General features: G+C 51.6%; 184 protein-coding genes, 7 tRNA genes, 1 other RNA gene and 1 pseudogene (1 of these 193 running past the window's edge). 81 read left to right on the top strand and 112 right to left on the bottom strand.

All coding sequences use genetic code 11. The features are described 5' to 3' along the window. From FKW31_RS04215 to hrcA, 4 genes are all read right to left on the bottom strand, one after another. A partial coding sequence (locus FKW31_RS04215) for an energy transducer TonB (protein WP_150177893.1) occupies positions 1-657 on the bottom strand: 657 nt, incomplete at its 3' end. Positions 658-998: 341 nt separating this feature from the next. After that, a protein-coding gene (prfB, locus tag FKW31_RS04210) for a peptide chain release factor 2 (RefSeq protein WP_096884278.1) occupies positions 999-2,130 on the bottom strand; the annotation gives its coding sequence in 2 pieces (ribosomal slippage) (positions 999-2,060 and positions 2,062-2,130; 1,131 coding nt in all). A gap of 58 nt (positions 2,131-2,188) precedes the next feature. After that, a complete protein-coding gene (locus FKW31_RS04205; protein ID WP_063353272.1) occupies positions 2,189-4,942 on the bottom strand; it encodes a penicillin-binding protein 1A in 2,754 nt (917 codons plus the stop codon). Between the two features lie 96 nt (positions 4,943-5,038). After that, the gene (gene hrcA / locus FKW31_RS04200; RefSeq protein ID WP_193562039.1) at positions 5,039-6,139 is read right to left on the bottom strand and encodes a heat-inducible transcriptional repressor HrcA; all 1,101 of its coding nucleotides are present in this window, start codon (positions 6,137-6,139) and stop codon (positions 5,039-5,041) included. A gap of 100 nt (positions 6,140-6,239) precedes the next feature. On the opposite strand from hrcA, the gene rph reads away from it, so the two are divergent. Together rph and rdgB are read left to right on the top strand one after the other, a co-directional pair. After that, complete coding sequence (gene rph / locus FKW31_RS04195; protein ID WP_035350695.1) at positions 6,240-6,974, top strand: ribonuclease PH; 735 nt, start codon at positions 6,240-6,242, stop codon at positions 6,972-6,974. Next, positions 6,971-7,570, top strand: coding sequence for an RdgB/HAM1 family non-canonical purine NTP pyrophosphatase (gene rdgB, locus FKW31_RS04190; RefSeq protein WP_150177890.1), 600 nt, complete (start codon positions 6,971-6,973; stop codon positions 7,568-7,570). Before rph ends, rdgB begins: the two co-directional genes overlap by 4 nt. Positions 7,571-7,586: 16 nt before the next feature. Here rdgB and FKW31_RS04185 read toward each other — a convergent pair whose 3' ends face one another. The 4 genes from FKW31_RS04185 to aroA form a co-directional block, all read right to left on the bottom strand. Continuing rightward, a complete protein-coding gene (locus FKW31_RS04185; RefSeq protein WP_193562038.1) occupies positions 7,587-8,939 on the bottom strand; it encodes an L-dopachrome tautomerase-related protein in 1,353 nt (450 codons plus the stop codon). Between the two features lie 113 nt (positions 8,940-9,052). Continuing rightward, positions 9,053-10,771 (bottom strand): 30S ribosomal protein S1, encoded by a 1,719-nt coding sequence (gene rpsA / locus FKW31_RS04175; RefSeq protein WP_006116649.1) that lies wholly within the window; start codon positions 10,769-10,771, stop codon positions 9,053-9,055. 284 nt (positions 10,772-11,055) lie between these two features. After that, a complete protein-coding gene (cmk, locus tag FKW31_RS04170) occupies positions 11,056-11,709 on the bottom strand; it encodes a (d)CMP kinase (RefSeq protein WP_089178343.1) in 654 nt (217 codons plus the stop codon). Further along, positions 11,706-13,106 (bottom strand): 3-phosphoshikimate 1-carboxyvinyltransferase, encoded by a 1,401-nt coding sequence (gene aroA / locus FKW31_RS04165; protein ID WP_150177888.1) that lies wholly within the window; start codon positions 13,104-13,106, stop codon positions 11,706-11,708. The genes cmk and aroA overlap by 4 nt, the downstream gene beginning before the upstream one ends. 192 nt (positions 13,107-13,298) lie before the next feature. Here aroA and FKW31_RS04160 point away from each other — a divergent pair, with 192 nt between their 5' ends. Then, complete coding sequence (locus tag FKW31_RS04160) at positions 13,299-13,634, top strand: TIGR02300 family protein (protein WP_006116646.1); 336 nt, start codon at positions 13,299-13,301, stop codon at positions 13,632-13,634. A 71-nt stretch (positions 13,635-13,705) separates the two neighbouring features. Here FKW31_RS04160 and folB read toward each other — a convergent pair whose 3' ends face one another. The 6 genes from folB to ffs form a co-directional block, all read right to left on the bottom strand. Next, positions 13,706-14,107 (bottom strand): dihydroneopterin aldolase, encoded by a 402-nt coding sequence (folB, locus tag FKW31_RS04155; protein ID WP_006116645.1) that lies wholly within the window; start codon positions 14,105-14,107, stop codon positions 13,706-13,708. A gap of 3 nt (positions 14,108-14,110) precedes the next feature. Then, complete coding sequence (locus FKW31_RS04150) at positions 14,111-14,911, bottom strand: SDR family oxidoreductase (protein ID WP_035350721.1); 801 nt, start codon at positions 14,909-14,911, stop codon at positions 14,111-14,113. Between the two features lie 20 nt (positions 14,912-14,931). Further along, positions 14,932-15,528 (bottom strand): recombination mediator RecR, encoded by a 597-nt coding sequence (recR, locus tag FKW31_RS04145; protein ID WP_035350698.1) that lies wholly within the window; start codon positions 15,526-15,528, stop codon positions 14,932-14,934. Positions 15,529-15,559: 31 nt separating this feature from the next. After that, positions 15,560-15,883, bottom strand: coding sequence for a YbaB/EbfC family nucleoid-associated protein (locus tag FKW31_RS04140; protein ID WP_035350700.1), 324 nt, complete (start codon positions 15,881-15,883; stop codon positions 15,560-15,562). Between the two features lie 99 nt (positions 15,884-15,982). Beyond that, positions 15,983-17,977 (bottom strand): DNA polymerase III subunit gamma/tau, encoded by a 1,995-nt coding sequence (locus tag FKW31_RS04135; protein WP_150177886.1) that lies wholly within the window; start codon positions 17,975-17,977, stop codon positions 15,983-15,985. A 71-nt stretch (positions 17,978-18,048) separates the two neighbouring features. Next, positions 18,049-18,146, bottom strand: an RNA gene (gene ffs, locus FKW31_RS04130) — signal recognition particle sRNA small type. A 29-nt stretch (positions 18,147-18,175) separates the two neighbouring features. On the opposite strand from ffs, the gene FKW31_RS04125 reads away from it, so the two are divergent. The 3 genes from FKW31_RS04125 to nagA are packed head-to-tail and all read left to right on the top strand — an operon-like array spanning position 18,176 to position 21,142. Further along, on the top strand, positions 18,176-18,718 hold the full coding sequence (locus tag FKW31_RS04125) for a hypothetical protein (RefSeq protein ID WP_050793146.1): 543 nt from the start codon (positions 18,176-18,178) through the stop codon (positions 18,716-18,718). Positions 18,719-18,751: 33 nt separating this feature from the next. Further along, positions 18,752-20,026, top strand: a complete 1,275-nt coding sequence (gene gluP / locus FKW31_RS04120; RefSeq protein WP_150177884.1) for a glucose/galactose MFS transporter — start codon at positions 18,752-18,754, stop codon at positions 20,024-20,026. Between the two features lie 12 nt (positions 20,027-20,038). Then, positions 20,039-21,142: an N-acetylglucosamine-6-phosphate deacetylase gene (gene nagA, locus FKW31_RS04115; protein ID WP_150177882.1), complete on the top strand. Its 1,104-nt coding sequence runs from the start codon at positions 20,039-20,041 to the stop codon at positions 21,140-21,142. A 48-nt stretch (positions 21,143-21,190) separates the two neighbouring features. Here the strand turns inward: nagA and mdoH are convergent, their stop codons facing one another. The 3 genes from mdoH to FKW31_RS04100 form a co-directional block, all read right to left on the bottom strand. Next, the gene (mdoH, locus tag FKW31_RS04110) at positions 21,191-23,323 is read right to left on the bottom strand and encodes a glucans biosynthesis glucosyltransferase MdoH (RefSeq protein ID WP_193562037.1); all 2,133 of its coding nucleotides are present in this window, start codon (positions 23,321-23,323) and stop codon (positions 21,191-21,193) included. A gap of 2 nt (positions 23,324-23,325) precedes the next feature. After that, the gene (locus FKW31_RS04105; RefSeq protein ID WP_063353261.1) at positions 23,326-24,870 is read right to left on the bottom strand and encodes a glucan biosynthesis protein; all 1,545 of its coding nucleotides are present in this window, start codon (positions 24,868-24,870) and stop codon (positions 23,326-23,328) included. Between the two features lie 66 nt (positions 24,871-24,936). Further along, positions 24,937-25,302 (bottom strand): winged helix-turn-helix domain-containing protein, encoded by a 366-nt coding sequence (locus FKW31_RS04100; RefSeq protein WP_006116636.1) that lies wholly within the window; start codon positions 25,300-25,302, stop codon positions 24,937-24,939. A 69-nt stretch (positions 25,303-25,371) separates the two neighbouring features. Between FKW31_RS04100 and FKW31_RS04095 the strand changes: the two genes are divergently transcribed. Further along, positions 25,372-25,884 carry a GNAT family N-acetyltransferase gene (locus FKW31_RS04095; protein ID WP_150177877.1) on the top strand — a complete coding sequence of 171 codons (513 nt, stop codon included), beginning with the start codon at positions 25,372-25,374 and terminating at the stop codon, positions 25,882-25,884. Between the two features lie 6 nt (positions 25,885-25,890). On the opposite strand, the gene recA is transcribed toward FKW31_RS04095, so the two are convergent. Together recA and FKW31_RS04085 are read right to left on the bottom strand one after the other, a co-directional pair. Beyond that, positions 25,891-26,916: a recombinase RecA gene (gene recA / locus FKW31_RS04090; protein WP_269320058.1), complete on the bottom strand. Its 1,026-nt coding sequence runs from the start codon at positions 26,914-26,916 to the stop codon at positions 25,891-25,893. A gap of 261 nt (positions 26,917-27,177) precedes the next feature. Then, positions 27,178-28,632: a gamma-glutamyltransferase gene (locus FKW31_RS04085; protein ID WP_150177875.1), complete on the bottom strand. Its 1,455-nt coding sequence runs from the start codon at positions 28,630-28,632 to the stop codon at positions 27,178-27,180. A gap of 47 nt (positions 28,633-28,679) precedes the next feature. Here FKW31_RS04085 and FKW31_RS04080 point away from each other — a divergent pair, with 47 nt between their 5' ends. Beyond that, positions 28,680-29,558: a DsbA family protein gene (locus tag FKW31_RS04080; RefSeq protein ID WP_063353258.1), complete on the top strand. Its 879-nt coding sequence runs from the start codon at positions 28,680-28,682 to the stop codon at positions 29,556-29,558. A 51-nt stretch (positions 29,559-29,609) separates the two neighbouring features. Here the strand turns inward: FKW31_RS04080 and hemA are convergent, their stop codons facing one another. Next, positions 29,610-30,917 (bottom strand): 5-aminolevulinate synthase, encoded by a 1,308-nt coding sequence (gene hemA, locus FKW31_RS04075; RefSeq protein ID WP_006116631.1) that lies wholly within the window; start codon positions 30,915-30,917, stop codon positions 29,610-29,612. Between the two features lie 59 nt (positions 30,918-30,976). Further along, entirely contained in the window at positions 30,977-31,453 is a 477-nt protein-coding gene (locus tag FKW31_RS04070) for a hypothetical protein (protein WP_035352952.1), read from the bottom strand. Between the two features lie 157 nt (positions 31,454-31,610). On the opposite strand from FKW31_RS04070, the gene FKW31_RS04065 reads away from it, so the two are divergent. The 3 genes from FKW31_RS04065 to FKW31_RS04055 are packed head-to-tail and all read left to right on the top strand — an operon-like array spanning position 31,611 to position 35,840. Further along, complete coding sequence (locus FKW31_RS04065; protein ID WP_150177873.1) at positions 31,611-33,542, top strand: transketolase-like TK C-terminal-containing protein; 1,932 nt, start codon at positions 31,611-31,613, stop codon at positions 33,540-33,542. Between the two features lie 52 nt (positions 33,543-33,594). Then, positions 33,595-34,617 carry a type I glyceraldehyde-3-phosphate dehydrogenase gene (gene gap / locus FKW31_RS04060; RefSeq protein WP_150177871.1) on the top strand — a complete coding sequence of 341 codons (1,023 nt, stop codon included), beginning with the start codon at positions 33,595-33,597 and terminating at the stop codon, positions 34,615-34,617. Next, positions 34,617-35,840, top strand: coding sequence for a phosphoglycerate kinase (locus FKW31_RS04055; RefSeq protein ID WP_150177869.1), 1,224 nt, complete (start codon positions 34,617-34,619; stop codon positions 35,838-35,840). Before gap ends, FKW31_RS04055 begins: the two co-directional genes overlap by 1 nt. Positions 35,841-35,922: 82 nt before the next feature. Here the strand turns inward: FKW31_RS04055 and FKW31_RS04050 are convergent, their stop codons facing one another. From FKW31_RS04050 to FKW31_RS04020, 7 genes are all read right to left on the bottom strand, one after another. Continuing rightward, entirely contained in the window at positions 35,923-36,804 is an 882-nt protein-coding gene (locus FKW31_RS04050) for a DMT family transporter (RefSeq protein WP_150177867.1), read from the bottom strand. A 59-nt stretch (positions 36,805-36,863) separates the two neighbouring features. Then, on the bottom strand, positions 36,864-37,526 hold the full coding sequence (locus FKW31_RS04045; RefSeq protein WP_063354807.1) for a tyrosine-protein phosphatase: 663 nt from the start codon (positions 37,524-37,526) through the stop codon (positions 36,864-36,866). A gap of 176 nt (positions 37,527-37,702) precedes the next feature. Beyond that, positions 37,703-38,485 carry a succinate dehydrogenase iron-sulfur subunit gene (locus FKW31_RS04040; protein WP_006116624.1) on the bottom strand — a complete coding sequence of 261 codons (783 nt, stop codon included), beginning with the start codon at positions 38,483-38,485 and terminating at the stop codon, positions 37,703-37,705. Between the two features lie 36 nt (positions 38,486-38,521). Beyond that, a complete protein-coding gene (gene sdhA / locus FKW31_RS04035) occupies positions 38,522-40,333 on the bottom strand; it encodes a succinate dehydrogenase flavoprotein subunit (RefSeq protein ID WP_063353254.1) in 1,812 nt (603 codons plus the stop codon). Positions 40,334-40,450: 117 nt separating this feature from the next. After that, the gene (sdhD, locus tag FKW31_RS04030; RefSeq protein ID WP_006116622.1) at positions 40,451-40,864 is read right to left on the bottom strand and encodes a succinate dehydrogenase, hydrophobic membrane anchor protein; all 414 of its coding nucleotides are present in this window, start codon (positions 40,862-40,864) and stop codon (positions 40,451-40,453) included. A 1-nt stretch (position 40,865) separates the two neighbouring features. Further along, complete coding sequence (gene sdhC, locus FKW31_RS04025; protein ID WP_006116621.1) at positions 40,866-41,339, bottom strand: succinate dehydrogenase, cytochrome b556 subunit; 474 nt, start codon at positions 41,337-41,339, stop codon at positions 40,866-40,868. A gap of 136 nt (positions 41,340-41,475) precedes the next feature. Beyond that, on the bottom strand, positions 41,476-42,498 hold the full coding sequence (locus tag FKW31_RS04020) for an aspartate-semialdehyde dehydrogenase (RefSeq protein ID WP_150177865.1): 1,023 nt from the start codon (positions 42,496-42,498) through the stop codon (positions 41,476-41,478). Positions 42,499-42,899: 401 nt separating this feature from the next. Here FKW31_RS04020 and FKW31_RS04015 point away from each other — a divergent pair, with 401 nt between their 5' ends. The 5 genes from FKW31_RS04015 to FKW31_RS03995 all read left to right on the top strand — a co-directional run bounded on the left by FKW31_RS04015 (position 42,900) and on the right by FKW31_RS03995 (position 48,326). Then, complete coding sequence (locus tag FKW31_RS04015; RefSeq protein ID WP_150177863.1) at positions 42,900-44,051, top strand: NAD(P) transhydrogenase subunit alpha; 1,152 nt, start codon at positions 42,900-42,902, stop codon at positions 44,049-44,051. Further along, entirely contained in the window at positions 44,048-44,374 is a 327-nt protein-coding gene (locus FKW31_RS04010; RefSeq protein ID WP_006116618.1) for an NAD(P) transhydrogenase subunit alpha, read from the top strand. Before FKW31_RS04015 ends, FKW31_RS04010 begins: the two co-directional genes overlap by 4 nt. Further along, positions 44,375-45,790: an NAD(P)(+) transhydrogenase (Re/Si-specific) subunit beta gene (locus FKW31_RS04005; protein ID WP_089178330.1), complete on the top strand. Its 1,416-nt coding sequence runs from the start codon at positions 44,375-44,377 to the stop codon at positions 45,788-45,790. A 76-nt stretch (positions 45,791-45,866) separates the two neighbouring features. After that, entirely contained in the window at positions 45,867-46,895 is a 1,029-nt protein-coding gene (adhP, locus tag FKW31_RS04000; RefSeq protein ID WP_150177861.1) for an alcohol dehydrogenase AdhP, read from the top strand. A gap of 39 nt (positions 46,896-46,934) precedes the next feature. Beyond that, a complete protein-coding gene (locus FKW31_RS03995) occupies positions 46,935-48,326 on the top strand; it encodes an NAD-dependent succinate-semialdehyde dehydrogenase (RefSeq protein ID WP_006116615.1) in 1,392 nt (463 codons plus the stop codon). Between the two features lie 83 nt (positions 48,327-48,409). On the opposite strand, the gene FKW31_RS03990 is transcribed toward FKW31_RS03995, so the two are convergent. The 4 genes from FKW31_RS03990 to xseA all read right to left on the bottom strand — a co-directional run bounded on the left by FKW31_RS03990 (position 48,410) and on the right by xseA (position 51,652). Continuing rightward, positions 48,410-49,585: a phosphoserine transaminase gene (locus FKW31_RS03990; RefSeq protein ID WP_150177859.1), complete on the bottom strand. Its 1,176-nt coding sequence runs from the start codon at positions 49,583-49,585 to the stop codon at positions 48,410-48,412. 31 nt (positions 49,586-49,616) lie between these two features. Beyond that, positions 49,617-49,703: transfer RNA gene (locus FKW31_RS03985), tRNA-Leu, on the bottom strand. Positions 49,704-49,757: 54 nt separating this feature from the next. Further along, positions 49,758-50,099, bottom strand: a complete 342-nt coding sequence (locus FKW31_RS03980; protein ID WP_006116613.1) for a hypothetical protein — start codon at positions 50,097-50,099, stop codon at positions 49,758-49,760. 98 nt (positions 50,100-50,197) lie between these two features. Then, positions 50,198-51,652 (bottom strand): exodeoxyribonuclease VII large subunit, encoded by a 1,455-nt coding sequence (gene xseA / locus FKW31_RS03975; protein WP_150177857.1) that lies wholly within the window; start codon positions 51,650-51,652, stop codon positions 50,198-50,200. 51 nt (positions 51,653-51,703) lie between these two features. On the opposite strand from xseA, the gene purD reads away from it, so the two are divergent. Further along, positions 51,704-52,987 carry a phosphoribosylamine--glycine ligase gene (gene purD, locus FKW31_RS03970; RefSeq protein ID WP_006116611.1) on the top strand — a complete coding sequence of 428 codons (1,284 nt, stop codon included), beginning with the start codon at positions 51,704-51,706 and terminating at the stop codon, positions 52,985-52,987. Positions 52,988-53,037: 50 nt separating this feature from the next. On the opposite strand, the gene rimI is transcribed toward purD, so the two are convergent. The 8 genes from rimI to uvrA all read right to left on the bottom strand — a co-directional run bounded on the left by rimI (position 53,038) and on the right by uvrA (position 62,097). Further along, complete coding sequence (rimI, locus tag FKW31_RS03965) at positions 53,038-53,490, bottom strand: ribosomal protein S18-alanine N-acetyltransferase (protein ID WP_193562040.1); 453 nt, start codon at positions 53,488-53,490, stop codon at positions 53,038-53,040. Positions 53,491-53,492: 2 nt separating this feature from the next. Next, positions 53,493-54,185, bottom strand: a complete 693-nt coding sequence (tsaB, locus tag FKW31_RS03960; RefSeq protein ID WP_006116609.1) for a tRNA (adenosine(37)-N6)-threonylcarbamoyltransferase complex dimerization subunit type 1 TsaB — start codon at positions 54,183-54,185, stop codon at positions 53,493-53,495. Further along, complete coding sequence (locus FKW31_RS03955; protein WP_150177855.1) at positions 54,182-54,811, bottom strand: malonic semialdehyde reductase; 630 nt, start codon at positions 54,809-54,811, stop codon at positions 54,182-54,184. The genes tsaB and FKW31_RS03955 overlap by 4 nt, the downstream gene beginning before the upstream one ends. A gap of 67 nt (positions 54,812-54,878) precedes the next feature. Then, positions 54,879-55,439 (bottom strand): NifU family protein, encoded by a 561-nt coding sequence (locus FKW31_RS03950; protein WP_150177853.1) that lies wholly within the window; start codon positions 55,437-55,439, stop codon positions 54,879-54,881. A 234-nt stretch (positions 55,440-55,673) separates the two neighbouring features. Then, the gene (locus tag FKW31_RS03945) at positions 55,674-56,906 is read right to left on the bottom strand and encodes a DUF2075 domain-containing protein (protein WP_150177852.1); all 1,233 of its coding nucleotides are present in this window, start codon (positions 56,904-56,906) and stop codon (positions 55,674-55,676) included. Positions 56,907-56,987: 81 nt separating this feature from the next. Then, the gene (locus FKW31_RS03940; RefSeq protein WP_006116605.1) at positions 56,988-58,286 is read right to left on the bottom strand and encodes a YncE family protein; all 1,299 of its coding nucleotides are present in this window, start codon (positions 58,284-58,286) and stop codon (positions 56,988-56,990) included. Positions 58,287-58,393: 107 nt separating this feature from the next. Continuing rightward, positions 58,394-59,233 (bottom strand): creatininase family protein, encoded by an 840-nt coding sequence (locus FKW31_RS03935; protein WP_150177851.1) that lies wholly within the window; start codon positions 59,231-59,233, stop codon positions 58,394-58,396. Next, positions 59,233-62,097, bottom strand: a complete 2,865-nt coding sequence (uvrA, locus tag FKW31_RS03930; protein ID WP_150177849.1) for an excinuclease ABC subunit UvrA — start codon at positions 62,095-62,097, stop codon at positions 59,233-59,235. The genes FKW31_RS03935 and uvrA overlap by 1 nt, the downstream gene beginning before the upstream one ends. A gap of 238 nt (positions 62,098-62,335) precedes the next feature. On the opposite strand from uvrA, the gene FKW31_RS03925 reads away from it, so the two are divergent. From FKW31_RS03925 to FKW31_RS03910, 4 genes are read left to right on the top strand one after another with little or no spacing between them, the layout of a single operon-like run. Next, positions 62,336-63,295 carry a tetratricopeptide repeat protein gene (locus FKW31_RS03925; RefSeq protein ID WP_063353241.1) on the top strand — a complete coding sequence of 320 codons (960 nt, stop codon included), beginning with the start codon at positions 62,336-62,338 and terminating at the stop codon, positions 63,293-63,295. A 14-nt stretch (positions 63,296-63,309) separates the two neighbouring features. After that, positions 63,310-64,014 (top strand): LON peptidase substrate-binding domain-containing protein, encoded by a 705-nt coding sequence (locus tag FKW31_RS03920; protein ID WP_006116601.1) that lies wholly within the window; start codon positions 63,310-63,312, stop codon positions 64,012-64,014. 26 nt (positions 64,015-64,040) lie between these two features. Then, the gene (locus FKW31_RS03915) at positions 64,041-64,226 is read left to right on the top strand and encodes a Trm112 family protein (RefSeq protein WP_003623252.1); all 186 of its coding nucleotides are present in this window, start codon (positions 64,041-64,043) and stop codon (positions 64,224-64,226) included. 30 nt (positions 64,227-64,256) lie between these two features. Next, positions 64,257-64,643 (top strand): hypothetical protein, encoded by a 387-nt coding sequence (locus tag FKW31_RS03910; protein WP_150177847.1) that lies wholly within the window; start codon positions 64,257-64,259, stop codon positions 64,641-64,643. Between the two features lie 29 nt (positions 64,644-64,672). On the opposite strand, the gene FKW31_RS03905 is transcribed toward FKW31_RS03910, so the two are convergent. Both FKW31_RS03905 and FKW31_RS03900 read right to left on the bottom strand, forming a co-directional pair. Next, on the bottom strand, positions 64,673-65,914 hold the full coding sequence (locus tag FKW31_RS03905) for a multidrug effflux MFS transporter (protein ID WP_150177845.1): 1,242 nt from the start codon (positions 65,912-65,914) through the stop codon (positions 64,673-64,675). 135 nt (positions 65,915-66,049) lie between these two features. After that, complete coding sequence (locus FKW31_RS03900; protein WP_150177843.1) at positions 66,050-66,565, bottom strand: Spy/CpxP family protein refolding chaperone; 516 nt, start codon at positions 66,563-66,565, stop codon at positions 66,050-66,052. Between the two features lie 240 nt (positions 66,566-66,805). Between FKW31_RS03900 and FKW31_RS03895 the strand changes: the two genes are divergently transcribed. Continuing rightward, on the top strand, positions 66,806-67,285 hold the full coding sequence (locus FKW31_RS03895) for a YaiI/YqxD family protein (protein WP_063353238.1): 480 nt from the start codon (positions 66,806-66,808) through the stop codon (positions 67,283-67,285). Positions 67,286-67,396: 111 nt separating this feature from the next. On the opposite strand, the gene pgm is transcribed toward FKW31_RS03895, so the two are convergent. From pgm to FKW31_RS03880, 3 genes are all read right to left on the bottom strand, one after another. After that, the gene (gene pgm / locus FKW31_RS03890; protein WP_150177841.1) at positions 67,397-69,064 is read right to left on the bottom strand and encodes a phosphoglucomutase (alpha-D-glucose-1,6-bisphosphate-dependent); all 1,668 of its coding nucleotides are present in this window, start codon (positions 69,062-69,064) and stop codon (positions 67,397-67,399) included. Between the two features lie 371 nt (positions 69,065-69,435). After that, positions 69,436-69,511 (bottom strand) — tRNA-Ala (locus FKW31_RS03885). Positions 69,512-69,570: 59 nt separating this feature from the next. Further along, positions 69,571-70,203 (bottom strand): Maf family protein, encoded by a 633-nt coding sequence (locus FKW31_RS03880; RefSeq protein WP_035353107.1) that lies wholly within the window; start codon positions 70,201-70,203, stop codon positions 69,571-69,573. A 369-nt stretch (positions 70,204-70,572) separates the two neighbouring features. Between FKW31_RS03880 and hemE the strand changes: the two genes are divergently transcribed. Genes hemE through hemJ form a run of 3 tightly spaced genes read left to right on the top strand, consistent with a single transcriptional unit; the run spans position 70,573 to position 72,805 of the window. Beyond that, on the top strand, positions 70,573-71,652 hold the full coding sequence (hemE, locus tag FKW31_RS03875; RefSeq protein ID WP_150177839.1) for a uroporphyrinogen decarboxylase: 1,080 nt from the start codon (positions 70,573-70,575) through the stop codon (positions 71,650-71,652). Continuing rightward, a complete protein-coding gene (locus FKW31_RS03870) occupies positions 71,649-72,350 on the top strand; it encodes an HAD family phosphatase (RefSeq protein ID WP_150177837.1) in 702 nt (233 codons plus the stop codon). Before hemE ends, FKW31_RS03870 begins: the two co-directional genes overlap by 4 nt. A gap of 2 nt (positions 72,351-72,352) precedes the next feature. Next, positions 72,353-72,805, top strand: a complete 453-nt coding sequence (hemJ, locus tag FKW31_RS03865) for a protoporphyrinogen oxidase HemJ (RefSeq protein WP_035353112.1) — start codon at positions 72,353-72,355, stop codon at positions 72,803-72,805. A 33-nt stretch (positions 72,806-72,838) separates the two neighbouring features. Here the strand turns inward: hemJ and FKW31_RS03860 are convergent, their stop codons facing one another. Beyond that, positions 72,839-73,414, bottom strand: coding sequence for an NUDIX hydrolase (locus tag FKW31_RS03860; protein ID WP_150177835.1), 576 nt, complete (start codon positions 73,412-73,414; stop codon positions 72,839-72,841). 96 nt (positions 73,415-73,510) lie between these two features. Between FKW31_RS03860 and FKW31_RS03855 the strand changes: the two genes are divergently transcribed. From FKW31_RS03855 to FKW31_RS03840, 4 genes are all read left to right on the top strand, one after another. Then, positions 73,511-74,743 carry an MFS transporter gene (locus FKW31_RS03855; protein WP_150177833.1) on the top strand — a complete coding sequence of 411 codons (1,233 nt, stop codon included), beginning with the start codon at positions 73,511-73,513 and terminating at the stop codon, positions 74,741-74,743. A gap of 48 nt (positions 74,744-74,791) precedes the next feature. Continuing rightward, entirely contained in the window at positions 74,792-75,376 is a 585-nt protein-coding gene (locus FKW31_RS03850) for a TIGR00730 family Rossman fold protein (protein ID WP_006116589.1), read from the top strand. Between the two features lie 79 nt (positions 75,377-75,455). Further along, a tRNA-Pro gene (locus tag FKW31_RS03845) sits at positions 75,456-75,532 on the top strand. Positions 75,533-76,060: 528 nt separating this feature from the next. Further along, complete coding sequence (locus tag FKW31_RS03840) at positions 76,061-76,627, top strand: hypothetical protein (protein ID WP_150177831.1); 567 nt, start codon at positions 76,061-76,063, stop codon at positions 76,625-76,627. Positions 76,628-76,838: 211 nt separating this feature from the next. On the opposite strand, the gene FKW31_RS03835 is transcribed toward FKW31_RS03840, so the two are convergent. The 35 genes from FKW31_RS03835 to FKW31_RS03665 all read right to left on the bottom strand — a co-directional run bounded on the left by FKW31_RS03835 (position 76,839) and on the right by FKW31_RS03665 (position 106,341). Continuing rightward, a complete protein-coding gene (locus FKW31_RS03835; RefSeq protein WP_150177829.1) occupies positions 76,839-77,039 on the bottom strand; it encodes a hypothetical protein in 201 nt (66 codons plus the stop codon). A 1-nt stretch (position 77,040) separates the two neighbouring features. Further along, positions 77,041-77,421 carry a hypothetical protein gene (locus FKW31_RS03830; protein WP_089179683.1) on the bottom strand — a complete coding sequence of 127 codons (381 nt, stop codon included), beginning with the start codon at positions 77,419-77,421 and terminating at the stop codon, positions 77,041-77,043. A gap of 38 nt (positions 77,422-77,459) precedes the next feature. Beyond that, positions 77,460-77,771: a hypothetical protein gene (locus FKW31_RS03825; protein ID WP_150177827.1), complete on the bottom strand. Its 312-nt coding sequence runs from the start codon at positions 77,769-77,771 to the stop codon at positions 77,460-77,462. Further along, positions 77,764-77,943: a hypothetical protein gene (locus FKW31_RS03820; protein WP_150177825.1), complete on the bottom strand. Its 180-nt coding sequence runs from the start codon at positions 77,941-77,943 to the stop codon at positions 77,764-77,766. The genes FKW31_RS03825 and FKW31_RS03820 overlap by 8 nt, the downstream gene beginning before the upstream one ends. After that, positions 77,940-78,497, bottom strand: a complete 558-nt coding sequence (locus tag FKW31_RS03815) for a lysozyme (protein ID WP_150177823.1) — start codon at positions 78,495-78,497, stop codon at positions 77,940-77,942. The genes FKW31_RS03820 and FKW31_RS03815 overlap by 4 nt, the downstream gene beginning before the upstream one ends. A gap of 133 nt (positions 78,498-78,630) precedes the next feature. Next, the gene (locus FKW31_RS03810; RefSeq protein WP_150177821.1) at positions 78,631-79,002 is read right to left on the bottom strand and encodes a hypothetical protein; all 372 of its coding nucleotides are present in this window, start codon (positions 79,000-79,002) and stop codon (positions 78,631-78,633) included. Between the two features lie 24 nt (positions 79,003-79,026). Then, on the bottom strand, positions 79,027-80,265 hold the full coding sequence (locus FKW31_RS03805; protein ID WP_150177819.1) for a hypothetical protein: 1,239 nt from the start codon (positions 80,263-80,265) through the stop codon (positions 79,027-79,029). Continuing rightward, positions 80,265-81,044 carry a hypothetical protein gene (locus tag FKW31_RS03800; RefSeq protein WP_150177817.1) on the bottom strand — a complete coding sequence of 260 codons (780 nt, stop codon included), beginning with the start codon at positions 81,042-81,044 and terminating at the stop codon, positions 80,265-80,267. Before FKW31_RS03800 ends, FKW31_RS03805 begins: the two co-directional genes overlap by 1 nt. A gap of 3 nt (positions 81,045-81,047) precedes the next feature. Then, positions 81,048-82,673: a hypothetical protein gene (locus FKW31_RS03795; RefSeq protein WP_150177815.1), complete on the bottom strand. Its 1,626-nt coding sequence runs from the start codon at positions 82,671-82,673 to the stop codon at positions 81,048-81,050. Continuing rightward, complete coding sequence (locus FKW31_RS03790) at positions 82,674-88,592, bottom strand: phage tail length tape measure family protein (protein ID WP_150177814.1); 5,919 nt, start codon at positions 88,590-88,592, stop codon at positions 82,674-82,676. After that, on the bottom strand, positions 88,585-89,316 hold the full coding sequence (locus FKW31_RS03785) for a hypothetical protein (protein WP_150177812.1): 732 nt from the start codon (positions 89,314-89,316) through the stop codon (positions 88,585-88,587). The genes FKW31_RS03790 and FKW31_RS03785 overlap by 8 nt, the downstream gene beginning before the upstream one ends. 4 nt (positions 89,317-89,320) lie before the next feature. After that, positions 89,321-89,683 (bottom strand): hypothetical protein, encoded by a 363-nt coding sequence (locus tag FKW31_RS03780; protein WP_238332736.1) that lies wholly within the window; start codon positions 89,681-89,683, stop codon positions 89,321-89,323. A gap of 35 nt (positions 89,684-89,718) precedes the next feature. After that, the gene (locus FKW31_RS03775) at positions 89,719-90,153 is read right to left on the bottom strand and encodes a hypothetical protein (protein ID WP_150177808.1); all 435 of its coding nucleotides are present in this window, start codon (positions 90,151-90,153) and stop codon (positions 89,719-89,721) included. A gap of 93 nt (positions 90,154-90,246) precedes the next feature. After that, positions 90,247-91,494: a phage tail tube protein gene (locus tag FKW31_RS03770; RefSeq protein ID WP_238332735.1), complete on the bottom strand. Its 1,248-nt coding sequence runs from the start codon at positions 91,492-91,494 to the stop codon at positions 90,247-90,249. A 66-nt stretch (positions 91,495-91,560) separates the two neighbouring features. Beyond that, positions 91,561-92,007, bottom strand: a complete 447-nt coding sequence (locus FKW31_RS03765) for a hypothetical protein (protein WP_150177806.1) — start codon at positions 92,005-92,007, stop codon at positions 91,561-91,563. Beyond that, a complete protein-coding gene (locus FKW31_RS03760; protein WP_150177804.1) occupies positions 92,004-92,444 on the bottom strand; it encodes a hypothetical protein in 441 nt (146 codons plus the stop codon). The genes FKW31_RS03765 and FKW31_RS03760 overlap by 4 nt, the downstream gene beginning before the upstream one ends. Beyond that, positions 92,444-92,767, bottom strand: coding sequence for a hypothetical protein (locus FKW31_RS03755; protein ID WP_150177802.1), 324 nt, complete (start codon positions 92,765-92,767; stop codon positions 92,444-92,446). The genes FKW31_RS03760 and FKW31_RS03755 overlap by 1 nt, the downstream gene beginning before the upstream one ends. Next, the gene (locus FKW31_RS03750) at positions 92,767-93,441 is read right to left on the bottom strand and encodes a phage head-tail connector protein (RefSeq protein WP_150177800.1); all 675 of its coding nucleotides are present in this window, start codon (positions 93,439-93,441) and stop codon (positions 92,767-92,769) included. Before FKW31_RS03750 ends, FKW31_RS03755 begins: the two co-directional genes overlap by 1 nt. A 39-nt stretch (positions 93,442-93,480) precedes the next feature. After that, positions 93,481-93,729 carry a hypothetical protein gene (locus FKW31_RS03745; protein ID WP_150177798.1) on the bottom strand — a complete coding sequence of 83 codons (249 nt, stop codon included), beginning with the start codon at positions 93,727-93,729 and terminating at the stop codon, positions 93,481-93,483. Between the two features lies 1 nt (position 93,730). After that, positions 93,731-95,080, bottom strand: coding sequence for a phage major capsid protein (locus FKW31_RS03740; protein ID WP_150177796.1), 1,350 nt, complete (start codon positions 95,078-95,080; stop codon positions 93,731-93,733). Continuing rightward, positions 95,081-96,040, bottom strand: coding sequence for a S49 family peptidase (locus FKW31_RS03735; RefSeq protein ID WP_150177794.1), 960 nt, complete (start codon positions 96,038-96,040; stop codon positions 95,081-95,083). A gap of 1 nt (position 96,041) precedes the next feature. Then, a complete protein-coding gene (locus tag FKW31_RS03730) occupies positions 96,042-97,319 on the bottom strand; it encodes a phage portal protein (RefSeq protein WP_150177793.1) in 1,278 nt (425 codons plus the stop codon). 2 nt (positions 97,320-97,321) lie between these two features. Then, positions 97,322-99,046: a terminase large subunit gene (locus FKW31_RS03725; RefSeq protein WP_150177791.1), complete on the bottom strand. Its 1,725-nt coding sequence runs from the start codon at positions 99,044-99,046 to the stop codon at positions 97,322-97,324. Between the two features lie 2 nt (positions 99,047-99,048). Continuing rightward, entirely contained in the window at positions 99,049-99,510 is a 462-nt protein-coding gene (locus FKW31_RS03720) for a phage terminase small subunit P27 family (RefSeq protein WP_150177788.1), read from the bottom strand. A 199-nt stretch (positions 99,511-99,709) separates the two neighbouring features. Continuing rightward, on the bottom strand, positions 99,710-100,030 hold the full coding sequence (locus tag FKW31_RS03715) for an HNH endonuclease signature motif containing protein (RefSeq protein WP_150177786.1): 321 nt from the start codon (positions 100,028-100,030) through the stop codon (positions 99,710-99,712). A gap of 114 nt (positions 100,031-100,144) precedes the next feature. After that, a complete protein-coding gene (locus tag FKW31_RS03710; protein WP_150177784.1) occupies positions 100,145-100,603 on the bottom strand; it encodes a DUF6362 family protein in 459 nt (152 codons plus the stop codon). 232 nt (positions 100,604-100,835) lie between these two features. After that, positions 100,836-102,731, bottom strand: a complete 1,896-nt coding sequence (locus tag FKW31_RS03705; RefSeq protein ID WP_238332734.1) for an ATP-binding protein — start codon at positions 102,729-102,731, stop codon at positions 100,836-100,838. Then, positions 102,712-103,740: a toprim domain-containing protein gene (locus FKW31_RS03700; RefSeq protein ID WP_150177780.1), complete on the bottom strand. Its 1,029-nt coding sequence runs from the start codon at positions 103,738-103,740 to the stop codon at positions 102,712-102,714. Before FKW31_RS03700 ends, FKW31_RS03705 begins: the two co-directional genes overlap by 20 nt. Further along, positions 103,737-104,156 carry a hypothetical protein gene (locus FKW31_RS03695; protein ID WP_150177778.1) on the bottom strand — a complete coding sequence of 140 codons (420 nt, stop codon included), beginning with the start codon at positions 104,154-104,156 and terminating at the stop codon, positions 103,737-103,739. Before FKW31_RS03695 ends, FKW31_RS03700 begins: the two co-directional genes overlap by 4 nt. Beyond that, positions 104,149-104,334, bottom strand: coding sequence for a hypothetical protein (locus FKW31_RS03690; RefSeq protein ID WP_150177776.1), 186 nt, complete (start codon positions 104,332-104,334; stop codon positions 104,149-104,151). The genes FKW31_RS03695 and FKW31_RS03690 overlap by 8 nt, the downstream gene beginning before the upstream one ends. Next, positions 104,324-104,518, bottom strand: coding sequence for a hypothetical protein (locus FKW31_RS03685; protein ID WP_150177774.1), 195 nt, complete (start codon positions 104,516-104,518; stop codon positions 104,324-104,326). The genes FKW31_RS03690 and FKW31_RS03685 overlap by 11 nt, the downstream gene beginning before the upstream one ends. After that, positions 104,508-104,978 (bottom strand): hypothetical protein, encoded by a 471-nt coding sequence (locus FKW31_RS03680; protein WP_150177772.1) that lies wholly within the window; start codon positions 104,976-104,978, stop codon positions 104,508-104,510. Before FKW31_RS03680 ends, FKW31_RS03685 begins: the two co-directional genes overlap by 11 nt. Then, on the bottom strand, positions 104,972-105,499 hold the full coding sequence (locus FKW31_RS03675) for a hypothetical protein (RefSeq protein ID WP_150177770.1): 528 nt from the start codon (positions 105,497-105,499) through the stop codon (positions 104,972-104,974). Before FKW31_RS03675 ends, FKW31_RS03680 begins: the two co-directional genes overlap by 7 nt. Positions 105,500-105,799: 300 nt before the next feature. Next, positions 105,800-106,120 (bottom strand): hypothetical protein, encoded by a 321-nt coding sequence (locus FKW31_RS03670; protein ID WP_150177768.1) that lies wholly within the window; start codon positions 106,118-106,120, stop codon positions 105,800-105,802. Next, positions 106,117-106,341 carry a YdaS family helix-turn-helix protein gene (locus FKW31_RS03665; RefSeq protein WP_150177766.1) on the bottom strand — a complete coding sequence of 75 codons (225 nt, stop codon included), beginning with the start codon at positions 106,339-106,341 and terminating at the stop codon, positions 106,117-106,119. Before FKW31_RS03665 ends, FKW31_RS03670 begins: the two co-directional genes overlap by 4 nt. Before the next feature lie 93 nt (positions 106,342-106,434). Between FKW31_RS03665 and FKW31_RS03660 the strand changes: the two genes are divergently transcribed. After that, positions 106,435-106,764, top strand: coding sequence for a helix-turn-helix domain-containing protein (locus tag FKW31_RS03660; protein WP_150177764.1), 330 nt, complete (start codon positions 106,435-106,437; stop codon positions 106,762-106,764). Here the strand turns inward: FKW31_RS03660 and FKW31_RS03655 are convergent. After that, on the bottom strand, positions 106,721-107,512 hold the full coding sequence (locus FKW31_RS03655; protein WP_166443372.1) for a 3'-5' exonuclease: 792 nt from the start codon (positions 107,510-107,512) through the stop codon (positions 106,721-106,723). The two genes, FKW31_RS03660 and FKW31_RS03655, sit on opposite strands and share 44 nt — an antisense overlap. Before the next feature lie 196 nt (positions 107,513-107,708). Between FKW31_RS03655 and FKW31_RS03650 the strand changes: the two genes are divergently transcribed. Then, entirely contained in the window at positions 107,709-108,065 is a 357-nt protein-coding gene (locus tag FKW31_RS03650; protein ID WP_050793106.1) for a hypothetical protein, read from the top strand. A 19-nt stretch (positions 108,066-108,084) separates the two neighbouring features. Here the strand turns inward: FKW31_RS03650 and FKW31_RS03645 are convergent, their stop codons facing one another. After that, positions 108,085-108,318 carry a hypothetical protein gene (locus FKW31_RS03645; RefSeq protein ID WP_035352231.1) on the bottom strand — a complete coding sequence of 78 codons (234 nt, stop codon included), beginning with the start codon at positions 108,316-108,318 and terminating at the stop codon, positions 108,085-108,087. Positions 108,319-108,405: 87 nt separating this feature from the next. Between FKW31_RS03645 and FKW31_RS03640 the strand changes: the two genes are divergently transcribed. The 6 genes and pseudogenes from FKW31_RS03640 (at position 108,406) to FKW31_RS03615 (ending at position 111,109) form a co-directional block, all read left to right on the top strand. Then, a complete protein-coding gene (locus FKW31_RS03640) occupies positions 108,406-108,783 on the top strand; it encodes a hypothetical protein (protein WP_150177760.1) in 378 nt (125 codons plus the stop codon). Beyond that, on the top strand, positions 108,780-109,325 hold the full coding sequence (locus tag FKW31_RS03635; RefSeq protein WP_150177758.1) for a hypothetical protein: 546 nt from the start codon (positions 108,780-108,782) through the stop codon (positions 109,323-109,325). Before FKW31_RS03640 ends, FKW31_RS03635 begins: the two co-directional genes overlap by 4 nt. A gap of 29 nt (positions 109,326-109,354) precedes the next feature. Further along, positions 109,355-109,618 carry a hypothetical protein gene (locus tag FKW31_RS03630; protein WP_150177756.1) on the top strand — a complete coding sequence of 88 codons (264 nt, stop codon included), beginning with the start codon at positions 109,355-109,357 and terminating at the stop codon, positions 109,616-109,618. Next, on the top strand, positions 109,594-109,941 hold the full coding sequence (locus FKW31_RS03625; protein ID WP_150177754.1) for a hypothetical protein: 348 nt from the start codon (positions 109,594-109,596) through the stop codon (positions 109,939-109,941). Before FKW31_RS03630 ends, FKW31_RS03625 begins: the two co-directional genes overlap by 25 nt. Further along, positions 109,938-110,093: pseudogene (locus FKW31_RS16650) on the top strand (helix-turn-helix domain-containing protein); the annotation flags it as partial. The gene FKW31_RS03625 and the pseudogene FKW31_RS16650, both read left to right, overlap by 4 nt. Before the next feature lie 17 nt (positions 110,094-110,110). After that, on the top strand, positions 110,111-111,109 hold the full coding sequence (locus FKW31_RS03615) for a site-specific integrase (RefSeq protein WP_150177751.1): 999 nt from the start codon (positions 110,111-110,113) through the stop codon (positions 111,107-111,109). A gap of 17 nt (positions 111,110-111,126) precedes the next feature. Here FKW31_RS03615 and FKW31_RS03610 read toward each other — a convergent pair whose 3' ends face one another. Continuing rightward, entirely contained in the window at positions 111,127-112,215 is a 1,089-nt protein-coding gene (locus FKW31_RS03610; protein WP_150177749.1) for a HigA family addiction module antitoxin, read from the bottom strand. 811 nt (positions 112,216-113,026) lie between these two features. Further along, positions 113,027-113,470, bottom strand: coding sequence for a hypothetical protein (locus FKW31_RS03605; protein WP_150177747.1), 444 nt, complete (start codon positions 113,468-113,470; stop codon positions 113,027-113,029). Positions 113,471-113,723: 253 nt separating this feature from the next. Between FKW31_RS03605 and FKW31_RS15985 the strand changes: the two genes are divergently transcribed. Then, positions 113,724-114,437, top strand: coding sequence for a hypothetical protein (locus FKW31_RS15985; protein WP_166443370.1), 714 nt, complete (start codon positions 113,724-113,726; stop codon positions 114,435-114,437). A 46-nt stretch (positions 114,438-114,483) separates the two neighbouring features. Here FKW31_RS15985 and FKW31_RS03595 read toward each other — a convergent pair whose 3' ends face one another. Next, positions 114,484-114,948 carry a methylated-DNA--[protein]-cysteine S-methyltransferase gene (locus FKW31_RS03595; RefSeq protein WP_150177745.1) on the bottom strand — a complete coding sequence of 155 codons (465 nt, stop codon included), beginning with the start codon at positions 114,946-114,948 and terminating at the stop codon, positions 114,484-114,486. Between the two features lie 161 nt (positions 114,949-115,109). On the opposite strand from FKW31_RS03595, the gene mnmE reads away from it, so the two are divergent. From mnmE to FKW31_RS03550, 9 genes are all read left to right on the top strand, one after another. Further along, a complete protein-coding gene (gene mnmE / locus FKW31_RS03590; RefSeq protein WP_063354800.1) occupies positions 115,110-116,441 on the top strand; it encodes a tRNA uridine-5-carboxymethylaminomethyl(34) synthesis GTPase MnmE in 1,332 nt (443 codons plus the stop codon). Between the two features lie 21 nt (positions 116,442-116,462). After that, positions 116,463-118,343, top strand: a complete 1,881-nt coding sequence (gene mnmG, locus FKW31_RS03585) for a tRNA uridine-5-carboxymethylaminomethyl(34) synthesis enzyme MnmG (RefSeq protein ID WP_150177742.1) — start codon at positions 116,463-116,465, stop codon at positions 118,341-118,343. Beyond that, positions 118,327-118,923, top strand: coding sequence for a 16S rRNA (guanine(527)-N(7))-methyltransferase RsmG (gene rsmG, locus FKW31_RS03580; RefSeq protein WP_150177740.1), 597 nt, complete (start codon positions 118,327-118,329; stop codon positions 118,921-118,923). The genes mnmG and rsmG overlap by 17 nt, the downstream gene beginning before the upstream one ends. Beyond that, a complete protein-coding gene (locus tag FKW31_RS03575) occupies positions 118,916-119,713 on the top strand; it encodes a ParA family protein (protein WP_006115701.1) in 798 nt (265 codons plus the stop codon). The genes rsmG and FKW31_RS03575 overlap by 8 nt, the downstream gene beginning before the upstream one ends. Further along, positions 119,710-120,633, top strand: a complete 924-nt coding sequence (locus FKW31_RS03570; protein WP_089179830.1) for a ParB/RepB/Spo0J family partition protein — start codon at positions 119,710-119,712, stop codon at positions 120,631-120,633. The genes FKW31_RS03575 and FKW31_RS03570 overlap by 4 nt, the downstream gene beginning before the upstream one ends. A gap of 69 nt (positions 120,634-120,702) precedes the next feature. After that, positions 120,703-120,778: transfer RNA gene (locus FKW31_RS03565), tRNA-Lys, on the top strand. A 377-nt stretch (positions 120,779-121,155) separates the two neighbouring features. Then, a complete protein-coding gene (locus FKW31_RS03560) occupies positions 121,156-121,851 on the top strand; it encodes a glutathione S-transferase (protein ID WP_150177738.1) in 696 nt (231 codons plus the stop codon). 207 nt (positions 121,852-122,058) lie between these two features. Next, complete coding sequence (locus FKW31_RS03555) at positions 122,059-122,613, top strand: phosphate-starvation-inducible PsiE family protein (protein ID WP_150177736.1); 555 nt, start codon at positions 122,059-122,061, stop codon at positions 122,611-122,613. Positions 122,614-122,660: 47 nt separating this feature from the next. Then, positions 122,661-123,077 (top strand): DUF4186 domain-containing protein, encoded by a 417-nt coding sequence (locus FKW31_RS03550; RefSeq protein WP_150177734.1) that lies wholly within the window; start codon positions 122,661-122,663, stop codon positions 123,075-123,077. Between the two features lie 19 nt (positions 123,078-123,096). Here the strand turns inward: FKW31_RS03550 and ubiM are convergent, their stop codons facing one another. The 9 genes from ubiM to FKW31_RS03505 all read right to left on the bottom strand — a co-directional run bounded on the left by ubiM (position 123,097) and on the right by FKW31_RS03505 (position 131,343). Next, positions 123,097-124,281: a 5-demethoxyubiquinol-8 5-hydroxylase UbiM gene (gene ubiM / locus FKW31_RS03545; RefSeq protein ID WP_150177732.1), complete on the bottom strand. Its 1,185-nt coding sequence runs from the start codon at positions 124,279-124,281 to the stop codon at positions 123,097-123,099. Beyond that, positions 124,278-124,874, bottom strand: coding sequence for a nitroreductase (locus FKW31_RS03540; RefSeq protein WP_150177730.1), 597 nt, complete (start codon positions 124,872-124,874; stop codon positions 124,278-124,280). Before FKW31_RS03540 ends, ubiM begins: the two co-directional genes overlap by 4 nt. 33 nt (positions 124,875-124,907) lie before the next feature. Beyond that, entirely contained in the window at positions 124,908-125,282 is a 375-nt protein-coding gene (locus tag FKW31_RS03535) for a histidine triad nucleotide-binding protein (protein ID WP_006115683.1), read from the bottom strand. A gap of 6 nt (positions 125,283-125,288) precedes the next feature. Then, on the bottom strand, positions 125,289-125,723 hold the full coding sequence (locus FKW31_RS03530) for a phosphoribosyl-ATP diphosphatase (protein WP_150177728.1): 435 nt from the start codon (positions 125,721-125,723) through the stop codon (positions 125,289-125,291). An 8-nt stretch (positions 125,724-125,731) separates the two neighbouring features. Then, positions 125,732-126,508, bottom strand: coding sequence for an imidazole glycerol phosphate synthase subunit HisF (hisF, locus tag FKW31_RS03525; RefSeq protein ID WP_006115680.1), 777 nt, complete (start codon positions 126,506-126,508; stop codon positions 125,732-125,734). Continuing rightward, the gene (gene hisA / locus FKW31_RS03520; RefSeq protein ID WP_150177726.1) at positions 126,508-127,833 is read right to left on the bottom strand and encodes a 1-(5-phosphoribosyl)-5-[(5-phosphoribosylamino)methylideneamino]imidazole-4-carboxamide isomerase; all 1,326 of its coding nucleotides are present in this window, start codon (positions 127,831-127,833) and stop codon (positions 126,508-126,510) included. The genes hisF and hisA overlap by 1 nt, the downstream gene beginning before the upstream one ends. Next, positions 127,833-128,489: an imidazole glycerol phosphate synthase subunit HisH gene (hisH, locus tag FKW31_RS03515; protein ID WP_063354791.1), complete on the bottom strand. Its 657-nt coding sequence runs from the start codon at positions 128,487-128,489 to the stop codon at positions 127,833-127,835. The genes hisA and hisH overlap by 1 nt, the downstream gene beginning before the upstream one ends. 154 nt (positions 128,490-128,643) lie before the next feature. Next, positions 128,644-129,240, bottom strand: a complete 597-nt coding sequence (gene hisB / locus FKW31_RS03510; RefSeq protein WP_006115677.1) for an imidazoleglycerol-phosphate dehydratase HisB — start codon at positions 129,238-129,240, stop codon at positions 128,644-128,646. A 75-nt stretch (positions 129,241-129,315) separates the two neighbouring features. Next, entirely contained in the window at positions 129,316-131,343 is a 2,028-nt protein-coding gene (locus FKW31_RS03505; protein WP_150177900.1) for an NAD(+) synthase, read from the bottom strand. A 197-nt stretch (positions 131,344-131,540) separates the two neighbouring features. Here FKW31_RS03505 and FKW31_RS03500 point away from each other — a divergent pair. Beyond that, positions 131,541-131,615 (top strand) — tRNA-Gly (locus tag FKW31_RS03500). A 140-nt stretch (positions 131,616-131,755) separates the two neighbouring features. Here the strand turns inward: FKW31_RS03500 and FKW31_RS03495 are convergent. Next, positions 131,756-134,953: a glycosyltransferase gene (locus FKW31_RS03495; RefSeq protein ID WP_150177724.1), complete on the bottom strand. Its 3,198-nt coding sequence runs from the start codon at positions 134,951-134,953 to the stop codon at positions 131,756-131,758. A 318-nt stretch (positions 134,954-135,271) separates the two neighbouring features. Between FKW31_RS03495 and FKW31_RS03490 the strand changes: the two genes are divergently transcribed. Beyond that, a complete protein-coding gene (locus FKW31_RS03490) occupies positions 135,272-136,693 on the top strand; it encodes a hypothetical protein (protein WP_150177722.1) in 1,422 nt (473 codons plus the stop codon). A gap of 130 nt (positions 136,694-136,823) precedes the next feature. Next, entirely contained in the window at positions 136,824-139,643 is a 2,820-nt protein-coding gene (locus FKW31_RS03485) for a glycosyltransferase (protein ID WP_150177720.1), read from the top strand. Here FKW31_RS03485 and FKW31_RS03480 read toward each other — a convergent pair. Then, complete coding sequence (locus FKW31_RS03480; protein WP_150177718.1) at positions 139,640-140,599, bottom strand: rhamnan synthesis F family protein; 960 nt, start codon at positions 140,597-140,599, stop codon at positions 139,640-139,642. The genes FKW31_RS03485 and FKW31_RS03480 overlap by 4 nt on opposite strands. 111 nt (positions 140,600-140,710) lie before the next feature. Here FKW31_RS03480 and FKW31_RS03475 point away from each other — a divergent pair, with 111 nt between their 5' ends. Further along, complete coding sequence (locus FKW31_RS03475; RefSeq protein ID WP_003623313.1) at positions 140,711-140,980, top strand: HU family DNA-binding protein; 270 nt, start codon at positions 140,711-140,713, stop codon at positions 140,978-140,980. A gap of 72 nt (positions 140,981-141,052) precedes the next feature. Here the strand turns inward: FKW31_RS03475 and FKW31_RS03470 are convergent, their stop codons facing one another. From FKW31_RS03470 to FKW31_RS03445, 6 genes are all read right to left on the bottom strand, one after another. Then, on the bottom strand, positions 141,053-142,333 hold the full coding sequence (locus tag FKW31_RS03470) for an MFS transporter (protein WP_006115671.1): 1,281 nt from the start codon (positions 142,331-142,333) through the stop codon (positions 141,053-141,055). 264 nt (positions 142,334-142,597) lie between these two features. Further along, positions 142,598-142,672 (bottom strand) — tRNA-Gln (locus FKW31_RS03465). 87 nt (positions 142,673-142,759) lie between these two features. Further along, positions 142,760-143,401 (bottom strand): TetR family transcriptional regulator, encoded by a 642-nt coding sequence (locus tag FKW31_RS03460; protein ID WP_150177716.1) that lies wholly within the window; start codon positions 143,399-143,401, stop codon positions 142,760-142,762. Between the two features lie 57 nt (positions 143,402-143,458). Beyond that, a complete protein-coding gene (gene proC, locus FKW31_RS03455) occupies positions 143,459-144,280 on the bottom strand; it encodes a pyrroline-5-carboxylate reductase (RefSeq protein ID WP_035353012.1) in 822 nt (273 codons plus the stop codon). Continuing rightward, the gene (locus FKW31_RS03450; RefSeq protein WP_035353015.1) at positions 144,280-144,780 is read right to left on the bottom strand and encodes a YbjN domain-containing protein; all 501 of its coding nucleotides are present in this window, start codon (positions 144,778-144,780) and stop codon (positions 144,280-144,282) included. Before FKW31_RS03450 ends, proC begins: the two co-directional genes overlap by 1 nt. Positions 144,781-144,837: 57 nt before the next feature. Further along, positions 144,838-145,140: an accessory factor UbiK family protein gene (locus FKW31_RS03445; protein WP_035353127.1), complete on the bottom strand. Its 303-nt coding sequence runs from the start codon at positions 145,138-145,140 to the stop codon at positions 144,838-144,840. A 279-nt stretch (positions 145,141-145,419) separates the two neighbouring features. On the opposite strand from FKW31_RS03445, the gene FKW31_RS15980 reads away from it, so the two are divergent. Together FKW31_RS15980 and FKW31_RS03440 are read left to right on the top strand one after the other, a co-directional pair. Continuing rightward, positions 145,420-145,590 carry a hypothetical protein gene (locus FKW31_RS15980; protein WP_162853384.1) on the top strand — a complete coding sequence of 57 codons (171 nt, stop codon included), beginning with the start codon at positions 145,420-145,422 and terminating at the stop codon, positions 145,588-145,590. Then, positions 145,587-146,504: a DnaJ C-terminal domain-containing protein gene (locus tag FKW31_RS03440; RefSeq protein ID WP_150177714.1), complete on the top strand. Its 918-nt coding sequence runs from the start codon at positions 145,587-145,589 to the stop codon at positions 146,502-146,504. The genes FKW31_RS15980 and FKW31_RS03440 overlap by 4 nt, the downstream gene beginning before the upstream one ends. A gap of 66 nt (positions 146,505-146,570) precedes the next feature. Here FKW31_RS03440 and FKW31_RS03435 read toward each other — a convergent pair whose 3' ends face one another. Beyond that, complete coding sequence (locus FKW31_RS03435) at positions 146,571-146,984, bottom strand: hypothetical protein (protein ID WP_035353019.1); 414 nt, start codon at positions 146,982-146,984, stop codon at positions 146,571-146,573. A gap of 167 nt (positions 146,985-147,151) precedes the next feature. On the opposite strand from FKW31_RS03435, the gene FKW31_RS15975 reads away from it, so the two are divergent. After that, positions 147,152-147,316, top strand: a complete 165-nt coding sequence (locus FKW31_RS15975) for a hypothetical protein (RefSeq protein WP_006115656.1) — start codon at positions 147,152-147,154, stop codon at positions 147,314-147,316. Positions 147,317-147,346: 30 nt separating this feature from the next. Here the strand turns inward: FKW31_RS15975 and FKW31_RS03430 are convergent, their stop codons facing one another. The 5 genes from FKW31_RS03430 to FKW31_RS03410 all read right to left on the bottom strand — a co-directional run bounded on the left by FKW31_RS03430 (position 147,347) and on the right by FKW31_RS03410 (position 153,698). After that, complete coding sequence (locus FKW31_RS03430; protein WP_150177712.1) at positions 147,347-148,099, bottom strand: 2OG-Fe dioxygenase family protein; 753 nt, start codon at positions 148,097-148,099, stop codon at positions 147,347-147,349. Continuing rightward, a complete protein-coding gene (locus tag FKW31_RS03425) occupies positions 148,092-150,614 on the bottom strand; it encodes a mechanosensitive ion channel family protein (RefSeq protein WP_238332732.1) in 2,523 nt (840 codons plus the stop codon). The genes FKW31_RS03430 and FKW31_RS03425 overlap by 8 nt, the downstream gene beginning before the upstream one ends. Positions 150,615-150,764: 150 nt before the next feature. Then, positions 150,765-151,394, bottom strand: coding sequence for an RDD family protein (locus FKW31_RS03420; RefSeq protein ID WP_150177710.1), 630 nt, complete (start codon positions 151,392-151,394; stop codon positions 150,765-150,767). 57 nt (positions 151,395-151,451) lie between these two features. Then, positions 151,452-152,699 carry a bifunctional glutamate N-acetyltransferase/amino-acid acetyltransferase ArgJ gene (argJ, locus tag FKW31_RS03415; RefSeq protein ID WP_150177708.1) on the bottom strand — a complete coding sequence of 416 codons (1,248 nt, stop codon included), beginning with the start codon at positions 152,697-152,699 and terminating at the stop codon, positions 151,452-151,454. A 78-nt stretch (positions 152,700-152,777) separates the two neighbouring features. After that, positions 152,778-153,698 carry a peptidylprolyl isomerase gene (locus FKW31_RS03410; RefSeq protein ID WP_150177706.1) on the bottom strand — a complete coding sequence of 307 codons (921 nt, stop codon included), beginning with the start codon at positions 153,696-153,698 and terminating at the stop codon, positions 152,778-152,780. 226 nt (positions 153,699-153,924) lie between these two features. Between FKW31_RS03410 and secA the strand changes: the two genes are divergently transcribed. The 16 genes from secA (at position 153,925) to glmM (ending at position 171,425) form a co-directional block, all read left to right on the top strand. Next, positions 153,925-156,651, top strand: a complete 2,727-nt coding sequence (secA, locus tag FKW31_RS03405; RefSeq protein ID WP_035353030.1) for a preprotein translocase subunit SecA — start codon at positions 153,925-153,927, stop codon at positions 156,649-156,651. A gap of 39 nt (positions 156,652-156,690) precedes the next feature. Then, positions 156,691-157,440, top strand: coding sequence for a YebC/PmpR family DNA-binding transcriptional regulator (locus tag FKW31_RS03400; RefSeq protein WP_006115649.1), 750 nt, complete (start codon positions 156,691-156,693; stop codon positions 157,438-157,440). A gap of 6 nt (positions 157,441-157,446) precedes the next feature. Continuing rightward, on the top strand, positions 157,447-157,953 hold the full coding sequence (gene ruvC, locus FKW31_RS03395) for a crossover junction endodeoxyribonuclease RuvC (RefSeq protein WP_006115648.1): 507 nt from the start codon (positions 157,447-157,449) through the stop codon (positions 157,951-157,953). Continuing rightward, positions 157,950-158,561: a Holliday junction branch migration protein RuvA gene (gene ruvA, locus FKW31_RS03390; protein ID WP_063354778.1), complete on the top strand. Its 612-nt coding sequence runs from the start codon at positions 157,950-157,952 to the stop codon at positions 158,559-158,561. The genes ruvC and ruvA overlap by 4 nt, the downstream gene beginning before the upstream one ends. Then, entirely contained in the window at positions 158,558-159,634 is a 1,077-nt protein-coding gene (ruvB, locus tag FKW31_RS03385; protein WP_006115646.1) for a Holliday junction branch migration DNA helicase RuvB, read from the top strand. The genes ruvA and ruvB overlap by 4 nt, the downstream gene beginning before the upstream one ends. Then, the gene (gene ybgC / locus FKW31_RS03380; RefSeq protein ID WP_006115645.1) at positions 159,631-160,044 is read left to right on the top strand and encodes a tol-pal system-associated acyl-CoA thioesterase; all 414 of its coding nucleotides are present in this window, start codon (positions 159,631-159,633) and stop codon (positions 160,042-160,044) included. Before ruvB ends, ybgC begins: the two co-directional genes overlap by 4 nt. 98 nt (positions 160,045-160,142) lie before the next feature. After that, complete coding sequence (gene tolQ, locus FKW31_RS03375) at positions 160,143-160,883, top strand: protein TolQ (RefSeq protein ID WP_006115644.1); 741 nt, start codon at positions 160,143-160,145, stop codon at positions 160,881-160,883. Positions 160,884-160,886: 3 nt separating this feature from the next. Then, on the top strand, positions 160,887-161,318 hold the full coding sequence (gene tolR, locus FKW31_RS03370) for a protein TolR (RefSeq protein ID WP_006115643.1): 432 nt from the start codon (positions 160,887-160,889) through the stop codon (positions 161,316-161,318). 30 nt (positions 161,319-161,348) lie between these two features. Further along, positions 161,349-162,356 (top strand): energy transducer TonB, encoded by a 1,008-nt coding sequence (locus tag FKW31_RS03365; protein ID WP_082823220.1) that lies wholly within the window; start codon positions 161,349-161,351, stop codon positions 162,354-162,356. Between the two features lie 23 nt (positions 162,357-162,379). Next, the gene (tolB, locus tag FKW31_RS03360) at positions 162,380-163,744 is read left to right on the top strand and encodes a Tol-Pal system beta propeller repeat protein TolB (RefSeq protein ID WP_006115641.1); all 1,365 of its coding nucleotides are present in this window, start codon (positions 162,380-162,382) and stop codon (positions 163,742-163,744) included. A 323-nt stretch (positions 163,745-164,067) separates the two neighbouring features. Next, complete coding sequence (pal, locus tag FKW31_RS03355; RefSeq protein ID WP_006115640.1) at positions 164,068-164,550, top strand: peptidoglycan-associated lipoprotein Pal; 483 nt, start codon at positions 164,068-164,070, stop codon at positions 164,548-164,550. A 118-nt stretch (positions 164,551-164,668) separates the two neighbouring features. Further along, positions 164,669-165,433, top strand: coding sequence for a tol-pal system YbgF family protein (locus FKW31_RS03350; RefSeq protein ID WP_150177898.1), 765 nt, complete (start codon positions 164,669-164,671; stop codon positions 165,431-165,433). An 8-nt stretch (positions 165,434-165,441) separates the two neighbouring features. Then, positions 165,442-166,749: a tRNA lysidine(34) synthetase TilS gene (tilS, locus tag FKW31_RS03345; protein ID WP_150177704.1), complete on the top strand. Its 1,308-nt coding sequence runs from the start codon at positions 165,442-165,444 to the stop codon at positions 166,747-166,749. A gap of 137 nt (positions 166,750-166,886) precedes the next feature. Continuing rightward, entirely contained in the window at positions 166,887-168,824 is a 1,938-nt protein-coding gene (ftsH, locus tag FKW31_RS03340) for an ATP-dependent zinc metalloprotease FtsH (RefSeq protein WP_089179806.1), read from the top strand. 74 nt (positions 168,825-168,898) lie between these two features. Then, complete coding sequence (folP, locus tag FKW31_RS03335) at positions 168,899-169,933, top strand: dihydropteroate synthase (RefSeq protein ID WP_006115635.1); 1,035 nt, start codon at positions 168,899-168,901, stop codon at positions 169,931-169,933. A gap of 133 nt (positions 169,934-170,066) precedes the next feature. Continuing rightward, positions 170,067-171,425: a phosphoglucosamine mutase gene (gene glmM / locus FKW31_RS03330; protein ID WP_006115634.1), complete on the top strand. Its 1,359-nt coding sequence runs from the start codon at positions 170,067-170,069 to the stop codon at positions 171,423-171,425. 169 nt (positions 171,426-171,594) lie between these two features. Here glmM and FKW31_RS03325 read toward each other — a convergent pair whose 3' ends face one another. After that, positions 171,595-172,380 (bottom strand): response regulator transcription factor, encoded by a 786-nt coding sequence (locus tag FKW31_RS03325; protein ID WP_063354772.1) that lies wholly within the window; start codon positions 172,378-172,380, stop codon positions 171,595-171,597. Between the two features lie 375 nt (positions 172,381-172,755). Here FKW31_RS03325 and tsaE point away from each other — a divergent pair, with 375 nt between their 5' ends. The 6 genes from tsaE (at position 172,756) to FKW31_RS03295 (ending at position 182,774) form a co-directional block, all read left to right on the top strand. Then, on the top strand, positions 172,756-173,226 hold the full coding sequence (gene tsaE / locus FKW31_RS03320) for a tRNA (adenosine(37)-N6)-threonylcarbamoyltransferase complex ATPase subunit type 1 TsaE (protein ID WP_150177702.1): 471 nt from the start codon (positions 172,756-172,758) through the stop codon (positions 173,224-173,226). Beyond that, positions 173,223-176,312 carry a double-strand break repair protein AddB gene (addB, locus tag FKW31_RS03315; protein ID WP_150177700.1) on the top strand — a complete coding sequence of 1,030 codons (3,090 nt, stop codon included), beginning with the start codon at positions 173,223-173,225 and terminating at the stop codon, positions 176,310-176,312. Before tsaE ends, addB begins: the two co-directional genes overlap by 4 nt. Next, positions 176,309-179,881, top strand: coding sequence for a double-strand break repair helicase AddA (gene addA, locus FKW31_RS03310; RefSeq protein WP_150177698.1), 3,573 nt, complete (start codon positions 176,309-176,311; stop codon positions 179,879-179,881). The genes addB and addA overlap by 4 nt, the downstream gene beginning before the upstream one ends. A gap of 127 nt (positions 179,882-180,008) precedes the next feature. After that, positions 180,009-180,335 carry a thioredoxin TrxA gene (gene trxA, locus FKW31_RS03305; RefSeq protein WP_035353042.1) on the top strand — a complete coding sequence of 109 codons (327 nt, stop codon included), beginning with the start codon at positions 180,009-180,011 and terminating at the stop codon, positions 180,333-180,335. 188 nt (positions 180,336-180,523) lie between these two features. Then, positions 180,524-181,429 (top strand): acetyl-CoA carboxylase, carboxyltransferase subunit beta, encoded by a 906-nt coding sequence (gene accD / locus FKW31_RS03300; RefSeq protein ID WP_150177696.1) that lies wholly within the window; start codon positions 180,524-180,526, stop codon positions 181,427-181,429. A 7-nt stretch (positions 181,430-181,436) separates the two neighbouring features. Then, the gene (locus FKW31_RS03295; RefSeq protein ID WP_150177693.1) at positions 181,437-182,774 is read left to right on the top strand and encodes a folylpolyglutamate synthase/dihydrofolate synthase family protein; all 1,338 of its coding nucleotides are present in this window, start codon (positions 181,437-181,439) and stop codon (positions 182,772-182,774) included. Positions 182,775-182,822: 48 nt separating this feature from the next. Here the strand turns inward: FKW31_RS03295 and FKW31_RS03290 are convergent. After that, positions 182,823-182,897: transfer RNA gene (locus FKW31_RS03290), tRNA-Thr, on the bottom strand. A 72-nt stretch (positions 182,898-182,969) separates the two neighbouring features. On the opposite strand from FKW31_RS03290, the gene cysS reads away from it, so the two are divergent. Continuing rightward, positions 182,970-184,403, top strand: a complete 1,434-nt coding sequence (gene cysS, locus FKW31_RS03285) for a cysteine--tRNA ligase (RefSeq protein ID WP_150177897.1) — start codon at positions 182,970-182,972, stop codon at positions 184,401-184,403. Further along, positions 184,400-185,170: an RNA methyltransferase gene (locus FKW31_RS03280; protein WP_006115623.1), complete on the top strand. Its 771-nt coding sequence runs from the start codon at positions 184,400-184,402 to the stop codon at positions 185,168-185,170. The genes cysS and FKW31_RS03280 overlap by 4 nt, the downstream gene beginning before the upstream one ends. A 64-nt stretch (positions 185,171-185,234) precedes the next feature. Here the strand turns inward: FKW31_RS03280 and FKW31_RS03275 are convergent, their stop codons facing one another. Further along, entirely contained in the window at positions 185,235-185,900 is a 666-nt protein-coding gene (locus FKW31_RS03275) for an alpha/beta hydrolase (protein WP_003623374.1), read from the bottom strand. A 447-nt stretch (positions 185,901-186,347) separates the two neighbouring features. Between FKW31_RS03275 and FKW31_RS03270 the strand changes: the two genes are divergently transcribed. The 3 genes from FKW31_RS03270 to FKW31_RS03260 all read left to right on the top strand — a co-directional run. Further along, complete coding sequence (locus tag FKW31_RS03270) at positions 186,348-187,532, top strand: cysteine desulfurase family protein (protein ID WP_150177691.1); 1,185 nt, start codon at positions 186,348-186,350, stop codon at positions 187,530-187,532. Between the two features lie 8 nt (positions 187,533-187,540). Further along, a complete protein-coding gene (locus FKW31_RS03265; protein ID WP_150177689.1) occupies positions 187,541-188,704 on the top strand; it encodes a cysteine desulfurase family protein in 1,164 nt (387 codons plus the stop codon). 78 nt (positions 188,705-188,782) lie between these two features. After that, positions 188,783-188,915: the beginning of a ferredoxin family 2Fe-2S iron-sulfur cluster binding protein gene (locus FKW31_RS03260; RefSeq protein WP_006115619.1), read on the top strand. The gene runs 182 nt beyond the window's last position; only the first 133 of its 315 coding nucleotides appear in the window; its start codon is at positions 188,783-188,785; its stop codon lies beyond the right edge, outside the window.

The following is a 188,915-nucleotide window of genomic DNA, read 5'->3' as shown; positions in this document are numbered from 1 at the left end:
CACGTAATCCAACGCAGACTGAGCAAAGGCCTGCCCCCCAGAAACCGACTGCACATGGCAGTTGCTGGTCATGCCCGAAGGTTCCACATCGCAAATCAACGTAACGCGACCTTCAATATTGTCTTCCTCCATTTCTGGCGGATAGACCGGCTGCACATTGTTTAAAGGTGCCGAACCAGCAGATGTATCTGGTGCATCTGTTGTGCCATTCCCTGCTGCTGCCGCACTGCTTGGAGCAGTTGCTGCTGGCGGCGCCGCTGCCGTTTTGGTTTGCGGCGGCGTTGGGTGCTTGGGCGGAACCTTGGCCACATGCTTGATGGGCGGCTTGGGTGGTGGCGGCACCTTGATTTTGGGCGGCGGAATATATGGCGGCGGAGGCACTGCCATAACCGGCGGTGGTGGAGGCGGTGGAGGTGGGGGCGGCGGCGGTGGAGGTGGCGGCAGCATGACTGTTTTGATAGGCGGATGTGTAACGGGAACGCTTGCCGTGGTGCCCATACCGTACATCAGCCCCAGCACGCCCATAAGATGCAGCGCGACAACCACCAGCAAGGCAACAACACTGACAACAGCCCCTACCCGGAACGTATATTTCACCGAGCCCGGCTGTTGCTCGTAGTCATTCATATTTGCACGTCCTCCTTTGTCACCCTGCATCTCAACAGATGCTATTGTCTTACCCTTGATGCACAGGGCGTTACCGGAGCCTGTTTACGCTGGCATGACAATAACAGATTGCTGTTCTGCCATACAGGTAACCTTTTCCAACTTTCGATTGGGCAATTAGATAGGCTTTCTGTCAAGAATGTTCTGCTAATTTCACATTTTCTTTCATAAAGACAATCTGTTCTGGCTTAGGAACAAACTCTCTCTAAAGCCGAGTTTTCTCGGCTCTACCGGTGTTTTCTCTGTTCAGTTCTGCCTTTCAGCACAACAAAAAAGCAGGCTCCAGTTTGGGCCTGCTTTTTGTATTTTTATTCCGATATAGAAATAAATACTTACTGAGCAGAGGCGCTGGCCTCTGACCGCGTTGCCCCTACGCGCATGGCAAGTGCTGCCGCCATAAAGGCATCCAGATCTCCATCCAGCACGGCATCCGGGTTGCCGGTTTCTACCCCTGTGCGCAAATCTTTTACCATCTGGTAAGGTGCAAGCACGTAAGAGCGGATCTGATGCCCCCAGCCGATATCCGTTTTGGCGGCTTCTGCCGCTGCGGCCTCGGCTTCGCGCTTCTGCAACTCTGCTTCATACAAACGCGCACGCAGCATTTGCATGGCCGTTGCACGGTTGCGGTGCTGGGAACGATCCGTCTGACACGCCACAACAATACCTGTGGGCATATGCGTGATACGGATAGCGGAATCCGTTTTGTTAACGTGCTGCCCACCGGCACCAGAGGCCCTAAAGGTATCTACCTTCAGATCTGCGTCATTGATCTCGATTTCAATGGAATCATCAATAACGGGATATACCCAAACAGATGCAAAGGATGTCTGGCGCCGGGCGGCAGCATCAAACGGTGAAATACGCACCAAACGATGCACACCGGCTTCTGTTTTCAACCAACCATACGCATTGGGGCCAGAAACCTGAATGGTGGCGGATTTCAGACCTGCTTGCTCACCTTCGGAGCTTTCCATCAGCGTGACTTTGTAGCCATGCGCCTCTGCCCAGCGAGTGTACATGCGCAGCAACATTTCTGTCCAATCCTGCGCTTCCGTACCACCAGCACCTGCGTTGACTTCCAGATAGCAGTCATTGCTATCTGCTTCGCCAGAAAGCAGGCTTTCTGTTTCACGCCGTTTGGCTTCTTCCGCCAGATCACGCAGCGTGGCCATGCCTTCGGCCACCAAATCCGCATCACCTTCGGCTTCTGCCAGTTCAATCAGTTCACTGGTATCGCGCACATTGGTTTCAAGCGCTTCCACACCTTCAATCTGATTGGCCAGAAGAGTACGCTCACGCATCATTTTTTGCGCGGCGTCTGAATCGTTCCACAAATCGGGGTCTTCTGCCCGGTTGTTCAGTTCAGCAAGTCTTTCCTGAGCGACATCCCAGTTAAAGATGCCTCCTCAGCAGTGCCACTGACTGCTTGATCTGGTCGTTAAGGGCTTCAGTCTCGGCAGACATCAGGCCGATTCTCCATATTTTTCTATCATGTCAAAAAAGACAGTGCGGTGCTGGTCTCTCAATAAAGGCCACCCATACCAATGTCACCCCCAGCTGGCGCAGAAGGTGCCGCAGAACCAGACGATCCACCAGCCCCAGAAGGCGCGCTCCCCCCAGCCTGCCCACCGCCAGAACCTTCAGCCGCCATATCGCTTTCAGAATCAGGCATGTTTTCAGCACCTGTATCTGCTGCTGTAAGTTCCTGCGGGTTTACGTTGCTTGAAAGGTTTGCGCTAAGCCCCGGCACCTGCCCTTCCTTAAAGGCATCTATCGCCACGCCCCTGCCCGTATCATACTGCACAAGCGTAATGCCCGCAGGTGGCACAAAATCCTGCCGTGGGTACCCATCTAAGGCGGTTTTCATCACCTTGTTCCACAAGGGGCCAGCAATAGCACCACCGGTTTCATTCTTGCCGAGAGACTGCGGCGTATCAAACCCAATCCACACTACGGTTACAATATCTGGGGTGTACCCAGCAAACCATGCATCGTTGAAGTTCTGGCTGGTGCCGGTTTTACCTGCAATTGGCACATCAATGCCTGTTCCAGCCCGCATACCCGTGCCGCGCCGGATAACATCCTGCAACATGGTGGTAATCTGGAACGCACTTTGGGCGGATGCCACCTGCTGTCGGCTATCATGCAAGGCAGGCAGATCATTCTGCCCTGGCATCACAATAGGCTGTTGTGCAGGCGCTGGTGCTGGCGCAACTTTTCCTGCGTCTCCAGATTTTTGATCCGACGGCGCATCTGGAAACACAGCATCAGCAGCAGGTTGATCTGCTGTTTGTCCGCTATTGGGTTGCGCTAAGGCGGCTGTAGTCAATGCCAGCCCCTCCGGACGCCAGATCACGTGCCCTTCTCGATCCTGCACATCATCCACCAAAGTTGGCGTCACCTTGCGCCCACCTGCTGCAAGCGAAGCATAGGCTCCAGCTTCTTTCAGCACCGTGGTTTCCACTGCCCCCAGCGCTGCGGGCAGCACATGCGGCATGGAATCCACCAGCCCCAGATTGGTTGCCATATCCGCTACGGTTTTCATGCCCAGATGGGCTGCCAAACGAATAGTGACCAGGTTGCGCGATTCACGCAGCGCATCATGCAGAGTGGTGGGCCCCCAGAAATCTTTTTCATAGTTATTAGGGTGCCACGCCCCGTAGGAAACCGGGGAATCATCAAACTTCTGGGAAGGGGAAATCCCCTGTTCCATGGCATCCAGATAAACAAATGGCTTGAAGGAAGACCCCGGCTGACGCAGCGCCTGCGTTGCGCGATCAAACTGCGAGGCCTGAAATGACCATCCCCCCACCAGAGCCAGAACCCGGCCCGTGCGCGCATTCATGGTAACAATGGCACCTTCCACCACAGGTACCTGCATGAGGGCAACATGCCCCCCCTCGGCCTGCGGTTGCACCATCACCACATCACCCACACGCAATGGTTTGAAGCGCCGCGCCCATGCCATATCCTTGGCCTGCACAACGCCTGTACGGGGCTCTCCTCCGCTTTGGGAAGCATTGTTCCGCCGCACCACGCTGCCTTCTAGCCAGCCCACCTGCCCCTTTGCATCCAGAACAACAGCCAAACGCCATTGGTCGAGCATACCAGCAGGCACGGGCACTCCCCTTAAAGCCTGCACCCAGTCTGCCGTAGAGGCAGATAACCCGATATCGGAAAGATGGTGCACAGGCCCTCGCCAGCCACGATGCGCACGATCATACGCCATCAAGCCTTGGCGCAAAATATCCTGCGCATTGCGCTGGAGCGGCAGATCCAGACTGGTATGAACATCCAGCCCCCCCTGCATTGTTACGTCCTGACCGTAACGCTCCATCAGTTCGCGGCGCACTTCTTCCGCAAACCATTCAGCCCCTGGCGCCGGGCCGGGCCGGGTGAAGCTGCGGGTAGTAAGTGGTTGGGCTTCTGCTACGCGGGCCGCATCATGCGTAATGGCACCAATATCAGCCATACGTTCCAGCACCCAGTTTCTGCGCCCTCTGGCTGCATCTGGGAAACGTACTGGATTATAATTGGTGGGAGACTTTGGCAGCGCCGCCAAAAACGCGGCTTCTGCATCATCCAATTGATCAAGCGGCTTGTTGAAATAGGTTTGGGATGCCGCGGCAATACCATATGCCCCGCTGCCCAGATAAATTTCGTTGAGATAGATTTCAAGAATCTTATCTTTGGGCAGCACCTGCTCCACCCGCATGGCCAAAAAAGCTTCCTTGGCTTTACGCTGGAAAGACACCGCATTGCTGCCCAGCAGCATGATACGTGCCACCTGCTGCGTAATGGTGGACGCCCCAATGGGCCGCTTGCCCTTACCGCGCGTTAAATCTGTAAGCCCGGCACGGGCAATAGCAACGGGGTCCACCCCTTTATGCGTCCAGAACTTCTGGTCTTCCGCCGCAACAAAAGCGTTTTTTACCTTATCTGGCACAGCGCTGATGGGTACAAAAATACGCCGCTCATTAGCCAGTTCAGCAATAAGCTCATCATCCCCAGCGTAAAGGCGGCTCATGACTGGCGGCTGATAGGAGCGTAAGCCCTCTACCGTTGGTAGATCAGCTACAATCCCTTCGTACTGAGACCAAAGCAGAACCACAGCGCCCGTTGTGCCAACCAACGCCAGTGCAGCCGTTGCTCCAATTACCTTCCGCCACTGTCGAAAACGTGGGCGGCGCAGATCGGGCCTGCGATTTTGCGGAGGCCTGCCTTGAGAATGGCTGGAAGATAAACCCGGATCACCAGAAGACGGAGCGCTTGTCATACAGGCCCTTTACCATTCTCACACATAATCGTCTGCCCTGTTTGCGCATTGTAATAAAAATCATGGCCGAATTCCGACCACACGCACAAACAGTTACTAACCTAACATTTCACCTAGCAGGCGGGCTGTATAATCTACCACCGGCACAATACGCCCGTAATTGATGCGGGTAGGACCAATAACACCAATAGCACCTACAACCCGGTTCGCGTCATTCCGGGCTGGAGCCATAACAACGGACATGCCCGTGGCCCCAAACAACCCACTTTCCGCACCAATAAAAATACGCACGCCCTCTGATCTTTCCACCAACTCCAACAGACGCAGCATGGTTTCCTGCGCTTCCAGCCGGTCAAACAGTGTTTGAATGGCCAATAGCCTGTCCTGCCCATCGACATCAGCCAATAAACGGGATTGCCCGCGCACAATCAGGGTGCCGCCCAGCCCATCTCCGCCACCATCCCAAATAGCAAGACCACTTTCTACCACCTCTGCTGTTAGACCGTTGAGAATGCTCCGGTCTTCCGTCATTTCAGAACTTACGCGCGTGCGTAAATCCGGCAAGGACGCACCCATGGCCCGTGCATTCAGGTAATTTGCGGCCTCCACCAAAGCGGAAGGCGGCATACCCGGAGGCGTTTCAATCACACGGTTTTCAACATGCCCATCCGCCCCCACCAGAATAACCAGTGCGCGGTTGCTGCCTAACGCCACAAACTCAATATGCTTGATACCTCCATCCCCTTTAGGCGCCACCACAAGCCCTGCGGCATCGGACATACCTGCCAGAAGCGAAGAAGCCTCCGTAAGCGTATCTTGCAATGAACGCCCCTTGGCCTCCAGAGATTGGCCAATTACCCGCTGGTCTTCTTCCGAAAGCGCGCCAAACTGCAACAAGCCATCTACAAACAGCCGTAATCCTTTTTCTGTAGGTAGCCGCCCGGCAGACGTATGGGGGGAAAACAGCAATCCAGCTTCTGTAAGGGAAGCCATGATGTTGCGTATTGTGGCCGGAGAAAGCGGCAGCCCAAGCCTGTGAGACACAGTGCGCGAACCAACGGGCTCCCCACTCGCAACATATTCTTCCACCACTTCACGCAGAATAGCCGCAGACCGTGCATTCAGCCCCGGAGGCAGAGCAGCTTTTACTGGCAGCAAACCACGCTTCATGACACAAGGGCTCCTTCGTATATCCATAAATCCTGGATAGCCTTTATATACCTTATTCGTGCAGTTTTACTGCCGACAAAAGCGCATCATACGCGCCACACATCTTAATTTTACCAAGGAGCTTTCTATGCGCCCTTCAGGCCGCCAGCCAGACCAGATGCGCCCCATTACCATTGAAACCGGCTTTGCCCATCACGCTGAAGGTTCTGCCCTTATCCGCGTTGGCGGCACGGAAGTACTGTGCACTGCCAGTATAGAAAACCGCGTACCGCCTTTTTTACGTGGCAAAGGCACCGGCTGGGTTACGGCCGAATACGGCATGCTGCCCCGCGCCACCCACACACGCGGCAACCGTGAAGCCGCCAAGGGCAAACAGTCTGGTCGCACGCAGGAAATTCAGCGTCTTATTGGCCGCTCCCTGCGCGCGGTAACAGATCTGAACGCTCTGGGTGAAATGAGCATTACGCTGGATTGTGACGTGCTGAACGCTGATGGTGGCACGCGCTGCGCTTCCATTACAGGTGCATGGGTGGCACTGCGTCTGGCCCTTGGCAAACTGGTTGCGACCAACGTGCTGCCTCGGCTGCCACTGCGGGGACAGGTTGCGGCTGTTTCCTGTGGGTTAACAACGGAAGGCGCTGTGCTGGATCTGGATTATGTGGAAGATAGCTCTGCTTCTGCCGACACCAACTTTGTGCTGACAGCAGACCGCCGCATTGTGGAAATTCAGGGCACGGCAGAAAGCGCACCGTTTACAGAAGACGCGTTTGACAACCTGTTCGCACTGGCCCGCAAAGGTGTGACCGAGCTGTTTGAAGCCCAGATAGCTGCCGTGGAAGCTGCGGAAAAAAAGCACGCATGAATTCTATAAAACTAGAACGTGGCAGCACCCTTGTGCTTGCTACGCACAATGCTGGCAAGCTGGCAGAATTTGCCACGCTGCTGGCTGATTTTGGCATCAAGGTTGTTTCTGCTGGTGCGCTAAACCTGCCAGAACCAGAGGAAACGGCCACTACCTTTACTGGCAACGCTGCCATTAAGGCCTTAGCCGCAGCCAAAGCTGCCAACCTGCCAGCACTGGCCGATGATTCTGGGCTATGCGTAGCAGCTCTAGATAGCGCGCCGGGCATTTATTCTGCCCGCTGGGCTGGCCCCAACAAAGATTTTACCGGGGCTATGGCGCGTATTGAAGAAGGTATTGGCCAAGGCAAACGCAACGCATGGTTTATTTGTGTGCTGTGTCTGGCTCTGCCTGATGGCCGTACGGAAAGCTTTGAAGGCCGTATAGATGGCCAGATTGTCTGGCCACCACGCGGCACGCATGGCCATGGGTATGATCCCATTTTTGCCCCCGAAGGCGAAACCCGTACCTTTGCAGAAATGGCTGATACAGAAAAAAATGCAATCAGCCACCGTGCCCGCGCGTTTGATGCCTTTAAAAAAGCGTGCCTGAGCTAAAAAGCCGCATTTCGGATTAACCACCTGCCGGTTCTGCGGAACTGACAGGTGGCCCCTGGATGGGGAAACGAATCAGCAAATACGGTGGTTGGCGTTCATCTTTGCCATCATGAAACCCGGCAAGCCGATTCCATTGCCCCAACGTGCAGTAAACATGGGTTTGCGTGCAAAAAATACCATCTGGGGAAAGCACGCGCGGATCATGCACCATGAGTTCCATAGAACCATCGGTATTGCGGCGGAAAATAGCATCATGCTCGAAATTGGTGGTGTAAATGCGCCCTTGTGCATCTGTTGCCAGACCATCCGCAACGCCTTTCTCCCCTTCATCCTTTACCGCAGCAGCCAAAGTACTTTCTGAGGCAGACATATCAGACAACAAAGCCGTTGGCAGACTATACAAGCGGCGGCTGGTAAGAGGTGAATAAAATACACGACTGGAATCTGGGCTTAGAGTAATGCCGTCTACCCCGCCGGTAACAAATTTGGGTTTTTGCGCGGGATCATATTTGAGCGGCAGCCCTTCCACCACGGCCATAAAACCTGCTTCTGCCTGTATGGATGGATGCTTCCCCAACACGCGCTTTTGCTGTCCTGTGGCAATATCCACCACCACCAAAGCCGGGCTATGGCCGAAGGAACTATCGGTCACGTAAACACTTCCTTCCGCCCCATGCGTAAGATCCACCCGCAAATCATTCATATGGCTATCAGGCAACAAAGCCGGTGATTTGAGAACGATAGAACGCACCAATTTATTGGTAGCAGGGTCAAAACAGACAATTTTTGCAGCCCCCGGCTGCAAAGGTAAGCCAGCCAATTTGCCGTCATCAATCGCCCAGATAAAACCGCGCGTATCCTGTGTCATACCGTGGATGGAAAGAAGGCGTTCTGCCGGAGGTGCATCTGATGGCATGCTCAGCGCAGCGCTTGGCCACGGAACAAGATGGCCGTTTACCAACTCTGCCAGCGTAGCCCCTTTGTGGTTGATGGCATGCCGCGGAAAGCCCACAAAAATACGGCCATTATCCGTAACAACAATGCCTGATGGCCCCGGCCCATAAAACTCTGCCACAATCTCGAACGACCCAGCGGATTCATAACCCTGATCACCATGCACCCCGGTTTGCACAATAGCTCTCGACACTGCACGCGCTGCGCGGGAAAATGCCAGACCTAACCCTATGCCACCGGCTACAAGCAGATGCCGACGTGCAAGTTTTGAGCTGATTATAGGGCTGAGTGATTTTTGATTCAGCGTTATGTTCCTGCGCACCATTCCGTTGTGTCTCCAGTTCTTTGATGAATCTGAAGCACAGTGTGGCACAGATTGGCGGATATCCGCGTGATTTCTGTCCGTAACTCTCATCACAACACGGCACAGCACAAAAAAATGGCGCCGGAAACCGACGCCATTTTCTTAAAACGTCATGTTCAAAAAACATAAAGGAGCAGCCAGACCGCCCCTTTATGGCTGAACAATTAGTCTTCGCCGTCTGTATTACGACGACGGATAGCTGCACCCAGGATATCACCCAAGGAAGCACCGCTATCAGCAGAACCGTATTCGTTAATGGCCTGCTTGTCTTCTTCCACTTCACGGCCCTTAATGGTCAGAGCCAGCTTGCGGGCTGCACGATCAACAGAGATGATCTTTGCATCCACGCGTTCGCCAACAGCAAAGCGTTCCGGACGCTGTTCTGCCTTATCACGGGCCAGTTCAGCGCGGCGGATAAAGCCGGTCAGAACATCGTCAACCTTCACTTCGATACCGTTCGTCTGAACAGCGGTCACGATGCAGGTTACGATGGAGCCCTTCTGAACGCTGGCAAGCGCATCGGCTGCCGGATCTTCCTGAAGCTGCTTGATGCCCAGAGAGATACGTTCTTTTTCCACATCCACGTCCAGAACCTTGGCTTTGACAACCTGGCCCTTTTCGTAATGCTTCATGGCTTCTTCGCCCGCTTCGTCCCAAGACAGGTCGGACATGTGAACCATGCCGTCGATGTCTGCAGACAAACCGATGAACAAGCCGAACTCGGTGATGTTGCGGATTTCGCCTTCTACGGTGGAGCCAACTTTGTGCTCTTCCGCGAACTGCTCCCACGGGTTGCGCTGAACCTGCTTGAGACCCAGAGAAATGCGGCGCTTGGCGCTGTCCACATCCAGAACCATCACATCCACTTCCTGAGAGGTTGCGACGATCTTGCCCGGATGGACGTTCTTTTTCGTCCAGGACATTTCGGACACGTGCACCAGACCTTCAACACCCGGTTCCAGCTCAACAAATGCGCCGTAATCGGTGATGTTGGTCACGCGGCCCGTGAAGCGAGCACCCGGCGGGTACTTCAGGGCAACATTTTCCCACGGATCAGCTTCAAGCTGCTTCATGCCAAGGGAGATACGCTGCGTTTCCGGGTTGAAGCGGATAACCTGCACGCGCACTGGCTGGCCGATCTGCAGAGCTTCAGACGGATGGTTGATGCGCTTCCATGCAATGTCGGTCACATGCAGCAGGCCGTCAACGCCGCCCAGATCAACGAACGCACCGTAATCGGTGATGTTCTTGACCACGCCATCCAGAATCATGCCTTCCGTCAGGCCCTGGATCAGTTCGCTGCGCTGTTCAGCACGCGTTTCTTCCAGAACGGCACGGCGAGACACAACGATGTTGCCACGAGCGCGATCCATTTTCAGAATCTGGAACGGCTGGGGCACACCCATCAGCGGGCTAACATCACGCACAGGGCGGATATCCACCTGGCTGCCGGGCAGGAACGCCATGGCGCCACCCAGATCAACCGTGAAGCCACCCTTCACACGGCCATAAATGGTGCCGTTGACGCGATGATTGGCTTCGAAAGCCTTTTCCAGGCTGGTCCAAGCTTCTTCACGACGTGCTTTTTCACGGGAAAGCACGATGCTGCCATCGCGATCTTCATACCGTTCAACATATAGTTCAACGATATCGCCAGGCTTAACTTCCGGCTTTACACCCTGAGGTGCAAATTCACGCAGGGCAACGCGGCCTTCACTTTTCAGGCCGACATCAACAATGGCGTAATCATCGGTCAGACGAACAACGCGGCCGCGAACAACGGAGCCATCAAAGCCCGAATCCCGGCCAAGGGTTTCGTCCAGAAGGGTTGCAAAATCTTCACCGCGGAAATGATCCGCAGTCTGGGTTGTGGCTGAAGCCATGTGTAACTGTTAACCTTGGGCCTGCCTGCAATGGGCAAACAAGCTATTCCTGCGCCCCGCATCCTGCGGCACGGCTTACTTGGCGCGCCTATAGGGGCCATCCCCTGTAGCCTTTTTGCCAAGCCTCAAATCAAAATAAAAACAAACCTGCATGGTACGCAGTGTTTGATCATGCACAGACACTGTCCACAGGCCGCTTGTCAATACAAACCACCCGTGCACAGCCTGAAAACTGCCAGAAAAACGGTATTGCGCAACCGCTTGAACACACTTTCGCAGAATTTTTATTCTGAGATTCCAGCGAGTCGTTCCCGTACAATCTGCAATGCTTTTGCCAAAACGGCATCTGCTTCCAGCGTATCTGTCTCAATCACATATGCGTCATCCGCCACAAGCATGGGAGCAGATGCACGCCCGGCATCTGCATCGTCCCGAGTGCGTAAGGCATCTTCCAGTTCTGCTATACGGGTTGGGGCATCTGGAGCATTCCGGTCACCACCAAGCTGCAAAAAACGGCGCAAAGCCCGCGTGCTGGGAGATGCCGTAATAAACAGTTTTACATCTGCATCCGGAAAAATAGCGGTGCCAATATCCCGCCCATCCAGCACAGCCCCTTTTGCCTGCGCAAACCGGCGCTGCGTTTCCACCAAAGCGGCGCGCACTTCTGGCTGCCCTGCCACCTTGCTGGCCGCTTGCGCTACCAACGGGGTACGTAGATCCGTTCTTTCCAAATCTTCTGGCAACAAACGTGCAGCAAATTCCTGCGCGGGAGAGGCTGGGTCCTGCCCCGCATCCAACGCCAAGCGCCCGACAGCACGGTAGAGCAAGCCTGTATCCAGATACGGCAGGTGCAAAGCTTCCGCCAACCTGCGTGCCAAAGTGCCCTTACCTGCTGCGGCAGGGCCATCTACTGCAATAACTGGGCCGCCTCGCGTCATGCTACAAACCCCGCGCCAATGCTGTTCATCAGATCCAAGTACTGCGGAAAGCTGGTTTCGATAAAAGAGGTGTCATCAATTTCCACAGGTTTTTCGGCAACAAGCCCCATAACAGAAGCGCTCATGGCCAAACGATGATCCATGTGGGTTTCCACCTTGCCGCCACCGGGAATATGCCCAGCCGTGCCGTACACGACCATGTCATTCCCTTCCACTGCGGTGCGGACTCCGTTGTTTTCCAACAGTGCTACGGTTGCGGCCAGACGGTCACTTTCCTTCACCCGCAGTTCTTCCACCCCGCAAAAGCGTGAAACACCAGAGGCATAGGCCGCCGCAACAGCCAACACCGGGTATTCATCAATCATGGAAGGCGCACGTTCTGGCGGCACCTCCACGCCCTTGAGAGCAGAAGCCCGCACATGCAAATCCCCCACGGGTTCTCCGCCTTCTATGCGTGCATTCAGGATTTCAAGTTGCGCACCCATTTCCTGCAATGTGGTAAACAACCCGGTTCGCAACGGATTGAGCCCTACGCCAAAAATGGTGATATCAGACCCAGCCACCAACAGTGCGGCAACAAGCGGGAAAGCAGCGGAGGAAGGATCTCCCGGCACAGCAACATCACGCGCCACAAGGTTGGGCCGCCCCTGCAAACGAATAATCCGGCCACCTTCTGGCGTTTTTTCTACGGAAACTTCTGCCCCAAAATGGCGCAGCATATTTTCCGTATGATCACGCGTGGCAACTGGTTCTTCTACGCGCGTTTCCCCCACTGCATTCAGCCCAGCCAACAATACAGCGGACTTAACCTGAGCAGAAGCAACGGGAAGACGGTAATCCAGAGGCTTAGGATCTGCCAAGCCGCGAATAGCCATGGGTAAACGGCCACCCTCACGCGCAAGGAATGTGGCCCCAGTGCCTGCCAGTGGGTCCATAACGCGCTTCATGGGTCTGCGGCGCAGGCTGGCATCACCCGTCATCACAGATGTCATGCCGTGGCTGGCCAAAATGCCGGACAGTAAACGAGCTGCTGTGCCCGAATTGCCCATATCCAACACGTTATTCGGCTCTTGAAGCTGGCCGACACCCGGCCCGCTTACACGCCACTGGCCAGGGCCTTCTTGCACGGCATCTGCGCCCAATGCACGCATGGCTGCGGCCGTGCACAACACATCCTCACCTTCCAACAGGCCGGAAATATGCGTGGTCCCTTTGGCAAGGGAGGCAAACATGAGGGCACGATGGCTAATAGACTTATCGCCCGGCACCCGGATGGAACCAGAAAGAGAAGCCGGAGCACGAGAAACCCGTAATGGGCGAGTAGAAGATGTGGTCTGCTGTGTCATACCTTGTTCATTCCGGCGTGTGGGGCGGCAAGTCAATCCGCCAGAAACCATAAAAACTGCTTTCTGCTGCCAAAAAATGCATTTGTTCTGCAAGTCGGGTTTGACAGGACACAAAACACAATGGCATTTGGCGTCGCCTTATAGTCTGGTTCGATTCCACCCCGTGTTGCGGGAGGGAACCGTCCTTCTTTCCGGGGCATCTGTGCCCCCCAATCTGACTGCTCAGGATCGACAGGTAGCAAGATGTCTCAGCCCGATCTCGGCACCAAACGCGTCTGCGTCTCCTGCGGTGCCCATTTTTATGATCTAAACCGCACTCCTGCCGTATGCCCCAAATGTGGCACGGAACAGCCCCCACTGGTGCCCCGTTTGCGCCGGAATTCTGATACTCTGTCCAGCACCCCGGTAACGGCAGCTCCCGCCAAAAAAACCAGTGAAGACGATATTGATCTGGATACAGATGCGGATACAGATGCCGATGACGTACTAGAAGATACCGCCGATCTGGATGATGACGATGATGATGACATCAGCTCCGATATTGATGTCAGCACGGATTCGGACGAACACGATTCCTGATCTGCTGCCATAAACACAGCAAAAAAAGCCCGCCTTTTGGCGGGCTTTTTTATGAATATCTCATCAATTTTTTACGGAGTTGTTGAACGTCTTTCTATTTCCACCCCCACGGCTTCGATTTCTTCAAAAACATCCAGCTTTTCAATCCGTACCCGCACAACCTTTACGCGATTATCTGCCAGCACACCGGCGGCAATACGTTCAGCCAGCGTTTCCACCAGCCTTACGTGCCCCTCCGCCACAATCTGGCGTACCAGCACCACCACTTGCTCATAGGAAACTGTGCGGCTCAGATCATCCGCGCCAATTTCCAGATCTGTCCGATCATCCACACCGAACGAAACGGATACGCGAATACGTTGCGATACCCCCTGTTCGTGCGGAAAGACGCCAATATTGGCATCTAGAATCATGTTGCGGATAAACAGGCGGCGCAAAGGCGGCTGATCCGCCCATGGAGCAAAAACAGCCATTTTCTATTCTTCCAATACAGCACCGGCAGGCAAAGCCGGGGACCATTGTAAATGCTGCCCGCCATCCAATGCCAGCATCTGCCCTGTTACAGAGGGCAAAGCCAGCAGCGCCAGCGCAGCGCGCGCAACTTCTTGCGGTGATGTGCCATGCCCCAAAGGCACAGATGCACATTGCCGGGCAAACTGTTCTTCTGTCTGCCGCGTACTGGGTAATGCTGGCCCGGGGCCTATAGCATTCACACGTATGCCTTTGGGGGCCAGCGCTAACGCCATTGTTTGGGTTAACGTCCACAAAGCGCTTTTAGAAACCGTATAACTGACAAAATGTGGCGTAAGAGACCACACGCGCTCATCCAGCATGTTCAACACCATGCCCTGCGCCGTTTCTGGCAGCGCCTTGGCAAAATGCTGCATCAACACAAACGGGGCGCGTAGGTTGGGTTTAAGGTGTGCCATCCAGCTTTCACGGGTGACATTATGCCACTCATCCCGCTCAAACGTAGAGGCGTTGTTGACCAGAACACCCAGCGGCCCACCCAAGGCCGCAGACGCCTGTTGCACCAGAGGTTCTACCCCTTCTTCCCGCGCCAGATCAGCTTGCAACAGGCAGCTTTTTTGCCCGCATGCATTAATAGCAGCGGCTGTTTCCTGCGCATCTTCCTGCCCGGAGCGATAGTGAATCGCCACATCAAATCCGGCCTGCGCCAACCCTAGGGCTATGGCACGGCCAAGCCGAGCACCTCCGCCCGTAACCAATGCACGACGGGGAATAGCCGCCGAAATGGGAAAACCATTCAGTGGCATCGTGTCTGCCTCCTTTATCGTCATGCAGGGCGCCGTGCGCCCAGTGCTGCTGCCAAAGTGCCATCATCCAGCACATCCAATGCCCCACCCATCGGCACGCCTTGCGCAACACGGCTGACAGTCACGCCACCATAAGATGCAAGCTGATCCATGAGCCAATGCATGGTGGTAGCACCTTCCACCGTGGCACCTAGCGCCAGAATAATTTCGCGCACCGTGCCTTTGTTCAGCTTTTCAAACAGCGGAGCGACATCCAGATCTTCTGGCCCGATTCCCGCCAGTGGGGACAATGTGCCACCTAGAACCTGATAGACTCCACGATGCACGCCCGCACGCTCCAGCGCCCACAGATCACCCACCGTTTCCACGACACAGATCAGGCCTTGATCTCGCAAAGGATCAGAACAGATATGGCACGGGTTTATCGTATCCAGATTACCGCAGGATGAGCAGGTTTTTATAGCATTGCCTGCCCGCTCCATTGCGCGCGCTAAAGGTGCCAGCCGGGTTTGAGGCTCCTTTAGCAAATATAGCGCAACCCTGCGCGCAGAGCGCGGGCCAAACCCCGGCAACCGGCCCAAAAGCCGGATAAGCTGCTCTATTTCCTGCCCACCCATACCGGACAATTCTGCTACCCGTTCCGCTATATCAGAACGGCAGCTTCATGCCTGGAGGCAGGTTCAGGCCACCGGTCACTTTCTGCATTTCTTCTGCTGCTTTTTCATCCAGCTTTTTGCGGGCATCTGCACAGGCCGCCACAATCAGATCCTGCAGCATTTCCATTTCTTCTGGATCTGCCAGCTTGGGATCAATTTTAATGGAGCGCATGTCTCCTTTACCGCTCAGCACAACCTGAACCATGCCTGCGCCGGCTGAACCATCAATGTTCATGGCTTCCAGCGTGCTCTGCATTGCTTCCATTTTGGACTGCATCTGCGTGGCCTGCTTCATCAATGAGGCAAGATTTTTCATCAACTATCCCTTTATTCTCAAACTGCCCTGTTACTGGCAGCCTGTTGCTATATGTCACACCACACAGCCTGATGGGCGTGCATTACCTGCTCACCGGAGTCAGTCTGGAGACATGCCCGGATCATAGGGGCGTTCATCATCATCCAGAAACTCTGCATCCAACGGTGCAAAAAGCAGTTCTGGGGCCGGTTCTTCTGGCGGTAGGCCGTAATCATCCAAACCATGATCACGCACTTCGCCCAGTTCTGCATCCGGGAAAAACTTGAGAATGGCCTTCACCAATGGGTGAGCTTCAGCTTCCTTACGCCGAAACTGAATGATTTCAGCCCCCTGCGCATCCAAAGTGGGTTCGCCCTCTTCCTCCGAAAGCCCCACCCGCCATGACATACCCGTGGCACGATCCAAAACTTTACGCAGTTCTTGCGCGGCCCCAGAGGGCACGTGCTGTTCAAACCGCAACACAATATGCCCCGGCGCAAAGGACACCAGATGCGCCGCATGCCGAAGCTGACCGTGCAGGATGGCTTCTTTCTGATCCTTCACCAAAGCCACGGCTTCTCGCCATGTGCGTGGGTTGGGAAAAACCTGTGGTTCAGCAGAGGGAGCAGAAACCGGAGCAACGACTGGCACGGCGGCAGAAACACTTTGTCCACCACTCACCATACGCAATGGCGGCGGCTGATGCCCTGCTGAAGCTGATGGCGTAGGCAACGCAGAACTTGCCCCAGCCGTGGGGGCTTGAGAACTTCCACCTGTATTTGGAGAAGCTACTCCCTGCCCTGCTGAATGCCCCGCGCCAGAAAGACGTTTTATTAAATCTTCAGGAGATGGCATATCCGCCACATAACACAGGCGAATCAGCACCATATCTGCGGCAGCGCGCCTATCAGATGCGGTTTCCACTTCCTGCATCCCTTTTACCAGCATCTGCCACGCACGCATCAGCACAGGCACAGTAAAGGTATCAGCCATATGCGTGCCCCGCACACGCTCGGCCTCTGGCATATCTGCCGAATCGCGCAAGCTGGGAACGGCCCGCAAACGAGAAACCGTGTGCACCAGTTCCAGCATATCCCCCAACACAAGCCCGGGGTCTGCGCCGCGTGCATATGCTGCATCCAGCAACGCCAAAGCCTGCTCTGGCTTGCCTGTTAACACCGCTTCCAGCAGATCGAACACAACTTCCCGATCTGCCAAACCCAGCATGTCACTGATAACTGTGGCGCCAATTACACCATCTGCATCCGTTTGGCCGGTACCCTGCGCAATTGCCTGATCCAACAAGGAAAGCCCATCACGCACCGAGCCATCAGCAGCCCGTGCTACCAATGCCAGCGCATCTGGTGATAGGCGCACATGCTCTTTATCTGCGATGCGGGAGAACAACCCCACCAGTTCAGATTGTGGAACGCGCCGTAAATCAAACCGCTGGCAACGCGAAAGCACCGTTACCGGCACCTTCCGCAGTTCTGTCGTGGCAAAAATAAACGTAACTTGTGCAGGCGGCTCTTCCAGCGTTTTGAGCAGCGCATTGAAGGCATTGCGAGAAAGCATATGCACTTCGTCAATAATAAAGACCTTCATGCGCCCTTGCATGGGGCGGAAGCGCGTGGCTTCTATAATCTCACGCACATCATCTACACCTGTGCGGGAGGCAGCATCCATTTCCAGCACATCTGGGTGCCGATCGTTCAAAATAGCCACACAGTTTGCGCAAACACCGCATGGATCTGCCGTTGGGCCACCTTTGCCATCTGGCCCGATGCAATTAAGAGCGCGTGCAATAATACGGGCTGTAGTGGTTTTACCCACCCCGCGCACACCTGTAAGCATAAACGCGTGGGCCACCCGCCCCAGTGCAAACGCATTACGCAGCGTGCGCACCATGGCTTCCTGGCCAATCAGATCATCAAATGTGGTGGGGCGATATTTACGGGCCAGCACCCGGTACGGCGATGCTGCCTGATCCTGCGTTGCGGGAAGCTGCTCAACCACTTGTTGGGCAGGCTCATCACCAAACAGACCAGGGCCTTCCATTTCAGGATTGGGGAGTCCCTCATCCTGAGGAAGCTGCGCGTCTGTTTTGTCGCTCATGTCTTGCCCGAAGAAAAAGTTCACGCCTTGTTTTATATGCGAAACACGTGCCGCATTGGCGGAAAATAACGGGTGGAAAGCCGAACAATGACCCGGACGAAACTTACCATGGCTGCTTCCTTCCGGATCTGACCGGGTTGGCAAGGTGTCCGTCCACTGCCGACTTTCCGCTTTTTACATAACACTAAATGCAGGCAGATGCCAACCCTGTGTAATAGCTACCAAAGCCCGTTGCTTTACCTTCTGGCCATGAACAGGCTAAAAACAGAACACCCCAGAAGCACAGACCTGTGTATTAAGAGAGTTTTGCGCGTGTTTTTATTCCGCCCTTCCACTCCGCTTTTTCGGCCTCTTACTTTGGCATCCCTCTTTTTTATGGGCTCTCTTGCTGCCTCAGCAGTTGCGCGCGCAGATGATGACCCGCCAGCCCGTACAAACGTGCCAAATGTACAGTTACAAAAAGAGCTAGCTGTATTGCACTTTAAACCAGAAGCAGCTAGCCCGGCCTGTATTGATGCACTGAAAGAACTGCACAAAACGCAGGATATGCTTAAAGCTGAAGAAGCGCGATCTCATGATCAGGATCTGGCTATTGCGGAAGATGTGCTGGAATCTGATTTTGAAAATTCTATAGAAATGTGTGCACCAGATGTGCAGCGCCTGTGCGAAGCACCCAATCCTTCTGCCGAGCTGGCGCATACCTGTGAGAAAATTGACAGTCTGCCTGATTCTGCAAACTGATTTTTCTTTAAACCCAGAAAGGCCTGCCCCTGCATGCACAATCGCACCTTCTGGCGCGCTGTTTCCTGCCCGGCCGGGCCTTATGGCTGGCTACCACTTATTCTGATTGCAATATTGTTTTTTATAATCGGCTTTGTAACATGGCTGAATGGGCCTCTTATATCTTTTGTAAAAATTGCATTTTCCCTTGATGATATAAGCGCATTTTTTATCCCTTTCGTTTTTTATATTTCATATTTTTTATTCGCCATTCCGGCCGGTAAAATTGTAACAAAACAAGGCCTGCGACAAAGCCTGATATATGCTTTAAGCATTATGACAACAGGCATGATTGTTACAGGCCAATTTATGAAAGCATCATCTTACCTTGGTGCATTATGCGGATTTTTAATTCTGGGTAGCGGGTTGGCGCTTCTGCAGGTTGCTATAAACCCTTATATAAGCTTTTTAGGCCCAACTGATCGCGCTGCACAACGTATTGCAATTATGGGTATTTGCAACAAAGTTGGCGGCATTTTAGCTCCTATTGCTTTGGCAACGTTTGCCATGCCGCATATTGGAGATTTGCCACTTACTTACAATGCACAAAACAATTCGATCTTACAGCAACAATTCATTTCTACAATTTACTGGCCTTATATAGGAATGGCTACGCTTTTAGCTCTGACAACTTTGTATATAAAATGTTCAACTCTACCTGATATAAAAATATCTCATCTAAAAAACATAGAAACAAGCGTTCCTACAACTTCAAACCCAACCTTATGCTTTGGTGTTTTGGCCATGTTTCTTTACGTTGGTGTAGAGGTGTTGGCTGGAGATGCTATTGGAACCTATGCATCTGGATTTCATATTCCATTCAGAATATCCAGTCTTTTTACATCAGCTACTCTTGTTTGTATGCTTTGTGGGTATCTGGTTGGGTTAATATGTGTACCACGCCACATCTCTCAAGAGCGTGCACTTCTGCTTTCCTGCCTTACAGGTTTTGCCTTAAGCCTTCTGGCATATATGACTCATGGATACATATCTGTTGCATGCGTAGCGCTTCTTGGATTCTCAAATTCCATGATATTTCCATCTCTTTTTCCAACCGTTTTAAACTCCACCCACAACAAAACCTCTTTTGTCTCTGCGTTGTTGGTTATGGCATATTGTGGAGGTGGTATTTTACCACAATGCTTTGTATGGCTAAAATCCATTATAGGGTTTCAGGCAGCATTTTCAGCATTATCCTGCATATGCTATTTTGTAATTTCATTATTTATTTTACGTTTTTCAAAAACACCCCACAACACAAACACCTAATGGTTGGCTGATATGACCGAACTTTCCGGAAATCTTGTGCTTCCAAATACAATTGTAAGCGGAAGTATACATTTTGAAACCAGAATTCAGGATATTACACCTACTCAACATGAAACAGACCGCTATATTCTCCCTGGCTTTATCGACGGACACATCCACGGGGGCGACGGCGCAGATACAATGGATGGTGTAAAAGCCATTCACACCCTTAGCCGGTTTCATGCTCGGCATGGCACGACAACATTATTGCCAACAACCATCACCAGCCCTTGGCCGGATGTTATCAACACATTGCATGCTATTGCTGAAGTGACTGGGCAACAAATTCCAGATGGCCCCATGATACATGGCGCGCATCTGGAAGGACCTTTTGTGAGCCCCCATAAACTCGGGGCTCAGCCTCCTTTTAATATCGCCCCAACATCAGACAAGGTTTTAGAAGTTCTTGCTACAAACTGCGTGCGTGTTGTGACACTGGCACCGGAGCTTCCTCATGCACAAACTGCCATGGAAAGTTTTGCCAAAGCTGGCGTGCGTGTCAGCCTTGGTCATACAGTTGCCAGTTATGAACAAGCTCATCAGGCTATTTGTCATATTTGCAAATCTGGTGGTGTGGTTGGCGGCACCCATCTCTTTAACGCTATGCCCCCCATTGAAAGCAGACGCCCCGGCCCAGTTACCGCCTTAATGTGCAGTGACGCCTATGCCGAAATGATTTTTGATACACACCATATCCATCCAGCAACATTTCAACTAGCTCAACGCATTATGCCAGATCGGCTTGTTTTTGTAACCGATGCCATGCGTGCTGCTGGTTTGCCAGATGGGCCAAGCCAACTTGGTGGGCAAGACGTAATTGTAGAAAATGGAACAGCACGCTTGCCAAATGGTAGCCTTGCAGGAAGCGTGCTGACATTAGATGTTGCCCTACGCAATGCCGTAAATACCGGAACATCATTGCACGAAGCAGTAGCACTTTTAACGCGCAACCCAGCAAACTATCTAGGGCTGCATGACCGCGGCATATTAGAGGCCGGAAAACGTGCTGATTTTGTTGTAATGGATTCCAACCTGTATGTGCAGGAAGTATGGGTAAGCGGCCAGCGTATTTATTAAAAAAGACGGGAAGACTTTTTATGTTTCTTCCCGCCTTATACGCAAGATTTACTCTGAAAGTTGCAGAACGCTTTCCACGCCTTTGCGTGTGCCCAGCACTGCAGCTTTTTCTTTTACCGTAAGCTTATGTTCAACCTCAGAAACTGTGTGAGATTCTGAAAGTTTTACCAAACCCACAAGCTGATCCGCATTAATGGGATCTCCCGCTTTACGCTCTGGCGGCAGCATAGCCATATGCGCCTGCGCCAGCCCCACATCTGCCCGCAAAGCCCGCAAAGCATCTTCTGGAAGATCTGGAGTTTCATCACTTTCGCGGTCTTGCTCTACCTTTTTAAGAACATCCGGCATATTGGTTTCTTCCGGCACTAAAAGAAGGCCAGCTTTGCGAAAATCCAAGCCAACATTACGGCTGCTGGTAAACGCCACCAGAGGAATGGAAAAAACCAGCCCCAGCAAAACCGGTGTCATCCAGAAAAAAAGAGAGGGAGACACAACCCATGCTCCGGCCCCTAATAGCACACCAAAAATGGTAAAACGCCCATACTGACGGACAATATCCATAAATGGCACACCGCCATCATCTCGCCGCTGTGCATTCCAGCCGGAATCGTGGCCTGTGAGAATGGAGAATACACCGAGTGTTTGAATCAGCATGGCTATTGGTGCAATCAAACCGCCAATCAGCGTTTCCACTAATATGGAACCTGCCGCACGTATGGCACCACCACACCCTTTGCAGTTTTCCCTATCCAGCAACAACGCGATATACGCAAGAAGTTTTGGTGCTAGCAGCACAATCATGGTGCCGATAAACACATACTTCGCCTGCACAGGATCAACATGCGGCCAGTGTGGATAAAGAAGCTTTGTTTCCCCAAAATATTCTGGCCGCTCAAAATGAGCCTGAAGAGAAATTAAAATACCTGTCAACAAAAACACAAGCCACAAAGGCGATGTTACATAAGCCCCGATACCAACAACCATGTGCATCCGGCTGACCCAATGCAGCCCCTTTGTTGGCAGAACCTTGACGTGCTGCAAATTACCTTGGCACCAACGCCTATCGCGAATGGCAACATCTGTAAGGGAAGGAGGACTTTCCTCGTAAGAGCCATCAAGAGCTGGCACCATATGAATGGCCCAGCCCCCGCGGCGCATTAAGGCAGCTTCTACAAAGTCATGGCTCAGAATATGCCCACCAAAAGGTGGCTTGCCCGGCACATGCGGCATGCCTGCCTGTTCGGCAAAAGCGCGAGTGCGAATAATGGCATTATGGCCCCAGTAATTCCCCTCCGAGCCATGCCACCATGCAATACCGTACGCAATAACAGGCCCGTACACACGGCCCGCAAACTGTTGCAAACGTGCAAAAAGCGTTGTGCCACCAGTAATAACCGGAAGTGTCTGTATAAGGCCCACACCAGGGTTACGCTCCATGGCTGCGGCCATACGCACCAACGTGGCGCCAGACATAACGGAGTCTGCATCCAACGTAACCATGTGGTCATATGCTCCGCCAAAGCGGCGCACCCATTCCCCCAGATTACCAGCCTTACGCTCTACATTATTATGGCGACGGCGGTAAAAGATATGATCATATCCGCCAGTTTCTTCACGCAGCGCCAGGAAGGCTGCCTCTTCCTCTACCCATACATCCGGGTTTGTGGTGTCTGAGAGAATAAAGAAATCGAAGGCATCCAATTCCCCCGTTTCCTGCAAACTATCGTAAATAGCTTTCAACCCCGCCATAACACGGCGAGGAGGTTCATTATACGTAGGTAGCAGAACAGCATTCTGCCGTGTAAGCTGCGGCAGCGGGCCAGATTTGCTGATACCTAGCCCAAGGCCACCATGCGCAACCAGAGAACAGAACCCGGCAACAGAAGATGTAAATGCCAGTGCAATCCACATAAATAGAGCAATAAACAACAGCAGCATGATCACACCCAAGGTGGAAACACCTGCTTCATCCATCACTTTATGCGTGCGCCATGCCCCGTAGGCTGTCAGCAACAATGCTGATCCAATAACAACCAACCGACGCAGCACGATATTCCGCGGAGAAGTAAGAGGCGTGCGGCCACGCCCTGCCATATTGGGTGCAGCATGAAAATCCTGCACCGGCATATCCAACGGAGATTCTGAAGGGAGAGCACGAAACATTTGTGTAGAATCCGGCATGCTTACGGCGTCCATCGGTATAGCCACTGTTCAGACACTGGGCCCGTATCGGTTTCTAGGGCACAGCTTAAATCCGCCACCTTGGCATCACCTGGCACAAACTCAAATGTTGTGCGCCAACCATTAATTTCCGGATTTGGCTCTACAACAACATTACGAATTGTGCCCGCAGATGCTTGCGGAGAAACGTGGAAGTGCGTGTCTTTTGGCAGATGCTCAAAAGGTGCGCCCACAAAATCTATGGCGAAGAAACGAGCGGTCTTATCATCCACCACAGCGCCTACACGTGTGGCACCAATACGCGCCAACGGAGTGGGAAAAGGTGCATCCCATCCCCAGTACATACGATAGGTGAAGCTGTATTCCTTGCCAGCCAGCAAAGGTTCCTTGGGCCGCCAGAAGGCAACAATATTATCGTTTACTTCATTGGGTGTAGGAATTTCCACCAGATCTACCCAGCCGGAACCCCAGTCTCCAATAGGCTCAATCCACAGGGAGGGACGCTTTTCATAATGCAAGGCCAGATCTTCATAATCATGAAAAGAACGTCTGCGCTGCATCAGCCCGAAACCGCGCGGAGAGGTATCAGAAAATGTTGAAAACTGGAGATCAAGCGGGTTACGCAATGGGCGATAAAGCTGTTGGTCTGCTCCTGTCCACATTTGCAGAGCTTCGCTATCATGCGCAGCGGGGCGCCAGTCATCAATGTGGTTGCGATCGTTGCCATCAAAATAAAACATGCCCGTAAGGGGCGCGATGCCAGATTGTTCTATCTTGGTGCGTGGGAATAATGTGGACTGCACATCAAACACCGTGCTGTCACCGGGGCGGATGGTAAAACGAAACGCCCCTGTAAGAGATGGGCTATCTAACAACGCATGTATAACAACAGACTGCACGCCCGGCTGAGGTTTTTCCAACCAGAAGGCGCGAAAAAGAGCAAATTCCTCGCCTTTAGGATCACCCGTGCCATCAGCAAAGCCACGTGCAGAAAGCCCATAAATCTGGTCTTTACCTACTGCACGAAAATACGATGCCCCAAGAAAAACACAGAACTCTTCCATTACACCCGGGGTGTTAATGGGGGCACGTAGCCGCAAACCTGCAAAACCCAGATTATCTTCTACCCGCAAAGAAGGATCTGCATATGTAAACAAATCTGGAGAATAAGGAACGGCTGCTGCCTGCCCATTCTGCACTTCGTAAATTTCGATCCGCGGCTTGTATAAAAAACCACGCGGATAAAATTCCACATCAAAACCCAAATTATCGCCAGCCCACAAAGCGCGATCTGGACGGTAGGCAATGCTCCGGAATTGATCAAAATTCAGGTTTGAAAGTGCCTTTGGTAACGTTTGATCTGGCCCCTTGTAAGGTCCATTTGCCAGCCTGCGAGCAATCTGCGCAACTGTGTTATCATCAAATGCACCAGTAGCATTTGCTAGCCCTTCGGCATGTGCCCGCCCAATGGCACCTCCTACCAGCGAAGCCAGGGTAGCGCCTGCCCCTGCCTTGATTACATCACGTCGCTGCACATTTGCTGACACGTCTGTCTCCCGCTCTTTTGCTAAATTTTATGGGATGGTTGTTTCATTGTTCTGAATAGACCCATCTCATTCTGGTGAGGTTTTTTGTGGGCACGCAGACAATAAATTTTCCAGTTCCGCTATATCAGAACGAGCAGCCTGTGCTGCCTTATCTGCAATCTGCCGATACAGCGTGACAACAGTTTTACCTGTAAGTGTAAGAAAAGCCCCACCGCCACCGCCGGGCCGCGTGATAACCAGAGGTTCCTTAAAAAGCTGGTTCAGATTATCTACCAACAGCCATGTACGACGGTAAGACATACCCATGGCGCGCCCCGCCGCTGAAATGGAGCCTGTTTCTTCCAACTTTTCCAGAAGATGTATCTTACCATGCCCCAACGCAGGCTTACCATCTGCATCTAGCCGCAATGTCAGTCTTACTCGTGCCGTCATGCCTACCCACTTTTCCAGTTATCAGCCTTTAAGCTGAATAACTGTATAAGGAAAAAACGGAAATTCTATATGACTCCCAGCGCAGATACCACTTGGCGTTCCATGACACCAGATGATCTTGCCGGTGTTATGACATTAACTGCCCGCGTCCATCCCGATTACATGGAAGATCTGGTCGTTTTTGAAGAACGCCTGAAACTTGCACCTGATGGCTGCTTTTCTCTTGTGCGGGGTAAAGAAGTGCTTGGCTATCTGATAAGCCACCCATGGCAAGGCCTTGTTTCCCCGCCATTAAACACCTTGCTGCATACCCTACCTCGTAAGGTAGACAGTTGGTATATTCATGATCTTGCCTTATCCCCAACAGTAAGGGGGCAAGGGTTTGCGCAACAGGCTTTGCTATTGGCCGAACAGGCTGCGCGCAGGCAAAAACTGCATACTCTTTTACTTACATCTACCTGCCACGCCATTGGCTTTTGGCAGAAAGCAGGCTTTACGGATGCACCTACCAACAAAGCAGAACAGGCGGTGCTGGCATCTTATGATGCGCAAGCCCGCCTGCTCTATCGCGCTATAAGCTAGAAAACTTTAGTCACCTTCATGGTGTTCTGGTGCCACCATCATAGCCTCGGCAACAACGCCTGCGTGTTCACGCACGCGGCGTTCAATATCCGCGGCCATTTCTGGGTGATCACGCAAGAACTGCTTGGCATTTTCACGCCCCTGCCCAATGCGCTGGCTATCGTATGAAAACCATGAGCCAGATTTTTCAACAACTCCGGCTTTTACGCCAAGATCAATCAGCTCACCAACCTTACTGATGCCTTCGCCGTACATAATATCAAATTCTACCTGACGGAAAGGTGGTGCCATCTTGTTTTTAACAACCTTTACGCGCGTCTGATTACCTGTCACCTCATCCTTGTCCTTGATGGACCCGATGCGGCGAATATCCATACGCACGGAAGAATAGAACTTCAGAGCATTACCACCCGTGGTTGTTTCCGGATTACCAAACATCACACCAATTTTCAGGCGGATCTGGTTCAGGAAAATCATCAGAGTATTGGAGCGTGCCACCGTACCCGTAAGCTTACGCAAAGCCTGGCTCATCAAACGCGCATGAAGGCCAACATGGCTATCGCCCATGTCTCCTTCCAGTTCTGCGCGCGGCACCAGTGCTGCAACACTATCTACCACCAGAACGTCAATAGCGCCGGATCGCACGAGTGTATCTGCAATTTCCAACGCCTGTTCACCCGCATCTGGCTGGCTGATAAGCAGGTTATCTACATCCACGCCCAGCTTTTTGGCATAACCGGGGTCCAACGCATGCTCGGCATCAATAAAAGCACAAGTGCCACCACGCTTTTGTGCTTCTGCAATGGCATGCAGCGCAAGCGTGGTTTTACCAGAGCTTTCTGGCCCGTAAATTTCCACCACACGGCCACGGGGCAACCCACCAATGCCCAGCGCAATATCCAGCCCAAGGGAACCAGTAGGAATAACATCTGCCTCTACCTTGGGCCGCTGCCCCAAGCGCATGACAGAACCTTTGCCAAAAGCACGTTCAATCTGTCCCAGCGCGCCTTCCAGAGCCTTTGCCTTATCCATTTTTACCATTCCCTTCCTGTGGGCCGGACTGCCAGATGTACGTAAGGCCCTTGAATGTGCATAACGCACCATGCACGAAAGATTATGCGTTCAATTCCTGCCATAAAGCCCCTACGGCAGCAACGAATGTACTGGGTAACCGCTTTATGGAAACTTTTTGCTAATGTTGCGATCTCTACCTGTTCCATTAAGAACAAATTGGCAACTTTTCAAGATGGCAGCATAAAATTCATCTGCCATCTTTTAAGATTCTGAAAATTATCAGCTCTTTTTCCCATGATCGGAAGAAAGAGCCAGCCCAAACCCTCTGGGGTCAGTCCAACCAAAGCATTTACTGCCATCCCCCGGCAAACCGGCTGGGCAGGACACAAAATTGGCGCGCCCCACACCATTGGTCACCTGTGGGCGACTTCCCGCTATTGCTGCCTGCAAGGCTACGGCTGCCGTATCTGCCGCCACATTCTGCCCAGATGCCGTGGCCGCAGCCTGAAACTGGTTACCCCGGTGCGCAATAGCAACAGGCAGAAGCGGCAAAGGTTTCCGCACGGGGGAAGCCCCCAGCATAATGCCTGTAGACCCAGCAATACGCCCGGTACCAAACAGATTGTTCATGGTGAATGCACAACTTACAGATTCACCCTGTCTATCCGTCACCACAAAAGATGTGGAAGCAGGCAAGGCAGGTAGAACCGAGCCAGCAGGAATGTGGCCAGAATTCAGAAGAGCCTGTGCATCTGCAATACTGGTAGCAGCTCCTTTTGCACCCTGCCGCGCACGCCAACCAGATACAGCCGTTTCCGCCCTTACGCGGCCGCCATTTTGCCCCACATTGGAAAGATACGCCGCAGCCATACCAAACCCACCATCTGCAGGTGGCGGCAAGAAGCTGATATCAATGCCATCAACACGCGCTGTAAGCGGCTGTGCTGCCACAGGAATAGCTGCGCGCAAATCCAACGTTGTCAGCCCCGCACCGGCAACACGCGCAGCCTCTGCGAATGTCTGGCCCAGTGCGCCGGCGTAAAGATCGCCCACACCAGCAATACGCATCCGCTCCAGTGCACCCGCCAGACGTGTCTGCACCATCACGTCATCTGCTACCAATACGTTGCCGTTGGCATTGCCAAAAATGGCACGGGTTTTTTCATCTGCCAGCAAAGGTGCCTGTACAGCAGCAAGGTCAGACGCCAACAACCCGCCCACCGGCACACCACGAGAGGCCAGATTACGCGCAGGCAACAACAGATCAGCAAAATCCACACTGCCGTAACGCAGCTGCATTAAATACAGGCCGCGCGCCAGAATGGGAGCAGAGGCGGGACGATCCGCCCCGGTGTCATTCAGCCCGGCTCTGGGTAGAAATACAAAGGCCTGCCCAGCGCTTTCACCCGGCTTCCATGCCAGACATGCACCACCACCACCCAAAGAGGCTCGGGAAGGCAGCGTAACAGAAAGGGCCAACCCAAGAGCAGCCGCAGCATCTGCTGCGTTGCCCCCTTTAGCCAGAACATCACGCCCAACCAGAACGGCCTGCGGTTCATCCGCCACAACCTCTCCCACAAATCCTGTTTCCACAGGTTGCGCAACATGACTGCCAGAACTACAGGCTGGCAGAACAGAGGTAAGAGCAAGAGCCAAAGCCCCCGCACGCTTGCGAGAACCAGAAAGCACGGTTTTAAACCGCGTAAAACGGGGGATAATAGAACGGGCGGCCACGCCTTGCTTTCTCCACTACTGGGCCCGTCCGGCGGGCAGTCGTCTGGATGGTATTCCTCTGGATTAACCTGCTTTACGGCGGGCAGCAACAGCCCAACCTTGCCGTAATGACCGCACGTGCCATACCATTCCAGTTTATGGACAAGGACACCATGCAGAATCTGAAATCTTTCTTCCGCCTTACAGTAAGCGCTGGCGCATTGGCCACCGCTCTGTTTTGTGCGGACTCCGCGCCTGTACGTGCAGCAGACAGCAGCTTTACACCAGCCCAGCGTGCCGAAATTGTAAACATCATGCGCAACGCCCTGAAAACCGACCCCACTATTCTGTCGGATGCGATTGCCTCCCTGCAAAACCAAGCCGCAGCGCAGAAAAATGCCTCTGCACTAGACTTGGTACGCCATAACAAGCCGCTTTTTGGCGGAAGTTCTACTGATGTGGTGCTAGGGAACCCACAGGGCTCCCTGAATGTGGTGGAGTTTTACGATCCACGCTGCCCTTACTGCCGCAAGGTTCTGGATGATCTGGATGCGCTTGTTGCCGCAGAACCAGACTTAAGGCTGGTGGAAAAGGTTATCCCTGTTCTGGGGGCTAATAGCACACTGGATGCGCAGGCCATTATGGCCGCCGGCCTACAGGGCAAGTACATTCCATTCCAAAAAATCCTGATGGCGGATTCTTCTGCCCCCGGCATGGATCGAATCCGGAATGCAGCACATCAGGCAGGACTGGATACAGACAAGCTGGTGAAGGATATGAAAAGCTCAGCCGTTACCACAGCGCTGGCAAAAAATGTTGCTCTGGCCCGCTCCATCAATCTGGAAGGAACGCCCACCTTCATTATTGGGGATCAGGCAATTATTCCCGGTGCAGTTTCTCTGTCTGAACTTAAAACTGCCGTGGATAAGCTGAAAAGCAGTCACTAAACCTATTATGGCGGGTGCGGGCTTCAACCTCACCCGCCATAATGGTTTTTCTTACGCGGCGGAACAAGCTGCCTGGCGTGCGGGCATAATGCCTTCTTCACGCAGGAGCACACTCAGCGCGTTAATCAGATCATCCATCATCTCATCCGTATGGAACGGCCCCGGGGTTAGGCGTAGGCGCTCCGTGCCCTGCGGCACAGTTGGATAATTGATGGGTGTTGCGTAATGCCCATATTCCGTCAGCAAGCGGCGGCAGATGCGTTTGCAACGCTCTGCATCCCCAATAGGAATGGGCACAATGTGGCTGGGTGTCATGGTGAATGGCACACCCGCAGCCCGCAGCCGATGGCGGAATGTGTTCACACGTTCAAAAATAGACTCGCGCCGCCAGTTTTCCGCGCGCACCTTGCGCACGCTGGCAAGCGCCCCCGCCACAACCGGTGGCGGCAAAGCTGTAGTGAAAATAAAGCCAGAAGCTGTAGAGCGCAGGAAATCTACAATTTCAGCAGAAGCCGTAATGTAACCGCCATGCACACCAAAGCCCTTGGCCAGTGTGCCTTCGATAATGTCAACCTGATCGGCCACACCATCGCGCTGGGAAACGCCGCCACCTTCCTGACCGTACAAGCCGACAGCATGCACTTCGTCCAGATAAGTCAGTGCATTATATTTACGGGCAAGCGCGCAGGTTCCGGCAATATCGGAAATATCACCGTCCATGGAATAAACGCTCTCAAACGCAATCAGCTTGGGGGCATCTTTTGGCGCAGCGGCCAGTTTTTCTTCCAGATCTTTCAGGTCATTATGTTCATAAATGACTGTCTGAGATCCGCGCGCACCTTTAATACCCGCAATCATGGACGCATGGTTCAGTCGGTCTGAAAAACAGATCCAACCTGGCATGGATGTCAGAATGGTTTGCAGGCTGGCCTGGTTGGAAACATAGCCAGAAATAAACAGCAGCCCAGCTTCTTTACCATGCAGGGAAGCAAGTTCTGCTTCTAGCTGTGTATGCAGCGGGCTTGTGCCGGCAATATTACGCGTACCACCTGCGCCAGCTCCATGCTCCCGAATAGCGGCGATAGCAGCGTCCTGCACCTCCGGCACAACGCCCATGCCCAGATAGTCATTAGTTGACCATACAATAACTTCACGCCCTTGCGGCAGATCGCGCACAGCCTCTTCATACAGAGGAAAACGCTCTGCCTGACGCGCTAATGGCGTAAAGGTTCTGTAACGCCCCTGATGTTTGATCTGATCTAGCGCCTCATGGCAGTGATCATAAAAAGGATGGCGGGCGTTTTTTATCGCTCCCACGCTAACTTTCTCCTCGCTTCTCGTCAGAAACGGTCGGGGCATGGCGCGTACCCATCGGCCGTCTGGCCTGTGTGTTCACACGTTTGTGTATATAGTGCTGCTTACCGCACATACACCCGCACAACCGGTTTCGTCACGGAAGAATCCGGCATAGCGGACATTTCCACCTGCGCCTCTGATGCTCCAGCATTAATCATTTCCTGCAACACAGCACGGCCATCACCCTGCACCAAGTTCATCAGGGAAGATTGTTCCGCATCTGCATTGGCCTGTGGCGGCACAAGACATCTGACAACAAACAGAACATCAGGTTTGCGGCTAAGGGCAAGGCGCGTAATCTGATCAACCGGAGCTTCCCATTGCGATGCAGGGGTGCCAGCAGCCAGTTCAATCAATGGCGGCACAGGTGGCGGCCCCGGTGGCGGTGGCGGAATGTATGGCTTGGGTGCCACGCCTGCGTTTGGGTTGAAGGTTTTTTGATCAACCAGCTTGCAGCCTGTCATGCCAACCAGCACGCACCCCGCAACAACGACACGGAGAAAAGACCCTTTTTCTGTAACTCGGGAAACGGGCAGCATAACAGGACAGTTCTCCACCAGAACGTATAATGGCAATTCAACATGGCTTTACGGGGCCATTTTTATTTCTTTCGCGCTGTCCTGCACCGGGTGCAAGCCCTTTGGGCCTTTTCATACCCTTTTCAGCAGCAAAAATTCGTTCCACACTCTCTTTCCAATGGCACAGGCCACACTCATAGAGCATCCATTTACTTCCCCTGTAGCAGCCCTACCTGCACAGGATACCGTTGTGCTGCGCCTATGTGCGGCAGCCCGTGTACTGCTTGGTAAAACCAGAAATTCTGCGCATCTGGCGTTGCTGCAAACACTTTGCCTGCCTGTTACGGCACTGTGGTGCCGCATGCTACGTTTTGATCCAACACACCCCGATTGGCCCGACCGAGACAGGTTTGTTGTGCCTTCCGCTACCTTGCATCCTTTATTGCAGGCCATGTTGCACCTTAGCGGCACTTATGCGTTTTCCGAGTCCCCTTTGGAATATGGCGTCCACCCGGGCGTAGAAACCGCCCCCGGCCCTGCTGGGCAAGGCATTGCAGCGGCAGCTGGTATGGCACTTGCAGAACACCTGCTGGCAAAGCGCTATGGACGCTCATTGGTAAACCACCGCACATGGGTGCTTGCGCGTGATGGAGATTTGGCAACAGGTGTTGCCATGGAAGCCGCGCAGCTTGCCGGACGTTTTGGGCTGACCCAACTTGCCGTTCTGGTTAGCCCCACACCGGGAGCAGATAGAACCGAGTTTTCAAACTCTTTGGCACGTTTCAGCGCATCTGGGTGGAGCATCCGCAAAGTGGACGCATCACAATTAAGCGCCATCAACGGCGCTTTAGCAGCCACCATGCGCGCTAAAAAACCAACACTTATTGCTTGCATGCCGCCTGAAAGCCCACAAACCTTTCACCCCCAACCCAGCCTATCTCCAGAAGAAGAACTGACCGGCCCTTGGAGTCCAACTGCCAGACGCGGCACCACAACATACCGTTCTTGGCTAAAACGGCTGGCCAGACACCGCCAACGCACCGCCTTTGAGCGTGAAACGACCAATACATTCCCCAGCCTATTGATGGAGGACTGGAACCGGCTTTGCCGCCGTGCCATGCAACTCACACATCAGGCTTCCACCCAGCAGGCGGCCATTACCAGCCTGCATACGCTTTCCGCTCTTTTACCAGAACTGACAGTCTTAACGGCTACCTCTGCGTTGCCGCGCACATCTGCCGCAGCGCACATCCAACCAGACTGGCCATGTAATATTCAGGAACATGGCATGGCCGGAATGTTAAATGGCATGTCCTTGCATGGTGGTATTTTGCCCTGTGGCATTGCCAGCATGATTACGGTGGACCGTATGCGGGCGGCACTCCGCATGGCCGCACTGATGCGCCAGAAAATTATCTACCTTTTAACAGATGATGGGCTGGCTCTCAGCCATGATGGGGCAAGCTGGCAACCAGTAGAACAACTGGCAAGCCTACGCGCCATGCCTCATTTAGCCGTTTTTCGGCCAGCAAACGCACAGGAAGCATTTGCTTGCTGGAAGGCAGCCATCCGTTGGCAATCTGGCCCTGCTGTTATCATGCTCTGCCCTAACCCGCCCGAACATTCCTATGCAGTGCCCATGCAGGGGTCTGCTGCCCGTGGGGGATATATTTTGCATGGCAGTAGCTCGCGGCACGTTACCCTTATAGCCTCCGGCCCAGAGGTAAGTATTGCACTGGAAACAGAACAGCTTTTGCGGCAACACGGCGTACAGGCTGCTGTGGTTTCCATTCCCTGTTGGGAAGTCTTTTCCAATCAACCCGAAGCTTACAAAACAACCATTCTGGGCACGGATGCGCTGCGTGTGGGGATTGAAGCTGCATCGGGGTTCGGATGGGAACGCTGGCTGGGTAGCCAAGGATTTTTCGTTGGTATGGATGATTTTGGCGTATCCGCACCTGCCAACGCGGTGTATGAACGTTTTGGCATTACTGCCGGAGCGATTTGTGCGCGGGTTTTAAAACACTTGCGCGCATCCGGCGCCATAGAAGAAAGGTTCCTTCAGGCGTCATCACCTACCTCCCGTCGGCAAGAGCGGGAGCCGTTGTAACAATAAGAAGATCGCACAAGATCACAGAACGACAGAACGGAGAAAGAAAACCATGGCAGTCAAAATCGCTATCAATGGCTTCGGACGCATCGGCCGCCTTGTGCTGCGCGGCATTATTGAGAGCGGACGCACCGATGTTGTGCCTGTAGCTATCAATGATCTGGGCAGCGTAGAAGCCAATGCCCATCTGCTAAGCTATGACAGCGTACATGGTCGCCTGCCTGCTGATATTCGGGTGGATGGCAACAAAATTATTGTCACCGCCAACGGCCGCACATGGGACCCCATTACCGTTTCTGCGGAACGTGATCCCTCCAAAGTGCCTTTCCAGGGCGTTGATGTGGCCATGGAATGCACAGGCCTGTTCACCTCCAAGGAAAAAGCCCAGCCTCTGCTTACGGCTGGCGCCCGCAAGGTTATTGTTTCCGCACCCGCGACGGATGTAGATGCCACCATTGTTTACGGCGTGAACCAGGATGTTCTGACACCGGACATGACCGTGATCTCCAACGCATCCTGCACCACCAACTGTCTGACCCCAGTGGCCAAGGTGCTGGAAGATGCCTTTGGGATTGAACGTGGCTATATGGTCACCATCCATTCCTATACAGGTGACCAGCGCACAGTGGATACCCTGCACAAGGATCTGCGCCGCGCCCGCGCTGCTGGCCTGAATATGATCCCGACTTCCACTGGTGCAGCCCGCGCTGTTGGGTTGGTTCTGCCGCAGCTTAAAGGCAAGCTGGATGGCACCGCCATTCGTGTTCCCACCGCCAATGTTTCCATCGTTTCTCTGGACTTTGTGCCCAAAAACGCGCCAACTTCGGTTGAAGATGTCAACAATGCCATCAAGGCCGTTGTAGACTCCGGCAAGATGAAAAACGCTCTGGCTTATTCTGATGCACCGCTTGTCAGCTCTGATTTCAACCATGCGCTGGCATCTTCAACATTCGATGCAACTCAGACAGCGTTGGTAGATGGCGGCAAGCTTGTTCGTGTCTGCGCTTGGTACGATAACGAATGGGGCTTCTCCAACCGCATGTCTGATACAGCCGCCCTGTTCGGGAGCCTGTAATGACGGAACTTCCCTTCAGCACGCTGGATACGCTTGACCCCAAGGGCAAACGTATTCTGCTGCGTGTAGACCTGAACGTCCCCATGAAAGACGGGAAGGTAACGGACGAAACACGTATTGAACGTGTTGTGCCCACCATTCGTGAACTGGCTGAAAAAGGCGGGCGGGTTATCCTGCTCAGCCATTTTGACCGGCCAAAAGGCAAGGTGGTGCCGGATATGTCGCTCCAGCCCATAGCTACGGCTCTGGCTACAGCTTTGGGGCGGCCCGTCAGCTTTGCGCATGATTGCATCGGCCCGGATGCAGAGGCTGCTGCGCGCTCCATGCAGGATGGAGACATCCTGCTGCTGGAAAACACGCGCTTCCAGCCGGGTGAAGAAAAGAACGATGCAGGCTTGTCCGCTGCCCTCGCCAGTCTGGGCGATGTGTATGTGAATGATGCCTTTTCCGCCGCCCATCGGGCACACGCTTCTACTGCTGGTGTTGCAGCCCATCTGCCATCTTATGGTGGCCGGTTGATGCAGGCGGAACTGGAAGCCCTGTATGCTGCGCTGGAAAATCCGGAGCGGCCCGTAGGAGCTATTGTGGGCGGCGCAAAAATTTCCACCAAACTTCAGCTACTTGAAAACATGCTGGCTAAGGTGGACATGCTGGCTATTGGCGGCGCCATGGCCAACACGTTTCTGGCCGCCAAGGGCCTACAGGTTGGCAAATCCCTGATCGAGAAAGACATGCTGGATACAGCACGTACGATTATGGAACAGGCCCAAGCCAAAAAATGCGATCTCATTCTTCCCGTAGATGTCGTGATTTCGGAAGATTTTATTGCAGGGGCCCCCACACAGGTTGTGCCCGCAACGGCTATTCCTGATGGCTGGATGGCGCTGGACGTTGGCCCAGAAACAGTAAAGCTGCTGCAAAGCAAGCTTGCAGGCCTAAAAACGCTGGTCTGGAATGGGCCTTTGGGCGTGTTTGAGCTGCCACCGTTTGATGAAGGCACCAATGCTGTAGCTCAGGCTGCTGCTCAGCTCACGCAGGAAGGCAAACTGAAAACCGTAGCCGGTGGTGGGGATACTGTTTCCGCCCTCCGCCATGCGGGTGTACTGCATAAGATGTCTTATGTTTCCACCGCAGGTGGGGCTTTTCTGGAATGGCTGGAAGGCAAGATCCTACCCGGCCTAACGGCTATCAGCACCACACTGGAAAAAACCCTGCCAATCTAAGGCAAAGTTTTAGAACATAACTTTGTTTTAAAACTTATTCTTGCAAAACCACTTCAGATTTTAATGTCTGAAGTGGTTTTTTTTATGCTTTCACTTGTGGGCGCGGGTGGCCATACATCTGCATTAGCCCAACGCCTGCCATCACAATGCACCCACCAATAAGAGTGCGCACATTTGGCACTTCTCTCACCAATACAAATGCCAGCAGAAGCGTTGTGGGAGAGAGTAAATACAACAGCCCAGAAGAACGGGTGACCCCCACCTGCCCCACCACATGCGCCCAAGCGCCATACCCCAAAATAGATGGAAATATGCCCAACACCCCAACCAATGCCCAAGCCTGCCAACCATTATGCGTGCTTATGGCGCTAGGGAGCCACGGCAAAAGCAGGCCAGCACCAATCAGCAAAATATAGGCTGTGGTCACTAACGCTCCATAGCGCGTTACTAAAGGCCGTTGGAGCAGATAGTAGGTTGCAGAGCATAAAGCTGCTGCCAGCATAACCGTAGTGCCAGAACCAAAACCAAGGCCACCGGGCTGCCCACTGCCAATAATCACCACACCAGTAAAACTGGTAAGAGAACCTAACCAGCCCCATAGTGTCAGACGTTCATTTAAAAACAGAACGGCGGCAATAGCGGCTAAAAAAGGAGCTGTATTCAATAATAGACTGGCCGCACCGGCAGAAACTGTCTGCTCCCCTGTATTAAAAAGGATATTGTAAAGCGCAATGCCAATGCCGCCACATGCCAAAAAGCGTGGCAGATCCTTTAGCCGTGGCAACTGTGGGCGCTTTACACACAACCAGCATACAACAAGGCACGCAGCCACCATATAACGTGCGGCAGCTAACGAAACAGGTGCAAAAAAAGGCAGTGCTAGCCGCACAACAGGATACGCACAGGCCCATGAAAGCAGTGCGGCAACAACGGCCAGAATAGGCACAGGTTTATGAGGAACCATGTGATATCATAGCCTTATCATCAAAAAGGATTGTGGAAGCCGTAATTTTTTTGCAGCGCTTATTCGCGCCGCAAAACCTGATCTGTCAGAAAAGAAGATAGCTTATTTGCTACAAACTCTTCTTTTAAAGCGTGCTCATCATATTCATTCCGCACCCACTCAAGAAAAGGCATGCGGCCTTCTCCTTCTGCCTGATAGTGCAGAAAAAAAGCATCCAAAATACCTGTACGAGAGCTACGGAAGTGTCCGTATTTCCAAGAAAGTTCCTTAAGCGCCTGCTGGGCAGATCCGCCCTCAAACAACACAACCAAGCCAGATGCCAAGCCGGCGCGGTCTGCGCCCGATTTACAATGCATCAGTATTGGAAAATCTAGCTTTTGGTACATATCTGCAAACCGCAGAATTCTGTCCTTATGGGGGGCGCCACGGCTTTCAAAAGCCATATCTACATGGTGCAAACCAAGGCCGCGTGCAGCATTGCGGGAAAGAGCATCAGACCCGCATTTTCTATGCCCACGTAAATTCACCAGCGTACGCAAGCCCAACCGCCCCATGGCCCTTTTCAAACGCGCAGGAGTGGGGTGGTTACACCGATATACTTTGCCAGGAATAACTGCGTGGAAGTTGGTCCACATCAAGCGGAAAATAGCGTGATCTACAAACAGGCTGTCAGTCCAGGCCCGCGCGCGGCCAGATGATGAAGAAAGATGGCCGTCAAACACAAAAAACCTCACTACCAAACAGATCGTCTTCTAGCAGGTTTCATGTTCCACCTTCCTTTGCTGCCGTCAATGCAGAAGGCGTGGAAGAAGGTATATCGCTGCTTACGTTACAAAAAACCCGGCAAGGCAAAGCCATACCGGGTTTTTTACGTCTATGTTTCTGGAAAAACGAAAAATCAGACTTTCCGTTCCAGTTGCAGTTCCTTAATGCGCCCAATAGCCTTGGCTGGGTTCAGACCCTTCGGGCATGTCTGGGTGCAGTTCATGATGGTGCGGCACGCATACAGTTTGAAGGTATCTTCCAACCCGTCCAAACGGTCGCCCGTATGTTCATCGCGGCTATCGGCAATCCAGCGATAAGCAGCCAGAAGAACGGCTGGGCCTAAATACTTGTCACCATTCCACCAATAGGATGGGCAAGAGGTTGTGCAGCAGAAGCACAGAATGCATTCCCACATCCCATCCAGCTTGGCGCGTTCCTCAATGCTCTGCTTCCGTTCGGAATCTGGCGGAGGGGCGCTATCTGCCTGCATCCAAGGCTGGATGGAACGCAACTGCGCATAAGCACCATCCAGATTGGAAACCAGATCTTTTACAATTGGCATATGCGGCAGCGGATAGATGCGCACATCGCCCTTGATATCCTTGATGGGCTTAAGGCACGCAAGCGTGTTTTCCCCATCAATATTCATGGCGCAGGACCCACAAATCCCTTCACGGCAGGAACGCCGGAATGTCAGTGTAGGATCTACTTCGTTCTTGATATGGATGATGGCATCCAGCACCATTGGCCCGATGGTATCCAGATCAAGTTCGTAGCTATCAATAACCGGGTTTTTATCATCATCCGGAGTCCAACGGTAAATCCGGAATGTTCTAACGTTTTTTGCACCGGCTGGTGCGGGAAAGGTTTTACCTTTCCCGATCGTGCTGTTGCGCGGCAGTCTGAGTTCAACCATGTTCGCCTCCCTTTATCGCCCGTTCGTTCCGATAACTCAGTAAACGCGCTTTTTGGGTGGGAAGACCTGCACATCATCGGTCAGGGTCTTCATATGCACCGGACGGTAGGTTAGCTTCACGCCACCTTTATCATCCAGCCACGATACGGAATGCTTGAGCCATTCCTTGTCATCACGGTTAGGATAATCATCCCGCGCGTGCGCCCCACGGCTTTCATGCCGCGCAAGGCCACTTTCCAGCGTGACAGTAGCGTTCGCCAGCAGGTTTTCAAACTCCAGCGCTTCCATCAGATCGCTGTTCCAGATCAGAGAGGAATCTGCCACAGAGATATCGCTCACGCCGTTCCAGATATCGCGAATCTTGTCCACGCCTTCCTGTAGGCTTTCTTGCGTACGGAACACAGCAGCATGTGTTTGCATATCACGCTGTAAACGCTCACGCAGGGCAGAAACCTTGGTGCCACCCTTGGCATAACGCAGACGATCCAGCCGATCCAGCGCAGCTTCACCCGCACCGGCAGGCAGCGGACGGGTAAAGTCTGTTGGTTTTACCACTTCCGCAGCACGACGAGAGGCAGCACGGCCAAATACGATAAGATCCAGCAGAGAGTTTGTGCCCAGACGGTTTGCACCATGCACGGAAACACAGGCTGCTTCACCCACGGCCATCAGCCCCGGCACAACGGCATCCGGGTTATCGGGGGTCGGGCGCACCACTTCACCATGAATATTGGTGGGGATACCACCCATATTATAATGCACGGTTGGCAGAACCGGCACAGGTTCCTTGGTAACATCCACACCCGCAAAAATACGTGCCGTTTCAATAATACCCGGCAAACGCTGGTGCAGAAGATCAGAGCCAAGATGCTCAAGGTGCATCATGATGTGATCTTTTTTCGGGCCACAGCCACGGCCTTCCTTGATCTCAATCGTCATGGCGCGGGAAACCACATCACGCGATGCCAGATCTTTGGCCGTTGGCGCATAACGCTCCATAAAGCGTTCGCCTTCGGAATTGGTTAGATAACCACCTTCACCACGGCAGCCTTCCGTCAGCAGGCAGCCTGCCGGGTAGATACCAGTGGGGTGGAACTGCACAAATTCCATATCCTGCGTTGGAATGCCCGCACGCATGGCCATACCGTTACCATCACCCGTACAGGTATGGGCAGAGGTGCAGGACTGGTACGCACGACCATAGCCGCCAGTGGCCAGCACAACCATCTTGGCGTTAAAGCGATGGATTGTGCCATCATCCTGGCACCAAGCCATTACACCACGGCATTCACCTTCCTCATCCATGATAAGGTCGATGGCAAAATATTCGACAAAGAATTCAACATTGTGCTTCAGGCACTGCTGATACAGCGTATGCAAAATGGCGTGGCCGGTACGGTCGGCAGCAGCGCAAGCACGTGGCACAGGGGCCTTGCCGTAATCGCTCATATGCCCGCCGAAGGGGCGCTGATAAATCTTGCCATCTTCCGTGCGGGAGAATGGCACACCAAAGTGCTCCAGCTCGCGCACAGCAGGCACGGCCTCACGGCACATAAACTCAATTGCGTCCTGATCGCCCAGCCAGTCAGACCCCTTTACGGTGTCATACATATGCCAGCGCCAGTTATCTTCGGCCATATTCCCCAGAGAAGCCCCGATGCCCCCCTGAGCAGCCACAGTATGGCTACGTGTTGGAAAAACCTTGGTAACACATGCAGTGCTTAGCCCTGCTGCGCCCATTCCCAACGTTGCACGCAGGCCCGAACCACCTGCTCCCACGACCACAACATCATAAGCGTGATCAACAATTCGGTAAGCTCCCCGTGACGGAGAGGTATTGGCGTTCATCGTGACGGCGCTCCCATTGCGTTCGGCCTGTCAGTCTTTTCAGGTTCGTGCCACAGCGCTTCAGGCTTTGGGGCGCTGGCGGCACAGGCTCTTGATTCTATAAGGCGGTGGCCCAGCTTATTTGGCGTTACTGCCGCGCACAAACAGCTTGATAACGGCAATTACGCCCAGCAACCCCAACAGGGAGGTGCCAATTTTAACAAGCAGGCGGGCCGGCAAATGTGCCTTGCCATGCACGTAATCATCCACAATCACCTGAAGCCCAAGCTGGGCATGGTAAAAGGTGGTGATGATCAGGGCGATCAGCATGGTGGCATTTACGGGCTTACCGCCCCATTTCACCACTTCTGCATGATCTGCACCGCCCAGGCGGAACATTTGCACCACAAACCACGTTGAAAGCGGAAGCAGGGAAGCCGCCGTTACACGCTCGGCCCACCAGTGGCCTACACCGGAATGCCCGGCCCCAAGCCCGCGTGCCCGCCCAAGCTGGGAGCGCATGACTTCAATATGAGGAGCAGAAGCATTCATGTCAGGATACCTTTCCTGCTTTGGCGCGGCTGCGTTTGCGACAAATGGAAACAGCCAAAAGGCCAGCCGCCAAAACAGTGCTGACACCAGCGGTAACACCCACGGCTACCGGGCCATCCTTGTTAACTTCCTTTTTGTCATACCGGTAACCGCTATCCCAGATCAGATGGCGGATACCGCCAACAGTGTGGTAAATAACAGATGCCAGCCAGCCAACTAACACAAGCTGCCCAAGCGGGTTGCCCGTAACCTTACGCGCTGTGGCAAAGGCTTTTGGCCCTTTGGCCGCAGCCCCAAGCCAGAACACACCCAGTGTTGCACCTGCTGTTGCGATAACGCCCGTAATACGGTTCATAATGGAAAGAACCATGGAAAGGCGATAACGGTAGACCTGTAAATGCGGCGACATGGGCCGCTGAATAAGTCTGCCGTCACTTCGGCTCCCTACATAGAGGGCCTTACGGATATCCTGCATTGTCTGCCTCGTACCCCGTCTCTATCCCGTAGCGCCGGCTGGATCCGGCGTTTGCATCGTTTTTGTCCTACGCCCCACCCCTCTGGCCGGTCAATTGAACAGACCAACACGAGGCCGAGAGGGGCGGGATTCTCACTCAACCGTGTCTGGGCAGGAGATCGAGAGCAATCATGGTTTCGGCAATCTGCACCGCGTTCAAAGCCGCACCTTTCCGCAGATTATCGGACACGCACCAGAACGCGAGGCCATTGGAGACCGTCGGATCGACACGAAGGCGTGAAACGTAGGTTGCGTCTTCCCCCACCGAGTCAATCGGAGTCACGTAGCCACCATCTTCGCGCTTATCCAGCACCACAACACCTTCTGCTTCACGCAGGGCTTCATAGGCGCGCTTGATATCAACGGGCTCTTCAAACTCAGCCACAACAGCTTCAGAATGGCCAATAAACACAGGCACACGCACGCAGGTGGCAATAACTTCTACATCCGGGTCGAGAATTTTCTTGGTCTCGACTCGCATCTTCCATTCTTCCTTGGTCGCACCATCATCCATGAAACGGTCGATCTGCGGAATGCAGTTGAAGGCGATCTGCTTCTGAAACTGTTCAATCTTGGGCGGATCATTCACAAAGGTGCCACGCGTCTGGGCGAACAGCTCATCCATGCCATCCTTACCTGCGCCAGAAACCGCCTGATAGGTGGACACCACAACCCGCTTGAGAGTGAACAGATCATGCAGGGGCTTCAGTGCCACCACCATCTGAATGGTAGAGCAGTTGGGGTTGGCAATAATGTTGCGCTTGATCTGCTTAAGGGCGTTGGGGTTTACTTCTGGCACCACCAACGGCACATCCGGATCCATACGGAAATGAGAGGTGTTGTCGATCACCACACATCCGGCTTTGGCGGCAATGGGTGCATATTTTGCAGACACAGACCCACCGGGAGAAAACAGGCCAACATCCCAACCGGTAAAATCAAATGTTTCAAGGTTCTGCACTTTCAGAACCCGATCTCCAAACGAAACTTCCCGCCCGGTAGAGCGGGGTGAGGCCAGCGCTACAATTTCATCTACCGGAAATTCCCGCTCAGCCAGTGTTTTGAGGATTTCACGCCCCACGGCTCCAGTCGCGCCTACAACAGCAACCCGATATCCCATAATCCACCTGCTTTTGATCTTGTATATATGTCGGCCATATATATGGCCTGATGGCGGCAGACCCTAGACCATTACGCAACCAAATGGAATTGCCCGCCATGGGCATCTGCCCCAGTGATTATACGCCCCGCAGCTTTTTTCTGCCCCAAAAACCTTGATACCCGCCCGACACAGAAACCCGATGCCGTGGTTAACCGTTTAAGCGCACGACATACGGAACACGGGATGTGCCAGCATTAAACAAAAATACAACAAATTATTTGAACACTATGACCACGTTTTTGATACACATCATTGCAGCACCCCTACGCGCCGTAGTGTCATAATTTTCGTGCCTCAGGCAGGATGCAAAACCTGTTCTGACCTTTGCCCAACTTTTACAACAGAGTTTGGAACAGACCGTGACACTTAAAATTGCAATTCTGAAGGAAACGGCAACCGATGAAAGACGGGTTGCCATGATTCCCTCAGTCGCCCAGCGCATTGCCAAACTTGGAGCCTCACTGGTTCTGGAGCAAGGTGGAGGAGCCGCAGCAACCTATACGGATGCAGCATACACACAGGCTGGCGTTGCCACAGAAGCAGATCCGCAAAAACTTCTAGAAGACGCAGATATTGTGCTGGCTGTGCAGCCGCCCTGCGTGGAGACGATAAAAAAAATGAAAGCCGGCAGTTTGCTGGTGTCTTTCATTTACGCCAAAACCCAGCCTGATCTGGTAAAGGCTTTGCGCGATAGCAAGATCACCACATTTGCCATGGAGCTTATTCCACGCATCAGCCGGGCACAGGCTATGGATGCTCTTTCCAGCCAAGCCGCGTTAGCCGGATATTACGCTCCGTTACTGGGCTGTGTGCATATGCAAAAAATCCTACCCATGATGACAACAGCCGTTGGCTCGCTCCGCGCGGCACGCGTGTTGGTTATGGGGTTGGGTGTGGCCGGGTTGCAGGCATTGGCAACAGCACATCGACTTGGCGCAGTTTGCGAAGGCTACGACGTGCGCCCCGAAACAAAAGAAGAAGCAGAATCTGTTGGTGCGCGCTTTGTCGATACCGGCGTGGATGCCCGCGGAGCTGGTGGGTATGCACGTGAACTGACACCCGAAGAAAAAACAAAAGTGCGTGCCGCACTCAGCCAACACATCGCACAGGCAGATTTAATTATCACCACAGCGGCTGTTCCCGGAAAACACGCCCCACGCCTGATTGACGCAGACCAGTTGGCCGCCATGAAGGAAGGATCTGTTGTAGTGGATATGGGCGCCCCTAATGGCGGCAATTGTGAAGGCACAAAAGCAGGAGAAATTACAAAAATTGGGCCCGTTACATTGGTTGGGCCAACAAACCTGCCATCCTGCCTGGCAGCACAGGCGAGTGAGCTTTATGCCAAGAATATCTACAACCTTTTAGAACAGGTTGTGCATGATGGTGTGCTGAAGCCTGATTTTACGGATGATGTCATTAAAGGCACTACTCTTACGCATAATGGTGCAATAACTAATGATACCATCAAACAGTTTATCGAAAGCCCGCCAGTGGAGAAAGCATCATGATTACCGCAACATCCATGACCTTTATTATCGCTTTATACATTTTCATGCTGGCCGCCTTTACCGGTTATGTGGTGATCAGCCGTGTGCCATCCATCCTGCATACGCCCCTAATGTCCGGCTCCAACTTCATCCACGGCATTGTGGTTGTGGGTGCGTTGGATGCACTGTTTAACGCCACCAGCATTCCCGGACAGATTATTGGTTTTATTGGGGTTTTTCTAGGCGCAGGCAATGTGATGGGCGGCTATGTGGTAACAGACCGTATGCTTGCCATGTTCCGGCCCAGCCAAAAAACAGCTCCACCCAAAAAGGAACAGCAATAAATGTTTATTGAATACATTGTGGGCCTAAGTGGCCTTATTGCTGCTGGCCTGTTTATTTACGGGCTGAAAGCCATGTCCTCCCCCGTTACGGCTGTATCTGGCATTGTTACAGCCGGTTACGGTATGATCTTTGTTATTGCAGCAACTTTTCTAAATTTATTTAACGTAACAGAAGCCGCAAAACCGCATCTTCTGGTAAATGTGGTATTGGCTGTTCTGGCTCTGGTTTTGGGTTGCGCATGGGCTGGCTGGCGTGGCCGTACCGTGCAAATGACAGCCATGCCGCAGATGGTTGCCATTTTTAATGGTATGGGCGGTGGTTCTGCTGCCTGTTTGGCAGGCGTAGAACTTTTAAGCGATGACCCAACATCTCCCTTGCACCTCAGCATTACCGTTTTGGGCGCGCTTATCGGGTGCATTTCGCTTACCGGTTCCATTATAGCATGGGCCAAGTTGGACGGGCGGATGAAAAAGCCTGTGCGCTTTACTGGACAGCGTGTTTTCAATGCTGGGGTGTTTCTTATTGCTTTGGTATTAGGTGCGCTCACAGTCATGCAGTATAGCACCCCAATGGGGGAGCTGCCGCGGGATCTATTCTTCCTGATGGCTCTGCTGTTTGGCGTGTGCATGACACTGCCTATTGGTGGTGCCGATATGCCGGTTGTGATTTCGCTCTACAACGCCTTCACAGGGCTGGCCGTTGGGCTTGAAGGGTATGTGATGAACAACCCGGCCCTCATGATTGCTGGCATGGTTGTAGGGTCTGCTGGCACGCTGCTTACCGTGTTGATGGCAAAAGCCATGAACCGTTCACTCACCAACGTATTGTTCAGCAACTTTGGTGATAGCTCAAGCAGCGCCAAAGGACCGCAGGGTGAAATGCAATCTGTTGATCCTGCAGATGCCGCCACCACCATGCGTTATGCCTCCAGCGTCATCATTATTCCCGGTTACGGACTGGCTGTTGCACAGGCACAGCAGAAACTTTACGAATTTGTCAAAATTCTTGTTGCCGATGGTGTGGATGTTAAGTTTGCCATCCACCCTGTAGCAGGCCGTATGCCAGGGCATATGAACGTTCTTTTGGCTGAAGCCGGCGTGCCATATGACATGATTTATGACATGGATGACATAAATGATAGTTTTGCCACAACGGATGTTGCGCTGGTTATTGGTGCCAACGATGTGGTGAACCCGGAAGCCCTAACAGATAAATCCTCCCCCATTTATGGCATGCCTATTTTGAATGCTTACAAAGCACATCAGGTATTTGTCATTAAACGTGGCACGGGCGTTGGATATTCCGGCGTACAGAACCCGCTTTTCTTCCAGAAGAACTGCACAATGGTATTTGGAGATGCACAGGCTGTGCTTTCCAAAATGGTTGAAGCTGTCAAAAGTCTTGGCGGCTCCTAAACATGACACGGGCGAGGCTTCCCCCTCGCCCTTTTTTATTTCTCATGTCTGTTTGTAAAATATAAGGAAGCATATCATGTCCGAAAAAATGAAAGCCGCTGTGGTTCATGAATTTGGCAAACCACTAACCATTGAAGAGCTGGACATCCCGACCATTAAACCCACACAGATTTTGGTTAAGATGATAGCCTGCGGCGTGTGCCATACAGATTTGCATGCTGCCAGCGGAGACTGGCCAAAAAAACCACATCTGCCGTTTATTCCCGGTCATGAAGGCGTGGGAACTGTGGTGCAAGTTGGCAGCGAAGTAGACTGGGTGAAGGAAGGCGATGTTGTAGGCGTGCCTTGGCTCTATTCTGCCTGCGGCCATTGCGAGCACTGTTTGGCAGGGTGGGAAACCCTTTGCCCGAAGCAGGAAGAAACGGGCTATTCCGTAAACGGTTGCTTTGCCGAATACGTGGTGGCTGATCCGAATTATATTGCCCATCTGCCCAAAGGCGTGGATCCCGTAAAAGTTGCCCCCGTACTGTGCGCTGGCCTGACCGTTTATAAAGGCCTGAAGATGACAGATACGCGAGCAGGGAACTGGGTAGCCATTTCTGGCGTTGGGGGATTAGGCCAAATGGCCGTGCAATACGCCGTAGCAATGGGGCTAAATGTTGTGGCGGTAGACATTGATGATGAAAAACTGGCAACCGCCAAAAAGCTTGGTGCCATGTACACTGTTAACGCCAGAAACACAGACCCAGCAACATTTATGCAGGAAAAGGTTGGTGGCGTGCATGGGGGATTGATTACCGCTGTTTCCACCAAAGCGTTTTCTCAGGCTATGGGGTATGTGCGAGCAGGGGGCACATTGGTGCTAAATGGCCTGCCACCGGGTGATTTCCCAATTTCTATCTTTGACATGGTCATGAATGCCATTACCATTCGCGGTTCCATAGTAGGCACACGGCTGGACATGATTGAAGCTCTTTCCTTCTTTGCTGAAGGGAAGGTAACATCTGTCACCACAACAGATCGGATTGACAACATCAACGCAATTTTTGATGCGCTCAAGAACGGTCGGGTGGAAGGCCGCGTGGTTCTGGACTTCCGCAACTGAGCAACTCCTAACCTCAGAAACAAAAGAAGGGTTATTCTGATGGCTTATGCAACAATCAATCCCTTCACCGAAGAGCAGGTGAAGACGTTCCCCACCACCACGGATGCGGAAATTGAAACAGCAATTGCCAAGGGTGATGCAGCTTTCCAGAAATGGAAAAACTTCTCCCATGCTGATCGTGCACGCATTCTGCAAAAAGCAGCCGATCTGCTGCGCGAAAATCTGGATGAGTATTCCAAGCTGCTGACCCTTGAAATGGGCAAGCGTTTTGCCGAAGCTCAGGCAGAAACGGAATTGTCCGCCGCTATTTTCGAATACTATGCCAAGAATGCTGAAAAGCTGCTGGAGCCACAGGATCTGCCCGTAGCAGACCCGCAGGAAGGCCGTGCCAAACTTGTGTACGAACCGCAGGGGATTATCGTTGCGATTGAACCGTGGAACTTCCCGTTCTATCAGGTTGCCCGCATTATCTCCCCTCAGCTTTCTGCTGGTAACACGGTTATCCTAAAGCACGCTTCCAATGTGCCGCAGTGTGCTGCCGCCATGGAAAAACTGATGCTGGATGCCGGGTTGCCAGAAGGTGGTTTTATCAACCTGTATCCATCCCATTCCCAGCTTGCCACGGTTATTCAGGACCCGCGCGTGCGTGGTGTTGCCCTAACAGGCTCTGAAGGCGCGGGCGCCAAAATTGCTGCTACAGCCGGTGGCGCACTTAAAAAGTGTATCATGGAACTTGGTGGCTCCGATGCGCTGATCGTGCTGAACGATGCAGACATTGAAAAAGCTGCCAAATGGGCTGTTTTTGGCCGCCACTGGAATGGCGGGCAGGTGTGCGTTAACGCCAAGCGCATGATTGTGGAAGACGGCGTTTACGACAAGTTTGTAGAACTGTACCGCAAAGGTGTAAGCGCCCTGCGTATGGGGGATCCGATGGACCCCAACACCACCATGCCGCCGCTTTCTTCCCGCGGTGCTGTAGAAGATCTGAAAAAGCAGGTTTCTGAAGCCGTAGCACACGGTGCAAAGGCAGAAGAAGTTCCGCTGGAAATGCCCAACAAAGGCTGCTTCTTCCGCCCTGTTATTCTAACAGATCTGGATGAAAGCAACCCGGCGCGCCGTTGGGAATTCTTTGGCCCAGTTACCATGCTGTTCCGCGCGAAAGACGCAGATCATGCTGTAGAAATCGCCAACGATTCTCCATACGGTCTGGGTGGTTCCATCTTCTCTCAGAACGAAGAAAAAGCTGCTGAACTCGCACGCAAAATGGACACCGGTATGGTGTACATCAATCACCCAACCATGGTGAAAGCTGATCTGCCGTTTGGTGGCGTGAAACGTTCTGGCTTTGGTCGTGAACTGATTGACCTTGGCCTGAAAGAATTCGTCAATACCAAGCTGATCGACATCGTGGACATCGACGCACCTTTCTAATAGGCGCGGCTTCATCCAACAAAAAAGGCGGAGGGAAAATTCCCTCCGCCTTTTTTAATGCTGTATAACGCTAAAAAATTTAATTACTGCGGCGCAACCTGAGTAAAAGCCCAATCCAACCAAGGCAATAATGCACGCACATCTGCCGCTTCTACCGTAGCACCACCCCAGATACGCAGGCCCACAGGGGCATCACGGTAACTGGCCAGATCAAACCCAATGCCTTCTTCTGCCAGAACGGCCAGCATTTTCTTGACTGTTTTAGTCTGTTCATCACGCTCAAGGGCCAAAAACCATGGGGCCACAATACGCAAGCAGATTGCTGTGGAAGAACGTTCCTCAGGCTTCTGGGCCAGAAACTCTACCCAATCCGTTTTTTCCACCCACATGGTCACTTCAGCCAGATTGGCTTGGCTGCGTGCTTTCAGCCCTTCCAGGCCACCAGCACCTTCTGCCCATTTCAGGCTATCCAGCGCATCTTCCACACACAGCATGGAAGGCGTGTTGATGGTATCCCCCCGAAAGATGCCTTCAATCAGACCATTCTTATTGGTCATACGGAAAACTTTTGGCAGTGGGCGCGGAGCCTGAAAACTTTCCAACCGCTGCACAGCTTTGGGGGAAAGGGCAATCATGCCATGTGCGGCTTCGCCCCCCAAAGCTTTCTGCCAAGACCATGTAACCACATCCAGCCGGTCCCACGGCAGATCCATTGCAAACGCAGCAGATGTCGCATCACAGATCACCAGCCCACCATGTTGCGCCGGAATGGCATCTGCTGAAGGAATGCGCACACCAGAGGTGGTGCCATTCCATGCCAGCACCACATCGTGGTTCCAATCAACCTGCGCCATATCTGGCAGGCTGCCGTATTCGGCTTTCAAAACTCGTGTATTTTCGAGCTTAAGCTGGGTAACAATATCCTGCGCCCATAGTGCAGAAAAACTTTCAAACGCCAACACATCTACTGGGCGTTCCCCCAACATGGACCACAAGGCCATTTCCACAGCGCCAGTATCAGAAGCTGGCACGATTCCTACGCGCCACCCTTCAGGCACTCCCAAAATGGCGCTAGAGCGATCAATAACTTCTTTCAGCCGTGCACGCCCTTCCGCAGAGCGATGCGAACGCCCAACCAACGCATTTGCCAGCGCCGATACATTCCAACCCGGCCGCTTTGCGCAAGGGCCAGAAGAAAAGCATGGATTAAGGGGACGGCTGGCCGGACGAGGAAGAACGGATAAGGAAGCGGCTGTCATAACCTTGGCCAGAATAGGGGGAGAAGAAATCTGGTGCGAGAGAGGGGACTCGAACCCCTAAGCCCTTTCGGGCGGTCGATTTTGAGTCGACTACGTCTACCAATTCCGTCACTCTCGCAGCGTGGCCCTTTTCCTACCAGCAAATTGCCGCTGGGAAAAGAGCATGCATGCATTATCGGCACACTCTTTTTGTACCATCAGAGGCAATATAGGTGCCTGTCTGGGTATCAAAGCATGCATTTTGCACGCAAGAATTGCCAGAAGAAAGGGGCTGCGGATAATTTTGCACACCCATCGCCATATTTTCACGCGCAGCTGTTCCACACAATGGTGTGTTCAGCGGTGCGGAGGGATCATTCGTCAAATGGCTATCATTGGTAGCTGATGGCTCGGTTGTCAGACCCGGAGCGAAGCTTTGTGGTGGAATACGATGCCCCTGCTGAGGCGCACACCCTGCCAGCAGCCCTCCTGCCAGACACAGGCTGGCAACACCAACAGAAAAACGGATGGACATGCGCTTTATTCTTTCCTGACGGCGCGGGCCCCTCCGCCCGCGTGGTTTATATTTGGCAGATCATAAACCCGATTGGCAGTACATCTCAACTCGGTGTGTTACAGCTCCAGTACACCTTGCTTGGGGCGGTGTGTGCCATCACCAATAACAGCCGGACGCGCGCCATCACCAAATGTTAGTTCTACACGCTCACCATCATTGAGTTGTTCAGCACTGGTCACTGGCCGCCCCTCTGCGGTAACAAGCGCGTACCCACGAGCCAATACCGCACGGGGAGAAATAGCTTCTAACTGCCCGGCAATACCAGCAAGAGCTGTGCGTCTTTCCCGCACCAATGCTTGCAATGGGGCAGGGGATATCCGTAAGCGACCCAACCGGGCATCCTGCCTTTGGAATGTATGCGCCATGCTGGCCTGCAACATGTTTGCCAGTACGGCCAAGCGTGTGCGCCGCCCTGCCAATAAGGTTTCAACCGCAGGCATATGACGTTCAACCGCAACCAGATCCGCCTTACGCCGCTGCACCAAAGCGGGCAAGGCAACATCCAGCCGCCGCCCTCTGTCATCCAACTGCATACGCGCTGTCTGCAACAGGCTTGGCAGATCCGGCATGGCGGAAGATGCACGATCCAGCCTTAAGCGGGCCGTTTGCAGCAAACGGGAAAGCGCGCCCACTGCCCTTGCATTTCGGTGCTCAATATCCGCCAAAAGTTCCGTGCGCACTGGCACAGCCATTTCTGCGGCAGCTGTGGGTGTTGGCGCACGCCTGTCTGATGCAAAATCAATCAGGGTAGTATCTGTTTCATGTCCTACAGCAGAAATCAGCGGAATTGAGCATGCAGCCGTCGCACGCACCACAGCTTCATCATTAAAAGCCATCAGATCTTCTAATGATCCGCCACCGCGCGCCACAATCAACACATCTGGCCGTGGCACGGCGCCCAGCCCGTCAAGCTGCGAAAATCCATCAATAGCCGCAGCAATGCGGGCTGCTGCCCCTTCTCCCTGTACGGGCACGGGCCAGACAATCACAGGTCGGGGGAAGCGCCTTTGCAGGGTTGTACAGATATCATGCAGCACAGCACCTTGAGGTGATGTTACCACCCCGATCACACGCGGCAAAAGCGGAATGGCTTTTTTGCGGGCTGTATCAAACAGCCCTTCTTCCGCCAGCTTTAAGCGCAAGCGTTCAATACGGGCCAGCAAAGCGCCTTCGCCCGCATATTCCATCCGCTCTACAACAAGCTGGTAACTGGAGCGCTCACCATAAGCAGAAATCTTGCCGGTGGCGATAATCTCCACCCCGTTTTCTGGCACCAGACCAAGACGGGAAACCGAACCACGCCATACCACACCGGAAATCTTGCCCCGTTCATCCTTGAGCGAAAAATACACATGCCCAGAAGGGTAGCGTTTAAGTTCCGTAATCTCACCACGCACACGTACGCGGCTGAACGTGCCCTCCAGCGTACGCCGGATAGCCCCCGAAATTTCTGAAACGGTAAATTCCGGCACATTGTTACTGGCCGATGGAATGTCAAACTGTTCGGTCATGCGGCTAACCTATGCTACAGACGCTCGCCCTGAAAAGAGCAGAACATCAAGATGCAGGAGAAAACAATGCGGGTACTTCTGGTTGGATCTGGCGGCAGGGAGCATGCGCTGGCCGCAACACTTGCCCGTTCTCCGGAACTTTCAGCCCTGTTTATCGCACCCGGCAACCCCGGCACAGCAGAACTTGGTATAAACGTGCCCATTGGTGCGCAGGATGTTCCTGCACTTGTGCAGTTTGCTCTGGAACAAAAAGTCGATCTGGTTATTCCCGGCCCGGAAGCTCCGTTGGTAGCTGGTTTGGCAGATGCCTGTGCCCGCGCCAAGCTGGCCTGCGCTGGCCCCACACAGGCCGCCGCCCGGCTTGAGGGCAGCAAAAGCTTTACCAAGGAAATCTGCTACGCCGCCAATATTCCCACAGCACAGGCTGAGCGGTTTACGGACGTAAACGCTGCTTTAACATACGTGCGTGAAAAAGGCGCACCCATTGTTATCAAGGCCGATGGTCTGGCCGCCGGAAAAGGCGTTGTGGTGGCCACCACACTGGCCGAAGCCGAAAGCGCTGTGCAGGACATGATGGCCGGTGGCTCACTTGGGGATGCAGGCCGCTGCGTGGTGATTGAAGATTGCCTGATTGGTGAGGAAGTCTCGCTTTTTGCGTTCTGTGCGGGAGAAACAGCCACGCTGATTGGCGCTGCCCAAGACCACAAACGCATTGGAGATGGAGATACAGGCCCCAATACCGGTGGAATGGGAGCGGTTTCTCCTCCAAAAAGCTTTGGTCGAGCAGAACAGGAAGCTGCGCTCGATGTGATGGTACGCCCTATGCTGAAAGAAATGGTGCGTCGTGGCACACCTTTCCGGGGCGTTATTTTTGCGGGACTGATGCTGACAGAAAGTGGCCCTCAATTAATCGAATACAACGTTAGATTTGGTGATCCGGAAGCCGAAGCTCTGCTGCCTCGGCTAACGTCTGATCTTCTTCCTGCCCTAAAGGCTCTTGCTGAAGATAAGCTGGATACAGCCCCTGTCACATTTTCCGATCAAGCATCTGTTTGCGTTGTAATGGCAGCCCGTGGCTACCCCGGCACGCCAGAAAAGGGTGCCGTGATTTCCGGTATCGAAGACGCCAACAAACTACCTGATGTGCAGGTGTTCCAAGCGGGCACCAAGCTGAATGCTGCGGGAGAACTTGTTGTAGCCGGAGGGCGCGTGCTGGTTGTTTGCGCGTTGGGCAATACCGTGAAACAGGCGCAAGAACGCGCTTACGAAGGTGTTAAAACCATTTCGTGGGATGGAGCAATATGGCGCACAGATATCGGTAACCGCGCCCTTTAAGCCGCTTTTAAAATAACAGCCCTTGGTTATGCAGGGTTACTTCTGTTTGACTAAGGGCTTACTGCTTGGCAGGATCGACCCAAAACCAAGGCATCCGATCCATCTTCATAATATTTTTTACGTAAACCCAGTTTTTCAAAGCCCTGTTTTTCATACAGGGCTCTGGCGGATTGATTGTTTACAGACACTTCCAGAAACAGGTTTTGCATCCCATTATGCTGCCCAACCTGTATGCACCATGCCAGCAAACGTTGCGCCAAACCGCGCTTTCTATTTTCTGGCAGAATGCAGATGGTTAAAACCTCTGCTTCATCCACCACGCTTCGCAACATTATAAAGCCCGCTGGTTGATCTTTCACCATAACCAGACCTGCCTGCACACCCGGAGATGACAGCAAAGCCGTTATGGCTGCTTCATCCCACTGTGCACCTGCACCAAAGCACTGGGTATGTATGTTGGCCAACAAAGGTGCGTAAACAACGCTGGCTTCCTGCACATGCACGGTCAAACTGGTTTGGCTCTTAATCCATCCGCCGGGAGCTTGGCTTCTGGCGGATCTACGTACAGTGGAACAGGATCTAGCAAAGGCAGCTTACCCATTTGGCGCTTTAACGCTGCACTTGCAATTTGCTCTGGTGTTGGTGTGTGTAATGGAGAGTAAACAGCATGTGAAAAAGAAAGAGCCTCACAGGCATCCCCCGCCACCAACCAGCTTCCTTCTGGCGGATGCCAATTGGCTATCATGACGGCACGGACTTGCTGAGCATCCTCTACAAACACTCGGCCACGACGCGCTGGCGTTATCACCATCCACCCTTTTAACTCTGGATACCTCTGCAATTCTGCATCCAGTGCAGGTGTCAGTGCTTCTGCTCGTGTTACGCCCACCACTGGGCAGCCTGCGCCCAGTGCAAACCCAGCGGCTACAGCACAAGATGCCCGCAGCCCTGTAAAAGATCCCGGCCCCACAACCACGGCCACAAGGTCTGGCTGTACGCCGGTTTCAGCGCCCCATCCTGCTTGTTGTAAAACCTTATCGGCAAGAAGATTAATGCCTTCTGCTGCCTGCTTGCCAGCAACAACCTCGGCATGCAGCACCAAAAGCTTATCCCGCTCAACCTGAACACATGCAGCCATTCCACAAGCCGACTCTCCTGCCGGGCTACCATCCAGAACCAGAATACGCTGTACCATCATGAAACCACGCAGCAGGCTTCTTCAAACGCCAAACGAGGCGCACGTGGTGGCTGGTTTTCAAAATCTCCATATCCCAGACACAGCAGAAAGTTTGCGCGCCACCCTTGTTCGGCCAGAAAAGCATCTTCCACCAACGCTTGGTCAAACCCAGAAATAGGCAAAGCATCCACCCCAAGGGCACGCGCTGCCATAATCATATAAGCCCCCTGGAGCGTGCCGTTACGAAAAGCAGTTTCTTCTGCCAACCCAACGTCTGATGCAAACCATGAACGCAGGTTTTCCTGCGGACACAAACGCGGCAACTGTTCAAAAAACAATGGGTCATGCGCGACAATGGCAATAACAGGCGCCCCCATAACCCGATTAATGTTGCCAGCAGACAAAGCCGGGCGCAGTTTCTCACGCCCATCTGAACCGGTAATAAAAACAAACCGGGCAGGGCTACAATTGCCGGATGTTGGGCCAAATTTTGTGAGATCATAAAGCTGGCGCAGCACATCTTCTTCAACTGTGCGGGTTGTCCAGCGGAGGGGCGTACGCGCCTTTCTGAAAAGGAGATCCAGCCCGTTTTCATCCAGCATATGAATCTTGCCCTGTCTTGCATCTATCATTGAAAGGGCAGGCATAAAAAACACCTGCCTGCTTTCTATGCCACGCTTTGAAGCGCGACAAAAGCAGACAGGTGCAGTGTGCTTAATCTACCTGTTCAACAGAAACCACTTCTGGCACGTAATGGCGTAGCATGTTTTCTACACCATGCTTGAGTGTTGCGCGGGAAGATGGACACCCTGAACAAGCTCCCTGCATGGTCAGCCGCACAATGCCATTGCGATAACCACGGAAAACAATATCCCCACCATCACCTGCCACGGCTGGGCGTACGCGCATGTCTAGCAGTTCCTTAATTTGGGTTACAATTTCTTCGTCTTCCGGCGCGGTTGCATCTTCTGTAACCGCCACGCCTTCTGCCACCACAGGATGCCCTGCCACAAAATGATCCATCAGAGTGGACAGAATTTGCGGGCGCAGTTCTTCCCAATCTTCGGAATCTGCTTTTGTTACAGACACAAAGTCGTTCCCCAAAAACACACGGGAAACACCCGGAAGGGCAAACAAAGCCTCAGCCAAAGGAGAACGACCGGCTACGGCATCAGCATCAATAAAATCAATAGTGCCAGCATCGCCCATAACAGCCTGCCCCGGCAGAAATTTGAGCGTAGCAGGATTAGGTGTGCCTTCGGTTTCTATGAACATGACCAGTTGAGCCTGAGTAATGAGGAAAGAGAACTTGTTACCTTTCAGTTGGCATTAGAATGCGTACGAAACAAGTCCTGTATTCAAAGAAAAACAGCTCTTTTGAGGTTAATTTTCTTTGAATAATCAACTTTCCTTAATTTTACATGACAGAATGTTTCCCTTGCCGTTTGGCAAATCTGCCATGCAGTTATGAAGTGATAAGCCCTCGGCCTTCCAGCATTAAGGAAGGGCTTAGCTGCGCAATGATTGCTCTTGCAGCAATTTTTCTCTCAAAGCTGGATCATGCGCGTAAATATAGAGTCCCTTTACGGATCTTGTCATAAGCACATTGATAGCGTTGAGCATGATTTGCTCTTTAACCTGTTCTGGTTGAGCCAAGCCACCTTTGCCCGCAAATGCTGCACCATCTTCATACCGCGCCGGGTCTAGGCGCAAGCAATCTGCTTGTGCATCATACGTAACGGAAGGGCCCAGAATAAGGCCCACATAGTTCAGATCAAACCCCTGCACTGTATAAACAGATCCAACCTCATTGATGGTATCTGGCCGTTCTGCCCAAGGCAATTTTTCGTCTGGTTTTGAGAGATCCCACCGTAAATGAAAACGCCCTTCATCAATAAAGTGCTCTTTTCCATCCAATCTGTATGGGTAATCATAAGTTGCCACAATGCGTGACAATCCATACTGGTTGTTTTTCTGCTTGATCAACTCGTACATTTCTTGAGCATCCTCAAAGCATCTGAAATCAAAGCTCTGCTTTTTTGGGAAAGATGTCACTTTTTTTGAACAGAAATTTTTTATCCACTCCAGAACATCCGTGTTTGCATGCATTCGAAATTGATCTGTCAGATAGAATGCCCTTGCCGGGAAACCTTCTAGTATTTTTGAAAGCGTTTTTTTATTCCAATAACTTTTAAACTTTAAAACCTGTTTTTCATCAAACACAAGGATAACAATACGAGCAAGTTTTATAATCTCTTCCAAATGATTGTTTTGGTTAAATCTATTGTATTTATCAGAATGTGTTAAAAGAAGATGTGCTTCATCAATCAGAACAACATCTGCCCTTTTTCCTAATTTATTCATTTTATTTATAAATGTTGTTGGGCGTTCAAAATCCTTTTTCCTGATATATGGGAAATCTTCTGAAATATTCGTATATAGCTTCATCATTTCAGGATGATTCACAATAAGATAATTTTCTTTCCCCGAAAAACAGCCTCCCAGATGATCATTCCTGGACATACGCTGCAAATCATTAAAAATAGAATTTATAACAAGACTTTTTCCCGTTCCTGCATCACCTTCGATAACAAAAATAGCGTGTTCATCTTTTTGATGATCTTTGCAAAACTCAAGAATATCTTTCTTCAGCAACTCCTGCGCAGGAGATAATTTTTGAAATGAAGAAAGTTTCTTTTTTGCATTATTATTTTCAATATTTTCATTCTGAAAATCAGACATACCGCTTTCCTATATCCCATAAAAAAAGCCTTTCTTGAAACAAGAAAGGCTTTTTTCAAAAACATTATTTAGGTTCTACTTTTAACGCAAAATACCTGTATGACCGATGCAATACCGGCCAGGCTGCGGCCATACAGTAAGACCGTGGGGTTCCGCACCAACCGGGATTTTGATCATGGAACCATCATCGGTGTTGATTCTGTAAACAACATCATCAAACCGCCCGGAAAGCCATAGGCTTTTACCATCTGCGCTTACATTCCCCATATCGGGGCTACCCCCACCAGGAATAGGCCAATCAGCCACAATCTTGTTGGTTGCAAAATCAATTACAGAAACACCACCAGCCTTGCTATGCGGCTTACCATGAATTTTATGAGAACCACGGTTAGCTACATACATTTTTGTACCGTCGCGGCTAGGATACAAACCGTGCGTACCCACACCCGTATGGATAAAGCCTGTTTCCTTAAACGTATCCCCATCAACAAGGAAAACGCCGTCTGCCATCATATCCGCAACGTAAAAGGTTTTTCCATTTGGAGAGATCAGAATATCCTGTGGCATACCACCACTTGAAAGCGCCAGATAACCCAAAACTTTCTTATTTACAGTGTCAACTTTTACAAGATGCCCCCCAAATTCACATGTGAAAATGGCATAACGTCCATCAATCGAGAAATCAGCATGATTCACGCCCTTACATTGCGGAACTTCAACAGATTCCTGCAAAGCCATTGTATGCGGGTCTCTAAAATCCAGCCGCTTACGCGCCTCTGCTACAACAATGGCTGATTTGCCATCTGGCGTAAAATACATGTTGTAAGGATCGTCCACCTGCACAGCTGGCCCAGGCTTGGCTGTGCGCGGATCTATTGGCGTCAGGCTACCATTTGTTGTGCCTTCTGCATTATTGGTTACCCATAATGTGCGTAGATCCCACGATGGCACAACGTGTTGTGGGCTTTTACCAACAGGAAAACGATCCACTACTTTTGAAGTTGCAGGATCAATAACAGAAACATCATTTGAGCGCAGATTTGGCACATAAATACGCGCTGGATCTTGTGCTACTTCCGGTGCAATATTATCGGCCCGCGTTTCACTATAAAGGTTATTTGGATCAATAACGGGGGGCATACCCGGTATTGTTTCAATCTTTGTAGCTAAAGTTGTTGCGTTTTCCGGAACAGGGGTAGAAACGGGTGCGGTTACAGGTGCAGGAGCTTCAGCCACCGGAGGCTGAACCGGCGGAGCCACCGGCGTTGTATCCTGCGCAAATGCTGCCGTTCCAGCGCTCATTACCGCAGCTAAAGTCGTTGCTGCTATCAAATAGGCTTTGGAAGCCATTACACTATACCTCATTATCTCTGGCACCATGATTTATCTATTATATCAGGTTGGATTTATCATGGTGCCTTAATAAGGTCTATTCTAATCTTTTTTAAGTAGAAAACCTACCTTCTACTCTATAAAACAACTTCCACTTATTTATTTCGCGCATCGTTAATAGCAGAAATTGCCGCAGTTATCTGCATATTGATACCTATCTGCCCCAAACTGGCCGATGCTTTACGCGGATCTCCCCCATAAATACCCTGCACGCTGGATGGCGTGCCAGATTTTTGTAATGCATCCAGTCTTACCATTGTTGGATCAATCGCCAGCATGAGTGATGTATCACTTATATCTGCATGCATACCAACATCTTTTGCATATCCATGCTGGCTAAGCCACTGAGCATACTGATGCGGTATAACGCTATAATATTGCTTTACATAAAGAGCCTGAGCTTGGGTGCCAAACCACTCCTTATTAAGTTGCGTAGCCACTTTATCCAAAGATTTCTGATAACCGCCATGATCGCCAATAAAAACAATCAGACGGAACCCTTGTACCTGAAAACTTTTTGCCGCAGACGCCATCAATTTCTCAAAAACATCTGCGGGTATTGTGATGGTTCCCGGAAACTTCATGTGCGAAGTGCGGGGAGAAATCCCACCTTCTGGAACATATGAAACAACTGGTGCTACAAGGGTTTTTCCGGATTTTTCAGCTATCTTTTGCGCTATGTCCATAACACGCGTGTTATGTTTGCCAACAGCTATATAGGGCCCACTCTGTTCTGTTCCACCAACGGGAATAATAATAGTTGTAACCCCGCACGCAATATCAGACTGAATTTCTGTCCATGTCTGTTTTTCAAACAGCACAGAAGAGGGCAGGGCAGAGCATGCTGTTTCTGCCACTGCATTGCGCGTTTCTGCTCCATTTGCAAACAGAGCAGAAAACCCGATAATAGCTAAAGAAAAAAAAGATTTTTTCATTATTTTTTCACTAACAGTGGAGCAAGAAACCGACCTGTGTAACTTTCGGGGCATGCTGCAATATCTTCTGGTGTACCTTCGGCAACAATTTGTCCACCACCATCACCACCTTCTGGGCCAACATCTATAATCCAGTCTGCCGTTTTTATAACCTCCAGGTTATGTTCGATCACAACAACTGTGTTTCCCTGATCAACAAGAGCATGTAAAACCTCGAGAAGTTTTCTTACATCTTCCGTATGTAACCCTGTTGTTGGTTCATCCAAAATATACAGAGTGCGCCCCGTTGCCCTACGAGCCAGTTCCTTGGAAAGCTTAACACGCTGCGCTTCTCCCCCTGAAAGGGTCGTGGCCTGCTGCCCTAATGCGACATATCCCAACCCAACTTTTTGCAAAATGGCCAACCTATCCCTAATACGAGACTGGGCCGAAAAATAAGGGAGAGCTTCATCCACACTCATGGCAAGCACATCGGCAATGGATTTACCGCGGAACTTAATATCAAGTGTTTCACGGTTATAGCGTTGCCCTTTACAGGCATCACACGTTACAAACACATCTGGCAGAAAGTGCATTTCAATTTTAATAACACCATCACCTTGGCATGCTTCACAACGCCCACCTTTTACATTGAAGGAAAAGCGGCCGGGTTTGTAACCCCTTGCTTTACTTTCAGGAAGTTCCGCAAACCAATCTCTTATGGGTGTAAAAAGATCTGTATAGGTTGCCGGGTTGGAACGCGGTGTGCGCCCAATAGGGGATTGGTCAATATCAATAATCTTGTCTAGCAGCTCCATCCCCTTAATGCGCTTATAAGGTTCTGGAGATGTGCCTGCCCCCATCAACTGGCGAGAAAGTGCTTTATAGAGTGTATCAATAACCAGTGTAGATTTTCCGCTACCCGATACACCAGTTACACAGGTGAACGTACCAAGCGGAAAACGGGCTGTTACATTTTTCAGATTATGGCCCGTAGCACCTTCAACTGTCAGAATTTTCTTTTTATTTATTTTCCGACGTTCAGCAGGAACATCAATTTTCTTGCGCCCAGAAAGATAGGCACCTGTCAAACTATCGGGAGATTTGGCAACCTGTGCTGGTGTACCTTGGGCAACAATTGTACCACCGTTCACGCCCGCACCCGGCCCCATATCCACAAGCCAGTCTGCACTTCTAATGGCATCTTCATCATGTTCAACAACAATCAGAGTATTTCCAAGGTTTTTCAAACGCTGCAATGTGCCAAGCAGACGTTCATTATCACGTTGATGAAGGCCAATAGAAGGTTCATCCAGAACATACAAAACACCTGTCAGCCCGGAACCAATCTGGCTAGCAAGACGAATACGCTGGCTTTCCCCCCCAGAAAGGGTTGCTGAACTTCTTGAAAGGGTAAGATATTCCAATCCCACATCATCAAGAAACTTCAAACGTTCTAAAATCTCACGCAGGATACGGCGTGCAATTTCGGCCCTTTGCGGCGTAAGGGTTGGCAGAACTGTATCAAACCAATCCAGAGCTTGCCCTATAGGTAACTCACAGGCTTGTGCAATATTCTTATGAGCTACACGCACAGAAAGCGCCTCTGGCCGCAATCGCGCACCTTCACACACATGACATGCTTTTTCAGATTGATATCTGGAAAGTTCTTCCCTTACCCACATGCTTTCTGTAGTGCGCAAGCGTTTTTCTAAGCTTTTAATAACACCTTCAAATGGTTTGGAAACAACATAGCTTTTCCTGCCATCTTTATAGGTGAAATCTACATTTTCAGAAGTGCCATAAAGAATACCGTCTCGCACATTTTCTGGAAGATCCTTCCATGGTGTATCCATATTTACAGAAAAATGCTGTGCCAAACTTTCAAGCGTCTGTTCCAATAATGGAGATTTCGCATCTTTCCATGGCGCTATAGCACCTTTTGTAAGACTAAGGCTTTCATCCGGCACAATAAGATGTGGGTTGAAGTAGGTTTCCACACCAATGCCATCACAAGCCGGACACGCCCCTTGTGGCGCATTGAAAGAAAATAGCCGAGGCTCAATTTCTTCCAGTGTAAACCCACTTACTGGGCAGGAAAAATGTGATGAGAAAACAAGCTTTTCTGTTTTCTTGTTTTCATTTTTTGAAACTTCTTCAGCATACACAATGCCATCAGAAAGCCCCAAGGCTGTTTCAAGGCTGTCTGCAAGGCGCGTTTCAAGCCCTTCTTTTACCACAACACGGTCAACCACAACTTCTACAGTGTGGCGTAACTTTCTGTTCAGGCTAGGAACATCATCAACTTCGTACAGCGTTCCATCTACTTTTACGCGTGTAAAACCTTTACGCTGAAGCTCTGCCAGTTCCTTCCGGTATTCCCCTTTTCTATCACGAATAACGGGAGAGAGAAGCATCAGGCGTGTTCCCTCCGGCAACGCCATAATACGGTCAACCATCTGGGTGACTGTTTGCGCTTCAATTGGCAACCCGGTAGCTGGAGAATATGGCACGCCTGCCCGCGCCCAAAGCAAGCGCATGTAATCGTAAATTTCCGTAACAGTACCAACGGTAGAACGCGGGTTTTTTGATGTTGTTTTCTGCTCAATAGAAATTGCCGGAGAAAGACCCTCTATGGAATCTACGTCCGGCTTGCCCATCAACTCCAGAAACTGGCGCGCATAGGCCGAAAGGCTTTCCACATAGCGGCGCTGCCCTTCAGCGTAGATTGTATCAAACGCCAAAGAAGATTTGCCAGACCCAGAAAGCCCAGTCATGACTGTCAGCTTATCACGCGGGATATCAATATCCACGTTTTTTAGATTATGAACTCGCGCACCACGCACCCGGATGCTCTGCTGACCGGAAAATTCTGATTTTTTCATGTAAGAAATCTGCCGCCGTTCCTGTTTTGTCCTAGTATGCCGCCTAAGGCCACCTTCATGCAATGCGTGATAAGGCGGCGACAGCCATTGTCTTTAATCTGATATGGGCAAGCCATGCCCTAATTGCCATTGCGCATCATGCTCTGATTGACCATCTAGAACATATAAACAGATCAAAGTCGGCCAGAAGGATATTTTCCATACTGACCGCAGCATTGGATTAAGGATACAGGAACATATGGAACACCTTCTCGGTCAGCCGCAGTCTGATACACAAAACGGCACCATAGCACCTCAGAGCACGGCACCTGTGATTACGGATGGGTCTCAGGCCACATTCATGCAGGATGTGATTGAAGCAAGCCGTTCTGTTCCTGTGTTGGTTGATTTCTGGGCAGATTGGTGTGGCCCCTGCAAGCAGCTTGCTCCTGTGCTGGAAAAAGTGGTGACAGCAGCACGTGGCAAAGTGCGCTTGGTTAAAATTGATATTGAAGCAAACCGTGCTCTAGCTGGGCAGCTTGCGCAGGTTGGCTTGCCGCTACAGTCTATTCCATTGGTTGCGGCCTTCTGGAAAGGGCAGATTCTGGATCTGTTCCAAGGCGCTTTGCCGGAAAGCGAAATCAAGAAGTTTGTCGAAAACATTCTAAAAAGCAGCGGTGGCGGCATTCTGCCTGCAACAGAACAACTGCGTGAAGCAGATGTGGCGCTGGAAACTGAAATGCCAGCCCGTGCGGCAGAACTGTATTCCTCTGTTATTGGGGAAGAGCCAGAAAACCCACGTGCATGGGGTGGGCTTATCCGCGCGATGTTGGCGCTGGATGATGAAGATGCCGCTGTTGCCGCTCTGGCAGATGTACCTGCTAAAATAACCGATAGCCCGGAAGTGGCTGGCGCACGTGCTGCGCTGGACCTGAAAAAGGAAGGACGTAAGGCGGCAGAGGAAATGGAAAGCATTCACGCACGCCTTGCCGCCAACCCGGAAGATTTTGAAGCACGCTGCGAACTGGCAACAGCCCTGAATGCTGCCGGAAAACGCGAAGAAGCCGCGAATGAACTGCTACATATCATCAAGGCAGACCGTAACTGGAAGGAAGGGGCTGCCAAGCAGCAACTTCTGCGTTTTTTTGAAGCATGGGGCAATGAAGAACCCGCAACTGCGGTTTCGCGCCGTCGTCTGTCCTCCATGCTGTTTTCATGAGGATGTAAAACTTTTTGGCTGCAGTATTTTTTCAAGATGAAGATGACATCCCCCGGCGGGTTCCCAAACTAGGGGATGTCACTTTAGCCGATATCCCTCCGGAAATTGGTCTGTTTCCGTTAAGCGGCGTTGTTCTTCTGCCACGCGGAAGACTGCCGCTTAACGTGTTTGAACCACGCTATATTGCATTGGTGGAAGATGCACTGGCAACGCAGCGCCTGATAGGCATGATCCAGCCGCGTTGGCGGGAAGAAGAAGATGAAGCGAACAGCGCCCCGCCACTGTACCCCATAGGGTGCCTTGGCCGGATTGTTTCCTTTACTGAACGCGCCGATGGAACTTATGCCGTTACACTTGCAGGCCTTACGCGCTTTAGGCTCCTGCGTGAAACAGGAGAAACACGTGGGTATCGGCAAGCAAGGATAGATGTTTCCACTTTTGCTGGGGATCTGAACGAAATTCCGTCTGCTCCGTTTGACCGGGAAAAGCTTCTGGGCTCTATGCGGCGTTACTTCCAGAAAAAAGGGCTACAGGCACGTTGGTCTCTGCTGGAACAGATGGATGATGATATCTTGCTTGTAACATTGCCCATGATCTGTCCTTTCCCTCCGGCAGAAAAACAGGCATTGCTTGATGCCGAAGATTTAACTGACCGTGTGCGGGTGCTGCAAACACTGCTAGACCTGTCTGGTCCGGAACAGGAAGGCCCGCCTTCCTGAACCTTTTACTGAGGAACAGAGAACTGATGTCTGACACACCTCCGCTTGATTCCCGGCTTCTTTCGGTGCTTGTGTGCCCTGTTACCAAAGGGCCTCTGACTTACAATGCTGAAACAAATGAACTGATCAGCAAAAAAGCTGGTCTTGCCTTTCCTATCCGTGATGGCATCCCCATCATGCTGCCAGATGAAGCACGCCGCCTAGAAAGCTGATCTCACAGCTTTCTCTCTTTCTCCTTTACAATGAACCCGTCCATGCTTCTGGCGAAAAAAACAGGCACCCTGATCGGAAACCTTCTATTGGTCTCTCCACTGCTGGTGGCATGTCACGGGCCTATTGAGGGAGAAAATATTGACGTTCCCCCTGAGCGGCCAGGACGCTTTTTGCCCGAAGCTGCTCCGGCAGAAGCCAAGGCGGCAGAACAGGAAGAAAACCTGCGAGAAGCTCAAGCCGCCCGTGAGGGCAAGCCAGCAGAGGCTCAGCCCCCCAAACCTGAAGAACGTTACGAAACACTGCCCGATGCAGATTCTGGCGCTGCTGGATCCATGGAAACAGAAGACGGGCATACTGTTACCCCACAAACCCAAGCTATTTACGGCAAACCGTCTGATAGGTCTTCTAGCCATTAACGTCAGAGATTTTCCCTGCGCGCTTTAATTTAATATTCATGCTCTGCTTTGTCTGTATGCCTGCGGCGCAGGATATTGGCACAGACCATGCCGATAACACCTATCATCATGCCAATAGCTGTTGGAATAGCGCCGCCTCCGGGCAAAATACCCACCAGAACACTGCTTAATGAGCCAAGGCTAAACTGCATTGTGCCAAGCAAGGCAGAAGCACTACCTGCCTGATGTGCATGGCGTGAAAATGCCATTACGGTACCGTTTGGCCCAATAAACCCCAATGCGCCGGTAATGCATGTAATCAGCCCGCATGTCAGCCACGGATGCGCAAGACCTGCCAAACCGGAACAAGCCACTACCACAAAAATGCCGCCCATCACCAAAGCCCAGACAATGGCGGCCTCTAGCAAAGCAGGCATGGCAAACCTATGCACAAGTCTGCCGTTAATCTGGGTTCCCAAAATAAAAGCGGCAGCATTTGCACCAAAAAACACGCCAAAAGCTGTGGGAGAAAAATGAAGAACCTGTTCAAACAGAACGGGCGCGCTTCCCAGATAGGCGAACATCACAAAAGTAGAAAATGTTGTGATAAGCGCATTGGAAAGAAAAACAGGTTCACGCAGGATCGTGCGGTAACGGGTAAAAATTTCGAAGGGCGCCAAGCGCATCCGATGCGCGGAGGACAGCGTATCTGGCAGCATGTATATAATGCCAACCATACCCAGAATGGCGTATAGGGTGCCACTCCAGAATATCCACCGCCAGTTCCCAAATTCCAGCACCAAGCTCCCCATGCTGGGGGCCAACACAGGCATCACACCAAACACCAGTGTAAGCTGCGCCATAATATGCGCACCTTTTTTGCCGGTTGCCACATCTCTTACAATGGCACGCGGAATAACTGCGCTGGCAGAACCACCAAATGCACCAATAAAACGCATGATACAGAACAGATGATAATCCCGCACCACAGCACACATGGCAGATGCAACAGCAAAGACTGCAAGCCCTATAACCAAAGGAACCTTGCGCCCAAACCTATCTGACAGCGGGCCTTGAGAGAATTGACCAAACGCCAGCCCTAGAAACCATGCCCCCAGCGTAAACTGAGCAGAACCAGCGCCACCGCCCAAATCCCGTTCAACATCAGGAAAAGCCGGAAGATACATGTCTGTAGCAAGCGGGCCAATTGCCGTAACAAGCCCCAAAAGCAGGATAAGCTGCAGCGGCAGCCCATTTTTAAAAAGGGCAGGATGGGTAGAAGATGTTGTCATGATATCAGGCACCGAGAAAAAACGTTCTGTTTTTTCTCTTGATCTGCACCATTTGTCTATGAATGCAGACACAACGCATCAATGCTAAGGCATAAAAAAAAGCTGCCAGATATTCTGGCAGCTTTTTGTAGAAGCTTATTTGCTTTCGGTTGGAGCCGGAGGTGCACCGTTTCCGCACATTGGCGGCATCTGGGGTTCAGGGCGTTCGGCAATCTGCTTCAGCTGTTTCTTGGTCAGAATATCATGAACCTGCGTTTCAACCTGCAGGCGCTGCGTTGCGCGCTCGGTCTGCATGGTGCTGATCTGCTGTTCAATCTGCTGCAACTTAGCCTGATCAACCGGCCCCGGTGTTGTCAGCACTTCACGTTCCTGCTGGTGCAGGCTGTGAATCTGCTCCATGTCCGCTTTCGGGTCTGAAGGCTTGTTTGCGTCAAAAATAGCTTTCAGCTTTTTCTTCTGAGCAGAGGTCAGCTTCACGCCATCCAGATTCAGAATAGGGCCACCCATACCATGATGATGCATCGGACCACAGCCCGGGCCACCCGGCGGAGGTGCGCCAACAGCCGGAGAGGCTTCCTGTGCGTGTGCAAAAGAAACTGCTGAGGTCATCATTCCCAGCGTCAGCGCTGTAGCCATCAAAACTTTTTTCATCAGATTCGCCTTATAAAATCTTTACCGTAACAAAGTGCATAAACACCTTGTCTGCTTTTTGACTAATGACAAAGGCTTGTGTCTGAAAAAAGGCATAAATTTAAAAGAAAAATGTTCTGCTTTTGCTTCTGGATAGAAAGATTGCGTGCAAAGTATCCCCAACTTTACATAAAAGGAAGAGATTACCCCATGCTAAAGTCGTAATTTGCGATTGCAGCCTTCCTGCTGCACATTAGCTATATGATTCGTATTTTTGTTGATTCTGATGCATGCCCCGTAAAAAACGAGGTCTATCGTGTGGCCAGTCGTTACAATCTGCATGTTTTCATTGTCTCAAACAGAATGATTATGGTTCCAGATTCACCTCTGATTGAGCGCATAGTGGTAGATGCAGGGCCAGACATGGCAGACGATTGGATTGCCGAGCGCGTATCAGACAGAGACATCGTGATTACAGCAGATATTCCGCTGGCAGCGCGATGTGTTGAAAAAGGCGCCTATGTTCTTGAGCCTAAAGGGCGAATTTTGGATGAAGATGCCATTGGTATGGCGTTGGCAGTGCGTAACCTGATGACAGATTTGCGTTCAGCCGGTGTCATGACACCGGGTGGAAGCGTATTTGGAAAAACAGATCGATCCCGTTTTCTTTCCGCTTTGGATACGCTGGTAACTAAAGCACAAAAGCCCCGTTTACGCCCACTGACATTTCCAAATGAATAAGTAGCTTAAGCAGTAGAAGAATAAAACGCCTGCCGGTACACTTGATGCTTACTGAGGAGCCGCCAACACCAACCATGCCCCAATGAAGGGACATGGGAAGTGATGCTAAAATCAGCCCGCTTTCTTTTCAGCTACCTGAGCAAACAATGCAGAAATTGCGTTTTGCGCTTCAGTCTGGATAGCCTTGAGGTGTGCCTCGCTCTTGAAGCTTTCAGCATAGATTTTATAGACGTTTTCTGTACCCGATGGACGCGCAGCAAACCAGCCATCTTTAGCTGAAACCTTCAGGCCACCAATGGCTGCCCCGTTACCCGGCGCGTTAGTTAGGGTCGTGATGATCGGCTCTCCCGCCAGTTCGGTCATGCCGATCTGCTCAGGAGACAGATTTTTCAGGATAGCCTTCTCCTCCGGAGTAGCCGGGGCATCAATCCGCGCATAGTACGGCGTGCCGAGACGTTTTGTCATGTCCTCATATGCAGCCCCGGGGGTACGCTTGGTACGAGCGGTCATCTCGGCTGCAAGTAGGCCAAGAATAATGCCGTCCTTATCTGTACTCCATACCGTACCAGCACGGCGCAGGAAGGACGCGCCCGCGCTTTCTTCCCCACCAAAGCCCAACGTGCCGTGGTACAAACCATCAACGAACCACTTGAACCCGACCGGCACCTCCACCAACTTGCGGCCGATTTCATTAGCCACGCGATCAATCATGCCGCTGCTAACCACCGTTTTGCCCACGCCTGCATGGGCGTTCCAGTTTTCACGGTTTTTGAACAGGTATTCAATCGCGACGGCAAGATAGTGATTGGGGTTCATAAGCCCGTATTTACCCGACACAATGCCATGACGGTCAGCATCAGTATCATTAGCAAAAGCGATGTCGAACTTGTCCTTCATCCCGACCAAGCGGGCCATAGCATAGGGAGAAGAGCAATCCATGCGGATCTTCCCGTCCCAGTCAGCAGTCATGAAACGAAAGGTCGGATCTACTTCCTTGCTAACAATCGTAGCATTGATGCCGTATTTGTCTATGATCGGCTGCCAGTAATCCACTGCAGCCCCACCTAGCGGGTCGATACCTATGGACACGCCGGATTCCCGAATGACATCCATGTCCACCACGGCAGCCAAGTCATCCACATACGGGGTGATGTAGTCATGGCGCTTTGTGGTGGGAGCTTTCAGCGCCTCTTCAAGGCCGATGCGCTTTACGCCTTCCATGTTCTTGGCCATGTAGTCGTTGGCCGCGTTTTCCACCACCTTGGTAATATCGGTATCCGCTGGCCCGCCATGGGGAGGATTGTACTTATAGCCACCATCTTCCGGCGGGTTATGCGATGGCGTAATAACCACGCCATCAGCCAAATCACTGCTGCGGTCGCGATTATAAGTCAGGATCGCGTGCGAGATGACGGGCGTGGGAGTATAGCCATCCTGCGCATCAATGCGAACTTCCACACCATTTGCCGCAAATACTTCCAGCGTGGATTTTAACGCTGGCCGCGAAAGCGCATGAGTATCAATGCCGATAAATAACGGCCCAGTAATGCCCGCGCCCTTGCGATAGTCAGCTATCGCCTGACTGATCGCCAGAATGTGGTTTTCATTGAAACTGGTGGTCAACGCAGACCCACGATGCCCCGACGTACCAAACGCAACGCGCTGCGTTGCAATAACGGGATCAGGCTTGCGGGTGTAATAGGCATCAAGCAAGGCATCGATATTAACAAGGCGGTCTGGATCGACCGGCTTGCCGGCAAATGGGCTTATGCTGGGCATTAGCTGCTCCCGAAATACAATACGAAAAAGCGTATATTTTCTTACAGGCCGATATCAACAGCGTCCACCTACATCCCCAAGTAGGGCGACCTGACGACACATAGAAATTGCATCACGTCTTCAAAACAGAAACACTAGGTAGAAATTTCCACCATGAAAGTGCCTTATATTTATATTGAGGCGCATTACACAGAATATAGTGTTCTCAATTTTATAATATAAGTATTCACATTTACTTAATAATTGTGTATGTTTCATGCCAAAATATAAGATATATATTTGGTAAGAATCTATATTATTTATCTTACAGAAGGTAAAAACCTATAAGTGATTACTATCTTCGTAATTTTATTGGATATTTCGACGGGAACTGGTGGAGCCAATCGGGATCGAACCGACGACCTCCTGAATGCCATTCAGGCGCTCTCCCAACTGAGCTATGGCCCCACATCGTTCTTGTGCACAGCCTCTTACATGGTCTGCCCATAACAGGCAAGCCCCTATTTTCAGTAAAAAATCACCTTCATCTCTCTCAACACTTCAAGAAGCGGCAGAAGAGGCAACCCCTGAATGGAAAAAGAATCTCCTTCTATATACGCAAAAAGCTGCAAACCTGGCCCTTCCAACCGATATGCACCCACAGAAGCCAGACACGCAGGGCCTTCGGTTTGCAAATAGGCGTCCAGAAAAGCTTCAGAAAACAAACGCATGGTCAAACGGGGCTGGTCAACATGCTGCCATACCACCTGACCATTCCGACAGAGTGCAACCGCCGTATGTAAAATATGGGTATGGCCTCTTAACGCCAGAAGTTGCTCACGGGCCTGCGCCAGATCCTTAGGCTTATCATACCATATGGAATCGCAGGACAACATCTGGTCTGCGCCAATAATAAAAGCATCTGGCTGCTGGACAGAAAGCGCCTTGGCCTCAGCCAACCCAAGAGCTACAGCCTCAGGCTTCCATCCCTCACGTTTGCCTGCAGCTTTAAGGATGTCTTCATTTACATCTCCAACCTGGACATCAAAATCCAGTCCAACATCCTCAAGCATCTTGCGCCTAGAAAAAGAACCACTCGCCAAAAGCAGTTTCGAATCTCTGTTCTGTAATGGAGTCGGCATTAGTACTAAATCCTGCATCAATTCGAGTCCCGTTCAGGTACTCGTAAAAAAATGGCCTGTGAGTACTCACCTGAGTACCGGGGTACATGTGGATTGTACGGAACTCATAACTGCGACGTACCGAGTACCGGGCACAACCCTTTAAAACGATAAACCGGTGAGTTGTACACAGCCCCGTACGGGTACTTTCTGGATAACTTCAAAAAGTCCTTGTTTTCCAATACCCTAAAATTTGTACACAGTGTGGGAAAGCTGGGGTACATTTTTGGAATACCGGGTACCCCACCATTCACAGTACTTTTAAACAACTACAAACCTATTTCTTTCTTTTTTTATAGGAAGAGGGGCGTGGACAGCGTGAACAAAGACGTGGCAGGACATCGAAGCATGATGACAGACGAACATATCCCCTCCGCCAAACGGCTTTTAAGAACACTCAATGGTGAAGCCTTGTGGCCGCCTCCGATGTGGCTGATGCGGCAAGCTGGTCGCTTTCTGCCAGAATTTCGGGCCATGCGTGCCAAAGCAGATTTTCTGACACGCTGCATGACACCAGATATTGCAACAGAACTGACATTGCAGCCGATCAAACGTTTTGGAATGGACGGCGCTATTCTGTTTTCCGATATTCTGATTTTACCATGGGCGATGGGACAATCCCTTGAATTTGTAGAAGGTAAGGGCCCTATACTGGGTGCTATTCGCTCTGAGCAGGATCTGGCCAAGTTGGATCCTGCGCGTATTGCCGAGATTACAGCGCCTGTTTTGGAAACTCTGACACGCTTGCGTAAAGAACTGAATGGCCCGGACAAAATTGGTGTTGCACAACCAGGCGCAACCACTTTGCTTGGTTTTACGGGCGCTCCCTTTACGGTTGCCTGTTACATGGTTGAAGGGCATGGATCTCGGGAGTTTGCTGTTACCCGGCAGATGGCTTACGCGGAACCTGTTCTGTTTGATCGGTTAATGGATTTACTTACCCAAACAACAGCCGAATATCTTTGCAAGCAGATTGAAGCAGGTGCTGAAGCTGTCATGCTATTTGATTCGTGGGCTGGCCTGTTATCTCCCTCAGAATTTCGCAAACACGTTATTGCGCCATCTCGCCAGATTGTTCAGGCTATTAAAGCCCGACATCCTTCTACCCGTATTATCGGGTTTCCGCGTTTAAGTGGTGTATTGGTTGCCGAATATGCACGAGAAACCGGCGTAGATGTTGTGGCGCTGGATACAGGGGCAGATATAGAAATTGTGCGTTCCATGCTGCCAGAGCATGTTGGAATTCAAGGTAATCTGGACCCGGTTTCTGTATTGGCAGGTGGAGATGCCATGAAGCGTGAGGCACTGGCTATTCGTGAAGCTGGCCGAGGGCGTGCTCATGTTTTCAATTTAGGTCATGGTGTGTTGCCACAAACACCTGTTGAACACGTTGCAGAATTGGTAAACACGATAAGGGAAACAGCCTGATGGCAGAACAACCACTCGTTCTTTCCCCTCAAGGGCATCTCAAACTTATTATTTTTGATTGCGATGGTGTTCTGGTTGATAGCGAAGAAACATGTTGTCGCATCAGTGCAGAAGAAGCTCGGCGCGTTGGTATGAACGTGCCGGATAAACAAGCAGTAAAAGTATTTTCCGGCATGGCATTGCCGGGAATACAGCACATGATTGAGCAGGAAACTGGCGCAAAGCTGGGGGCTGGATGGGCAAGCATGATGCAAAAACGCTTTGTGGTTGCCATGAAAGAAGGTGTTGAACCTGTTGAGGGCGTTTATGATATGCTCAACAGTATTCAAAAAATGGGTGTTCCTGTAAGGGTTGCATCCAATTCATCTCAAGAAGAGATGGACGCAAAGTTTTCTATTACCAATCTTGAGCACTTTTTTAAAAACCGTATCCACTCAGCAAGAGATATGGGAATTCCAAAACCCAAACCTGATGTGTATCTGAAAGCCGCAGAAGAAGAAGGTGTTTCTCCTGCAGAATGTCTTGTACTGGAAGACAGTGATACAGGTGCACGAGCAGCCGTTGATGCCGGAATGGCTTGTGTGATGCTAAGGCCAGAAGGAAATTCTATTCCAAAATGGGATAATATTTTAAGAATTAACCATCTTTCACAATTTGCGCCTTTGGTTCAGAAAGCTTTGCAACAGCAAGGGCGTTGATGATGGTTATAGATGCCCTTTTGCCGTGGTTACGTTGGCTGATAGCTTTTCATATCATGTCTGTTATGGCGTGGATGGCCGGGTTATTTTATCTGCCACGATTATTTGTTTATCATTGCCAGGTTGCTGTTGGATCACAGGAAAGTCTGCGGTTTAAAATTATGGAACGCAGACTTTTGAAAGCAATTATGACACCGGCTATGTGTGCTAGCCTGTTTTTTGGTGTGCTACTTGTGTTGACCCCGGGTGGGGTAAATTGGCATGCGGGATGGTGGCATACAAAACTTACTGCTGTATTCTGTATGTTTGTTTTTCATGGGTGTTGTGCGCGTTGGTGTAAAGATTTTTCTTCTGACCATAATAGGCATTCAGAAAAATTTTATCGTATTGCCAATGAAGTGCCAACTATCTTGATGATGATTATTGTTATTATGGTTGTTGTTCAACCATTTTAGAAAAATCCCCTGTAAATCAGGGGATTTTTATTTTTATATCATATTTTTAATACGTAAAAGACCAAATGCAGCTAAGCTGACCATACAGGTGATCTCATTTTTACGTATCATATTTTCTACTTCTGAAAGAAGAAAAGTATGACATGTCATACCTTGTTCGGTATCCTCTAGCTGACGGGTACCTTGGGTTAATCCTGTGGCCAAATAGACGTGACCTTTCTGGGTAGAATATCCTGCTCCCTGATAAACAATGCCTGCATGTTGTAATGTTTGGGCTCGTAAGCCTGTCTCTTCTCGTAATTCACCTGCGGCAACATCTTCTATTTTGGCATCTGGTTGAGCCTCCCACATGCCCATTGGTAACTCCCATAGCCGTTTTTTAATGGGATAACGGTATTGATTGACCAAAGTTACAGTTGGATGGCCATCTGTAGATGCGCCCAAAGGAAGGATAACAACAAAGTCGCCTCTTTCTACAATGCCATAAAGGCCATCTTTACCATTAGGTAAGCGGATGATGTCTTCCCGCACACGGGTCCATGGGTTTTCATAAGCAATGCGGGTGGAAACGGTGATGTAACCTTCATCATCAGGTGAAGACATATTCATGCTGGATTCCTAAGTTTTGCTTTGCATTCGCCTATCATATGCGAGCAAATTGGTACGGATTCTGATTATGTCATACCATTACCATGAAGGAATGTAATGAACGGAAATAATAATATTGAAGGAGCACCAGATACAGCAGGAAAAACGCTATGGTCTATTTTTGCCATCGTAGTTTTTACTTTGCTTTGTTACGTAGAAATCGGTTTACAAATGGCAGTTGTGCCATTGTTTGTAAAAGAACAGTTGGGATTTAGCTCAGCGCTCGCAGGGTTTGCTGTTTCCGTTCAGTATCTGGCCACATTTATATCCCGTGTAGGAGCTGGCCGGCGGATAGATACACGTGGCCCTAAAAGGGTTGTCATTGCAGGGCTTTTTCTGGGTGCGCTTTCTGGTTTGTTCATCATGCTTGCGCCTTCCATGATGGCCTGGCCTGTCGGGGCTTTGGCAATTGTTCTATTGGGCCGTATTTTTTTGGGCATATCTGAAAGCTGGGTTGCGACTGGTGTTATTGTCTGGAACATTCAGAGGGTAGGGGCACCCGGAACCGCCCGTGTTATCTCCTGGAATGGTGTGTGTTCTTATGGCGGCATTGCATTGGGGGCGCCTATTGCCATGATGATTTATCAGTCTCATGCTGCATTAGGTGGTTTTTGGGGCATAGGCCTGTGCTGTATGCTGATGCTGCTTTTGGGGGTGCCGTGGGCATGGCATCAGGTAGCAGTTAAACCGCTTTCCCCATCTACGGGTAAGCGCCATTCCTTTATGACAGTTTTTGGTCAGGTTGCACCATATGGCATGGCTCTGGCTGCGGGTTCTATTGGGTTTGGCGCTATTTCATCCTTGCTGACGTTGTATTTTGCTGATCAGAACTGGAGTGGGGCTGCAACTGCATTATCTATTTTTGGATGTGTTTTTGTTTTGACACGGTTTGGTTTTACAACTCAGATAACAAAACGTGGTGGCACAATTGTTGCATTGGTTTCCTTACTCATAGAAAGTTTGGGCTTATGTGTATTGGCTATGGGGCATTCACCTGTTTGGGCAAATATAGGGGCTGCGTTAACGGGAGCTGGTTTTTCACTTTTGTTTCCTGCTTTGGGGGTAGGGGCAGTAGCCCGCACAAAGCCAGAAAATAAAGGCATTGCTGTAGGCGCATTTTCTGTTTTTCTTGATATCGCCCTTGGCCTATCAGGACCCGTTTTAGGCTTTATTATTCCGTTTTGGGGATATCAGGGATTGTTTTTAACAACAGCACTTATGAGCCTGATTGGTGTGGGAATATGTGCTTTTGTTTATCGTAAGGAAAATGGACAATCCATTTTACCGTAAGAAACAGATCTCTAAAACTTTAGAAACTTATTTGGAGGAACATAAAGAATGACAATTGATGTGCGTGCAGTCGCCGTGTTCTGTGGTTCCCGCATGGGGGCAAAGCCTGTGTATCAGCAGGCAGCGCAGGAAACGGGCAAAGAATTGGCCAAGGCCGGAATCCGGCTGGTATATGGGGGCGGTGCAAATGGGCTGATGGGGGTTGTGGCCCATGCTGTTATTCAAGCAGGTGGCAGTGTTACGGGTGTTATCCCTGAATTTTTAAAAACCCGTGAAAAAATGAATGAAGACGTTTCTGAACTGATCGTTACAGATTCCATGCATACCCGTAAGCAGATCATGTTTTCACGTGCCGATGCTTTTTGGATTTTGCCCGGTGGTTTTGGAACATTTGAAGAGCTTCTGGAAATTCTGACATGGAGACAGCTTAAACGCCACGATAAGCCCATCGTGCTTATTAACGTAGATGGATGGGGCGATAAGGTTGTAGCCATGCTTGATGAGGCGGTGAAACAAGGATTTGCCTCAGTAGATGCGAGATCTTTGTTGAGCGTTGTGCCGAATGCTGCCGCGGCTCTGGAATGCTCCCGCGTTACAGAGCATACAGAAGCGTTGGGTATGGATGTGATGTAAAATAAAATGGAGCAAGGGTAGGAAGGCTCATTTCTACTCTTGCTTCTCAGGCCAGAGCGCTGTATAGGCAGCGTGTAATCGGAGTGTAGCTCAGCCTGGTAGAGCACTGTGTTCGGGACGCAGGGGCCGGAAGTTCGAATCTTCTCACTCCGACCAAGTTTTTCCTTGAAAAATAAACATAAACAACAGTGCTCACTTTACCATGTGAACACAATACCGCGTTTAGCAGCATATCATTAATAGCTAAAGCGCTACCTAATGGCCAATCTTGGTCTTGAAGCAAATTTCAATTATATGACCTTCTGTTATATCGTTAGGTCTTGCGCTGTTACTTTTTTGTAATGATAAGAGCGCAGATTCATTGATGTGAAAATTTAATAAGAAATTTTAGGTGGTTGAGATGCCAAGTAGGCAACCCATTACAGACGGAATGTGGGATACAATTCAAGATGTAGCTGCAACCACTGCCCACACATATCCGTTAGTAACATTATGTGTTGTTTGCTTAACCAGCATAACCATAATAGCAATAATTTGTGGATCGTGGTTTTTGATACAAAAGTTGAAGCTAAACGGGGACGTGCAAAAGCACGCTATTGACACTATATCTAATTCAACGCTTTCTAATTCTCATAAAGCGCACTTTATAAATATTATTTTAACCAACGCAAAGGAGAAGAAAAAATGAGTTTTCTTGTCGTTGTGCTGGTGATCTGTCTTCCAGCCGCCGCTATAATCTCATTAGCTATGGCCCTAAGAGCACGCACAATGCTACTTAACGCAGAAGCTGCTGCTCCGTATCGTAAGGCTGCGATTGATATTGGAGTAAGCTTAGTCGCCAACGAGGCATTGGATGAAAAAACAAGATTGATAGGCAGAAGGATTGTTGAGCTCGCTTCTCAGCCTACAATGCAAATTTCTGTGTCTACATCTACTCAGCCCGATGAAACGTTTGATGAATTTAAAACGAAGCTTGTGGGTGAGTGTGGGGCAGCCGGCAATGAGATTGCTCAGGCAATTTCTATGTTGAGTATTGCTTTGGTTTTGCAGCATCCTCTTCATGGAATGTTCCTAAGAAAACTAGGTCTTTCAAATTCAACTACTTTGATAGATTCCCTTTTAAGTAAACGCCATGAAGCCGTGCAAAAACTAGATGAGATGTCAGCACGGAAATATGCGGAGCATTTAGCTGAAGGGACACCTAAATTTGAACAGGTGACAGAGAGTCTTGGCCGAATGATTGTCGCCTGAAACCCAGCAACTATTTGGTATTCCTCACTCGTTCACTTCCCGTTATAACCCTGCCAGCCAAGAGCCTGTCCGCTACCTACGGCGGCTCTTGGTTAGCCTTTCCACCAAAAATCAGACCTCACTACCAACATCCGCCAACCTACCGCCAGTGCGATAGTGGCGAGGAAAACTCCCCCGCCACCAACAATCATCCCGCATTCAAAGTCCGGCGTCATGCGGACTGGATGGCTGCGTTATCAGCTTGGCACTTGGCAAAGATGGCTTCAATATCTGCCACAGTTGGGCCAGTCTTGCTCTTGGACTGCTCAATGGCCTCTTTCACCGTTTCGTAAACTTCTGGCCCGTATTTTTCGGCCAGACCAGCTACGGTACCAACTACGCCCAAGATGGCGCTGATTTCTGTTGCGTTCATGTTATTTGCTCCCGCCAAGAGCTGCGCAGGCATCCGGCGTGGTGCCGGTTTTCAGGCCTGCCCAGCAGGTTTCGAATGAAAGAAAATCGGTCTGGAGTGCGTTCACACCCGTCTGGGTGATGCTGTTGCCGTGCTCAATGGAGGTTTCCAGAGACGCGATTTCATTAAACACGGTCTGGCTTGCCCGCTTGGCAAGATCCTTTTGCGTGTCCGTTAGGGTGATGCCCGGCACGTTGCCTTTAATGGCATCGGGAATCGGCTGCGCCAGAACGTGGTAGGAACTGTCCACATCGTAAACAGTCTGGCTTAACTTGGCTTGTGGCGTTGCGCCACAAGCAGCCAGAAGGGGCAGCAGCCCCAGAGCGAGGAATGCTTTTTTCATTTGTATCGTCTTTCTTGGATAAAGATGAGAGGCTAACTTTAGTTAGCTTTTGGTTCCGATGGCGTGGCCGCAGCCTTTGTGCGCATCAGGATGGCTGCATTGGCGGCTTGGCCCCAGTTGGCAGCAAAAAAGTTAAGCGCCCGGTAAACTGGCCATAACTTGGAACCGGCAGGCGGTGCAGGGATCTGCGTTGCCACAAACCCCAGAATAGCTGCGGCGCTCAGGCCAATTTCCACCCAATGGGCATATGGCTGAGGCAGTTGCGTAAGCGCCAGAACCAATGTGCTGGCAATGCCACCCGCTTTTGCCGTTTGCGCAATGGTCGCCCTGGCTGTTGATGTGTCAGCCATGGCCAGCACCACGCAGGCTCACGGGCAGCGTGTTGATATCAACGTGTTCAATGAAGATATTTTCTTCATTAAGGCGAAAACCGCTTTGCCGCAGGCGTTGGGCAAAACGGTCAAACAGCAGATCTGCCAGGCAATCTAGTTCATGCCGGGACAGAGGATCTCGCTCGCTCATGTGTTCTCCTGCACGCGGTCTAATTCCGCCGCGTTGAGTTGATCTGTGGACGTGGGGGAGGGTGCAGGCGCTACTGGCTGCGGATTGCAGGGGTTAACCCCGCTCCAGAGCAGCCATTCAGCATGGCGCCGTGCCGTAAGGCCCGGTTCTGTAATCAGCTGGCCATTTTTGTGCATGTGGTTCCACAGCAGAAGCTGATCACTGGCCGCAATATCGTGGCCCGCGTTCAGATCTCTCAACAGGGTGGAACCTGCCAGTGCTGCTGTGCCCAGGTTATACTGGAAATCCAGCAGCGCACCCTCTCGGTTGGGCGAAAGCTGCGTGCGCACTAATTGGCGCAGCTTTACCCGCAGGCCTGCCAGCGTGAAAACCAGCAATGTTTCGGCCTGTTTTTGCGTAATAGGCGCAGTTTTGGCCGTTACGGCGGCCCCGTTGGCCAGGGCACGATTGCCATAACCAATAGTCCAATAACCGGCTGGGCAAATGTATGGATGTAGGCGCAGGCCCTCGTACTCGCGGCACAGGCATGCCGCCAACTGGATGGAATCATTCATCTGTTTTTCCGGATACAAAAAAAAGGCCGCTCAATGGCGGCCGGAGTGGGCGTATTTCAGTTTCAGACTTTTTCAGACTCTTTCAGCTCTGAAAAAGTCTGAACAATTCTGAATTGACAAATAGGATGGTCAGCTACGGATGGCTGAACAGGTGGTAAAGTGCTGCGGCCAGCGTTGCGATGCCGGTTGGCCCCAGCATACTGGCAACCCACATGGTCAGGCGCGTGGCACCGGCACGCTCGGCATCATCAATGGCCATTTTGTCGATCTTGGATAAAATCAGCGTATCCCGCTTTTCTAGCGCGTCCGTGCGTGCCGCCAGGGCAACGCGAGCATCACGCTCCGCCCGCTGGTCTTTTTTCACCTCACTGATATCCCCCTGCATAGTGTCGAGTTTCGCCAGGACGGCGCGCAGATCCGCACCATCGTTTTCTGCTGTTGGCATGATGTGTCCTGATACAAAAAAGCGGCCTAAAGCCGCTGGAATATGCTCACGTATGAACATGAGGCTGAGCTTGCCGTTAGGGCGTCAAGCGAGATCACCCACTGCAAAAAACCGTAACGTTGGGATGGTGACATTAGAGCCTGTCTGCACCTGGAAATTTGTGGTTGTTATGTTGCGTATGCAGGCATAGTGGACGTTAACGGCGCTCACATCCTGACACCATACCGCAGGCGTGTTTTTAAATGTCTGTGGTAAATCCAGGGTAGTTTCTGTTGCCACATTATCCACTGTCCACGTCAGCAGTGTACCGCCGGGTAGCGATGGCAAATCACTTTTGAATGCAACATTCGAGCCGCTTTTCTGAAATGTGCCAGACCCCAGAATATTTATACCGCCGTCTGCCGTAATCCGCAGCACATTTGCTTTTGTGTCACCCACATTGGAATAGATATCCAGCACGCCATCCGTGGCTGTGCCAGTTGGGCGATACCATGTGGCGTAGCCGGGCGCATCTGCATTGGTCATCTGGAAATATCCAGTGCCAATGGAAACAGTTAAAGCGCTCATAGCGCCATCTGTTTTGTTAACCTTGGCGCTATCTAATGCCAAAGCAACAATCTGGGTATTTCCATTATAGGCCAGATACGGGAGGCCATCAGCAGGATTTACGCATAATGACGTGCCAGCCTGAGCATTGGCGATACCGGGATTTGCGTTTTGAATACACGCGCCAATCAGCGCATTAACTTTGGCCACACCATATGCGCCGTATGTGGTGCCGTTGGCTCCTGCAAAACCTATGCGTGGAAAGCCATTTTCTGTGGTGAGATCAACCCACAACGCATTTACCGCCGTATCTGTGTTAGCCAATCCAGTTGCCAACCTGAGATACCGGCTATCTGCCTGTACTGCTGGCACAGCCTCCTGAGATGAAAAATCATCTACATTCTGGACAAGCGTTTTGCCTTTTACTGTCAGGCTGCCTGCCAGCTCTAGAGATCCATCCTGCTCCAGCACAGCCACCATTTCGGCTGGAATTTCGTTATAAACCTCAACAGAACCGGGAAAATTGAGCGCGACTTTGGTGCCCGCCGTGTTCCCCAACACGGTGGAGCGTGCCAGTGTGCTGGGTGTGCCGACGGTAAGCGTGCCAATACCCCATTCTGCCTGAGACCCATCATCGGCAAAATACAGGACATTCCCGCCATTTGGGAATGCTGTAGAAAATGCCCGCCGATTTGCCTCGGCACCGTTAAGTGTAAAGCCGCCCGTGCCGGGTGATGTGGCTGTCTCCAGCACATAATTGCCAAGTTGTGCTGCCATTACAGACGCTCCGTTAGAGTGAGGGTGAGGGAATGCCGATCTGCTGGCCCGTAGGGGTTGGACAGATCTCCGCCGCTGAGTGTCCCGAACAGGGATTTCTGTGCCAGCACATCGGTTGTGGCATCAGGATCTGGCACAAACAGGATGTTCTGGCCGGTAGCCGCCGCCTGCAATGCCTGATCCAGCACTGCTGCATCAGCATCACCCAGAGAATCGTGCACGATGGACAATTTGCGCTGATACCAGCGGCCAGAAACAAATTCCGAACCGCCTAGCGTGGTAACAGTATCTTGCCCCAGATTGCTGCCAGCCGTGCTTTGCGTGCTGAAATTGCGAACCGGCTGGAACAATGGCCCGGCAAATGCCAGCGGCACAGACAGGAACCCATCCGGGTTGGCAGTATCCGTTATGGTGACTTCACAACGCTCATCAGTTGCAATGCTGGGCAAGATGTAAACACACTGGCCGTTTGCCACATTGCACGGGCCTGACCAGTCTGTGTGCCAATCCACGGCCCACCAACTGTTGATACTACCCGTGCGAATACGCCACGTTGCTGTAGCACTTAAATTTGTGCGGTGCAGGCTGATGGCCTGCCATTGTGCCCCAGAAACACCAGAGAGTGTGAGCACCGCAGATGTGCCCGGCGCACGCCAGCCCAGGCTTGGCGCACCCTGCTGGTTTTGCAGGTTTGTTACCGGCAGCCCGGATACCTGCGCACTGGCAGCCAACGTGGCACGCAGCACGTTGTTTTGCCAGCCAAAACCACAATTTTGCATAGTTTACACCAGTATCTGAAAAGTAACTGTTTGATCCGTTGCGCGGATATGCTCGCTCACCACCCGCGCAAGTTGTCGAGTTTGCAGGCCGGGCGCAGGCGCGGAAATGCCGATTACGTCACCCAGCTCTAGCTGCCACGCATAATCCTGCGGGATTGTGACAGCCCAGAGCCTGCGTTGCGTGCCCCATAACGCGCCGTGAGATTGCGCAATCAGGGTGGCATCGGCCTGATTGGCCAGCGCCGTGGTGATGAGGGCTGGATCATTCGGCACGCGGTAGCGGCTTTTGATATCAGCCGACCACCACACCGCCGCACGGTCTGCCACGGCAATAATGGCTTGCCGATTTGCCGAGGCCTGCGGGTGCAAATTGGAACCCGTGGTTTGCACCGTGAAATTATGCTGCCAACCGATACGCCAGCGCCATGTTGGCGGATCTAACGAACTATCCAGCGAGGCCGCTGCAATTTCTGTAATCAGATCTGCATTGAGTTCCACCACGGGCGTTTCTGCCGTTGTGGGTGCAGCCAGTGCAATAGGCAGCAATGTGCCCGTGCGTGTGGGCACCAGCGTAATGTTCAGCCCCGAAAGCAGTGTTGTGGCAACCTGTTTGCCAGTAACACTCTCTGAACCATCCCAATACCATCCACCTGACCACGGCGCGATGGAAGAGGCCTCTGCCCATGCCGTATCTATGTAGGCCGCAGGCATAACCAGATCTTCCAGCAGCATCTGCCGCAGGATATCCAGAACGCCCGATGGCGCTTTGCCAGACCGGAACTGCCCCACTGCATCCACCGTGATGCCGTAAACAGGTTTTGTGCCCAGCCGCAGCCATGTGCCTGCTGATCCGGTTTGCACGGTGTATGTGCCCGGCGCAGGGCTTGTTGCATAAATATCCGCAACCGTTGCAGCAAACTGGATGCCGCCTGCATAGCCACCCTCGTACAGTGCAGTGATGGCGGCAGGCCCATCCGAGATCTGATAGACGTAGTTTACGCTATCAATCAGAACGGGCGTGATGTTGCACACACTGCCCCGGATGCGCGGCATGTTTTTGCCTGCCACATTGCTATCCCCATCCAGCCGACCTGTACCACCATAGGTCGAAACGGACATGCTGCCATCTAGCCAGTATGTGGCGTCTAGCAGGGCAATTTGTGCTGTTGTGCGATCTGGCTGCCAGCTTTTACCCAAACCGGCAAATACGGGCAGCAGGCTGCTGCTTTGCGGATCTGTCCAGATCTGCCGCGCGGCATCCCACACCTTGCTGCCCGTGTAGATCCGTACGGGCAGATGGTCATTCATGCGCGTTGTCAGCAGGCCATCTAATACGCCATCTGGGTTAGCCAACGTGATAGAGCCTGCCGACAACGCGCCGCCCATGGCATCTGCCGAGAGCGTTAACCCCCGGTCAATCGCAAAGGCATCCGTCACATATGGCGGATAGGGCACGCCGTTTTCATCCACAAACCCGGCATCTGAAAAACGGATGGTGTCTGTGCTTTCCAGTGTGTGGGTTTGCCTGCGCAACGTGCCATGCGCCCGCGTGCCGTGGCCCAGCGTTTGGGCAAGCGTGCCCGTGGCTGGCTGGACAATATCCAGCTCAACCGTTCGAAATGCTGCCATTTACTTGCCTTTGATTGTCTGAACCTGAATGAACTGCTTCAGCTCTGCAACAACAGCAGTTTTCATGGTGTTGACCGCCTGCGTTACCTGGTTTGTGGCATCTACCGCATTGGCAGAAAGCTGCTTGGCCAACGCTGCCGTAAACTGCCCTGTATCCACATTGGCTACAGATTGCAGCATGGTCAGGTTGTTTTGAAACTCCTTTGCATAATCTACACCAGACCCAAACCACTGCTTCGCCAGCGTTAGATCAGATTGGGAATCTGATTGCAGGCGCGACAGCGCATTGTAATCACCCCCCATGGCGGCCTGATAATCCGTGTTCAGGCTCTGGTTTGCAGCCTGATATTGCTGCTGCACAGACAAGGGCGAGGCATCAGACGTATCCAGCCCCTGCACATATGTGCCCAGACTGGAGAACACAGACGCCACGGATTGATCTGCCTGATCCAGATATTCCTGCTGTTTTTCAAGAGATTTTTCCTGATACTCCTGCTGTATCTGCAACCGTTCTGCATTCTGTGTTTTTTCCAGATCTGCCAGTTGCTGCTGATAGGTGACGCTACTGGCAAAGCTATCACCAAGGAAACCCCGCCAGTTATCCTGCAACTGCTGGATTTCTTGTGCGGCACTTACCTGCTGATTGAGCAGATCAGCCCCTTCCTGATTACCCGTGGCAGACAGATAACGCGCTTGCACAGACTGATCAGCCTGCCCCAATGTTGCCTGTTCGTTAGCCACCATCATGGCTGCAATGGAATTGCCTTTATCAAGCAATGCCTGGGCATCCAGACCATAAGATGCGGCTGTGTTGGCGGCATCCTGATATTTGGCCTTGAGATCATCAACCTGCTGCATCAGGCTTTCAGAACCAGATGCCGTAACATCCAGAAGCCCTGGCATTGTGGTACCCACAAATTCAGAAATTGCCTGAAATTTGCTTTGCAGATCATCTACAGAATAGGTGCCACCATCCAGCGTTGAAAGCGCTTTAGCCATATCCCCCGTGTAGCCGGTGAAATGATCTACCGTAACGTGGGAGCTATCATCAAACTTTGAGACAGACACTTTCATGCTGCCTAGCTCATCTGCAAGCCTTTTAAGGCTTTCCAGATCCTGCGTGAACGTGTCCACGCTATCGAAACTGGTGGGCATGAGCTGTTTCAGTTCCTGCTGCATGATTGCATCTGGACTGGTTAAATCCAGATCAGGAAGCAGATCTGTCAGGCTGTATGTGGTAGATTTCTTCCCCTTTTTAGACCAGCCAACCTTGCCGATTGTATCCGTGTTTGTGGCGGATACCCCCGTATAATCAAATGCATTGTTGATGCTGTCCAGATCGGTTTGCAGGCCGGGTAATACGGTGTCGTTTCCATGAATATCCTTGTAAACATGGCCACTTATTCCAAGCTGGCCATCATCCACGGAAATGTATTGATAATCTTTTTCCCGCTTGGCGAATAATGGCTCCAACAAGTTGTAAGCCATTTCACCCACACCAAAAGCAGCCCCCGCCATACCCATGTAGGAACCGATCGAAGAAGCAGCACTGCCAAAGCTGCTGAAAATGCCGCTGCCATCGGCTGCTTTACCAGAAAACAGGTTTTCCAGCGCAGAAGATGCGGTGCTGACACCGCCTGCATTCACCTCAGATCCAAATGAAGGACTGGTCATCTGGTTTTTCATGTTCAGGGCTTCCCATGGGGAAACGCCCCATCCGGATTGCCCCACAGCGCTTAATGGATCTTCAACGCCTGAACTGCCACTGCTTTCTGATCCGGTTTCGCTGAACAGATTGCCAATATCTGCTAGTGTTGTGCGGGTTTTACCGTCCAAAGCGTTCATCAGCGGATTGATCAGGGCAAATCGTGCAACAGTGCTGGCAACCGATGCCTCAACACCTTGCAACATGGTTTTGAAAGACATCCCCGCCGATGTACCCTGCATGAAACCCTGCACAACACCATCGGACAATTGATCTGCCATATCGCTGATGGAGCCGGTGAAAGCATCCATCACTTGCTGTGCATGCTGATATTCCGCTGTAGCATCGGACAGAGCATCTGTGCTGGCCAGAAGATGCTGAGAATATTCATCTGTTAATGACCGGCCTTCTCTATAAAGCTGTTGCTCTACCTCCATGTGAGCAATCAGCTTCTGCCGGGCATCATCATTTGTACCAATCAGGGATGTTTCAGTTTGCAGGATAGCAACCTGATCCATGTTTTGATTGGTTTGCCCGATCATCTGGGTATTCTGCTGCTCAACGCTCCACGCTTGGGCTTTGGCAATTCTTTCCTGCATGGCATGCAGAAATTCTGGCGTATCCTTTTTAAAACTGTTTTCTGCATCCATGTAGGCAGAAACATATTGTGTTGCATCTTCTGCTGATATTTTACCATCAGCATAAGCGGCATTAGCCGTGCTGAGGGCTTGGGTTTGATCACTTAAGGCAGCCGTACCAGCATGCCACGCATCCGTCAGCACGGATTGCTCACGCGCCTGAGCCGCCATGATCTGGGTTGCAGACGCATGCGCCCCGTTAAGGGATAGCTGCGCCTGGTCAACTTCCTGCGCCACGCTGACCATTTGCCGGTCATAACCCGTTAGAGCGGACGCACTTTGAGCGGCGAGCGTTTGCGAATGATACACCTCCTGCAATGGATCACGCAGGTTGGCGAGGGATGCGCTTGTGGTGTCTATCTGACCATGAATGATCTTTGTTTGATCAGCCCACTCCTTCTGGGAAATAACATGGGCTTGATACTGCTTATCCAAATCTCCAAGAGCAGTGTGTTCGCCCTGTAAAGATCTGGTTAAATCATCCTGCTGACCAGCAATGCTTGGATTACCCTTTAATACCTGCGCTGAAACAGACTGATCCATCCGGGCATTTTCAACAGCACTATAGGCATTTCCGCCCGTAACCTTGGTTACATAATCAGATGTTTCCTGCGGGATCGTTGTGCGCTTGCCATCAATATACTCATCCAGCGCCGTTTCACCCCAGTTATACGCCATCGCCACCAGTTTTTGATTGTGGTGGTATTTGTCATACAGATGCACCAGATAATCTGCGCTGGCAGAAACATTGCCGTGCAGATCTGTCAGATCATTTCCGGCCGCGTTGCTGGGCATGACCTGCATGGCGCCAATAGCACCTGCGCTGGAATGCACAACCTGCCCGTGTAGGTATTGGCCGGTGCTGCTTTCAGCCGGGGCAATGGCGTGCATCAGGCTGGTGATATCACCATTCAGGTGCTGTTCCTGCGCTACCCGATCAATCATGCTCTGCACGGACTGGATGCCGCCATCCTGCACAAGGCTATGGTTTGCCGCTGTGTTGGTGGGCATGGAGAACGTAGGATCTGCCGCGCTGCCCTGCGCAACAATATGCGCAAGGTTTGTGGCACCGGCGAAATGAGCTGTTGCCGCAATACCACTTGCGACATCACCTTCCAGCCAGCCTAAACCCGTGGATGCGCCAGATTTGATGCTGCTCCAGATGCTGGAGAGTTCATCTGGCAGTTTCCTGAGATGCTTGACCAGATCATCCGTAGCGCTAATGCCCTCTGTGGCCATGGAGACGAACAGATCTCCAATGCTACGGGATTCTGCCGCAATCACGCTGGATGTGCTGCCCATTTCATCTTTCAGGTTACGCCATGCTGTCTGGAACGGCGTGAGGCCTTGATCTGCTGCCCCGTGGATGGCACTTTCCAGCCTCTGGACAACCAGAGAGACAGCATCGGCCTGCTGGCCCATCTGCGCCATGTGCTGCACGCTCAGCACCAGCCCAGCGTTGAAGCCGGGCAAATGCTGATCTGCCAGCGCCTGCGCTTCCCTGGCAGGATCTTCCAGTGCAACAGCCAATGTTTTGGCGGCATCTGGCACCGTGGTGCCCATAATAGCAGCCAGATCCCGGCTATCTGCTGTCAAACGCTGGATCTGGCTGGCATCTACCGTGGGCACGGCGGCAATGGTTTGCGTGGTGCTACGGCTATCAGAGAGCGAGATATCACCATACTGCTCATGCAGCGCACGGGCGGCATTTTCAGCAGATATGGACATATCATCATAATCAGCCCGTGTGGCACGCAGATGCGTGGAAAGCTGAGCAAGGCTTTCCTGTTCACTTTCTGCATAATAACCCAGCCCACCAATGGCAGCACCGGCAGCAACTGCCCCTGCGGCAAGACCGGCAGGGCCTGACAGAACGCTGAGCGTGGAGGACATGGCGTTTTTTAGGCCACCCATCACCTGCACCATATTGGGCACCTGATAGAACGCGGCCTGCAACGGACTGCCACCCGCCCAAACCTGATCGAAAAACTTATGGGCTTCATCTGCCAGAATGCCCAATTCAAAGGCTGTGAGCTTAATGGCAGTGGAATTGCCGCCTAGAGCGGATTTCTGGCGGTTCAGGGTATCCGTGGCCTGATCCATATAGGCATCGTATTCACCCTGCTCAATAATACCGGCGGCCAGGGCGGCGGATGCTTTCTGCTGCGCCTTTGTGTAATCCAGTTCTGCCGCAGCCAATGGCACAAGTTCGGCCCGCAGTTTTGCTGCATCCTGCGCTGCGGCCTCAAAATCCTCCTGCCGACTATCGGCCTGCCCGTATTCTGGCGTGGTGACACCGGCCCATGTGTTGATTTTTTCCTGCGTACCGGCTGCTACGGATTCATGCTGCAAGCGCAATGCTTCCTGTTGCGTCTGCACGCTGGCGGCAATGGCATCTTTCTGTTTTTGATAGGATGCGGTGGCGCGATCCATGGCGGCCAGATATTCGCCCAGATCAATCACGCCGCGCTCCCGCGCATCACTGGCTACCGCAATGGCGCTGGCGTAATCACGTTCTGCCGCTGCCAATGGTACCAGTTTGGCACGCAGGTTGTCAGCATCCTGAAATGCCTGGGCAACATCCTCCAGTCTAGATGCGTGATCAACGTTCGGCAGGGTAATGCCCAGACTGCTGTTGATGCTATCCTGATGATTCTGCGCAATGGTCGCCAGAGCTGTTGCGGATGCACCGCTCAGCGCGGCGTATTCTATGGTGATTTCCTGCAAGCCAGTTTTATAAACATCCAGCGTGATCTGGCCCTTTTCAAACTCAGCCCGCAATTCACGCAGAGCCATTGTTTGCGCCAGATCTGCGGCGGACATTCTATCAATAACAGCAGATGCAGTTGCCCCGCTTTCTGCCATCTGGTCAAAATCTGTAACGGTGGCAGCCTGTTCTAGCCGCAGCTTCGCCAGGCTGATGGCGGCATCATCCTGTGCTTTCTTGTTGGCCTCCAGAACGCGTGTCACATCCTCTGGGCTGGTGCTGCCACTGGCAACAGCGGCACGGCCACGCGCATCCAGACGGTCATACTCATTTTGCAGCAAGCGGATCTGCCGCTGCACTTTGGAAATACTATCTCCAGCACGCCCAGCCGCCGCCTGCCACGACACATCCGCCTTTGTGGCATCCTGCGATAGCGCATCAGCCAGACTGCCAGAGGCAGCCGCTGCTTCCTTCAGGTTGTCACGAAAGGCGGAGCTGATGCCATCTGCTGAAACCGATGTTTCCTGTGCGGCATCTTGAATATCAGACAAGGCGCTTTCTGAATTTTTGGCACCAAGCTGAACGTCATGGCTGATCTGGGAGATGTTGTCCTCCAGATGCCCCAATGCACTCTGCAACTTTCCGGTACCTGCCGTGGCAACCTCCACCGCACGTTCGGTAGCTGTTTCGGCATTTTCCATGCCTTTGACCAATGCGGTGCCCAGATTTTCACCGCTGGCCGCTACGTCATCAATTTTGCCCTGAAGCCCCTCCATGCGCGTACCAATGGCGTTGACAGGCTCCGCAGTCTGATCATCTAACAGCACGCGGTTGATGACCTCATTGATAACTGTAGTGGCTTTAACCATTTTCGGACTCCGTCAGCACAAGAGCTGGATACGTCATGACCTGACCGGCGGCGCGGTCTTTGCGGTTGCTACGGCGGGGCTTTCTGAGCCGCTCGAACCCATCGGATTTTGACCAGGTAAGGCCGCTTTCAATGCCCTGCGCCTTCAGCACGTAGGGCAGAGGGCCGCCGCGTGCATCCTGACCACCCGTGAGGTTAATGAATTTTCGGGCAATCGTGAGCATGGGGAACTGGCGGCGCGTTGCCTGCCGCACGGCCTCTACAATCCCTGGTGGAACGCTGGTAATCTGCCCACCCGTATCAATCTTGCGGGCGTAGGGCATGGTATTGACGATTTCTACAATGCTGCCCGGCTGAATGGCAGCGGCAGGGCGCGTCCACCATTTTCCATTCACACACACGGCCCACCCCTTGCGGAATGCGCCTGTGTGGACAGGAGAGCGTTTCTGGCACTCAGCCAACGCAAAGGCCACACCCTGCGCCAGATAGGAAAACACATAGCTGACAATGCCGTTATCCAGCCGCACATGCTCCTCCGCATCGTTTCTACGGCCATCAACAAATGTGCTGAATACGGTAGAGGCAGCGCCAGAGGATATCTGGGCATCACGCAGATCACGGCATTCCCGCGCAACCAGATCATGCAGGCTTTGCGACGCCAGAACATTGCGGGTGGCCAGATTGATCTGTTCCCGAATAGTCTCTGCCATACGTGCCCGTGCCATGATGCTATCTTTTCCTAAAAGTGTGCTCCAGATCCTGCTGGATCTGCTGGTTACGGATCTGGAGGAATGTCTGATCCAGTGATTTCACGAGCTGGAAGGTGAAATCTGTTTCCGCCTCATTTAGCCGCCGCATGTGGCACCAACGCAGGATTTCGGCATCAGCTAATGGCTGCGGATAGGACACGCCACGCGTTGCCCCCATGCCAGCGCCGTAACTTTCCGCCCGATACCGACGCGTTCCAGCCACGCCATGCCAGCACCGCCAGGGCAGCATGTTGGCGGGCTCCGGATCGACTTTCCGCAGCCACGCATCATATGCATCCCATGCGTGTTCTGGCGGTGGCAGCACGCCGCAACGCGCCGCCACCGGGCCATCTATCAGGTGCCAGCGCAGGGCGGCTGTTAGTTTCCCTCAGCGGCCTTGAGCTGTTCTTTGGTGGCGCGCCCAACAGATGCCGCCGCCTGCAATGCCAGACCAAGCAGTGCACGGTTTTCGCGGTGCGTGATCATTTCATTAAAGGTGGCGATATCAATGGGGCTGCCATCGTCATTTTCCAGACCCTGCACGTCAATCAGGCATTTTTCGCTCAGAGCCTGCGCCTGGCACACATCATCCATAGATGGCGGCAGGGTGCTTTCAGTTACCGGCACATCTGTTACAGACAGGCCGGTATTGTAACGGATAACAGCCGCACGGCGCAGCGCCCACAGGCGATCGGCATAATCTGCTGTCATGCCTTTGGTGACGATGATGAACTGATCTGTCACGCCTACGGTAACGGGTGTGCCTTCTGCAATTGCAGTTGCGTTGCGGGTAAAAGAGGAAAGTTTAGCCATTGTGTAAAACCCTGTGAGTTATGGGTACGAATAAAAAAGGGTGTCGGTAATAGTGGACACCCTTTGTGAAATTGGTTTTCAGCTCAGGCGAGATCAGGAACCTGTGGCTGCAACACCGCTCAGGCGGAAAATGGCGAATGTGCCGCCAGCACTTGTCGGATTGCCTTCAATATCAAATGAGACTTTTACGGTCTCATTGGTTTGCGGGCTGTTCACCTTGCCGTTGCGGAGCGCTGCATGCGTAAACACAAACGCGTATCCGTTGCCGCTATCATCAACTGTTTTGACAATAATCAGCCCCTGCGTGCCTGCTATGAATGCGTTGTATTCGTCCCATGTGCGGAAATAAAATTCGATACTGCCCGATGCGGTAAACTGGCCCGTACGCACACCGCAGGCATCTGCATGGCCCATGCCGTAATCATTGGCAGAGCCATCACGCGCCAATGTGCATGTAAATTGCGTAACGCATCCAGCCGGGGATTTGCCATTGATAGTGACCCCCAGGAAATTGTTGACGGAGTTATGCACATTGCCGCTGGGTGCGGGCAGCACCGCAGTTGCAATATCAGTTAGAGATAATGTCTCGTTTGCGCTGGTGGCATCAATCGTGACTGTACCAAACTGCGCCTGCTGCAACTGGATTTGAGCCTGGGTAATCAGGCTTCCCGGATACAGTAGGAACTGCCCAAGCAATTTTTTACGGATGGTAAATGTTTTATCCAGATTGCCATTTTGGATATCCGCCAGCGTAATTGTTGCACCGTCACTCAACGCTGTGGCGTCTGCAATCGGCAACGTGCCTGGCACAAATTCCAGGCCGGGATTAGAAATATTGTTTAGGATATAGGCAGCAAAAACATCAATCCCGTTCACGCTGTCCACGACATGCACAACGCCGAACGCTGGAAAATTTACGAGTGCAGCAGCAGGCATCGTGATAATATCACGCCCGCTATGATAAGAGTTTTTTAGATGGACGGTGCCAGTTACGGCAGGCGTCGCCTTTGAATTGATTGTCACAGACGGGGGCGCTGCATACCAATCCGCACCCATCACACCTGCAATGAGATCATCAAACGTGCCGGATGACAGCGCACCGGAAATGGTGCCAGACGCAGAAACCTGCGTGACGACTGACTGCGAAACTTCTTTTAGAGAATTGATCTCTGCCGGACGGGCTGTTGTTTGCGCACGTCCGAATGTCTCGCCTGTAATGCGCAGCGCCTGATAATTGCCCGCTGGCGGCGTGGCATATGTGGACTCCAGCGCAAAATCCATGCGTGTATCATTGGTTTGCGCACCGGCTGCCAAGCCTGCTGTGGCTCCAGTAAAAGCCATTGTTCACCTCAAAAAAAAGGCCACCCGAAGGCGGCCTGTGTTGAAAGAATGGAGAAGGGATCAGCGTTAGCTGGCAGGTTTTTCCGTGCTGTCTGTTCCGCCGGATGTTGGCGTTGTTTCAGTTCCAGATGTGGCCGGTGCGGCTACAGGTTTTTCGTCCACGGGCATCAGGCCGAGGCGAAAACCCATATACTGCGCCATGGACAGGCACAGGTTAGAGGCATCGCACAGCGCAGATACAAGCTGCTGCCCATCTGGCGTCCAGGGCTGATCTGTGCCGCCAATTTGCGCCAGCACAGCATAGGATTTGCCTTTTTCAGCATCCGTTACGGGCGCGAAATCCGGCAGGCCGCGCACCTCATGATACAGCCACGCGCCATAGCGCAAGCCTGCGCCAACGGTGGGTTCAATCAATGCCAAGGCGGCAGTGGTGCTGTCTGCCTCTACAGCAGCGCCAGAAAGCTGAAACTCGCCGGAATTAGCTGCTGTTTCGATAAGCGGAAAGAATTTCATGATGTGTGTTCCGTAATGTTCTGCCAGCGGTAATCCACCATCAACGTGGCAACGTACCAATTACCTGTCTGGGCAAGAAAGGAAGGGGGCGTGTAAGTCTGGCCATCGTAAAATAGGCCGTTTGGCCAGCGTTTATCCGGATCTACCGGGTTGGTGCGAAAGGCGGCTTCAAATGCATTCATGATGGACAGCACTGTGGGCGTGTTCATCCGGCCCTGTGGTATCCAGAGCATGATGCAGATCTGGCCGCTTTCCTGCGCCTGTTGATCACCCAGTTCCAGGCTATCTATGCTGGACGAGGACATATCCAGCGCCACAAATGCTTTGCCATCGCTGGAAAAATCCCATGTCAGGGGATCACCGATCAGATAGCCCAACGCCTCTGCCACGGCGCTGGCACGGGCATAGGCATCGTTCCACACTGTTTCTGAGGGCATTAGTCGCCTCCTGCTGCAATCAGCGTCCAGCCGCAGATGGTGGCCCCGTCATAAACGGGCGTGGCATCTGTCAGGCTGTAGGTTTTGGGGCCATCCTTGAGGTGCCATTGCGCTTTTGGCGTGACATTGGCGGCGCTCAGCTCATCCGCTAACGTTTGAGCAATGAACGGCGCTTTGGGCATGCCATCTGCCAGTTGTGACGACTGCGGCGGCGGTGCATATGCGCGTAATGTGACCGGGTTGGTATCATCACGCGCTGTCAGCACCATTTGGCGGCCAGATCTTGCAAGGAGCCGCCTACGGGTTTCGGTAATCTGGCCCATCAGGCCATCCAATCAGCAGCAATGCCAAGTCGATCCAATGCGCCAACCGCATCAGGCGTTAGCCCGCCAACGATAGGATCTAGCGCGCCATAAGATGCCGATCCCACCCCTTGCGTGCTTTCTGATTTCAGGAGCGGATCACGCCCAGCGGCGCAACTCAGCATCTGGATGGTACTCAGGCAGCTAGACGCAACGGACGCAGGCAGGGTTTGCACCTGCAATGCCAGAAGCGGAATTTCTGGCGTGGGAATATCCATACCAGGCAACAGAAATCCCGCTATGTAGGTGATATCCACTACAACAGGCCTATGGAAAACCATTTGCCGTGGCGGCAGGAATGCAGATGCCATGATACGTGCATTCTTGCGGTCAACATCGCATTCATCCAGCGGGCCAGACCATACCACCCCATCCACAGATGCAGATAAAATGGTGGCAACTGGCCCATTGGACAGATTGATGCCCGGAATGCGCCCCTTTAGTGTCCAGCGTTCCCGATAGGTCTGGAGCGCCAACGGACGCCCCAGATAATCGGCAAAACTGCCGGATGCAGCAGTGATAAACTGACTTAATCGGGCGTCCTGACTATTATCCGAGATCTGGAGATATGTTTTGACACTCTCCAGCGTAACCAGATCCGTGGTTCCGGCAGGCGTTATGACTATAACTGTCATACGTCACCCCAAATAAAAACGGCCTCCAGATGGAGACCGTTAGGATTTGCCATTTTCTGGCGTTTCTGGCTCATTTTCAGCCGGTTTTTCCTCATTTTGAGGCGTTTCCGGCTCTTTTTGGCCTGTTTCAGCCGGTGCAGTGGGCTCCGGTTCAGGCACCGGCTTTGCGGTGCCTTTTTTGGCTGCCACGATGCCAGCCGCCACATCATCCGGAAACATGCCCACATCACCCTTGTTGTAAACAGCGCCAATGCCGCCACAACGGTCTGTAAATGTCACAATTTTCATTTTACTGCCCCGCGACCGCACCAGGGAACCACGCTGCATCAGTCAGCACCGCAATGGCGTTATCGTAGCGCGTATTCAGATCTACAGCCTCAATCACGCGTACCAGCGTTTCATCATTTTGGAATGCAGAGCGTGTAATCCCGGCGGTATCAACATAAGACGCCTGTGTGCTGACAGCTAATGTGGTTTGCAGGGCATCCCCGATCAAAATTTGTCCGAAATCTGCAAAATACAGCTCGGATTGATTCCCGCCTGTGCCGAGATTATCAGGGACAGAGGTTGTGGACGTATATGGGTAGGCGCCAATCCGACCATCTGCAATTTCAGGGAATGCTAGTGCGCCGGTTGATGTTTGCAACTGACTTAGGAATTCCACCAATGTCGGGTTGATGATGTAACCCGGAGACTGCATGGGCACGTTATTTTTGGTGAGCGCCAGACGAAGTTTACCAAGGTCATTACGCACATTCTGCACATTTACCGTGGCATTTGCTGCAATGACATTGGAGGCATTGGCGAGGTAACGTAAGCCAGCCGGTGCGAAATCAGATCCAGCACCACGAATGAACTGCTGATCCTCTGCAATAGCCACGGAAAGCGTGACGTCACTATTCACCATATTATCGGTCTGGATGGAATTGTAACGCAGCAGATCATTGGTGATCGGCACCAATGCCCCCAGCTTCTTAGCCTTCATGGCGACTTCGCCAATTTCAGGCGCAGATGTTGGCACAGCAGCTCGCTCACCCAGCCATTGTGCATTTGATGTGCCAGTTTGTTTGCGGAAAGTGAGGTTGCCGTTGGGCATAGGCACGGAAACAGCGCCCATTTTGCGCACAGCAACCTGGGGACGCAATGCGGCGATCAGATCATTGGAATAATCGGTATTGACCAGAAAACCGCCCTGCACATCTACTGATTGCTCCATATTGTCAGCAGCGGCAGCAGCAAAGGCAGAGCCCCACGTTTTTTCGGAAAAATCCAGAACAGCACGCATGCCGCCTTGACCGCGGGTAGAGGCAACGGCCTGCACCAGACGGGAAAACTTGATACCAGGCTCAAGCTGCTGTTCGGCCTGAGCTGGAACCGTAGCGCGACCACCGGAATTCCCCGCAGGCAGCGGCGCAATCGGACGCGCAGCCGCAGCACGGCGGCGTTCCATATCGGTTTCCCGCTCAATCCCGGCTGTCAGGCGATCATCTTCTGCCCGCAACTGGTCATATGCAGCGGTCTGCTCCTCTGTCAGATCACCGGACTCATTGCTTTCCGATGCTGTCAGAATATTTTCCATTTCAGCCTGCACCTCAGCCTGACGGGTGCGGAGTGCTGTAATACGGTCACGAACGGCCATTTACGCGAGTCCTTCTGCGAGTTTCCGGCGCGCTTCCAGATCCGCCATTGCAGCGGCGCGACGTGGAGCGGGTTTTACCGGCGTTTTTGGAGGGGTTGCGGCACCAAGTTTGGCCAAGGTGGCCGAAAGCGTGCTGATGCCATCGGCCATACCGGCTGAAATGGCACTTTTTGCCACTTTCATGCCGCCCTGGCCGAAATTCTGTTTTACGGCGTCCACCGATGTGTGGCGGCCCTGTGCGACAGCCTGGAGAAATACAGCCTCCAGATCATCCAGCACGGTGCGGATCTGCGCCTGATCATCATCGGATGTAACGTCCAGCCGTTTGTTAGGGGCATTGGAGCTGACAATATCCACCTCCATCATGCCGTTTGCGTCTGGCTCCACCTGTTTTGCACCAGACATGACCACGCCGATGGAGCCGACCAGGGCTGTATTGTCCATCAGGATGGTCGAGCACTGGCTTGCCAGCCAATAGGCGGCAGATGCCGCCATGCCTGGCACAAAGGCCGTGACAGGCTTGCTGGACGCCGCGATCTGGCTGGCCATGTCACTCACACCCGTGGTGACGCCGCCGGGGCTGTCAAACACCATGAGGATCTGCTTGACGTCCACACTGGACAGCGCGGCCTGAAGATCCGCCGACAGGCTGTTCAGATCCGTAGCGCCTGAAAACTCTGTCAGCAGGTTGGCGCGCGGGAAAATCGGCCCCATGACAGGGATGGTGGCAACGCCCTGTTTGTTGAGCGTGACGCCGTTTGTGCCATTCATGCGTTTGCCGGTATCCGCCACGGCTGAAAGCGTGGTCTGATAGCGTTCTGCATGCCCATCAGCCCGCAGAACATCCAGCACGGGGGCTTCCAGCGCACGGGCGGCAATGGCCTCAATAGCACCTAGATGTGCAGGCAGGATCGCCCAGGGCTGTGCCCTGATCGCTTCCAGCGCATAATATCGTGTCATGTCAGTTTCCTGATTCTGTTCCGGCTGGGGTTTCGCCTGCCACACCGATATTGATTGGCCGCCACAACTCAGATCCGACATCACCACCGACCGGGTTGAGATCGAAATTGTTGCGGGCCTCATCCGTGTTCATCACACCTGCATTACGCAGCGCAGAAACGCCCTGAGCACGATCCAGAAACCCGCCTTTCAGCAGATCAGACGGATCGTGTTTGAAAATGCAGCCCGTATCCGCAAAGGCGTGCATGGCGCTATCCGCCACGCGTGCGAAATGCGGGCCGAGGTGATAGATCACAAATTCCAGAGACTGCTGCTCGATATTCCCGAACGTTGCCTTGGACAGCTCGAAAATCAGATGCGGCGGAACACCCCATGCGCGCGCAATATCCAGCACCTGGGCAGTGCGTGTTTCCACCAACTGCCCATCCTTGTTGTTCATGGGCATGTAAGTGGCTGTCAGACCACTCCCCAGAACCGCTGGCGTGCCTGCATTCATGGGGCCTGAATAGAGCGATTGCCAGTCCTCCTTGATGGCCTGCCGTTCTGGCTGACCAATTTTTCCTTGCGTGGTTAAAATGACTGGTGGCTGACCGTTATTGCGCCAGTAATTCTGCACATAGGTGGCCGTAGCAATGCTTTCGCCAAATGCCTCTTTCATGTAGGCAATGGGGCTCAGGCCTTGCAGGCCATTCCGGCTCATGCCGCTAACGTGCCAGATATCACGGGCTGCAAACCGCCCGGACGAGCCATCAGGCAGGGTGGCATCATAAAACATGCTCTGGCCAGTTGCTGGATCGAATGATTGCAACGGCAGCGTGCCAAACGGATCAAGCCGCGTAAGGGCGACAGGCTGCATGAAGGCATCCCGCGAGACATACGCGTAGAAATTTCCGGCCATCAGCAGATCACTCATCAGGATTTCCCGAAAAGCAAACCGACTTTGCGCGTCATTTGGCCGCCCATTCATTAACTGATAGAGCGGATCACCCGTAAGCCGGTGCGTGCCTGTGCCATCGTGGCGGCAGTAGTGCATGGGCACCATGGCAAACACACCGGACAGGATGCGTATAGCCTGCATGACGGCTGGCAATGACAGCGTGGAGCGCTCATTGACCAGCACACCAGAGCGGGACGGCCCGCCCATTGGAAACGAAACCCACGGGCCGCCTGCCTGAAAATTATCAGCAGGCGAGCTGACACCAGCTTCTGCATGAAGGCGAGGCTCCCGGCGTGCGGAGACCGGCGACCCAGATCCACGCAGGAAATCCAGAAGCCCCATTATTACATTCCTTCGTAAACGAACCCTTGTTCAGCTCCATGCAGAGCCACGCCCAGCGCCATGATCAGAGACACGGCACCGTCAATCTTGTTTTCCACTCGCTCTTTGCGCGGGTAGATGTTGTCCTTTGCATCCGTGTGGCAGACCACGTTGGAGATGCACCATTCCAGAACCGGGTTGCCGTCATGGTGCAGCCTTCCGGACAACACCAGGGCTTCCAATTCTTTCATGGCCTCGGAAAAGTTCTGCACGGTCTGGCGATATTCACGCATGGGCACATCTTTTTCAGACATGCGCTGCGCAAGCTGGGTGGCCTGCCACGGATCATAGGCGACATCCGTAACATTGAAGTCGTTCACATCTTCCAGCAGGCCGTTTTCGACAGTTTCAAAGTCCGTCACGTCACCCGGCGTGGTCTGGAGATATCCCTCAATTGCCCAGCCTGGATATTGTGCGTTTGCAGATTCATCTACCGCCCGCTGAGGCAGGTAGAAGGTAGAAAATGCGTAATAGTGCGTCACACCGTCTATCTGGCGTGAAAACAATAGGATTTTACTCGCAAGGTCGATCTTGCTGGCGAGATCCAACGCTATGATGCAATCCTCAGCCGCGAAATCATCAATAGATAGATCCCGGTCTGCGCATCTCAGCCACGCCTGCATATCCATCCAAGCCTGATCCGCATTTACCCAGACATCCAGATGCTTGGTTTTGAAATTGTTCTGCGCACTGGCAAGCTGCATCGCCTTGTTAGCAAGGCCCGCAACGTAGTCCGGCATGACGGAAACGCCCCAATTCGGATTGGCCTTTTGCCACGAGGCAGGATCTGTCCAATCGTCACCGTCATCTATGGTGTAGATGATGCCAAATAGCTGCTCATCCTCTGCCTGATCGCCCTTGAGCGGGTAGGGGCTATCCTCCCAATCTGCCAAAATTTTGCGCAGCACAGCTTCCAGATAAGTCCAGAGCTCATAACCAATGCCAGATCTGTTTGATCCTGCCGTGGTGATGGCCCAGATCAGGGACTGGTCACGTTTACCGGCACCAGTTTCCACCACATCGTAAACTTCACGGGTTTTATGGGCATGCACTTCATCCAGGCACCCAAAATGGATGTTTAGACCATCCTGTGTATCGGCATCACGCGAGAGCGGACGGAAAATGCCATCATTGCATGCTGAGATAATCCCGCGCTGCTGAACATCCAGCCCATACTTGCGCGCCAGTGGCGGCATTTTACGCGCCATAGCCTGAGCATCGCCAAACACAATCTTGGCCTGGTCACGCGTAGTGGCAGCAGAATAGACCTCTGGCCCAGGCTCACCATCAGCGGTGAGCATGAACAGTGCTACACCAGATGACAGTGTGCTTTTGGCGTTCCCGCGCGGCACGCCGATAAAGGCACGCCGGAAGCGGCGGAAGCCTGTTTTCTTATGCACCCATCCGAAAACCGTGGTCAGAACAAAGCACTGCCAGCCTTCAAGCTCTATCAGCTCACCATCGCGAGCCTTGGGGCCCTTGATATGCGGCATAAGCTCCAGAAAGCGGCAGACGCGCTCAGCTTCTTCCTTATCAAACCGGAAGGGCCATTTTTTCTGCTTGGCTTGCACTAGATCCTGCTGCTGCCGTTTGCATGCGGCCACGACCTGCCAGGAGGCTGGGATTTTACGATCCAGCACATCATTGATGTAGCGCTGCGCTTTCTTGATGTAGGGATGCTTTGCCATACTCACACGTTGTCAAATGGGTTGAATAAGTCGCCTTGCCCCACGTCCTTCAGGCGCATGCGAGCAACGGGTGAAAAGCCATAATTGGAGCCAATGCTGCTCATGGGCTTGATCTGCTCAGAAATGATGCCCAGCTCAGGACGTGTACGGATCATGCGTCCTTGCCTGCCATGTGTCTCAAAGGTTTCTTGACCGGCATTCATCAGGGCCTCCTCATGCTTGCGCCACCGGCTGAATGCCTCGCAGTAGGCAGCGATGCTGTCATGATCCAGAACCGTAAAAAGCCCGCGCTCCACTAATGGAGGAACAAGGCGTTCCCATGCAGCCCGCGCCACCTCATTCAGAAAATCTGGCGGCGGCGCATATTCGGACGGGAGCCGGACACCATCCTCTGGAAGCGCCCGCTTTCCCGGATTGCCTTCAATCACACGAAGATGGCGCGGCTTTGGTTTTCTACCTCTCATGATGACCTTCCCTCATGCGAATAGGCAGGAGGGTTTCCATCCAACCATCCTGGTAACTTTTTCCCTCAATTTCGCGGGTGCAAAAATTTGCCCATGGCGCGGTTCAGGTGCTCGTCTGCGCCAGAGATTTGATACCCCCCACCCATTTGGGCGGTTTTTTCGTCAAAAATGGCAGTTTTCTGCTATTTTTTGACGATTTTTAGCGGTTCCAGCTATGATCTCGGCTTGTTCTGGCCGAATGATGGGACTGGCACAGCGTTCTCAGGTTGCTGGGATCTAACCGCATGGACGGAATTTCCCGCACGCTTTCGATATGATCCACGTTCAGCCTGTCACGTGGCGTTCTGCATCCGGGCACGCAGCAGATTGGATGGAGCGCCAAATGCTGGGCGCGCACTTTTTCCCAGGCCGCATCGTAACCGCGTTGGCGCGATGTGCCGCGCTGCTTATCGAACTCCTTCCGACGCTGCGCTTCTGGCTTGTGCCAGCGCGGCCGGAAAACTGGAGATCTGACAGGCATGTTTCGCTTTCATCTGGGCATAAAAAAAGGCCGCGTAGCCTGTTGGCTGCACGACCCCTGATCATGGTGTCTAAAAAACTGCATTTTCCGGAATTTGAGAAGTAAAAAATGCAGTTAGGCGTAATTTTTTTTCGTGATGTCTGCTATCCCTCTGATAAAAAAGGTTTTTGCCGTTTTGTCGCTCACACCCAAAAACTTACCAATCTTGCCAAAACTATAACGATGCCGATGCGACAACGGGTGGATCACCATCCAGAGTAAAATGGCGCGACGCCACGCATCATTGGAAATACCCTGCACCCATGCAAATGCCTCATCCATGCGGGATATGGCCGCAGCCGTTGGCATGGGTGGCCGCACTTCACTTTCTGCCGTGAGTGTGAGCAGATCATCCATATCCATCAGCGTTTCACCCCAGCCTTTACCCCAGCCTGCTGGACGGATGCCGTGGGCTGGCAGGCATGCCAGTGTATATCCGGCCTCAAACAACCGATCCTCCACGGCCTGTGCCATTTCCTGCCCACTTATGGGCTTGATGGCTTTTATTTCTAGCGAGGTTCCTGCGGTTCCCATGTGGTTCCCTTCTGGTTCCTTTTATTATTTATATATATCAATAGGTTAGAAAGAAAGGGAACTAAGGAACTAAGGGAACTGCTATTTTCTCTCACAATGGATTTGAGGCACGGAGAGCGTGCTTCTGTATAGGAGTAAAAAAACAGGTTCCCTATAGGGGTTTTGGTTCCCTTTAGGAAATATAACGAACTAATAGGAACCAGCGCGGTTCCGTTGTGGTTCCATGGTTCTCTTACAGCCCATCGTCACCATCATCAGACAGGCCAAGTTCACAACACCTGACCCAGAAGCAGCCCTTGTTCTTCTTACCATCCATAGTGATGGTGATCTGATGCCCACGCGCATTACGCGGTGGTGGCCTGTAGCTTTCCATTCGTGCAAACTCAAATACGAATTTCTGCCCGGCAAATGGGGTATCCTTGAACAGCGCCGTCAGCATAGCGTTGCGCGGCCAGATCCACAACCCGTCACCTTCACTGCCACGCGGAACATCCTGACCGCTGCGGGGCGTGGGTTCGTTTCGCCTGACAACCCTGATCCCATAACTTGCCAGAACGGATGCAACGTTTTTGCGGGAGAACGCATTTTCCTCCATATCCGGCTTTTCCTCACTCATTGGCACAAGCATGCGCTCTATCAATGATGAGAGAGACCGCCGATCTGTTGAGCGATCCATCTGCACTTTTTGCGAGAGCAGGTGATCTATCATCTGCTGGCTGCCACTGGCAGACTCTGCTGTTTCTGCCGTGCGTATGTAACCCATAACACTCCTGACAATATGATCTGCCTCTGTTTCTGCGGGCACGGTGTCATTTGCTAACGTCCACCAACCGGCCAGCAATGAGCCCATCTGATCCATTTCGCGTGGCTGACACCCGGAGCGGCCCACGGCGGCACGGAGGATGACACGCGCGGCGCTGTAGCGTTGCCACCCAGCCAATGCGCGGCCCCATAAACGTGGCCCGATTTCCTTTGCCCATTCAGCAAATTCCCGGTGTTCTGCCGTGTGGTCTGCGCCGTTTCTAGGTGCCTGCATTTCCACCAGCGTAAACCGGCCCAGATGCTGCGCCTCCATATCTGGTGGCCGGATGGATGCCATGATGATGGAGCCAGCCACCGCAATTTTGCGGGCGATACCATCCGAACCGCCACGCGCGCCCTTTGTGCCTTCGCCACCCGTTGCGGATAACACCAGATCCAGCAGGGCACGGGCAGCACGTTGATCCACACGGTCTGATGCCTCGTCCACCAACATGGGGATGGCACGGCCATCCACCATCTGTTCAATACCGGCTTTTGATGCATCATTCGTGGCGAATTTGAGCGGAATGGCATTTTGCAGCACACGCAGCAGGGATGATTTACCGCAACCAGCAGGGCCCGTTAGAAATCCGGCCGGACGCCACGGAATGGCCGCGCCATAATACGCACAGGCCAGCATGCCCATAACGATGATATCGCTTCCTTCCAGCCGGAAATCCCATAATTCCCGAACTTGGCGCTGAAACTCTCGCGCATCCACCGCTTCGCACGGTTCTGCTGGACGTGGCTCTGCTGGTGCAGCAGCCCAGATCTGATGCCCAATGCGCGTGCCTGGCAATTCCAGCTTTGAACCCACCAGAACACAGTCGCCACAATGCACCACCGGCATACCCTCTGGCGTAGGCCAGATACCTGGACGGCGGATCTGTATGTGATCACCAAAAAGCCCAGCAGAAAAGCATTCACGCTGAAGGAACTGGCAAGTGTGGTTGATATTAAAGTCAACCACCACTTCACGTACTGTTTCATGGCCGCTTTCATCCTGTTCTTTCTTTTTGGCAGTTTTCGGAAACGCCTCTTTCAGCCAGTCGATATTGCCACCGAATAACGCGACCAGATCTGGCCGCCGTGTCATTTGCGATGCTTTGAGCACACGCAACTGACCAACGCGATCCAGAAAATAGAAATTCCCATCCAGATGCCCGATAGTGACAACAGGGCAGGGCTTTTTTTCCTTTGGCTGTGCGGGAGGGCCGCCGTTACCGCTATCCTTACCGCCTGCAATAACCTGAAACTGCCGTTCCGCCGTATTGATGGCTGAGCGGATAGCGCTGAGGCCGCTTTCTTCATCTTCCGATAACATCATTGAAATCCTTGCCTTTTGGCGGCCAGGCCACATCTACCACACGCCCTGCGGACATATGCGTGTCTATGGCTTTACGCAGGCCCTTTTTGGCCGCCGTGCTTTCATCCCGATCCGCCAGAATGAGCACTCTGCGTGCTGTATCTGGCAGACAGATTGTTCCGAGATTTGCGAGAGAAATTGCTGCGAGTATCCGCAGATCCGGACGGGCCATGGCAACGGAAAGGCATGTTTCTATGCCCTCACCAATTGCAATAACCTCACCCGGTGAAACCTGTTTGAGTGTTGTGCCAGCCGCACCTTTGCGCAGCCGGATGCACGCACCACGGAAACTGCCCAGAACTTTTTTGGGAGTTTCCAGATCCGCCTTGGCCCATTGACCACCATGCTGGCCGAGCCACGTCTGATGCACGGCAACGCACCGCCCGTTCAGATCCGTGATGGCGGCCAGCATGGCAGGCAATGGCGCTTTGATTTCTGCACAGTAATTTTCTGGTGCAAACCGCAGCGCACCGGGGGGATGATCAAATGCTTCCAGCTTGATACCGCGCGCCCGTAAATAGAAATCTACTGGTGTGTTCAGGATATTTGGCTGGGCATTCATCCAGATATCCCGCGCACGCACAACGCGCTTTTTTGCATCGGCTTCTTCCTGCGCTTTGGCTTGTTCTGATTTTTCACGGATTTCCGCACGGCGCACCTCCACCGTTTCCGTGCTCAAACCCAACCAGTTGCAGGCCCAGCGATATGCGGCTTTCAGATCTCGGTTTGTCAGGCAATGGGCGACCAGATCTAGCGGATCACCACCAATATCTTGCGAAAAATCCTTCCACACACCGGCTTTTGCACCGGATAGATGCACAGCCAGTTTTGTGCCCGGCTCACCTGCCACAGATCCGGCCATCCATTCTGCGCCATTTTTTTTGCCACCAGGCAGCAGTTCACGCGCCAAAACCTCCATCTGGCCAGCCAGCATGGCGGAAATTTCTGCCGCTTTTAACTTGCTGCTCATGGCGCGCTCAATGCGATATAGCGTTGCACAGGAAAGCCATAACCGAGCGTATTAAGCACCGGCATAACGCCACGCCGCGCGTTTTGAATGTTGGAAAGATGCCCTTTGCTAATACCGAAACGGCGCGCAGCAGCTTCCTGCGTTCCGCAACGCCGGATAAAAGTATTCAGTTTTTCTTGGATTTCTCGGAGTGATGCAAACCGACCACTGCCGTCCCGCACTGGATAGCGCAGAACTTTCACCAGGCCAAGGGCTTTGCAGACACTATTGCTGATAGTTTGCATAGATTCTGCATCACGCACGGCCTGCTCCTTTAGCCCATGCTTGCGAGCAAAGGCAGCAAGGCTTTTTTCTGCCGCGATGGCGTTACGCAACCGACCGCAGAAATCGTATCCGTCTAGCAGCACCTCAGCCATTATACTGCCTCGTCTGGCGAACAGCCTTACGTGGCACGTGCCACGTGAACCCACTGGATGTGCGTGACTGCATGGAAAGATCTGGCTGCACGCGTGCGCTATCACGCAACGCCCGCGTGTTGAGAGGACGCCGACGGAAAAACCGACGTGCAGCCTTTGCATTTTTCTTACATGACATGAGAAGAAGTCTCCTGCGCAGCATGCTTTTTCTTGCGACTGATGCCCAGGGCATTGCGGCGCAGATAAATAGCGCGCTCAGATATATTGAGTTTACGAGATTGGCGCTTGATGCTGAACCCACACCGGGCGTAATGCCGGATTTTAGGATCTAGCTCCCGCCAGTTGAGGGCCTCACGCGCCATCGGGAATGCTCACCTGCAACGGTTTGCCTTCTGCGATGATTTTATGTGCTGTGGCCTCAATATGATGCAACGATGTGCGGGCGCGTTGCGCATATGTGAGGATTTCGTGCGCCTCCTGCACATCCACATTGCCATCTGCCATGCTCTCAAAGCCTTTTTGCAGAACCTCACTGGTGGCCTTGGCAAATTTGCCCATATCGTGCGGCAGCAAACCGTTGCCGAACTTGACCGGCACCAGGGCAAAACCCTCTGCCTGCGCCATAACGGCCAGAATAAGCGGCTCTTGCGCTTCCTTATCCAGCTCGACTGCTACATCTACCGGCACCACAGCCGCTTTTTCCCGGTTGCAGTAATCAGAAAGTTGCGTGATGCCGACACGTACAGCGCGGGATATTGAATCCAGACCACCACAGGCTTTGATGGCCGTACGTGTGGCTGTTTTGATAGCTGCGGTTAGCATGGCGCATTATCCGCAAAATAAGCGCTGGTAGCGGCATTGATACCGCCACCAGCTACGTCCACAGTAGAGGTTCCAACGACTCCAGCAGAGGATGAATGCGGTGCATCCAGCATTTCGAGCAGAAATTCTGTCCGTACGTCAGCGGGTTCCAGATGTGAAATCTGGGCATGCAGAAATTTCACTAAGGATTTCCGGAAATGATCGAGACGATCAGTGGTCAGGACATCTGACAGTTGTAGTACCCGCATCGCTTTTGAAGCGAACCTTTTCAGGAGGTCTTCCTGAAATTGCTCATGTAGCTTTGCAGTTAGTTGCCAATTCATATCGTCCGGAAGACGGGCAACGCGCAGATTTTCACCTGGAATAACGATGTATCCAGCACGCAGGCCAATATATTGAATGGTAGCCTCTGCATCTAAGCCAGAAAGCCATTTAATATGTGGCCCGGCGGGCTGTTGTTCTGACAAAACCTTCTGACAGGATGAGGCGGCAGACGTACGGGTAGTGTCATGAGGTTTCATGCTGCTGCTCCATCTGCTTTGGGAAGGTGAGAGGCGCTGGCAGCGGCATTGATACCGCCACCAGCTACGTCCATTATGTATGCGTTACCAACATGAAAGGACGATTCTGATGTATGGTATTGCCGTTTGCGAAAAGTGTGGCGCACGATTTGAAGTAGCCGGGAACTATTCAAAATCCACTTTCCAACGAGAAAACGACTGGGCAACGGTTTCATGCATAAAGTGGCATGAAGAACATCCAGAAGATGGCTCTTGGACGGAATGCACACGCGGGAAAGAGGCTGTAGATAAACTGACATCTCAGTGGCCACGCAGATAAAGAGTAGGGAAACCCAATATCTGCACATGCCGGAAAAAAGCCCGCCAGGAGGCGTAGCGTTTCCATATAAGGCGTGAAGAATTGCTTTCACCATCACGCACGGAGCGAAATAGCAATGTTGGATTAGCTATCCCTTCAGTTTGACTCCTTAGGTCTGGCACATCTGGCATCATGCGTGGCGGCATGAACGCCATTCTGAAAGCAGACATTTGCCAGCGCACACGTAATTCGGCCTTAAACGCCCGAAACGATTCCGGCTGACAGGGTGAGGGCTGGGGCTTACTGCTCTGGTTATGGTTCATGCTAGTTCAGCCTCATGTATTGGAATATCGGTATATAAATCAGGCCTTAGTTTCTGCAGGGGAATACCGGTAACCTCGGACACGCGCCTGACCCGAATATCCGGTATTTTTTTCCGTCGTCTCCAGCCGATTACGCTAGGAGGAGATACCCCAACAGCGTCAGCTAAGCGGCTAACACCTCCAGCGCGGGATATTGCTAGGTTGATCGCGTCATTGCACATAAGTGCACTATTAGCCCTAAGCTAATAAATAAATCAATGGGGAATTTAACTTGAGGCGAATTATCTTATTTGTGTTTGTGTAATAGTCGCAGCATGACACTGGGTCTACGCTTGAGAACATTAAGAGAACGTGCAACAATGGGGCAAGCTGAGGTTGCAGCCGCCCTTGATGTATCTATTCCAACAGTCAGTGAATGGGAGAGCGGCAAAAAATGCCCTCGTCGTTCAAGGATTGAAGCATTGTCTAAGTTATTTAATGTTACGGCGGACTATCTGTTATTTGGCACATCTCCGATGATGCCTGATCATAATTCTGATGCCGAAGAAAAGTGTTTATTGACACTGTATCGGCATGCAGATCCTCAGGTACAAATGGCGGTTATGACCCTACTTCGAGCTGCCGCTGAGAAAGATGCTCCTTAATAAATTTATTCTTCTTTATGTTGCTTCTCCTTGGTAAAGCGCCCTCAGGAATGGGGGGGACAAATTTCATATTTCCTATCTCGATATTAGATTGAGGAATGTTAACGATCATTCCACGATGGCTATAATAAACAACCATAGTAAGAAGTGCATCTTCGTCCGCTCCATGTATCTTTCCTGCTCTTGAAAGGCCCAGACGGGCAATGCATGCATTTAGTGTTGCCGGGCGTTCCCCCAATGTTTGAGCTTCTATTTTAGTGCATACAATTGGCTTTTCTGGCAGCACATAACCTGATTCAGCAAAAGCTTTCCTTAAAAAAGGAATATCAAATACGGCATTGTGTGCAACATAAGCTGTTCCAGCTTTTAGGAAGTCATATATTTCTTGAGATCTCTCTTGGAACACTTCTTGATGTCTGACTGTCCAATCATCGAAACCATGCACTTCTTGCGCTCTCGGATGACTTTTTTTCATTGGATCAAATATATAATGCCGACCAATCATCGTTTTTTCATGGTTTTGATCTGTAACAATCATTACCATGCATAATGTTATTATCTTATCTTCATAGCAATTAAGACCAGTTGTTTCTATATCTATAAAAATAGGGCATTTATAATCTACAAACTTTATATTGTCTTTTCTCTTTATTTCTGCGACGTTATTTATATATAAATTTGATTTCTTTTTTTCATAAGAAAATGCTCTAGTTTCTTGGTTTGTATTTATGGCTTCCGATGGGTTCACAGAACTATTCCTTAGAGTCATTAAATGAGCATTACCCGATAACATTTCTTGATATGTTGTTGGGCATGTTCTTTCCCGCGTAAGAAGTAAATCATCAGAGCGAAAAATAATTATCTAAAAGCTAAAATATGGGTTGCTAATAATATTAGCTTTGGGCTAATGTCCCCTCCATCGCCACAACGCGATGGAGGAATGAATGACACACAAGCATCACTACAAGACTGAACGGCAAGGGAATGCCTTTGTGTTGGTTCAGACCACCAACACACATGGCACACCTACCGTGCAAGTGCCTTATTCCTTCAAGCAGGAAGCGGATATTGCAATATGCGCAGCAGCTCATACTGCCACAGAGATAAATGCCTACCGGCGGCTAGCGGCGCTTGATTTGGCCAAGATGATCTCCAATGAATTTTTGGCATTTTCTGATCTAGACGCTGATAGGTTGCTTCTGTTGCGTGAAAAAACGGAAGACCTGATTACGCATTGCATTGCTGAAATACGTAATCAGAACCCAAATTCTTCACCAGAAGAAAGTAATAAAAAACATTGAGGTCTATATATTTGAAACTCTATTTATGAGTTTCAAGGTAGGCTTCACGGATTGCATCAAGATGCTCTTTATAGGTCTGCTTCAGGTCTTCCTTTTTATAAATAGCAGCAAGATCGCTGGTTCTATCGTCTGTTTTGTTGTCACCGTCTGCTCGCTCATTTCTTTCATGAGCACGCAGAAACTCAGCAGTGATGGTTGCAGCAGCCTGAATAATAGCCGCCTCAATCTCGGTTTTGAGTTCTTTTTTAGACATTCGTTTTCCTTTCTCGCCTCTGTTGGCGCCGCGAGAATGGGAAAAATGGGCGGATTGGGCAACCAGTTCGCCCACAAGGAGGAATGAATGACACTTATTGCGGAACTCCGCACGGTATCGGATGCTGCGCTAGAGCGCTCCCGTGCTGCATCGCAGCTTATTACGGCCATTGGCCCGCTGCTAGACCCAACATTACCCACACCAAACGCCATGCAGGCCGCCCGCGTGCAGCGTGCCGCCCTAAAGCTGGTGGATACCGCGCTGGAAGAAAGCGGCGCAGATGCCACCCGGTACGTAGGATTTGGCTTGGCGGCCCTATATTGCGGCCTGCAACCAGATCAATTTCATGCCTTATGCGAAAAAGGCAAAGGCCCATGCTGCACCATAGTTGAAGGCAACGGCCTGTTTACTGTGGCCGCACTGGATGAATGGATGGAAAGCATCCGCCAGAAGGAGGGTGCATGATGGCTGATGCAAACACCTGCCCAGTAAAATGCATTGGCACCAGCGAAGGTGATGGGGGCAGATATTATATCTTCCGTGATGTAGCCGGTCAGGAACGGAAGCTTACCAGAATGCAACTGACACGGCGGCCTGATCTTGTTGCGCTATTTGGCGGCAATATTAGCTGGTTAAAGTCTCATTTCCCGCATCATACAAACGTTATGAAATCACACCCAGATGGCAGCATAAGCCGCCACCGGATGGTATTGGATTTTGTGATTTCAGATGCCGCAGACTGGCTAATGTCTGAATGCTTGAGCAAGCCCATGCCTGCACCTAGCAACATACGCATACCTAATCAGGATTCCTATTTACAGGATTTGATCGCGCAGTTTTTGCACCAGGCAGATCTGATGGACGGGATCTCACTCGATTTACGTGCAGAACTGTTCATGCCCGCGGCAACGGCCTTTGCAAATATAGCTACCTGCATGCGCGAACAAACCGATGAGCTGAAAAAGCACCTTAAACACACTATTCTTGCAGAGGATCATACCCCATGACCTGAACACAATCCGCCACATTCCCTGGCATGCGCATTGTGCCCGTAGCCCGTGATGTTGTGGTGAAAAACCCAACCGGCAAGGGGGCGCACGCATACCCAACCATTGGCCGCGAAACACATACGCTGATGTTTGGAAAAACACCCGTGAAACACAAGGTAGTTTTTGCTGATGGCAAAATACTGAATTTTCCGCCCGCTTGGATTGCGCCGATTGTGAACACTGCACCAGATGCGCCCCAGATTGGATCATTGGTGGAGTGTCTGGAATGCCCCGATACCAAGCAACACTAACGCGCAATCAGGCGGGCAGGTATTGCGGCACGGTAACAGACCAACGTACCGGCAACCAGATTGAGTTTCCCGATTGCAGCAAGGAGCGCAGGGATGGCCGCTGGATTGTATCAGGCAAAAGCGCAACACCCTGCCTACCACAATGGTTTTTGGAAATGCGCAAGGTGGAAGATGGCCTGTTTGAAATAACGGCCACAGAGGACAGGAATTTTCTGATCCGGTTTCCTGAATGCGAACTGGATGAAACAGACGAACAGCGCAGCATAATCGGCTGGACAGATGATGTGCAGCTAATTGAGGCACGAAAGGAGAGGGCAGCGTGAAAACAGCCCATGAACCCACATGCTGCCGCATTAGCGCCCTAGCGCAGCGATGGGATTGCTCATCCGCTAAAATACGCCGAATGGTAGAAACTGGTGAGCTTCCCGCCCTGCGCCTGGGCAGAATGGTGCGGATACCTATGCAAGCCATCAAAGAATTTGAAGAAAAACAATGCCAAACCCAGACGCTAGAGAACCCAGATTGTGCCGAGTCTCCAAACGGAGCACGTGGCACATCTATTACCAACGCAAACGCATCTCTACGGGCTGCGAAGATCGGGTTTCGGCTGAATTAGTTCTCCACAAATTTAAGGAAGGCCTCCTGAAGCCAGAAATCCGGGCCGCTGGTATTTCTGGCATATTAGATGCGTACCACGCAGACCGTGTGAACAATGAAAAACCCGGCGCAGAACGCATAGGCTGGTCACTCAAGCAACTGAAGGTATTTTTTGGGGATAAGCCACCAGAAATTATCACGCCCGATGCGTGCAAGAAATATACGGCTTACAGGCTGGAACAGGGCGTTAAGATCAGCACAGCCAGAACCGAACTGGAGACATTACGTGCCGCCATGCGGTGGGCTGTAAGGGAAGAAATTGTTTCCAAAGCGCCTCGTACAAAGCTTCCGCCGCGTCCAGATGCACGCCAGCGCTGGCTGACAAGGGGCGAGGCGGCTGAATTGATAGATAGCTGTGTTGCTCACCATATCCGATTGTTTGTGCTTTTGGCGCTCCATACAGCAGCTAGAAAATCGCATATCCTCACGCTGACATGGAGCCGCGTGGATCTACAGGCCCGGATTATTGATTTCCGTGATCCAGCCAAGACACGCACGAAAAAAGGCAGGGCGCGTGTGCCTATCAATGACACGCTCTATGCGGCCCTGAAGGAAGCGCATGAACTGCGTGAAACGGAATTTGTTGTGGAATGGGCTGGTGATCAGGTTTCCTCTATCAAAACCGGATTCAGGGCAGCAGCAAAACGCGCGGATCTGATCGGAATAACGCCGCATACCCTGCGCCACACAGCTGCGACATGGATGGCACAGGCCGGAATATCCTTGTGGGATATTGCAGGCTACCTAGGCCACAGCAATATCAAAATGGTGGAAGAAACATACGCCCACCACTGCCCAGACTACCTACGGACAGCAGCGGGCGTTTTGGGGTGATTGATAGACAAGCAAATTCAAAGGCTATCTTCAGCCATTTTCAGTTTAAGGTCTGAAAATTTGTTCCATGCCAGTGATCTTCTATGCTGTAACATACCGACAACAATACCAGGATGTATTCCTAAGCGTCTAGAAAAGGCTAAAATGTTTTCTCTTGTTTGCGGGAATACATCTAATGGTTTGGCATTTAATAAAATTTTCGTAGAAAATTCATCTGCTTGGTGCTCGTATTGCTGATTGGCGTCAGAGGGAGAAGCGGAATTCCCTTCAATAAAGATTTTGTCCCCATGAAGCATTAAATGACCAATTTCGTGAAACAATGTGAACCAAAAATGGTCATTTGTTTTGTGACGGAGTGACGCTTGGATGATGTAGCGACCGTTTGTGGCTTTATGTGTAGCACCACTAACCGGAGCACCTTTAATACAGGGAGTAATGATGAATGCCACACCACATTCACGAAGAATGCTTTTTATGCGAGGCATATAATCAGCTTGAGGAAGAAGAGTTAGAGGCCGGATTTCAAGAATGGCAGCCTTAAGTTTTGCTCTTGAGAAAGGAGGCAATTCTAGCTTTTCTGCTTCGATTTCTCCTAAGCGCAACCAGACGCTGAGAGCAGCATCTTGGCTGGTAAATGTAGGAGAGTGCCGATAAGCAGCGCAGCGGCGTGCCCATCGGCTTTTGTAAGCCGCTTCTGATCCGACGCCAAAAAATGACAGGATAGCATTGCGAAGCGCAACAGCATCTGTTCCTACGACGCTCTTCAATTTTTTAAGGAAATCTGACGGAAAAATTTTCACCCATTCAGCGCAATGTTGTGCGGTACGTTTCTCTTTTTCTTTTGCCTGGAAGAGCTGCCAGTCAGCAGCAATTCCAGACCAAATTGACGCACTAACTCCCAATACCTTTTCAAAGATTAATGCCGTATCTGAGGTAATGGGATTTTTCCCATTGATAATTTCACTCACATGCTTGGGTGTAATTCCACATAGCCGAGCAAATGCAGCTTGATTTAAGCCACGAACCTCCAAATGTTCTTCTAGGACTTCCCCCGGGTGAACAGAATAATCAGGTGCCCAGATATTGTTCGTGTTAGTATGCAGCATGATTATCCTCCGTGGTAATTCACAACTTCACAAATGGTTATGTTCGTGACTAGTGAAAGATCTATGCCTCCATCTTCTAAAAGAGGTATCGGGTCGTGATTTACCTTAAACACAATGCGGAAGGGTTGCAGGGCATCAACCGCATATTGATGTTTACGGTTGTTCGTAAGTTTGTGACATCGTTCTGGCTTTTGCGTAGGCACGTGCTGCAAAGTTGGAGCATTAGCTAATACGGTCATGCGCCGTGCAATTGCTTTGGCTTGCCTCTCTCCATAATCCCTAACTAGAAGAGCCCATGTGTTAAAGACCTTTTGCAGCTTCCGCGTTTGAAACGTTATGTTCATTTCACCTGCGTCTATGTTCTTGTACCTATAACGACTCGCTAAAATTGTCAACGGAAAGGATTACCTAACAGGTAACAATCGCCAGCAAGAAGCTGAAGGAGAGATTACAAACTTGAAATGCTTTAGCAGATATGGCCTGACGCACCAAGCTTACTCCATCGCATCTCTAAAAGTCTTTTGATTTGCAACAGTGCTCGCTTGTGTTCGTGAACACATACCCTCGAAAACTAGCGGAAATGCATGATCAAAAAGGACGTTTCAATAGCAGGCAAAATAACGTAACCCGTTGAAATATAACAACGGGCAACAGTGTTCGGGACGCAGGGGCCGGAAGTTCGAATCTTCTCACTCCGACCAAGTTTTTCCTTGAAATTGTTATGATGCGTTATGCAATGGATATTGCATAAAAAAACTCCTGCCCGGAATAGATTCCAAGCAGAAGCATTTTCATACATTATATTCTGTTATCAGGCACTTTTAACGGCGTAAGGCTGCACATCTGATGCATTTGGATGTTGAAAATTCTGCAATGTGTCTTCCAAGGAAGAGCCAATAAGCAAAGAATCCCAACGATGCATTTCTGTCTTTTTAGCCACAAGTGCTGCGTGGTTGATTTCTTCCAACTTAATGGCAGCATAAGAACCTAAGCCAATGCTCGCCAAGAAAGCTGCCAGACCAATCAAGCCTGGGCCAGAAAACACGTAATCATTCCAACGTGTTGTTTCTGGCAACATCTGCCACAAATATACAGAAAAAGGCGTGTTATCTACAAAATCAGACTGGTTTACAGTGAGACCAGAATGAAAAATAGAAAACTTAAGCCCGCATGCAATAAAAATAAAAGTGGAGCAGATGGCCAGGCTAAGGGCAGCTAGCCATAAAGAAACAAAAGTTGCTTTTTTCCATGCCATGAGTTCGGCCTCCTAATTTGGGGTGTTAGGGGGCAAAGCAGAAGATAATTCTTTTCCGCTTCCTCCAATGATTAAAATGTATATCAGGGATGCAAAAAACACAACATGAATCTGAGCTTTTATCCTAGCAGAGCAGGAGAAAAAGCAGTGGCAAATTGTCTTTTAATGCCCATGTAATAGTTAGAAGAAAGACACATTACGGCATTATGTCGTGCAGCAGTATCCGAAGTTAAGTGCAAAGGGCACCGGTGTTATGTGGACTGCAATATCCAAAAAAACAGGGTTGGCAGCCCTTTTGGTATGTGGGCTTAGCGTTCCTGTATTTTCAGCACATGCTCATCCCGGGCCAGGCGGGGGTGGCTTTGGTGGAGGGGGCGGATTTGGCCACGGTGGATTTGGCGGTCCCGGTGGTGGTGGATTTGGCCACGGTGGCTTCGGCGGTCCTGGCGGCGGCGGTTTTGGTCATGGTGGCTTTGGTGGCCCCGGAGGAGGTTTTCCTCGTGGTGGCTTTGGTGGCCCACGTGGAGGTCCGGGTGGCCCCGGTGGTTGGGGTGGCGGCCCGTGGCGTGGCGGCGGCTGGGGAGGGCGCCCGTGGGGCGGCGGTTGGTACGGTGGTTGGGGAGGTGGCCCGTGGGGCTGGGGGTATCCGTATTATGGTTGGGGCTATGGCGGCCCGTGGGGATACCCTTATTGGGGTGGTGGTTGGGGCTGGGGGGCTCCGTTTATGTTCGGTTCTGTGCTCGGCCTAGCGATAGGAAGTGCTGCGGCATCCGAGTATAATTCGGCGCCACAGCAGAGCATTTATGCCCCGCCATCCTATTATTATAATGGTGCGCAGCAGGGGGAGAGTGTGCCTTCTTATCCACCCCCCACAAGTTATGGAAATGATACGGATTCATCATCCGTTGTTAGATGTAGTGCCGGGAAATTTTTTAATACCCGCACAGAAAGCTGTGACAGAAAATAGGAAACAGAAGCTTATTCTGTAAGGCTAGAATCCGTATCAGAACAGTTTAGGTGTGGTATGGAAATTTGGCTCCTTCTAAGCGGAGAAGCCATGCTTTATCATCCACACCACCATCTCCAGAATATCCTCCTAAGCTAGAAGCCCCCACAACGCGGTGGCAGGGAATAAGAATAGGAATGGGGTTTCTCCCGACAGCTTGACCAACTGACTGAGGGCTACCGCCGATTTTTTTGGCGAGTTCTCCATATGTGGTTGTCTCGCCTACAGGAATTTCCTGCAATGCTGCCCAAATTTTTTTCTGATAAGCTGTTCCATACGGATCTAGCTGAAACGGAAAAGCACCTACTGCCTGAGGATCATCAAACCAATTATCCAACCATTCACGTGCTTGGCAGAGCAGAGGGGTTTCGGTTTGATCTCGCCCCCATCCCCAATCCAAAGAGATAATTTTTCCTTCTTCCTCAGACAAAGTGATGGGGCCTAAAGGAGAGTGCAGCGAAAGTTGGGGCATAAAAAGATAACCTTACTTTTGTTTAAAATCTTGTGGTGTTGTGTGAGCGGAGTGTGTTCATCACGAGGGCAAGGGGAAGGCTATCATTTTTTAACCCTACGTTTGCATGAAAAACTGCATTAGAAGCAGCAAGAAGAAACAGGCATACGATAACGGGAAGGATGGCCGCGTTGGGGTATCAGGCTGAAGATACAATCTTTGCGCTTTCAACAGGAATAGAGCGTGCGGCAATTGCAGTTTTGCGTGTGAGTGGCGCAGGCAGCCGTAATATTCTTTTACAGCTTTGTGGCAAGGTGCCAGAAGCGCGTAAGGCTGTTCTTCGTAAAATTTGGAAAAACGCATCTGCTCAGGATGACTTGCTAGATGAGGCACTGGTTCTCTGGTTTCCCGGGCCGCAGAGTTATACAGGGGAAGATGGGTTTGAACTGCATCTGCATGCAGGGCCAGCCATTATTCGTGCTGTTTCCGACGCTTTGGTTCAGCTAGGCGCGCGCCCAGCGGAGCCCGGTGAATTTACAAGACGAGCATTTGTAAATGGTCGTATGGATTTGGTTGAAGCCGAAGGTATTGCTGATCTGGTTGCCGCTGAAACCGATGGACAGAGAAAGTTAGCTTTGGCGCAGGCAGATGGTGCATTAAGCCATTTATATTCAGGCTGGTCCGAGCGGTTAAAAAAAGTTCTCGCTTTTCAGGAAGCCCTTATAGATTTTCCAGATGAAGGTTTGCCGTCTGAAGTGGAAGAAGGCATCAATCAGGAAATTCAGAAACTTCAGTTTGAAATGCAACAGCATATAGCTGATGGAGAACATGGAGAGAGGATACGGCAAGGGGTGGTATTTGCCATTACTGGCCCACCAAATGCAGGCAAAAGCAGTTTGTTAAATTGGCTTACGGGACGGGATACCGCCATTGTATCTTCCAAGGCTGGGACAACGCGTGATGCTTTGGAGGTAGCCTGTATTCTTGCCGGGATAAAGGTGACATTTGTTGATACCGCAGGCTTGCGAGAAACAGATGATGAAATTGAAGCTGAAGGGGTACGCCGCGCATTGTTTCACGTGAAACAGGCTGACTGTGTGTTACAAATGTTCCCAGCGAATGAGCCGCCGGATGATGTTTTCCCCGATGCGGTTTTGATAGGAAACAAAGCTGATATCGGAGAAATTCCAAAAGTCATTCAAGGTAAGAATGTTCGTGCTATCAGTTTGAAAACAGGAGAAGGGCTGCCGGAACTCTACACTTTTCTGCAAAGAAAAGTTGAGGAACTAACGGCGGCATCTATATCAGGCGCACCGCTTCTTACACGTGCGCGGCACAAAGCTGGTGTGCAGGAGGCTGTACAATGCCTCCATGCTGCGTTGCAGCAGGACTGGCCAGAATTGCGCGGCGAAGAACTAAGGTTAGCTATGCGGGCATTGGGACGGTTAACCGGGCATGTTGGTGTAGAAGATCTGCTGGATACGATATTTGGCCAGTTTTGTATTGGAAAGTAAGGTGTGTAGGAAGGGCAAGCAATGAACAAGGCTTACGATGTTATTGTGGTAGGGGGAGGCCATGCTGGATGCGAGGCCGCTGCCGCTGCTGCGCGTTGTGGTGCCAAAACGCTTTTGTTGACGCACCATAAAAATACGGTTGGCGCCATGTCCTGTAACCCTGCCATAGGCGGTATAGGGAAGGGCCATCTGGTGCGTGAAATTGATGCGCTGGATGGTGTTATGGCACGGGCGGCAGATAGGGCCGGTATTCACTTTAAACTTCTTAATCGCTCCAAGGGGCCTGCTGTGCAGGGGCCACGGGCTCAGGCAGATCGTCTTTTATACCGTCAAGCTGTGCAGGATATTTTGGCGGACACAGCTGGGCTTGATATTGAAGAAGCCGCTGTAACAGATCTGATTTGTGATGATCAAAACCGTGTTGCTGGTGTTGCCTGTGAAGATGGCCGCCAATGGGCTGCTGGTGCTGTTGTTTTAACAACAGGTACGTTCCTAGATGGAGTTATTCATATTGGGCATAAAAGCCAGCCGGCGGGGCGGATTGGAGAACAACCTTCGGTTGCATTAGCATCGCGGTTAAAAAAACTGGGCTTGCGAATTGCGCGTTTGAAAACCGGAACGCCAGCACGCCTCAAGCGCGATACAATAGATTGGGCATCTCTTGCTGTTGATGGGGGGGATGTATCCCCCGAGCCGTTTAGCCGATTGACGGCGTCTATCACAAATCCGCAAATGGTGTGTGGCATAACGACAACAGTTCCAAAAACCCACGATATTATCAGGGAGCATTTGCATCTGTCTGCCGTGTATGGCGGAGCTATTTCAGGCCGTGGCCCCCGATATTGTCCTTCTATTGAAGATAAAGTTGTGCGGTTTTCAGAAAAAACAGGGCATCAGATTTTTCTAGAGCCTGAAGCACTTCCTAATCACGAAGGAGGAGATCTGGTTTACCCCAATGGTATTTCAACTAGCCTGCCAGCAGATGTGCAGGATGCCATGATCCACTCCATTCCAGGGTTGGAGAAGGCGGTTATTGCGCAATATGGTTACGCTGTAGAATACGATTACGTTGACCCGCGTGAACTAACGGTTTCTTTGGAACTTAAAAAGTGCCCTAATTTATTCTTGGCGGGCCAGATTAACGGCACCACAGGATATGAAGAAGCCGGTGCTCAGGGGCTTCTTGCTGGGGTAAATGCGGCAAGAAGAGCAGGGGGGCAGCAGGCTGTTAGCCTTGATCGTGGCAAAGCCTATTTGGGTGTTATGATTGATGATTTAACCACGCAAGGGGTGAGTGAACCTTACCGTATGTTTACATCGCGTGCTGAATATCGTCTGACATTGCGGGCTGATAATGCAGATGTACGTTTAACTCCAATAGGGTTGGATTGGGGGTGTATCGGTGCAGAGAGGCGTGAAGTCTTTGCGAGAGATATGCGCGAGATAGAACAATTGACTCAAAAAGCAGAATCAGAAAGTTGGCCACCACAAGCGCTTGCTCAGGTTGGTATTAAAGTAGCGCAGGATGGCCGCCGCAGAAATCTTTTGGAAGTTATAGGGCAGGCAGTTCCTGAAAATATTATAGAAGCCTTGGCGCCTTGGGTGCAGGAGTATTCTGAACGTGCGCGCAGTTATGTAAGGACAGAGGCACGCTATAGCGGCTATCTGGTAAGGCAGAAGCGCGAGATTAAACAGCTTGAGGCAGAAACAGAAATTCGCTTCCCTCAAGATATGGATTTTAGAAAAATAGGCGGTCTGAGTGCAGAAATGCAGGAAAGGTTAGAGCAGGCACGCCCTGAAAGTTTTGGTGCTGCACAACGTATACCGGGCATAACCCCTTCTGCCCTTATGGCTGTTCTGGCTTATCTCAAAAAAGGGCAGCACCATGCACAAGTGGCCTGAGGGTGTTCATGTTTCACGTGAAACAGAAGAAAGACTTTCCGCCTTTGTGAGCCTTCTGGAAAAGTGGAACCCTCGTATCAACCTTGTTTCTTCCAGGGATATTGAGAATGTCTGGAGCCGGCATGTTCTGGATAGTCTTCAACTTGTTCCTTTGATACAAGGCCAGAGCCGATTTATTGATATGGGCTCTGGGGGTGGGTTTCCGGCTGTTGTGGTAGGGATTGCCACAGGAATACCTGGGGTTTTGATTGAATCGGACCAAAGGAAGGCTGCTTTTTTGCGTGAAGCCGCGCGGCTTACCCAAACGGATTTGGAAGTTTTGCCATGCAGGCTTGAAAGTGTAAAAGTTCAGCCTGCGCCTGTAGTAACAGCGCGGGCTTTGGCCCCATTGGTTAAACTTTTGGAGTGGGCGCACCCGCTGTTACAACCAAAAGGAAAAGCTGTTTTTCTTAAGGGGCAACAGGCTGTGCAGGAAATCCAAGAAGCGGAACAGGTCTGGCAAATGGATGTGCAAACATATCCAAGCCAGACAAGTTCTGATGGTATGATTCTGGAAGTGAGAAATTTTAATCGTGTCTAAGGTTAAGAAAAGCGGGAAAGCCTGCCACGTTTTTGCTGTTGCAAACCAGAAAGGGGGCGTAGGCAAAACCACTACCGCCATTAATCTGGCAGCATCTCTGGCGGCCGATGGCGCTAAAGTTGTGCTTCTGGATATGGACCCTCAGGGGAATGCTTCAACGGGTTTGGGAGTTGATTATGATTCCCGCAAAGGTGGCTCTTATGCGCTTCTAATGCATGAAAAAGTCGCGGATGATCTTTTACAGCCTACCGAGATTGAAAATCTTTCAGTTATCGCGGCCAATACAGAACTGGTTGGTGCTGAGATTGAATTGGTGGATGCTGAGCACCGAGAAACCAGATTACGCACGGCATTGGAACCTCTGCGCGAGACCGTGGATTTTGTGATTATAGATTGTCCCCCAAGCCTTGGGCTGCTTACGCTGAATTCTTTTGTGGCGGCAGATGGTGTGCTGGCTCCGCTACAGTGTGAGTTCTTTGCGTTGGAAGGCTTGGGCCATCTGGTAAAGACCATTGGGCGGGTGCAGAAAAACCTGAACCCAGAACTGAAAATGGCAGGCATTGTGCTGACCATGTATGACAGACGAAATAATTTGTCTGAGCTTGTGGCTGCGGATGCGCGAAGCTTCTTTGGTAAAGATGTGCTGGAAACGGTTATCCCACGTAATATTCGTATTTCAGAAGCCCAAAGCCATGGTCAGCCTGTTATGCTGTATGATTCCAGAGCCAGTGGAACAACCGCTTATCAGGCATTGGCAGCAGAAGTCATGAAGAGGGCATCGGTATCATGAGTGGTCAATCATCACGTAAATCTTCCGCTCGTCCTAAGCTTGGGCGTGGATTGGCTGCGTTGCTGGGTGATGTCGCTTCTGTAGATGAACCTGCATCTTCTGCTAATAAATCCGCCAGTAAGGCTGCGCCTACAGCAAGCTCATTACCGATTGAGGTTCTGGCGCCAGGGCCTTTTCAGCCACGTCAGGATATGGAGCCAGAAGCATTACAGGAACTGGCTGAATCTATCCGGGAGCGGGGTATTCTCCAGCCTATTCTGGTGCGGCCAGACCCTCATAAAACGGGGCATTATCAGATTATTGCGGGGGAACGTCGCTGGCGTGCTGCACAGTTGGCGCAGTGCCATGATGTGCCTGTGCATGTCAGGAATCTCTCAGAAGCAGATGCTATGGCAGCTGCTCTGGTTGAAAATCTCCAGCGAGCAGATCTGAACCCGGTTGAAGAAGCTGAAGGTTTTAGCCGACTGATGGAAGAATATAGCCTGACCCAGGATGAACTGGCAAAAGCTATAGGCAAATCTCGCCCCCATGTTGCCAATACGCTGCGTTTGTTGCGTTTGCCTGATGTGCTGCGGCAGGAGCTTAAAAAGGGCACCCTTTCTGCTGGGCATGCGCGTGCGTTGCTAGCGCATCCAGACCCCATACAGGCCGCCGCAGAGGTTATTTCCAAAGGGTTATCTGTTCGGCAAACAGAGGCTTTGGTTCAGAAAGCCCTTGAGCAGGCAAAAAATACAAAAGTTGAAACCAAAGAACCTAAAGTGATGAAAGATCCCGAAATTTCTGCCTTAGAGCGGGATTTGGGCACGCGCTTAGGGCTGAAGGTGCACGTTCATTTTGATGGACGCAAAGGGGGCTCTTTGCAAATTCATTACAAAAGCCTGGATCAGCTGGATGCTGTGCTGGCTATGTTAAAAACCTGAATTTTCAGACTTGTCTTAATGATTTAGAGGTGGTAAAAACTGCCTCACTTCAGCAGTTATATGCTGTAAGGGCGCATAGCTCAGTTGGTAGAGCAGCTGACTCTTAATCAGCGGGTCCAAGGTTCGAGCCCTTGTGCGCCCACCAATCTTTTCTAAAATTTTTGGTGGTTTTTAAGTGTAAGGCTGGTAAGCAACCCAGCCTTCCGAGTTCCATCCGCAGTTATTTGAAACAGATAGTGCCATTGCTGGCAGGGCTGGTTTTTTTTTGCCTGTAGCGGCTTGCGCGGTTTGTTCCTCTATTATCAAAAGCTTCCACGTGTTTTTATAGCAAAGGGGAAAGCAAGGAATGGATGTTGCCATTATTCTTGCTGTACTCGGTTGGCACATGGGAACTAAAGTTCAAAAATTCTTCTTTTAGCTGATAATCAGTTTTGCCCCGGGGCTTATACGCCATAACCAGTCTATCAGGACGGATAAGGCCGGGCGGGAGATTTATCTCAGTTAAAAGAAGGGCCGCATGTAATGATAACCGTGCATCATCTGGATAATTCCCGTTCACAACGGGTGCTGTGGCTGCTGGAAGAACTGGAACTTCCCTACGATATCCAGTTTTACAAACGTGATCCTAAAACCATGATGGCCCCCAAATCCCTGCAAGCCATTCATCCATTGGGCAAGGCTCCAGTCATAACAGATACGGATGGGAACGTAACGCTGGCAGAAAGCGGAGCGATTATCGAATACGTTATCAATAAATACGGTCATGGCCGACTGGCACCGGCGTGTGACACACCCGAATATATCCGCTTCATATACTGGCTTCATTATGCGGAAGGGTCTGCCATGCCACCGCTTTTACTCAAATTGATATTTGGTATGCTGCCCAAACAGGCACCTTTACCTTTCCGCCCGTTTGCTTTTCTGATTTCAAAAGGAGCGCAGGCACAGTTTATAAATCCGCAGCTCAAATTGCATATGGATTATTGGGAACATAGCCTGTCTGAAAATGAATGGTTTGCTGGGAATAACTTTACCGCAGCAGATATCCAGATGAGTTTTCCTCTGGAGGCGGCAACCGCACGTGCTGGAGCAACAGACAATCGGCCTCATGTAGGAGGCTTCTTGCATCGTATTCATAACCGTCCTGCTTATCAGCGCGCCCTATATCGTGGCGGCATATACACTTACGCTCATAATGCCAGCGAGTCTGTGCCCTGATATCGATCATTTATTTGACCACAACAGAAAGCGTATCTGGCTTATCATAGGATGAATGTGTTTTACCGAAGGGAGGATTTCACGCTCCGCGCCTTATGGAAACCTCTGGGATTAAGTTGAAAAAGGGAATAATCATCATAACTGAAACTTCTTCAGAATATTCTGATAGGAAGTGCAAATCCTTTTTTACCAAACGTATAGAGAAACATGAGCAGTCCAGATCATAATCAGATATCCCAAGATCCTTTTTCTCGTGAAGCATCGCGGTTGCGGAAAAGCTTTTTCGAGATGAATCTTTATGAAGGATTTGAACTTCTGATCATGCTGGTTCTTACTGGCCTGATCATGGTTATTACAACCATTGCAACATGGCACCTTACCAAGGAAGTTTGGTATCTGGTGATGTCATCGCAAATAGATGCTTCAAACATGCCGGCTTTTCAGGAAGTGTTTGGCAATATTTTTACGGTGATTATTGCTCTGGAGTTTAAAAGTTCGCTGCGTATCAGTTTGTCGCATAGTCGGGATGTGGTGCGTGTACGTACAATTGTGCTCATCGCGCTTCTGGCTGTTTCTCGTAAGTTTATTATTCTGGATCTGCACGAAGTAAGGCCTGCTGAGATGCTGGCGTTTTCTGCGGCTGTTTTGGCCTTGGGTGTTGTTTACTGGTTGATCCGTGAACAAGATATTCGTGTTGCAACTGGTAAGGGGGAGCTCATTGCACAGGCACCTGTTTCCTCTGTAAAAACAGATGAGCAATAGCCACATTGTTGTAATGTTGTATTTTGCTTTTCAGGAACACCATAACAGTGCAGCAGGGTGAGCTTTTTCCGCAGGAGCAAAGGCTTCCTGCGGTATCAGACGCCTTGTGGGAGCGGCTTGCAAGGTCATCTTTTCGGAGTAGGTTTCACTTAAACTGTCAGGATATGACATATCTGACAGACAAAGGTTTGCCTGTGGTGGCTGAGCATGGACGGGACTTTATTGCTCGGCGCCTTGCTCCGGCAAATCCGAAAAAAGATGGCAAACAAACTCCATGGAAGGGTCATCCTATTTTTGTAGCGCAACATGCTACGGGCACGTGTTGTAGATCATGCTTGGAAAAATGGCATGGTTTCGTAAAACATCAGCCTCTTTCTCCAATACAGCAGAGCTATGTGCTTGCTGTTATTATGGGGTGGCTGGAACGTGAATTAGAACGTGAAAATAAAAAAGGCAGCCTCTAATTAGGCTGCCTTTTTACAATCAAGCCGTTGTTTTTTTATCCATCAGAAGCGTAGTGACTGCCTGTTTAAAGGGCGTAAACCTGTCTGCTAGCCGGATACACGCTTGCCTAATGGGTTTAAATGGCAACGCATCATGCGTGTAAAGGGAGGCTATGCCATTCGTGCCGGCAAATAGCAAAGCAGTTGCACGCCTATGTTGCCGTTCATACTGCTGCAAGGCGCGTGCATTCCCGGCATCTGCCTGAGCGTTAAAGGCTGCGCCAATGCATTGTGCCAGCGTTTCTTGCCCCTTCAACCCCAGGTTGAAACCGTGTGCTGTGATGGGATGCATCCCCACGGCGGCATCTCCAACCAAAGCTAAACGCCGACCTACAAAGCGATGCGCATATATACCCTTAAGTGGATAAGCATGGCGTGTGCTGACAAGGCGCATTTGTCCTAATCTAGCCCCAACACGTTGGGTAATTTCCGCATTGAATTCATCGCGCGGTGTTGCGAGCAGGCGCTGTATTTCGTTTGCAGGAAGCGTAAGAACCAAAGAGGACGCCATGCCATTCACTGGCAGCAAAGCTATCGTCTGTCCTTCATCAAACCATTGCAGGGCGATGTTGTGATGGGGAGATTCATGCGCCATGCGGCAAACCAGCATGGATTTGTGGAAATCATGCACAATAGCGCCAATACCTGCGCGCCTGCGCGTAGGAGAAAAGCGACCATCAGCCCCAACGACAAGGCGCGCCTTGATTTGTCCGCCTGAGTGATGGACGGCGGCATAATCTTGGCCTTGCCTTACTGTTTCTACGCTGGTGTGTGGCTGTAGATGGATACGTTCTTTCTCGCTTGCTGCGGCAAAGAGGGCACGCCGAATGTGGTTGTTGGAAACGAGCCAGCCGAGAGCTTCTTCTCCACGCCCATTTGTATCAAATGTAAGCGGATGGCGAAAACGTCCTGTTTCCACATGCGCTTCTCGTAAGGGGCAGATAACGCTTTGCGGGATATGATCCCATGCTTTGCATTCTTTAAGAATACGCATAGAATAATGTGTAAGGGCTATTTCCCGCCCATCAAAGGAAGGTTCTTCCCATACAGGAAGTGGAGAACGTTCTATTACGGTTACAGAAAGGCCGGCTTTTTCCAATGAAAGGGCTGTTGCCAACCCAACCGGACCACCACCAATAACAACGGCGTCTGTTATATGTGTCATGGTGTTTTTCCATCAGCTGCAAAATTTACCGGCTGACCTTGCCATGTAGCTGTAAACTCAGCCGGGTTTGGGCGCTTGGGTGTGGGAAGCGGTGCATCTGGCGTGCCGATAAACAAAAAACCTGCTAATTTATGGGGTGCAGGAAAGCCGAGTTCTTCAGCAAGAACAGGGTCATTCACAACATCACCAGAAACCCAAACTGCACCAAATCCTAATGCATGCAATGCATTCAGGATGTTCATGGCGCCTGCGGCTACAGTCATTTCCTGTTCCCATAAAGGAATTTTATGTCCTGGACGTAGGTGCATGCCCAAAACGAGTGTCATGGGAATTGTGGAAAATCTTTTAAGGCGCTTTTCTTTTTTAAATTCGGGTACGTCCGGGTCAAGTCGAACCATACTGGTAACAATACGCTCAGCCAGTAGCGAACGTGCATCATCTTTTACAATAACATAGCGCCATGGACGTAGCTTTCCGTGATCTGGAGCCCGCATAGCGGTAGCTAAAACCTCGGCCATTTGCGCTTCAGATGGTGCCGGAGCCTGAAGATGATCCGTTGATGCACGGGATAAAAGCATGTCCATGGGTGTCATAGGGATATGTCCGTCTGGATAAGAAACAAAAGATCAGGCCGGGAAGGCTGGCAATGCTTTTCCACCAAGAAGATGTATGTGGAAGTGAGGCACTTCCTGCCCACTATGGAGGCCCGCATTCGTAATCAACCTATAGCCGTTTTCTTCCAATCCAAGATCAAGCGCAATCTGGCCTGTAGCACGCATAACACCAGCAATTTCTTCTGCGGGTGCTGTTTGGCTGAAATCCATAAAGGAAACATAAGGGTTTTTGGGAATAATCAAAACATGAACAGGTGCCTTGGGCGCGATATCATAAAATGCCAGAACCCATTCGTTCTCAAAAATAGCCTTGCAGGGGATTTCACCGCGAAGGATTTTTGCAAAAACATTTTGCGGGTCATATGGCCCTCTACCTGTTACAGCCATTTCTGATTATTCCTTTACAGATTTTGTTGTTTTGGAACGTGCGGCTTTTTCTGCAATACCGCTTGTGCCTTCACGGCGCTGAAGTTCTGTCCAAACCTGATCTGGGGTAATGCCAGCATCTACCCATAAAACAATAAGATGGTAGAGTACATCAGCACTTTCACCAATTAACAGATCCTTGCGCCCCGCTACGGCTTCAATCAGGCATTCTACAGCCTCTTCCCCAAACTTTTGGGCAATTTTGTAAGTGCCGCGGGAAAGCAGGCGGGCTGAGTGGCTTACGGAAGGATCTGTGCCTTTGCGGCTTTGCACAACATCGTAAAGGCGGTTCAGAACGGAAATATCTGCTTCTGAAATTTCTGGAAGAGAAAGAACCTCTTTATTCTTTTTGGATTTTGTGTCTGTTTTTGCTTCTGTTTTAGAAGGTGCTTTTTTTGTCATGATACGGGTTAACCTGCAAAAGGGGCGGGGGAAGGACGAACCGGCAAGCCTGCTTCTGACAATGCGGCTTTAACCTGGGGAATAGTGAACTGGCCAAAATGGAAAACACTTGCTGCCAGAAGGCCTGTTGCTCCGGCTTTGGCGCCTTCTACAAAGTGTTCCAGCTTACCCACACCGCCAGATGCAACAATGGGAAGCCTTACGGCCTGTGTTGCAGCTTTAAGAAGTTCCAGATCGAAGCCTGTTCCTGTACCATCCCGATCCATGGAGGTGAGTAGGATTTCCCCAGCGCCACGTTCTGCAACCTCACGGCACCAGTCTATGGCATCTCGCCCGGTAGAAGTGCGGCCACCGTGGGTAAACACTTCCCATTTTCCCGGTGCTGTCTGGCGGGCATCTATGGCAACAACAACGCATTGGCTACCAAATTTGTTGGCTGCTTCATTGACCAGTTCAGGACGGTTGACCGCGGCGGAGTTCATGGCGCATTTGTCTGCACCTGCCAGCAGAAGGCGGCGCATATCATCCGTTGTGCGCACCCCCCCTCCGACTGTGAGGGGAAGAAAGATTTTTTCGGCTGTTTTGCTAACAACTTCTAGAATCGTATCACGGTTTTCATGGCTGGCGGTGATATCCAGAAAGGTCAGTTCATCAGCCCCGGCTGCATCGTAAACAGCGGCCTGTTCAACAGGGTCTCCCGCATCGCGCAGGGAAACGAAGTTAACGCCTTTGACCACTCTGCCGTTTTTAACATCCAGGCATGGAATAACGCGTAGTTTCAGCATCAGCTTAATACCTTCAGGGCTTCTGCTGGGGTTACGCGGCCATCATACAACGCGCGGCCCACAATCACGCCTTCAATGCCCGGAGCGTCCTGCGTGGCTTCCCGCAGAGCAATCAGGTGCTCAATGCTGCCAACGCCACCGCTGGCAATAATGGGAATGGAAACCGTATTGGCCAATGTAACGGTCTGTTCCACATCCAGTCCCTCCAGCATGCCATCACGGCTGATTTCCGTGAAGATGATGGATGCAACGCCAGCTTCCTGCATACGGAGGGCCAATTCAGTTGCCTGCATGTCAGAAACTTCGGCCCAGCCTTCGGTTGCAACGCGGCCAGATCGGGCATCAATGCCCGCAACAATGCGGCCTGGGAAAGCACGGCAGGCTTCACGCACAAGGACAGGGTTTTTTACGGCAACAGAGCCCAAAATAACGCGGCTGATACCGGCTTCCAACCATGCTTCAATAGCCTTCATGTCTCGTAGGCCACCACCAAGCTGGACGGGAATATCTGTTGATTCCACAATGGAACGTACGGCATCTGCGTTTTCAGATTGTCCAGCAAAGGCACCGTTCAGATCCACAACATGCAGCCATTTAAATCCTGCGGCCTCCCATGCAAGAGCCTGCGCACCGGGGTTGTCTGAATACACAGTGGCATCATCCATTTCCCCACGGCGTAAGCGTACGCAGGCTCCATCCTTGAGATCAATGGCTGGGTAAAGGGTAAGGGGGTGCATGGAGGGTGCTGTTGTCATGGTTTCAGGCCGCGTTTGCTGAAAGGAAGAGGAAAGGGGGAGATGGTCTGTATCTAATGATTTGGTGAAGTACAGACCGCGCTGGTAGGTGTCGCCCAAACGGGTATAGAGGGGGTGTGTGCCCCAATGCAGAAAACCTGCCTTACGGAAGAGGGCAATGGCGCCATCCTGTGTTTCAGGCACTTCGGTATTCATAATCCGAAAGCCCATGCTGCGGGCTGCATTTTCCACTTCGTGCAACAAGGCTGTGCCGAGGCCCTGACGCTGCGCGTATGGCGCAATAAACAAATGTGCCAGAGTAACGCACATGGCTTGCAGCTCATTATTACGGGCGCTGCGTACAAGCTGTGCACATCCTACAATCACGCCGTTATGCCGAATAACAAACAGCATACGTTCTGGCACAAGCAGCAGGCCTTTGAAGTAGCGCTCCAGCACCTGCCGCCCTTGTGGCTGAAGCCAGCCAAAGCCGCCACCATCCAGAATGGAAGCATCTACGGCTTCACATAAGGCCTGAAGGTCATCTTCTTCTAGGTTCAGAATGCGTTGAACGCGTTTGTTCCGGGTCATTATACGGGAGCTTTCGGATCCCACCTCAGAAAATTGGCGAGAATCTTGAGGCCAACTGTCTGGCTTTTTTCAACATGGAATTGTGTACCCGCAACATTCCCCTTGCACACTATGGCAGGCACGTTGCCACCATAATCTGTGGTGGCAAGCAGAACATCTGCCGCAGTATTTTGGAGTGCGTAGGAATGCACAAAGTATCCATGCGGCGCCTTACCCAAGCCTTGGGTAAGAGGGTGTTGTGTATGAAGCTCCAGCTCGTTCCAGCCCATTTGGGGAAGGCGCAGGCCAGTGGCTTCCATGAGGGTAATTTCCCCCGGAATCCATCCAAACCCTTCTGTTACACCATGTTCCCGCCCGCGTTCAGCCATAAGCTGCATACCAACGCAAATACCTAAAAAGGGTGTACCATTGGCCGTAGCGTTCAGAATAGAATCTTTCAAGCCGGGGATAGCTTCCAGCCCACGGGCGCAATCTGCAAACGCGCCTTGCCCGGGTAGGATGATACGGTCTGCTTGCAGGACAGCCGCAGGTTCGTTGGTGATAACAACATCGGCTGCAATTCCCGAAAGCTCAGCAGCCCGCAGGGCTGCACGGGCAGCGGACGCCAGATTGCCGCCTTCATAATCAACAACGGCGATGGAAAGAGGCTGGGTCATGGAACCCTCTTGTTGCTGGTGACCCTGTCTGATTTCTGCTGACCAATATAATAAGGTGCATGCAGCCCAGACAGGTTTGCGTTTTTCTCGGTTGTGCCCAGCGCTGCAAAACAGGTGTATCGGGCAGGGCTGGGTTATTAACCCGTATAAAAAATTATAGCACGCCTTTGGTGGAAGGAATGCTGCCTTGCGCCCGTGGGTCTGGTTCCACAGCCATACGCAATGCACGTGCAAGTGCCTTGAACGCGGCCTCGGCAATATGGTGGCAATTTTTACCAGCTTTTTCTGTCAGGTGCAGTGTGAGCATGGCGGACATGGCAAAGGCTCGGAAAAATTCTTCCACCAGTTCGGTGTCCAGATCCCCAATGCGATCACGCGTAAACGTGGCATCAAATGCCAGAAAGGGCCGACCGGAAAGGTCAACTACAGCTTCGCACAAAGCTTCATCCAACGGTACAAGGGCATGGCCAAAACGGCGCACGCCACGCTTGTCCCCCAAAGCTTGTTTTAGGGCCATGCCAATGGCAATGCCTGTATCTTCAACGCTATGATGACCATCAATATAGAGGTCACCTTTTACGGTTACTTTCAGATCGAACAGGGCATGTTTGGCTAATGCCGTGAGCATATGATCGAAAAAACCGAGTCCGGTCTGAATATCGGCCTGCCCGGATCCATCCAGATCAAGGGTGATGGCGATATCGGTTTCGCTTGTAACGCGATGGATGGTGGCTTGGCGCGATGCTTTCATAATAGAAAACAGTATAGCCCAAGATGGGGCATAATACCATGAGGGCAGCAGTGGGCTAAACCCCTCTTTTGTGGTTCAGGCTTCGGGCACATTGTGTTTTAGATCATCCAGCCAGAGGCGGGCGTTGCCATCGGAGGGTGCGCGCCAGTCTCCTCGGGGGGAAAGGCTGCCGCCGGGCATAACTTTGGGGCCATTTGGCATGGCAGAACGTTTGAACTGGCTGGTTGCAAAAAAGCGGCGCACAAATATTTCCAACCAGTGGCGAATGGTAGGAAGATCATAAGCTTTTTGCTCGGATGCGGGAAAACCCGGAGGCCATTGGCCTGTTGAGGCATCCTGCCAAGCCTGTTCCGCTAGAAAGGCCACGCGGGACGGCCTGAAACCGTAGCGCAGAATATAAAACAGCGCGAAATCATGCAGAGCGTAAGGGCCTATGATGCTTTCCGTGCTTTGAGGGCCATCTTTGCCGACAGGAATAAGCTCGGGAGAAATTTCTGTAGCCAGAACGTCTGTCAGCACCTTGCCAACAGCAGGAGCAAAATGGCCCGAAGCAATGCACCAGCGGATAAGGTGCTGGATAAGGGTTTTAGGCAGACCCGCATTCACATTGTAATGCGCCATTTGGTCGCCCACACCATAGGTGCACCATCCTAATGCTAGCTCGGAAAGGTCTCCTGTGCCGATGACAATGCCATGATGTTGGTTGGCCAGCCTGAACAGGAAATCTGTGCGTAGGCCAGCCTGAACGTTCTCAAAAGTAATGTCATGCACGGGTTGCCCATTTGCATAAGGGTGCCGAATGGTGCGTAGCAGCAGCTCCGCAGCCGGGCGGATATCCAGCGTTTCGTGCGTGATATTCAACTGGCTCATCAGTGCGTTGGCACTGGCAAGGGTTTTGTCCGTTGTGCCAAAGCCGGGCATTGTATAACCCCGCACAGCACTGCGTGGCCAATTCAGTTCATCCGCTGCACGCACGGCCACCAGTAGGGCGTGCGTAGAATCCAAGCCACCGGAAATACCAATAACCATTGTTTTAACGCCACTTGTTTTAAGGCGCTGCTTGAGTGCGGATACCTGAATGGTAAAGGCCTCAAAACAATCTTGTGCCAAGCGTTCTGGAGCGGCAGGTACAAAAGGAAAGCGGGCGAGGGGGCGTTTGAGCCCAAGGTTTGCAGAAGGAGGCGTGAGGGTGAAGCTAATGTGCCGCCATGTATCTGCTTGGCGCGCTGCATCAGCAAAGCTTCCCATACGCAGGCGTTCTTGCCGCAAAAGCGTAAGATCCACATCGGCAATTACAGCGGTTGCGCCGGAGGGAAAGCGCTCGCTGTCTGCCAGCAGGATGCCATTTTCAAAAATAGCGGTTTGGCCATCCCAGGCCAGATCTGTGGTGGATTCACCTTCTCCGGCTGCCGCATAAAGGTAAGCGACAATATTGCGGGCAGAGAGGGATTGGCAGAGCATGTTCCGGGTTTCTGCCTTGCCAACCGTAATGTCACTTGCTGAAAGGTTGGCGATAATTGTAGCGCCAGCCAGTGCAGCGTGTGCCGAGGGTGGGATAGGTACCCACATATCCTCACAAATTTCTACGCTGAGGCTGAATGAGGGCACATCCTGCGCTTCAAACAGTAGATCCACGCCAAATGGTACGGTGTGCCCATTGATCTTGATTGTCTGCCCGCGAATATCTGCGCCGGAGCGGAAATGGCGTGCCTCATAGAACTCTCGATAATTTGGGATGTAGCTTTTAGGAACCACACCCAGAATTTTGCCGGAGTGAATAATGACAGCGCAGTTATAAAGAGCGTTCTTCCATAACAACGGCGCGCCTACCACCAACACAGGGCACAACGAGGCAGATGCCTGAGCCAAGGAGAGAAGGGTTGTTCTGGTTTCTGCCAGAAGCGTTTCCTGCTGTAGCAAGTCTTCCAGTGTATATCCGCACAGCCCAAGTTCAGGAAACACACATAAAACTGTACCATCTGCGGCACATGCTTTGGCAGATTCTAGGATATGCTGCGCGTTTATGGCTGGATTTGCCAGTGCTACGGGCAAGGTGCAGGCAGCTACGCGGACGAACCCTTGATGATAAAGGGATCGGAACATGGAAGCAGACACGGTTTTCCTTCCTTGCTGCGTAAAGGCATTTGAGCATCAGTATCAGCACAGGCTGAAAAGCGCCAACAGTCCTTTCCAACACAAGTAGGAAAGGGCTGGAGAAAGAAAATGCAATTTCAGGCATTTTTTTTTCATTTTCCCTCTTGCCTATCTGAATGATCATCCGTAAAAGGAGGCCATCCAATGCGGGCGTAGCTCAGGGGTAGAGCACAACCTTGCCAAGGTTGGGGTCGTGGGTTCGAATCCCATCGCCCGCTCCAGATTTTCCTAAAAAATCAGAGCGGTTTACAGAATTCCAGAAATGGGGTTCTGTTTTTTTTGTGCGCGTTTCACGGTGTCGAAATACCAAGCCGCACAAACAGTATGCCTGTTTGCGGGCTTAGTGTTTTATCGGTCATTTTTAGCTTGTTGTGACTTCACGCTGTTTGGCGCTTTTTTGCACCAATCTGATCCACGGGTGGCGTTCTTCTATCAGGGAGACCACGCGCTGTTTATGTGCCATTTTTTCCGTCACGTTGTTGGTCATGGATGTTTGGTGCACACGATATTCAGCCAGCACTTCCGGTACATGGGTGCCGCGCAAACCGTATTCGGCCATGGTGCACCAAAGGTCGTAATCCTCCCACCCCATTGCGTCACGGCTTACATAGTACCCACCGGCGGCGGCCCATGCCCATTTGGCTACCAGAGCCATGGCATCAATATAATTGCCTGCCACCAGTTGCATGGGGCGGAAAGGTTCATGGCCTAACGTTGGATGTTGGGCGGGATTTCCAAACTGTTGGATAATTGGGTAGGCGTAAGCTGTTAATTCATCTGTCGCACTTAAAAGTGTTTCACATGCATGTGGTAAAAGCCGGTTATCTGCATCCAATGGCAGGAAGAATGGGGTTTCAGCGTAGGCAACACCACAGTTACGCGCGCCACCCAACCCTGCATTGGAATTGGTTTGAAGTAAAATAAGGCGATTAAAGCGCGCCGTCTGTTTTTCCATCCAGCTTTTGATCTGGTTGAGTGATCCATCTGTAGAACCATCATCAACAACAACAAGATCAAGGGTTGGAATGGTTTGCATCCGAACGGATTCTAATGCCTCAAGAATGAAGTTTTCGTAGTTATAAGATGTAATAATAACGGTAACATTTGCTTCTTGCAGGGCATCATGCAGGAACATTACGCTGCAATCAGGAATATCCGGTAGATTGCGTGCCAGATAATGGCCGCGTGCAATTTGTATTTCAGCGGTTTGGGTTGCCTGTTTTTCTCCTTTCAGGCTTTCCATAATCGTACCTAAAAGAATGGCTTGGCGTTGTGGGCCAAAGTGCCACAAGGCAGCATGATACGCATTTCGTGCCATGCGGTGGCGCAAATCCGGATTTTCAATAAGTGTGCGTAACGCGGTTTCCCACTCTTCTGGTGTGGTGGCAAACAACCCGGTGCGGCCGTTTTGCACGCATTGGCGAAAGGGTGCCGTTGGAGAAACAATGGAAGGCACGCCAGCTAAAGCGGCCTCAAAAAATTTCAATTCACTTTTGGCGTTACAGAATGGATTCTGTGTTTCCAGTGGTGCAATTGAAATATCAAAACGGGCCAGTTCAGAAGGAAGGGCAGGCAAGGTGCACATGTCTCGCCATTCTATCTGATTACGCACGGGTTCAAATTCAGGAAACTCGTTCATGAGCAGAACTGGGCGATGATTCCCTGTTTCGCGGAATAGTACAAGCTGAAGATTGGGTTTTTCGTGCAACAAGCGGGCGAGAACACTACTAACCTGAGCAAAGTCTTTTTGGTGTGTGCGGGAGCCTGTTGCATAGCCAATACGAATAATCTGTTCATCCGGGTTAAGCTGGCGCATACGATACGCTTTGCGGCTTAAGGCCAGACATTCTGTATTATATATATTAGGTACAGTATAAGTAACGGGCTGATAAACCCGCATAGCATCCGCTAAAGCATCGGTTGGGGCAAACCCGATATCTGTGCGTAAAAGGGTGCGCTGCATATCAGTAAAGACTGTTTCAATACGTTCTTCTGTGGCGCCAATGCTGCGTATGCCATCAATAATATCCATACGTGCAAGGGCAGGAATGAACGTGAGATCATCTGTATCAAAAATAACCGGCATGTTTTGTTCCCGCGCCAGCCGTAGCATAATGTCTACATGGCCACTGAATTCAACACGCCATAAAATCATGACATCCGCCCAGTTGATATCATCGGGGCCAACGTCTGCGCAGCGCTTCCACTGAGCGGGAAAACCAGCAAGAGAACAGGCAGCCGCATTGCGGATGCAACGGTAATTTACACCCGGAGAATCTGGCTCACCCGCAACAAAAAGAACGTTGAATCCGGAAGGTTGTGAAGGTTGTTCAATAATGGAAATTGAAGCGGCTTCTGGAACTTCAGGAAAAGTAAGTGGCGCGGCTGAGCTGTGTTCCAGCAAAAGTGGAGGCGGAGCCGGAGGGAGTTGCGGAGGGGATTCTACTTGGGGTGGTTGAGGTAGGTCTGGCACGTAGGGAACAACAACACCTTTTACCAAAGCGCGAGCAATAGAACGGATAACGCCGGAAGGTGTTGAAAGATACGTTTTGAGAGCATCTTGCGCTTCGGTTCGGTCAAGAACTTCCTGCGCGAATCTGCCCCATAGATCATGAATGTGCTGGGAGTAAGCAGAATACGTTTGTTTCAAGGAGTCTATATATGCAGACAGGGTGAGTATGTGGTTGTTAAGGGTTTTTGTTTGTTGCTGATAACAAAGCTCTCTCTGTTTTACTGTGCTGATAAAGCCAGTTAAGCGGTCTGTAATTTCCTGTTTTTCTTGAATAAGAGCTTGTTCGTTTTTCTGGGTTTGTTGAAGGGTTTTTTGTAGCGAGTCGATTTTCTGTGCGCTCTGGTCGCTCTCGTGGTGCGTCAGCATTTGCTGGGAAAAAACATGACTGCGCGTTTGTACCAGATCCTGTTTGAGCGTATCTATCTGAGTATGAGCAGCAGTGAGGAGCGCCTTGTTGAACCAGAATTCTCCAGCAAAAGCGAAGCGTTCACGCAGTAGGCTCTTGGTGGTTTTTTCTGTGTCCGAAAGGCGGGAATCCGGTGTGAGTAGGGGAAACAGGCAGGCAACCTCTGTTGCTGCTAGAATGCCTAATCCTGTTCCTTGAGGGAACATAAAGGCAGGAAAAAGAGCAGAAAGATGTTCCCATGCTTCTGCACGCCGCGAGTCTTTTATCCCTTCTAATAGAAGGAGCGTGTCTTCTGGGGCAGTATTTAGAAGATGCTGAATGGATTCTGCCGACTGCCACATTCTGGCAGCTATATAAATAACCTGATTGTTATGAGTGATTGAAGATGGAAGTTCTGCCTGAAATGTAAGTTGGAAAGATGAGGGATGAATATTAAAGTGAAAGCTCAGTGTTTCCTTAATGGAAAGGCTGCTTCCAACCAGTAATAACCCGCTAAAAAATGCTTCCTTAAGAATCCATGATAGGAAAGGTATGTTTTCACATCCAAATGTACTATTTTGTATGAGTATAGTTGGGGTGAAAAGCGGAGAGTCTTCCAATGATGAAAGAGATTCTGCGAGGGAGGAAGGCACTACAGGCATGTGTCCGGCACGAGTCCAGTTGTGGTGATGAAAAATAACAAACAACACTAGAGGGTTATTCTATACAACTATCAGGAAAATTATAAATATTTACCATTATAGATTGGGTATTTTTTATTTCATCAAAGAGAGAAATTTCTTACAGTGCTAACGGCTGGCAACGCTGTGCAATGTTGGCCGTTAGCGAAGTAATAACGCTATAATCTGCTTGCGTTTCGTGCAGTATTTTGCGAAGCAGGAAAGGATAGCGTTAGATTGCCGTAGGCGGGTTGGAATTTCTGGCTGGCGCGGCAAAATGTAAAGAAAAAGGACGGATACATGCCGATTATCACGGTTGTCGGTGCGTCCGGTAATGTTCAGGTTACCGTAGACGGCGCACAGAATTCGGCCCTGTACAACCAGGCCACTGACCTGTCGAACCAGTTGAATTCAGTCATCAGCACTCTTGATGCACAGAATCTTTCTGCTGGGGATACAACCTTTAGCGATAGCAATAAGGCAGGCTACGGGGTTATTACCTCAGCTGGTTCTTACCGCGTTGCTGGTAATGTTGATTACCTGAGCATTGGTTCCGATGCCAACAGCCAACCGGGTACGGCTCTTGATGGCTGGGTGAACGTTAATGCATACGGTGGCACTGCCTCCAGCATGACCGTTCTTGGTGGCACCAACACAGGTATTGCTTTCCGTGCAGGTGATCAGAGCGGCCAGTTCCTGGCTGGATCTGGTGATAACCTGTTCGAAGGCAACAGCCTGTCCACCGCAGGTAACTGGAACATCATGACCGGTAACGGTGATGACACAGTGAACAGTGGTGCAGGTAACAACACCATCTCTGCAGGTCAGGGCCACAACACCATCGATCTGGGCTCGGGCATGAACTATGTTCATTCCGATGGTCAGGACACCATCACAGCAACCGCTGGTCGTCAGAGCGTTACCCTGTCTGGCAGCAGCTCTACGGTTCAGCTGTCTGATAACTCTCTGGTTGTGGATGCCAATGGTAGCCAGCAGATCACGGTTGGTGGTGCTTCCACCGTTACCGGTGGTTCTCTGGATTACATCAACTTCTCCGGTGCTACAGGCACTGTTGAAGGTGGCCAGAACAGCACGATTTCCGCTGCTCATGGCAACCTGCAGACCGAAAACACCGATTCTGCACTGATCAACGTTTCCGACAATCTTACCTTCATTGGCGGCACGGGCGAAACCACCATTACGGCTGGTCACGCTACGATCTTCGGTTCCAACGGTCTGGATATCCATGTTGCTGCAAGCCAGCAGGGCTTTATCGATGGTTCTGGCGCGAATAACCTGTTCGTTGCAAACGATGGTAACGAAACGCTGGATGGTGCATCTTCTGCATTCGGGTTCCAGGCATTCGGTAACAACGCAGGCACAACAGGCACCCAGACTTTCATCGGTGGCACTGCTTCCGATACGCTGGTTGCCGGTGTAGGCGATGCCACCCTGGAAGGTGGTAGTGGTGCAGCTAACGTGTTCGGTTTCCGTAACAGTGTTGCTGGCGCAGATTACACCATTCAGGACTTTGGTAGCGCTGCTAACAACTCTGTTCTGTTGGTTGACTACGACTACACCAAGGCATCTTTCCAGACAGACGTTCTGGATAAAGCAACACACAACGGTAACAACACCACAATTACTCTGTCTGACCACAGCCAGATTACATTTGTGAACGTTGATACCCTGAACCAAAACCAGTTTTCTGGTCTGAAGTAAGTCTTTAGAACAGGTTTACGTTCTTGCTTAAGAGGAAAGCCGGGCCTTAGGGTCCGGCTTTTCTTTTTGAAATAGGTTGTATAAAAAGATTGTGTGATATTTCTAAAGTATTGTGAAAGAATTAAAGCTTATGGCGTATTCTAAATTGCCGTGTGACACGCCAGAAAAGCAGCAATCTACCGAAGAAGCCCTTACCGCTAGTTATCGGGCCAGTATGCGTATTCAGGCTATGCGCATGGATGGCATAGCCCATGAAGCCTCTTACCTTCGGCATGAACTTTCACAGTCACAACGTCAGCTTAGTATCTGGCAGCATACATTATCCTGGCGTCTTACGGCTCCGTTAAGGGTGGTTCGGCATTTAAGTAAAGGGCAGCTACCAACAGGCCGAAAAATTTCGGACGTTTACCATAGGCTGCAAGAAATTTATCAGGATGAAGGTGTGGCAGGGGTGCGGTTTCGTATCTCTCATCGTTTGGCACGTTCATCCATTGGCCGTGCAGCTGAACGTCTATTTGAACGTAAGCCTGCCACAGTGGGTACTACTGTTGAGGGTGGGGACAAGAAAAATACAAGTATTTTAACGCATGAAGAAAAAATAAATCAGGTTTATTCTGCAAATGTTGGCAAGGAACGCTTAAAAGATTTGACGCCTCGGGTTCTGATTATTGCAGAGTTATCTCTGCGCCAATGTGCCAAATATCGCGTTTGGCAGAAAGAAGAGCAACTACGGTCTTTAGGGTGGCTTGTAGAGGTTGTTGATTGGCGAGAAACAGAAGAAGCTCTTTCAGCTCTTCAGGTATGCACAGAGGTTATTTTTTACCGTGTTCCCGCTTTTCCTGCGGTTGAAACACTCCTTAAGGAAACAAGGCGGTTAGAGCTTTCCCCTTGGTGGGAAGTGGATGATCTTATCTTTTCTGCGGAAGATTATAAGCAGAATGGTAATTTGGCCACTTTGGACAAACAGGAGCAAGAAGAGCTTCTGTTTGGCGTTCGGCTTTTTCGTAAATGTTTGTTGTCTTGCGATAAGGCCATTGCCTCTACACGTGTGTTGGCACAGGCTATGCAAAAAGCCGGTATTCAGCATACCGTTGTTATAGAAAATGCGCTGGATCAGCAGACATTGGATGTGGTGGCGGACATCCGGCAAAATGGTGTGCCCCAGCATGATACGCAGCGCGAGATACGCATTGTGTATGGTTCTGGCACACGTACGCATGATGCAGATTTTAAGCTGGCGGCAGCAGGTATTCTTGCAGCCATGCAAGCAGACCCACGCCTTACACTGCATATTATCGGAGATCTTACTCTGCCATCAGAGTTTAATGCGTTGGGTGGGCGAGTGCAAACCCAGATAGGGTTAGATTACGCAGCTTATATGCAATTGTTGGCGCAGGCAGATATTACGATTGCCCCATTAGAACCTACGATTTTCAATGATGCCAAAAGCAATATCAAATTTCTGGAAGCCGCTGTTCTAAGTTTGCCTGTGGTCTGTTCACCGCGCGATGCGTTTATGCAGATTGTACAGGATGGTAAAAATGGGCTTGTCGCACAGACCGATACAGAATGGTGTGATGCCATTTTAAAGCTGGCTGTTGACAGCACATTACGAAAAACACTTGGTGATCAAGCCCGTAAGGATGTTCTGGACCATTATAGCCCAGAAGCCATTGTGAAAAACCAGGTTTTGCCAGCGTTCGGCAAGCCGGAAGTTCAGAAGTCATCAGAATTACGCATTTTATGTGCGAATATTTATTACGAGCCACGCTCTTTTGGCGGCGCAACATTTGTTGCAGAGGAAATGGCTCGCAGGCTTCAGCAGCAGGAAAACACAAAGGTTGCCGTGTTTACATCACGCCCTCCTTTGGCGCAGCGCGGCAAGGCGAGTATCCGCTATTGTATGGAAGGCACAGATATTTTGGGTGTTATCACGCCCCCAGATCATGATGCCGTAGCAGGGTTGGATAATGCCGATGCCACGCAAGCCTTTAAAAAGTGGGTGGAGGCATTCCGCCCTTCAATTGTGCATTTTCATGCAACACAAGGGTTGGGGCTAGGTTGTGTAAGGGTATGTATGGAAAAAAACATTCCTTACGTTATTACACTGCATGATGCATGGTGGTTATGTGAGCGGCAGTTCATGGTGAAAGCCGATGGACATTATTGCTTTCAGGAAAAAATCAATCTGCATACGTGCCAGCTTTGTGTGCCGCATGCACGGCATCTGGCGGAACGTCAGATATTGATGATAACGGCCATGCAGCATGCCGCACTATTGCTGACCCCTAGTGCCGAGCATCGTGCACTTTTTGTTGCAAATGGAATTCCGGCAGACAAAATTCGGGTAAACCGGAATGGTTTTTTGTGGCCCAAATCTTCTCATCCACAACGTCTTCCCGGCCAAAAACTACGCTTTGGCTACGTAGGCGGTACAGAAGAAATAAAAGGATACTCTCTTGTAAAACGCGCATTTGAAGCGCTGGAACGAGATGATTGGGAACTGGTTATCGTTGATAACAAGCTGAATCTGGGTATCAAATCTGTTTACACAGGAGCATGGAAAACACAGGGGCGTGTTTCCACAATTCCAGCCTATACGCGTGAGACAATAGACGACTTTTTCAATAGCATTGATGTGCTGCTGTTTCCTTCGCAATGGAAGGAAAGCTATGGCCTGACCGTGCGTGAAGCGTTATCGCGCGATGTATGGGTAATCTCTACCGCTCCGGGTGGTCAGGCGGAGGATATTGAGGATGGAGTGAATGGCACCCTTATTCCGATAGATGGCAGGCCAGAAACCCTGCATATGGCGGTGGAAAACCTTTTGGATACACCCGGATTTATGCAGGACTATGTAAATCCTCATAAAGCGACCCTTGCCACATTTGAACAGCAAAGTGCAGAGCTGGGAAAATGGCTGTACGAAGTGGCGCAAGTCTCAGGTTAACGCGTTGAACGTTTCAGATGGCCTATCTTCCAGCGTAGGCTATCTGCTGTGCTGATAACGTTATAAAGCGCTCGCCCTTTTGCTGTTGTGGCAGCAGGGGCTGATCTGGATTCGTTTTTGCAAAAACTATCCATGATCCATTGGCGATCAAAGTCGGACGCTGGGGGAATAACCTCTGGCCACCGGTGTAAGTTCGAGATAGCGAAGATGTTGTTCCGTAAGAGTTCCCGCTTGATAAAAGGCACCTGCCCAGAAGCAGCAACAGAATACCAGTGCGTGTGCATAGGGTTGGTGGGGAGAAAGCGAGCTAGAGGTGACTGTAGATCGCTCCAGGCTGCCTGAAGAGGAACTCCGGCCTCTTGCAGCGCAACGGATAACCCTAATTCGCCATGCCAGATAATTTCATTCCGACTCATTTGTTCAAATGGGAGGGAAAAAACACGCTGCACTGGTGCTGCTTGCAGTGTGTGCCGCGAAAGCCCAACAAACCATGATTGCAAATGTGGTGTGACAAGGCGGGAGGCAACAAGCCCCCAAGCAGGTAACGTATATGCGTGTGCTTGTTTTACTACATCGGCAAGAGGTCGAAATGGCCCGAAGACACTGTCATTCGCTAAAAGTACGTACGGAGCTTGAGCTGCAACGTTTTTTTGGAACAAGAAACGCCATGCTCCAAAGTCCATCCCTCCGTTAGGGCGTTGCCAAACGTGAATATTATTTTTTTTACAGAAAACAATGGTTTCTTTATCTATTGGGGTTTCACCAGAAAGAACCAGATGCAGAATAAAACCGCAATCCAAAATGTTTTTTAGGTAAAACCGTGTAAAAATCGGTAAAATACCGTCTGGTGCGAATGCAGCAAAAAGACATACAGACCCCGCCGGTAAACCTGTGTCTGAAAAGCCACATGATCCGTTTTTGCTGACAGGATCGGAAGGATTTAAAAGATGCTGCATTTTTTAAGTTGGTTTTTTCATCAAAATGTGACTACAAGCCCTTAAAGCATAGGCATGATAGCCAAATAATTCTTGTGCATACAGTTCTGTCTGAAAGGGAGTTAGTACTTCATGAGCAAGGCCTTTATTGCAGCAGTGATCCAGGACTCGATCAACTGCACCGGCGTTGCCGCCAATCAGGCAGCGAATGACCTCATTGATGCGATTGTAGAAGAACTGAAGCGTGAAGGTGGTTTTACACTTCCTTCTTTCGGAACGTTTACAGTGCGTAAGACCAAAGCTCGTAAGGCCTTGAACCCTCGCACGGGTGAGCAGGTAAAGGTCAAAGCTGGCAAAACGGTACGTTTTAAAGCAAGTCCGAATCTGAAAAAGGCTGTTTAAGCCTGAACGATCGGGTAGCTGCATAAGCTTTGGAAAAAGCCTTACGGATATTGTTCCGTAAGGCTTTTTTTATCAGGAATGTTCGGGGGTAATGTCTTCCAGCCTATCCAGTTTGCGCAGGCCGGGAAACAGCATCATCCAGATTCCACTAATGCATAATGTGCCAATACCGCCTAATACAACGGCAGGAATGGGACCAATAGCAGCGGCCAGCATGCCGCTTTCAAATTCCCCCAACTGGTTGGATGAACCAATAAAAAGCATATTCACCGCAGAAACGCGGCCACGCATTTCATCTGGCGTGCCTAATTGAACCAGTGCTCCGCGTACCATAACGCTGATCACATCCGCTCCGCCCAATATTGCCAACATGATAACTGAAACGGCGATGGAGCGAGAAAAACCAAAGGCAATGGTGGCAAAACCAAAAATGGCAACGGCTGCAAACATCCACAATCCAGCATGTCGCCCTAAAGGATGACGGGCTAAAATAGCAGCCACCAATAATGCACCAATACCAGGAGCAGCCCGCAGCAAGCCTAATCCCCAAGGGCCTGCATGCAAAATATCATTTGCAAAAATGGGAAGCATGGCTGTCGCCCCGCCCAACAGCACAGCAAATAGATCTAGAGAAATAGCGCCTAGCATAGTGGGCTTGCGGCGTAGAAAAGCAATGCCGCCAAAAACAGCGGCTAGGGTTGCAGGCTGTTTGGCGCGGGTTGGAAACTGCAATTTCATGGAAAAAGTACAAAATGCGGCAATAGCAAAGCTAAGCGCGCACAATGCATAACATACCCCTGCGCCCAAACCGTATAGCAATCCGCCCAAAGATGGCCCTGCGATACAGGCAACCTGAAACAGAGAGGAAGAAAGAGCCGCTGCACGTGGAAAGAGTGCAGGAGGAACCAGAGAAGGCAGAAACGTTTGCTGCGCGGGTGCTTCAAAGGCGCGGCAGATGCCAAATACCACCACAAGCCCGTAAATCATGAGGGAGGTGAGGTGATGCGAGAATGAGGCATACGCCATGAACGCCGTAGCAAGTGCCTCGATCACCTGGCACGAGATAACAATACGTTGCCTGTTATGCTGGTCTGCTGCGTGCCCGGCAGGGAATATAAACAAAACCATAGGTAGAAATTGTGCCAGCCCCACAAAACCCAATGCGGCTGCACTGTGGGTAAGAGCATAAACCTGCCACCCTACAGCTACTGCCTGTACTTGAGATGCAAAGGCAGAAAGTGTTCTTCCTCCCAAAACAGCAGGAATACCCTGTTGCTTCAAAAGCGAGGGAGGCGGCGCAGAAGGATGTGTCATGAGAACGGGGGCAGTCTGATAGAGCAAAAGAAAAAGCACTAATGGTGTTTTCTATCAGAGAAAGGAATATTCCGTAACGTCAAGAGTAAGTGTGAGTATCAGAAAACTTATTCAGAATAGTTTTACATTTCATGATAAAGTATTCTGAAAGTGTGTTAAATGTTAAGATCGTATAAATAAATATAGAATTTATTTATACTCATTTCTAGAAAATACAAATTTCAACAATACATTGCGGGTGAATATATTCATTTAATTTTTATGAAAATAAAAACACGAATATTTTTTAAAGAGATTAGGTTCTGGCTGGGGCGGGAGGATTCGAACCTCCGCATGGCGGAATCAAAATCCGCTGCCTTACCGCTTGGCTACGCCCCATCAGCATTAAGCTGCCAGTGCCGCTCTTTTAAGGCAAACTGACAGCTTTCGTAAAGTCTGTTTTTCAGATCTTTGTCAGAAGAAAGATTAATTGCCTTCTGCAAAGCTAGAATCTGCATCCGGAAGAGCCTCCAGATCTGGCAATCCGTCATCCAGAGAGGCCGCTTCATCACCTGCGGGAAAGAGGCCAAAACGGCCAGCTTTGTCTAACGCCAGATCCAGAGCCGCCATGGTGCTGCCCATATCGGGGCTGTCATCTTTTTCCCATGCACGCAAAGTGTGGGTCCATATGCCCACAATCATGTTCACGCGTACAAATCCGCCTAGCCCGTTGGCGCTAATGCCTGCGGCATCTGCCATCCAGCGCATGCTTTCAAGCGTGGCACCACCTAGAATGATAGCTAAGGGCGGGTCCATCGGCAGGCTGCGCAGCACAGAACTGAGGCCTTCACGGTATTGCTGGAATACATCCAGCCGGCGCATCAACAGGTCAAACAGGCGTTCACGCGTGTTGCCACTTACTGTGTCATCAGCCAACGCGACATCATCCGCCATGCGCCCAAGACGAAGCAAGATGGAAGCCTTAAGCGGAAAGCGCTGCCGTGCCTCACGCAGGGAAAGGTCTGCATCACGCGCGGCATCCAATACAGAAATGTGCGACCAACCACGTTCTGCAGAAAGTGTTAGAGCTGATGAAACCAGCGCTGCATCAAAATCATCATTGTCCATTTAAAAACCTGCGCGAGAAGAAAGAGAAAATATAATCAATGGGCATAAAGGCAAAAATCAGGATGCAAGTTCCTTGGCGCGCTTAACAGCAGCAGCAATGGCGGTTGAAACAGCCTGTGGCCATGCATCGGAGGCCATCAGAACTTTCAATGCGGCTTCTGTGGTGCCACCGGGGCTTGTAACGTTCCGGCGTAACTCTGCGGCATCTGTGGGAAGCTGATGCAACATCTGCCCCGCACCATAAATGGTGCCGCGCGCCAGCGCACGGGCGGTTGGTGCGTCCAACCCTTGTTCTATGCCAGCCTGTTCTAGCAGTTCAGCTAGAAGGAAAACATAAGCAGGTCCGCTGCCAGAAATAGCGGCTACGGAATCAATTAACCCTTCCTGATCCACCCATACGGTTTTACCCACAGCGCTGAGGAGTTGATCACACTGCTTTTTCTGCTCTGCGGAGGCTTCGGGCGGTGCATAAAGCCCGCTCATGCCTGCACCTAGAGCCGAGGGAGTGTTGGGCATGCTTCTGATAATAATAGGAGAGGCCGCAGCGTTCCCTTCCCGATAAGCTGCCAGTAGGCTGGCAATGGTGCGGCCAGCCATAACGGAAAGCAGTGTGGCGTTAGGGAAGTGTTGGGCCAGTTCTGCCAGAACGCCATTGGCTTTTTGGGGTTTGACGGCAACCAGAATAATATCTGGCGCAAAATCTGCCGGAATGGCCTCTAGAGAGCGTACAACACGGTGGGGAGCAGGAAGCTCCGCCAGGTGCCGGTCTATAACTACAGAAGGGGCTAACCCATGCGCTAGCCAGCCTTCCAACATGGCACCACCCATTTTACCGCAACCGACGAGAAGGATGGAGGGCAGGAGGGGGGTGTTTGTCATTATGCTTCTCCCTGACAATCAATCATGGCTGTTGCGAGTGCCGTTTTGGCATCCAACCCTGCGTGCAGAAAAAAACGAAAAGCAGGGTAAAAACGTTCGCATTCAGCCAATGCAATGTCGATCATATCTTCGAATACATCGGTAACGGATGGTGTACCGCGCAACAGCAGAGCATGGCGAAAGAGCAGAACGCCGTCTTCTGTATCCAGGCTGAAATGGCCAACCCATATCTGCTCATTCGCCAGCCCGATCAGTTCGTACAGATCGGGGTGCTGTGTGGGGGCTGCCTTAAGATCAAACGCACAGGTAAACAGAATAGCGCCCAGTTCGGCTGACCATGAAAAAAACAGCCCGTAATCACACCAGCGGGAAGGGGCTTCTGCTGCCATTTCCGTTGGGGTACAGCGTTCAAATGTCCAGCCATGCCCACCGATTACCTGTTCCATGAGATCAAGCGGGTTGGTGAGCATGGAGGATGCTTCAGAGGTCAATGCTGGCATGGGGGTGCTCCGTGCCTGCGGGAAGGCAGAAAAGAATATTTAAGGGGAAGTGCGGCTTCAGCCGTGGTGCTGGTGCCCATGATCGTTGTTGTTATGGGCCAGCTTGTGTTCCAGAGCCGTTACGCGTTCTTCCAACGCAGCCAAGCGGCGTTCGGCCTCTTCCTGGCCAATCCGCGCCTGGGCGGCTAGGTCACGCATCACTTCAAATTCTTCACGGCGCACAACCTGTAGGCCAGTCAACACTTCATCTACACGGCTGCGAACAATAGCGTTAATTTCTTCGCGCACACCTGTAAGGGCGGAAAAAGCTCCACCGGCCACGCCGGCAAGATCATCAAAAAAGCGCGGTTTGTCAGCCATAGCCGGTTTCTCCATCATTCTGGTTTGCGGCATAAACGTTAGCAAAGTGTGTTTATGCCGTTATCTTACATTCTGGGCTTTATAAAGAGTATGAGCGCCAGATGCCACGCCTTACTTTTAGCGGCTGCGGGATATATGGGTATCAGCTATTCATATGGTGCCGGGCATCCATTGACCGTGCCTTTGAGCGTTCCCATTATTATAAGTAATGTCATGAAAAAACTGTGGGCACGCGCATGCTCTTTTATGCGGCCTTCAGGGATATGGAGAAAGTGATTTATGAACAATTTAACGGCGGAGGCATATCTTAAACCCCGTCTGGAAGCTTTTGTGAAAGAGGCAGAACAGGCCGGGTATTCCCGTGATGTTGTGATTGCTCTGCTTATGAGTTTGCTGGATACGGATAATTTTTCCGATTCCCGCCCTGCTCAGCAGGGAGGTGCCGCATGAGCGTGCGTGATCCGTATGACGTGCTAGGTATTTCTAAAAGTGCCAGCCAAGATGATGTGCGCAAGGCCTATCGTAAATTAGCCAAAAAATACCATCCCGACCTGAACCCTGATGATAAAAAGGCCGAAGAACAATTCAAGGCCGTTAATCAGGCTAATGATCTACTGTCTGATCCAGAAAAGCGCGCACGTTTTGATCGCGGTGAAATTGATGCTGCCGGGCAGGAACGGCACCCCGGTTTTGGCGGCGGAGGCGGCGGGTTTAACGATTTTGGCGGGGGTGCGGGTGGCTTCCGCTATAGTGGCGGCCCCGGTGGTGCAAGCGGCTTTACAGAAGAAGATCTGAGCGATCTGTTTGGAGGCATGTTTGGTGGGGGTGGCCGGGCGCGGCGTTCTGGCCCACGTAAAGGGGAAGATCGATCCTATACGCTTAAGGTCAGTTTTCTAGACGCTGTAAACGGCGGTAAATCTCGTATTACCTTGCCAGAAGGCAGCACGCTGAATGTGACAATCCCTCCGGGGATAGAAGACGGCAAAGTGTTGCGTCTGCGTGGTAAAGGTGCCCCCGGTGTGCAAGGTGGCCCAGACGGAGATGCGCTTATTACCGTTACCGTGATGTCTGATCCCACATATACGCGGGAAGGGAATGATCTGCGGGAAAATCTGGATGTAGATCTTAAAACCGCTGTGCTGGGTGGGGCTATCATGGTGCCAACCCCAACAGGCACGGTGAAGATGAATGTGCCTGCAGGTTCAGATACGGGCACCGTATTGCGGCTTCGTGGCAAAGGCGTGCAGGCGCACGGGGCCCGCCCAGCAGGTAATCTGTATGTGACGTTACAAGTGAAAATTGGCAAGCCAGATGCCGATTTGCAGGAGTTCCTGAAAAATTGGAATCCTGCAGAAGAAAAGTAATTCAGGCCGATAAATCTTTCCCTGCCCATTATATTTTGGGCGGGGAAAGTGGCGGAAACTCAGATATCAGCCGTCATCGCGGTAAAGTGGGATCTCCATTTTATGCCCATCTTTTTGAACCAGAACCAATTGAGCTGTATTTTCTGAAAGACGTGTCAGCGTAGCGGTTACGTCTTCTTGCTGTCCTTCCCATACCTCATTGGATTTACGCGCCAGGGCAAAGTGGTTTTGCTTTACAACTTTGCTAATGTTGTCCGGTACAACAACCACTAAGCGTGCTGCGGGGCCAACAGCGCGGTTACCCATAATGGTAATGGGTTCCATAACCATTGTGACGGCCCACTTACCCATAAAACTTGCAATGGAATAAGGCTGGGCTGGTGCAGCTTTTTCTGTTGTAGCCGGTTTCTCTGGGGTTTGGGCAAACACGGGGGAGGCAAGGAGGCTGGTGGCAAGAAGGGCCGAAGCAATCTGTTTCAAGTCTGAAACTCCAAATGAATTTCTTCTTATGTGAACCCCCGGCAGGGGTGGCGTCCACCCCATTTTAGGGAATGGGGCAACCCTATGGCCCTTGACGAAAGAGACAATCGTAGCCAGATAAGTGCTATGAACAAATCAGCATTGCATAAAACGAAAAGGACACAGGTATGAGCGAAGCAGAACAGCAAAATAGTGTGGTTTCTTCTGCTTCTGCAGTTTCTGCTTACAATACCATTTCTTTTAAAGAATGCTGCCAGATGGCTGGTGCCATGTTTTTTGTATTTTCTTGTCTGGCTTTGGGCCTGCACGCTATTTATTACGCAGGGTATTAACAAAAAGGCCGGTTCCCCGGCTTTTTTATTTTACTCGTGGCGAAGCGTCACAACAAGCACATCACGATAAGCCGGTAAGGCAGGGTTTACGGCCTGTACGGGGGTAACCCCATGATACACACGGCTATCATTTACAAAAGCTGTATCCAGCGGGTTGGTGAGCGTAAAGCCCCCCACGCGTTGGCGGTTGAGATCGTGAATGGATGTTTCTCCGCGAGCAATATTTTCTCTGCGGATCATCACAACACATACCCAGTCCACGCCATCTCGGTGCAAACCTTCCGGCGTGGGTTGCCCGGCAGCATTTTTACTGGCTTCAATTCGGAACTGATGAATTTCTGCATGCCATGCCGGAGGGCGCTGTTTGGCTGGCGTCATATCCACGGCCAGCTGGTGCATAAGTTTTAGAATGGACAGTAAAGCCGGGTTCTTACCAATTTCTGGTAATACCGGTTGAAACCAACGTTCAATCCCCCCATTCAGCGTATTGTAATCACGGCTCTGGTAATGGGGTTGATGTGGTTTACGCAGAATTTCCTGATCAGAAAGTGAGAACGTGGCATAGCGGCGGCGGCGATAGCGCCCGCCATCCGCCATATACCGGTCACACCCCAGATCATTCCAGCTTGCGGCAAACTGGTCCCAATCAGTTAACCCAAAACCTTGCAGGATGGGGCGCATACTTGCTGCTTGCAGGAAGGCGAAGCCCTCCTGCGCCAGCGGTTTTTCAATACAATCAAGAGGGGCTGTCCCCCCTGAAAGGTTCAACCCTGTTTCAGGCATGTGGTGGTTCTTTTGCTGCAGGCGGTGCTTCTGGAGCAGAAGATTTGGCTTCTTCCTGCACCTGAGCGGCCCGTTGGTTAATTTTTTCAAGCAGTTCTGGCGGCATTGTATCCATTGCCAAATGGACCGGGGTGCCAGGCGGCGTGGTGGAGTAGGATGTTGGGGTATAGAATTTTACGCCCTGAGCAGCCATGCGGTTTGCAATGCGGCGGTAAAATTCGCGCTGCACTTTCCACTTCATCATAGGTGCGGTTTTGATGGAGCCAACCAGCACAGCGCCGTTTCCGTCCGAACTATCAACACCCAGATCAACGTAGTCAGACAAGATGATGTTCTTGTAAGCGTCTTCCTTGCGCATTTCCTGAACGGTGTCCTGCATGATCTTGGCAACTCGTTCGCTGCTTTCGGTCAGATCCACCGTCTGATGCACAATAACCTGGTTAAACCCACGGGCAGTATTGGCAATGGAGGTTACGGATGAGAAGGGGATGATATGCAAGTCACCATCCACAGAGCGAACGCGCAATGTACGGATGGAAAGATGCTCAACAATACCAGCAATCCCGCCGGTAGTTACCCAATCGCCTACCTGAATGGCATCTTCTGCCAGCATGAAGAAGCCGGTGATAACGTCTTTAACCAGGCTCTGTGAACCAAAGGAAAGACCAACCCCCAAAATACCGGCGCCTGTGAGCAAGGGGGTAACGTTAATACCAATCTGAGACAGCGTGGTGACTGTTACAAAAATGATAATAACGGCCAGCAAAACGGTACGGATAATAGGCAGCACAGTGCGCAAGCGTGCCGCGCGCGCAGCCTGTGCGCTGGATGTGTAACGGGTAATCTGTTTTTCCAGCAGGCCGTTTACGACCTCCCATGCAACAGCAGCAACTGTCATGCCGATAAGCAGGCAGATGGCGGCACCAATCAGACGTTCACCCAGCGCAGAACTAAAGAAGAAGCGGAAGCTGGGAATGCTCCAGCTTTGTGCCAGACAGATGGCGGTAATAAAAATAATGGCAATGGTAATAATCCGGCGCACGAACGGGTAATAGAAATCCGCGCGCTTTTGCATGCCCGGATAACTGGCTTCCAACGTGGGGCTGATACGGAATAGCTTATCCTGCAAACCATAAGCCAACAGGGCAATAACGCGGGAAAGCACCAGGCAGAGGAAGGTCAACAGTGTTCCGCGCAGGATCCACTGATAGCCTCCTTTAAGATGTGCAGCCCAGACAAACCACAATGCCATGTCTAGGAACATCACAGGCACCCACCACACATGCGCCAGCGTGCCGGCAAAAGCCCAGAGGGCATTTTTACGCATGTTGGGGGAGGGTTGCAGGGCCCGTGCCACAATATGGCGGAGCCGCCAGATAAAGGCTGCAATAATTAGATGCTGGATCAGCACCACAGCACGTTGCATGGCATCTACACCGCGAGGGCTGAGATCAAACTCACTCCCCAAGGTAGATAGGCAGATCACAATGGAAGGGGCAGCCACCAGCACGTTCCACCAGCGTGTGAGCAGGCGTGCCGTTTCATCCGATGCAGGAATAAGGCGGATAGCGTAGGAGCGGGGCGCCAATGTTGTTTCCACAACCAGATATAGCCCACGCGCAATGGCGTAAGTGTTAATAAGGGTGAGAGAAACAGTATGAGCTTGCGCTGTGGTGGTTAAAAATTCTGCGCCCAAATAACCAATAAGCAGGCACACCCCAACAGGCAGAAGTTTGATAAGGAAGTGCAGTGCATTATACGGTACGCGAACTAAATAGCGTAAAACTTCGGTACCGCGCCGCTGGTCATTTTCACGCGTTTGGGTGGTATTCGCATCATTTGCTGCTGCGGCATCGCTACTATCAGCTGCGGCAGCAGATTCGGCAGAGGCCTCTAGCCGCTTTTCTCGGTTTTCTGCATGTTGCGTTACAGAGTTCAGCGGTTTGCGCATTGCAATGCTGGTGGCGCGTTCCAGAACCAGAGCAAGGCCAATAATCAGCAGGGCACGGCTAAATGCATCAATCAGGGTCTGCCGAGAGGCCGGGTTGCGGATTTCGTTTTTGAACCATGGGCCAACAATACTCAAATCTTTAAAAAGACTGGTAAAATTGTTCAGGTAGCCATGGATCGAACTTTGCAGAGTATCCAATTCTGAATGGACATCGCTGTCTATAACAGCGTTATCTGCCTGTGGTTTGGCAGCCGCTGGGGCAGGTGCCGCTTTAGGTGTGGCGGCAGGTAAGCCCTTGGCCATAAGGGAAAGGGTTTTAGAAAAATCTTCCCGCTTTTGCGGATCGTTCAGAACGTTCAGTAACTGCTGCGCGTCCTGTTGTGTCAAACCGGTGGTTTGAGGAACAGTTGCTGCCGTATCCGCACGCGCATGCGTAACAGGGAAAAGAAACCCCAATCCCAACGCAAACAGGCAAAAAAGCCGACAAAGCCATGCAGCCAAGGAAGGCGACTGAGGCGGAGAGGGTGAAAAGGATAGACTCTGATCCGGACTATTGGCCGCCATGGGGGCGCTGCATCCTTTGCTGAACGGGTAAAAATATCCAAGGGCACGCAAGCAACAGCCATGCCCAGTCTGCCTCTAGGGTAGGAGGCAAATTGGGCGGTATCAAGATGATGCGTGCTGATAGCAGTTGTTCAGAAGGGAGTGGATAAACTACCGGTGTGGTTGGAAGGGCGCAACTTGCTGTGTTTCTGCCCGGATAACCAATGTGCCTGCTATAAGATCATGCAGCCCCTGCTTGCGCCGCGTAAACGCAACCATAATGACGCCGATATACAGCAGTGGGAAAGAAATAAACGCCTTAATGACAAAGCGCAGAATAGCCTGCGCCAAGCTGATCTGCCCGCCTGAAAGTGTGACGACTTCCAACCGGCATACCCGTTTGCCGGGTGTGCCACGGAGGGAAGATGCCTCAAATAACACGTAATAGATTGCCGGAATAAGGGCGAGCAGCAGACTGGCGAGTGGCCAAGGCCCTGTGTGAATGTGCGGAATAAGAACGGAGATATTTTCAGGCTGCACGAAGGAGGCAACATCCACCACATTCATGCTTTGCCCAGAGCCATCAAGGGGCAGTTCCTGCCAATTGACAGTGACATTGGGTGCAACAAAAAACCCCAGAACGGTTTCTATGGCCCCAAGAATAATGCCATCAATCAGAAAGGCCCATACCCGCCACCAGAAGCCAGCGTAAATCCATATAGGAGCGGGCGTGCCGGGCTGCATTCCATAAAAATCGCCAGAAGGAGCCCCCCAGCCGGGGGGCGGTGCCGAATTGGACATAAGAGCCTGCTCCGCAGGAAAGATAAGTAAATAAACAGTTGGGGCAGATAGTGGCGCTTAGCTGCGGTAAGATCCGTTGATATCAATATAGCCGTGGGTCAGATCGCAGCTCCAAGCCTGAGCGGTGCCTGTGCCAAGGCCAAGATCAACTGCAATATCGATTTCCTGCCCTTTCATATGCGCCACCACGGGGGTTTCGTCATATTCCTCTACAACGGTGCCATTACGGGCAATGCAGACACCACCAATAGAGACAGAAAGCGTATCGCGGTCTGCGGGTTCCCCACATTTGCCAACAGCCATCACAATGCGGCCCCAGTTGGCATCTTCCCCTGCTACGGCGGTTTTTACCAGTGGGGAATTGCCAATAGCCATGGCAACACGCCATGCAGATTGATCGGATACAGCGCCGCTGACCTGAATGCTCATCAGCTTGGTAATGCCCTCACCATCCCGAATAACCAGCAGGGCGAGATCATGCAGAACGGCGTTCAACGCGGTGCGGAAATCAGCCAGTTCTGGGTTTGTTAGAGCATCTGTGGTGGCGGCAATATCAGGATTCTGCGCGGCCCCGGTTGCAAACAGCAGCACCATGTCAGACGTTGAGGTGTCCGAGTCCACCGTAATGCAATTGAAGGTTTTTTGGATACCTGCACTCAGCAGGGTTTGCAGCACAGATGCAGGCAGCTTTGCATCGGTTGCAACAAAGGCAAGCATGGTGGCCATGTCTGGCGCGATCATGCCACTGCCTTTGGCAATACCCTGAATAATAACTTCCGTGCCTTTGAGTGTGGCCTTGCGCACGGCCACTTTGGGAAAGGTATCCGTGGTCATGATCCCGCGTGCGGCATCTTCCCACCCGTTTTCTGAAAGGGCGGTATGCAGTGCTGGAAGCGCAGAGGTGATGCGCTCAGCAGGCAGAATTTCCCCAATAACACCGGTAGAAGCTAAATAAACATTTTTGGCAGAACAGCCTGCCAGTTTGGCTGCGGCTTCTGCTGTGGCTTCACATGTTTTGCGTCCGGCTTGGCCAGTAAATACGTTGGCGTTCCCGGCATTTACAACCAATGCGCGGGCCTCCCCTTTGGGCAGAATAGCACGGCACCAATCTACAGGTGCGCCGGGGCATTTGGATTTGGTAAATACGCCCGCAACTGTGGTGCCGGGGGCCATTTCAGCCAGAACCAGATCTGTGCGGCCTTTATAACGAATACCAGCTGCAATAGCGCCAAGGCGAATCCCACGCACAACACCAAGTTCCGGCATTGGCAGGGCCAGGGGGGAAACGGGGATTGTCTGCGCCATCTGGCGGTATCCTTAAAGGGTATCTGTGCAAAAACCTCGCCCTGCATATCTAAGGGCGAGGTTTGCGGTTTAATGGTTTTATTTCTTGGGTGCGGTAGCCGGTGCTGGTGCATCAGCCAGCGGCTTGCCGGTATTGGGGTCAAAACGCACGATTTTAACCTGATTGGTGGCTTTATCCACAGCTTCACGTACATATTTCTGGATAAGAGCTTGACGGATTTTGTCCCGTACAGAATCCAGTGTGGGAACCGGGTCTGTGCGTGTGTCCAGCACCTGAATGACATGGTAGCCATACTGGCTTTTTACCGGAGTGCTGCTGATTTCACCTTTTTTCATGGCGAATGCAGCATCAGAGAAGGCCGGGATCATGTCTGTTTTCTTGAACCAGCCCAGATCACCACCGTTTTGCTGGGCGCTGCCCTTGTCGGTAGAAACTTCTGCGGCCAATTTACCAAAATCTGCACCAGCCTTCAGCTTCTTGATAACATCATTAGCTTCTGCTTCGGTTTTCACCAGAATATGGCGGGCATGCACTTCTTTTTCGGCTGGCTTGCCTGCGTAATTCTGATCATAATACTGCTTAATGGCATCATCATTCAGGTGTGGCATAACCTGCTCAGACAACCACGCATTCTGCAATGCGGTGTTGGAAGCATTCACCATCATCTGCTGGGTTTCAGGCTTTTTGTCCAACCCTTCTTTCTGCGCCGTAATCAGAATGGCTTTCTGATCTGCTAACTGGTTGACCAGCATGGGGAAAATAAGGTTCGGGGGAAGCTGGCGCATCTGCGGTGGCAAAGAGATCATGGCCGTCTGCACATCAGACAGCGTGATTTTTTCACCATTCACGGTGGCTACCACAGCGTTGGGGTCTGCTGGCTTTGCAGGTGCGGCCGAAGCTGCGGGAGCGGGGGCTGCTGCAAAGGAGGGCGTGCAAAGGGTGGTGGTAGCAAAAAGAGCTGCTGCTGCCAGGCCAAACGCGTGGGGAATAAGCCGCATGTGTATTAAAACCTTTAAAGCCATTAAAACCTATTTATCCTGTATGAAGGAGGGCTTTCCACCCGGCAACCCCTGTTTCAATCCTGCTTCCACCGGTACGGTTGGTTGACCGCAACCCGCCCCGGTCCTATTTTGCACGGCAAGCCAGCCATGCCAGTGTCCCTTGCTGCATTACCATTTGGGGTAGTGCAGGGGTAAGGGGCCGCATTGTTCCGGAAAGGTGTTCATGCTTTCACGCTTTGTCCGCGCCCTGTTCGGCACCGCCAACGACCGGACGCTTAAGATATTTCAACGCCGGGTGCCGGAGATCAACGCGCTTGAACCACAGGTACAGGCGCTGGATGATACCGCCCTTTCCGGCAAAACGCAGGAATTCCGAGATCGGATCGCCAAAGGCGAAAGTCTGGATGATCTGCTGCCCGAAGCCTTTGCTGTGTGCCGTGAGGCCTCGCGCAGGGTGTTGGGGATGCGGCATTTTGACGTGCAGTTGATTGGCGGCATGGTGCTTCATTCTGGCCGAATTGCAGAAATGCGCACCGGGGAAGGTAAAACCCTGGTGGCCACGCTGGCTGTGTATCTCAGCGCGCTAGCGGGCAAGGGCGTGCATGTTGTGACTGTGAACGACTATCTTGCCGCGCGTGACGCGGCAGAGATGGGGCGGCTTTACAGTTTTCTGGGCCTGACAACGGGCGTGATTGTGCCCAATATGCCCGATGATGCGCGCCGCCAAGCTTATGCGTCTGATATTACCTACGGCACAAACAACGAATTCGGCTTCGATTATCTACGTGATAATATGAAGTACCAGTTGGGCGAAATGGTGCAGCGCCCCTTCTACCACGCCATTGTGGACGAAGTGGATTCTATTCTGATTGATGAAGCCCGTACCCCCCTGATTATTTCCGGGCCGGCGGAAGACAGTTCAGATCTATATCGCGCAGTAGATGCCGTGGTCGCCCAGCTTGTGCAGGACCCCACTACCTTTGAAAAAGATGAAAAGTTCCGCACTGTTATTCTGACGGATGCAGGTTCTGACCATGTGGAAAATCTGCTGCGTCAGGCAGGTGTGCTGGATGAAGGCGGCCTTTACGATTTGCAGCACGTAGCTGTGGTGCATCATGTTCAGCAGTCTTTGCGCGCGCATACGTTATTCTCGCGGGATGTGGATTACATCGTGCGTGATGGTAAAGTGGTGATTATTGACGAATTCACTGGCCGTATGATGGAAGGCCGCCGGTATTCCGATGGCTTGCATCAGGCGCTGGAAGCCAAGGAACACGTGGAGGTTCAGCAGGAAAATCAGACGCTGGCTTCCATTACCTTCCAGAACTATTTCCGCCTTTATCCTAAACTTTCCGGCATGACCGGCACCGCCATGACAGAGGCGGATGAGTTTGCAGAAATCTACAATCTGGATGTGGTGGCTATTCCCACCAACCGTCCGGTTGCGCGTAAGGATGAAGACGACGAGATTTATCTGACAGAGCAGGAAAAGTTTGCTGCTGTTGTTAAACTCATTCGGGATGTGCACGAACGTGGCCAGCCGATTTTGGTCGGCACCACGTCCATTGAAAAAAGTGAAGCGCTCTCAGATTTGCTGAAGAGCGAAGCTATCCCACATCACGTGTTGAACGCCCGTTTCCATGAGATGGAAGCCAAGATTGTGGCGCAGGCAGGTGCGCCGGGTGCCATTACCATTGCCACCAACATGGCTGGCCGCGGCACGGATATTAAGCTCGGCGGCAATGTGGAAATGCTGATCTCCCAAACCTTGGGAGAAATGGAAGATTCCCCAGAGCGTGATGCGGCTGAAAAAGAAATCCGTGATCGCGTTGCGCGAGATCATGATATCGTGCAGCAGGCTGGTGGCCTGTATGTTGTTGGCACGGAACGGCATGAAAGCCGGCGCATTGATAACCAGCTACGCGGTCGTGCTGGCCGCCAAGGTGATCCCGGTAATTCCAAATTCTTTATCTCGCTTCAGGATGACCTGATGCGTATTTTCGGTTCAGACCGCATGAGCGGAATGTTCCAGAAAATGGGCATGAAGGAAGGCGAGGCCATTGTTCATCCATGGTTGAGCAAGGCGCTGGAGCGGGCACAAAGAAAAGTCGAAGCCCGCAACTTCGATATGCGCAAGAACACGCTCAAATATGATGACGTGATGAATGACCAGCGCAAGGAAGTGTATGCCCAGCGCCGTGAGTTTATGGCGACTGAGGATGTCTCTTCCATTGTGACAGAAGCGCAGGAAGATGTTATTGATGCGATGGTAGCGCGCCGTATCCCAGAAAAATCCTTTGCGGAACAATGGGATGTAGCTGGGCTGACGGAAGATGTGCAAAAAACCTTCGGTCTGGATCTGCCGATAGCAGCTTGGGCCAAGGAAGACGGCATGGACGCCGAGGCTGTGGCGGACCGTATCAGCCAAGCTGCCACACAGGCGCAAGCTGCCCGAGCCGCCAATATCGGCCCAGACTTAATGCGCTTTATTGAAAAGCAGATATTGCTGACAACATATGATGCGGTGTGGAAAGAGCATCTGCATGCGCTGGATCAGTTGCGGCAGGGCATTGGCTTGCGTGCTTATGGCCAGAAAGATCCGCTGAACGAATATAAGCACGAAGCTTTCCAGCTATTTACATTCATGTTGGAAGAAATGCGCCAGCGTGTGGTTGGGCTGATGGCGCGGGTGGAAGTAACGCCTCCGCCAGCGGCTGTTGATCCGTTTGCCGATACGGCAGAAATCCATGCTGATCCGGAAGTGCAGGGATACGCCTCGGAACCGGGGCCTGGTCTTTCACCCGGTGCATCGCCGGAAATGGCTACGCCTATCGGTGGTAGCGCCATTATGCCGGATGATCCTTCAAGCTGGGGTGAGACACCTCGTAACGCGCCCTGCCCATGTGGTTCGGGCCAGAAATACAAGCATTGTCACGGGCGGCTTGTCTAAAGCCCGCCCGACACTGTTGCAGACGACAAGGTAAGGAAGATGGCTGGTCATTCCCAGTTTAAGAACATTATGCACCGTAAAGGTGCGCAGGATGCAAAACGCTCTAAGCAGTTTGGTAAGGTTATTCGGGAACTTACGGTGGCAACGCGTTCAGGCTTGCCTGATCCAGCAGCAAACCCGCGCTTGCGTGCAGCTATTTCAGCTGCGCGTGAAGTAAATATGCCTAAAGACACGATCGAACGCGCCATTAAAAAGGCATCTGGTGCCGCAGGTAGTGATGACTATGTGGAAGTGCGCTACGAAGGGTACGGCCCTGCCGGTGTGGCGATTATTGTTGAAGGTCTAACCGACAATCGCAATCGTACGGCATCTGATGTGCGCGCTGCTTTCTCCAAACACGGCGGGTCTATGGGGGAAAGCAATTCTGTTTCCTTCATGTTCCGCCGGTTGGGCGTGATTGCGTATCCGGCGTCTGTAGCTTCTGAAGATGAAATGTTGGAAGCAGCTATTGAGGCTGGCGCAGAAAATGTTGTTTCTACAGAAACATCGCATGAAGTGACGTGTGAAGTAGAATCCTTCTTTGCGGTGAAGGATGCGCTGGAAGCGCGCTTTGGTGAGCCAGAAAGCGCCAAGCTAGATTGGCGCCCGGAAAACACTGTAACGCTGGATGAAGATAAAGCGCGTAGCCTGTTCAAGCTGCTGGATACGCTTGAAGATCATGATGACGTACAGAATGTGTACGCCAATTTTGACCTGCCGGATGATCTGGCCGAAAAACTTTCGGCCTAGAGTATAATGGTACGTCTGCTCGGCATTGATCCCGGCCTGCGATTTACAGGGTGGGGCGTGATTGATGTCGAGGGCAATCGGCTCCGGCATGTTGAAAATGGCATTATTGCAACCAATAGTGCCGATAGCGTGCCAGACCGTTTAAAGGTGCTGCATGACAACCTGCTGATGCTGATAAACAGGTTGGAACCAGCAGAAGCAGCGGTTGAAGAAACTTATGTAAACCGTAATGGTTCGGCCACCCTTAAGCTGGGTTATGCGCGTGGTGTGGCGTTGTTGGTGCCCGCATTGGTAGGGGTAAGTGTGGCGGAATACGGCGCACTTTCTGTTAAAAAATCGGTTGTTGGTACCGGATCAGCAGATAAAAAACAGGTAGAAATGATGGTGCGGCGGCTTTTGCCCGGAGCAGAAATTGTCCGTGCAGATGCTTCGGATGCACTGGCGGTTGCTATCTGCCATGCGCATCATCGTGCCAGTGCACGTCATATTGCAGCCGGGGTAAGAATGGCATGATTGCGTTTTTATGCGGATTGGTCATTCAAGTTGATCTGGGGAGCTGCGTTATAGACGTAAACGGTGTTGGCTATCTTGTTGCTGCATCTACACGCACTTTGGCCGCCTTACCCAATCCTCCAGAAAAAGCACGGCTTCTGATAGAAACCGTTGTGCGCGAAGATGCTATTCTTCTGTACGGTTTTATGGAAAGCGCAGAGCGTGAATGGTTTCGGTTGCTTACAAGTGTACAAGGGGTGGGGGCAAAGGTTGCTCTTGGCATCCTGTCCACCCTTTCACCGGGAGAGTTGGTGGCCGCGTTGATGACATCCGATAAAGCCAGCCTTACGCGTGCACCCGGTGTGGGGGGCAGGTTGGCAGAGCGGATTCTGACAGAACTGCGTGATAAAGCTGGTAAAATGCCGGGTGGTGGGAGCGGTGGTATTACTATTCCGGCCATGGCAACCCCTGCGGGTAGCATAGAAGCAGATGCCCTTATGGCGCTGGCAGGCTTGGGTTTCCGTCGGGCAGAAGCGGCGCCTGTGGTGCGGAAAGTGATGGATACGCACGGGGCTGCCGCCACACTGGATCTGGTGATTCGTGACAGCCTGAAAGATCTTGCCCGATGAGTGCGGAGTTTACGCCTGATCGGGAAATTGATGCAGCACGGCGGGAGGAAGATGTTGGCGAATCCACACTTCGCCCGCAAACTCTGCATGATTTTACAGGCCAGAAGGCCAGTCGGGAAAATCTTTCCATCTTTATCAAGGCCGCCAAACAGCGTGGTGATGCCTTAGATCATGTTCTGCTGCATGGGCCGCCGGGGTTGGGTAAAACAACCTTGGCTCAGATTGTTGCGCGCGAACTGGGGGTGGGTTTTCGGGCCACATCTGGCCCCGTTATCCAGCGTGCGGGTGATCTGGCAGCAATTCTTACCAACCTACAGCCCCGCGATGTGCTGTTTATTGATGAAATCCATCGCCTTCAGCCCGCTATTGAGGAAATTCTCTATCCTGCGATGGAAGATTTCCAGCTTGATCTGATTATTGGTGAGGGCCCGGCTGCGCGGTCTGTCCGTATTGATCTGCCGCCCTTTACGCTTGTGGCAGCTACCACGCGCGCAGGCCTTTTGGCCACGCCATTGCGGGACAGGTTTGGTATTCCCCTTCGGCTGGTTTTTTATACGCCGGAAGAACTGTGTAAAATTGTGGCACGAGGGGCAGAAAAGCTGGATTTTGCCCTTACGCAAGGTGGTGCAATGGAAATTGCCCGTCGTTCACGCGGTACGCCACGTATTGCCGGGCGGTTGTTGCGCCGAGTGCGGGATTTTGCATCTGTAACCGTGCCTGTCGGGGTGCCTGTAGAAACGGAAGTGGCGGATGCGGCTCTCAAGCGGCTAGAGGTTGATGCACTTGGGCTGGATGCCATGGATAGGCGCTATCTGCGCCGGATTGCCGAATATCATCATGGTGGCCCTGTCGGGGTGGAAACGCTGGCGGCAGCTCTGGCCGAATCGCGCGATACATTGGAAGATGTCATTGAACCTTACCTGATCCAGGAAGGTCTTGTTCTGCGTACCACCCGCGGTCGTGTTCTTGGTGAACGCGGCTGGCGGCATCTGGGGCTTACTCCTCCGGCTTCGGCTACGGGGGGCAACCAGCAAATGGATTTTCTTGCAGGCGAGGATGAGGGGGAAGAATGACCACCCACTCCATAGATTTCAGAATCTATTACGAAGATACAGATGCGGGCGGCATTGTTTACCATGCACGGTATCTTGCGTTTGCAGAACGTGCGCGCACCGAAGCGATTCGGAGCTTGGGTATGCCGGCATCCAGTTTGCAGGAAGAATATGGGCTTGTTTTTGTAGTGCGTGATGCCCGTCTTGCCTACAAAATGCCCTTGAAACTGGATGATATTGTAACAGTTACCACCCGCTTGATTGACTTGAGAGCGGCCAGTTGCCGGCTGGATCAGCTTTGCACGCGTGGTGATGATATATGCGCTCAGGTTGAAGTTGGTCTGGCCTGCGTGAAAGTATCAGATGGCCGTCCTGCCCGATTTCCGCCGTTATGGCGTGATTTGTTGCAGAAATTGGCATCAAAGGGATGAAAGCGCCTCTTCTGCTTTTTTGAGGAACCAAGTAAGAAGCAGAGGCGTCGGGCAAAGCATGTGTCTCGACCGAGTCGGAGACAGATCGCCCGTAAGGGGTGCAGAGGCAGGAGGCTTTATTGGATCGTGCGGTTGATGCGGCAAATCTCGGCGTAAATGCGGCGGGAGATTTGTCAGTATGGGCGTTGTTCATGCACGCCTCGCTTGTTGTCAAAATTGTCATGCTTGGGCTGCTGATTTGCAGCGTGATGGTATGGGCAATTATTTTGGACAAGTTTGTCACGTTGCGTCGCATCAATCGTGAAGCCACAGGGTTTGAAGATCGCTTCTGGTCTGGTGGTAGCCTTGATGATCTGTATGAAAGTGATGGCGCCAAGCCTACCAACCCAATGTCTGCCGTATTTGGCGCAGCTATGGGGGAATGGCGGCGCTCAGCCCGTATTCCCGGTGTGGATCTGGTGCGTGGTGGCGTTAAGGAGCGTGTTGACCGCGCTATTGGTATTACCATCACGCGTGAAATGGACCGCCTGCGCCGCTGGGTAATCTTTCTGGCAACGGTTGCACCTGTTGCGCCGTTTGTTGGCCTGTTTGGCACGGTATGGGGAATTATGCATTCCTTCAGCTCCATTGCGGCTGAACACAATACAAACCTCAGCGTTGTGGCCCCTGGCATTTCCGAAGCCCTGTTTGCAACGGCTATTGGCCTGTTAACGGCTATTCCAGCTTATGTGGCGTATAACGTCATCAGCAACAGCATGGATCTTTTCCAGGATCGTCTGGAAGGTTTTGGTACCGAGTTTGCTGCCATTCTTTCTCGCCAGTCCGAAGAGAGGACCTGAGATATGGCAATGCCGTCGGGAGGAAGCGGACGCCGCCGCAGGCGTCCGATGGCCGAAATTAACGTCACTCCCATGGTGGACGTGATGTTGGTGCTGCTGATCATCTTTATGGTGACATCTCCAATGATGACCAGCGGTGTGAATGTTGATCTGCCCAAAACAGATGCGCGCCCGGTTAATTCAGACAGCAAGCCCATTACCGTTTCCATCAAGTCTGATGGCACGCTGTATCTGGGGGACAACCCCGTTACGGCAGATCAGCTTGTGGCCCAGTTGAAGGCTGCCTCCAACAATGATCCATCCCACCGTATTTTTGTACGTGGGGATGCCCATATTGATTACGGGCAGGTCATGCAGGTTATGGGGCAGATTACGGAAGGCGGCTTTACGCATGTGGCTCTGCTGGCGCAGCAACCTGCCAGCAGTGGGCATTAAGCCATCCGATAGGGTGGAGAGGTACGAACAATGCCCATGGCAAGGCCACGCCGGTCTGATCAGATTATACTCCGGCGATCGCTTTATCTGTCAGGGGGCGCGCATGTCGCGCTTCTGCTGGCGCTGCTGATCACTCTTCCGCCGCCCAAGCCGCCGGAAGAGCCCCCACAGCCTACGATTGAAATGCAGTTCGAGCAGTCGGATGCACAGGAAGGCGGCCCTGCCGCCAAGGCAGAAACGGCTGCGGCTGAACCCAAACCGCCTGCGCCGGAAGAAAAGGAAGCTCCGCCAACGCCAGAGCCTCCGAAGGATGTGCCGAATGAGGAGGCCCCGCCGCCACCTCCGCCGCCACAGCCTGTTCCGCCGCCGCCCGTGCCGGAATCTGAAAAGCTGCCAGATGTGCCTCTGCCCCCCAAGGCGGAAGAGCCATCTCCTGAGGTCGTGAAAACACCGCCGTCTCCACCTTCTCCGGTGCAGCCGACGAATAGTGTGGCGCCACCTTCGCCCATTACGCAGCCCACGGATACCCTGCCGGATGCGGCGGTTCCGTCTCATATCACGCAGCCGAACAAGGCGAAGAAGAGCCAGGCAGAGTCTCATTCCCTGCTGGAAACGTTGGATACGTTCCGGTCGGATCAGAAGCAGACGCATGCACCCAAGGCACGCGCTAATCCGGTTGCTGGCGGTTCGCCCAAAGGTGGTGGTTCCCCCGTGGGTAGTAACATTACGGGCAGCCTGAGTGCTGGCCAGCAAAAAGCTATCGGGGCTGCGGTAAGGCGCTGCTACACAGAAGATACTGCCGCCAAAGATTATGCCAGTTTTGTGGCGCATTTGGTGGTTACGGTAGATGGAACGGGTGAAGCCCGCATTGTGCAGTTTGCGCCAGAAACACAGGCCCGTATGAATGCGGATTCTTCGTATCGTGCGCTGGCTGAAAGAGCTCGGGCCGCTGTTCTAAGCCCAACATGTGCCAAGCTGCCAATTCCCAAGGAACTGCTGGGGCAGCCACGGCAACTGAAGTTTGTATTCAGGCCTTGAGCAGGCCTTAGGGAGAAAAACACATGGTGATGAGTACCCGCCCCTTTATTTCCGATCAGGAAGCCGATGTGCTGGTTGGCGCGCTGCGCCGGCGCAGCCTGCTGGGGGCCAGTGTGGCTGCTGGCGGTATTATGGCCATGCCTGTTGGCGCATTTGCGGCTGCCAGCGCCCCAGAAGCTGAAATTACCGTTGATCAGGCCCGCACAGCGCCTATTCCCATCATCATCCCCAATTTTGGCGGTGGCTTGGGCGAGAAAATTGCCGAAGTGCTGACGAATGATCTGAATAATACAGGTTTGTTCAAGGTTATGCCGGGCAGCACAACATCTGGCACGCCAGATTTTGCGACTTCCAAAAGCATGGGCGCACACGCGCAGGTAACGGGTTCCGTTTCTGGTGGTGGTTCCTCTGTGCGGGTGGAAATGCGCTTGTGGGATGTGTTGAGCCATCAGCAGATTCAAGGCACGGCTTATACCACCTCTGCTGCCAACTGGCGGCGAATTGCCCATATTGTTGGCGATGTTATTTACCAGCGAATGTTAGGTGAAAAAGGGTATTTTGATACCCGGATCGCCTTTATTTCCCGTTCTGGCCCACGTGGGCACCAGCGTACGCGTCTGGCCGTTATGGATCAGGACGGTGCAAACGCTCGGATGCTGACAACTGGCAAGTGGCTGACCCTGACACCGCGCTTTAGCCCAGTGAAGGATCAGATTGCCTTCATGTCCTATGCTAACAACCGCCCTCGGGTTTATCTGTTTGATTTGACCAGTGGCCGTCAGCAGATTCTGGGTGAATTTGAAGGTATTTCCTTCGCGCCACGTTTCTCACCAGATGGGCGTTCTGTTGTGCTGTCAGTCACCCGTAATGGCGGGTCTGATCTGTATGTTGTGGATCTGGCCTCTGGCTCGCGCCGTCAGATCACGTCTTCTGGGGCTATTGATACCAGCCCGTGCTTTAGCCCGGATGGATCACAGATCGTATTCAACTCGGATCGTGGTGGCAGCCCGCAGATTTATATCATGCCGGCTTCCGGTGGTGGTGCACGCCGCATTTCTTACGGTCAGGGCACGTATGGGTCTCCAGTGTGGTCTCCGCGTGGGGATCTGATTGCGTTTACCCGTATTGCCGGGGGTATGTTCTCGCTTGGTGTTATGGCCCCGGATGGCACTGGTGAGCGAATCATGACGCAGGGCTTTACGGTGGAAAGCCCAAGCTTCTGCCCTAATGGGCGCGTGCTGGCATATTGCCGCCAGAGCCGTGCAGGTGCAGGTGGTGCGGGCTTTAGTTCTACCATTGGAATGGTGGATATTACGGGCTTTAATGACCGCGTTCTGCCCACGCCAGAAGCGGCGTCAGATCCGGCATGGTCTCCACTAAACGGCTAAAAAACGGCTGTTTGTGAAGAAAACCCCATATCACAAAAATGTGATATGGGGTTTTTGCTGTCCATAATTTGGCCGCAATAAAGGCGTATAAGACCAATAAGCAGAAGTGTGTCTTTTTCGTCTCACTCAGTGTATGGCAGGTATGAGATACAGAGATGCAACTTGACCCACAGAATAAGCTATGGCTTAGGGCAAGTTGGTCTCCAAAATTCGTCGGCTCTTCGAAGGGTTCGGAGAGGAGCAGAAGAAGACGCGGAGATACAAGGTTAAAACTCTTTTCTCCCGAATAGTTCCGCAAGGAACCAATTCTCAGGATCCGACACATGAGACTAAAAGTAGTTGCCGCGCTTGGTATGGTTGCCCTGCTGTCAGCCTGCGCCCACGATAACGCAAACACCGGTGCCTCCAATGGTGCTGCCACCACGCAGCCTACCATCAGCGGCCCCGTTCCCGGCAGTGAAGCTGATCTGGTTGCAAACGTGGGTGACCGCGTTTTCTACGACCTGAACAAAAGCGGCCTGCGCGATGATGCCAAGGACACCCTGCAGAAGCAGGCTGACTGGCTGGCAAAATACCCGCAGGTTAATGTTGAAGTTGCCGGTAACTGCGATGACCGCGGCACCGAAGAATACAACATTGCTCTGGGCCAGCGCCGTGCCAATGCAGCGCGTGATTACCTGGTTGCCAAGGGCGTAGCTTCTTCCCGTATTTCCACCATTTCCTACGGTAAAGATCGTCCGACCGCTCTGGGTGATGATGAAGATGCATGGGCTCAGAACCGTAACGCCATTACCTCTGTTAAATAAGATTTCAGAATTTTCTGAAAGCTGACAGAGCAGAAACAGGCCGGGTGTTAAAGCCCGGCCTGTTTTGTATTGTAAGCACTTGTCTTGCAGAACAAAGTGGTATGATGTTTCTGCCTATATGTTGTGGAAGGGTAAGAACCTGATGAAAATCTGCTTCAAAGCATCGCGGCATGTCCGCACAGGGCTTGTGGCGTTGGCAATGGCAACCGCAATAAGCAGTGTGTGCGTGCCAGTTGCATGGGCGCGGGATACTGCAAACGCAGGCACGAATGATCTGATTGCCCAGTTGCTGGACCGGGTGAGCACGTTAGAGCAGCAGCAGCGCGATATGCGTGGTGAAATTGACCAGCTGACCAATGAACTGCAACAGAAAACAGCGGCCCTTTCCAAGCAGATAGCAGATAATCAGTTTGCAGCTCAGGCAAGTGCTGGCGGCGCAGGCGCTTCTACGGCTGCCGCAGCCTCAACAGATGCAACAGCCAAGGAAATTGCAAAGCCCACCACGCCAGATGGATTGCTTGCCAGCGGGAAGGCCGCTTTGCAGAAAAAAGATTATGCAGAAGCGCAGTCTGATGCTGAATCAGCGCTTAAGAATGCCAAAGGTGCTTTTAAGGTAGATGCACAATTTCTGCTGGCGCAGTCCTTGGCTGGCCAAAAGCAGTATCGTCAGTCTGCCGTGGCATATTATGATGCTTACCGGCAGGCCCCCAAAAGTGGGCGTGCCCCAGATGCGTTGTTAGGCGTTTCGGCTTCCCTTCTGGCATTGGGGGATAAAAAGGCATCGTGTGAAGCGCTTTCCAAGCTGAAAACAGAATTCCCCACACCTTCCACACGTGTTGCACACGCAGCAGAAGTCTATGCCAAACGAGGCGGCTGCGAATAACGGTTAGCGTGGTATCGGGAAAAGTGTCTGCTCCTGTATTTTTTGGGCGTGATGTTTTTTCCGATCAGCCCGTTTCTCCGGTTTGTTTTGCGCAATGTATGGCCCAGTTAGGGCCGTTTTTTCCTGATCAATCCGATTGTCCTCCGGTTGCTATGGCTGTTTCTGGCGGCGGCGATAGCTTATGTCTTGCGTGGTTGGCCTCTTTTTGGCGGAAAAACCTGCTGGCTTTGGTTGTGGATCACGGTTTGCGGCCTGAATCTGGGTTGGAAGCGCATCAGACCCTTGCCCGCCTACAGGCAATGAATATTCCAGCGCAGTTGTTAGTGCTTACAGATCTCAAAAAGGGCTCGGCCATGGCGCACAGAGCCAGAGAGGCCCGTTATGCGCGCCTGATAGCTGCTTGCCAGGAACATGGATGCACAGATCTTTTGCTAGGACATCAGGCGGATGATCTGGCTGAAACAGTCTGGATGCGTCAAAACTCCAGCAGTGGGCCAGAAGGACTGGCCGGTATGGGTTGGATAACTGTGCGGCCGGATATTCGTCTTATTCGTCCCATGCTTGGGTTTTCTCGGCAGGCACTGCGGAATACTTTACGGCAAGCGCATGTTGAATGGGTGGATGATCCCTCCAATCAAGATCAGCGCGCTGAGCGTGTGCGTTTGCGCTACTTGCTGCAAAAAAACGATCAACGTGCGCATTTCTGGCAACTCGGTATGCAATCCGGCCAATTTCGGATGTGCAGGGAACGTGAACGTGCCGCGCAGCTTGCGCAGCATATTGTGATGCGACCAGAAGGATGGGCCATTCTGGGCCCGGAGTTGCCAGATGTTGATGTGCTTGCGGCTCTTATCCGCAGTATTGGTGGGGCTGAATATCCGCCCTCTCAATCTGCTGTGGCGCGCTTGAAAGATATGGCAGCAGAAGCCACGTTAGCTGGAACGCGGCTGATCCGGCATGAACAGCAATGGGCTCTGCTACGTGAAGAAGCTGCAATGGCTTCTGCCGTGCAGGCAGAAAATGGCATAGTATGGGACAACCGGTTTGTGTTGCGCCTTCCTACATCAGTTCAGAAAGAAGGGCTGATGGTTGCAGCGGCAGGGTATGGGCTGGCGCGCAAAATGCGTAATGGGCAGCAAGCAAAGTTTTGTGCTGTGCTTCCTGCATTGTGGCGTGCAGGCAAACGCGTTGCTGTGCCGCATTTGGGCTGGGTAGGGGAAGATGAGCCCGATTTGCATGGGGCAGAATTCATTTTTCGCCCTATGGTTTCGGTTACCAGCAGCAGCGTGTATGGTGCAGTTGCACAAGATTCTTAAAATATGTGCGGCTCGCAGACTAGGAATACGCAGGTGGCCTCCCATTTAATAAAGGGAGAGGTTGCTTTTTTCTGCGGCAGCCGGTCAGATAAAGACTCTTCCGGCATTCTCGCACTAGGTATGGATATACGGGCAAGATGAACAATTTAGGCCGCAATCTGGCGCTGTGGGTCAGCATTATCCTGCTGCTGCTGTTGCTTGTGAACATGTTCCAGCCGGGGAGCACGCAGCACGCTGCACAGCAACTGGCGTATTCGGACTTCATTGCTGATGTGGATACAGGGCATGTTCGGTCTGTTGTGATGCAAAATCACAATATTTCCGGCACGCTGACTGATGGCACGGCTTTTGAAACCTATGCGCCGCTTGATCCTTCCCTTGTCACCCGCATGGTGGGCAAAGGGGTGGAAGTTGTGGCCAAGCCGCTGGAGCAGGAAGGTAGCCCGCTGCTGCGTTACTTCCTAAATTCCTTGCCCATTATTCTGCTGGTGGCTGCATGGCTGTTTATGATGCGGCAGATGCAGGGCGCTGGTGGCCGGGCCATGGGCTTTGGTAAATCCCGCGCCAAAATGCTGACAGAAAAGCATGGTCGCGTCACGTTTGATGATGTAGCCGGGATTGATGAAGCTAAAGGGGAACTTCAGGAAATCGTGGATTTTCTGAAAGACCCACAGAAGTTTACGCGCTTGGGCGGTAAAATTCCCAAAGGCGTGCTGCTTGTGGGGCCGCCGGGCACTGGTAAAACCCTGTTGGCCCGCGCCATTGCAGGTGAAGCCAATGTACCGTTCTTTACCATCTCTGGTTCCGACTTTGTGGAAATGTTCGTAGGTGTTGGTGCATCCCGTGTGCGTGACATGTTCGAACAGGGTAAAAAATCAGCTCCTTGCATTATCTTCATTGATGAAATTGATGCCGTTGGTCGCCATCGTGGTGCAGGTATGGGTGGCGGCAATGATGAGCGCGAGCAGACACTGAACCAGATGCTGGTTGAGATGGATGGTTTTGAAAGCAATGAAGGCGTGATCCTGATTGCCGCCACCAACCGTCCGGATGTGCTTGACCCGGCATTGCTGCGCCCCGGTCGTTTCGACCGTCAGGTTGTAGTGCCAAATCCTGATGTGTCTGGCCGTGAGAAAATTCTGCGTGTGCATATGCGCAAAGTGCCACTGGCATCCGATGTGGACCCACGCATTATTGCACGTGGTACCCCTGGTTTCTCCGGTGCTGATCTTGCCAATCTGGTAAACGAAGCCGCGCTATCTGCTGCACGTCTGGGGCGTCGCACTGTTTCCATGCGTGAGTTTGAAGATGCCAAAGACAAGGTGCTGATGGGTGTTGAACGTCGCTCCCTTGTTATGAGCGATGATGAAAAGCGGCGCACAGCTTACCATGAGGCAGGGCATGCTATTACGGCTGTTCTGGTTCCGGAAAGTGAGCCCATTCATAAGGCAACCATTATCCCGCGTGGTCGTGCGCTGGGTATGGTGATGCGTCTGCCAGAAGATGATCGCCTGTCCATGAGCAAGAAAAACGCATTTGCGCATCTTGTAGTGGCTATGGGTGGCCGTGTTGCGGAGGAAGTTATCTACGGTAAGGATAACGTCTGCAACGGCGCAATGGGTGACATTAAAATGGCAACCCGCGTGGCCCGCAGCATGGTGACCGAATGGGGTATGAGTGACAAGCTGGGCATGATTGCCTACGCAGATGATGATCAGAATGGTGGTTTCTTTGCCGGGGCCTCTCGCAACTTCTCGGAAGAAACAGCCCGTGAGATTGATGAGGAAGTTCGCCGGCTTGTAGATGAAGCCTATGTGCAGGCTCGGAACTATCTGCATGATCATATTGATGAACTGCGCCGTCTGGCAGAAGCCCTGCTGGAATATGAAACCCTCAGCGGTGAAGAAATTCGTCAGATCATGCGGGGGCAGCCTATCGAACGTAAGGAAGAGGAAGAAAGCGGGCCAGTTAACAGGCGTTCTTCTGTGCCTCAGGTTGGTGGGTCAGATGCGCAGGGTTTGGATAAACCGCAAAATGAAAACGGAGGCCCAGCTCCTGTGCCTCAGCCAAGCTAACTTTCTAATAAAGATGTAGAGTGGAAAGAGGCGGCAGAAATGCCGCCTCTTTTTGTTTGGGATAGGCAGATAAGATGACGTATGTACGGCTGGTTGAACCTTTGGGGCTTGTCTATGGCAACATAGCGCAAGCAGCTATCAAGCAGGGTGATGCTTTACCTTTATGCGGTGGCCCTGTGGCATTTACGTATGTGCGTTTGATAGAGGGATATCAGACAATCGGCTTGATGCCTGTGCAGAAAGTGCCGCAGGAATGGGCGCTGGAACTTGAGCGGATAACACGTTCTGTACCATCAGTTGGATTACCAGCAGGTCTCCAGATTATGGGTATCCTGAATATCACGCCAGATAGCTTTAGCGATGGCGGTAAATTGGCAAGCGCTGATGAGGCAATTTTAAAAGCGCATGAAATGGTGCGCGCTGGCGCAACCGTGCTGGACATAGGGGGAGAAAGTACACGGCCCGGTTCAGCTACAGTTACACCAGTAGAAGAATGGAAGCGTATTGGCCCGGTTCTTGTGGCTTTAAAGGCAGAATTGCCAAGCGTGGCTGTTTCTGTAGATACGCGGAATAGTTATGTCATGCAGCAAGCTTTGGCGGCTGGGGCGCATATTATCAATGATGTGACAGCTCTTGTGCATGATGCGGCAGCTTTGCCGCTTCTGGCTGTACAAGATTGTGGTGTTGTGCTGATGCATATGCGCGGCACACCTCAAACCATGGCAGAACATGCCGTGTACGAAGATGTGAGTATAGACGTGGTGCGTGAACTCGCACAACGGATTGAGGTTGCCGTGAAAGGAGGCATTGCACGACATCGGATTATGGTAGATCCGGGGTTTGGTTTTGCAAAAAACTTTGAACAGAATAAGCAATTATTGCGGCATATTCTGCTTCTGACCAATTTGGGCTGCCGGGTTGTATTTGGTGTGTCCCGCAAGCGGATGATTGGAAACCTTACGGGAGAAACTACGCCACATTTGCGTGATGCCGGAACGCAGGCGGCATCTTTTCCTGCTATGGCTTTGGGTAGCACGGTTTTGCGCGTGCATGATGTTAAAGGCATGATGCAGGCTGTAAACGTATGGCGAGAAATATATCAGAGCTAAAAAAGTAAGTTTCCGGGCTGAACAAGGTTTCTTCCAGCCTGAAACCGTTTTAGGAAATAAAAGAAAACCGCAAGAAGGCAGTTCCGTTCTTTATGCAGGATGGGCTTTTTCTGTCTGAGGCGGACAGAATGGAATGAGCAGAATGAAGCGTTTTTTCGGAACAGACGGTATTCGTGGCACTGCTAACGTTGCACCGATGACGGTGGAAATTGCCCAAAAGCTGGGGCAAGCTGCGGGGTTGCATTTTAAGCGGGGGGATCACCGGCATAGCGTTCTGTTGGGGAAGGATACGCGGCTTTCTGGATATATGATCGAAAGCGCCATGGTTTCGGGCTTTTTGTCTGCCGGCATGGATGTCACGCTGGTTGGTCCGCTCCCAACACCTGCGATTGCCATGCTCACGCGCTCTCTTAGAGCAGATCTGGGTGTTATGATTTCTGCCTCTCATAATCCTTTTGGGGATAATGGCATCAAACTGTTTGGCCCAGATGGCTTTAAGCTTTCTGATCAGGATGAAAGCGAAATTGAAGCCCTGATGGAAAAAGACCTTACCGCATATCTGGCAACGCCAGAACATATTGGCCGAGCTTCTCGGCTGAATGATGCTGCTGGTCGGTATATAGAAAGTGCCAAAGCATCCTTCCCGCGTAAATTGCGGCTGGATGGCATGAAGATTGTTATTGATTGTGCCAATGGCTCTGCCTATCGGGTTGCGCCAACCGCATTGTGGGAGCTGGGCGCAGAAGTTATCCGGATAGGTTGTGAACCTAACGGCGTAAACATTAATGAAAAATGTGGTTCAACACATCCTGAAGCCCTATGCGCCGCAGTTGTAAAACATAAGGCGGATTTGGGTATTGCCCTGGATGGAGATGCAGACCGTGTGCTGATTGCAGATGAAACTGGTCGCCTGATTGATGGTGACCAGATTCTCGCTCTGATTGCCCAGTCTTGGGCGCGTGAAGGGCGCTTGGTAGGCAAGGCTGTTGTGGCAACCGTTATGTCCAATATGGGGCTGGAACGGTTTCTTGAAAATCTGGGCTTAAATCTGGAACGTACGGCAGTGGGGGATCGCTACGTTGTAGAACGCATGTTGGAACGACAAGCTAATATAGGCGGTGAACAGTCTGGCCATATGGTGCTGACAGATTTTGCAACAACAGGAGATGGGCTGATTGCCGCCTTGCAGATTCTGGCGGTGCTTGTGCAGGATGGTCGCCCAGCTAGTGAAGTTTGCCGGTTGTTTCAACCGTTTCCCCAAAAGCTAAAAAACGTTCGATACAAAGGTGTCTGCCCGCTTGATGTGGATGAAGTAAAAAGTCGTCAGGCTGATGTAGAGCGCAAATTAGCTGGCCGAGGGCGTTTGGTGCTGCGTAAAAGCGGTACAGAACCTTTGGTACGAGTGATGGCAGAAGCAGAAGACGCAAATCTGGTTGATGAGGTTGTTGATCAGATGTGCGATGTGCTTGAGCAGGTGCGTGTTCCTGCGTAAAATACACTATAGGGAAAGGAGTTTTTGAAAATTCTTTTCCCTAAAATGTTCATGTCAAAATTTGGGGCATGTTTGAACAACCATGCTTCATTTTACACAGCAACAATCGAGCGTCTTTTATTCTTATAAATTACCAAAATACATTATAATTCAAATATATTTTGGTAATTTAGGCACTGTTCTCCGCAACATGCTGAGGGTGGGAAGCATGCCGGGAAGATACTGATTGAGATTGTTCCATGGGTTTGCTGAGTGTAGGCATAGATACACACGCTTTAGGTGCTTGTGGGTCATTCAGAATATAACCTTTGCCCCATACCGTAGAAATAAGATTTCCTACACCTGCAGTCTGAAGTTTTTTGCGAAGTTTGCAGATAAAAACATCTATAATTTTTATATCCGGTTCATCCCGTCCTCCATAAAGATGATTGAGGAAGGTTTCCTTGGTTTGAGCAATGCCTTTGCGCAATACAAGGAGTTCAAGAATGGCAAATTCTTTTCCGGTAAGGTGAACGGGCTGGTTGTTGACCATTACGGCATGACTGTTGAAGTTAACTGTAAGGTTGCCAATGTGGACAATGGGGTGAGCATAGCCGTGAACCCGTCGTAAAATGGCTTGAATGCGCGCTGTAAGTTCAGTTGAATCAAAAGGATCTGTTAGATAATCGTCAGCGCCCACGGTAAAAGCTTTGGTTTTCACCTCAGGATTATTAACTGGTGAGATAACGATAACAGGTGTTGTGAGTTTTAAAGATCGTAACGTGCTGAGAATGTCATACCCATGAATATCAGGGTGTTGCAGGTGAAGAATGGCAAGGCCATAATCATAGTTTCTGAGTAATTCTATAACTTCCTGATCACACTGAACCATATCCACCGAAAAAGAGGCTTTTGTTAATGCCGAAAATATGGCCCGGCTGGAGGTGCAATTATTTTCTAAAAGCAAAATACGCATGGTGGAACCTCATTATGGTTCAGAGAATCAAAATACACTCTATGGTTGCATTTTTTGTTATCACTAAACCTATACGTGTTTCAAAAAGAAACAAACAATATTTCGTTCAGAGCTTCTCTTTAGCGCGTATCAATCATGCATTTTATGCATGGCGAAAGGAACATAATAATGAGTAAAGATTAAGAAAATGATAAAAAATGTTAGATTTTATTCGTGAAATTTCAAGAAAGTTATTTATAAACAATGGAATGTAGAAAATATTTGTTTGCTTAGCTTAAGCTACACTTCTTTGTGATATCGAAACTGACGTAACAAAAAACCTCTCATTGTTGTGATTTACAGCAAATGGCTGGGCAATGAACGGAGAAGAGTAAGATGGCCAGAGAAATGATTCTGCAAGATGAAGATGCAACAATAAAACTGGCCACAAAGCTGGCAGAATATGCGCAAGCAGGGGATGCTATTTTACTTTCTGGGCCGCTAGGGGCTGGGAAAAGCCTTTTTGCACGTGCTTTTTTGCGAGCATTTTGCCAAGAGCCTAACCTAGAGGTGCCAAGTCCGACCTATACTTTAGTGCAATCTTACGAATCTCCTTTATGCATTGTGTCTCATTTTGACCTCTGGAGATTGGGTGACCCAGATGAGCTTGAGGAGCTCGGATGGGATGAGGCACGAGAAGGTGTGGTGCTGGTTGAATGGCCCCAAAAACTGGAAGACTTGTTGCCTGAAGATGCCTTGAATCTTGAAATACATGTTCTGGCTGACGGGCAGCGCCAAGCCAGATTATCAGGATGGGAAGAAAGATTGAAAAAGATAGATATGGCTGGCTATGGGATTGGCGCATGAAACTTGCAACAATTCCCGCACACCTTCCTTTCCTTGATCAACTCGCCATACGTTGGATCGAATCTGCAAATCATGATGTAGAAGCTATAGGTGAAGGCATTATTGTATTGCCCGGCAGACGTGCTGCACGTGCATTAACAGAAGCTTTTTTGCGCCATATGGATGGGCAGAGTGTATTGCTGCCACGCATTGTGCCTATCGGTGCGCTGGATGAAGCTGAACTGGGATTGTCCGCTGGCATAGGCGGTGAGCTGGCATTGGACTTGCCCCCGGCTGTTGCCAGTATGACAAGGTTAGCTGTATTGGCTCGGCTGGTTTTGCAGGCAGATAAAGCATTTGGCACACGGCCAACACTGGATCAGGCATGGCCTTTGGCAAAAGCTCTGGCAGATTTAATGGATGAAGCCGAGTGGTCTGGCGTTAATCTGGCAGAACGTTTACCAGAAGCTGTGCAAGAAAACTTTGCAGAACATTGGCAAATTATTTTAAGATTTCTAAAAATTGTAACACAGGCATGGCCAGAATGGCTAAGGGAAAACGGGGTTATGAACCCTGTGGCCAGACAGGTTGCATTGCTTGAAGCACAGGCAGATTTATGGCGTAAACTCGCGCAACAGGGTGATAGTACACCTATATGGGCGGCCGGGTTTACACATGTTATGCAGCCTACAGTAAAGGTGTTGCAAGCCGTTCTGGAATGTCCTGCAGGTAAGGTTGTATTGCCTGGATTGGATATGATGATGGCAGAGGAAACCTTTCTTTCTTTGCCAGATAGTCACCCTCAGGCTGGGTTAAGTGCTTTACTAAAAAATTTAGAAATCACACGAAATAAAGTTCAAGTTTGGGAAGGCACAGGAAAAGGAGCAGAACGAGCTGCCATTCTTGCGCGCGTTCTTCTTCCGGCTGAAGCTTTGGATGATTGGTCTCATCCGGGTGGTGCTGAGTTAGAAAATGTTTACAGGCTAGATGCAGCAGATCAGCAGGAAGAAGCTGTTGCAATCAGCATGATCATGCGTGAGGCGATCGAAAAACCAATGCATCGCGTCGCCCTTGTAACGCCAGATAGAGTATTGGCTGCACGTGTGGCAACGGAACTGGCACGCTGGGGTGTGCTGGCGGATGACAGTGCAGGCTCATCCTTGGTGGATACACCTGCGGCTGTTTTATTACGTCTTGTTGCTCAAATGGTGGATAGCAGATTTTCGCCAGTTTCTCTTTTGAGTGTTTTAAAACATCCTTTGGTTGCATGTGGTTTTTCATCAGGTGTCTGCCGTGCAACAGCACGCCTTTTGGAACGTGCTATTTTGCGTGGTCCAGCACCTCCACCTGGGTTTGCAGCTTTATGTCGGGTTGTGAATAATGCTTTAGAAAACCTGAATGAAAGAGCAAAAGCCAAGCTGGAAGGCGGTGTTACGGCGGATAGGCCTTTTGGTCCGGTAGCATTGTCTGTTTTCATGCAGCGTTTAGCTTTTTGTCTGGAGCCGGTTCTTGGGTGGGAGCTGGATGCGGTAGAGGCAAGCGTGCAGACAGCGCAAGATTTAGAGCAGCATTGCGCGCCTGTGCCAGACTTACTTGCTGCATTAATTGCAACAGTAGAGCGTTTGGTTGCAACTGATGAAGAAAGCGCATCAGAGCGTTTATGGCGTGGTGAAGAAGGCAATATGCTTGCCAGCCAGTTAACAGAGTTGATGTTAGCATCAGAGGTTTTACCGCCTCAACCGCCTGTTGTTTTGGATGGCTTGTTAACAGCAGTTCTTGCTCCTGAACGCGTTGCTATGCGCCGAGGTGGAGACCCCAAATCTTTACATCCACGTGTTTTAATCTGGGGTTTGTTTGAATCACGCTTGCAAACAGCAGAAACAGTTATTCTGGGCGGGCTTTCTGAAGGTGTGTGGCCGCCCGTAGTAGATGCTGGCCCATGGATGAGCCGGCCTATGCGGCAAAGAATGGGGCTTCCATCTCCAGAGCAGGCAGTAGGGCAGGCCGCGCACGATTTTTTTGCAAGCGCAGCCGCCGCAGATACAGTTATTCTTTCCAGCGCACGGCGGAGAGAAGGTGCACCTGTTGTTCCGGCCAGATGGCTTACGCGGCTTGATGCTTTTTTGGCTGGCCGTAATGGGTATATTCCTAATCACCCTGCTTTAGTTTGGTTGAATAAGTTGGATCAGCCATTAGGGCCAGCAACACCTGTTGCACCACCGCAGCCCATGCCCCCCGTTGCATTGCGGCCACGTCGTTTGAGTGTGACAGAAATAGAAACTTGGATAAGAGATCCTTACGCTATTTACGCAAAACACGTTTTGCGCCTTGAAGTCTTGCCAGAGTTGGAAGAAGCAGCCGATGCATCTGACTATGGTATGATTGTGCATAAGGCGTTGGAGCGCTGGGTAAAAGCTTATGGTGTGGCATGGCCAGAGAATGCAGAAAAGAAATTATGCGATTTATTTTCTGCAAGTTTACAGGAACATGTTTTGCGCCCAGCATTGCGTGCATGGTGGGCGCCCAGATTAACACGTATTGCCCGATGGGTGGTGCAGGCTGAAGAAAAACGACGTAGTGAACACGGTGTGCCGCGCGCTATTCTGACAGAAATTCGTGGGCGTGTGAGCATTATGGATGCTCCAGGCGGTAAGTTTGATATTGTTGGTCGGGCAGACCGTATAGAATTGAATGCTGATGGGCATGTGATTGTGCAGGATTATAAAACGGGCACATTACCCTCTGCCAAAGATGTTTGGGCCGGTTGGAGCCCGCAGCTTCCGCTTGAGGCCGCTATGATTATTCGAGGTGGTTTTAAAGAGGTTCCCGAACATTCAAGAGAAATATCAGATCTTATTTATTGGCGCCTAACGGGTGGCGCTGATCCGGGAGAAGAGGTGGTTGTGAAAACCCGTGAAGCACTCAGCCTTACCGATCTGGCCGAACAAACTTGGGAAAATTTGCTATTGCGGGTGGCTGCATACGATCAACCAGATCAACCTTACCTTTCTCATCCCCATCCGGGCAGAGAGCCGCGCTTTGCCGATTATGCACGTCTGGCGCGTGTGCCTGAGTGGAATTCAGCCCGTAAGGAGGATGAGGAATGAGCATATCTGCACAGAAAGCTTTACAAAAAGCTATTTCTCAGGCGAACGCGCAGCAAGCTCTGGCCTCGGATCCTTCGGCTTCGGTTTTTGTTTCAGCTTCTGCGGGAAGTGGTAAAACAAAACTGCTGATTGACCGCCTTTTGCGCTTGATGCTGCCGCGTTTGGCAGAAGATGGTTCTATCCAGCCCGGAAGTTCACCTGCCCGTATTTTGTGCTTAACCTTTACGAAGGCAGCCGCAGCGGAAATGTCCATTCGTCTGCAAAAGCGTCTTGGCCGTTGGGTAACATTGTTGGATGAGGAATTAGATAAAGAGTTGGCAGGGTTGTACGTTCCTTGCACAGATGAAACACGCAGGCGTGCGCGTGCATTATTTGCAGAGGTACTTGATCTTCCTGGGGGTATGCGCATTGGAACAATCCATGCGTTTTGCCAATCTCTGTTGCGGCGCTTCCCTCTGGAAGCTTCCATGAATCCGCATTTTACAGTTATGGAAGAAACAGATGCATCCCTGGCTTTGCAATCGTGCGTAGAAGCTATTTTAGGGCAGCAAAAAGAAGGTGTTATCTCTCCACTGGCAGGTCAGATCTCTCTTGGAGATTTTATTTTTATTGCCGGGGTTTTAAGAAAAGATGAGAGATCAGCATCTTTGCTAAAACTCATTGTAGAAGCCCCTCATAAGGCTGAGGCTATATTATGCCAGATTCTAGGATTATCACCTGATATATTACATGGCAGCACCTCTGAATTTCTTAAAAAATTATGCTCTGATTTTCCAGAAGAACAGAATTTAAGAGAGGGGTTCCAGATTCTTTCTAAGGAGGGGTCGGAAGCAATTAAAAGAAATGCTTTTTCTCTTTTAGATTGGCTTGCCTTGCCTGCCTCTGAGCGGGCAATGCAATGGTCTGTGTGGCGAAGCGGTTTTCTTACAAAAGATGGAAAGCTACGTTCTACCGGTTTAATTTCTAAAAAACTTTCTGAAAAATATTCTGATATTGCGCTCTATATTCAAAAAGAGGGTGAGCGTATATCCAGAGTGGAAGAGCAACTGCGTGCACGAAAATTGGCAGAAATGGGAAGCGCATTGCTTAAAATGGCAGCAGATGTTTCTAGCCTTTATACAACGCAAAAAGCACGACATGGTCAAATTGAGTATGATGATCTTATTCAACGTGCATTGGGACTTTTGCGAGAGCCTGGCGCCGCTTGGGTCATGTATAAGTTGGATGGAGGTATAGACCATTTGTTGCTGGATGAGGTGCAGGATACCTCTCCTGAACAATGGCGTATAGCGGGCGATCTTACAGAAGAATTTTTTGCTGGCCTTGGTGGACGAAGTGAAGAGGAACCGCCACGGACTATTTTTGCCGTGGGGGATTATAAACAGTCCATTTACGGGTTTCAGGGTGCAGATCCAGATTCTTTTCGAGAATGGCGTCAGAAGTTCAAAAAGCGTGTTCAGGATGCGCATTTATTGTGGCGTGAACCAGACCTCACAGTTTCCTTTAGATCAACTGCGCCCGTTCTTAAACTGGTTGATGCAGTTTTTGCAGAATCTGATGCAGCCAAAGGGGTTGTTGAAGAACCTGGGCAAATTATGGAGCATATTACGGCACGCCCTGGCGAAGGGGGGCGTGTAGAGTTATGGCCATTGGTTGAAACTGAAGATGAAGAAGATAGTATTAGCCCGTGGGAACCAGCACAAGGAAATGCCACACGGCAGAACTCACGCCAAAAATTGGCAGATGCTGTGGCAGGGTATATCTTCCGGCAGTTAAATAAAAAATCTTTATCTGGGAAAAATCCTTTAACAGCAGGAGATGTTCTGGTTCTTGTGCCGCGTCGCTCTCCCTTTGTGGGGATGTTGGTGCGTGCGTTGAAAGGCCATAATATTCCAGTGGTTACGCTTGTGCGTACGGGATTGGCCGAGCATCTTGCTGTGCAGGATATGCTTTCATTATGTGCAGCACTTTTGTTGCCGCAAGATGATTTAACATTAGCGTGTGTGCTTACATCTCCGCTCGGTGGTGTATCGGATGATAGTTTGATGGCTTTGGCTACGGGGCGTGAAAAAGGAGAACCGTTATGGTCAGCACTTCGAGAGCACCACACAGAACAATCAGATTGGAAACAAGCGTGGAATTTTCTGAATGGTTTGTTCAGGAAGGTAGATTATCTTACGCCTTATGAGCTTCTTTCTGCTGCACTGGGGCCGGGTGGAGCACGTGCACGGTTTCTTGCACGATTGGGTCCGGAAGCAGCAGAACCAATTGATGAATTACTTTCTGCAGCAATAAGATATCAGGATCAGCATCCGCCTTCTTTACAAGGTTTTCTGCATTGGATGCGTCATTCAGAAGAAACCGTGAAGCGGGAAGCTGAAGCTGGGGGAGATTCTGTAAGAATCATGACAGCCCATGGTTCTAAGGGGTTGCAGGCTCGTTTGGTGATTTTGCCGGATACAGTTGGCCTTCCGCGTTTTGAGGACAGATTGTTTTGGGCGCATGATAAAACACAAAATGTAGATGTGCCTTTGTATGTGCCGCGTAATGCTTTGTCTGTCGGTTTAACGAGAAGCCTTAAGGACGTTATGCGGGGCCGTGTGGTGGAGGAATATAATCGACTGCTTTACGTGGCACTTACACGTGCAGCGGATCGGTTGGTTGTGTGTGGATGGAAGCCGGGGCGCAATGTGCCCGCAGAAAGTTGGTACGAAAGATGCCGGGTTGGTTTTGAAAAAGCAGGTGCAACAGAAGTAGATTTTCAGGAAGGAGGATGGTCTGGCCCGATGCTACTTCTAGAAGAAACGCCGCAGGAACAGCCTCATCCCCAAAAGTCCCGCCCGAGTTCTGTTGAGAACCGTATGAACGTAACTTCGTTGCCATTGTGGATGGGAACTGCTCCGTTATGGAAACCTATTTTACCAGAAGCTGAAAGCCCACTAGCGCGGCCATTGGCGCCAAGTAAACCAGATGATACCATGCTTGGGCCGTTACCACCTGTGCGTTCGCCACTGGATATTGCTGCTGTTACACCCGCCAAAGCGCGTGAGGCAGCTTTTCGGCGTGGTAATCTGGTACATTCTTTGTTGCAGTTTTTGCCAAATTGCTCGGTAGAACAGCAACCTGCTATGGCGCATCAGTGGTTAGCACGGCCAGCAAGTGGTTTGTCATCGCATGAAGCCACCGTGCTTGCACAACAGGTTATTGCGGTTTTGAGGCTGCCGGAACTGGCTGAGCTGTTTGATCCTACTGCACGGGCGGAGCAGCGCTTGGCCGGTGTGGCTGGCGGGCAGGTTATTGTGGGGCAGGTGGATCGTTTGCGTGTGCTGCCAAACAAAGTGTTGGTGTGTGATTTTAAAACTGGCCGCCATGCTCCCCGTAGGGTGCAGGATACACCTGTTCTATATCTCCGACAGATGGCGGCTTATCGTGCCCTTCTGCAGGGCATATGGCCAGATCGGCCAGTGGTTTGCGTTTTGGTTTGGACAGAAATGCCACGTGCAGATGTTCTGCCAGATGCGGTGTTGGATAAACACGCCCCCGGCATTTTGCCTGCGGCTGTATCTTGACCACAGCAAGCGCAACCTTAAGTGTTAGAAAGAGTTGGGTAGGAAGCCGTTTCAACTTGTTACCCTGTATTGGTAAAGGCAGTTCACGGCATGCAGGCGCGTGCCGGAGATTTTAAGGAACCAGAAAATGAGTGAACACACGCTTGCTGTCAGCGATTCCAGCTTTGATAAAGATGTTCTCAAGGCATCTGGCCTTGTGCTGGTAGATTTCTGGGCAGAATGGTGCGGTCCGTGCAAGATGATTGGCCCAGCACTGGAAGAAATTGGCAAGGAACTTGCCGGTAAGGTGACTGTCGCCAAGGTAAATATTGATGACAATCCAGAAACCCCCAATGCGTATCAGGTGCGTAGCATTCCTACCCTTATGCTGGTGCGTGATGGTAAGGTTGTAGATAAAAAAGTGGGTGCCTTGCCCAAAAGCCAGTTGAAGGCATGGGTGGAAGGCGCTCTGTAATTAGAGCCTCAGTTATGGCCTGAAGCTTGGGGGTGAATTACAAGCTTCAGGCTTAGTTTCCGCAGGGGCATATAGCCTGTAAGTTCTCATAAAACTTGGCAGATAGCTTCAGCCAGCGTAATGCAACGCGTGCTGGGCCATATTATATTTGTCCCTGCAATTTGTATTGTGCAGTCACAGGGTTCAAAATGAGCTGGATCACCGAATATGTTCGTCCCAAAATTCGCGGCCTGCTGCGTCGGGATGTGCCGGATAATCTGTGGACGACCTGTGACTCATGCAGCCAGATGATTCTGACCAAAGAGCTGCACAAGGCATTGAATGTGTGCCCCCATTGTGGGCACCATATGCGTGCACCGGTTATGGACCGTCTGAAATGGACATTTGATAACGGGGACTTCACCCGTATCGAACTGCCATCTGCTCCGGTTGATCCGCTTGGGTTCCGCGATCAAAAAAAATATACAGATCGTCTTAAAGATGCGCGCGCAAAAAGCCATCTGGATGAATCGCTTATTGTGGCCCACGGCACCATTGGTGGCCATCAGGCTGTTGTAGGTGTGATGGCGTTTGAATTTATGGCAGGCACCATGGGGGCTGCGTTTGGTGAGCGCTTTGTGGCCGCTGCACGCTTGGCTATTCTGCAAAAAGCCCCTCTGGTTATATTTACGGCTTCTGGCGGCGCACGTATGCAGGAAGGCGTTATCAGCCTAATGCAGATGCCACGCACCACCGTAGCCGTTGAAATGCTTAAAGAAGCCGGGTTGCCTTATATTGTGGTGCTGACCAATCCAACCACAGGTGGGGTTACGGCTTCCTTTGCCATGTTGGGCGATGTGCAGATGGCCGAACCCAATGCGCTAATCGGTTTTGCTGGCCCTCGCGTTATTCAGGATACAGTGCGCGAAAAGCTGCCAGAAGGTTTTCAGCGGTCTGAATACCTGTTGGATCACGGTATGTTGGACATGGTGGTGCCGCGTAAGGATGTGCCCGCAACATTGGCCCGCGTGATCGGGCTGCTGATGCATGCACCGGCTGATGTAAAAGCACCGCCGCCGCGCCCAGAAGCACCGGCTCCCGCCGCCGCAGAGTAATTTTTCCATGACAAAAGTAGCAGCCTCTGGCCCAACAGCAGAATTTACGGGCCGGACTGGCGCGGTGTTGGAGCGGTTGAATAACCTATATCCAGCCCTGATTGATCTTTCCCTTGGGCGGTTAGAGGCGCTGCTAGCAAAGCTGGGGCACCCGGAAGAAAAGCTGCCCCCCGTTATCCATGTTGCAGGCACAAACGGGAAGGGCAGCACATGCGCAACTCTGCGTGCGATTGGTGAGGCCGCAGGCTGGCGTGTGCATGTGATGACATCCCCACATCTGGTGGATGTTACAGAACGGTTTCGTATTGCTGGTAAACTTGTTAGCGAATCGGAACTGGTTGCCACGCTGGAAGAAATCGAGCGAGTGAATGCTGGTGCGCCCATTACCGTATTTGAAGTTCTGACAGCGGCTGGCTTTCTGCTTTTTTCTCGCCATCCGGCAGATCTGGCTATTATCGAAGTGGGGCTTGGTGGCCGGTGTGATGCCACCAATGTGCTGCGTAAACCTGTGGCATGTATTGTTACCTCCGTCTCGCGCGATCACGAGGCATTTTTGGGGGACACGCTGGAAGCTATTGCCGGAGAAAAAGCCGGTATTTTCAAGCCGGGTGTGCCTGCTGTAACGGGCAAGCAGCCAGAGGCGGTTATGAAAGTTCTGCAAGCGGAGACCGAAAAGGTAGGGGCTCCGCTTTATCGTCGTGGGGCTGAATGGTCAGTTTTTTCGCAAAACGGTGCGGAGTCGGGCACAGCTAGGCTGACATTTACAGACAGGGCCGGAGAACTCACATTGCCTCAGCCAGCGTTGGTTGGGCCGTGGCAGGTTGAAAATGTGGGGCTTGCTGTAGAGGCATTGCGCGTTTCTGGCCTGCATGTGCCGGAGCAGGCGTGGCAGGGCATTGGCCGTGTAAACTGGCCTGCACGCATGCAACAGCTTCATGGCGCATTGGCTTCTCATCTGCCTAAGGGCTGGGAACTCTGGTTGGATGGTGGCCATAATCCCGGTGCAGGCAATGCTTTGGCGCAGGAACTGGCGCACTGGAAAGATCAGCCCCTGCATGTGCTGGTGGGCATGAAACAGACCAAAGATGCAACAGGGTTTTTGCACCCTGTATTGCCATTTGCATCTAGCGTGTGGGCTATTTGTGAGCCTCAGCAGCATTTGGCATTGCCGGTGGAAGCTATTGTGGAAGCTTCTGGCGGAAAGGCTCAGGTTGGGCCAACGCTGGTTGAGGCGTTGGATGCGCTGGTTGCCCAGAATCCACAGCCACATGCAAGAGTGCTGATTTGTGGCAGCCTATATCTGGCAGGTGTAGCCCTTAAGCAGGATGGATGGGTGGCCGCGTAAATCGGCCGCCTGCCACTAAACGCCAAGTTTTCAATGGGGAAGGAAAAATGGTGCCCCCAGTAGGATTTGAACCCACGACCTACCGCTTACAAGGCGGTTGCTCTACCACTGAGCTATAAGGGCACTCATGCGTCTTGCGCAGGGGCAGAATTAAGCTGAAACTACCCCCTGTCGTCAAGACCTGTTTTTACGTTGATGGAAGGTTTTTTGAGGCGGCAGGATATTGCATCCAAACCGCTGCTGGCGCATCTAGGCTGCATGCCGCACTCTCATCTTCCTCCTCATCCAGTTCTATCCCTGCACGATAGCCAAAGCCGTGCCACGGTGCCGTTTACGCCTATCGATCCGGCACACGTAAAAGTCTATTATTGTGGACCAACAGTGTATGACTTGGCCCATATCGGCAATTTGCGGGCTATGTTGACGGCAGATGTGCTGGTGCGTTTGCTACGATATGTTTACCCGCGTGTGACATTTGTGCGGAACATCACGGATGTTGATGACAAAATTACCGCCCGTGCCCGTGCGAATGGGGAGGATATTGGTTCTCTTACCCAGCGCACGACAGAAGAATTCCATCAAGATTTAGCATCCATGAATGTGCTGCCGCCGGATATAGAGCCGCGCGCCACACATAATATTGGTGAAATGCAGGCCATGATTGCGCGGTTAATTAAAAACGGCCACGCGTATGAGGCCGAAGGACACGTGCTGTTTTCGGTCAGCTCCTTTCCATCCTACGGCGCACTTTCTGGCCGCAACCCGGAAGATCTTGAAGCTGGCGCACGTGTAGAGGTGGCTCCCTACAAAAAAGCACCGGGTGATTTTGTGCTGTGGAAACCATCGGATGCAGACCAGCCAGGGTGGGATAGCCCTTGGGGCCGTGGGCGGCCGGGGTGGCATATTGAATGCTCGGCTATGTCTCATCGCTATTTGGGGGATAGCTTTGATATTCATGGTGGCGGATCAGACCTTCTGTTCCCGCACCATGAAAACGAACGTGCCCAGAGCCTGTGTTGCTTCCCACATGGCAAGTTTGCCAATTATTGGGTGCACAATGCCATGCTGCTGGTTGAGGGTGAGAAAATGTCCAAGTCTTTGGGCAATTTTCTGACCATTCGGGATGTGCTGGCCCAAGCCCCGGCAGAAGCTCTGCGGTTGCTGCTGTTGGGGGCGCATTATCGCTCTACGCTCAATTATACGCAGGCCGGTTTGCAGGAAGCGCGTAAAACGCTGGATCGGTTCTACCGTGCGCTTGCTGCGGGGCCGGTGCCAAAAACAGATGTGCCAGAGGGCGTTTTGCAAGCTCTGGCAGATGATCTTAATACACCCAAGGCTATTGCGGAGCTGCACGCTCTTGCAGCGCAAACTTTGGCAGGAGACAGGCAAGCCGCAGGCGCGCTTAAAGCGGGTGCAGGCATGCTGGGGCTTTTACAGGGTGACCCGGAGCAGTGGTTTAAAGGTGATGCATCTGATGAAGACGCCGCGATTGAAGCCCTGATCAACGAACGTCTGGCGGCTCGCAAAGCGCGGGATTTTGCAAAGGCCGATGCGCTACGTGATCAGCTTCAGGCTCAGGGCATTGTGCTGGAAGATACCAAAGACGGCACAAGCTGGAGGCGCGCATGACCGGGCGGGACGGAGGCGCACCTCTGGAGCCAATAGGCAATACGCCAGTTGTTATTTTGGTGCGTCCGCAGATGGCGGAAAATATTGGCACCACAGCGCGCGCCATGGCCAATGGGGGCCTTTTCCATTTGCGGCTTGTCAGCCCAAGGGATGGATGGCCGCAAGAGCGCGCATGGCGTGCTTCCTCCGGGGCAGATCGGATTCTGGAAGCTGCAACGGTGCATGAGAGTGTGGATGATGCCGTGGCAGACTTGCACCATGTGTATGCAACGTGCCCACGGCCTCGGCATATCATCAAGCCAGTTTTAACGGCCCGTGGTGGTGCAGCGGAATTGCGTGCGGCAACAGGGCGCGGGTTAAAAGTTGGCCTGATGTTTGGCCCCGAACGTGCTGGCCTTGATAATGAAGATATGGCGCGGGCAGATGCACTGATTCGCTATCCGCTTAATCCGGCTTTCATGTCGCTTAATCTGGCGCAGGCCGTCATGATCATGGCTTATGAATGGTGGATGGCAGAGGATCAGACCCCCCCGCATGAACTCATGACGAATGAGACCCATGTGGCCACCAAAGGGGAGTTGGAAAACTTTCTGCAACATCTGGAGCGTGAGCTAGATAGCTGCGGTTTTCTGCGTAATGAGCAGAAACGGCCCGGTATGGTGCGGAACCTACGCCACTTTTTTACACGCGGTGAGGTAACAGAGCAGGAACTGCGCACGTTGCATGGTGTTGTACGAGAGCTGGCACACCCGCGCCGAAAAGACTGATATTTTTTAAGGAAATATATCTGCTGCCAGTCCATAAAAATGGCTGGCAGCAGTAAAGCGGTTTTTAGTCCGCCGCCAAAGGCATATTATGGTGCGCCATGGCCTTGGTTACGTGGTCTTCCACCGCGTTGGTAATCTTATCTACCTGTTTGGCAAAGATATGATCCGCTTCGGGGAAAACGCGGTAATCAACTGTTACACCTTTTTGGGTGTTCAGCTTATCCACCAGTTTATGAATGGCAGGTTCTGGGGCCATATCATCCTTGCCGCCAGCAATCATCAGGCCACCGCAGGGGCATGGTGCCAGAAAGCCGAAATCATAATGCGCGGCAGGTGGCGCAATGCTGATCCAACCAGTAATTTCTGGGCGGCGCATCAGCAATTGCATGCCAACAAAAGCACCAAAAGAATAACCTGCAATCCACAGACCACTGGCGTTGGGGTTAACCATCTGCATCCAGTCCAGCGCTGCGGCGGCATCTGAAATTTCGCCAATACCGCCATCAAACCGCCCCTGAGAACGGCCAACCCCGCGCGAATTGTAACGCATGACGGAAAAGCCCATCTTTTCGAACGTGCGATACAGCGCATAGGTAATGCGGTTGTTCATGGTGCCGCCGTGCAGCGGGTGGGGGTGCAGCACGAGGGCAAGCGGGGCGTTGGGCTCGTTTGAATGGTGATAGCGCCCTTCAAGACGACCATCAGGGCCGGCAAACATAACCTCTGGCATTCGGGTTCCGCTTGATCATGGAAAACGTCCGTGGGCATGACGTTTCCGGGTTCTGTAAACAGGTCTGGCTAAAAACGATGCCACGTTCCTAATCAGGCCATGCGGGGCAGAAGCCACGCAGTTAAATGTTCAACACACCTTTCCTTTCCGTTTGTGGGGAGGAAATGGAAAGGAAAGGTTCTTTAGGTATATGGTGTCTCTGATGTGTAGAGAAAATAGCAGAAGGTGTTTTCTGCCGTTGACCTTGGAGAAGACACAGGCATAATCATGCACCAAGATTCCGTGGAGATCGTAATGCGTGGGGGAAGGTTTTTCTCCCAGCGTGATTAGGCATGCTGCACCTCGTGGTGTTGACCATGCGGCTTTCTATAGCGGCTGTGCGACCAAGATTTCCACATAAATCGTTATAATGGCTGTTTTTCGCCCTTTTGGGTATGGCATGTCTGTGTGGCAGGCGATCTGATTTGGGGCATCATGACAAGCAGAACAGAAAAAAACAGCAGTGGTTCAGATGTGGTTTATCTGGACGCTAATGCAACAGAGCCTTTGCGCCCCCAAGCGCGTGAAGCCTTGCTGGAAGCTGCTGATTTAACAGGGAATCCATCTTCCGTGCATCGGGCTGGCCGTAAGGCTCGCGCTTTGTTGGAACAAGCCCGTAATACGGTTGCACGTTATCTGGATGTAGCGCCGCTGAACTGTATTTTCACATCAGGAGGTACAGAAGCGAATGTGCTGGCTATGAGGGGACTCGGCCAAGGCCGCAGGTTCCTGATAGGGCGCACGGAGCATGATGCTGTTCGCAAGGGTGCACCAGAAGATGCACACGTGGCGTGGTTGGATGTGGATGCCAATGGTCAGGTACGGTTAGATAAGCTGGAACAAGCGCTGGCGCAGGATGAAACACCTGCTTTTGTATGTTTGATGCTGGCGAATAATGAAACAGGCGTGCTGCACCCAATTGATGATGTGGTTTTGCTGTGCCGGAAGTACGGGGCGCATTTGCATGTAGATGCGGTGCAGGCAGCCGGGCGCTTGCCATTATCTGTTGAGAAAAGCGGAATCGATAGCCTTGCGTGCTCAGGCCACAAAATGGGTGGACCAAAAGGTGCGGGGGCCTTGTTGTTGCGTGGGCCAGCCCCGGCACGTGTGCTGCCAATATTTGAGGGCGGAGGGCAGGAGCAGGGTCGTCGTGGCGGCACGCCTCCGCTACCGGCTATTGCGGGCCTGGCCGCAGCCTTAGGTGCGGCGCTGGAGCAGCCGCGAGATCTAGCCCCGTTGCGGAATAGTATTGAGCAGGCGGCCATGGCCGCAGGCGCCAAAATATTTGGGGCAGATGTGCCGCGCCTGAACAATACTGTTTCTTTGGCATTGCCGGGCAGGCGGGCGCAGGCGCAACTGATGCGCCTAGATCTGGATGGTATTTGTGTTTCGGCTGGCTCGGCCTGTTCTTCGGGTAAAGTAGCGTTTTCACACGTGTTGGAAGCTATGGGGGCGGATGACTTGGCCGGGCAGGCCTTACGCGTTTCTTTGCCGTGGAATGTGACAGAGCAAGATGTTGCCCGCTTCATCGAATCTTATACCCGTATGGCGCAAAGCCCGGCAGCTATTGGGCTCATGGATTCTCTGGTGTAATTTCGATCATGGCATCTTCTATTTATTTTGATCATGCAGCCACCACACCGTGTGATCCGCGGGTGCGCCAAGTGCTGCTGGATGTTCTGGACCATGAAAATGGTAACCCACACAGTACAACGCACGAAGCGGGTATGCGTGCGGCAGACAGAGTAGCACATGCGCGTAACCAAGTTGCCAGCTTGATAGGGGCTGATGCCAAGGAAATCATTTTTACATCGGGTGCTACAGAAGCCAATAATCTGGCCATTAAAGGGGCTGTACGCCATCTGGCTGCACAGGGTAGCCCGCGTAAGCGTGTTATAACTGTCGCAACAGAGCACAAATGTGTTTTGGAAAGCGTACGAGATCTGGCGCAGGAAGGGTTTGAACCTGTTGTGCTGCCAGTAGATGCTAACGGCCTGCTTGATCCATCTGTGCTACAAGAGGCGCTAAAAGTGCCCACAGCACTTGTTTCCATTATGGCGGCGAATAATGAAACAGGCGTGCTGCAAGACATGCCGGTTCTTAGCGCTTTAGTGAATGAAGCAGGAGCTTTACTGCATTCTGATCTGGCGCAAGCCGCGGGGAAAATTCCTGTAGATGTGCGGGCATGGGGTTTGGCTTTGGCTTCTGTTTCCAGCCACAAACTGTATGGCCCAAAAGGTGCTGGAGCATTGTTTGTGCGGCGTCGGCCACGTGTCCGTCTGGTGCCTCTGTTTTCTGGCGGAGGGCAGGAACGTGGCGTGCGCTCTGGCACCGTGCCCGGTTTTCTTGTGGCTGCGTTTGGAGAAGCCTGCCAGATTGTAAAGCAGGAGATGGATGCTGGCTTTGAGCATTTATCCATGTTGCAACGCGTTTTTCTAAACAAACTGAATGCTGTTTTGCCGGGGTGTGAGGTTAATGCCGTTGCAGCCCCACGTTTGCCGGGTATTTTTAACCTGCGCTTGCCCGTAGGTGTTTCGGCTTTGGATGTTGTGGCGGTTATGCCAGATCTTGCTGTTTCTTTAGGATCGGCCTGTTCTTCGGCAGAACTCGCCCCATCTTATGTGCTGGAAGCAATGGGGTTGCGTAGGGAAGAAGCGGGAAGAAGCTTGCGTCTGTCTCCCGGACGTTTTACCTCAGCCGCCGAAGCAGAACGCGCGGCAGAAAATTTGGCGCAGGCTGTCTTGCGGGTGCGGAGCGTAACGTAAGTTACCAAGTGCAACCCAACAGAAGCGCCATCACCCCACATGCCGCAATGAAACAGCCTTTGGCAGGATGGAAAACCAATGCCCCAGATGACATTTGTTGAACAGGACGGAACCGAACACAAAGTGGATGCGCCGGTTGGCCTTTCCGTGCTGGAAATTGCCCACAAGCATGGCATTGATCTTGAAGGCGCGTGTGAGGGTTCTCTGGCCT

This window comes from Acetobacter sp. DmW_136 (assembly GCF_008690365.1).
In the GTDB taxonomy this organism is placed as follows: domain Bacteria; phylum Pseudomonadota; class Alphaproteobacteria; order Acetobacterales; family Acetobacteraceae; genus Acetobacter; species Acetobacter oryzifermentans.
This window is presented reverse-complemented; position numbering and strand designations above follow the sequence as displayed.

Excerpts from the sequence above, each read along its gene's own strand:
- FKW31_RS15980 (WP_162853384.1), top strand. The coding sequence starts at position 145,420 with ATGAACAATTTAACGGCGGAGGCATATCTTAAACCCCGTCTGGAAGCT.
- FKW31_RS03615 (WP_150177751.1), top strand. The coding sequence starts at position 110,111 with ATGCCAAACCCAGACGCTAGAGAACCCAGATTGTGCCGAGTCTCCAAA.
- folP (WP_006115635.1), top strand. The coding sequence starts at position 168,899 with ATGACGTATGTACGGCTGGTTGAACCTTTGGGGCTTGTCTATGGCAAC.
- FKW31_RS03660 (WP_150177764.1), top strand. The coding sequence starts at position 106,435 with ATGACACTGGGTCTACGCTTGAGAACATTAAGAGAACGTGCAACAATG.
- adhP (WP_150177861.1), top strand. The coding sequence starts at position 45,867 with ATGTCCGAAAAAATGAAAGCCGCTGTGGTTCATGAATTTGGCAAACCA.
- FKW31_RS03995 (WP_006116615.1), top strand. The coding sequence starts at position 46,935 with ATGGCTTATGCAACAATCAATCCCTTCACCGAAGAGCAGGTGAAGACG.
- FKW31_RS04050 (WP_150177867.1), bottom strand. The coding sequence starts at position 36,804 with ATGGTTCCTCATAAACCTGTGCCTATTCTGGCCGTTGTTGCCGCACTG.
- FKW31_RS03990 (WP_150177859.1), bottom strand. The coding sequence starts at position 49,585 with ATGACAGCCGCTTCCTTATCCGTTCTTCCTCGTCCGGCCAGCCGTCCC.
- FKW31_RS03925 (WP_063353241.1), top strand. The coding sequence starts at position 62,336 with ATGGAACACCTTCTCGGTCAGCCGCAGTCTGATACACAAAACGGCACC.
- FKW31_RS03610 (WP_150177749.1), bottom strand. The coding sequence starts at position 112,215 with ATGCTGCATACTAACACGAACAATATCTGGGCACCTGATTATTCTGTT.
- FKW31_RS04005 (WP_089178330.1), top strand. The coding sequence starts at position 44,375 with ATGTTTATTGAATACATTGTGGGCCTAAGTGGCCTTATTGCTGCTGGC.
- rsmG (WP_150177740.1), top strand. The coding sequence starts at position 118,327 with ATGCACAAGTGGCCTGAGGGTGTTCATGTTTCACGTGAAACAGAAGAA.
- cysS (WP_150177897.1), top strand. The coding sequence starts at position 182,970 with ATGGAAGGTTTTTTGAGGCGGCAGGATATTGCATCCAAACCGCTGCTG.
- FKW31_RS03860 (WP_150177835.1), bottom strand. The coding sequence starts at position 73,414 with ATGAATATGTCTTCACCTGATGATGAAGGTTACATCACCGTTTCCACC.
- FKW31_RS03560 (WP_150177738.1), top strand. The coding sequence starts at position 121,156 with ATGATAACCGTGCATCATCTGGATAATTCCCGTTCACAACGGGTGCTG.
- FKW31_RS03950 (WP_150177853.1), bottom strand. The coding sequence starts at position 55,439 with ATGTTCATAGAAACCGAAGGCACACCTAATCCTGCTACGCTCAAATTT.
- FKW31_RS03425 (WP_238332732.1), bottom strand. The coding sequence starts at position 150,614 with ATGGCGGCCAATAGTCCGGATCAGAGTCTATCCTTTTCACCCTCTCCG.
- FKW31_RS04125 (WP_050793146.1), top strand. The coding sequence starts at position 18,176 with ATGCCAACCCTGTGTAATAGCTACCAAAGCCCGTTGCTTTACCTTCTG.
- FKW31_RS03540 (WP_150177730.1), bottom strand. The coding sequence starts at position 124,874 with ATGACACCCATGGACATGCTTTTATCCCGTGCATCAACGGATCATCTT.
- FKW31_RS03715 (WP_150177786.1), bottom strand. The coding sequence starts at position 100,030 with ATGCCTGTCAGATCTCCAGTTTTCCGGCCGCGCTGGCACAAGCCAGAA.
- FKW31_RS03700 (WP_150177780.1), bottom strand. The coding sequence starts at position 103,740 with ATGAGCAGCAAGTTAAAAGCGGCAGAAATTTCCGCCATGCTGGCTGGC.
- FKW31_RS03665 (WP_150177766.1), bottom strand. The coding sequence starts at position 106,341 with ATGTGCAATGACGCGATCAACCTAGCAATATCCCGCGCTGGAGGTGTT.
- mnmE (WP_063354800.1), top strand. The coding sequence starts at position 115,110 with ATGGCCGCGTTGGGGTATCAGGCTGAAGATACAATCTTTGCGCTTTCA.
- FKW31_RS04070 (WP_035352952.1), bottom strand. The coding sequence starts at position 31,453 with ATGCTGCCCGTTTCCCGAGTTACAGAAAAAGGGTCTTTTCTCCGTGTC.
- trxA (WP_035353042.1), top strand. The coding sequence starts at position 180,009 with ATGAGTGAACACACGCTTGCTGTCAGCGATTCCAGCTTTGATAAAGAT.
- FKW31_RS04150 (WP_035350721.1), bottom strand. The coding sequence starts at position 14,911 with ATGCCACTGAATGGTTTTCCCATTTCGGCGGCTATTCCCCGTCGTGCA.
- FKW31_RS03495 (WP_150177724.1), bottom strand. The coding sequence starts at position 134,953 with ATGCCTGTAGTGCCTTCCTCCCTCGCAGAATCTCTTTCATCATTGGAA.
- ftsH (WP_089179806.1), top strand. The coding sequence starts at position 166,887 with ATGAACAATTTAGGCCGCAATCTGGCGCTGTGGGTCAGCATTATCCTG.
- tolB (WP_006115641.1), top strand. The coding sequence starts at position 162,380 with ATGGTGATGAGTACCCGCCCCTTTATTTCCGATCAGGAAGCCGATGTG.
- glmM (WP_006115634.1), top strand. The coding sequence starts at position 170,067 with ATGAGCAGAATGAAGCGTTTTTTCGGAACAGACGGTATTCGTGGCACT.
- FKW31_RS03945 (WP_150177852.1), bottom strand. The coding sequence starts at position 56,906 with ATGTCTGATTTTCAGAATGAAAATATTGAAAATAATAATGCAAAAAAG.
- FKW31_RS03675 (WP_150177770.1), bottom strand. The coding sequence starts at position 105,499 with ATGAAACCTCATGACACTACCCGTACGTCTGCCGCCTCATCCTGTCAG.
- ybgC (WP_006115645.1), top strand. The coding sequence starts at position 159,631 with ATGACCACCCACTCCATAGATTTCAGAATCTATTACGAAGATACAGAT.
- FKW31_RS03420 (WP_150177710.1), bottom strand. The coding sequence starts at position 151,394 with ATGTCCAATTCGGCACCGCCCCCCGGCTGGGGGGCTCCTTCTGGCGAT.
- rph (WP_035350695.1), top strand. The coding sequence starts at position 6,240 with ATGCGCCCTTCAGGCCGCCAGCCAGACCAGATGCGCCCCATTACCATT.
- FKW31_RS03555 (WP_150177736.1), top strand. The coding sequence starts at position 122,059 with ATGAGCAGTCCAGATCATAATCAGATATCCCAAGATCCTTTTTCTCGT.
- FKW31_RS03445 (WP_035353127.1), bottom strand. The coding sequence starts at position 145,140 with ATGGCTGACAAACCGCGCTTTTTTGATGATCTTGCCGGCGTGGCCGGT.
- FKW31_RS03505 (WP_150177900.1), bottom strand. The coding sequence starts at position 131,343 with ATGTTCCGATCCCTTTATCATCAAGGGTTCGTCCGCGTAGCTGCCTGC.
- FKW31_RS03935 (WP_150177851.1), bottom strand. The coding sequence starts at position 59,233 with ATGAAAAAATCTTTTTTTTCTTTAGCTATTATCGGGTTTTCTGCTCTG.
- FKW31_RS03830 (WP_089179683.1), bottom strand. The coding sequence starts at position 77,421 with ATGAAAAAAGCATTCCTCGCTCTGGGGCTGCTGCCCCTTCTGGCTGCT.
- FKW31_RS03705 (WP_238332734.1), bottom strand. The coding sequence starts at position 102,731 with ATGATGTTATCGGAAGATGAAGAAAGCGGCCTCAGCGCTATCCGCTCA.
- FKW31_RS03850 (WP_006116589.1), top strand. The coding sequence starts at position 74,792 with ATGACAATTGATGTGCGTGCAGTCGCCGTGTTCTGTGGTTCCCGCATG.
- FKW31_RS03400 (WP_006115649.1), top strand. The coding sequence starts at position 156,691 with ATGGCTGGTCATTCCCAGTTTAAGAACATTATGCACCGTAAAGGTGCG.
- tolR (WP_006115643.1), top strand. The coding sequence starts at position 160,887 with ATGGCAATGCCGTCGGGAGGAAGCGGACGCCGCCGCAGGCGTCCGATG.
- hemE (WP_150177839.1), top strand. The coding sequence starts at position 70,573 with ATGATGACAGACGAACATATCCCCTCCGCCAAACGGCTTTTAAGAACA.
- FKW31_RS04010 (WP_006116618.1), top strand. The coding sequence starts at position 44,048 with ATGATTACCGCAACATCCATGACCTTTATTATCGCTTTATACATTTTC.
- FKW31_RS04020 (WP_150177865.1), bottom strand. The coding sequence starts at position 42,498 with ATGGGATATCGGGTTGCTGTTGTAGGCGCGACTGGAGCCGTGGGGCGT.
- secA (WP_035353030.1), top strand. The coding sequence starts at position 153,925 with ATGCTTTCACGCTTTGTCCGCGCCCTGTTCGGCACCGCCAACGACCGG.
- FKW31_RS03805 (WP_150177819.1), bottom strand. The coding sequence starts at position 80,265 with ATGGCAGCACAACTTGGCAATTATGTGCTGGAGACAGCCACATCACCC.
- purD (WP_006116611.1), top strand. The coding sequence starts at position 51,704 with ATGCAGGAGAAAACAATGCGGGTACTTCTGGTTGGATCTGGCGGCAGG.
- FKW31_RS04185 (WP_193562038.1), bottom strand. The coding sequence starts at position 8,939 with ATGAGAGTTACGGACAGAAATCACGCGGATATCCGCCAATCTGTGCCA.
- FKW31_RS04065 (WP_150177873.1), top strand. The coding sequence starts at position 31,611 with ATGGCACAGGCCACACTCATAGAGCATCCATTTACTTCCCCTGTAGCA.
- FKW31_RS03735 (WP_150177794.1), bottom strand. The coding sequence starts at position 96,040 with ATGACACGATATTATGCGCTGGAAGCGATCAGGGCACAGCCCTGGGCG.
- FKW31_RS04205 (WP_063353272.1), bottom strand. The coding sequence starts at position 4,942 with ATGACAAGCGCTCCGTCTTCTGGTGATCCGGGTTTATCTTCCAGCCAT.
- FKW31_RS03815 (WP_150177823.1), bottom strand. The coding sequence starts at position 78,497 with ATGAATGATTCCATCCAGTTGGCGGCATGCCTGTGCCGCGAGTACGAG.
- recA (WP_269320058.1), bottom strand. The coding sequence starts at position 26,916 with ATGGATAAGGCAAAGGCTCTGGAAGGCGCGCTGGGACAGATTGAACGT.
- FKW31_RS03820 (WP_150177825.1), bottom strand. The coding sequence starts at position 77,943 with ATGAGCGAGCGAGATCCTCTGTCCCGGCATGAACTAGATTGCCTGGCA.
- FKW31_RS03915 (WP_003623252.1), top strand. The coding sequence starts at position 64,041 with ATGTCTGACACACCTCCGCTTGATTCCCGGCTTCTTTCGGTGCTTGTG.
- FKW31_RS03690 (WP_150177776.1), bottom strand. The coding sequence starts at position 104,334 with ATGTCATGTAAGAAAAATGCAAAGGCTGCACGTCGGTTTTTCCGTCGG.
- FKW31_RS03325 (WP_063354772.1), bottom strand. The coding sequence starts at position 172,380 with ATGCGTATTTTGCTTTTAGAAAATAATTGCACCTCCAGCCGGGCCATA.
- addB (WP_150177700.1), top strand. The coding sequence starts at position 173,223 with ATGAAACTTGCAACAATTCCCGCACACCTTCCTTTCCTTGATCAACTC.
- tsaE (WP_150177702.1), top strand. The coding sequence starts at position 172,756 with ATGGCCAGAGAAATGATTCTGCAAGATGAAGATGCAACAATAAAACTG.
- FKW31_RS03955 (WP_150177855.1), bottom strand. The coding sequence starts at position 54,811 with ATGCCTGCCCTTTCAATGATAGATGCAAGACAGGGCAAGATTCATATG.
- FKW31_RS04055 (WP_150177869.1), top strand. The coding sequence starts at position 34,617 with ATGACGGAACTTCCCTTCAGCACGCTGGATACGCTTGACCCCAAGGGC.
- FKW31_RS03725 (WP_150177791.1), bottom strand. The coding sequence starts at position 99,046 with ATGGCAAAGCATCCCTACATCAAGAAAGCGCAGCGCTACATCAATGAT.
- hisB (WP_006115677.1), bottom strand. The coding sequence starts at position 129,240 with ATGAAAGCATCGCGCCAAGCCACCATCCATCGCGTTACAAGCGAAACC.
- gluP (WP_150177884.1), top strand. The coding sequence starts at position 18,752 with ATGCACAATCGCACCTTCTGGCGCGCTGTTTCCTGCCCGGCCGGGCCT.
- FKW31_RS03265 (WP_150177689.1), top strand. The coding sequence starts at position 187,541 with ATGGCATCTTCTATTTATTTTGATCATGCAGCCACCACACCGTGTGAT.
- FKW31_RS03825 (WP_150177827.1), bottom strand. The coding sequence starts at position 77,771 with ATGGCTGACACATCAACAGCCAGGGCGACCATTGCGCAAACGGCAAAA.
- hemA (WP_006116631.1), bottom strand. The coding sequence starts at position 30,917 with ATGCCCCGACCGTTTCTGACGAGAAGCGAGGAGAAAGTTAGCGTGGGA.
- FKW31_RS03695 (WP_150177778.1), bottom strand. The coding sequence starts at position 104,156 with ATGGCTGAGGTGCTGCTAGACGGATACGATTTCTGCGGTCGGTTGCGT.
- FKW31_RS03440 (WP_150177714.1), top strand. The coding sequence starts at position 145,587 with ATGAGCGTGCGTGATCCGTATGACGTGCTAGGTATTTCTAAAAGTGCC.
- hisH (WP_063354791.1), bottom strand. The coding sequence starts at position 128,489 with ATGACCCAGCCTCTTTCCATCGCCGTTGTTGATTATGAAGGCGGCAAT.
- rpsA (WP_006116649.1), bottom strand. The coding sequence starts at position 10,771 with ATGGCTTCAGCCACAACCCAGACTGCGGATCATTTCCGCGGTGAAGAT.
- FKW31_RS15985 (WP_166443370.1), top strand. The coding sequence starts at position 113,724 with ATGTGGACTGCAATATCCAAAAAAACAGGGTTGGCAGCCCTTTTGGTA.
- hemJ (WP_035353112.1), top strand. The coding sequence starts at position 72,353 with ATGGTTATAGATGCCCTTTTGCCGTGGTTACGTTGGCTGATAGCTTTT.
- FKW31_RS15975 (WP_006115656.1), top strand. The coding sequence starts at position 147,152 with ATGAGCGAAGCAGAACAGCAAAATAGTGTGGTTTCTTCTGCTTCTGCA.
- accD (WP_150177696.1), top strand. The coding sequence starts at position 180,524 with ATGAGCTGGATCACCGAATATGTTCGTCCCAAAATTCGCGGCCTGCTG.
- xseA (WP_150177857.1), bottom strand. The coding sequence starts at position 51,652 with ATGACCGAACAGTTTGACATTCCATCGGCCAGTAACAATGTGCCGGAA.
- FKW31_RS03840 (WP_150177831.1), top strand. The coding sequence starts at position 76,061 with ATGAGTTTTCTTGTCGTTGTGCTGGTGATCTGTCTTCCAGCCGCCGCT.
- sdhD (WP_006116622.1), bottom strand. The coding sequence starts at position 40,864 with ATGAATGCTTCTGCTCCTCATATTGAAGTCATGCGCTCCCAGCTTGGG.
- FKW31_RS03485 (WP_150177720.1), top strand. The coding sequence starts at position 136,824 with ATGGCGTATTCTAAATTGCCGTGTGACACGCCAGAAAAGCAGCAATCT.
- FKW31_RS03905 (WP_150177845.1), bottom strand. The coding sequence starts at position 65,914 with ATGACAACATCTTCTACCCATCCTGCCCTTTTTAAAAATGGGCTGCCG.
- FKW31_RS03430 (WP_150177712.1), bottom strand. The coding sequence starts at position 148,099 with ATGCCTGAAACAGGGTTGAACCTTTCAGGGGGGACAGCCCCTCTTGAT.
- FKW31_RS03635 (WP_150177758.1), top strand. The coding sequence starts at position 108,780 with ATGATGGCTGATGCAAACACCTGCCCAGTAAAATGCATTGGCACCAGC.
- ubiM (WP_150177732.1), bottom strand. The coding sequence starts at position 124,281 with ATGACACATATAACAGACGCCGTTGTTATTGGTGGTGGTCCGGTTGGG.
- ruvA (WP_063354778.1), top strand. The coding sequence starts at position 157,950 with ATGATTGCGTTTTTATGCGGATTGGTCATTCAAGTTGATCTGGGGAGC.
- recR (WP_035350698.1), bottom strand. The coding sequence starts at position 15,528 with ATGGGTGGGCAGGAAATAGAGCAGCTTATCCGGCTTTTGGGCCGGTTG.
- FKW31_RS03530 (WP_150177728.1), bottom strand. The coding sequence starts at position 125,723 with ATGACAAAAAAAGCACCTTCTAAAACAGAAGCAAAAACAGACACAAAA.
- mdoH (WP_193562037.1), bottom strand. The coding sequence starts at position 23,323 with ATGCCGGATTCTACACAAATGTTTCGTGCTCTCCCTTCAGAATCTCCG.
- FKW31_RS03410 (WP_150177706.1), bottom strand. The coding sequence starts at position 153,698 with ATGCGGCTTATTCCCCACGCGTTTGGCCTGGCAGCAGCAGCTCTTTTT.
- FKW31_RS03795 (WP_150177815.1), bottom strand. The coding sequence starts at position 82,673 with ATGGCAGCATTTCGAACGGTTGAGCTGGATATTGTCCAGCCAGCCACG.
- FKW31_RS03685 (WP_150177774.1), bottom strand. The coding sequence starts at position 104,518 with ATGGCGCGTGAGGCCCTCAACTGGCGGGAGCTAGATCCTAAAATCCGG.
- ruvC (WP_006115648.1), top strand. The coding sequence starts at position 157,447 with ATGGTACGTCTGCTCGGCATTGATCCCGGCCTGCGATTTACAGGGTGG.
- FKW31_RS03450 (WP_035353015.1), bottom strand. The coding sequence starts at position 144,780 with ATGCCAGCATTGACCTCTGAAGCATCCTCCATGCTCACCAACCCGCTT.
- FKW31_RS03350 (WP_150177898.1), top strand. The coding sequence starts at position 164,669 with ATGTTGTGGAAGGGTAAGAACCTGATGAAAATCTGCTTCAAAGCATCG.
- FKW31_RS03460 (WP_150177716.1), bottom strand. The coding sequence starts at position 143,401 with ATGGACAATGATGATTTTGATGCAGCGCTGGTTTCATCAGCTCTAACA.
- FKW31_RS03670 (WP_150177768.1), bottom strand. The coding sequence starts at position 106,120 with ATGAACCATAACCAGAGCAGTAAGCCCCAGCCCTCACCCTGTCAGCCG.
- FKW31_RS03295 (WP_150177693.1), top strand. The coding sequence starts at position 181,437 with ATGACAAAAGTAGCAGCCTCTGGCCCAACAGCAGAATTTACGGGCCGG.
- FKW31_RS03895 (WP_063353238.1), top strand. The coding sequence starts at position 66,806 with ATGATTCGTATTTTTGTTGATTCTGATGCATGCCCCGTAAAAAACGAG.
- FKW31_RS03900 (WP_150177843.1), bottom strand. The coding sequence starts at position 66,565 with ATGAAAAAAGTTTTGATGGCTACAGCGCTGACGCTGGGAATGATGACC.
- FKW31_RS03475 (WP_003623313.1), top strand. The coding sequence starts at position 140,711 with ATGAGCAAGGCCTTTATTGCAGCAGTGATCCAGGACTCGATCAACTGC.
- FKW31_RS04100 (WP_006116636.1), bottom strand. The coding sequence starts at position 25,302 with ATGACGGCACGAGTAAGACTGACATTGCGGCTAGATGCAGATGGTAAG.
- FKW31_RS03640 (WP_150177760.1), top strand. The coding sequence starts at position 108,406 with ATGACACTTATTGCGGAACTCCGCACGGTATCGGATGCTGCGCTAGAG.
- FKW31_RS03980 (WP_006116613.1), bottom strand. The coding sequence starts at position 50,099 with ATGTCCATCCGTTTTTCTGTTGGTGTTGCCAGCCTGTGTCTGGCAGGA.
- argJ (WP_150177708.1), bottom strand. The coding sequence starts at position 152,699 with ATGGCGCAGACAATCCCCGTTTCCCCCCTGGCCCTGCCAATGCCGGAA.
- sdhC (WP_006116621.1), bottom strand. The coding sequence starts at position 41,339 with ATGCAGGATATCCGTAAGGCCCTCTATGTAGGGAGCCGAAGTGACGGC.
- FKW31_RS03835 (WP_150177829.1), bottom strand. The coding sequence starts at position 77,039 with ATGAACGCAACAGAAATCAGCGCCATCTTGGGCGTAGTTGGTACCGTA.
- rdgB (WP_150177890.1), top strand. The coding sequence starts at position 6,971 with ATGAATTCTATAAAACTAGAACGTGGCAGCACCCTTGTGCTTGCTACG.
- FKW31_RS03940 (WP_006116605.1), bottom strand. The coding sequence starts at position 58,286 with ATGGTGCCAGAGATAATGAGGTATAGTGTAATGGCTTCCAAAGCCTAT.
- FKW31_RS04040 (WP_006116624.1), bottom strand. The coding sequence starts at position 38,485 with ATGGTTGAACTCAGACTGCCGCGCAACAGCACGATCGGGAAAGGTAAA.
- pgm (WP_150177841.1), bottom strand. The coding sequence starts at position 69,064 with ATGCCCAGCATAAGCCCATTTGCCGGCAAGCCGGTCGATCCAGACCGC.
- FKW31_RS03650 (WP_050793106.1), top strand. The coding sequence starts at position 107,709 with ATGACACACAAGCATCACTACAAGACTGAACGGCAAGGGAATGCCTTT.
- FKW31_RS03625 (WP_150177754.1), top strand. The coding sequence starts at position 109,594 with ATGCCCCGATACCAAGCAACACTAACGCGCAATCAGGCGGGCAGGTAT.
- FKW31_RS03760 (WP_150177804.1), bottom strand. The coding sequence starts at position 92,444 with ATGCCCTCAGAAACAGTGTGGAACGATGCCTATGCCCGTGCCAGCGCC.
- folB (WP_006116645.1), bottom strand. The coding sequence starts at position 14,107 with ATGGCTGTTTTTGCTCCATGGGCGGATCAGCCGCCTTTGCGCCGCCTG.
- FKW31_RS03785 (WP_150177812.1), bottom strand. The coding sequence starts at position 89,316 with ATGGCACGGGCACGTATGGCAGAGACTATTCGGGAACAGATCAATCTG.
- FKW31_RS03750 (WP_150177800.1), bottom strand. The coding sequence starts at position 93,441 with ATGACAGTTATAGTCATAACGCCTGCCGGAACCACGGATCTGGTTACG.
- uvrA (WP_150177849.1), bottom strand. The coding sequence starts at position 62,097 with ATGAAAAAATCAGAATTTTCCGGTCAGCAGAGCATCCGGGTGCGTGGT.
- nagA (WP_150177882.1), top strand. The coding sequence starts at position 20,039 with ATGACCGAACTTTCCGGAAATCTTGTGCTTCCAAATACAATTGTAAGC.
- FKW31_RS04095 (WP_150177877.1), top strand. The coding sequence starts at position 25,372 with ATGACTCCCAGCGCAGATACCACTTGGCGTTCCATGACACCAGATGAT.
- pal (WP_006115640.1), top strand. The coding sequence starts at position 164,068 with ATGAGACTAAAAGTAGTTGCCGCGCTTGGTATGGTTGCCCTGCTGTCA.
- FKW31_RS03730 (WP_150177793.1), bottom strand. The coding sequence starts at position 97,319 with ATGGGGCTTCTGGATTTCCTGCGTGGATCTGGGTCGCCGGTCTCCGCA.
- FKW31_RS03645 (WP_035352231.1), bottom strand. The coding sequence starts at position 108,318 with ATGTCTAAAAAAGAACTCAAAACCGAGATTGAGGCGGCTATTATTCAG.
- FKW31_RS04140 (WP_035350700.1), bottom strand. The coding sequence starts at position 15,883 with ATGAAAAATCTTGCCTCATTGATGAAGCAGGCCACGCAGATGCAGTCC.
- gap (WP_150177871.1), top strand. The coding sequence starts at position 33,595 with ATGGCAGTCAAAATCGCTATCAATGGCTTCGGACGCATCGGCCGCCTT.
- FKW31_RS03770 (WP_238332735.1), bottom strand. The coding sequence starts at position 91,494 with ATGGCTTTTACTGGAGCCACAGCAGGCTTGGCAGCCGGTGCGCAAACC.
- FKW31_RS03710 (WP_150177784.1), bottom strand. The coding sequence starts at position 100,603 with ATGGGAACCGCAGGAACCTCGCTAGAAATAAAAGCCATCAAGCCCATA.
- FKW31_RS03755 (WP_150177802.1), bottom strand. The coding sequence starts at position 92,767 with ATGGGCCAGATTACCGAAACCCGTAGGCGGCTCCTTGCAAGATCTGGC.
- addA (WP_150177698.1), top strand. The coding sequence starts at position 176,309 with ATGAGCATATCTGCACAGAAAGCTTTACAAAAAGCTATTTCTCAGGCG.
- FKW31_RS03490 (WP_150177722.1), top strand. The coding sequence starts at position 135,272 with ATGCCGATTATCACGGTTGTCGGTGCGTCCGGTAATGTTCAGGTTACC.
- FKW31_RS03800 (WP_150177817.1), bottom strand. The coding sequence starts at position 81,044 with ATGCAAAATTGTGGTTTTGGCTGGCAAAACAACGTGCTGCGTGCCACG.
- FKW31_RS04135 (WP_150177886.1), bottom strand. The coding sequence starts at position 17,977 with ATGAGCGACAAAACAGACGCGCAGCTTCCTCAGGATGAGGGACTCCCC.
- FKW31_RS03630 (WP_150177756.1), top strand. The coding sequence starts at position 109,355 with ATGCGCATTGTGCCCGTAGCCCGTGATGTTGTGGTGAAAAACCCAACC.
- ruvB (WP_006115646.1), top strand. The coding sequence starts at position 158,558 with ATGAGTGCGGAGTTTACGCCTGATCGGGAAATTGATGCAGCACGGCGG.
- cmk (WP_089178343.1), bottom strand. The coding sequence starts at position 11,709 with ATGACGCGAGGCGGCCCAGTTATTGCAGTAGATGGCCCTGCCGCAGCA.
- FKW31_RS03765 (WP_150177806.1), bottom strand. The coding sequence starts at position 92,007 with ATGAAATTCTTTCCGCTTATCGAAACAGCAGCTAATTCCGGCGAGTTT.
- proC (WP_035353012.1), bottom strand. The coding sequence starts at position 144,280 with ATGACAAACACCCCCCTCCTGCCCTCCATCCTTCTCGTCGGTTGCGGT.
- FKW31_RS04160 (WP_006116646.1), top strand. The coding sequence starts at position 13,299 with ATGTCTCAGCCCGATCTCGGCACCAAACGCGTCTGCGTCTCCTGCGGT.
- sdhA (WP_063353254.1), bottom strand. The coding sequence starts at position 40,333 with ATGAACGCCAATACCTCTCCGTCACGGGGAGCTTACCGAATTGTTGAT.
- FKW31_RS03605 (WP_150177747.1), bottom strand. The coding sequence starts at position 113,470 with ATGGCATGGAAAAAAGCAACTTTTGTTTCTTTATGGCTAGCTGCCCTT.
- FKW31_RS03570 (WP_089179830.1), top strand. The coding sequence starts at position 119,710 with ATGAGTGGTCAATCATCACGTAAATCTTCCGCTCGTCCTAAGCTTGGG.
- mnmG (WP_150177742.1), top strand. The coding sequence starts at position 116,463 with ATGAACAAGGCTTACGATGTTATTGTGGTAGGGGGAGGCCATGCTGGA.
- FKW31_RS04080 (WP_063353258.1), top strand. The coding sequence starts at position 28,680 with ATGGTATTCCTCTGGATTAACCTGCTTTACGGCGGGCAGCAACAGCCC.
- hrcA (WP_193562039.1), bottom strand. The coding sequence starts at position 6,139 with ATGGATATACGAAGGAGCCCTTGTGTCATGAAGCGTGGTTTGCTGCCA.
- tsaB (WP_006116609.1), bottom strand. The coding sequence starts at position 54,185 with ATGATGGTACAGCGTATTCTGGTTCTGGATGGTAGCCCGGCAGGAGAG.
- FKW31_RS03855 (WP_150177833.1), top strand. The coding sequence starts at position 73,511 with ATGAACGGAAATAATAATATTGAAGGAGCACCAGATACAGCAGGAAAA.
- hisF (WP_006115680.1), bottom strand. The coding sequence starts at position 126,508 with ATGCTGAAACTACGCGTTATTCCATGCCTGGATGTTAAAAACGGCAGA.
- FKW31_RS03910 (WP_150177847.1), top strand. The coding sequence starts at position 64,257 with ATGAACCCGTCCATGCTTCTGGCGAAAAAAACAGGCACCCTGATCGGA.
- FKW31_RS03810 (WP_150177821.1), bottom strand. The coding sequence starts at position 79,002 with ATGTTCATACGTGAGCATATTCCAGCGGCTTTAGGCCGCTTTTTTGTA.
- FKW31_RS03740 (WP_150177796.1), bottom strand. The coding sequence starts at position 95,080 with ATGGCCGTTCGTGACCGTATTACAGCACTCCGCACCCGTCAGGCTGAG.
- FKW31_RS03535 (WP_006115683.1), bottom strand. The coding sequence starts at position 125,282 with ATGGCTGTAACAGGTAGAGGGCCATATGACCCGCAAAATGTTTTTGCA.
- FKW31_RS03880 (WP_035353107.1), bottom strand. The coding sequence starts at position 70,203 with ATGCAGGATTTAGTACTAATGCCGACTCCATTACAGAACAGAGATTCG.
- FKW31_RS03365 (WP_082823220.1), top strand. The coding sequence starts at position 161,349 with ATGCCCATGGCAAGGCCACGCCGGTCTGATCAGATTATACTCCGGCGA.
- FKW31_RS03280 (WP_006115623.1), top strand. The coding sequence starts at position 184,400 with ATGACCGGGCGGGACGGAGGCGCACCTCTGGAGCCAATAGGCAATACG.
- FKW31_RS03680 (WP_150177772.1), bottom strand. The coding sequence starts at position 104,978 with ATGCTAACCGCAGCTATCAAAACAGCCACACGTACGGCCATCAAAGCC.
- FKW31_RS03790 (WP_150177814.1), bottom strand. The coding sequence starts at position 88,592 with ATGGTTAAAGCCACTACAGTTATCAATGAGGTCATCAACCGCGTGCTG.
- FKW31_RS03595 (WP_150177745.1), bottom strand. The coding sequence starts at position 114,948 with ATGCCCCAACTTTCGCTGCACTCTCCTTTAGGCCCCATCACTTTGTCT.
- FKW31_RS03775 (WP_150177808.1), bottom strand. The coding sequence starts at position 90,153 with ATGGCTAAACTTTCCTCTTTTACCCGCAACGCAACTGCAATTGCAGAA.
- FKW31_RS03745 (WP_150177798.1), bottom strand. The coding sequence starts at position 93,729 with ATGAAAATTGTGACATTTACAGACCGTTGTGGCGGCATTGGCGCTGTT.
- FKW31_RS03275 (WP_003623374.1), bottom strand. The coding sequence starts at position 185,900 with ATGCCAGAGGTTATGTTTGCCGGCCCTGATGGTCGTCTTGAAGGGCGC.
- aroA (WP_150177888.1), bottom strand. The coding sequence starts at position 13,106 with ATGGTTTCTGGCGGATTGACTTGCCGCCCCACACGCCGGAATGAACAA.
- hisA (WP_150177726.1), bottom strand. The coding sequence starts at position 127,833 with ATGACCCGGAACAAACGCGTTCAACGCATTCTGAACCTAGAAGAAGAT.
- FKW31_RS03480 (WP_150177718.1), bottom strand. The coding sequence starts at position 140,599 with ATGCAGCATCTTTTAAATCCTTCCGATCCTGTCAGCAAAAACGGATCA.
- FKW31_RS03720 (WP_150177788.1), bottom strand. The coding sequence starts at position 99,510 with ATGAGAGGTAGAAAACCAAAGCCGCGCCATCTTCGTGTGATTGAAGGC.